Origin of the sequence: Acidovorax sp. 100, assembly GCF_003688355.1 — a bacterium.
Classification (GTDB): Bacteria; Pseudomonadota; Gammaproteobacteria; order Burkholderiales; family Burkholderiaceae_C; genus Acidovorax; species Acidovorax delafieldii.
The window spans coordinates 4,252,844-4,475,893 of the sequence record NZ_REFD01000001.1 but is presented as its reverse complement, the minus strand read 5'-3'; the positions used below and the strand labels follow the sequence as shown (position 1 = coordinate 4,475,893).

Sequence of the window (223,050 nt, the reverse complement as noted above, 5' to 3'; positions counted from 1 at the left end):
CCCCGCACAGGTGCAGGGCTGGCTCACGCTGGCCACGCTGGAGCGTGTGGCCGCGCGCTATGAGGCCGCCGAGGCCGCCTGCCGCAACGTAGCCCGCTATGGTGCTGCGCTGTATGCCACCGCCTGCCTGCTTGAAACCCGTTCACTGCAAGGCCAGCACGATGCCGCGCGCAATGGCTTCACCGCACTGCGGCAGCAGGTGGCGGGGGATGCTGCCCAGCGGGCCTGGATCGGGTCGCTGCTGGCCGAGAGCGAAGAGCGCGCAGGGCGCGATGACGCTGCCGACGCGGCCTACCGCCGCAGCCTGGCCGATGCCCCCGACGGCTACACCGCGCTGGCCTATGCCGACCAGCTGTTGCGCCGCAATCGTGCGAGCGCCGCACTGGAGGTGCTCAGGCACCAGCCCGACAGCGACTCCGTGCTGCTGCGGCGCGCGCAGGCCCTGCGGCTGATGGGGGACGCCGCGTGGCAGCCCCTGGTGCGCGACCTGGAAGCGCGTTTTGCCGCTATCGCGGCGCGCGGTGAGGGGCTGGACGCCCACGCCCGGGAGCGTGCCTTGCTGGCGCTGTGGTTGCAGGGGCAACCCGCCGCCGCATGGAAGGCGGCCCGCACCAACCTTGCCCTGCAAAAAGAGCCACTCGACTGGTGGCTTGCACTGCAGACCTCTGAGCAGTCGGGCGACGCTGCTGCCCACCAGGCCGTGCGGCAGGCCCTGCAGCAAGCAGGACTGCAAGACCTGCGCCTGGCGCGCTGGCAGACCCGGGGAGCCCAATGATGCGCTGCATGCACTGGTTAACGGGCCTCCTGCGCCCACACGGGCGTTCCCTGCGGGCCAGGGTGGCTGTCGCGTTGACTGCCGCAGCACTGGCGCCCAGCGCCTGGGCCCACAAGGCCAGCGACGCCTATCTGCGGGTGGCGGATGCGCCTGCATCCCTGGGCACTGCAGGGGCGGGCGCATCGATAGGCCTTGTGCTGTCGGTGGCCTTGAAGGATGTGGATGCCGCACTGGAGCAGCTCGATGCCGATGGCGACCGCCAGCTCACATGGGGCGAGGTGCGGCAGTCCATGCCCGCCATCGTCCAGTGGGTGGGCCAGGGCATGTTGTGGCAGTGCGACGGCACGTCGACGGCCCCTGCCTGGCGCTTTGAAGCGTTGGAGCAGCGCACCGATGGGCGTTACGCGCGACTGGCTGCCACGCTGCCCTGTGCGCCAGCCCAGGCGGTCACCCTGCGCTACGGCCTGATGCAGGGCATCGACCCCACACACCGCCTGCTGGTGGGCGGCGCGTTGAGCGGCCAGACGCTGGCAGCCGTGCTGGCCCCTGACGGGCGCTCCGGCACCGACCTGCGCTCTGCGGGCAGCCGCGCCGGACAAGCGGGGCCAGACGGTGCGGAAGGGGCTCAAGGCACGGACGCAACAGAGCCCGGCGCCCCACGCGGCGGGTTGGCCACGCTGCTGCACTTTGTGACCGAGGGGGTGCACCACATCCTGTCTGGCTACGACCACTTGGCCTTTTTGCTGGCGCTGTTGCTGCCCATCTCCCTGGCGCGGCCGCAGTCCCGCCACCGCGATCTGCCATTGCATACGGAGTCCGGCACAACACCGATCGCTGAAACTCTGGCCTCCAGCGCCAGGGACCGCTTCACCGGGATCAAGGCGCTCCTGCTCACGGTGACCTGTTTCACCGTGGGCCATTCCATCACGCTGGCACTGGCAGGCCTGGGCTGGGTCACCGTGTCGGGCAACTGGGTGGAGCCCGCCATTGCCATCAGCATCGGCATCTCGGCGTTGCTGAACCTGTTTCCCGTCCAAGGCCTGCGCGGTAGCTGGCTTGCTCTGGGCTTTGGGCTGGTGCACGGGCTGGGTTTTTCCGGGGTGCTGGTTGAAGCTGGCGTGGCGGGTGCTTCGCTGTTGTGGGCCCTGGCGGGGTTCAACCTGGGGGTCGAAGTGGGCCAACTGATGGTGGTCGCCCTGTGGTGCGCCGTCTCGGTGGCATTGGCGCGCAGGGCGTGGTACCGCTCGGTGGTGGTGCGTGGGGGCTCCGTCGCGTTGCTGGTGCTGTCGCTGTACTGGACCGTGCAGCGCCTTGCCTTCTCTGGCTGACGAGAACGGTGGCCAGTCCGTCGTGGGGGCCAGACCCTGATCAGGCGCTAAAGACCCTTTGCGGTACTCTGGATTCACATCTGGACGCCACCCGTGTGCGTAATGACGCTGTCGTAGCAATTATTTACAAACACGAGGAGCGCCCCATGAAGAGTCCCCTTTCCATCGCCGTGCTGGCTGGCGTTGCACTGGCCAGCAGTGCGGTCCAGGCCGATACCGGCAAGCTGCTGCTCACCGGTGGTGTCAGCACCATCGCCGGATCGGCGGGCGGCGGGCTGACCCCCTGGGCAGTGATTGGCAGCAACGCCACCGAGGGCGAGGTGGGTGTCAGCGCCTATGCCACCCGCGCGGCCACCCAGGACTACAGCCTGAACGGCTATGGCGCGGCCCTGGGGCTGCACGACCGCCTGGAGCTGTCGCTGGCGCGCCAGGACTTTGATGCCTCGCCCGCGATCGCGCTCAACGGCATTGCGCCGTTTGGCGTGACACCCGGCCAGCACATCAAGATGGACGTGCTCGGCATCAAGCTCAAGGTGGCGGGCGACGCGGTGCTCAACAGCGACAGCTGGATGCCCCAGATTGCGGTGGGGCTGGAGCACAAGCAGGTGCACCCGGGCTCCATCAGGTCGGTGCTGGACTTTCTGGGCACCAAAACCAGTGGCACCGACGTGTATGTGAGCGCCACCAAGCTGCTGCTGGCGCAAAGCGTGCTGGTCAACGGCACGCTGCGCTACACCAATGCCAACCAGAACGGCCTGCTGGGCTTTGGCTCGGCTGCGCCCGGCAAGAACAGCCGCAGCCTGCAGCCCGAGTTCTCGGTGGCGTATCTGATCAACAAGAACCTGGCGGTGGGGGCCGAATACCGCTTCAAGCCCAACAATCTGCAGTCCCTGGGCGCGGCGGCCGGCCTGGGCGCCGCCTTGCGCGAGGACGACTGGAAGGACATCTTTGTGGCCTGGGCGCCCAGCAAGAACGTGTCGCTCACGCTCGCCTATGTGGATCTGGGCCGCATCGTCCCCGGCATCACCAACAACCGCCGCCAGACCGGCTACTACCTGTCGGCCCAAGTCGCCTTCTGAGGACATTGTCATGACGCTCTCCAAAACCCTCATCGCCCTGGCCATCTCCCTCGGCGGCTTGCTTGCTGCCCCGGCCTTTGCGCAGACCGCTGCGGCTCCGGCAGCCAAGACTGCTGTACCAGCCGCCCCTGCAGGCCTTTACCAGGCTCTGGGCGAAAAGCCTGGCATCACCCGCCTGGTGGACGATTTTGTGAACCGCGTGGTCAAGGACCCGCGCATTGGCGGCCACTTCAAGGACACCAAACCGGCCGCGCTCAAGGAGAGCCTGACCGACCAGTTCTGCCAGTTGAGCGGTGGCCCTTGCAAATATGAGGGCGCTGACATGAAATCGGCCCATGCCGACATGGACATCAACAAGGGCCACTTCAACGCCCTGGTGGAGGTGCTGCAAAGCGCCATGGACGCCCAGGGCATACCGTTCGCTCAACAAAACCGCCTGCTGGCCTTGTTGGCGCCCATGCACCGCGATGTGATCACCAAACACTAAGACGATGAAAAATGCTATTTTTTTCATAGCTGCCAGCGCAATATTCACTAGCGCTTGGGCCGGAAATGTCCAAATCCAGGTGCTGGACCGCGACGGCAAGCCTGTGCCCGACGCCGTGGTGGTGGTGTACCCCAGCGCCACCACCGCTGCGGCCCCCAGCCTGCTGCAGCTCAGTCCCACCATCGAGCAGGAGCGCATGCGGTTTGTGCCTGCCGTCACGGTGGTCATGCCCGGCTCCACCGTGCGGTTCACTAACCAGGACCGCTGGGATCACCATGTACGCGGCAACCCCACGGGGGCGTCCGCCGCGGCAGCACCGGCTGCGGCCAGTTCCAACTTCGAGCTGCGCCTGGCGGGCAAGGCCGATGGCAAGCCTGCCAACTTTGCCGATGTGAAGCTGGATACGCCCGGCGTGGTGCTGCTGGGCTGCCATCTGCATGGCTCCATGCGCGGCCATGTGTTTGTGACCGATTCGGCCTGGACGCTCAAGACCGACAGCGACGGCATCGCCCGTTTTGCCAGCGTGCCCGATGGTGCCGCGCAAGTGCGCGTGTGGCATGCCGAACAACTGGTGGACCTGCCGCGCAAGGCGCTGAATGTGGTGCCCGGCCCGGTGCTGGATACCGTGCAGCTCAGCGTGGTGCCCCGCGTGCGGCGTGCGCCCCCGGCTGCGCCCGCAGGCCCCGGCAACACCCCGGGCGGGCCCATGGGGTCGTACAGCCTGGCCCCTGTTTCTGCTCACCCAGCCCATCAGCACCCCGGCAGCTGACCCGCCACACCAGCCGTTGGTCCACCGGGGGCGGGCCAGCAGGGCAGTCATTTTTGAACGGGCGGAGTGCTTCGCCCTTTCTTTGCCTGTGTCTCAGGGGTCTCCCTACTGCAGGGCACCCTGAGGTTCCAAGATCAGCCAGGCAGCTTGAGTCCGCCAGGTCCGGAGGGGACGGTGTTGGCACTGCTCTTCTGGCCGCCGGCCGTGGTGCTGCCCACCTCTTGCTTCACGCTGCCAGGGGGCGCGTTCAGGTACAGGTAAAGCGCTTGCGCATCCACGTCGCTGAGTTGCCCGAGCGACTCGAAGGGCATCACCTGGATCGGTGTGCCGTCAGGCCGCTTGCCCGTGCGCAGCATGGCCACAAAGCTTGCGGCGTTGGGGTAGCGTGTCAGGGCGCTGTCGGCACTGTGTGTGCCAGGGCGGATGTCTGCCGCCGCAGGCCAGTCAGGCGGGCCGCCGGGGATTTTTCCGCCCGACAGGTCGGCACCATGGCAGCCGATGCACATGTTGGCCACATACTGTCCATTGGCCAGCGTCACTCCGGCAGCCGTCGGCCGCGAGGGGGCCAGCTGGTGGTCGATGCGCGAGGCCGCGTCGGGAATCGCACCCAGCCCATACAGCACCCAGGCAGGGTGCGGCAGATCGATCACGGCCTGCGTGCCCTCCTTGGGGGGGAACTGGCGCACATACGACACCAGGGCGTTCAGGTCTTCGTTGGTGAAGCGGTTGTAGTCCTCGCTGGGCATGACCAGTACCGGGCGGCCATTGGGCTTGACGCCGTGGCGGATCACGCTGTTCCAGTCCTCGGGCTGGTAGCGCGCCACCACGCCAGCCGGTGTGATGTTGGGCCCCACGATGCGCGTGCCCTTGCCATCGTTGACGAACTCGCGGCCCGTGCCTTGCGCGCCATGGCAGTCGGTGCAGCCACGCGATGCATACAGATAGCGCCCGCGTTCGATGGTCTGCGCATCGGTGGTGTAGGCCACGGGGCGGGGTTTGATGTCGATGTAGCGGTTGCGTTTTTGCTCGGCCAGGTACAGGCCGCTGGCGGCGGTGGCGACAACGATCACGCCCAGCAGCAGCGCGCTGCCTGCGGTCCATTTGATCCAGCGTTTCATGGTGGTATCCCTCTTCTTCGAATGGTGGCGGACGGGCTGAACGAATCAGCATGCCCAGGCGCCGGATTCTGAAGTCGAAGAAGCGGTTTGTGGCACCCCACCACCGCAGGGTATGGCAGGGCCGGTGACATTTGTCACAAACGGCCCGCCAGTGTGAGCAGGTGTAGCCTGTTCACACGCGCTCCATATCCTTTCAGCGCTCGATGGTCTTGTTCCAGCGCGCGTTCCACGCAGGGCGATTGGCGTTCACGCTGTCCCAGTCCAGCGTCACGGCGTTTTTCATCCACTGGCTGATCTGCGCGACCTGGGCGGCACCTTCACCCACGGCAGGCGCCTTGGGGTTGGTGGGGATCTGCGCGCCAAACTGCAGCACGTTGGCCTGTGCCAGCGGGCTCAGCAGAAACTCGGCCAGCTTTTGCGCCAGTTCGGGTTCGCTGTTCTTGGCGATCACGCATTGGCCGGTCATCAGCACCACCGAGCCCTCCTTGGGCTGTGCGTATTCCACCGGAATGCCCTTGGCCTTCAAGGCCGCCACACTGGTCGGCGTGAGCGGGAAGATCGCCGCTTCACCCGTCTGCACCATCTCTGAAATCTTGGCCGAGCTGGGGATGTACTCCAACACGTTGGGGCCGATGGTCTTGGCCCAGTTGTTAAAGCCAGGCTCCACGTTCTTGTCGTTGCCGCCCTGGATGCGGTTGAACATCAAAAAGCCGTGCAGCCCGAACGACGACGACGGCATGGATTGGAACACCACCTTGCCCTTGTACTTGGGGTCGGCAAAGTCCATCCACGACGTAGGCGCGGCCCAGCCCTTTTCGGCAAACATCTTGGTGTTGTAGGCGATGCCGGTCATGCCCAGGCTCACGCCGCTGGCCAGGTCGTCCTTGAAGCGGGCGGCGGGGTAGATCTCGTTCAGGTGCGGGTTGGGCTTTTGCTTCTCGCACAGGCCCATGCCCATGGCGCGCACCATGATGCCGTCGTCCAGAAACATCACATGCATCTGCGGCTTGTCCTTGTTGGCCTGGGCCTTGGCCAGGATGTCGGACGAAGTGCCCGGCACCACCACCACCTTCGCGCCATGCAGCTTTTCAAACGCCGGGAACACGTACTGCGTATACGCCTTCTCCATCGTGCCGCCGTTCATGCCGATGTACAGCGTTTTGGTCTGCGCGGTGGCGGTGCCTGCGGCGGCCACGGCGGTCAGTGCAGCGGCCGTCACAAGGGCGCGGCGGGTGCGGCTGGCAAAGCGGGGGGAGAAGGTCATGGTGGTTTCCTTTCTGGTGGGGAGGGGAGTTTTGTCGGTGGCAAACGGGGTCAGTGGGCAGCGGCAGTGCTGGCCACGTCAGCCACCGTCGTTGGGAGAAATCGCTCAATCGCAAAGGCATCAATCGGCGTGGTGCTGCGGCCATCGCGGGCCAGCTCGGCCAGCACCTCGCCCACGCCGGGGCCAATCTGAAAGCCCGCACCGGCAAAGCCAAAGCCATGGATCAGGCCGGGCGTGGTGTGGCTCTTGCCCAGCACCGGCTGGCGGTCAGGCAGATAGCCTTCGGTGCCGCTCCAGGTGCGAATGAAGTGCGCATTGTTGAGGGCGGGCAGCAGCTCCACCGCCTGCACTGCCAGGGTAGCGATGGCGCTGCGCTCGGAGCGGGCGCGGTCGGCATCCAGCGCCACACCTGCGCCGCCGCCCAGCACCAGATTGCCACGCGCAACCTGGCGGCAATAGATGCCGCCGCCCTCCACACCCAGGCTCCAGTGCATGAAAAAGGGCAGGGGCTCGGTAACCGCCATGGCCGGATGGCCGGAGTGAATGGGCACGGCCTCGCCAAACTGCGCGGCCAGCGCACCGGCCCAGGCACCAGCGCAGTTGATGAGCACGGGCGCGCGCACCGCCACGGTGGTGCCCGAGCGCACGGTGAACAGCTGCCCGTCGTGCTCCACCGAGGTCATCGGTGTGCGCTCCAGAATCTGCGCGCCCGCGCGCTTGGCCGCCAGCGCAAACGCGGGCGACACCAGGCGTGGGTTGGCCTGGCCGTCGTCGGGGCACAGCGACCCGCCCACGGCGCGCCCGCCCAGCCAAGGGCAGCGCTCGCGCAGCGTGGAGCCGGAGATCAGTTGAATGCCCAGGTCGAAGTCGCTGCTCAGGTTGGCATAAGCCTCCAGCGCGGCCATGTCCGCCTCGCTGCGCCCGATCTTGAAGTGCCCGCTGCGTTGGTACTCGCCATCGGTGCCAATCAGCGCGGGCAGGTCGGCCCACACCTGGTGGGCGCGCTGCGCCAGGGGCAGTTGGCTCACAGGCCGGCCCTGGCGGCGCACGCCGCCGTAGTTCACGCCGCTGGAGCGCGAGCCGCACAGGTCACGCTCCAGCAGCACCACGGCCACGCCTTTGCGTCGCAGTGCCAGCGCGGCCGATGCGCCCATGATGCCGCCGCCCACAATGGCGACGTCGGTGTCAATGGTTCGGGTTATGGTCATTCGGCAGCCTCCGCCTGGGCTTGCAGGTGGATGGGAATGGGCTTGATCGGTGCCTGCCCACGCAGCCGCCCCACCTGATCGATAGGCTTGCCTGTGGCTTGGGCCAGGATTTCTGCAGCGGCCACACCGCACATACGGCCCTGGCAGCGGCCCATGCCCACGCGGGTCAGGGCCTTGAGTCGGTTCAGTTCGTCGGCCCCAGCATCGTGGGCACAGGCGCGCAGCTCACCGGCTGTGATGTTCTCGCAGCGGCACACCAGCAGCGCGTCGGGCGCGTGGGCCGCCCAGTTGGTGGGGAAGGGGAAGGCGCGCTCCAGCCCTTGGCGGAATGGCATCAGCTTGGTCAGCTTGCGTTCCAGCTCCGCCGCGCGTGCAGTGTCCACCTTCACGCCGTGGTCAGCCAGCAGCGCCAGCGCAGCGCGCTCGCCCGCCCATTCGGCCGCATCGGCGCCCATGATGCCCGCGCCATCCCCCGCCAGGTACACACCGGCCACGCTGGTGCGGCCTGCCCCGTCGCGCTCGGGCAGGTGGGCTCGGTGCATGGGTGCCCAGGCAAAGCGGCAGCCCAGCAGGTCGGCCAGTTGGGTTTCGGACCGCAGGGCATAGCCAAAGCCCACGGCATCGCACTGCACGGTGTGCTCGGCCTGGCCGTCGCTCCACACCACGGCGTTGACCCGTGTGTCGCCCTCCACGCGAACAGGCCGCACGCCGGTGTGCACCGCCACGCCGTGCGCGCGCAGCCAGCCCACGTAGTACACCCCTTTAGCCAGCACGGCGGGCTGCGTCAGCATGCCGGGCAGGGCGGCCAGCTGGTCGGCAAATCGGGCGGTGTCTAGCACTGCAGCCACCTTCACGCCCGCCTTGGCGCCTGCCTTGGCATATTGGTACGCCACCAGGTACAGCAGCGGCCCGGTGCCCATCAGCACCACGTTGCGGCCGATGGTGCAGCCCTGGAACTTGAGCGCCACCTGCGCGCCCCCCAGCGTGTACACGCCAGGCAGCGTCCAGCCCGGCACGGGCAGCACGCGGTCGGTGGCGCCGCTGGCCACGATGAGCTGGCCGTAGGACACCGTGCGCGTGGTCTGTGCGGGGCCATGCAGCACATCGAGCTGGCCACCCTGGGCGTTCCACACCAGGCTGTTGGGTTGGTAGTCGATGTGGGCGGCCAGGCCATCCAGCGTGCTGTGCAATGCCGTGGCGCGTGATGCTTCGGTGCCGTACAGCGTTTGCGGGCTGCGGGCAAAGTGGGCAGGCGGGCGGCGGTAGATCTGCCCGCCACCGCGTGCGGCCTCGTCGATCACCATGGGCCGCACGCCATGCGCCACCAGGGTTTGTGCCGCGCGAATGCCCGCAGGGCCTGCGCCCACGATCACGGGTTGCAAGGTGGGGGCGGTCATGCGGCCCCTCCGGTAGTCAGCTGCATGCCCGCCTGGATGAAGGTGGCGCAAGACCGTAGGCGTTCGCCGGTAGCCGTCATCACCCAGCAGTCCTGGCACGCGCCCATCAGGCAAAAGCCTGCGCGCGGCTCGTGGCTGAACTCGTTGCGGCGCAATTGGGCGCGGTGGGTGAGGATGGCCGTGAGCACCGTGTCGCCTTCGAGCGCCGTGGCGGTCTCCCCATCGAGCACGAAGGGCACGGGGGCGCGGTCTTTTTCGGCCACGCGGTGGAGCAGGGCTTTGTTCACAGTCATGGAAGTCGTGCCCATTTATTTGCGCCCTACGAGCACGCGGTCCAGGCCGTACACCCGGTCGAGAATCACCATCGCGCAGGCCGTCAGGGCCACCATCAGTGCCGACACTGCCGCCATCAGCGGGTCAATCGACTCGGTGGCATACATATACATGCGCACCGGCAGCGTCACCGTGCTGGGCGAGGTGACAAAGATCGACATGGTCACTTCGTCAAAGCTGTTGATGAAGGCCAGCATCCACCCGCCCGTCACGCCGGGCAAAATCATCGGCAGCGTGATGCGCGTGAACACCGTGGCCTGGCTGGCGCCCAGCGATAGGGCCGCGTGCTCGGCACTGCGGTCAAAGCCCACCAGCGCCGCCACCACCAGCCGCAGCGTGTAGGGCGTGACGATGAGCGCATGCGCAAACACCAGCCAGCCAAAGCTGCCCGTGCCGCCCAGCAGCGCAAACAGGCGCAGCAGGGCCACGCCCAGCACCAGATGCGGAATGATCAGTGGCGACAGAAACAGCCCGTTCAAAAAGCCGCGCCCCGCAAATTCGTAGCGCGTGATGGCAATGCCCGCAGGCACGGCCAGCACTGTGGCCAGCGTGGCCGATGCCAGCGCCAGCCACAGACTGTTCCAGAACGACTGCACAAAGTCGGAGTGCTCGAACACCGCCTTGAACCAGCGCAGCGAGAACTCGGTGGTGGGCAGCGTCAGCGTGTTGTGCGGCGTGAACGCCACGATGCACACCACCAGCAAGGGGGCGAGCATGAAGGTGATGACCAGCGCGTTGAATGCGAGGGCGAGAGGGCCGTTCTTTTGCATCGTGCTCACCCGAGAGATTTTTTGTAGCGGCCTTCAACCAAGCGGTTGTAGCTCAGCATGACCACCAGGTTGGCCACCAGCAGCGTCAGCGCAATCGCGGCGCCCAGGGGCCAGTTCAGCTCGTGCAGGTATTCGTCGTACACCACCGTGGCCACCATCTTCAGGCGCCGCCCGCCCAGCAGGCCGGGGATGGCGAACGAACTGGCCGCCAGGCCGAACACGATGAGGCTGCCGGACAGGATGCCAGGCAGAACCTGCGGCAACACAATGCGCCGCAGCGTGGTGAAGGGCGAGGCCTGCAGCGACAGCGCCGCGTTTTCCACACCGGGGTCCAGCTTCTGCAGCGAGGTCCACACGGGGATGACCATGAAGGGCAGCATCACATGCACCAGAGCGATGACCACCGCGATCTCGGTGTAGAGCATCTTCACCGAGCCGATGCCAACGAGTTGCAGCGCGCCATTCACCAGCCCCTCGGGGCCCAGCAGCATGCTCCAGCCAAAGGCGCGCACCACCACCGACACCAGCAGCGGCGCGAGCACCACCAGCAGCAGGATGGAGCGCCACGGGTTGCCCATGCGGCTCAGGATGTAGGCCTCGGGTGCGCCGATGGCTACACAGATCAGCGTGACCAGCCCCGCGATCCAGAACGTGCGCCAGAAGATGGTGTGGTAATACGAATCGGTGAACACATGGGCGTAATGCTCCAGCGTGAACTCGCCTGCCTTCACCCCTGTGGCCGGGTCGAACGCGTTGAACGACAGCACGGCCGTGAGTGCCAGCGGCACCAGCAGCAGTACCGTGAACAGCAGCAGCGCCGGGCCGGACAACCACCAGGGCACGGCCTTTTTGTGCAGCAAGGTGGTGGCCAGGCTCATGGCGCCACCTCGGCGGCGGCGTCTTCGGCCTCCAGCTCGGCCATGGCGGTTTCATCGGCGGGCAGCAGGCGCATGCAGTGGTCGGGCCAGTCCACGCCCGTGCGCTCGCCCTCGGCCAGCGCAGCGCGGCCGTCATTGGGCACCAGCACCATCAGGTCGCCCACGGGGGTGCCCACACGGTACAGCCACTGGCTGCCCAGGAAGAACCGCTCGCACACCTGGCCATCCATCCGGCCCTGCACGGCGGGCACCAGTTGCACTTTTTCAGGCCGCACGCTCAGCAGCACGGCGGCGCCTGGGCGGTAGCGGGCACCGTCCACCTCCATCGTGAGGGCGCCCACCTTCACCTGTGTGTGCGTGCCATTGGCATGCGTTACCTGGCCGGGCAGCAGGTTGGCCTTGCCCACAAAGGTGGAGATGAAGCGCGTGCGCGGGTGCTCGTACACGCGGTGCGGGTGGTCGATCTGCGTGGCGCGGCCGGCCTCCATCACCACCACGCGGTCGCTGATGGACATGGCCTCGCTCTGGTCGTGCGTGACCATGATGGTGGTCGTGCCCACCTTGCGCTGGATCTGCCGGAGCTCAAACTGCATTTCTTCGCGCAGCTTGGCGTCGAGGTTGGACAGGGGCTCGTCCAGCAGCAGCACGGGCGGTTCGATCACCAGCGCACGTGCCAGTGCCACCCGCTGGCGCTGGCCGCCGGACAGCTCGCGCGGGTAGCGCGTGGCATGCTTTTCCAGGTGCACCAGGGCCAGCGCCTGGGCCACGCGCTCGGCGCGCTCTGCCTTGGGCACCTTGCGCATCTCCAGCCCAAAGCTCACGTTGGCCGCCACCGTCATGTGCGGGAAGAGCGCATAGCTCTGGAACACGATGCCCAGCCCGCGCGTGTTGGCTTTGGCGTGGGTGATGTCCTTGCCATCGAGCTCGATGCGCCCGCTGGTCACCGCTTCAAACCCCGCCACCATCTGCAGCGTGGTCGTCTTGCCGCAGCCCGACGGGCCCAGCAACGACACAAATTCACCCTTTTGCACCGTGAGGTTCATGGACTGCACCGCGCAGGTGCTGCCATAGAACTTGGTCACATCCGTGAGCTTGAGAAACGACATGGCGAAAGCCTTTCCGGTGGTGGCATCGCACGGTTTGCCTGGGGGCCGTGCGTGCCACCTGCTGTGGAGTTGCATGGATGGGCTGCGGGCCTTCGGTGTGCTTGCACCGGGGTGGTGCAAGTGCCGCACAAAGGATGGAACAGCCGCTCGATTCAATTGAATCTATTGCAATAAACAAACCAGAATGCTTCGGGTATTCCATTAAACAGAATTTTTATTGAATTTATTCCGTTTAATGAAATATGATGCCTTCAGTTTGATCAACGAATTCCACAGGAGCGAGGTATGGAAGCCGCATCCACCGCCACCGGCGGCGTACCCCGGGTGTTTGCCGTCATCCGGGCCCTGTCGGCCGTGCAGGCCGAGGGCGGGCGAGTCACCCAATTGGCGCGTGCCGTGGGCCTCACGCAAGGCACCACGCACCGTTTACTGCAATCGCTGGTGGCAGAGGGCATGGTCGAGCAGGACGAGCGCAGCAAGCTCTACCGACTGAGCATGGACTTCTTCGCCCTGGCCGCCAAAGCGGGCAACCCCGGCGACCTGCGCAGCCTGTGCCGCCCCGCGCTGCTGCGCCTGTGCGCCAGCCTGGGTGACAGCATATTTCTCTTGGTGCGCAGCGGGTTCGATGCCGTGTGTCTGGACCGCAGCGAGGGGCCGTTCCCCATCCGCTCCTTCACCGGCGACATCGGCGGCCGCGTGGCCTTGGGCGTGGGGCAGGGCGCCCTGGCCATCCTGGCCTTCTTGCCTGAGGCCGAGCGCGAAGAGGTCATCCGCTTCAACCTCTCCCGCGTGCGCGAGTACGGCGTGTTTGACGAGGTCTATCTGCGCACCGAAATCGAGCGTGTGCGCCAGCTGGGTTATGCGGGGCGCAATACCGGGTTGTTGGAAGGCATGGCCGGTGTGGCCGTACCCATACTGGACCGCGAAGGTCGCGCCGTCGCTGCATTGAGCGTGGGCACTATCTCCGCGCGCTTGAACGATGACCGTCTGCCGACCGTCGTGGAGTTGCTCAAACGCGAGGCGGCCGCGATCGGGCCGAAGATCAATCCGTTTGATGCAACGCTGAGAAGGCCGGCACAGAGTTTGTCATCCGTGCGAGCCGAGGCGCAGGCCATTGCACCTGCGGAACCTGGGGCGTGATCTGTTGAGCGAGGTTCCGAGTTCCCGAAAGCAACGGCTTGCGGGTCAACTTGCGCTCAGAAACACCGACAGCGCTTGCGCCGCCTGTGCGTGTGCATCGCTGTCAATCACTTGGTTGTGGGCCGTCACCACCCGTGTGAACGGCCAGCGCAACACATGCGCGGCACTGCGGGCCGCCGCAGTGCGGTCGCGCACCAATGCACGCACTGTAAGCGGCACAGCCATTTGGCGCCGTACCCCTGTCAACGTGGCATAGGCCTGTGTGAGCCAGGGCAGATCGCCCGCCATCCTCTGCAGGAGGTCCGTCACGATGAGCGTGGCAGACGGCCGGTGAAACCACACCGACTCATTGCCCGCCGGGATGCCCTCAAACGCAAAGTGCTCCAGCTCAGGCAGCCACTCGGGGAGGTCGCCTGCAGGCAGCGCATGCAGCGTAGCGGCCAAATCTGGCCGTTTTTGCGCAAGCCCTTGAGGGCCGTAGACCACCGCGCCCGGGAAGGCTGCGGCACAGGGCGCCAGAAAAAGGTGGTGCATCTTGTTCGGCGCCACGACAAAGGCCACGCTGCCGAGGCTTTGCAACTGGCGCAACAACGCGCTGCCGGGCGGCATTGGGATGGGAGAGTGGATGAAAAGCTTGCGCCCTGGCAGGCGCACTACCGTCATGCGCGTGGTGATGGGAAGGCCGTTGGCCTTGAACGCGTGGGTGGCGTGCCAGAGATCGGTATCGAGGGGTTGAAGTTGCATGGCGCAGGATGGTGCCCTGTCCCTAGAGGCGGCGTCTTGAACGAATTCGACATGGTGCAGAGTTTTGCCGTGTGGTTGGACGCTTTGGAGAAAATCAATTTCTAAAGCAGATAGGGTCCACGCCCCTGTTTGTTCGAACGCTATAGTTCGCTGGGTTGAAATTCCCGGGTGCTATGGGATCTTTGCCCTCGCCATTCGCGCAACGCCCCACACCGGCAAACCCAGGTCGTCTGCCATCTCCAGGAGGTATCAATGTCCAGCGTTTTCAGAACGGCCCCTTCCGCCTCGGATGGTTCTGCGATGCAAGTGACGGAGAGGCAATGATTCGCAAAGGTCCGACGAAGAACGAACGCTCTGGTGTGGATCGCATGGGGCGCACGGAACTTCACTATGCGGCTCTGGAGGCCGACTTATTGAAGGTCAAGCAACTTCTGTTGGCCGATGCGGACCCCAATGCGTCCGATGACAATGGTTTGACTCCACTGCATTTCGCTGCACAGTCCAACAGCTACGCCGTCAGTGAGGCCCTGATATTGGCGGGAGCGAGCGTGGACTCTTTTGATGCCAATGGAAACACACCGCTTTCAGATGCTGTTTTCCATTCAGACGGCAGCGGCGATTTGATCAAGTTGTTGCTTCGCTCCGGCGCTGACAGAAACAAAGAGAACAACTACGGTATCTCGCCTCTGGAGCTTGCTCAGTCCATTGGCAATTTTGACCTAGCGCAGTTTTTTCAGTAGCTTTCAGGCATCGTCAGGCACTTGGGTCAACCGAGGGAGCCTCTGCACGAATCAAGCGGCAAGTGAGTGCAGCGGATCGGGAGGGGCTGCAAGGCGCAAAGCGCAGCAATAGCCGTAGCTATTGCGAGTATTTGCGACGCGGCAGGCCGCCCGAGGCCGCTGATGCACACGGCGCGCTGATTCGTGCAGAGGCTCCCTAGGGCCACGCATGTTGTCTGACCACTTCCTCAAGCGCTTGAGCACGGGTGCCCTTCTGCTTCAGCGGTGAGCGTTTCACCCCTGCCGCTGCCCCGCGCATTCCCCCACCACCCAATCCCTGAACGCCGTCACCAGCGGCGTCTGCGCCCGCGCCTCTGGGTACACGAGGTAATACGCATCGGTGCTGGTCAGCACCTGGTCTGACAGCTCCACCAGGCTCCCTGCCGCCAGCTCCTGCTCGATCAAGAAGCGCGGCAGCAGCGCCGCCCCCAGGTGCGACACGGCAGCCTGCGCAATCATGGCGAAGTGTTCGGACTGGGGGCCGCGCAGGGCCAGGGCTGTGGGGGCGCCCACCAGCTCGAACCATTCGGCCCATTGGGTGGGGCGGGTGCTTTGCTGCAGCAGCACCACGCGCGTGAGGTCTTGCGGTGTGTGAATGTTGTGGCGGTCGCGGTAAGCGGGGCTGCACACGGGCACGGTTTCTTCGTGCATCAGGTATTCGCACACGGCGCCTGCCCAGTGCGGGGTGCCGAAGTGGATGGCAGCGTCGAAAGGTGTGCCCGCAAAGTCAAACGGCTCGGTGCGGGCCGAGAAGTTGACCAGCGCCTCAGGGTGCAGCGCCATGAAGCCGCCCAGTCGCGGGATGAGCCAGCGCGTGCCCAGGGTGGGCAACACGGCCAGGTTGAGCAGGCCGTCGGTGCTGGAGAACGCCATGGCCTTTTGTGTGCTGGCCGACAGCTGTTGCAGCACGTTTTGCACGTCGGCCGCGTAGACGCGGCCCGCGTCGGTCAGCACCACACGCTGGCGCACACGGTGAAAGAGTGCGGTGCCGATCTGCTCCTCCAACTGGCGGATCTGGCGCGACACGGCACTTTGGGTGAGGTGCAGCTCTTCGGCCGCGCGCGACACGCTCTGGTGGCGCGCCGCCGCCTCAAAGGCCAGCAGGTCGGCGGTGGAGGGCAGGAAGGCGCGGCGCAGCAGGGTCATGGTGGCAAATGGGGTCAATCATGCGCAGAGGGAATGAGCGGATCTGTCAGGTTGTGCATGGTTTTGGGCTGTGGCGTTAGTACATCAAGCTCTGGTAGCTCTGCAATTTTCAGGCACTTCATGCTGATTTGTGATCAAGTAGTTCCATTTTTTTGCTATCCAGCACGGCGCGATTGGCGGATATTGGCGCATTGATCGCGCGGTTTTCTCCCACGCTGCTTCCTTCTATTCGCTTCCATTCAACTTTGCGAGCCGCCATGTCTGCCACCCCTGCCGCCACCCCCCTTGTGCCCGAAGTCGAGCAACTGCTGCAACGCCTGGGCGTGCCCCGCGCCGCCTACACCGGCGGCACGCTGGCTGCGCGTTCGCCCATCACGGGCGAGGTGCTGGCCCACGTGCCACAGCAAAGCCCGGCCGATGCCACCGCTGCCATCGGCCGCGCGCATGCGGCCTTTTTGGCATGGCGCAATGTGCCTGCACCGCGCCGGGGCGAGCTGGTGCGCCTGCTGGGCGAAGAGCTGCGCGCCGCCAAGGCGGACCTCGGCCTGCTAGTGACCATCGAGGCGGGCAAGATCCCGTCCGAAGGCCTGGGCGAGGTGCAGGAGATGATCGACATCTGCGACTTTGCCGTGGGCCTGTCGCGCCAGCTGTACGGCCTGACGATTGCCACCGAGCGCCCCGGCCACCGCATGACGGAAACCTGGCACCCGCTGGGCGTGTGCGGTGTCATTTCTGCCTTCAACTTCCCGGTGGCCGTGTGGTCGTGGAACGCCGCGCTGGCACTGGTGTGCGGTGATTCGGTGGTGTGGAAGCCGTCCGAGAAAACCCCGCTCACCGCCCTGGCCACGCAGGCGATTGCCCAGCGTGCCATTGCACGTTTTGGCGCCGATGCACCCGAAGGGCTGCTGGAGCTGATCGTGGGCCAGCGCGACATTGGCGAGGTGCTGGTGGACGACGCCCGCGTGCCCGTGCTGTCGGCCACGGGGTCCACCGCCATGGGCCGCGCCGTGGGCCCGCGCCTTGCAGCGCGGTTTGCGCGCGGCATTCTGGAACTGGGCGGCAACAACGCGGCCATCGTTGCGCCCACGGCCGACCTGGATTTGGCGCTGCGCGGCATTGCGTTTGCCGCCATGGGAACGGCCGGCCAGCGCTGCACTACGCTGCGCCGCCTGTTTGTGCACGAAAGCATTTACGACCAGCTGGTGCCCCAGCTGGCCAAGGTGTACGCCAACGTGCAGGTGGGCAACCCGCGCACCGCTGGCACGCTGGTGGGCCCGTTGATAGACCGCATGGCTTTTGACGGCATGCAAAAGGCGCTGGAGCAAAGCCGTGCGCTGGGCGCCACGGTGCACGGTGGTGGCCGTGTGGAAGGCGTGGGCGGTGACCATGCTTACTACGTGCGCCCCGCGCTGGTGGAGCTGCAAAAGCACGAAGGCCCCGCGCTGCACGAAACCTTTGCGCCCATCCTGTACGTGGTGCGCTACAGCACCATTGACGAAGCCATTGCCATGAACAACGCCGTGGGCGCGGGCCTGTCGTCGTCCATCTTCACGCTCAATGTGCGCGAGGCCGAGTTGTTCATGTCTGCCGCAGGCTCGGACTGCGGCATTGCCAACGTGAACATTGGCCCCAGCGGTGCCGAAATTGGCGGCGCATTTGGCGGCGAGAAGGAAACGGGCGGTGGCCGCGAAGCGGGCTCGGACAGCTGGAAGGCCTACATGCGCCGGGCGACGAACACCATCAACTACTCCACCGCGCTGCCTCTGGCACAGGGCGTGACGTTTGACGTGTAACCCACGCGCTGATGGCCCCGTTCATGTTGATCGCTAAGGAATCACACCCCATCGTCATCATCGGCGGTGGTGTCATTGGCAGTGCCATTGCGTACTTCCTCACGCTGCAGCAACCGGGCTGCGAGGTGGTGGTGGTTGAGCGCGACCCGACCTATGCGCGCGCTTCGTCGGCGCTGTCGGCCAGCTCCATCCGCCAGCAGTTTTCGACCGACATCAACATCCAGATATCGGCCTACGGCATTGGCTTTCTGCGCAACGTGGGCACGCTCCTGGCCTGCAACGGCGATGTGCCGGACATCGGTCTGCACGAAGGCGGCTACCTGTACCTGGCCACCCAGGCAGGCGAGGCCACGCTGCGCGAGAACCATGCGTTGCAAAAGCAGTACGGTGCCGACGTGGCGCTGCTCAGCCCGCGTGAATTGGCCGAGCGCTTTCCGTGGCTGGCACTGCAGGATGTGGCGCTGGGCTCGCTGGGCCTGTCGGGCGAGGGCTGGTTTGATGGCTACCTGCTGCTGACGGCGCTGCGCAAAAAGGCGCAGAGCCAGGGCGTTCGCTATGTGGCCGACGAGGCGGTGGGCCTCGACACGGCGGCCAGCGACGGCGTGCTGCATGTGAACGCAGTACGCCTGCAAAGCGGCGCCGTGCTGCCTTGCCGCTACGCCGTGAACGCCGGTGGCCCCTGGGCGGCAGCCATCGCGGGCTGGGCGGGAATTGATTTGCCCGTGGTGGGCAAGCGCCGCACAGTCTTCAACCTGGCCAGCCCAGCAGCGCTGCCGGGCTGCCCACTGCTCATCGACACCAGTGGCATCTGGCTGCGGCCCGAGGGCAAAGGCTTCATCTGCGGCTTTGCGCCCAACGCGGACAACGACGCCGACTTTGCCCCGCTGGAGCCCGAGTACGACGCGTTTGACAACCACATCTGGCCCGCGCTGGCCGAGCGCATCCCCGGCTTTGAGGCACTGCGCATGCAGGGTGCCTGGGCGGGCTACTACGAGATGAACACCTTTGACCACAACGCTATCGTGGGCCTGCACTCGGCGTGCGACAACCTGGTGTTTGCCAACGGATTTTCGGGCCACGGCCTGCAGCAGTGCCCTGCGGTGGGGCGTGGCCTGGCGGAGTGGATGTTGACGGGCGGCTACCAGAGCCTGGACCTGTCGCCGCTGTCCATCGAGCGCATTGCGCGCAACGCACCGTTGCTCGAAAAGAATGTGATCTGAGCACCATCGTTACTGCCAGTTTTTTCTCACCCCTTTCTCAACCTGCCAACCAGAAAACATACGGAGACAACGACATGGCAATTTCCCGCAAGACCTTCACAGCGCTCGCTGCAGGCCTGACCATGGCCTGCATGGCCACGGCCCCCGCGCTGGCGCAGACGGTCACCCAGCCCACGCTGGAGAAGATCAAGGCATCGGGCAAGGCCGTGCTGGGCGTGCGCGAGACTTCGCCACCCATGGCCTACGCGCTGGGCGCCAACGAAAAATACGTGGGCTACCACGTGGAGCTGTGCGAGCGCGTGCTGAAAGAAATCGCGCCCGACGCCAAGCTTGAATACATGGCCGTGACGGCGCAAAACACCCTGCCGCTGGTGCAAAACGGCACCCTGGACATCGGCTGCGGCCCCACCACCAACAACACCGCGCGCCAGCAGCAGGTGGCGTTTGCGGTGACCACCTATGTGAGCGAAGTACGCATGGCGGTGCGCAAGGATTCGGACCTGAAGTCCATCAGCCAGCTCGCAGGCCGCACCATTGCGGCATCCACTGGCACCACCGCCGTGCAATTGCTGCGCAAGCAAGAGCGCGCGCTGGGTGGCGCGCCCATCAAGACGGTGCTGGGCAAGGACCACCATGAGAGCTTCTTGCTGCTCGAAACAGGCCGCGCCGACGCTTTTGTGCTCGATGACAACCTGCTGGCCGGGATGATTGCCAACTCCAAAGACCCCTCGGCCTACCGCATCGTGGGCGAGCCCTTGGGCGCCGAGCCCATTGCACTGCTGTTCCGCAAGGACGACCCCACCTTCAAGGCTGCGGTGGATGGTGTGTTGACCAAACTCATGCAAAGCGGCGAGATGGAAAAGATCTACACCAAGTGGTTTGTAAACCCCATCCCGCCCAAGAACATGAGCCTGAACCTGCCGCTGGGTACCACGCTGCGCCAGCTGTTCGCCACCCCCAACGACAAGCCCCTGGAGACTTACCAGCAATGAACGCTGCCATCCCCGCCACGGCCTTCCGCGCGGCCGACCGCCTCGGCGCCATCGGCGTCTCGGAAATCGTGCGCCTGACGCAAGAGGCCAACCAGCTCAAGCGCCAGGGCCAGCCCGTGATCGTGCTGGGCCTGGGCGAGCCCGACTTCGACACGCCCGCGCACATCCTGGAGGCCGCGCAGCAGGCCATGGCGCGGGGGGAGACGCACTACACGGTGCTGGACGGCACGGCCGAACTCAAGGCGGCCATCCAGCACAAGTTCAAGCACGACAACGGGCTGGACTTTCAGCTCAACGAGATCACCGCAGGCGCGGGTGCCAAGCAGATCCTCTACAACGCGCTGATGGCCTCGGTGAACCCTGGCGACGAGGTGATCCTGCCCGCGCCGTACTGGACCTCGTATGCCGACATGGTGCTGATTGCAGGCGGTGTACCCGTGGTGGTGCCCTGCACCGAAGCCAACGGCTTTCGCATCACGCCCGAGCAGCTGGAGGCGGCCATCACGCCGCGCACGCGCTGGGTGTTCATCAATTCGCCCTCCAACCCCAGCGGGGCCGCCTACAGTGCCGAGCAGCTGCTGCCCGTGCTGGACGTGGTGGAGCGCCACCCGCAGGTGTGGCTGCTGGCGGACGACATCTACGAACACATCCTGTACGACGGCCGCGCGTTTGCCACGCCCGCCGCCGTATTGCCCTCGCTGCGCGAGCGCACGCTGACGGTGAACGGTGTCTCCAAGGCCTATGCCATGACGGGCTGGCGCCTGGGCTACGGCGCAGGCCCGAAGGCGCTGATTGCGGCCATGGCCGTGGTGCAGAGCCAGGCCACGTCCTGCCCTTCGTCCATCAGCCAGGCGGCGGCCGTGGCGGCGCTGACGGGGCCGCAAGACGTGGTGCGCGAGCGCTGCCAAGCTTTCCAAGACCGGCGTGACCTGGTGGTGGCGTCGCTCAATGCATCGCCGGGCCTGCGGTGCCGTGTGCCGGAGGGCGCGTTCTACACCTTTGCCAGCTGCGAAGGTGTGCTGGGCCGCACCACGCCGGGCGGCATGCTGCTGCGCACCGATGCCGACTTCTGCGCCTACCTGCTGCGCGAGCACCATGTGGCCGTGGTGCCCGGCGGGGTGCTGGGGCTGGCGCCATACTTCCGCATCTCGTACGCAGCGTCCACGGCTGACTTGCAAGAGGCCTGCGCACGCATCCAGCGCGCCTGCCAGGCCCTGTTCTGAATTTCTGACCCGATACCGTTGATATGAACACGACCTCCCTCACCCCCCGCACTGGCGGCCAGATCCTGGTGCAGCAGCTCATCACCCATGGTGTGAAGCAGCTCTTTTGTGTGCCCGGCGAAAGCTACCTGGCCGTGCTCGATGCCCTGCACGATGCCGACATCGGCGTGACGGTATGCCGCCAGGAGGGCGGGGCGGCCATGATGGCCGAGGCGCAGGGCAAGCTCACCGGCCAGCCCGGCATCTGCTTTGTGACGCGTGGGCCCGGCGCCACCAACGCGTCGGCCGGTGTGCACATTGCCCACCAGGATTCGACCCCCATGATCCTGTTCGTGGGCCAGGTGGCACGCGGTGCCATGGGGCGCGAGGCATTTCAGGAGTTGGACTACAGCGCGGTGTTCGGCACCATGGCCAAGTGGGTGGTGCAGATTGACGACCCAGCCCGTGTGCCCGAGCTGATCTCGCGCGCTTTCCATGTCGCCACCTCGGGCCGCCCTGGCCCCGTGGTGGTGGCGCTGCCCGAAGACATGCTGACCGAGGCCGCCACCGTGGCCGATGCGTTGCCCTACCAGGTGGCGGAGACCCACCCTGGCACTGCGCAGATGGCCGAGCTGGCGCAGCGCCTGCAAGCCGCCAAAAATCCCGTGGCCATCCTGGGCGGCAGCCGCTGGTCTGAGCAGGCGGTGCGCGATTTCACTGCGTTTGCCGAAGCGTGGTCCATTCCCGTGTACTGCTCGTTCCGCCGCCAGATGCTGTTCCCGGCCACGCACGCCTGCTACGGCGGCGACCTGGGCCTGGGCGTCAACCCCAAGCTGCTGGCGCGCATCAAGGCGTCGGACCTGGTGCTGGTGGTGGGCGGTCGCTTGTCGGAGGTGCCATCGCAGGGCTACGAGTTGTTCAACATCCCAACGCCCGCGCAGCCCCTGGTGCATGTGCATGCCGATGCGGACGAACTGGGCAAGCTGTATCGCCCCACCCAGGCCATCCACGCCACGCCACAGGCTTTCACTGCTGCGTTGAATTCTGTGCGGCCCACGGCGGCAGTGCCCTGGAAGGCGCACGCTGAAGCGGCCCATGCCGAATACCTCGCCTGGAGTGACCCGGCCCCCATCCGCATCCCTGGCAACCTGCAAATGGGCCAGGTGATGCAGCACCTCAAGGAAGTGCTTCCCGCCGACACCATCTTCTGCAACGGCGCAGGCAACTTCGCCACGTGGATCCACCGCTTCTGGCCCTTCACCACCTACGCGAGCCAGCTGGCGCCCACCAGCGGGTCGATGGGCTACGGCCTGCCCGCGGGCGTGGGTGGCAAGCGCCTGTGGCCGCAGCGCGAGGTCGTGATCTTTGCGGGTGACGGAGACTTCCTGATGCACGGCCAGGAGTTTGCGACCGCCGTGCAGTACGGCCTGCCCATCATCGTGGTGCTGCTGGACAACGCCATGTACGGCACCATCCGCATGCACCAGGAGCGCGAATACCCCGGGCGCATCAGCGCCACGCAGCTCAAGAATCCTGACTTCAAGGCCTACGCCCAGGCCTTTGGCGGCCATGGCGAGCGGGTGGAGCGTACCGAAGACTTTGCTCCGGCTCTTGCCCGCGCCCGCGCCAGCGGTCTGCCCAGCGTGCTGCACTGCCTGATCGATCCCGAGGCGATCACGCCCACCGGCACGCTGCAGGGCATTCGCAGCGCAGCACTCTCCAGAAAATAGGCCCCATCTCGTACTTAGGCTCTTAGGCGCTCTGTCGCTCAGCCGGTCACGCGGGCGCCGCCCGACTGCCGCAGGGTCTGCACCAGCAGGTTCTGCAGGCTGTCCACCGCCTTGGAGCCGCGTGACGCGCGGCTGCGGTACACGGCCACCTCCATAGGGGCCAGCGGCCCCAGGCCTTGCTCGGTGCCGAGCACCTGCAGCTGCGGTGGCACGCTGCAGTGGGTGAGGGCGGCCACGGCCAGGCCGCTTTCCACCGCTGCAATTTGCCCGGCCAGGCTGGAGCTGTGATAGACCACCTTGTAGCGGCGCCCCTGCTGCGCCAGCGCGTGGATGGCGCCGCGCCGCGCCAGGCTGGCCGATTCGTACACCGCAATCGGCAGCGGGTCACGCCTCCACAACTCGAACTGCGCCGACCCCACCCACACCATGGGCTCATGGAACAGCAGCGTGCCCCGGCGTGCGTGGTCGCGCGAGATCAGGGCCAGGTCCAGGTCGCCATTGGCCACACGCGGGATGAGTGCTGTGGACTGCTCGCAGTCCAGCTCAATCTCCACCGCACTGTGCCGAGGCGCAAAGCGCTTGAGCACAGGCGTGAGGTAGCGCGCTGCGTAGTCATCCGGCACCCCCAGCCGTACCCGGCCTGTGAGGGCGTCGCCGTTCAGTGCGTCGTGCGCTTCTGCGTGCAGTTCCAGAATGCGGCGCGCATAGCCCAGCAGGGTTTCACCCTCGGGCGTGAGGTGCTGCTTGCGGGCATCGCGCTCCAGCAGTCGGTGGCCTACAGCGTCTTCGAGCTTCTTGAGCTGCATGCTGACCGCCGACTGGGACCGGTGCACCTCGGCCGCCGCGCCGGAGAGCGAGCCTGCATCCACCACAGCCACCAGGCACTGAAGCCAATCGAATTGCAAATCGCGGTAGCTCATGGATTGCCCCAGTGATGATGTATTCGATGATCGAATGGTTGGTTCGTAAATTATGCGCTTTGGATTGCAAAGGCTGGCAGCCACACTGCGGGCATGCAGCAGTCTTCCTCTACCGTTTCAGGTACATCCGCACCCGTGGTTCCAGCGTCCGCTTCACCTGTGGCCGTTGCCCACGTGCAGCCGGATGCCCGTCGGCTGGATGGCTGGGTCGCCTTCGTGCTGGGCAACGCGCTGCTGGGCACCATCGGCGTGTTTGTGCACGAGGCGCAGGCGGCGCCGTTGACAGTGACGTGGTTCCGGTGCGCGTTTGGCCTCATTGGGCTCACGTTGTGGATGGCCTGGCGCAACCAGTCTTGGTCGGGACTTCGGCGGGGGCTCTGGGTGGGCTGGGCTGCTTTGCCGTGGGTGTTGCTGCTCAGTGGGCTCATGTTGGCGAGCTGGTGGCTGTTTTTCACCGCGATCCAGCAGGTGCCCACCGGGGTGGCGGTGGTGCTGTTCCATGTGCAACCGCTGTGGGTGTTGCTGCTGGGGGCTTGGTGGTTGAAAGAGTCCGTGCCCCGGCAGCGCGTGGTGTCGGTGCTGGTCGCCATGGTGGGGTTGGTCCTGGCCACGGGGGTTGCGGAGGGGGTGGCTCCATCGCGCGGTAGCCACGCGCCAGGCTACTGGGTGGGCGTGGGCCTGTGCCTGATCGGTGCGCTGTGCACAGCCACCGTCACCGTGGTCGCCAAACGCTTGGGGGTGCTGCCGCTGGGGACCCTCGCGTGGTGGCAATGTGCGCTGGGTGCGGCCGTGCTGTGGGTGGCCCCCGTGGGACACGGTTGGCCTGCCTGGGGAGTCTCCTGGGCATGGCTGGGTGGGTTGGGGCTGATCCACACCGGCTTGGCGTATACCTTGATGTACGCAGGCATGGCCCGCCTGGCGACGGCCCGGGTGGCGGTATTGCAATTTGCTTACCCCACGGTCGCCATCGTGGTGGACTGGTTGTACTTTCAGCACACCTTGGGCGGTTGGCAGCTGGGGGGGATGGTGCTGATGCTGATTTCTATGGGTTTTGGTCAGAAGCTTGGGCGAGGTCCATAGCCCACATCTGCTACCCATAGAGTGGATTAGGAGCTAGCAGTTATTGTTGGCGAACTGGTGGCGCTAGTCTCGGCCAAAGAGGTCTCGGGTGTAGACCTTGTGCGTTACGTCGTTGAGGACATCTGTAATTCGATTGGCGAGGATGACATCGCAGCAGCGCTTGAAGGTGTCGAGATCATGCTCCACGCGGAAATGAAGGAAGTCTGCTGCATTCAAGTTCGGTTCGTAGACAAGTACTTCAACTCCTCGATCCTGTAAATGCATCATTACCCCTTGGATGCTGGATGTGCGGAAGTTTCCCGATCCTTGCTTGTGGATCAGCCGAAATATTCCCACCCTCTGCGGGTCGCGTTGCATGATGCGCTCAGCAATGAAATGTTGCCTTGCAACATTGGAGCGTACGATGGCACTGATCAGGTGTTGAGGGATACCGTCGAATTGGGCCTGCAGCTGTTGGGTGTCTTTAGGCAGGCAGTACCCGCCGTAGCCAAACGATGGGTTGTTGTAGTGCCCGCCAATGCGAGGGTCGGCGCACACGCCTTCAACGATCTGCCGCGTGTTGAGCTCGTGGGTTTCGGCAAAACTGTCAAGTTCATTGAAGTACGCCACACGCATCGCCAAATAGGCATTGGCAAAAAGCTTGATCGACTCTGCTTCTCTGGCGTTGGTGAACAACACGGGGACTTCTTTGGAGCGCGCGCCTTCCAATAGAAGACCTGCAAGAGTCTGTGCTCGTTCCGAGTGCTCACCCACAACGATACGTGAGGGGTTGAGCGTGTCATGCAGAGCTTGGCCCTCCCGCAGAAACTCTGGACAGAAAACTAGCTGATTGGTACCCCAACGGGTCTTTGCGTTTTCAGTAAATCCTACTGGCACGGTCGAGCGAATCACGATCACCGCATTGGGTTGGATCGCCAATACGCTCTGTATGACAGCATCCACAGAGGCAGTGTCGAAAGTGCCGGTCTTCTGATCAAAGTCTGTGGGCGTTGCCACGATCACATAGTCTGCTCGCTCATAGGCTGCTTGCTGGCTTAGTGTGGCCTCTAGGCGCAACGACGTGTCGCTCAAAGACTGTTGGATATCGGGGTCGCAGAAGGGCGATATCCGGTCAGAAACTTGCTGTACTTTGTCTGGTGCGATATCGATCAATACAACATCGTGGTGTTGCGCAAGCAAAACGGCCACGGAAAGACCAACATACCCGATTCCTGCGACAGCTATTTTCATGGGACCTTGAGAGGCGGAGGATGTACCCGGGTGGGTAGTACCTGCGGAGTGCGCTGCAGGTGTCCTTACCTCAACGCAGCGAAGATGTTGTTGTCCGTTGCCTGCGCGTCGGTATCCATCATCATGGAGATCCAGCAACGGTAGGCACTGATAATTATGCAGTTCACTTGCTCATTGCATTCCGCCTTCGTTCCTGCAAGGTTTCCATGGTCTCCAAACGCATTCTTGTTACTGGTGGTGCTGGCTTTTTGGGTTCCCACTTGTGTGAGCGATTGCTGCGTTCTGGGTGTCACGTCCTCTGCATGGATTCGTTCCTGACGGGATCGCATGCGAATGTCGCCCCATTTTTGGCGCACCGGAACTTTGCACTGATAACGCACGACATCGCACAACCGTTGCCAGCCGGGATGGAGGTTGATGAAATTTACAACCTTGCTTGTCCGGCATCGCCTCCGCATTACCAGGCCGATCCGTTGCATACCGTCAAAACCTCCGTGTACGGGGCTATCCATCTTCTCGAACTCGCCCAGCGGTGTGGCGCGCGCATTTTGCAAGCGTCTACCAGCGAGGTCTATGGTGATCCTGAGGTCAGTCCACAGACCGAGGCGTACTGGGGCCATGTCAATCCCTTGGGGCCAAGGGCTTGTTACGACGAGGGAAAGCGCTGCGCTGAAACCCTGTTTTTCGATTTCCATCGCCGTCACGGAGTGGCCATCAAGGTAGCGAGAATCTTCAACACGTATGGACCTCGCATGCAGCCAGATGACGGGAGAGTGGTGAGCAACTTCATCGTGCAAGCGTTGCGTGGCGATTCGCTAACGGTGTACGGTGATGGCTCGCAGACGCGATCATTTTGCTACGTTGATGACCTGATCGAAGGGCTGCTCGCTTTGATGGCAAGCCCGCTGGAGGTAACCGGACCTATCAATCTGGGCAATCCTACCGAGCTTTCCATGTGTGAGCTTGCGGATCGTGTACTGACCTTGACGGGGGCGCGCACCGCGGTGGACTTTCGTCCTTTGCCCCAAGATGATCCTCGCCAGAGGCGTCCGGACATTACGCGCGCCAAGCACGTACTGGGTTGGGAGCCCACAGTGCCTTTGTCCGTTGGGTTGGAAAAGACGGTGGACTATTTTCGGCAACTTTTGTCAGCCACCTCAACCACTTCTGTGGATGGCGTTGTTCAAGAAATGCGTGAGGAAGGTGCGTCATGAAAGTTGCTGTCATCACGCCTTATTTCAAAGAGTCTGAGGCGGTATTGCGTCGCGGAATGGACAGCGTGCAGAGGCAGACCTATCGAAATTTTGTGCACTACATGGTGGCCGATGGTCATCCCAGGCCTGAGGTGATGGAGGGGTATGAGCGCGTAGTGGCAGTTAATTTGCCAAGTGCGCATGCAGACTATGGGTGCACTCCGCGAAGCGTAGGCGCCTTGCTGGCACTGAACGAAGGGGCCGACGTGGCTTGCTTTCTCGACGCAGACAACTTGTTCGAGCCCGAGCACCTGGAAAGCCTGGTGTCTGCCTATCAGCGTGCGATAGATGATGGCGCTCCACTCGATGCCGTTTTTGGGTCCCGGCACATTTTTTTGCCGGGGCATGAACACTTGCGCTTGGTGTCGCAAGAGGATGTTTCGCGGCAGCATGTCGATACCAGCTGCATGTCCTTTCATCGTTCAGCCGCATTCGTGTGGACCCTTTGGGGGATGATTCCACGCGCTGCAACGCCCAAGTGCGACCGGCTCATGTTCGACCTTGTTCGTGCGCATCGTTTGCGAATGGAATGGACTGACCGCTGGACGGTGCTTTACGAATCCAACTGGAGCTACGATTATCAGCAGGCTGGTTTACCGATTCCCGATCATGGATTGCATGACGCGACTCTGACCGACGTTCAACTGCCGTCAGACGAGATGTTGGCGCGGCTTCGGATTCGGCTCCAGGTTGCAGGCGCTGCCTGATTTATTGGCAGGTGTGCAAGTGATGATCACCGTTGTGCAGCCATGGCCGTCCTTCTCTGTGCTGTCGACGATCAAGCACTGAGATGGATCGCATGATGCCGTTGCGCCGCATCGCGCACCTGGACATGGACGCGTTCTTTGCGTCCGTCGAGTTGCTGCGCTACCCGCAACTCAAAGGCTTGCCTGTGGTGATCGGTGGCGGGCGGCGCAAGGTGGACGAGCTGCTGCTGCGCGGGCCAGACGGCACCGAGGAGCGCGAGCGGCGCTTCATACCGGTGGAAGACTTTCCGCTGCTCAAGGACTACGTGGGCCGGGGTGTGATCACCACGGCCACCTACCCGGCGCGGCAGTTCGGCGTGGGCTCGGCCATGGGCATGATGAAGGCCGCCAAGCTGTGCCCGCAGGCCATCGTGCTGCCGGTGGATTTTGACGAGGTGCGACGCTTTTCGCGCCTGTTCAAGAGCACTATCACCGAGATCGCACCGGTGATGCAGGACCGGGGGGTGGACGAGGTGTACATCGACTTCACCGACGTGCCCGGCGGCCAGCGCGAAGGCGGGCGGGTGCTGGCGAGGCTCATCCAGAAAAGCATCTTTGATAGGACCGGGCTGACCTGCTCGATCGGCGTGGCGCCCAACCGGCTGCTGGCCAAGATGGCCAGCGAGTTCAACAAGCCCAACGGTATCTCCATCGTTTACGAGGAAGACCTGCAGAGCAAGATCTGGCCCTTGAACGTGCGCAAGATCAACGGCATCGGTCCCAAGGCGGGCGAGAAGCTGGCGCGGCTGGGCATTGAAACCATCGGGCAGCTTGCCGCGCAGGATGAGCAATGGCTGATGGGCTACTTTGGCAAGTCCACCGGCGCATGGATGCACCGCGTGGCCTGGGGCCGCGACGACAGCCCGGTGGTGACCGAGAGCGAGCCGGTGAGCATGAGCCGCGAGACCACCTTCGACCGCGACCTGCATGCGGTGCGTGACCGGGCCGAGCTGGGCTCCATTTTTACCGACCTGTGCATGCGGCTGGCCGAAGATCTGCAGCGCAAGGGCTATGTGGCGCGCACCATCGGTATCAAGCTGCGCTATGACGACTTCAAGATCGCGACGCGTGACCACACCGCCAACAGCTACACCGCCGACGGAGCCACCATCCGGCAGCTGGCCGGGCAATGCCTCAAGCGCGTGCCGCTGGACAAGCGCCTGCGGCTGCTCGGCGTGCGGGCCAGCACACTGGCGCGGCGGGGGGAAGAGCCTGCGCTGGAGCTGCGTGCCACTGCGGCCGCAGAGGGGCGTCGGCGCGGGCCTCAGACAGAGGCGACCATGGAAACCGGGCAGCTTTTTTGATTGAGGCGGCGGATTTCCAAAAGGCGGTGAGCAGGCTCTCAGTGTTTGCGCTTTGAGGGGTGCGAGGAGGCACCTTTTTGGGGCAAAGCAGGGGAGGGAGCAGTTAGACTTGATTCGTATCAAGCAGTTACATACAACACGCCACAAAAAGCCGCGCCGCCTGCCCCTGCCGCAGGCCCTTCAGGAGCCTCGAATGCGCATCAATCTGCCAGTGACCCAGCAGAATTTTGACTACCCCGGTGAAGAGCTGCTGGTGTCCAGCACCAACACCAAGGGTGAGATCACGCACTGCAACCCGGCGTTCGTGCGCGTCAGCGGTTACAGCTACGACGAACTCATTGGTCAGCCCCACAACATCATTCGCCACCCCGACATGCCGGCCGAGGCCTACAAGGACATGTGGCGCACCATTGGCCGGGGCGAGCCCTGGACGGGCTTGGTCAAGAACCGCCGCAAGAACGGCGACCACTACTGGGTGCGAGCCAACGTCACCCCCATCATGGAGGGCGGCAAGCCACACGCCTATATGTCGGTGCGCACCAAGCCCAGTGCGGCCGAGATGGTGGCCGCCGAGGCCCTGTATGCGCAGATGCGCAGCGAGGCGGCTTCGGGTACAAGCAGCTTCTACCTGGACTCGGGCAACGTGCGCTACCGGGGAGTGCGTGGCTGGCAGCAGCGCCTGGCGCAGATGGCGCTGCTGCCCCGCATGGCGATCCTGCTGCTGATGACGGTGCTGCTGGCCTTGTTGCCCGACGTGATGGGGCTGCAAGGCACCACCGCCTGGGTGGCCCGCCTGGTGCTGCTGTTGGTGGGGGCGGGGTGGACGCTGTGGCGCTTTCAGGCCACCGTGCTGCAGGGCGTGCACGATGCCACCCGCTTCGCGTCCGACATCTCGGCCTGCAACCTTGCCACGTCGGTGGGCACCGACTACCCCCAGCCCCTGGGCGCGCTGATGCAGCGCCTGCAGCAGACCCAGGTCAACCTGCGCGCCGTGGTGGGCGACGTGCGCACCGAGGTGCGCAACTTCATCGAATCGGCCGACGAAATCGCGCGCGGCGGCATGGACCTGTCGGCCCGCACCGAGTCGCAGGCAAGCAGCCTGGAGGAGACCGCCGCTGCGATGGAGCAACTGGCCAGCACGGTGCTGCAGACGTCGGAGACAGCGGCCAAGGTGTCGCACGAGAGCGCACAGAGCAGCGACATCGCCACGCGCGGCGGCCAGGCGGTGCAGGAGGTGGGCGCGGCCATGCAGCAGATGAAGCTGTCGTCCACCAAGATCAGCGAGATCGTGGGCGTGATCGAGGGCATTGCCTTCCAGACCAACCTGCTGGCGCTCAATGCCGCCGTGGAGGCGGCCCGTGCAGGCGAGCAGGGCCGGGGCTTTGCGGTGGTGGCGGGCGAGGTGCGGGCCCTGGCGCAACGCAGCGCCAGCTCGGCCAAGGAGATCAGCGGCCTGATCGGCGTCACGGTGAACCAGATCGCCAGCGGCGCGCAGCAGATGGACCATGCGGGCACCACCATCGAGGGCGTCGTGCACGCCGTGGAGCGCGTGAGCACGCTGGTCCAGCAGATCAGCAGCGCCACCAAGGAGCAGTCGCAGGGCATTGCCCAGGTCAACGAGGCGGTGACGCAGCTCGACACCGTGACGCAGCAGAACGCCGCGCTGGTGGAGGAGTCGGCCGCCGCCGCCCAGGGCCTCAAGGAAAGCGCGGTGTCGCTGGGCCGCTCGGTGGATGTGTTCCGGCTGGGTTGAACGGCGCTGCAACGAGCCGCCAAGGGACACTCGCACCTTGACGAATTCTTACTCGTAACTTACAGTGATTTTCCCGTTTTCCGGGAGATCACCATGACCCTCGACGAGCTGCAGCGCATCAAGCAGTGGCATGTGGCGCACAAGGCCGACCACCCGCTCGAATACCACCTGTGGGACCTGGTGCTGACGGTCTGGATGCTGGGCTGGGTGGGCTGGTTTCCCATCTGCGCTTTTGGCGAGCCCTGCGCCGCGCCGGTCTGCCTGATCGGCATTTTTGTCCCCAGCCTGTACGTTGCCTGGCGCACCCGCGCGCACCTGCGCCACACCCTGCGGTGCGACTGGATCGATGCGCGTAACTGACGGATGCGTTCGGTTGATGGGGGGCGGGGGCAGGCCTACTGCCGGGCAGTGCGCACGTTGCGCGGTAGGGCCTGCGGGTGGCTGGTGCGCAGGGGGTTGATGTCCAGCCCGCCCCGGCGCGTGTAGCGCGCGTACACCGTGAGTTTGATGGGTTTGCAGCGTGTCCACACGTCCATGAAGATGCGCTCCACACACTGCTCATGGAACTCGTTGTGGTTGCGAAAGCTCACCAGGTACTGCAGCAGCCCTTCCTGATTGATCTGCGGGCCGCTGTAGCTGATCTGCACGCTGCCCCAGTCGGGCTGGCCGGTCACCAGGCAGTTGCTCTTGAGCAGGTTGCTGGTCAGGGTTTCGGTCACCGGCGCTTCATTGAATGTGGCCGTCAGCAGGTCGGGCGCGGGCTGGTAGCGCGTGCATTCCACGTCCAGCCGGTCCAGGCTCAGGCCGTCCAGCTCATGCACGGGCTCCTGGTCGAACAGCTCGGGCGCGATGAGCTTCACGCCCACGGTGGCAGGGTGGTCGGCGCCACGCCATACGGCTTCGCTGATGTCGGCGCGGATGCGGGCCTGCACCTCGGCCGCATCGGCAAAACGGGTGTTGTTGAAGCTGTTGAGATACAGCTTGAACGACTTGCTCTCGACGATGTTGGGCGTCTCGCACGGCACAGTGATGTGCGCCAGCGCCACCTGCGGCTTGCCACGCGCATTCAGCCAGGACAGCTCGAACGCCGTCCACAGGTCGGCCCCGAAGAAGGGGGCTGCGCCGGTGATGCCGATCTCGGCCCGCTTACCCGCGCGGGGGATGGGGAACAGCAGCGAGGCGTCGTACTGGTCCACGTAGGCCGATGCCTTGCCGAGTTGGGATTGTTCTGGCGTGTTCATGGCCTGGTCTTTCGGGTGTGTGGGTTCCAAGGGGGTCTGTGCTATTGCTACTATTTTTATAGCTGCTGGCGCATGTTCGACTAGCGCATGCCGGGGTTTTTACCGAAATTCCCGCTCACGCAGCCATTTGGTGGCAATCCATTTGTCCCCGGCGATCACGGGGGCGCCGCCATGCAGGGTGCGGGTGGACGGGTGCGGGCGCTCGTAGCTGAAGAACACCGCGTTGCCACGCTGCGGCGCCACCTCCAGGTGCACGTCGGGGAAGGTGGTGCCGCCGCCTTTGTCAGGTGTGTTCAGGTACATCACCAGCGTGCCCACACGCTGGCCGCCGCGCTGGATGATGCTGGGCGTGCCGGGCTCGGCGGGGTCGAAGTAGTCGTAGTGTGGCTTGTATTCGGCGCCGGGGCGGTAGTGCAGCACCTGCAGGCCTTCGCCGTTTTCGATGGGCCAGTGGAGCAGGCGCGCAATGCGCTCCTCGATGCGCTGGATCAGGGGACTTTGCCCGCGCTGGAAGAACATGCCGTCGCTGGTGCGGTCGGCATTGATCTCTTCGCCTCCGGTCTTGGTGGCCACGGTGAGCGAGCGTGCCATGCGGGGCTCTGCAGCGGCTATCAGTGCATCGCACTCCTCGGGCGACAGCAGGTTGCCAAACACCACGATGCGCGGCTGTGCCATGGCCAGCAGCACATTCACGGCGCGGTCTCCGCAGTCCACCTGGGCGGGGGATTCATCCAGCCGGGGCTCGGGCACCCGCACGGCCGAGGGCAGGCCCTGCTGCACAGCCAGGTCGTTCAGGTGCTCCTGCAGCGTGATCTCCAGCGCATCCGCCGCCACGTCTTCGTCCCAGCCTGCGTCACGCATGGACTGCAGCACCACGGGCGCAGCGTAGCCCGCCTGGGCCTGCTCGATGATCCAGCGGCGCAACTCGGGGGTGATGGCCTGCCGCGCTGCGCTGGCGTGCTGGGTGGTGGTGCTGTCCGGGTGCTGGTCAGAACGCGATGCCATGGCGGTCCTTCAACAAGAGCAGGGTGGTGGGCGGATTTATGCGGAGGCCGGGGTCTTGCGCCGGAAGACCAGGCGCTCGGGCTCGGATGATGCCGGGGCAAAGGCATAGCCGTCCAGGTCAAACCCTTCGAGCTGGTGGGGTGTGGCAAGGCGGTGGGTGATGGCGTAGCGCGCCATCAGGCCGCGTGCGCGCTTGGCAAAGAAGCTGATGATCTTGTAGTTGCCGCCCTTCCAGTCCTCGAACACGCATTCGATCACGCGGGCCTTGAGTGCCTTGCGGTCCACGGCCTTGAAGTATTCCTGCGAGGCGAGGTTGATCACCACTGGCGTGGTGTCGGCGCGCAGCCGGGTGTTCAGGTGCTCGGCAATCTGGCGGCCCCAGAACTGGTACAGGTTGCTGCCTGCCTCGGTGGCCAGGCGCGTGCCCATCTCCAGGCGATAGGGCTGCATGCGGTCCAGCGGCCGCAGCACGCCATACAGGCCGCTGAGGATGGCGACATGGCTCTGGGCCCAGTGCAGGTCGTCAGTGCTCAGGCTGCGGGCTTGCAGCCCCTCGTACACGTCGCCATTGAAAGCCAGCACCGCCTGGCGCGAGTTGTGGGCCGTGAAGCGGGGGCGCCAGGCCTGGTAACGCGCCACGTTCAGCGCCGCGAGCGTGTCGCTCAGTTCCATCAGCGACGCGATCTGCTGCGGCGACTGCTCCCGCAGGACTTCGATCAGGGCCGTGGACTGCGGCACAAACTGGGGTGTGGTGTGCGGCAGGCCTTCGGGAACGGGCGTGTCGTAGTCGAGCGATTTGGCGGGAGACAGCAGGAACAGCATGGGGGCAAAGGGTCCGTGGATCTCGGGGGTGAAGTGTGGCCTGGAAAGCGCGGGTTGCTGGCTGCACCAGCGGCCTGAAATGGTACCTGCTGGACGACCGTCTTCTGCGGCTTGCGGGTATTGGCGCCCAGCACGGTGCTTGCTCGGTTGCCCAAAAAAAGAAGGCGGCCTGAGCCGCCTTCTTGGTGCAGGCTGCAGCCCTGGGGCAGCAGCCATTGCAGCGCATCAGGCTGCGGGGGGCTGCTCAAACGGCAGCGCCATGGCCGACAGGTCGCGGCGGGTTTCCACCAGCACCAGCGGACCTTCGTCCAGCACCACCGCAGGGGGGCGCTCGCGGGGCACGCGGATGGGCTTGGGCTCGGCAGCGATGGCGGCCTGCACGGCAGCGATCTTGTCCGCGTCAGAGTTCACCCACTGCAGGCCCGATGCGGCAGCCACTTGCTGCAGTTCATCGATGGGCAGCGTGAACGCCTGAACGCGGGGCAGTCCCTTGGCTTGCGCAGCTGTTGCCACGGGGGCCTGGGCGGCTACCGCCGCCGGTGAGGGTGCTGCGACAGGCGCCGGTGCGGCCACCGGGGCGGCTGCAGGGTTTGCAACGGGCGCTGCAACAGCTGCCGCGGTAACAGGCGCTGCGGCTGGCTCAGTGGCTGAAGCGGCTGGGGATGCCACAGGAGCTGCGACAGGGGTTGCCGCCGGTGCCACAGGCTCGGCGGCGGGCGCGTTGCTGAAGTAGCTGCGGCGCGGCGCCTCGTCCTGTGCCGGTGCGGGCTCTGCCTGGGTGGGGTCAAAGTCCAGCATCGCTGGCGCAGCTGCTTCGGCGTTGCCGTTGTTGTCGCGCGGGCCACGCTCGCCGCGTTCGCGGCGGTCACGGCCATAGCGGTCGCGGGAGCGGCGCTCGCGGCGCTGCTCTTCGGTGGCGCCATTGCCGTTGGCGGGTGCGTCATTGCCGCTCAGGTCCAGGTCCGGCAGCGATGCCAGTGGAGCGGTGTCCGCAAAGTCACCAGCGGCGGCCGTGGCGCTTGCCTCCTGGGCCTCGACCGCGCGGGGAGCGCGTTCACCGCGTTCACCACGGTTGCCACCGCGATCACCACGTTCGCGGCGCTGACCGCGCTCGCCACGGGGTTGCTGCGCCGGCTGGCCTTCTACGCCACCGGTGTTGCCTGCGTTGGGGCCTTCCACCGGAGTGGTAGCTGCGTTGTTGTCACTATTCACGCCAGCGTTCAGGTTGCGCGGCTCGCTGTCGCGGCGGCCACGGCCCCCTTCACGGCCTTCGCCACGTCCGTTGCGGCCCCCTTCACGGCCTTCGCCTTCGGGACGGCGCTCTGCGTCGCGGGGTGGACGGCTGTCTGCATCGCGGGGAGCGCGGCCTTCGGCCGAGCGTTCGCCACGGCGGCCACGGCCTTCGCCAGAGCTGCCTTCGCGGTTGCCATCACGTGGTGCGCCTTCGCGCTGACCATCCCGGTTGCCATCGCGGCCGCCACGGCGGCCACGGCTTTCACCGTTGCGGCCTTCGCGGCGCGGTTCGCCACGGCTGGTGGTTTCGGCAGCGGCAGGTGCGGCTGCGGGCGATGCCGTTGTGACCGGGGTGGGGGCTGCCGGCGCGCTGCCAAAGCCAAACAGGCTCTTGAGCCAGGCGAAGAAGCCTTGCTCTTGCGGCGCGGCAGGGGCGGGCGCTGGAGCGGTTACTGGTGCAGGTGCAGGGGTGGCAGCGGCTGCAGGGCGTTGGCCACCACGGGGTGGGCGTGCGGCGCCTTCGGGGCGGGGCTCAGCCACGGGGGCGGGTGCGTCAGGCAGCACGCCCTTGATCACCGGGGTCTGCTTGTTGGTGGGCTCTTGCGAGCGGCGCGTCACGGCGGTGGGGTCTTCCACTTCTTCGGCGAGCTTGTAGCTGGCTTCGATGTGGTCCAGGCGCGGGTCGTCGTGCTTGAGGCGTTCCAGGCGGTAGTTGGGGGTTTCCAGCGTCTTGTTGGGCACCATCAGCACGGCCACGCGCTGCTTGAGTTCGATCTTGGCGATCTCGGTGCGCTTTTCGTTCAGCAGGAAAGAGGCCACTTCCACCGGCACCTGGCAGTGCACAGCGGCCGTGTTGTCCTTCATCGACTCTTCCTGAATGATCCGCAGGATCTGCAGGGCCGACGATTCGGTGTCGCGGATGTGGCCCGAGCCGCCGCAGCGTGGGCAGGGGATGGACGAGCCCTCGCTCAAGGCGGGCTTGAGGCGCTGGCGGCTCATTTCCATGAGGCCGAACTTGCTGATGGTGCCGAACTGCACGCGGGCGCGGTCCTGGCGCAAGGCGTCGCGCAGGCGGTTTTCCACTTCGCGGCGGTTCTTCGACTCTTCCATGTCGATGAAGTCGATCACGATCAGGCCGCCCAGGTCGCGCAGGCGCATCTGGCGGGCCACTTCGTCGGCAGCTTCCAGGTTGGTGCGGGTGGCGGTTTCCTCGATGTCGCCGCCCTTGATGGCGCGGGCCGAGTTCACGTCCACGGACACCAGCGCTTCGGTGTGGTCGATCACGATGGCGCCACCCGAGGGCAGCTGCACGGTGCGGGCGTAGGCCGATTCGATCTGATGCTCGATCTGGAAGCGGCTGAACAGGGCGGCGTCGTCGCGGTAGCGCTTCACGCGGGCGGCATGCTCGGGCATGACGTGCGCCATGAACTGCTGTGCCTGTTCGTAGATGTCGTCGGTATCGATGAGGATGTCACCGATGTCGTTGTTGAAGTAGTCGCGGATCGCGCGAATCACCAGGCTCGATTCCTGGTAGATCAGGAAGGCGCCCTTGCCACCCTTGGCGGCGCCGTCGATGGCATTCCACAGCTTGAGGAGGTAGTTCAGATCCCACTGCAGCTCGGGCGCGGTGCGGCCAATGCCAGCGGTGCGCGCGATGATGGACATGCCGTTCGGGTATTCCAGCTGGTCCATCGCCTCCTTGAGCTCGGCGCGGTCCTCGCCCTCGATGCGGCGTGAAACGCCGCCGCCACGGGGGTTGTTGGGCATCAGCACCACATAGCGGCCGGCCAGCGAGACGAAGGTGGTCAGGGCCGCGCCCTTGTTGCCGCGTTCTTCTTTTTCGACCTGGACCAGCAGTTCCTGGCCTTCCTTGATCACTTCATTGATGCGCGCCTGGCTGGGCGAGACACCGGGGGTGAAGTAGCTGCGCGAGATTTCCTTGAACGGCAGGAAACCGTGGCGGTCTTCGCCGTAGTCCACAAAACAGGCTTCCAGCGAAGGCTCGACGCGAGTGACGACGGCCTTATAGATGTTGCCCTTGCGCTGTTCGCGCCCTTCGATTTCGATTTCGTAGTCGAGGAGCTTTTGTCCGTCGACGATGGCCAGGCGCCGTTCTTCGGGCTGCGTGGCGTTGATGAGCATCCGCTTCATGATGCGATTCCTTCAGTGTTTCGCGGACAGCAGCGGTGCAGCCCACCTGACCCACAGGAAGGGCTGCGCGGGCTGCCGCCCACAGTTTCCAAACCAATACAACAAGCTCTACAGGAGCTGTGAATGCCTGGACTGACGCATCGAAACGAAGGGAATTGCCGGGAATGCCAATGATCTGCCGCGCTCTAGCGCAGCATCGTGAGGCAGGGGCGCGTGGATGGGGGCGAGTGGTAGGAGCGCAGTTTTGCTAGCAAAAGAGTAGCTGGTTGCGCTTGCTGGCTGGGCGTTGGGGCTGAATTGGAGCGTGCAGCCGGGGGCATCAGCCACCGCCACAAGGTCACCATCCAGCTCATCAACAACCACATGCTCGCTTTGATCCGCTGACAGGCTGCGCCCGGGTAGGGAACATCTGCCAGCTTGGGGGATTCCGTATCAGTGTTTCAATCTGTCAGCCCGCCGCACGGCGTGCTGGCCACCACAGGCATCTGGCCTGCAATCTGCGCGCACGACGCCCGGTGGCATCGACCTGCCTGCGTGAGGGGCAAGGGCTGTGTGGACTAAACTCCAGACAAATCAACCACTTACATAACAACGCGCAGGTGAAACACATTATAGGGGCCAAACCGCCCACAGCCCCTGCGGGGCTTCCCGCAGCCCGCCTGGTGGAAGTGGATGCTGACTCCGCTGGCCAGCGGCTCGATAACTTTTTGATACGCCACTTGAAAGGCGTGCCAAAAACGCATGTCTACCGCATCATCCGCAGCGGTGAGGTCCGCATCAACAAAGGCCGCGTGAGCGCCGACACCCGCGTGCAAGCAGGGGACGTGGTGCGCCTGCCGCCCGTGCGCATCTCCGACAAGGTGGCCGAGAAGGCCGAGCGTCCGGCGCCTGCGCGCGAATTTCCCATCCTGCTCGAAGACGAGCACCTGATTGCCCTGGACAAGCCCGCGGGCGTGGCGGTGCACGGCGGCAGCGGCGTGAGTTTTGGCGTGATCGAGCAATTGCGCCAGGCGCGGCCGGCGTCCAAGTTCTTGGAACTGGTGCACCGTCTGGACCGCGAGACCTCGGGCATCCTGCTGGTGGCCAAGAAGCGGTCAGCGCTCACTCACCTGCAAGACCAGTTCCGTGAGCGCGAGACAGGCAAGACCTATCTGGCACTCGTCACGGGCATCTGGCCTGCCAACAAAAAGGTCATCGACCTGCCACTGCACAAGTACCTGCAGGCCGACGGCGAGCGCCGCGTGCGTGTGACCACGGCCGATGACCCGGATGGCATGCGCTCCATCACGCTGGTCAAGGTGCGCAGCACCGTGCCCGCGCGCCCCGCTCAAGGCCTGCCGGCGATGTCCCTGCTGGAGGTGACCATCAAGACCGGCCGCACCCATCAGATCCGTGTGCACCTGGCTAGCCAGGGCCACGCCATCGTGGGTGACGATAAATACGGTGACTTTGACCTCAACAAGCGCCTGCAGAAGCTCTCGATGAAGCGCATGTTCCTGCACGCATGGCGGTTACAGTTCAACCACCCCGCCTCGGGCGAGCGTGTGCAACTGATTGCCGAGCTACCCCCTGAGCTGGCCGATTTTGTGTCCCCTGCCTGACGATCCTGCGCGAAGAACCCCCTCCATGTCTGCCAAAAACTTCCGTCCGCGCCGCTTCGACCTCATCGCCTTTGACTGGGATGGAACCCTGTTCGACTCCACCGCCATCATCGTGCGCTGCATCCAGGCAGCGGTGCGCGACGTGGGCGGCACGGTACCCACAGACAAGGAGGCCGCCTATGTGATTGGCATGGGCCTGATGCAGGCGCTGGCCCATGCCGCCCCCGATGTGCCGCCCGAAAAGTACACCGAGCTGGGCAACCGCTACCGCTTCCACTACATCCAGCACCAGGACGACCTGAGCCTGTTCGATGGCGTGTTGCCGCTGCTGAGCGATCTGCGTGAACGTGGGCACCTGCTGGCCGTGGCCACGGGCAAAAGCCGGCGCGGGCTGGACGAGGCGCTGCATTCGGTGGATTTGCGCGGCGTGTTCGACGGCTCCCGCACCGCCGACCAGACCGCTGGCAAGCCGCACCCCCTGATGCTGCAGGAGCTGATGGCCGAATTTGACGTGGCGCCTGAGCGCCTGCTGATGATTGGCGACACCACCCATGATCTGCAGATGGCGGTCAACGCGGGCTGTGCGAGCGTAGGGGTGAGCTATGGCGCACACGAGCCCGACGCCTTTCATGCCCTCCAGCCGCTGGCGGTTGTGCATTCGGTGCGCGAGCTGCACGACTGGCTGCTGCACAACGCTTGACGCGGGTATCGGAGCGGGACGAGCCCATGACCATACCCTCCACTGATCAGCCTATCGCGCTGTGCAACAGTGCCGACCTTATCGATGGAGGCTTGGCCGTGCCGTTTGATGTGCAGTACGCAGGCCAGACGTGCAGGGCCTTTGCGATTCGCTACCGAGGCCTGCCGCACGCTTACCTCAACCGCTGCACCCATGTGGCGATGGAGATGGACTACCAGCCCAACCGCTTTTTTGATGACACAGGCAACTGGCTGTTGTGTGCCACCCACGGTGCGGCCTACTTGCCTCATACCGGCCAGTGCGCGGGAGGTCCCTGCCGCGGTGGGCTGGTCAAAATTGCCCTGTCGGAGAGCGATGGTGTGGTGCGCTGGCATACTGCCTACAACCTGCAGCCTGTAGAGTTCTAGAAAATCCAGATGAATTACCCTGATGTGCTGCCGCCCGACGCGGGCCACCGCAACGCGCGGGCCGCAGCGGTGCAGTGCCCAGGACGCATGACATGACAGACCCCCAGCAGCCCGCCTCGTCGGGCTTTGACCCCAAAAGCAATTCCGCCCCCGATCTGTGGGCGCAAGCAGCTACTAATTCAGGAGCCCCTGTGAGCGATTCATCGCGTGAACCCGGGTGGGAACGCGCCACGCTGGAAAAGCTGGCCTTTGCCGCCCTCAACGAACAACGCAGCACCCGCCGCTGGAAGATTTTTTTCCGCCTGGCATGGCTGGTGTTGTTTGCTGCTGTTGCGTTCGTGGCCCTGCGTCAGGCGTCGCCCAGCACCAGCAAAAGCACGCCGCACACCGCCGTGGTGGATATCAAGGGCGAGATCGCCAGTGGCGCCGAGGCCAGTGCCGAGTTTGTGGTGGCCGCCATGCGCAGCGCGCTGGAGGATGAGGGCTCGCAAGCGCTGGTGCTGCTCATCAACTCGCCCGGTGGCAGTCCTGTGCAGGCCGGCATCATCAACGATGAGATCGTGCGCCTGAAAGCCAAGCACAACAAGCCGATCTACGCCGTGGTCGAAGAAACCTGCGCCTCGGCTGCCTACTACATTGCAGCTGCCGCCGACGATATCTACGTGGACAAGGCCAGCATCGTGGGCAGCATTGGTGTGCTGATGGACGGCTTTGGGTTCACCGGCGTGATGGAGAAGGTGGGCGTGGAGCGCCGCTTGCTCACCGCAGGCGAGAACAAGGGTTTTCTGGACCCCTTCAGCCCGCAGACCGAGAAGCAGCGCGCCTACGCGCAGACCATGCTCGACCAGATCCACCAACAGTTCATTGCCGTGGTGAAAGCAGGGCGCGGTGACCGTCTCAAGACCACGCCCGATACCTTCAGCGGCTTGTTCTGGACGGGCCAGCAGGCCGTGGAAATGGGCCTGGCGGACAAGCTGGGCAACCTGGACTATGTCGCGCGCGAAGTGGTCAAGGCCGAAGACATCATCGACTACACCCGCCGCGACAACGTGGCCGAGCGCCTGGCCAAGCGGTTTGGCGCGGCGGTGGGCATGGGCGCCGTCAAGTCGCTGGCCATATCGGGGCCACAGTTGCGCTGATATTCGCCTCGGAGTCGGCAGGGGGCGTGATCATCCGCGCAAGCCCTTGCATCGACGGCAGATGTCTATTCGAAGCCCCTGCAGAGGTATCTGCCGGGGCTTTTTTGTGGGGCCTGGTTGCGCTGTGCTGCGGTGCCGGTGTGGGGCCGTTGTGCAGCGGTCTGAGGGTTTTTGGGGGTGTTTTGGGGCGGTTGCGCTAGTGGAATATGCCTGGAATGCTCTTGAATATGTAGCATTCCAGGCGCCTCGCCCGTAGCGTGTTACTCCGTCGCTGCCTCAACGCCCCAGCGCAAACACCACGGGGGTGCGGTTGTCCGGCGGTGCGGGCTGCTGCTTCCACTGGCGTACCAGCTGACTTTGCACCCGCGCGTCGGGCAGGGTCAGGCCGCTGGCCAGCGCCAGCCGGGTGTGCGGCTGCAGGGTCTGAACCAGTGCCTGCCACAGGGCCGGGTTGCGGTACGGGGTCTCGATGAACAGCTGGGTCTGGCCCGTGCGCAGCGCGATGCCTTCCAGCTCCTTGATGCGCTGTGTGCGCTCTTGTCCGTCTTGTGGCAGGTAGCCGACGAAGGCGAAGTTTTGTCCATTGAGGCCACTGGCAGCCAGGGCCAGCAGCAGCGACACCGGCCCTACCAACGGCACCACGCGCAGGCCCAGGTCGTGCGCAGCCCGCACCACCGACGAGCCAGGGTCAGCCACTGCGGGCATGCCCGCTTCGCTGACCAAGCCGATGTCGTGCCCGTTCAAGGCCGCAGCCAGCAGCGGGCGGGCGTCGAACGGCGCCGAGCCTTTGTCGCCGTGGTCGCCTTTTTTGTGCACTTCACGCGGCAACTCAGTGATCTGCTGTTGCTGCAAAGAGAGGGCCAGGGGGTGCAGCGCGTCAATGCGCTTGAGGTAGGCGCGCGTGCTCTTGGCGTTTTCGCACACCCAGTGGGTCAGTCGGGCGGCTGTCTGCAGGGTGGCTGAGGGCAGGGCATCCTGCAGTGGGGCCTGGGTGTCGCAGCCAAAGTCGAGGGGGGCGGGCACCAGAAACAGCGTGCCGGTTTTTACGTTCATGGCAGCACCAGCCCTGCTGCGCGCAGCATGCGGCATGTGCGGATCAGTGGCAGCCCGATGAGTGCCGTGGGGTCGTCGCTGTGGATGGCGTCCAGCAGGGCAATACCAAGGCCTTCGCTCTTGGCGCTGCCTGCGCAGTCGTAGGGCTGCTCGGCGCGCAGGTAGCGCTCGATTTCTTCATCCGACAAGTCTCGGAACTTCACCTCCACGGGGGCGAGGTCCACCTGTTCAAAGCCGGTGGCCGCGCACACCACCGCCAGGGCGGTTTGGAACACCACCGTCTGGCCGCGCATCTGGCGCAACTGCTGCACCGCGCGATCGTGTTGGCCCGGTTTGCCCAGCGGCTCCCCGGCCAGGTCGGCCACCTGGTCGGATCCGATCACCACGGCTTCGGGGTGCTGCCGCGCCACAGCTTGCGCTTTGGCCAGAGCCAGGCGCAAGGCCAGGGCGCGGGGCGCCTCGCCGGGCAGGGGGGTCTCATCGACGTGGGGGGCGGTCACTTCGAAAGGCAGGTTCAGCCGTTCCAGCAATTCGCGCCGGTAGCGCGAGGTCGAGCCCAATACCAGAGGGCGTTGCGGGGAGGGGGATTGATGCATGCGCCGATTCTCTTACACTGCCGCCATGACCAAGGAATTCTCCGCACAGCGCCTCGACGTGAAAGCCTTTGCACAGGCGGGCGGTCGGCTGGCGGGCCACGACTCGCTGCTGAAATACGAACGCCTGGCGCAGGAGGCCAAGGGCCTGCACCCCGATCTGCTGGTGGACTGGGAGGCGACGGGCGAGGTGCGCACTGCCCTGGGAGGCATGGGGCAGGTCTGGCTGCATATCAAAGTGCGCGCCAGCTTCCCCATGGAGTGCCAGCGCTGCCTGACGCCGGTCGATGTGCCCCTGGAGGTGGATCGTGAGTTCCGCTTTGTGGCGGACGAAGCCACGGCCGAGGCCCTGGACGATGAGAGCGAAGAAGACCTGCTGGCCCTGAGCCGCGAGTTTGATCTGCACGAACTCATCGAAGACGAACTGTTGATGGCGTTGCCCGTGGTGCCCAAACACGACGAGTGCCCGACCTCGGTGCCGCTGGCGTCTTCGGACGACGATTTTGAAGAAGCCAACGCCGAAAAACCCAACCCGTTTGCCGCGCTGGCAGCCTTGCGCAAAGACGCCAAGGACTGATTCATCGACCCAAAAATCATTTGGGTTATAATCGTGGGCTTCACGCGAACCCCATCGTGTCTTTTTGGGCTGATCGCGTTTTTACCAACCTATTCCAGATCAGGAGCCATCATGGCCGTTCAGCAAAACAAAAAGTCCCCTTCCAAGCGCGGCATGCACCGCTCGCACAATGCCCTGAACGTGCCAGGCATTGCTGTGGAACCCACCACCGGTGAAACGCACCTGCGTCACCACATCAGCCCCAACGGTTTCTACCGTGGCCGTCAGGTGCTGAAGAACAAGTCTGAAGCCTGACCTTCACCCCATCCAAAGGCCCGTTGCTACAAACCCTGTAGCGCGGGCCTTTGTTTTGACCGTCGTATTCATCTCTCGGCCCTTTGGGCCGGCCGGACAAGTCGCCCATGATCACACTGGCTGTTGACTGCATGGGGGGCGACCATGGCCCCCGCGTCACGCTCGCGGCGTGCCGCCAGTTTCTCGACCACCACCCGGATGCCCGTCTGCTGCTCGTTGGCTTGGCGGACAGCCTGCAATCGTTCTCCCACGACCGAGCCACCATCGTTCCCGCTACCGAAGTGGTCGCTATGGATGACCCGGTGGAAGTGGCCTTGCGCAAGAAGAAAGATTCTTCGATGCGCGTGGCCATCCAGCAAGTCAAGGATGGCACGGCTTCGGCGGCTGTGTCTGCGGGCAATACCGGTGCCTTGATGGCCATTGCCCGCTATCTGCTCAAGACGTTGGACGGGATCGACCGTCCTGCCATCGCTACCCAGTTGCCCAACGCCACCGGTGGTGCCACCACGGTGCTGGACCTGGGGGCCAACGTCGATTGCTCGGCCGAGCACCTGCTGCAGTTCGCCGTGATGGGCTCTGCCCTGGTATCCGTCCTTCAGGAGGGTGGCGAGCCCACGGTGGGATTGCTGAACATTGGAGAAGAGGTCATCAAAGGCAGTGAGGTGATCAAAAAGGCGGGTGAATTGCTGCGATCTGCAGCTAATTCCGGTGATTTGAACTTCTATGGCAATGTCGAGGGCAACGATATCTTCAAGGGGACGGTGGATATCGTGGTCTGTGATGGTTTTGTGGGCAATGTGGCGCTCAAGGCCAGCGAAGGTGTGGCCTCGATGATCATCGGAGCACTTAAAACCGAATTTTCGCGCCACATTTTTACCAAAATGGCCGCTATCGTCGCCTATCCGATCTTAAAAGCGTTAATGAAGCGCATGGATTACCGCCGTTACAACGGCGCTGCGCTGCTCGGCCTGCGCGGGCTGGTGTTCAAGAGTCACGGATCGGCAGACGCCATGGCTTTCGAGCAGGCGTTGAACCGGGCGTATGATGCAGCCCGCAACAACCTGCTCGACCGTGTCCGGACCCGGATTGCGCACGCGGCGCCCCTGCTGGCGCCTGCAGATGCCCAGCCCCAGCCTGGCGTTGCGGCGACCGCAAAATAATGAGACGTTATTCCCGCATTACCGGCACCGGCAGCTACCTGCCTCCCCGCCGGTTGACCAACGCTGATCTGGTTGCTGAACTGGGCCAGCGCGGTATCGAAACCTCCAATGAATGGATCGTGGAGCGCACCGGCATCCGGGCGCGCCACTTTGCGGCGCCGGATGTGACCGCCAGCGACTTGGGGTTGGAGGCTGCGCGCAATGCCCTGCAGGCCGCCGGCCTGCAGCCCACCGATATCGATCTGATCATCGTGGCCACGTCCACGCCGGACATGGTGTTCCCGTCCGTTGCTTGTATCTTGCAGAACAAGCTGGGTGCCAATGGATGCCCTGCGTTTGATGTGCAAGCTGTGTGCAGCGGTTTTGTCTATGCCCTGTCCGTGGCGGACGCCATGATCCAGACAGGTGCTGCCAATCGCGCGCTGGTGATTGGTGCAGAGGTTTTCAGCCGCATCCTGGACTTCAACGACCGCACCACGTGTGTGTTGTTCGGTGATGGTGCGGGCGCTGTGGTACTGGAGGCCTCTGACACGCCTGGCATTCTGTCGAGCGACCTGCACGCCGACGGCAAGCATGTCGATATTTTGTGTGTGCCCGGCAATGTGTCCGGCGGCAAGGTGCTTGGGGACCCGGTCCTCAAAATGGACGGACAGGCGGTCTTCAAGCTGGCAGTGGGTGTGCTGGAAAAGGCGGCCCACGCGGCCCTGGCCAAGGCCGGGCTGACCGAGGCCGATATCGACTGGCTGATCCCGCACCAGGCCAACATCCGCATCATGCAGAGCACCGCCCGCAAACTGAAGATGTCCATGGACAAGGTGGTGGTCACGGTGGACCAACACGGCAACACCTCGGCAGCTTCCATTCCGCTGGCTCTGGACCATGGGGTGCGCACCGGTCAGGTCAAGAAAGGCGAAACCCTGCTGCTCGAAGGCGTGGGTGGTGGTTTTACCTGGGGTGCTGTGCTCCTGAAGTTGTAGCTGCTGGCGCAATAAGTACCTGCGCTACCGGCCGGTTTCATCATATTTCTGGATTTTTCATGAAGTCTTTTGCATTTGTCTTTCCGGGGCAAGGCTCGCAATCGGTTGGCATGCTCGATGGTTGGGGTGACCACCCGGTGGTGGCGCAGACCCTGCAGGAAGCCTCGGATGCTTTGGGTGAGGATGTCGGCCTGCTGATCAAGGAAGGCCCCAAGGAGGCTTTGGCCCTGACCACCAACACTCAGCCGGTGATGCTGGTCGCTGGCGTGGCGGCATGGCGGGTGTGGCGCGCAGAAGGCGGCGCAGCCCCGGTGGCCGTTGCCGGGCATTCGCTGGGCGAATACTCCGCTCTGGTGGCGGCTGGTGTGTTGACGCTCGCGCAGGCGGCCCCTCTGGTGCGGCTGCGTGCGGCGGCCATGCAAGAGGCGGTGCCTGTCGGCACAGGCGCCATGGCGGCCATTCTGGGCATGGAGGCTTCCAAGGTCATCGCTGGTTGTGCTGAGGCTTTGGCATCGTTCGGGCCAGGTACGGCTGAGGTGGTGGAGGCTGTCAATTTCAACGATCCGATCCAGACCGTGATCGCCGGTACCAAGGCGGGTGTGGACAAGGCCTGTGAGGTGCTCAAGGCGGCGGGCGCCAAGCGCGCATTGCCCCTGCCAGTGTCGGCGCCTTTCCATTCCAGCCTGATGAAGCCTGCGGCTGAAAAGCTGCGTATGGCGCTGGCGGAGGTTGCGCTTGCTACCCCTCAGATTCCGGTGGTCAACAACGTGGACGTGGTGGTGCAGCAAGACGTTGATGCCATTCGCGAAGCGCTCTACCGCCAGGCCTTTGGCCCCGTGCGCTGGGTGGAATGCGTGCACGCGCTGAAAGGCCGTGGTGTGACGCACATCATTGAATGTGGCCCTGGCAAGGTGCTGGCAGGCCTCACCAAACGCATCGACCCTGAACTGGTCGGCGCAGCATTGTTTGACTCGGCCACACTGGCTGAAACCCGGGAGTTGTTGGCATGACGGAATCGACCCAGACAGCAGTGCAGGCAGCGCAAGTGGCGCTGGTGACGGGTGCATCGCGCGGCATCGGTGCTGCCATTGCCCTGGAGTTGGCGGTGCGCGGCTACCAGGTGGTGGGTACAGCCACCACGGATGAAGGCGCTGCGCGCATCAGCCAGGCGCTGTCGGCTTACCCTGGTTGCCGCGGTGCCAATCTGAACGTGAACGATGTGGCTGCGGTCGAGGCCCTGATGGACGCCATCGTCAAGCAGCAAGGCGGCCTGCATGTGCTGGTGAACAACGCGGGCATTACGCGCGACACTCTGGCCATGCGCATGAAAGACGACGACTGGGATGCCGTGCTGGACACCAATCTCAAGGCGGTATTCCGCACGAGCCGCGCAGCGATCCGGCCGATGATGAAGCAGCGCTTTGGGCGCATCATCAGCATCACCAGCGTAGTGGGTGCGTCGGGCAATCCAGGTCAGGCCAACTACGCTGCGGCCAAGGCGGGTGTGGCGGGCATGACGCGCGCACTGGCCCGTGAGCTGGGCAGTCGCAGCATCACCGTGAACTGCGTGGCACCCGGTTTCATCGAGACCGACATGACCTCCGTGTTACCCGAAGACCAGCAAAAAGCGCTCAATGCGCAGATCCCGCTGGGTCACATGGGCAAGCCGGCCGACATCGCGCACGCAGTGGCGTACCTTGCCTCGCGCGAGGCTGGCTATGTGACGGGGCAGGAGTTGCATGTCAATGGCGGCATGTACATGTAGTTATTGAAAGTTAACGCCGGTTCATCCGGACGGCGGGTCGTTTAGGGGCTTCTCCTTAAGCGGCTAGAATCGCGGATTCATTCACAACCCCCAGAGGGAAACCATGAGCGATATCGAAGCACGCGTCAAAAAAATCATTGCCGAACAACTCGGTGTGGAAGAGTCCCAAGTCACCAATGAAAAGGCCTTCGTGGCAGACCTCGGTGCCGACTCGCTCGACACGGTGGAACTGGTGATGGCTCTGGAAGACGAATTCGGCATCGAGATCCCGGACGAAGACGCCGAGAAGATCACCACGGTGCAAAACGCCATCGACTACGCCAACACCCACCAGAAGGCCTGAGCGGCGCCCTGCGCCTGACTCAAGCGATCAGCAGAAGGTTTTATACGCATGAGCCGTCGTCGCGTTGTCGTGACCGGCCTGGGTTGCGTCAGCCCCGTGGGTAACACGGTGGCCGAGTCCTGGGCCAATCTCCTTGCCGGCCAGTCCGGCATTGACCTCATCACCAAGTTCGATGCATCGAACTTCGCCTGCAAGATTGCGGGAGAGGTCAAAGGTCTTGACCTGGAGTCGTACATCAGCGCCAAGGATGCGCGCGCGATGGATGCCTTTATCCACTACGGCATCGCTGCTGCAGCGCAGGCCGTCCAGGACGCAGGGCTTCCCACGGGTGAAGCGCTCAGTGAGGAGTTCGCCACACGCATTGCCTGCGTGATCGGCTCCGGCATTGGCGGCCTCCCGCTGATCGAAAACACCCACGCCGAGCTGGTCAGCCGCGGGCCACGGCGTATCACCCCATTTTTTGTACCTGCGTCCATCATCAACATGGTGGCAGGGCATGTGTCGATGCGCTTTGGCTTCAAGGGTCCCAACCTTGCCGTGGTGACTGCCTGCACGACAGGCTTGCACTGTATCGGCGAGGCCGGTCGCATGATCGAATACGGCGATGCGGACGTGGTCGTGGCTGGCGGTACCGAATCCACGGTATCTCCGCTGGGCATCGGCGGTTTTGCTGCCATGCGGGCCCTGTCCACCCGCAACGACGACCCCAAGACGGCATCCCGCCCCTGGGACAAGGATCGCGACGGTTTTGTGCTGGGCGAAGGCGCCGGTGTGATGGTGCTCGAAGAGTATGAACACGCCAAAGCGCGAGGCGCCAAGATTTATGCCGAACTCAGCGGTTTCGGCATGAGTGCAGATGCAGGTCACATGACGGCTCCCAACATGGATGGGCCCCGGCGCGCCATGCTCAGCGCGTTGCGCAACGCCGGGATCAATGCCGATCAGGTGGATTACCTTAACGCCCACGGCACGTCCACTCCTCTGGGTGACATCAACGAAACCAATGCAATCAAAGCGGCCTTGGGCGACCACGCCTACAAGACCGTTGTGAGCTCCACCAAATCCATGACGGGCCACTTGCTCGGTGGTGCGGGGGGGATTGAGAGTGTGTTTACTGTGCTGGCACTGCATGAACAAAAAGTGCCGCCTACCATCAACCTGTTCAACCAGGATCCGGAGTGCGATCTCGACTACTGCGCCAATACGGCGCGGGACATGAAGATTGATGTGGCCGTCAAGAACAACTTTGGCTTTGGCGGCACCAACGGAACGCTGGTATTCAAACGCGTCTGATTGCGCGCATATACCCATCTCGGATTCGGTGGCAATACGTATCGCTCGTGGGTCTGCGGGCGATGTGTCATTGACTGTGGTGTCCGTCCGTCATCGAGTTGGCGCTTGATTCGTCCGTCGAAGGGAGCTGTCTTGTGACGCGGCTTTCGAGACGGCCTCCCTCTGTCCAATATTCGCTGCGTCGCAGTCGGGCTCTGGGCGTACTGTTGGCTGCCTGGGTGCTTGCTGGTGGTGCCGTTTTGGTTGCCTGGATCGCTTTTGGTAGCCGTGCTGCGCATCTGTCCATCGCAGTGGCCCTGTGCTTCTGGCTGCCAGCGATGGCGGCTGTCATGCATTTTTGGTGGAGCCAAACCCGTGGAGTTCTGCAGTTCGACGGCCAAGCCTGGACGCTGAACCGAGTGGTGCCGCCCACTAGTGTGCCGCTGACGCTTTCGGCGCCCCCTGAGGTGCTTCTGGATCTGCAGGCGCATCTGTGGGTGCGCATCTTGCTCGTCGGACATCCGCCGCTGTGGTTGTGGCTGGAGCGCTCCAGTCAGCCAGAGCGCTGGATGGACTTGCGCCGTGCGGTATATTCGCGCGCCAGATCGGGCGCTGACAACGCTGACGAAACCGCCCGGCAAGCTGCCCCAGGGCGTGAATACTGAGTATCCATGACTGTAATTCCGCCTTCCCCCTCCGAAGACAGCGACCTCCAACTGGTGGAGCGCACGGTAGCGGGCGACCAGCGCGCCTATGAATTGCTGGTCATCAAGTACCAACGCCGCATCGAACGACTGATCGGGCGCATGGTGCGCGACACGGACCTGGTGCAGGACATTGCCCAGGAAACCTTCATTCGAGCCTATCGGGCGCTGCATCAGTTTCGCGGCGACGCCCAGTTTTACACCTGGCTGTACCGGATTGCTGTCAATACAGCCAAGAAGGCGCTCATGGACATGAAGCGCAACCCGGTCATTTCCGAAAATGCATTCAGGGGTTCGGAGGACGAGGATGAAACTTCCCGCCTTGGACACGAACTAACCAGCGACGAAACCCCCGAAACTGTCCTTGCGGCACAGGAAATCGCCCAGGTCGTGAATGCAGCCATGGAGGCCTTGCCCGATGATCTGCGCCAAGCTGTCACGCTGCGAGAGATCGAAGGGCTCAGTTATGAAGAAATTGCTACCGCGATGGGGTGCCCCATTGGTACGGTGCGATCTCGAATTTTTCGGGCGCGAGAAGCCATTTCGGCCAAAGTGCGCCCCTTGCTCGAAAACCAGTCGGGCAAACGGTGGTGAGGTGATTGAATGAACAAGGCACAAACAGGTATCACCGCCTCGGCGGACGTCAGCTTGACCGGCGGACGGAGCGAACAGCTATCTGCTCTGGCGGATGGTCAGCTGTACGGCGATGAGTTTGCCGATGCGCTGGCCTGGGCGGCGGAAGACGAAGGACGCGACACATGGGCGGTTTACCACCTTGTGGGCGATGCGTTGCGTTCTTCTGATTTGGCGCGGCCAGCAAATCCAGCGTTTCTGTCCCGCTTGCGCGAAGAGCTGGCCAAGGAGGCTCCGCCACAGCGTCCCCATGTTCCAGCACAGCTGGGCATCGTAGCGGCCCCTCTGCCTGTGGCTGCCAATGCTTCGGTGTTCCGTTGGAAGATGGTTGCGGGCTTTGCGTCGCTGGCCGCCGTGGCCGCCATTGGCTGGACCTCGTTTTCCCAGCTGCAGGGGGCGGGCGGAGCGGGGGCTCAACTGGCCGCGTCTTCCCCCGAGCGTGCGACGGCGCAAGGCGCGCCTGTCGTGGCTGTTGCTGATGCAGACGGCCAGCAAGTGATGATCCGGGATCCTCGATTGGATGAGTTGCTGGCGGCCCATAAGCAGTTTGGCAGTACGTCGGCCCTGCAGATGCCTGCTGGCTTTTTGCGCAACGCTACTTTTGAGACTCCTGGCCGCTGAATCGTGAACGGTATGTCTGGCGCTGAGATCGTGTGATGAACCCCTCTGGAGTTGCGAAGGTCTTTGTAAATACCCGGGTTCGATGGCTTGGCTCGCTGATAGCCGCAGCGATGTGTGGCTTGTTCATGGGGCCTGTGGCGGGGGCTCCTGCTACATCCTCTGAGTCAACTACCACTGCAGTGGCCGAGCGCGACATGGCGCAGTGGATCGAGCGTATGCACAGCGCACCGTGCAGCCGAGCCTATGCCGGAACCTTTGTGGTGTTGTCGGCCAACGGCGCCATGTCCAGCTCACGCATCTGGCACGCATGCGATGGCCAGCAACAATTGGAGCGGGTCGAATCGCTCAGTGGCACTCCACGCACGGTCTATCGCCGTAACGACGAAGTTCGTACCTTCCTGCCCCAGGCGCGCGTTGTGCGGTCAGATCGCCGCGATGCATCTGGGCTCTTTCCGCGCGTACCTGTGGTCAGCGGTACATCGATCGCCCAGTTTTACACGCCCCGCCTGCTGGGGCAGGAGCGGGTGGCTGGCTTCGTGTCGGACGTGGTCTGGTTTCAGCCTACGGATACCCTGCGTTTCGGTTATCGGCTCTGGAGCGAGCGCGAAACCGGGCTGGTGGTGAAGCTGCAGACGCTGGCGGCTGATGGTCGGGTCTTGGAGCAAGCGGCTTTTTCAGAGCTGGATCTCAATGCTCCGGTGAAGGTTGATCAGCTGACGCGTCTGATGGACTCGACGTCGGGTTACAAGGTAGTAGCACCCTCAGTGGTCAAAACTACGGCAAAGGCCGAAGGCTGGGCCTTGCGCCAGCCCGTGGCCGGGTTTGTGCCTGTCAGCTGTCACCGACGGGCGGTGTCTGACGCTCCGGATGCCTCCAGTGTCTTGCAGTGCCTGTACTCCGATGGACTGGCCTCGGTGTCGTTGTTTCTGGAGCCCTTCGACCCGCAGCGCCATCCCGCGCAGCCCCAAGTGTCCAGTATGGGGGCTACACAGCTGGTAGCCCAGCGTGGGCCGTCAGACACGTGGTTGACCGCAGTGGGAGAGGTACCTCTGCAGACACTGCGTCTTTTTGTAGGTCAGCTGGAGCGCCTGCGCTGACAGCCGCGCTGCCGATGACTGCGGGCCGCCATACCCGGTCATTTGGCGGTTTGTGTGGGCATGGAGGGCGTGACGAATGCGGGGAACCATTTGGCGTCACACTCTTCACAGTCACACACAATTCGTGAACAGCATTCGCCAAGAATCAAGAAAGGTCGAAGATGCCGAAGTTTGATGGAAGTATGTTGCGTTCGGTGGCAGTGGCATGCCTGATGGGTGGTCTGGCCACGGTCTCGGTAGCGCCCCATGCGGCGTTGGCACAACCTGCACCGCTGGTTCGGGGCTTGCCTGATTTCACCGATCTGGTGGATCAGGTGGGGCCGTCGGTGGTCAACATCCGCACCGTCGAGAAAGCGTCCAGTCGAGCCAACGCCAATGGCATGGACGAAGAGATGCTGGAATTCTTTCGCCGGTTTGGGGTACCTATCCCCAATGCTCCGCGTCAACAGCGGCCTCAACGGCCTCAACAGGAAGAAGAGGCGCAGCCACGTGGAGTGGGATCGGGTTTCATTCTGACCTCTGACGGGTTTGTGATGACCAACGCGCATGTGGTTGAAGGCGCTGACGAGGTCATTGTGACCTTGACGGACAAGCGTGAGTTCAAGGCGCGCATCGTGGGGGCTGACAAGCGCACTGACGTGGCCGTTGTGAAGATCGAGGTGTCAGGATTGCCTGCTGTGAAAGTGGGGGATGTGAGTCGCCTCCGAGTGGGCGAGTGGGTGATGGCGATCGGTTCACCCTTTGGGCTGGAAAACACGGTCACTGCGGGCATCGTCAGCGCCAAGCAGCGCGATACGGGTGACTACCTGCCCTTCATCCAGACGGATGTGGCCATCAACCCCGGAAACTCTGGCGGGCCGCTCATCAACATGCGTGGTGAGGTGGTGGGTATCAACAGCCAGATCTATTCCCGCTCTGGCGGATTCATGGGTATCTCGTTCGCCATCCCCATGGATGAAGCCATCCGTGTGAGTGAGCAGCTGCGCGCTTCGGGCCGTGTGACGCGTGGCCGTATCGGTGTCCAGATCGGGCAAGTCACCAAGGATGTTGCTGAGTCGATTGGCCTGGGCAAGGCGCAGGGCGCTCTGGTGACGGGCGTGGAGGCAGGATCGCCTGCCGACAAAGCGGGTGTGGAGGCGGGCGACATCATCACGCGCTTTGATGGCAAACCCATCGAGAAGGTGGCAGACCTGCCGCGCCTTGTGGGCAACACCAAACCAGGCAATCGCAGTTCGGTGACGGTGTTCCGTCGCGGTGCATCCCGCGATCTGGCCATCACCATCGCGGAGATCGAACCTGACAAGCCCGCCACCAAAGTAGCCGAGCGCGAGGAGAAACCCAAGGCCTCTGCCGCTGCGCAGCAGATCGGTTTGTCAGTGACGGAACTGACGGATGCCCAGAAGAAGGAACTCAAGCTCAAGGGCGGGGTGGTCGTGGCGACCGCCACGGACGCGGCAGCACGCGCTGGCCTTCGGGAAGGGGACATCATCCTGTCGGTTGCCAACACCGAAGTGGCGGGCGTGAAAGAGTTTGAATCCGTGCTGTCCAAGGCTGATAAGAGCAAGTCCATCAACGTGCTGTATCGCCGCGGCGAGTGGGCTCAGTACGCGCTGATTCGGCCCGGCAGATAAGCGCCACAAGCGAGAACGAGGATGGCCCGGAGTCGGGCCATTCCCTACTTTTCAAGGGGGCCATTGTCGGTGCCTGGTTTTTTTTGAGGGGTTGGTAGGAGACGTCCACACCAGTCTAGATGTTAGCTTTTGCTAACTTTTCAGAGGTCCATCAACCAGTTTCGATAGAATAGAGACTTGCGTTCAACGCTTATCTGCATATCGACGGACGCTCTGTTCACGATGTGGGATGTTTTTGAGCAATGCACAGTTGATCCACAGCTCACCCACAAGTTGTCCAGCGTTGTTCTTGTGCGGACTGTGTATAAACTGTGTATAAAATTCCTGTTGCACCCTGGCAACTTCCCTTGGATGCCGAGGGGCGGGCTTTTTCAGGCGGCCTTTTTGCCTACAATGAAGCTCCAACTATCGCAGTTGCCAATGATTGTTGGTTCAGGGCGCGTCGCCATTCGACGCGCCCTTTTTTCTTGTGCGCACTGTTTTAATTCAATCACTTGACGCTTTCCGTTGATGAATCACATCAGAAATTTTTCCATCATTGCGCACATCGACCATGGCAAGTCGACGCTTGCCGACCGCTTGATTCAGCGGTGCGGAGGTCTTGCAGACCGTGAGATGGAGGCCCAGGTTCTGGACTCGATGGATATCGAAAAAGAGCGTGGGATAACCATCAAGGCGCAGACCGCTGCGCTGCAGTACAAGGCTCAGGATGGGCAGGTCTACAACCTCAATCTAATCGACACGCCAGGGCATGTGGACTTCTCGTATGAGGTGAGTCGTTCGCTGTCTGCATGCGAGGGTGCGCTGTTGGTTGTGGATGCATCGCAGGGGGTCGAAGCGCAGACTGTGGCCAACTGCTACACCGCTCTGGATCTGGGTGTGGAAGTGGTGCCGGTGCTCAACAAGATGGATCTGCCCAACGCTGATCCAGACAATGCCAAGGCCGAGATCGAAGATGTGATCGGCATTGATGCCACCGACGCGATTCCTTGCTCTGCCAAAACCGGTATGGGAATCGATGAGATTCTGGAGGCGATTGTTGCCAAGGTGCCCGCACCACGTGGCAATGCCGATGGCCCGCTGCGCGCGATGATCATCGACAGCTGGTTCGACAGCTACGTGGGGGTGGTCATGCTGGTGCGTGTGGTCGATGGCCGCTTGCTCAAGGGCGAGCGCATCAAGATGATGGCCACGGGCGCGGTGTACAACGCCGACAACCTGGGGGTGTTCACGCCCGCCAACGAGCCGCGCAATTCCCTCGATGCGGGGCAGGTGGGCTACATCATTGCCGGCATCAAGGAGCTGCAGGCCGCCAAGGTGGGTGACACCATCACGCTCGAGAAGAAGCTCCCCAACAATGCAGGGCCTGCTACGGAAGCGCTGCCTGGTTTCAAGGAGATCCAGCCCCAGGTGTTCGCAGGTCTTTACCCCACCGAAGCCAGTGAGTACGACTCGCTGCGTGACGCCCTGGAAAAGCTCAAGCTCAACGATGCTTCGCTCCACTATGAGCCCGAGGTGAGTCAGGCGCTGGGCTTTGGCTTCCGCTGCGGCTTTCTCGGACTGTTGCACATGGAGATCGTGCAAGAGCGGCTGGAGCGCGAATTCGACCAGGACCTCATCACGACGGCCCCCAGTGTGGTCTATGAGGTGGTCAAGGCCGACGGCGAAGTGATCATGGTCGAGAACCCTTCCAAGATGCCTGACCAGGGTCGTCTGGAGGAAATCCGCGAGCCTATCGTGACGGTCCATCTGTACATGCCGCAGGACTATGTGGGCCCGGTGATGACGCTGGCCAATCAGAAGCGTGGCGTGCAGATGAACATGGCGTACCACGGTCGCCAGGTAATGCTCACTTACGAAATGCCGCTCGGTGAAATCGTGCTCGACTTCTTTGACAAGCTCAAATCGGTCTCGCGCGGCTACGCCTCCATGGACTACGAGTTCAAGGAGTACCGTGCCTCCGATGTGGTGAAGGTTGATATCCTGCTGAACGGAGAAAAGGTGGATGCCTTGTCCATCATCGTGCACCGTTCGCAGTCGCAGTACCGCGGCCGGGCAGTGGTTGCCAAGATGCGCGAGATCATCAGCCGCCAGATGTATGACGTGGCCATCCAGGCGGCCATTGGCGCCAACATCATTGCGCGCGAAACCATCAAGGCACTGCGCAAAAATGTGTTGGCCAAGTGTTATGGCGGCGATATCACCCGCAAACGCAAGCTTCTTGAGAAGCAGAAAGCAGGCAAAAAGCGCATGAAACAGATCGGATCGGTCGAGGTGCCTCAAGAGGCATTCCTGGCCATTTTGCAGGTGGAAGATTGATGCAATTCATGCAAATTTTGACGTCACTGGTGCTGGCTGCCTTCGTGGGCTATATTGGTGCCTGGTATACCGGAGCTATCGAGGGCAACTTTGCACTGCTTTTGTTTCTGGCGACGGTCGTCACCGGCATCTACTGGCTGGCAGAGCGCATTTATTTTCTGCCCCGGCGGCGCCGCGCGGCGCAGGCCATCGAGGACGCAGCAACTGAGCGGCGTGCAGAGCTGGATCGCATGGGCATCCAGAAGGTGGATGTGGATGTGCAGGAAGCCAAGGGCCGCATCCTCATGCAACCCTGGTGGCTGGACTGGACTGCGGGGTTGTTCCCAGTCATCGCTGCGGTGTTTTTCTTGCGCTCGTTCCTTTTCGAGCCTTTCAAGATTCCATCGGGCTCCATGATCCCAACGCTGCTTGTTGGCGACCTGATTTTGGTGAATAAATTCACCTATGGCATTCGACTGCCTGTCATCAACACACGGTTGACCGAGGGATCCAGGCCCGTTCGCGGCGATGTTCTGGTGTTCCGCTATCCACCACAGCCCAGCATGGACTACATCAAGCGTGTGGTAGGGGTGCCGGGCGATGAGGTGGCCTACATCAACAAGCGCCTCACCATCAACGGTAAAGCTGTTGACACGAAGGCGTTGCCCGACTTCTTTGAAGAAGACTCCATGCGTTACTTCAAGCAGTTTGAAGAGCAACTGGGTGATCAGCCGCACCGGTTGCTGAACAATCCCGATGTGCCTGCTTTTGTACAAGGCGCCAGCAATTTTGCTTATCGCGAAAACTGCCGCTACAGTGTAGAAGGTGTCACTTGCAAGGTGCCGGCGGGGCACTATTTCATGATGGGCGACAACCGCGACAACTCGCTTGATTCCCGTTACTGGGGGTTTGTGCCCGAGGGCAACATCGTGGGCAAGGCCTTTTTTGTCTGGATGAATTTCGGTAATCTCAAGCGCATTGGCTCGTTCCATTGAGTGCGGGTGATTGCAAATAACATTGAGGGGGTCATTGATGAAGATATATCGCACTGCAAGCCGCTCAAGCCAACGCGGGCTGTCGTTTTTTGGACTGATTTTTGTGGGACTGATTGCCGTGGCTGTATTTGCCATTGGGGGACAGTCGGTGCCGATTTTTCTGGAGTACAGCGCTGCGAAGAAGGCCATCGAGAAAGCCAAGGTGGAGAGCACGGTGCCGGGTGTGCGCGCTGCTTTCGACCGAGCTGCAGCGATTGACGACATCAGATCGATCAAAGGCTCTGACCTAGAAGTGACGAAGCGTGGCGATAAGGTGATCGTGTCGTTCAAATACTCGCGCGAAATTCCCCTGGCAGGGCCAACCTATCTGGTCTACCGCCTCGAAGCGCAGACGAATTAGGTGCAGCCCGGTCTTTTAGCGCTGCAGGATCGCCTGCAGCATGTGTTTGCCGATCCTTCACTGCTCCAGCGTGCCACCACACACCGCAGTTTCTCTGCGGACCATAACGAGCGGCTTGAATTTCTCGGCGACTCGGTTTTGAACCTGGCGGTGGCCAGCCTGCTGTACCAGCGTTTGTCTGAGTTGCCCGAGGGGGATTTGTCGCGGGTGCGGGCCAATCTGGTCAAGCAGGACACGTTGCACCAGTTGGCGGTGCGACTCAAAGTCTCAGAGGTACTGCGCCTCGGAGAGGGTGAGGCGAAATCAGGGGGGCAGCAGCGCCCCTCCATTCTGGCGGACGCGTTGGAGGCCCTGATTGGGGCGGTGTATCTGGATGCCGGCTACACCAGCGCAGAAGCGCTGGTGCACCGTCTTTTCCAGGGCGTGGAGATCAACCCGCAGATGCAGGCAGCATCCAAGGACGCCAAAACCGCGTTGCAGGAGTGGCTCCAGGGCCGCAAAATGAGGCTGCCGCAGTACAAGGTGGTCGCGACGGTGGGTGCGGCCCACCGCCAGACCTTTGACGTCGAGTGCGATATTCCCGAACTGGGCCTGACCGAGCGTGGCATCGGCGGTTCCCGCAGGGCAGGCGAGCAAGCCGCCGCCGCGGCCATGCTGGCCACATTGAAAGCAAAGAATTTATGAATGACGCTACCAAAGATGTAGCTCCTGACCAGGGTGCTGAAAGCGCCCCGGTGCAAAACGATCTGGAAGCCATGCTGGCTGCTGCGGGGGCTCCGGCGGCTGTGCCCGGCCAACGCTGTGGTGTGATCGCCATTGTTGGCAAGCCCAACGTGGGCAAGTCCACCCTGCTCAATGCCCTGGTGGGGCAAAAGATCAGCATCACCTCGCGCAAGGCGCAGACCACGCGCCACCGCATCACGGGCATTCGCACCCTGGACCAGACGCAGTTCATTTTTGTGGACACCCCTGGCTTCCAGACCCGGCACGCCACCGCACTCAACAAGTCGCTGAACAAGACGGTGATGGGCGCGATTGGCGACGTGGATCTGATCCTTTTTGTGGTGGAAGCCGGCAACTTCACGCTGGCGGATGCGAAGGTGCTTTCGCTGTTCAAGCCGGGCATTCCCACGCTGCTGGTGGCCAACAAGCTGGACATGGTGCACCGCCGTGCCGAGCTGGCCCCCTGGCTCAAGAGCATGCAGGAGCGCCATTCGTTTGCCGAGTTCGTGCCCATGTCGGCCAAGAACAAGGGCGACATCGAGCGTTTGTTTGGCATCTGCACCAAATACCTGCCCGAGCAGGCCTGGTGGTATGGCGAGGATGAACTGACCGACCGCAGCGAGAAGTTCCTGGCCTCTGAAACCGTGCGCGAGAAGCTGTTTCGCTTCACGGGCGACGAACTGCCCTACACCTCGACCGTGGTCATCGACAAGTTCGATGAGGAAAAGAGCAAGCAGCACAAACGCCTGGTCAAGATTGCCGCCACCATCGTGGTGGAGCGTGACAACCACAAGATGATGGTCATTGGCGACAAGGGCGAGCGCCTGAAGCGCATTGGCACCGAGGCCCGCCAGGAGCTGGAAAAGCTCATGGACGCCAAGGTGTTCCTGGAGCTGTGGGTCAAGGTCCGCTCCGGCTGGGCCGATGACGAAGCCCGGGTCCGCTCCTTCGGCTACGAGTAAGCCCCGAAAGCTGACTTCCCCGTCTTCCTGCGCACACACCCCGCAGCAGGCGTCACGGGCGATCCCTCCGTACCATTCATCCCCGCAGCACCGTGGCCGTAGCCAAGCGCATTTCTGATGAACCTGCGTTCGTGCTGCACAGCTACAACTGGAGCGAATCCAGCCTGATCCTGGAGGTCTTCTGCCGCCAGCAAGGGCGGACCGCACTGGTGGCCAAAGGGGCCAAGAAGCCCAGCTCCAACTTCCGCCCGGTGCTGCTGCCGCTGCAGCCCTTGCTGGTGACCTACACGCTCACGGGCGATGGCCATGCGGACATCCACACGCTCAAGGGCGCCGAATGGGTGGGGGGGCATGTGATGCCCACGGGCGATGCGCTGCTGTCGGGCATGTACCTCAATGAACTGCTGCTGCGCCTGCTGGCGAGGGCAGACCCGCACCCGGCATTGTTTGATGCCTATGCAGGGGTGGTGCGCGTGCTGGCCAGTGAGCATGGCGATGCGCTCGAGGCGGTGCTGCGCAGTTTTGAGCTGCTGCTCCTGCGCGAGATCGGCCTCTTGCCGGGACTGGACGTGCAGACCATGACCTTCGCCCCCCTGGAGCCGGGCACCCGCTACACCCTGGTGCCCGAAGGCGGCTTGCGTGCCGCGTCGGCAGCGGACCGCGCAGGCCTGCTGGGCAGCCAGTGGCGGGCCCTGCAGCATGGGCTGGATGATGTGGCCAGCTACACCGCCACCTTGCGCGCATGTGCCCCCGTGGCGACCGAACTCAAGCCGCAGCTGCGTGCCCTGCTGCAATACCATTGCGGCAGCTCGACGCTGCGCACCCGCCAGCTCATGATTGATTTGCAGGCCCTATGAATCCATCCTCTCACTCTCCCCAGCGCACCGCCTTGTCCGTCAACGTCAACAAGGTGGCCTTGGTGCGCAACACGCGACACCTGGGCATTCCCAGCGTCACCCGCGCGGCCGAGTTGTGCCTGCAAGCGGGTGCGCAGGGCATCACGGTGCACCCCCGGCCCGACGAACGGCACATCCGCGGCCAGGACGTGCATGAGCTGGCAACACTGATAAAGGCCTGGCCCGACCGCGAATACAACATCGAGGGCAACCCGTCGCAGAACCTGATGGATTTCATTCGCCAGGTGCGCCCCCAGCAGGCGACTTTTGTGCCCGACAGCGAGGACCAGTTCACCAGCGACCACGGCTGGAGCTTTCCGCAAGATGCCGAGCGCCTGGCGCCCCTGGTGGCCGAATGCAAGGCACTGGGTGTGCGCGTGAGCCTCTTCATGGACCCGGTCCCCGAGCAAATGGCAGCGGCCAAGGCCGTGGGAGCCGACCGGGTGGAGCTGTACACCGAGCCCTATGCCGCCGCCTGGGGCTCGGCACAGCAGGCGGCCGAGCTCAAACGCTATGCCGCAGCCGCCCAGGCCGCGCTGGACGTCGGATTGGGCGTCAACGCTGGCCATGACCTCAACCGGGACAACCTTGCGGCTTTTGTGCGCGAAGTGCCGGGCGTTCTGGAGGTCTCGATTGGCCATGCGCTGATTGCCGATGCACTGGAGCTGGGCTACGCCGCAACCGTGCAAGCGTACCTGGACTGCATTGCCCAGGGCTTTGTGGGTGCTGGGAACTCCTGATTTGATAGCTGCAGAGGCATGTTTCACTAGCGCTTCTAGCCATTTTGATTGAAATTTCATGATCTACGGCATCGGCACCGACATCTGCGACGTGCGCCGCATCGCGGCCAGTCTGGCGCGCCACGGCGATCGCTTTGCTGAAAAGGTGCTGGCCGAGGGCGAACTGGCCACCTGGCGTGAACGCAGCGCGCGCTGGCCCGACCGGGGTTTGCGCTACCTGGCTACCCGGTTCTCGGCCAAGGAGGCTTTCAGCAAGGCGATCGGTCTGGGCATGCGCATGCCGATGACCTGGCGCCATTGCGAGGTCGCCAAGCAACGCAGCGGTCAGCCTGTCATCGTGCTGCACGGCGCGCTCAAGGAATGGTTTGAGGCCCAAGGCTTGCAGGCGCACCTGAGCGTGACCGACGAAACCGACTACGCCGCCAGCTTCTGTGTGGTAGAAAAAATCCAAACCAAATTACCTTGAAGCGCATGATTCATATGTGCTGATAGCTATCAATTGAGTAGCAATTGACCCTTGAAACGTCCCATGACTGAACACGCACCCCTGATCCTCGACGTCGCTGGCACCACCCTCAATGCCGATGACCGCCGCCGCCTGGCGCACCCACTCACGGGTGGTGTCATCCTGTTTGCCCGCAACTGGGAAAACCGCGCACAGCTGCTGCAGCTCACCAGCAGCATCAAGGCCGTGCGCGACGACCTGTTGATCTGTGTGGACCACGAAGGCGGCCGTGTGCAGCGCTTTCGCACCGATGGTTTCACCCACCTGCCGCCCATGCGTGCGCTGGGAGAGATGTGGATGGATGACGGCAAGGGCGCCAAGGCTGTGCCCGGCAGCGGCGCCCTGCGCGCCACCAATGCGGCCACGGCGGCGGGTTATGTGCTGGGTACCGAATTGCGCGCCTGCGGTGTGGACTTCAGCTTCACGCCCGTGCTCGACCTGGATTGGGGCGAAAGCGGAGTGATCGGAGACCGGTCCTTCCACCGCGACCCCCGTGTGGTGGCGCTGCTGGCCAAGAGCCTCATGCACGGCCTGCTGCAGGCGGGCATGGCCAACTGCGGCAAACACTTCCCTGGCCACGGCTTTGTCAAGGCGGACTCGCACACCGAGGTACCCGTGGACAAGCGCAGCCTCAAGGCCATCCTGGCCGACGATGCGGCGCCTTACCCCTGGCTCAGCAGCACGCTCACCAGCGTGATGCCGGCCCATGTGATCTACCCCAAGGTGGACAGCCGCCCCGCCGGTTTCTCGCAGCGCTGGCTGCAAGACATCCTGCGCCGCGAGATGCGTTTTGACGGCGCGATCTTCAGCGACGACCTTAGCATGGAAGGTGCCCGCCGCCTGGACGGCCAGGTGGTCAGCTACACCGATGCCGCCGTGGCGGCGTTGGAAGCGGGTTGCGACCTGGTGCTGCTGTGCAACCAGAGCGTGGGCGATGGCAAGGCGGTGGACGAACTCATCACGGGCCTCGACAACGCCCGCAACCAGGGGCGCTGGCAACCCAGTGTGGACAGCGAGTCCCGCCGCCTGGCGCTGCTGCCCGAAACCCTGCCGCAAGCCTGGGATGAACTGATGTACCAGCCTGCCTACCTGCAGGCGCTGGACCTGTTGCCCTGACCTGCGTGTGGTGGTGTGTCGGTACGGCGCCACACCCCTTGCGGTGCCGCGTGGTTACCCGCTAGGGCGTGTTGAAGGGCCCTGGCGTCACAGGCGTCGGTGCGGCTGGTGAGGCATTGGCTACCGCATCCGCAGTGGCCGCAGGCGGGGCAGGGGGCGGCGGTACCCCCTGAAACCTGCGCACCACGCGCTGGAACACCAGCGCATTCGGAATCTGCAGCCAGGCCGTGTGACCGGTGGCTGCGCCGTGGTCTTCCAGCGTGGTGTAAAGCAGGTTAATGTCCACCACGCGCCCCTTGGCGCCAGGCTTCTCTGCGGTGTCCAGCACCTCGATGTAGTCGCCGATCTTGAAGGGCCGCACGGTGAAGATCAGCAGCGCACAAAACAGGTTGGACAGCACGCTCCAGGCCGCGAAGAACGCGACGGCACCCACAGTGGCAAAACCAGTGAAGGCGGTCCAGAGCACCGTGGCGGACACCCCCATGCGCTCCAGCACCAGCAGCACGGCGCTGGCAATGATGAGCCAGCGGATCAGGCCGTTGATGGGCACCAGCAGTTCATTGGGCAACTGGTAGTGGGCGCTGGCACGGCGCACCAGGCGCCTCAGTGTGCGCTGCAACAGCCAAGCGACAAACAGAATCAGCAGGATCTGCGAGCCAGGGATGATGACCTCAAGCCAGTCCTGCATCCACTCGGGCAGTCGGGTTTTCAGAACTTGCATGCGGGAGACGGCGGTACGGGCGTTGCGTTCGGTCGCGTCGAACGAGAAGAAGTGGAAGAAACTCAATTGCGCAATTGCTCCACGGTGTCCATTTGCATTTCAAAACTGAAGAAGCGGTTGCGGCCCTGGGCCTTGGCGGCATAGAGAGCCTGGTCGGCCCGCATGATCATGCTCTCGGCGTTGGTGCTGTCGTCGGGCACGCAGGTGGTGATGCCACCCGACAGGGTCAGCGTGTCGCCCAGTGGGGAGTCTGCGTGTGCAATGGCGCGCACCTTGAGCAGCTGCCCCAGGGCGCGTGCAAAGGTCATAGCGCCAGAGCGGGGCGTGTTGGGCAGGATGAGTGCGAACTCTTCCCCCCCGTAGCGCGAGGCCACGTCCCGGGGGCGCACACAGACCTCGCGCAACAGTCGGCCCACCTCTTTCAAGCAGGCGTCTCCTTGCACATGGCCGCTGGCGTCGTTGAAAAGCTTGAAGTGGTCCAGATCGCACAGCATCAGCGTGAGCGGCGTGCCGTCGCGTCGCGCAGCCATGATCTCGTTGTGCAGGATGCGGTCAAACCCGCGGCGGTTGACGAGGCCCGTGAGCGCATCGATTTCCACCATCTCGTTGAGCCGCTGGTTGGCGACATGCAACTCGGCCGACATCGACACCAGCCGTCGGCGCATGTCCAGCAACCGCCGCATGGCGCGCAGCTTGGCCATCAGCACGATGGGCTTGACGGGTTTGACCAGGTAGTCGTCGCCCCCCACCTCAATGCCGCGCCACACATCCAGTTCGTTGTCCAGGCCCGACAGGAAGATGATGGGCGTCCAGTCCCCCGCCTCGCTCTCACGCATCTGCTGCGCCACCCAGTAGCCATCCTGGCCCGGCAGCTTGATGTCCAGCAGCACCAAATCGGGCCGGTGGGTCTTGAACAGATGCAGCGCAGCCGGGCCCTCGGGTGCCTCGAAGATGTCTGACACCCCCGCCCGCCGCAGTTCGGCCACTAGCGCCGCGCGCACGGACCCCTGGTCTTCGACCACCAGTACCGAAAAAGCATTGCCCGAAGGCAGGGGCTCGTTGGCAGGGTAGGGCGCGTTGCTGGAGCTGAAGGGCACGGTATGTCTCCTTGGTGCCTGGTGACCGGTAGAGGGGGCGGTCGCAGACCGCCCTCCGACGCAAATCAGGCCTCAGGACTCGCGGCGCAGCGCAGGGAACAGAATCACGTCGCGAATGCTGGGGCTGTCCGTCAGCAGCATCATGAGGCGGTCAATACCAATACCGCAACCCCCCGTGGGTGGCATGCCGTACTCCAGTGCGCGCACGAAGTCGTGGTCGTAGAACATGGCTTCGTCGTCGCCACTGTCTTTGGCGGCCACCTGGGCATGGAAGCGTGCGGCCTGGTCTTCGGCGTCGTTCAGCTCGCTGAAGCCGTTGCCGAACTCGCGGCCGGTGATGTACAGCTCAAAGCGCTCGGTCACCTCGGGGCGGGTGTCGTTGGCACGTGCCAGGGGCGAAATTTCGGTGGGGTGTTCCATGATGAAGGTGGGCTGCCACAGCTTGTCTTCCACCGTTTCTTCAAAGTACAACACCTGCAGACTGGCCAGCGTGCGGGTCGAGAGCTTGTCCTTCTCTTCGGTCATGCCCAGCTTCTTCAATGCGCTGATGAGCCAGGCGGCATCGTCCACATGGGCACCGGCCTCGGTGTACTGGAAGATGGCTTCGCGGATGGTCAGGCGCGCAAACGGCTGGCTCAGGTCCACGGCGCGCCCACCGTAGCTCAGCTGCAGCGAGCCCGTGGCCTTCAGGGCCACTTCACGGATCAGCGTCTCGGTGAAGTCCATCAGGTCCAGGTAGTTCCAGTACGCCGCGTAGAACTCCATCATGGTGAACTCGGGGTTGTGGCGCACCGAGATACCTTCGTTGCGGTAGCTGCGGTTGATTTCGAACACGCGCTCGAAGCCGCCCACGATCAGGCGCTTCAGGTACAGCTCGGGCGCGATGCGCAGGTACATCTCCTGCTCCAAAGCATTGTGGTGCGTCACGAACGGCTTGGCATTGGCACCGCCCGGGATGGGGTGCAGCATGGGCGTTTCGACTTCGAGGAAGCCGTGGCTCACCATGAACTCGCGCAGGCCGCTCACGGCCTTGCTGCGGGCCACGAAGCGCTTGCGGGCCTGCTCATCGGTGATCAGGTCCACATAGCGCTGGCGGTACTTCTGCTCCTGGTCGGCCATGCCGTGAAACTTGTCGGGCAACGGGCGCAGGCTCTTGGTGAGCAGGCGCAGGCTGGTCACCTTGACCGACAGCTCGCCGGTCTTGGTCTTCATCAGCAAGCCTTCGGCACCCACGATGTCGCCCAGATCCCAGTGCTTGAAGGCCGCATACAGCTCTTCGCCCACAGCGTCACGGGTCACATAGAGCTGTATACGCCCACCCACTTCGCCCAGCGAGCCATCCTGGATCGTGGCGAAGCTGGCCTTGCCCATCACCCGCTTGAGCATCATGCGGCCGGCCACAGACACATTCACCGGCGTGGCTTCCAGGGACTCGTTCGTGGCAGCGCTGTGTTCCAGGTGCAACTGGGCAGCCTTATGGCCGGGCTTGAAGTTGTTGGGAAAAGCAACGCTACCGCCGTTGGCCTGGGCTTCGCGCAGAGCGCGGAGCTTTTCGCGGCGCTCGGCGATGAGCTGGTTGTCGTCCTGAGGTGTGGGGGCGTGGATTTGGTCTGACATAGGTGCCGTCGGTGCGGAGCGTGGAGTGGAGGGCTGCGTTCAGCCGAACCATTGATTTTATCGGCTACGCACTGCCTGAAGGTCCTCGGCCCCTGGACGAGTGGTAGCCCCAAAGCGCGGATATGGTTCTGACGATGATTTTCAGATCCGCCCACAGCGTGTGCGAGCGGGCGTACTGCGCCGCGTAGCGCAACTTGATGGGGAGAATCTCCTCTACGTATGTGCGCTCAGGGTCGCTGCTTTGGCCCAGCAAAGTGCTTTCGTCGCGGAATTCGATGGATGCGTGGTCTGTGATGCCCGGCCGCACGCTGAGTATCAGCTCCCGCAGGTCACCGGGGTATAGCGCGACATAGTGAGGCACCTCAGGCCGCGGGCCAACGAGGCTCATCTGGCCCAGCAGCACATTTACCAGCTGCGGCAGTTCATCTGCTTTGGTACGCCGCAGCCAGTAACCAGCGCGCGTAATGCGGGCGTCGGCACCGATCGTAATGGCGAGGCCATCTGCTTCTGCACGCTGGCGCATGGTGCGAAACTTGTAAATGTGGAACAGCTTGCCTGCGCGTCCTACGCGCTGCTGGCGGAACACCACGGGACCAGGTGAGTCGCACACCACCCACAGCGCCACCGCCAGCAGCAAGGGCGTGAGCACCAACAGCCCAAACGCAGCACATACCAGGTCGAACAGCCGCTTGGGCATGGTCAGCCCAGCACCTCGTGCAACGCTGCAATCACACGCTCCTGGTCGCTGTCGCTCATCGCGGTGAACAGGGGGATGCTGATCATCGCCTGGTAGGCCGCATCGGCCACAGGAAACATCGTGGGGGTCAGTTGATACCGGTCCCGCCAGTATGGGTGTCGGTGCAGTGGTACGTAGTGCACGCTGGTACCGATACCTCGATTCGACAGTGCCTGGATGACCTCGTCGCGCCCCAGCGGCGCATCTGCCTTTAGCCGGATGACATACAGGTGCCAGGCATGGGTGTCGCCGTGCTGCGCATGTGCGGGCAAGGTGAGCGGCAGGTGCGCCAGCTGCTCGTCATACCGGTTGGCAAGGGTTTGACGCCGTTGCACGAATTGCGGCAACCTTTTCAGTTGTTTTACGCCCATGGCGGCTGCCACATCCGTCATGTTGTATTTGAACCCCGGCGCTACGACCTCGTAATACCACGCCGGGGTTTTGGAAGTGAAGCGGTCAAACGCATCGCGGTTCATACCATGCAGACGCATCACGCGCATGCGCTCGGCCAGGGCGGCATCGCGCGTCACGGCCATGCCGCCTTCGCCAGTGGTAATGGTCTTATTAGCATAGAAGCTAAACACAGTCACATCGGACCGTAGTTGCCCCACCAGCGTGCCGCGCCAGGTGGTGGGTAGCGCATGGGCAGCGTCTTCCACCACCTTCAGGCCATGCTCTCTGGCAATAGCCAGGACCGCATCCATGTCGCACGCCAGACCGCCGTAGTGCACTGGAATGATGGCTTTGGTGCGGGGCGTGATGGCGGCACGGATTTTGGCGGGGTCGATGTTTAGCGTTACCGGGTCCACGTCCACTAGCACTGCGTCGGCCCCCAAGTAGCGCACCACCTCCGCCGTTGCAGTGAAGGTGAGCGTGGGCGCAATCACCTCGTCCCCCCGGCCAATGCCCAGCGCTTCTAGCGCTAGGTGTAGCCCGGCCGTGGCCGAATTGACGGCCACGCCCCGTAGTTCGCCACCCAGGTAGTCCACAAAGCTCTGCTCAAACTGGCGCGTAACGGGGCCGGTGGAGACCCAACCGGAGCGCATGACCTCGGTCACGGCGGCGATTTCGGCGTCGCCGATGTCGGGGCGAGCGAAGGGGATGAAAGGAGCTGAAGGTGCTGTAGACATGGCAATTAAGAGAGTTGGGCCGTGCGGCCAATGGGGTAGTATTCGAGTCCGGCGGCGCGCATCGTGTCGGGCTCAAACAGGTTGCGCCCGTCAAACACCACCGGGTACTTGAGCGTGGCGACGATGTGGGCAAAGTCGGGGCTGCGGAATTCCTTCCACTCGGTGACGATGACCAGCGCATCCGCGCCTGCCAAGGCCGCATCGGCCTGAGGGGCATAGTACAGGCTTGGCCGTGGGCCCAGAGCTGCCTGCGCTTGCAGCATGGCCTGTGGGTCATAGGCCACCACGTCTGCGCCGCGCGCCAGCAGTTTCTCAATCACCGTCAGGCTGGGGGCTTCACGCATGTCGTCGGTGCCGGGCTTGAAGGCCAGGCCCCACAGCGCAAAGCGGCGGCCCTGCAAGTCGGCGCCGAAGCGGGCCACGATCTTGTCGATGAGCACCTGCTTTTGCCGCTGGTTCACCGCCTGCACGGCCTGCAGAATCTGCAAAGGCTGGCCTGCGCCTTCGGCGGTCTGGATGAGCGCGCGCACATCTTTGGGAAAGCACGAGCCGCCGTAGCCTGTGCCTGCGTACAGAAAGTGCGTGCCAATGCGCGGGTCGGTGCCGATGCCGGTGCGCACCTGCTCAATGTCCGCCCCCAGCTTTTCGGCCAGCAGAGCCAGCTCGTTCATGAAGCTGATGCGCGTGGCCAGCATGGCGTTGGCGGCGTACTTGGTGAACTCGGCGCTTCGCACATCCATCTCAATCAGCCGCTCGCGGTTGCGCATGAAGGGGGCGTACAGGGTGCGCATCAGGGCGGTGGCGTGCTCGTTGTCGCTGCCCACGATCACCCGGTCGGGCCGCATGAAGTCCTGCACTGCAGAGCCTTCCTTGAGGAACTCGGGGTTGGACACTACCGCAAAGTCGGGCGGCAGCTCGCGTGCGGCCAGCACCTGCGCTACCTCCTTCGCCACGGCATCGGCCGTGCCCACGGGCACCGTGCTCTTGTTGATGATGAGCTTGTAGCCTTGCATGCGCTCGGCCACGGCCCGCGCGGCGGCCAGCACATGCTGCAGGTCTGCCGAGCCGTCCTCGCTGGGCGGTGTGCCCACGGCAATGAACTGCAGCAGGCCGTGCGCCACGGCGGTGTCGATGTCGGTGGTAAAGCGCAGGCGCCCGGCTTGGGCATTGCGCGCCACCACATCGCCCAGGCCGGGCTCGTGGATGGGCATCTCGCCCCGGTTCAGCGCGGCGATGCGCTGGGCGTCCAGATCGAGGCAGATCACCCGATTGCCCATTTCTGCCAGGCAAGCGCCAGTGACCAGGCCCACGTAGCCGGTGCCGATAACGGTGATTTTCATGACGGTAAAGCGGTAGGCCCTGTACTGGGGGCTGGTTTCGCCGCCCAGGTCAGGCGGTGGGTGCGCAAAAAGGGCAGCAGCGCGGCGCACGGCGCAATCATGCCGCCGGGCAGGCGGCGCGCCACGGGCGGCGCCAATGTGATGCGGCGCGAATGCAGCCAGGCCTGCGGGAACAACCGCCGCACTTCGGCCAGCGGCACGCCCTGCACATCGGGGTTGCGCGGGTTGTTGACGACAAAGTCATACACCAGCACGCCGCCACCCGGGGCCACCCAGTGCCACATTTGCTGCGCAAGCGCGGTGCGGAAGGGGGCATCGAGCAGCGAGCTGAACAGGGTGAAGGCGAGCACAGCATGCTGGCTGCCGGGGGCGATGGTGGCGCTGGCCGCATCGCCCGCGTGGATGGCCAGTGTGGCTGGCAAGGTGGCACGGGCCCGGGCTGCGCGTTCGGGCAGCAATTCCAGCCCTTGCAGGAGCTGGGGCTCTGCGCCCAGGCGCACCAGGTCGTGCAGGTTGCCGCCGCTGCCGCAGCCCACTTCGGTGATGTGCAGGCCCGCCAAGCTGTGCCAGCCGTGTGCACGCCACAGCTGCACCAGGGCGCGCAGCCGCTCTTGCTGGGCCTGCAGGGCCGATGCGCTGGCGTACAGGCTGTAGTGCTGTGCATCGGCCACCGCATTGCGCCGGGCGTAGCGGGCCTGCACGGCTGCGGGTTCGTCGGATGGGTTGGAGCTCATGGTGAAGCGCGATGCTGTTGGGTGCAGGCTCAGCGCGTGATGCGCGCAAACTGGGCCGAGGGTTGGCGGCCACGCAGCACATCCCACAGCCCCCGCCAGGTGCCCAGGCCATAGGCGACGTGGTAGGCCGCAATCACCACTGGCAGGCGCGGCAAGGTGCGCCACTGGCCCGCAGCGTGGGCGGCCAGCACCGAGGCCGCGCCCACATAGCCGCCGTACGCTGCCAGCAGGGCCACCAGCGGCCAGGCACTCCAGGGGCTGATGGCGAGCAGGCCCACCAAAGCCGCCACAAAGGCCGCAGGCACCAGTTGCCGCACAGAGCCCGGCTGACCATGCTTGCGCATGACAAAGGGGCGCCAGTAGCCGTACTGCCGCTGCTGCGCAAACAGGTGGCGCAGTGAATCGCGGGGGCGGTAGCTCGACTGGATGTGCCCGCTTTGCCAGATGCGCGCGCCGCCCAGGCGCAGCCGCAGGTTGTGCTCGTCGTCCTGATTGCGCACCAGGGCTTCGTCAAAGCCGCCAAAGCGCTCCAGCGTGGCGCGGGGCCAGCAGCCCAGGTACACCGTATCGACCGGGCCTTCGTAGGCTGTGTCGCGCGACAGCGCCCCGCCCACCACCCAGCGGCTCTGGAAGGCTGCGGCAATGGCGCTGCCCATGGCACCGCGCCCTTCGGCCACCCAGGGGCCGCCCACGTTGTCGGCCCCGGTGCGTTCCAGCGCCGCCAGGCACTGGACCAGATAGTCGGGCGCAAACCGGGTGTGCACATCCAGCCGTGCCACCACGCTGCCGCGCGCCAGGCGCAGGCAGGCATTGAGCCCGGTGGAGACAATGCGGCCCGGGTTGACCACCCAGCGAAGGCGCGGGTCGGCCGCGCATCGCTGTTGCAGCCGCTCGCGCGTGCCGTCGTCGCTGCAACCGTCGGCCACCAGCACCTCCATTTGCCAGCCGGCGGGCAACTGCTGCTGCAGGGCGCTGTCGCAAAAGGCGTCGATGTGCGCTGCCTCGTTGCGGCAGGGCACGATGACGCTGAGCAGCTGGGGCTGGACGGGTTGGGTGAACATGGTTGCTATATTTTATGTAGCTGCCAGCGCTTGATGGGATTGCGCTAGACGCCTATTTTCTTGTTAACTGGTGCCCGTGTGTGTCGCGGGCCGCTTCAGCAGTCCTCGGTACAGCGCGTCCATGCGGTCCATTTGCAAGGCGCGGTCGCCCTCTTGCTGAATGCGCTGGGCATTGCGCTGGCCTGCTGCGTGGGCTGCGGTGTCGTCTTGGGCCAGTGTGGCCAGCTTTTGTGCCAAGGCCTGGCTGTTCTGCGCGGGCACCAGCAAGTCAGCGGGCAGCCACTGGGCGTTGGCCTGCAGTTGCGTGGCGATGACGGGCAGGCCGCAGGCCATGCTTTCGAGCACCGAGACGGAGGTGGCATCTTGCGTGGGCACGGAGACCGAAACCTTGCAGCGCGCGAGCACCCGGGCCATGCCTGCGTCGTCCATTCGACCGTGGAAAGTCACTGCTTCACCCAGGCCCCGGAGGGCGACCTGCTCGTGCAGGGCGGTCTCGAGACTGCCGCCGCCCAACAGGTGCAGGTGCACGGGCAAAGTGGGCTGCTGCGCCCGCAGGTGCGCCACGGCGTCGACGATGGTGGCGATGTTGTAGTTGGGCTCCCACGAGCGCAGGCTCACGATCTCGAAGCCGGGTTTGTCTGGCCACGGCGCAGGCGCAAAGCGCGCCAGGTCCACGCCCCAGTGGACGCAGTGCACTGGGGCGCGGGGGCTGTAGCTGTGCGCGGCATCGACCAGGCTTTGCGAATCGCCTGTGATGAGGTCAGCGCGGCGCAGCGTCCAGCCGGTGAGCCAGCGCATCCAGGGACTGGTGTGGGGCGTCACCAGCAAGTCGCTGCCCCAGGCGGTCATCACCAGCGGGTGGCGGCCGCAGTGTGCGCCCAGGTAGCCGTACGACGTGGTGTAGTGCGCGTGCACGATGTCGGGGGCCAGGGCCTGCACAGCGCGGCGTGCCTCGCCCGCGCGCAGCAGCCACTGGGCCGAGCGGTGCACCGGGCGCAGCACATGCTGCTCCACGCCCTCGATGGGCGCTGGCCGCGCGGTGACCAGCGACACACGGTAGCCGCGCCCCTGCATCTCGCGCACCCAGCGCTGGATGTGGGGGCTGGTGGCATCGCCCAGCAGACACAGGTGGATGGGGGGCATGTCAGGCGGGATCGGAAGGTGGCGTGGGTGTGGATGCAGGGACGGGCGAGGTGGGCAGCATGCCAGCCCAGGCAGCGTAGTGCGCCTGCATCTCGGGGTATTGCGCCAGCAAGGCGGCATCGCGTGTGCGCACGTCGCCCACCACGCGGGCGGGTTGCCCGGCCACGATGGCAAAGTCTGGTATCTCGCCGCGCACCTGCGCGTAGGCGCACACCACGGCCCCCTTGCCGATGCGGCTGCCCGCTTCGATCAGGCTGTGCGGGCCGACAAAGGCATAGGCGCCAATGTGCACTGGTGCCTGCAGGTAGCCGGGGCGTGCGGCCGCCGGGCCTGCATGCGCCGCATAGCTGCGCCCCATGAGGCGCACGGCCCGGTGCGAGCTGTGGGTGACGATGCTCACAAAGTTGGTGATCTGCACGCCCTCATCGATGCGCAGGCCGCCTGCGGCGTCCAGAAAGTTGAAGTGGCCGATGAACACATGGTCTGCGAGCTGCAGGCCCTCTTCGCCCTCAATGCAGGTGCTGGGCGCGATGCGGGTGTGGGGCAGGGGCGTGCCTTGCGCGGTGCGCTCGCCAAACACCATGCGGTAGAACAGCGCCTGCAACAGGCGGCGGCGCCAGCGGTTAAGCAAGGCTTTCATCGCGTCCTTCATGGGGGATGCCCTTCCAGGTGGCCAGGGCCCAAAAATAGTAGCCAAAGTACAGCAGCATGGAGGCCGAAATGCCCCAGGCCGCGCCAGTGAGCCCATCCAGCGCCAGGCCTGCCAGCAGCCCTGCAAAAAACGCCACCTGGCCCACCAGCGCCAGGCGCAGTGCCCAGGCCTGGGCCTTCCATGCCAGTGTGGTGACGGCCAGGGGCGATGCAATGAAGTGCAGCGCAATATACGGCGCCAGGGCCCGGGCCAGCTCGCCCGCCCCCGCCCAGCGGCTGCCAAAAAAGGCGGTGAACAAGGCCGGCCCCCACAGCAGCAGCACGGCGGCCATGGGCAGTGCGATGGCGGCCAACAGCCGCATGCTGTGGTGCACGGCCTGGCGCGCCGCCTGGGCGTTGGGGGCCTGCACCAGCCGGGGGTACAGCGCTTGCGACAAAGCCCCGCCCAGCAGGCTGGCGGGGGCCTTCAGGTAGCGCAGCGACATGGCCCACAGGCCTGCGGCCGCGTCGCCCGACCAGGCGGTGACGGCCAGCAGGGTGAGCGTGTCTTGCAGTGCGCCGACAAACGCATGGGGCGTGTTGAGCAGGGGGAAGTCGCGGTGGCGCAGCGCCATGGCGCGCAACGCGGGCCATGGGGCGCGCAGGCAGGCCGCCCAGCCGCCCTGCGGGGCCGGTCGCGCCAGCAGCCAGGCGGCCAGCAGTGCTGTGGCGATGGCGCCTGCACACAGCCCCCATAGCCCCCACCGCCCCGCCAGCGCGTTGGATTCGGTGTGCCCTGTGGGCCCCATAAGCCACCAGCCCAGCCCCAGTTGCAGCACAGCGCCCCCACCGTACTGCACCAGCCGGGCGCTGGACAGCAGGCCAAAGCGCGCTGAGCGCGTGGCCCACATCGTGAGCCACTGGGTGGCCCCCAAGGCCAGCACCGCCAGCGGCAGCAGCCAGTAGGTGGCCATGCCGCTGTGCCAGGCCAGCACGCCAGCAGCGCACAGCGTGGCCAGGCCCACGGCGGCCAGCACATGGCCGCACAGCGCCATCAGTTGCGCGGCCTCGGGCTCGGCGCGCTCAAGAGGCAGGGCGTATTCATAGCGTGCACAGGCCACCACGGCCACGTTGGTGGCAAGGGCCCACAGCAGGGCAAATTGGCCGAAGGCCTCGGGCGAATAGGTGCGGGTGAGCGCGGGCCCCAGCAGCAGGGGCAGGGCGTGGGCGGCCACGCTGCCGGTGAGCAGCGTGGCGGTGGCTTTGAATAGCCCTTGGGTCATGCCACCTGTTCAGTCATGCCGCCTGCGCAGCCACTTCGGGTGGGTCGGGCTGATCGGGCTGGTAGCCCGGCACCAGGGTGTGCAGCAGCGCCCGCATGCCGTCAGGGTCGTTGGCCAGCGCAGCCGCCTGCAGGCGGGTCAGCAGGGCGCTCAGCGTGGCCCAGTCAAAGCGCTCCTCTTGCGCCCGCAAGATGCGCGGGTGCGCTGTGGGCAGGGGGTTGTCGCCAATCAGCAGCTCTTCGTAGAGCTTTTCGCCCGGGCGCAGACCGGTGAAGGTGATGGCGATGTCGCCGCTGGGGTGCTGCGCGTCACGCACCGTCAGGCCCGCTAGGGTCACCATGCGCTCGGCCAGTTCGCGGATGCGGATGGGCTCGCCCATGTCGAGCACAAACACATCGCCCCCTTCGGCCATGGCGCCTGCCTGCAGCACCAGCTGGGCGGCTTCGGGGATGGTCATGAAATAGCGGGTGACCTCGGGGTGCGTCACGGTGATGGGGCCGCCGTGCGCGATTTGCTGGCGAAACAGCGGGATCACGCTGCCGCTGGAGCCCAGCACGTTGCCAAAGCGCACCATGGAAAAACGGGTGGGGCTGCGCCAGGGGGCGTGCTCGGTGTTTTCTTGCGGGATTGCAAAGGGGGGCTGCGTAGCGTGGGCCATGGCTTGCAGCACCAGCTCGGCCACGCGCTTGCTGGCGCCCATCACGTTGGTGGGGCGCACGGCCTTGTCGGTGGAAACGAGCACAAAGTGCCCCACGCCTTGCTCCAGCGCCACGCGCACCATGTTCAGGGTGCCAAACACGTTGTTCTGGATGCCTTCGGCCGCGTTGGCCTCGACCATGGGCACATGCTTGTAGGCGGCTGCGTGGTAGATGCAGACGGGGCGGTGCAGGCTGCACAACTCGGCCATGCGCTGCGGGTTGTTTACGCTGGCCAGCAGGGGCGTGAGCTGGGTCTGGACCAAGCCTTGGTGTGCGAGGGCCTGCAGCTCCTGGTGGATGCTGTAGAGCGCAAATTCACTGTGATCGACCAGCAGCAACTGCGCAGCACCCAACTGCGCCAGTTGGCGGCACAGCTCGCTGCCAATGCTGCCGCCAGCGCCGGTGACCAACACCACCTGGCCCGCGATGTGTTGCTGCATCAGGGGCAGGTGGGGGGCCACGGGCGGGCGCCCCAGCAGGTCTTCAATGTCCAGGTCCTGGAAGTCGGTCACCGTCACCTTGCCGCTGGCCAGGTCGGTCAGGCCAGGCAGGGTGCGGATGCGCACCGGCAGCGGGCGCAGGCTTTCGATGATCTGCTGGCGCCGCTGGCGGGGCACGCTGGGCAGCGCCAGCAGCACGTCGGTAATGCCCAGGCGCTGCACCGTGGCGGGCAGGGCCTCGGGCGCGTACACGCGCACACCGTTGATGCTGCGGCCCGCTTTGCTGGTGTCGTCGTCGGCAAAGGCCAACAGGTGGTAGCTGCGCGCGCTGACCAGCCCCGCTGCGGTTTGCGCCCCGGCTGTGCCCGCGCCGTAAATCAGCAGCCGGTGGGGGGCTGCCGCGGTGCGCCCCGCCAGCCACAGCCAGCCCAGCGAGCGGCTGGCGCCCACCAGCAGCAGAAAAATCACCGGCTGCAAAATGCCCACGCTGCGCGGAATCCCCTCCCACTTGCCAATGAGCAGCGTGAGCAGCAGCACTGCGCCGTAGATGGCCACGGCCTTGCCGGTGGTGAGCAAGGCCTGGATGCCGGTGTAGCGGAAGATGGCGCGGTACAAACCAGCGTGGATGAATATGGGTAGCGCCAAGGCGGGACCTAAGCCATAAACCAACCATTGCAGGCCGTCGGGCCAATGCAGCGTATCCAGTCGCAAACTAAAAGCCAGCCACATAGCCACAAGGCTCATGCACAGGTCCAAGCTCAGCACAAGAATACGCTTAGCGGAACGTGGCCATGAGAGGATGGTGCTCGGCATGGAGGTGCTCGATGCAATGAGCGATGACGCGGCGCAAGCCTTGGCAATTGGGGGTATGCGCATCAGGACGGCGCTATCCCCGTCCGCTCCAGTACATCCCCCACCAACTCCAGACGCACCAGCGGATTGTCCAGCTCCATCAACCGCTGTTTCAGCTCTAGGGGAACGGGCAGCAACTCGCACCACCTGTTGGCTACCCAGCCGCAATCATCCAGTTGCGCTGCGGTAGGCTTGACTAAGTGAGGCAGGTCCGGGTCGCGTACCTGGAGAGTGTTTAAGACCTGCGCCAATGCCGTTGACGCCTTTTTGAGGTCCTCTGGGACCGGTACGGTCAGATCCCGTTCGATATGGCCTACGTCTGCCGTCCACAGGCCGTGTGGCAGGTGGCTGCGCCGGGTGATCCGAAAACGCTGGCTACCACGGCATAGCACAGTGATCAGTCCAGGCTGTGGCGTTTCCAGCTGCTCGATGACGGCGAGGGTGCCGATGTCGTTGAAGCGTTCCTCCGGTGCGCCAGCTTGGCGTACTTCCTGTCCCTGGGTGAGAGAGACGACGCCAAATGGTGCGCCTGCCTGGTGACACTTGCGCACCATGTCCAGGTAGCGCACCTCAAACACCCTCAGAGCTAGCACTCCGTCCGGGAACAAGACAGAGCCCAGGGGGAAAAGCGGCAGGGACGACAAGGTGAGAGGTGGTGTCATGGGCGCGTGGATGCCTTCGCCCGCTATCATCCCATGACACCGTCGGCTTTTGCTGCACACCACTGTTTTTGTCTCATCCATGCTCTATCAGATCGCCTCTTTCCTGCTCGATGTTGTTGGCGGCTTGCTGACCGGAGCCTGCCTTTTGCGGCTGTACATGCAGTGGCAGCGGGTGCCGTTCTCCAACCCGGTCGGTGGGTTGGTGTTTGCGTTGACCGACTGGCTGATCATGCCGCTGCGACGGGTGATCCCCCCTGCGGGCCGTTGGGATGTGTCCAGTCTGGTGGCTGCGATGCTGGTGCAGCTGGTGCAGTACGCGTTGTTGACCTTGCTGCTCAGTGCGGGATCGGCATGGGCGTGGTTGCCCTGGTTGGCATTGTTCGGGCTGCTGCGCGTGGCGGTTTCGGGGCTGATCGGCCTGCTGATTGTCTATGCCGTCCTGTCCTGGGTACAGGGTGGCCGTTCACCGCTGGCGGATGTGATCGCGCGCCTGTGTGAACCTGTGTTGCGTCCTTTTCGGCGCGTCATTCCGCTGATGGGCGGCTTCGACCTGTCGCCATTGGTGGCGCTGGTGGTGCTGCAGGTTGTGATGATTGTTCTGGGCCATTTGCAGGCCAGTGTGATGCGTTAAGCATCCCAAAGGCCCGATGCGCTAGCCAAATATGCTCTGTTTGCTATTTAAAATATAGCAATGGCGTGGTGACGCCTCACTCAGTCCCCTTTTCGGGGACCGGGTATTTACATCACCGCGTCAGCAGGCAGTCGTTGCAGCATAGCCAAACTGCTGGCCACGGTGTTGCGCAGTTCGCGGCGGTCGCAGATGAAGTCCACCGCGCCCTTGGTTTGCAGGAACTCTGCACGCTGGAAGCCCTCTGGCAGGGTCACACGCACGGTGGATTCGATCACGCGCGGGCCAGCAAAGCCGATCAGCGCCTTGGGCTCGGCAATCACGATGTCGCCCACAAAGGCAAAACCTGCGCTCACGCCACCCATGGTGGGGTCGGTCAGCACACTGATGTAGGGCAGGCCCTTCTTGGCCAGGCGGGTCAGCGCTGCGTTGGTCTTGGCCATCTGCATGAGCGACAGCAGACCTTCCTGCATGCGGGCGCCGCCGGTGGCGGTAAAGCAGATGAAGGGCACCTTTTGCTCGATGGCGGTTTCCACGCCACGCACAAATCGCTCGCCCACCACGGAGCCCATGGAGCCGCCCATGAAGTCGAACTCGAAGCAGGCGGCGACGACGTTGATGCTCTTGACCGCGCCGCCCATCACGATGAGGGCGTCGGTCTCGCCGGTGTTCTCCAGGGCTTCCTTCAGGCGCTCGGGGTACTTGCGGCTGTCCTTGAACTTGAGCGCGTCTACGGGCAGCACTTCCTGGCCGATTTCGTAGCGGCCTTCAGCATCCAGAAATGCGTCCAGTCGGGCGCGCGCGCCGATGCGGTGGTGGTGGCTGCAGTGGGGGCACACATTCTGGTTGTGCTCCAGGTCGGCCTTGTAGAGCACCGTTTCGCAGCTCGGGCACTTGATCCACAGGCCTTCGGGCACCTGACGGCGCTCGGTGGGGTCGGTTTGCTGGATTTTGGCGGGCAGAAGTTTTTCGAGCCAGGACATGGTGTTCTCCTCTTCAGTGGCGCGACTTGCTGCAAAGCCCGTAGGCGTTTGCGGGGCAGGCCGGGTGTGAATCTGTCGGCGCACCCCGCAGGATGCGCCGGGCTGCATTATGCGACTAGGCGTCCAGGGCCTTGCGGATGCCGCGCAGGAAGTCGATGGTCAGGGGCACCACCTTGGCGTGCTCCTGGTCTTCAATCAACTGGATGATGCGGCTGCCGATGACCACGGCATCGGCCACCTTACTGATGGCCTGGGCGGTGGCGGCGTCGCGGATGCCGAAGCCCACACCCACCGGGATGGTCACGTGCTGGCGAATACGGGGCAGCATCTGCTCCACGGCCGCCGTGTCCAGCGCGCCTGAGCCGGTCACGCCCTTGAGCGATACGTAGTACACATAGCCGCTGGCCACACGCGCCACCTGGGCCATGCGTTCATCCGTGCTGGTGGGGGCCAGCAGGAAGATCAGGTCCATGCCGTGCGCGCGCAGGCTGGCGGCAAAGGCTTCGCATTCTTCGGGCGGGTAGTCCACGATGAGCACGCCGTCCACGCCCGCAGCGGCAGAGTCGCGCACAAACGCACCTTCGCCGTGCTTCTGGTCGTAGCGTTCCACAGGGTTGGCATAGCCCATCAACACCACTGGCGTGGTGCTGTTGCGCTTGCGGAACTCACGCACATGGTCGAGCACCTGCACCATGCCAATGCCCAGGCTGAGGGCTTTTTCACCCGCCTTCTGGATCACCGGGCCATCGGCCATGGGGTCGGAAAAGGGCACGCCCAGCTCGATCACGTCGGCACCGGCCTCGACCATGCCGTGCATCAGCGCGGGGGTGATGTCGGCGAACGGGAAACCGGCGGTCACATAAGGAATCAGCGCCTTGCGGCCCTGTGCTTGCAGGGCAGAAAAGGTGGATGCGATACGGCTCATTTATTTCACCAACTTGATGGGTTGCTCGCCGCCCTTGACGGACTGCCCCTGGCAGCTGGGTCGGCAGTAAAAGTCGGCGCCACTGAGATCGGCCACAGTACCAATGTCCTTGTCGCCCCTGCCCGAGAGGTTGACCAGGATCGACTGGTCTGGGCGCATGGTTTTGGCCAGCTTCATGGCGTAGGCCACGGCGTGACTGGATTCGAGTGCGGGGATGATGCCCTCGGTACGGCACAGGTAGTGGAAGGCGTCCAGCGCTTCCTGGTCGGTGATGCCGACGTATTCGGCGCGGCCGATTTCCTGCAACCAAGCGTGCTCCGGGCCCACGCCGGGGTAGTCCAGGCCAGCGCTGATGCTATGGGTTTCGGTGATCTGGCCGTTGTCATCCTGCAGGATGAAGGTGCGGTTGCCGTGCAGTACACCCGCGCTGCCCTTTTGCAACGATGCCGAGTGTTTGCCCGACTCCAGGCCTTCGCCCGCTGCCTCCACGCCGATGAGGCGCGTTTTCTCGAAAGGGATGTAAGGGTGAAAGATACCCATGGCATTGCTGCCACCACCCACGCAGGCGATAACCGCATCGGGCTGGTCGCCCAGCACCTTTTGCTCGGCCAGCATGCTGGGCATTTGCTCAATGCATTCCTTGCCGATCACGCTCTGGAAGTCGCGCACCATCATGGGGTAAGGGTGCGGGCCCGCCACCGTGCCGATGATGTAGAAGGTGTTGTCCACATTCGCCACCCAGTCGCGCATGGCGTCGTTCAGGGCGTCCTTCAAGGTCTTGCTGCCAGACTCCACGGGCACCACCGTAGCGCCCAGCAGTTTCATGCGGTACACGTTGGGGCTTTGGCGCTTCACGTCTTCGGCACCCATGTAAACAACGCATTCGAGCCCGTAGCGCGCGCAGATGGTGGCAGTGGCCACGCCGTGCTGGCCCGCACCCGTCTCGGCAATCACGCGGGGCTTGCCCATGCGCTTGGCCAGCATGGCTTGGCCGATCACGTTGTTGATCTTGTGCGCGCCTGTGTGGTTCAGGTCTTCGCGCTTGAGATAGATCTGTGCGCCACCCATCTCGCGGCTGGTGCGCGCTGCATGGTAGATGGGGGAGGGGCGACCGACGAAGTGCTTGAGTTCGTAATGGAATTCAGCCAGAAATTCAGGGTCGTTCTGGTAGCGCGCGTAGGCCTCGCGCAGTTCCTGGATGGCGTGGGTCAGCGTTTCGCTGACGAAGCTGCCGCCATACGGGCCGAAATGGCCGGAAGCATCAGGTTGTTGATAGGAATTCATGGGGGTTCTTTGCAAGTTGTGCATCGGCCGCACGCACGGCGGCAACGAAGCGTTGGATCTTCACGGCGTCCTTGATGCCCTTGACGGGTTTGCCATCAGGACCATCGGCTTCGACGCCGGAACTGACATCAACCGCCAGCGAGAGACCCCGCGGGCGGACTTGCAAAATGCCATCGGTCACGTTTGCAGGCGTGAGTCCACCAGACAAAACGAGGTGAGAGCTGACGCTTGGTGGAAGGAGTGACCAATTGAATGCCTTGCCGCTGCCGCCAAACCCTTCGACATGGGCGTCGAGCAGGATGGCTTGGGCGTGAGAGTAATCGTGGGCGTATTTTACGAGGTCAAACTGCGCCGCCCCATCACCGAGGGGAATTCGGGCTGCCCGCAGGTAGGGGCGTGCCCCCTGGTGGGTGGCAGCCATGCAGTCCTGTGGCGTCTCATCACCATGGAATTGCACCGTGGCGCCAGCAATCATTGCACTGGCTGCTATCACATTAGGAGTGGATTCGTTCACGAACAGCAGCACGGGCGTGACAAACGGCGGCAGGCGCCGTGCCAACTGCGCGGCCCGCTGGGGGGTGACCGACCGTGGGCTGGGGGCGTAGAGCACAAAACCCACCGCATCGGCGCCCGCAGCCACAGCTGCATCCACGTCTTCCTCGCGGGTCAGCCCGCAGATCTTGATGCGGGTGCGTACGTTGGCAGACGCCTGGAAAGGGGCGTGGAGGCGTTGACTGACGGCGGGAGCCGTTGTGGTCGGTGTAGTGGCCTGGTTCATGGAAGCCAATCATACGCAGCCGTGCGCTGGGGTAGCCCCCAGGCGGCGTCGTAGACGGGCCCTTGAAAGTACAACCCGTCTGGCGAGAATGTCGGCGCAGCCACCTTGCGGGACTGGGCTGCCAGCACTTCGGCCATCCATTCGGGAGGCTGCGTGCCCTGGCCGATGGTGATCAGGCAGCCCATGATGTTGCGGATCATGTGGTGCAAGAAGGCGTTGGCTTCGAATTCAAAACGCCAGTAACAGGGGCTCCAGCCCAGTTCGGGGTGCGGTGTGTCCGCCCCCCGTCGCACGATGTCGATGCGTTGCAAGGTCTTGACCGGGGTCTTGGCCTGGCAGGCGGATGCGCGAAACGAGGTGAAATCATGCTCGCCGATCAGGTAGTCGGCCGCCTGCCGCATGGCGTCATGGTCTAACGGGTGAAACACCCAGCCCACCCGCCCGGCATCCACGCTGGGCCGCACTGGCGACTGCAGAAGCACGTAGGCATAGCGCCGGGCCACGGCGCTGGCACGCGCATGAAAGTGGTCTGGGACGGCCTGAGCCCATTGCACCGCAATGTCGGAGGGCAGGAAGGTGTTGGTACCCCGGACCCAGGACGCTGCGGGCCGGTCCAGCGGGGTGTCAAAGTGCACCACCTGCATCAGGCCGTGCACACCCGCATCGGTACGGCCTGCGCAAAGGGTGCTGACCGGATGCGTAGCAAAGCGGCCCAGGGCCGCTTCGAGTTTGTCCTGCACGGTGTTGCCGGAAAGCTGGCTCTGCCAGCCACTGTAGGCTTGGCCGTTGTAGCTGACACCCAGCGCCACCCGGGTCACGGGGCGGCCTGGGGACGTGCTGGGGGTTAAATCAGCGGAGGGGCCGAGCGGCATCAGCCCAGTTCGGCCAGCATGCGCTGGGCGCGGGTCTTGAGGGCGCCGCTGGACTCTGCCACCACCTCTTCAATCAGCGTACGAGCGCCGTCGGTGTCCCCGATGGCGTTGAACTCTTCGGCCAGCGCAAGCTTGGTGGCCAGCGGGTCGTCCTGCGCTGCGGCCGATCCATCGTCGGTGAATTCCGGTGCGGGAGCCGCCGGGGCCTTGGCGGCGGGAGCTGCCATGGGCTTGGAGGGGGCGTTCAGGTCCAGCGACAGGTCGCCCAGATCAAACTCCATAGGGCCGGAGTCTTGGGGCTCGCCATGGAGTGGCATGGGGCCGGACGGCGCCATGGTCAGGTCATCGCTGCTGGGGAAGTCCAGATTGGCCACTGGAGGCGGCGCCATCATGGGACTCGGAGCGGTTTCCTGACTGCTCCACGCGGCGGTGGGCTCGTCGGGGATGCTGGGCAGATCCAACTCGGGGCGCAGCGTCTGTGGTTCGCTGGCTTCACTGCGGTTGTTGGCCGCAGCAGCCGCAGCGGCCGCAGCAAAACCACCGGCTGCAGCGGGGGGGGCGTCCGTCAGCGCGTCATCGGGCAGGTCCAGATCCAGGTCGAGGTCCAAGTCTGGGGGCAGGGCTGCGGCAGGGCTGCCTGCACCAGTGAAGGTGCTGGGGAACCCGCCCGGTGGCACCGAAGGCGATTCATCCTCGGCCATTCCGGGGCGGCCGCCAGGTTGGTACAGGCGGTTTTCGGGCTCCAGGTCACGCCCGAGTTCGGCAATGCGGTTCCAGTCAGGCCCTTCGCCTTGGGTCAGCTTGAACACTTCGCCTGCGACGGCCTCAAGGGCTTTGCGGTCCTGGCGCTTGGCGTAGATTTCACCCAGCTTGACGTGCACTGAGACGCGGCCCGGGTTGTGGCGCACGGCTTCTTTCAGGATTTCTTCGGCCTGGAGATCGCGGCCGTAGGCCAGATAAACGTCGGCTTCGGCCACGGGGTCCACGTCACCGCCGGCGTCCAGTTGGCTGGGTGAATAGGCCATGGACGAGCCGGTGGTCATGTCGCTGTTGGCCGTGTCTACACGCTGGCCGCCGCTGGCACCAAAAAACGAGTCGGGTTGAATGCGACTTTCCAGGAAGGAGCTGTCCACCCCACCGTTCTGTCGACGGCGCTGGACCAGGCGGTAAGCGCCAAATCCGAGCAGGCCCGCTACCAGGATGCCGCCGCCAATAGGCAACAGTGGGTCGTCCATCAGAGTGGACAGGAAACTGGGCTCCTCGACGGGGGCGGGAGCAGGTTTGGGTGTGGGCGCTGGTTTGGGGGCCGGTGCGGGTGCAGACGCCTCCGTGGCGGGTGCCGAGGCGGCCGCTTCTGCTGCCACTGCGGTGTCTGGCGGGGTGCTCGCGGCCGCTGCGGGGGCGGATGCCGGGGCTTCGGGCGCCAGCGGCGCGGTCGGTGTTGCCGGGACGGCTGGGGCCTGCACAGCCACCCCCGCAGGTGCGCTGGCTGCACCCGCTGCGGCGGGCGCAGGGCTGCCTCCGGCGGCTGCAGAGGCTGCGCTCAGCTTGTTGAGGTCGGTGATGTTCTTGGACAACTCTGCCATCCGCGTGGCGGCTTCGCTGGCCTGTTTGTCCTTGGCGACTTGCTCTTCGGCTGCCTTCTGGCCTTTGACGGCCCCCTTGGACAGGGTGAGCTTGTCGGGCGCTGCAGTCGCGGGTTTTTTGTCTTCTACGCGCGTCTGTACGGTGCCAGAGGCGGAGCGCTGGGCAGCAGCCACTTCGGTCGAAGGGGCCGCACCTGCGAGTTTGCGGCGGAAGTCGTTGAAGTCACGGGCCTGTGCGGCCAGAATCTGACGTGCTTCGGGGGCTGTGGTGGATTGCGCTGCGGCCTGGTCGGGCATTTGCAGCACCGCACCTGCCCTCAGGCGGTTGACGTTGCCTTGGATGAACGCGTCCGGGTTGGTGCGCATCATGGCGACCAGCATCTGGTCGAGCGAAATGCCGGCAGGCTTGTACGCGTTCGCGATGCGGCCGGCGGTATCGCCTGCCTGTACCGTCACGCCATCTGCGGGGGCAGGGCGTGGGGCTGCCGCACGGGGTGCGGGTGCAGCGACGGTTGCCTCGCTGGCACGGGCTGTGGCTGCGGGGCGCGTTGCAGGGACCTGGGGCGCCACTGGTGCAGAAATTTGGGGCGCTGCTGTGACGGCAGGCGCTGCGCGGCGCATGCTTGGCGGGTCAAACAGCATGGTGTAGCTGCGAACGATGCGGCCTGAGCCCCAGTTGGCATCCAGCACCAAGTCCAGGAACGGTTCGTTCACAGGCCGGTCGCTTGACAGGCGCAACACGGCGGTGCCGTCGGCGCGGCGCTGCAGTTGAATCTGCAGGTTGTTCATGGTCTGCGTGTATTCCATGCCCTGGGCACGGAAGACCTCAGGCGTGGCCGTCGTGGCACGCAGCGAGTCCGCTTCGGCAGGAGTGATCTGTGGCAGGTCGATTTCAGCGCGCAGCGGCTCGCCCAGGGCAGACTGCACGGTGATGCGGCCCAGTGCCAGCGCAGACGCGTCGCTGGTGTAGAAACCAGCGCAAGCCACGGCCGCGGCCGCCAGGACAGAAAATTTCCAACGATGCATGTTTGCCAACAACTGATTAGGATTTTTTGCGGCTCGGACGAGCGGTGCTTTTGTTCTCATGGTCTGATCCCCGCCCCGGCGCGTGAAAATATGTAAAAAGCACCATAGCATCAATGTTTTGCACTGACAAGCTGAGGTGGCTCCGAAGCTTTGAGTGGGGTCCCGGTGCCCCAAATTGGGGTGTGCAGATGTTGCCAATTGCCAACGCCGCGTAACCGAGTGTGTCGATGTCTCGGGCGCAAAAAAGCGCGCGCAAGGGGGCTTGCGCGCGCTTTATGAGGTGAGACGATCAGGCGTTGAGCAAGATGCGTAGCATGCGACGCAGTGGCTCGGCGGCGCCCCAGAGGAGCTGGTCGCCGATGGTGAAGGCGCCGACATACTCAGGGCCCATGGCCAGCTTGCGGATGCGGCCCACGGGGATGGTCATGGTGCCCGTCACGGCGACGGGTGTCAGGTCCTTGATGGTGGCTTCGCGGGTGTTGGGTACCACCTTCACCCACTCGTTGTCGGCGGCGATCATGGCTTCGAGGTCGGCCACGGGCACGTCCTTCTTGAGCTTGAAGGTCAGCGCTTGGCTGTGGCAGCGCATGGCGCCCACGCGCACGCAGAATCCGTCGACTGGAATGGCTGCGGAGTCAAAGCCTTCGCCCAGGCCCAGGATCTTGTTGGTTTCGGCCATGCCCTTCCACTCTTCCTTGGACTGGCCGTTGCCCAGGTCCTTGTCGATCCAGGGGATCAGCGAGCCACCCAGCGGCACGCCAAAGTTGGCGGTTTCTGCACCGGTCAGTGCGCGCTGCTTGGCGATGACCTTGCGGTCGATTTCCAGGATGGCGCTCTTGGGGTCGTCGAGCAGGGCCTTCACTTCGGCGTTGAGCGTGCCGTATTGCGTGAGCAGTTCGCGCATGTGCTGCGCGCCGCCGCCCGATGCCGCCTGGTAGGTCTGGGTGCTCATCCACTCGACCAGCCCGGCCTTGTACAGTGCGCCCACGCCCATCAGCATGCAGCTCACGGTGCAGTTGCCGCCCACCCAGTTCTTGCCGCCGTTGGCCAGCGCGTCCTTGATGACGGGCATGTTGACGGGGTCCAGGATGATGACCGCGTCTTTTTCCATGCGCAGGGTCGAAGCAGCATCGATCCAATGGCCGTTCCAGCCTGCGGCGCGCAGCTTGGGGAAGACTTCGGTGGTGTAGTCACCGCCTTGGGCTGTGATGATGATGTCGCAGCGCTTCAAGGCGTCGATGTTGAAGGCGTCTTGCAGTGTGGTTTCGTTCTTGGCCTGCGCAGGCGCCTTGCCGCCGGCATTGGATGTGGAGAAGAACAATGGCTCAATCAGGTCAAAGTCTTTTTCCTCGACCATGCGGTCCATCAACACCGAGCCGACCATGCCGCGCCAGCCGACCAAACCTACCAACTTGCTCATTTCAACGCCCCTTTCAGATTAAGAAACAGTGCCAGACCAGACTGTTTGCCCCGGCTCGTCTGGCCGGGAGAGGGCGCACGACGGTACCGGAGCTGGATCAGCCCTTAATAATGGTCGTGGTTTTGGTGGTGATTGCGCGCACAGCCACGCCTGCCAGGGCGGCAGTTGCGGTGTTCAGGTCGAACGGGCGGGCGGCAAACATGGGCATGATTGTAATGGATCGCGGCTTGCACGGGGCTTGCAGCGTTGCGGGAACGCCATGGTCCGCTCGGCAACGGCGCCCCTGGCGGGCGGGATGGGCGTGCGAGTCGGTCCACGCCCATAAAAAAGGCGATCACAGAGGATCGCCTTTTGTGGATGCCACGCGCCGCCGCTGTGGGCAGCTCGGACGGCTGGGGTGATTTACGCCTGCAGCGCCTTCACCACCGCGTCGCCCATCTGCGCCGTGCCGACCTTGGTGGTGCCTTCGCTGTAGATATCGGGCGTGCGCAGGCCCTGTGCCAGCACCTTCTGCACGGCGGCTTCGATGCGCTGGGCTGCGGCTTCCTGGTTCAGGCTGAAGCGCAGCATCATCGCTGCCGAGAGGATGGTGGCCAGCGGGTTGGCCACGCCCTTGCCGGCGATGTCGGGGGCGCTGCCGTGGCTGGGCTCGTACAGACCCTGGTTGCTGCTGTTCAGGCTGGCCGAGGGCAGCATGCCGATGGAGCCAGTCAGCATGGAGGCTTCGTCCGACAGGATGTCGCCAAACATGTTGCCGGTCACCACCACGTCAAACGCCTTGGGGGCCTTGACCAGTTGCATGGCCGCGTTGTCCACGTACATGTGCTGGAGTTCCACGTCGGGGTACTGCTGGCCCACCTCGGTCATGACGTCCTTCCAGAACTGGAAGGTTTCCAGCACGTTGGCTTTGTCCACGCTGGTGACCTTCTTGTTGCGCTTGCGGGCGGCCTGGAAGGCGACGTGGGCGATGCGCTCGATCTCGGGGCGGCTGTAGCGCATGGTGTCAAACGCTTCTTCGGCACCGGGGAAGTGGCCGTCGGTGGCCACGCGGCGGCCGCGCGGCTGGCCAAAGTAGATGTCGCCGGTCAGCTCGCGGATGATGAGGATATCCAGGCCTGCGATCAGTTCGGGCTTGAGGCTCGATGCGCCCACCAGTTGCTCGTAGCAGATGGCAGGGCGGAAGTTGGCGAACAGGCCCAGGTTCTTGCGCAGGCCCAGGATGGCCTGTTCGGGGCGCAGGGGCCTGTCGAGCTTGTCGTATTTCCAGTCGCCCACGGCGCCGAACAGAATGGCGTCGGCTTCCTTGGCGAGCTTGAGGGTGGACTCGGGCAGCGGGTGGCCGTGGGCCTCGTAGGCGGCGCCGCCGACCAGGGCCGATTCCATCTCGAACTTCAGGTCGAGTGCGTTGAGGACCTTGACGGCCTCGGCGACGATTTCGGTACCGATGCCGTCACCCGGCAGAACTGCGATTTTCATTGATTTTGCTTTGTTTTTGATAGCTGCTAGCGCATATGGATGTATCGCTTGCGGCCGATTGGGCTGAATTTCTGAGTTACGACACCATGGTGTGTGCCAGCCAGGGCTTGGTGGCAAGACGTTGGGCTTCAAAGGCCTTGATCTTGTCCGACTGGCGCAGGGTCAGGCCGATGTCGTCAAAACCGTTGAGCAGGCAGTACTTGCGGAAGGCCTGCACGTCGAACGGGATCTCTTCGCCCTGGGGGCGCACGATGACCTGGCGCTCCAGGTCGATGGTGAGCTGGTAGCCGGGGAAGGCCAGCACTTCATCGAACAGCTGGGCCACCGTGGCCTCGGGCAGCACGATGGGCAGCAGGCCGTTCTTGAAGCAGTTGTTGAAGAAGATGTCGGCAAAGCTGGGCGCGATGATGGCGCGGAAGCCGAACTGATCCAAGGCCCACGGCGCGTGCTCGCGGCTGGAACCACACCCGAAATTCTTGCGTGCGATCAGGATGCTGGCGCCTTGGTAACGCGGCTGGTTCAGCACGAAGTCGGGATTGGGCTTGCGACTGGCGGGGTCCTGGCCGGGCTCGCCGTGGTCCAGGTAACGCCATTCGTCAAACAGGTTCACGCCAAAGCCGGTCTTCTTGATCGACTTGAGGAACTGCTTGGGGATGATGGCGTCGGTATCTACGTTCTCGCGATCCATGGGGGCCACAAGGCCCTTGAGCAAGGTGAATTTTTGCATGGCGGTATCAGTTACTTGGCGGCCCGCTCGATGGCGCTGCCGGCTTTGCCAATGTCCTGGCCCACACCCTTGACGGTGTTGCAGCCAGCCAGCACAAAGGCCAGGGACAGGGCGATGAGGGTGGCGGTCTTTTTCATGACAAGGCTCCTTCAGGCGGTTGGGGCAGTAGAGGGGACAACGGGCGGTTGATGGGATGAATGATCAGCTCAGGTGAACTGGCGGATGTCCACAAAGTGGCCGTGCACGGCAGCGGCTGCGGCCATGGCCGGGCTCACCAGGTGCGTGCGGCCGCCAGCACCCTGGCGGCCTTCAAAGTTGCGGTTGCTGGTGGAGGCGCAGCGCTCGCCAGGCTCCAGCCGGTCGGCGTTCATGGCCAGGCACATGCTGCAACCGGGCTCGCGCCACTCAAAGCCTGCGGCCACAAAAATCTTGTCCAGGCCCTCACGCTCGGCCTGCTCCTTGACCAGACCCGAGCCGGGCACCACCATGGCCAGCTTCACATTGCTGGCCACCTTGCGACCCAGGTTCTTCACCACAGCGGCGGCTTCGCGCATGTCTTCGATGCGGCTGTTGGTGCAGCTGCCGATGAACACCTTGTCGATCGTGATGTCATTGATCGGCTTGCCGGGCTGCAGGCCCATGTACGTCAGCGCGCGCTCGATGGCGCCACGCTTGTTGACGTCCTTTTCTTTGTCCGGGTCGGGCACGCGGGCGTCCACGCCCAGCACCATCTCGGGGCTGGTGCCCCAGGTGACCTGTGGCACGATGTCGGCCGCGTCAAGCTTGACCACGGTGTCGAACTTTGCGTCGGCGTCGGAGTGCAGCGTCCTCCAGTACGCAACGGCCTGGTCCCATTCCACGCCCGTGGGCGACAGGGGGCGGCCCTTGACGTATTCAATGGTTTTGTCGTCCACCGCCACTAGACCTGCGCGCGCGCCGCCTTCGATGGCCATGTTGCACACGGTCATGCGGCCTTCCATGCTCATCGCGCGGAAGACAGAACCTGCAAATTCAATGGTGTAGCCCGTGCCGCCAGCCGTGCCGATCTTGCCGATGATGGCCAGCACCACGTCTTTGGGGGTCACGCCTTTGGCCAGCGTGCCGTCCACCTGCACCAGCATGTTCTTGGCTTTTTTGGCCAGCAGGGTCTGCGTGGCCATCACGTGCTCGACCTCGGAGGTGCCGATGCCGTGGGCCAGGGCGCCAAACGCGCCGTGCGTGCTGGTGTGGCTGTCGCCGCAGACCACGGTCATGCCGGGCAGGGTGGCACCGTTTTCAGGGCCGATCACGTGCACGATGCCCTGGCGCTTGTGCATGAACGGGAAGAACGCGGCGGGTGTGATCTGCGCGATGTTGTCGTTCAGCGTGGTGATCTGTTCTTTGCTGATCGGATCGGTGATGCCGTCGTAGCCGTTTTCCCAGCCCGTGGTGGGCGTGTTGTGGTCGGCCGTGGCCACGATGGAACTCATGCGCCAGACCTTGCGGCCCGCCTCGCGCAGACCTTCGAATGCCTGAGGGCTGGTGACTTCATGCACCAGATGGCGGTCGATGTAGAGGATGGAGGTGCCGTCCTCTTCGGTGTGGACGACATGCTCGTCCCAGATCTTGTCGTACAGGGTGCGTCCCATGGCGTGGCTTTCTTTCTGCTTTCAGGTGGGTGATTGGATTTTAGTGTCGGGGGCCGGGTGCGCCGGGGCGGGTTCTGCCCGGGGTGAGAGGTGTTCCACCAGCAAACGCGCCGTGACGGGCAGGGCGTCAAAGTCGCGGGCTACCACCCGCAGTTCGCGGTGGGCCCAGGCATCGGTCAGCGGGATGGCTTGCAGGTTGCCCACGCCGCGCATCAGCGCAAATGCCCGGTCGGGCAGCAGGCCCACGCCCAGGCCGTTGTCGATCATGCGGCACATGGCGTCCAGCCCCGTTACCTGGATGCGCTGGCGCAGGGGGCGCCCGGCGGCGGCAGCGGCTGCGCGCATGGCCAGGCTGATGCTGCTGTTGGCGTGCAGGCCCACAATGTCCCAGTCCAGGACTTCTTCAAAATTGATAGCATCCAGCGCAGATAAATCATGCGCTCGGGGCACAACCAGCACCAAATTGTCGGCGCGGTAGGGGCGGCTCTGCAGCTCCAGGACGCCGCCGCCGTTCGCCATGCCGATGTTGCAGATGCCCAGGTCGGCGGCTCCTTCTTGCACCGCGTGCAGCACATCGCTGGAGAGGTGCTCCTGCAGGTCGATCTTGATCTGGCTGTGCTCGCGCGCAAAGGCGCCCAGGTCTTCGGGCAGAAACTGGAAGATGGCCGAGATGTTGGCGTGCATGCGGACATGGCCGCGAACGCCGTCGGCATATTCACTCAGTTCGCCCTGCATGCGCTCCAGGCCAAACAGCACGGTGCGCGCATGGTGCAGCAGGCTCTCGCCAGCGGGCGTGAGCGTCACACCCCGGCTGTGGCGGTAGAGCAGTGCGGTGTCTACCGCCGTTTCTAGGTCCGACAGGCGCTTGCTGACCGCCGATGCTGCAATGAATTCGCGCTCGGCGGCGCGGCCGATGCTGCCCAGCTCGCACACCGCCACAAACAATTGCAGCGAGGTGAGGTCAATACGGCGCGCAAAACTGCGCTCGGAGCTTTTCATGGGGTTTTGACTTCTCAAAAAGAGAAGGTTTCATATTTTCTCCCCATTGTTGATAGTTTGTCATCGCGATACGCGATGGCTGCGATGCCCTTCTGCGCGAGAGCGGCTCTCCTGGAGTGCAGAAAGAGACCGAGGCTCAGGCCGCGCAGGTGCTGCCGTGCTCTGGCACAGAGGCCCGCCAGCGCAGTTCGTGTTCAATGCGCTGGCGCAGCAGGTCGGCGGCGCCCATTTCGCCATGCACCACATACACCTGGTCGGGCGCGTGGCCCATGCTGCGCAGCCAGGCGATGAGCTGGTTGCCGTCGGCGTGGGCCGATGCGGAAGACAGCTTGACCACTTCGGCGCGCACGGCCACGTCCTGGCCGTGAATGCGGATGGTCTTTTCGCCCTCAGCCAGCCGCGCGCCGCGTGTGCCCGGCGCCTGGTGCCCGGTCAGAATGATCATGTTGCGGTGATCGCCAGCGTGCAGTGCCAGGTGGTGCAGCACGCGGCCCCCGGTAGCCATGCCACTGGCCGACAGGATGACCATGGGACCATGCAGTTTGGCCAGTCCTTTGGATTGCTCGGGTGTCTGGACCATGGTGGCGCCATGCTCTAGCGCCTGCACCTCGCGGCCGCTCAGGCGGTGTTCCTGCATGTGGTGCTGGAACAGTCCGGTGGTGCTCACGGCCATGGGGCTGTCGAGGAATACCTTGAGCGATGCTGGCACCACACCCTGCGCCTTCAACAACCCGATGGCGTGCAGCACGACCTGTGCACGGCCCACGGCGAAGACGGGCACCACGGCGATGCCCCCGCGTGCGGCCAGGCGCTGTAGGGCGGGGCCCAGTTCGTCGAGCAGACCTTCGGGCGGGTGCTCGCGGTCGCCATAGGTGGATTCGATGAGCACGGTGTCCGCCTGGGGCGGGGCGTCCGGTGGATTCATCAGCAAGTCGTCCGGCCGGCCCAGGTCGCCAGAGAACAGGATGCGCCTGCCGCCCACCTCCAGCAGCACGCTGGCCGCACCCAGGATGTGGCCTGCGGGCGAAAGGGTCACGCGCCAGCCGGGCAGGGGCTCGAACGCCTTGTGGAAGGCATGGATCTGGAATTGTTTGAGGCAGTGCAGCGCGTCGAGCCGGGTATACAGGGGCAGGGCGGGGCTGTGGCTGCTGAGCTGGTGGCGGTTGAGGAAGGCCGCGTCCTCCTCCTGCAGGTGCCCGCTGTCGGGCAGCAGGATGGTGCACAGGTCACGTGTGCCCGGGGTGCAGTGGATGGCGTGGGTGTAGCCGTCGCGCGCCAGCAGCGGCAGATAACCGCTGTGGTCCAGGTGGGCATGGGTCAGCACCACGGCGTCGATCTGGTGCGGCGTGACGGGCAGGGGCTGCCAATTGCGCAGGCGCAACTGCTTGTAGCCCTGGAACAGGCCGCAATCGACCAGCAGGCTCTTGCCGTTGTAACGCACCAGGTACTTGGAGCCGGTGACGGTGCCGGAGCCCCCCAGGAAGGTGATGTTGACGTTCATGTGTCCAGACTCCCGGGTGATCATCGATGATGACCATCCTACTGGTCGGATTGCGCCTGCGGACGTTGCCAGGGGGTTTCTTGCCTTGCATCAAGAAAAAACCGCCTGCGGCCTTGGGGCTGCAGGCGGTTTTTGGCGGGAAACCCGCGCGTGATCAGCTGAAGAAGTTCTTCAGCCGGTCCGTCCAGCTCTCGCCGCTGGGCGAATGGCGTGCGCCGCCCTTCTTGAGGGAGTCTTCCAGCTCGCGCAGCAGCTTGCGCTGGTGTTCGGTGAGCTTGACGGGTGTCTCGACAGCAATGTGGCAGTACAGGTCACCCGGGTAGCTGGCGCGCACACCCTTGATGCCCTTGCCGCGCAGGCGGAACTGCTTGCCGGCCTGGGTGCCTTCGGGGATGTCGATGGCCGCCTTGCCCTGCAGGGTGGGCACCTCGATCTCGCCACCCAGCGCCGCTGTGATGAAGCTCACCGGGACCTGGCAGTGCAGGTCGTCGCCGTCGCGCTCGAAGATGTCGTGTTTCTTCAGGCGGATCTCGATATACAGGTCGCCCGGCGGGCCGCCGTTGGTGCCCGGCTCGCCGTTGCCGGTGGAACGGATGCGCATGCCATCGTCGATGCCGGCAGGAATCTTCACTTCCAGCGTCTTCTGCTTCTTGAGCTTGCCCTGGCCATGGCAGGTGGTGCAAGGCTCAGGAATGATCTTGCCCGTGCCACGGCAGTGGGGGCAGGTCTGTTGCACGCTGAAGAAGCCCTGACGCATTTGCACGGTGCCCGCGCCTTGGCAGGTGCCGCAGGTCTTGGCGCTGGTGCCGGGTTTGGCGCCGCTGCCATGGCAGGTGTCGCAGGTGTCCCAGGATGGGATACGAATCTGCGCGTCTTTGCCGCGAGCTGCTTCTTCGAGCGTGATCTCCATGGCATAGCTGAGGTCACTGCCACGGTAGACCTGGCGTCCACCGGCGCCACGCCCGCGCCCGCCTTGTTGGCCGAACATGTCGCCAAAGATGTCGCCGAAGGCTTCCGCAAAACCGCCAAATCCTTCTGCTCCCGCGCCACCAGGGCCGCGCATGTTGGGGTCTACCCCCGCATGGCCATACTGGTCATAGGCCGCACGCTTTTGGGGGTCCGAGAGCATCTCGTAGGCCTCTTTGGCCTCCTTGAATTTTTCCTCGGCAGGCTTGGCTGCGTCCCCCTGATTGCGGTCAGGATGGTGCTTCATCGCCAGCTTGCGATAGGCCTTTTTGATTTCTTCGTCCGAGGCGTTCTTCGGAACACCCAGGATTTCGTAAAAGTCTCGTTTGGACATAGTGATTCAGAACCCGGTTGGAACAGGAACGCCGCGCAGCCCCTGACGAGCATTGCGCGGCGGCTCGGGTCAACGGGGGCTCGTTCAGCCCTTCTTGACTTCCTTCACCTCGGCATCAACGACGTTGTCGTCGTCTGCGGGCTTGTTGGCTGCACCGGCCGATGCGCCTGCGGCGTCTGCACCACCGGCCGCCTGGGCGGCTTGCGCTGCCTGCGATTCGGCGTACATCTTCTCGCCCAGCTTCTGGCTGGCGGCCATCAGCGCGGTCGTCTTTTCGTCAATCGCGGCCTTGTCTTCACCCTTGAGGGCTTCTTCGAGGGCCTTCACGGCTGCAGCGATCGCGTCCTTTTCACCTGCGTCGAGCTTGTCGCCGTGTTCGGCCAGGCTCTTATTGACGCTGTGCACAGCGGCTTCACCCTGGTTGCGGGCCTGCACCAGTTCCAGCTTCTTCTTGTCGTCCGCAGCGTTCAGCTCGGCGTCCTTCACCATCTTCTGGATTTCTTCTTCCGACAGGCCCGAGTTGGCCTTGATGGTGATCTTGTTTTCCTTGCCGGTGCCCTTGTCCTTGGCGCCCACGTGCAAAATGCCGTTGGCGTCGATGTCGAACGACACTTCGATCTGCGGAACACCACGGGCTGCGGGTGGAATGCCTTCGAGGTTGAACTCGCCCAGCAGCTTGTTGCCGGTGGCCATTTCGCGCTCGCCCTGATAGACCTTGATGGTCACGGCAGGCTGGTTGTCATCGGCCGTCGAGAAGGTCTGAGCGAATTTCGTCGGGATGGTCGTGTTCTTGGTGATCATCTTGGTCATCACACCGCCCAGGGTTTCGATACCCAGCGACAGGGGGGTCACGTCCAGCAGCAGCACGTCCTTGCGGTCGCCCGACAGCACTTGGCCCTGGATGGCGGCGCCCACGGCCACGGCTTCGTCAGGGTTCACATCCTTGCGGGGGTCCTTGCCGAAGAATTCCTTGACCTTCTCCTGCACCTTGGGCATGCGGGTCATGCCGCCGACCAGAATCACGTCATGGATGTCGGACACCGACACGCCAGCGTCCTTGATCGCCATGCGGCAAGGAGCGATGGTGCGCTCGATCAGCTCTTCCACCAGTTGTTCCAGCTTGGAGCGGGTCAGCTTGATGTTCAGGTGCTTGGGACCCGAGGCGTCGGCCGTGATGTAGGGCAGGTTGATGTCGGTTGCTGCCGAATTCGACAACTCGATCTTGGCCTTTTCGGCGGCTTCCTTCAGGCGTTGCAGGGCCAGGACGTCCTTGGACAGGTCCACGCCTTGTTCCTTCTTGAACTCGCCGATGATGAAGTCGATGATGCGTTGGTCGAAGTCCTCGCCGCCCAGGAAGGTGTCACCATTGGTCGACAGCACTTCGAACTGCTTTTCGCCATCCACGTCGGCGATTTCGATGATGGACACGTCGAACGTGCCGCCACCCAGGTCATACACGGCAATCTTACGGTCGCCCTTTTCCTGCTTGTCGAGGCCAAAGGCCAAGGCTGCAGCGGTGGGCTCGTTGATGATGCGCTTGACATCAAGGCCAGCGATGCGGCCAGCGTCCTTGGTGGCCTGGCGCTGGGCGTCGTTGAAGTACGCGGGCACGGTGATGACGGCTTCCGTCACGGGCTCGCCCAGGTAGTCTTCAGCCGTTTTCTTCATCTTGCGCAGGATGTCAGCAGACACCTGCTGGGCCGACAGCTTGTTGCCGCGCACTTCGATCCAGGCGTCGCCGTTGTCGGCAGCCACAATCTTGTAGGGCATCAGGTCGATGTCCTTTTGCACTTCCTTTTCGGTGAACTTGCGGCCGATCAGGCGTTTGACGGCATACAGGGTGTTCTTGGGGTTGGTCACGGCCTGGCGCTTGGCCGAGGCGCCGACGAGGATCTCGCCGTCTTCCTGGTAGGCCACGATGGAGGGCGTGGTGCGTGCACCTTCGCTGTTTTCAATCACGCGGGTCGTGTTGCCCTCCATGATGGAAACGCAGCTGTTGGTGGTGCCCAGGTCAATGCCGATGATTCTTCCCATGATTTTTCTCCGAATGCTTGAATGGTTTGGATGGCTAGTAACTTGTGGATAACTTGGTTTGCTTCAAGTCTTCCAGGTCGATTTTTTTGAGGCTTACTTGGGCGCAGTCACGGTGACCAAGGCCGGGCGCAACACGCGCTCCGCGATCACGTAGCCCTTTTGCAGCACAGCCACCACCGTATTGGCTTCTTGCTCCGCGGGCACCACGCTGATGGCCTGGTGCTGGTGGGGGTCGAACTTGGCGCCTGCGGCGGGGTTGATGGCCACCACCTTGTTGCGCTCCAGCGCAGACGTCAACTGGCGCAAGGTGGCGTCGGCGCCTTCGCGCAGCTGCTGGGGCGTGGCCTCCTTGATGGCCAGGGCCGCGTCCAGGCTGTCAGCCACGGGCAGCAGGCTCTCGGCAAAACTCTCGATGCCGAACTTGCGGGCCTTGGACACTTCCTCTTCAGCGCGGCGGCGGGCGTTCTCCGCCTCGGCCTTGGCGCGCAGGAACTGGTCCGCCAGATCGGCACTTTTGGCCTTCAGCTCGGCCAGCTCGCCCTGCAGGCGTGCCAGCTCATCGGAGGCGTGGGCGGCCATGGCGGCTTCGACTTCTTCGGGGGCGGGGGCGCTTGGGGAGGGGTTGGTTTGGCTGTGGTCTGACATGTCAGGATTTGAAGAGGTAAAAAAGCAGTACGCGCGGCATCTGGGGGCTTGCCGGGAAATATCAAGGTCTGCGCCAGGGATTTGTCGTTATGACGGCCCTGGGTTGGCGCAAGTGGTTGTAAGGCATGTCGGCCCAACCGCCGTTTTTGCAAGGGCCGCACCTTCCATGGCTGGACAAATGGGGTGTGGACGATGCTGTAGCGGGTGTGCTGAGTGTACAAGCGCAAGCGGTCGGGTTATAATCGCAGGCTTTCCCTTGCCACACCACTTCTAGACGCGGTGGGTGGTCTCACCCAAAAGGAGTCTGCATGCGTCATTACGAAATCATTTTGTTGATCCATCCGGATCAAAGCGAACAAGTTCCAGCCATGCTGGAGCGCTACAAGGGCATGATCACCGCTGGCGGTGGCAAGGTGCACCGCGTGGAAGACTGGGGCCGTCGTCAACTGGCGTACCTGATCAACAAGCTGGCCAAGGCCCACTACCTGTGCGTGAACATCGAAGCCGACCAGGCTGTGATGGCTGAACTGGAGCACGCCTTCAAGTTCAACGACGCCGTGCTGCGCCACCTGACCGTGCAAAAGAAGAAGGCTGAAACCGGTCCTTCCTCCATGATGAAGACCGTCGAGCGCGAAGAAGCCCGCAAGGCCAGCCAAGCTGAATATGCAGCGGCCGGCGAGCGCTGATCCTCTTCTCTCTTTGGAGTGGAGAACCGCGTCGTCTTGACCGCCTGTATCGCAGAGGCTGAGCCCCTGCGATACACGCCCGCCGGACTGCCTGCCCTCACGCTGCGCCTCGAACACGAGTCCCAGCAAACCGAAGCAGGCCATCCCCGCGAAGTCAAGGCCGCCATGAAAGCCACCGCCTTTGGAGCGATGGCTGAGCGACTGGCAAGGCAGAACATCGGAAGTCTCTGGACTTTTCATGGATTTCTGGCCACACCGCGCAATGGCAAGACTGCAGTGCTGCACATCCAGGATATTCAACAAAATTAATTTTCAAGGGGTCCGCAATGGCCACGTTCAAGAAGTTCAACAAAGACAAGCGCCCAAAGCGCAACACCCAGTCCCTGCTGTTCAAGCGCAAGCGCTTTTGCCGCTTCACGGTGACCGGTGTTGAAGAAATCGACTACAAGGATGTCGATACGCTGCGCGATTTCATCGCCGAAAACGGCAAGATCATCCCCGCACGTCTGACCGGCACGCGCGCCATCTTCCAGCGTCAGCTGAACACTGCCATCAAGCGCGCACGCTTCCTGGCCCTGGTGCCTTACAGCGACCAGCACAAGATCTAAGGAGCACAACCCATGCAAATCATCCTGCTCGACAAGGTTGTGAACCTCGGCAACCTCGGTGAAATCGTCAAGGTCAAAGACGGCTACGCCCGTAACTTTCTGATTCCCGCTGGCCGCGCTCGCCGCGCCACGGAAGCCGCCAAGGCAGAGTTCGAAGCCAAGCGCGCTGAACTCGAAAAGGCCGCTGCTGCCAAGCTGGCAGAAGCCCAAGCCCAAGGCGAAAAGCTGGCTGGCACCACCGTCAAGCTGACGCAAAAGGCTGGCGTGGACGGTCGTCTGTTTGGTTCCGTGACCAACCATGACATCGCCGAAGAGCTGAACAAGCAAGGCTACAAGGTTGCCAAGTCGCAAATCCGCCTGCCCAACGGCCCGATCAAGGTCGTGAGCGACAGCGCTGTGAGCGTGGCTCTGCACACCGACGTGGTCGTGGAAGTCAACGTGTCGGTCTACGGCGAAACCGCCTGATCGTCCGTCAGGACCTCTCAAAAAAGCCGCCCTTGGGCGGCTTTTGTCTTTGTGTGACCGTAGTTTGTACACGGTTGCCCACGGGTTACCCCCGCCTTATCCACAGACTTGTGCCATGACGACACGCCGCGTGGGCGATAGCATGCCGGGTTAGCTCCAAGGATTCCATGTCTGCCGTTTTCCCACCCCTTGATGATGGATTCACGCCCGTGCCGGACCGTGAAATTGCCCAGTTGCGTGTGCCACCGCACTCCATCGAGGCGGAGTCCAGTGTGCTGGGTGGTCTGCTGCTGGACAACAACGCCTGGGACCGAGTGGGCGACCTGCTGGTAGAAAGCCATTTCTATCGCCACGAGCACCAGATGATCTACGCGGCCATTGGCGCGCTGATCAATGCCAGCAAGCCAGCCGACGTGATCACGGTGTTCGAGCACCTCCAGAACCAGGGCAAGGCGCAGGAGATGGGCGGGCTGGCCTATCTGAACAATCTGGCGCAATACGTACCCAGTGCCAGCAATATTCGGCGCTATGCCGAAATCGTTCGCGAACGTGCCATCCTGCGCAAGCTGGTCACGGCCAGCGACGAAATTTCGACCAACGCGTTCAACCCCCAGGGCAAAACGGTGGAACGCATCCTGGACGAGGCCGAGGCCAAGATCTTTGCCATTGGCGAAGAGGGTTCGCGCACCAAGCAGGGCTTCCAGTCGCTCGACACGCTGGTGATTGACCTGCTCGACCGCGTGCAGGAGATGGCGGACAACCCTGTGGACGTCACGGGCGTCCCCACCGGCTTTGCCGACCTGGACCGCATGACCAGTGGCTTGCAGGCGGGCGACATGGTGGTGCTGGCAGCCCGCCCGTCCATGGGCAAAACCTCGTTCGCGGTGAACATTGCTGAGCACGTGGCGCTCAACGAGGGCTTGCCGGTCGCCATCTTCTCGATGGAAATGGGCGCCGCTCAATTGGCGGTGCGTATCGTGGGCTCGATCGGCCGGGTGAACCAGGGCAACCTGCGCACCGGCAAGCTCACCGACGATGAATGGCCACGCCTGACCGAAGCCATCGAAAAGCTGCGCACGGTGTCGCTGCACATCGACGAAACCCCGGGCCTCACGCCCAGCGAGCTGCGTGCCAACGCGCGCCGTCTGGCGCGCCAGTGCGGCAAGCTGGGTCTGATCGTGGTGGACTACTTGCAGCTTATGAGCGGCTCGGGTTCGTCGGGATCGGACAACCGGGCGACGGAGCTGGGCGAAATTTCCCGGGGCCTCAAAATGCTGGCCAAGGAGCTGCAGTGCCCGGTGATCGCTCTGTCTCAGCTCAACCGCTCGGTGGAGCAGCGTACCGACAAGCGCCCCATGATGTCCGACCTGCGCGAATCGGGCGCCATCGAGCAGGACGCGGACATCATCATGTTCATCTACCGCGACGACTACTACAACAAGGACTCCAAGGAGCCCAACGTGGCCGAGGTCATCATCGGCAAACAGCGGAACGGCCCCACCGGAACGGTGAAGCTGTTCTTCCAGAAGAACCAGACGCGCTTTGAGAACCTGGCGATGGGTTCCGGCGACGATTTCTAATAAAAATAGCTGCTGGCGCCTGTTTTATATGCGCTGGCAGCTATTGAATTTATAGCGAACAAGTTCTGGCGCCATGCCGTACAGTGCCCGTGGTTCCAGGCTCCCAGCGTCTGCGTTATCGCTATTGCTCTATTGAGTTAGTACCCACACCAGCAAACCTGTGCATGCCACTGCCAGCATGCTCACCGCCACGGTGAGCCATTGCTGGCGTCGGCGCAGCACTTCCACTGCCTGCACCACCTGGGCATGCTGTTCGGCCAGGGACTGGATCAGCATGGCAGACTCTTGCTGCTCCCGCTCCAATTGCGCCACGCGGTCACGCAGATGCTGAAGCTGCAAGGCCACCGGAATGGCGGGCTCGCCAACGGCGCCATCGAGTGCAGCCGTCGCCGCTTCGGCCTTCCCTTTTTGGGTGGTGCCCAGCAGCTTCTTGGCCGCCTGCAGGATCTGGGGCGTCGCCTCGATGACGTCGCCCCAGGGCACCAGCTTCAGTGCTGCAACCCAGCCTGCCGCCAACTCAGAGCACCTCGCTGGCGAAGTCCGCCAGGCGTGAGCGTTCGCCCCGCGCCAGGGTGATGTGCCCGCTGTGTGGCCAGCCCTTGAAGCGGTCCACCGCATACGTCAGGCCGGAGGAGCCTTCGGTCAGGTACGGTGTATCGATCTGCGCCAGGTTGCCCATGCAGATGATCTTGGTGCCGGGGCCTGCGCGGGTGATCAGCGTCTTCATCTGCTTGGGCGTCAGGTTCTGCGCTTCGTCGATGATCACGTACTTGTTCAGGAAGGTGCGCCCGCGCATGAAGTTCATGCTCTTGATCTTGATGCGGCTGCGGATCAGCTCATTGGTGGCCGCGCGGCCCCACTCGCCTGCGTTGCCGCCATCGCCCTTGGCCAAAAACTCCAGGTTGTCATCCAGTGCGCCCATCCAGGGGCCCATCTTCTCTTCTTCCGTGCCGGGCAGGAAGCCGATGTCCTCGCCCACGCTCACGGTGGCGCGGGTCATGATGATCTCGGTGTAGCGGCGGTCGTCCAACACCTGAGTGAGGCCCGCAGCCAGGGCCAGCAGGGTCTTGCCGGTGCCGGCCGTGCCGGTCAGTGTCACGAAGTCGATCTCGGGGTCCATGAGCAGATTCATGGCGTAGTTCTGCTCGCGGTTGCGCGTGGTCACGCCCCACACAGCATTCTTGGTGGAGCCATAGTCCTTGAGCGTCTGCAGCACCGCAGTCTTTTCACGGATCTCGCTCACGCGCGCAAACAGGCTGGGCTCGCCGGGGGCCTCGAAGTACACAAACTGGTTGATCATCAGCTGCGGCACGATGGGCCCGCCGATGCGGTAGTAGGTGTGGGCGCCGCTCTGCCAGCTTTCTACGTTCTTGCCGCTCTTGGCCCAGAAGTCGGGGGGCAGGGCCAGCACACCGGCGTACAGCAGGTCGCCGTCTTCCAGCGTCTTGTCGTTCTGGTAGTCCTCGGCGTTCAGGCCCAGGGCGCGCGCCTTGACGCGCATGTTGATGTCCTTGGATACCAGCACCACCTCGCGCGGGGAGTGCAGCTTGCGCAGGGCTTCGACCACGCCCAGGATCTGGTTGTCGGCCTTGCCCGGTGGCAAGCTGGTGGGCAGGCTGTAATCCAGCGGTACGGTCTGGAAGAACAGGTGGCCGCCTGCGGCGCGCTGGCCGGTGGAGTCGAGCTTGAGGCCCTTGGCCATGTCGGCGCCCTGGGCGGCCGCCAGCGCGTCCAGGGTGCGGCTGGCTTGGCGGCCGTTGCGCGCGACTTCGGTCATGCCCTTCTTGTGGCCGTCCAATTCTTCCAGCACGATCATCGGCAGGAAGATGTCGTGCTCTTCAAAGCGGAACAGGCTGGTCGGGTCATGCAGGAGCACATTGGTGTCCAGCACGAAGAGCTTGGTCGGGCCGTGCGATGCGGACTTGCGGCTGCGTGTGGTAGTTGCGGGGGCAGGCGCGGGGCCGGCGGTGACGGCAGCAGGAGTGGCGGTGCCGCGCGCCTTGCGCGTGCCAGTGCTGCGAGCCACGGGAGCGGCAGAGGGGGCGGCTGTCCGGGTTCGTGTCTCGATCTGTAGCAGTGGAGCGGTGTCAGGCGCTGCCAGCGACGAGGCCACACTGTCGTCTGCCTTGCGTCCCGCGCGGGCTGGGGCTGCGGCGGCGCGCTGAGGCATGGCAACGGCTTCGTTGGCCGAGGTGGTGGCTACGCGGGGGCGGGCCGTGACTTCAAAGGCTTCTGGCGCGAGGAGTGCAGCGCGCCGGCTGGGGGCGGGGGGCAGGGGCATGGTGGCAGGGCCTCGGTCGGTAAGGGGATAACGGATGGGGTCAGAAAGCAAAAAGCCGCCTGGAGGCCAAGGCGGCTTTTTGGATGGGTGCTAACGGTGCAAGAACCAGGGGCATTGATCCATTATGCCCACTCCATGTGTCTTGCCAGGGCAAAACGGGCGGTGTGTCGCGTGGATGCTCCAGTGCCCTTTGGTGGATTGCAACGGTCGCCGCAGCGCTGATGCGATCAGGTGGTCCGCTCAGGCGGCCTTTTTCAGGGCTTTGAGGGATTTGACGGTCTTGAGGACTTCGTCCACGTGGCCTGGTACCTTGAGGCCACGCCACTCTTGCACCAGCAGGCCATCGGGGCCGATCAGGAAGGTGCTGCGCTCGATGCCCTTGACCTTCTTGCCGTACATGATCTTGTTCTTGACCACGCCGAACATGTGGCACATCTTTTCTTCGGTGTCGGCAATCAGCTCGAACGGCAGTTCCAGCTTTTCCTTGAAGTCGTCGTGCGACTTCATGTTGTCGCGGGAGACACCGAACACGGCTGCGCCAGCTTTCACGAAATCCTTGTACTTGTCGCGAAACTGCATGGCCTCCGTGGTGCAGCCCGGCGTGTTGTCCTTGGGATAGAAGTAGAGAACCAGAATTTGGCCAAGGTGGGAGGTGTTGGAGACCTTGATACCACCGGTTGCGTTGGCTTCAAATTCAGGGAGGGGTTTGTTGACAACGATCGCCATATCACTTCAATCTCTCAGGATGTAGTCGTTGGTAAGCCGGGGGAGTGGGTGTGTTATTGCTCTTGGTGGTGCCCCCGACCGCAACCGGTGATTTTACCCTGAAATCGGTTCCCGGCCAAATGTAAGACAGTGTGTCCTGGGTGGGGTGGTGGGCACTTTGGCACGGCCGTGCCAAAGTGGCATTCCCGGTGCGCCCGACTTTGAGGCAGGCCGTGAGCGCGCGTTCAGACTTCCAGAATCAGGGCTGCGACCACGTTGCGTCCTTCGCTCGCCAGGATGTTGTAGGTGCGGCATGCTGCCTGGGTGTCCATGGTCTCCAGCCCGAGTCGCCGCGCTATCAGGGGAGCCAGCCATGCGGGCGGGGGAAAACGATTGCGCAGCCCGCTGCCAAAAATGACAAGTTCGGTTTCCAGCCCGGCCAACTGGGCGAAATGCTCCGGGGTCAGATCCTCAAAGCGGGAGCAGGGCCAGGGCTGGCGCAGGCCTGCCGACCCGATGATGACGCTGTGGGTGATCTTGTCGGCGTCGATGCCGATCCAGCCGGGGCCGTAGCCGCTGATGGTCTGAGCGTTGGAGCGGTCGGGCTGGAATTTCATGGCAGGAAGTGGTGGGCCTCAGGTGCTGCGGGGTGTGGCAGCGGCGCCCGGCGCCAGGGGATGGCAACGGTTCTGTGGTCAAATTATAGGTTTCGCCTGAGGGCGCCGGCTCCGGCGGCCTCCTGACCCCACCGCACTACTGTCAGCGCATGAAAACCGTCCAAAAATCCGCCAAGCTCGCCAATGTTTGCTACGACATCCGGGGCCCGATCATGGACGCGGCCAAGCAGATGGAGGAGGATGGGCACAAGATCATCAAGCTCAACATCGGCAATCTGGCGGTGTTTGGCTTTGATGCCCCCGAAGAAATCCAGCAGGACATGATCCGCAACCTGCCCAACTCGGCGGGCTATTCGGACAGCAAAGGCATCTTCGCCGCCCGCAAGGCCGTGATGCATGAGACCCAGAAGCAGGGCATCAAGGGCGTGGCGCTGGACGACATCTACCTGGGCAACGGCGCCAGCGAACTGATCGTGATGGCAACGAACGCGTTGCTGGACACGGGCGATGAGTTGCTGCTGCCATCGCCGGATTACCCCCTGTGGACCGCTGCGGCCAGCCTGTCGGGCGGCACGCCGGTGCACTACCTGTGCGATGAGGCCAATGGCTGGATGCCCGACCTGGAGGACATCCGCGCCAAGATCACGCCGCGTACCAAAGGCATCGTGGTCATCAATCCCAACAACCCCACGGGTGCGCTGTACTCAGTCGAGTTGCTCAAGGGCATCGTGGCCATCGCCCGCGAACACGGCCTGGTGATCTTTGCGGACGAGGTGTACGACAAGGTGTTGTACGACGGCGCCAAGCACACGGCCATCGGCTCGCTGAGCGAGGATGTGCTTACGCTCACCTTCAACTCGCTGTCCAAAAGCTACCGGTCTTGCGGTTACCGTGCTGGCTGGCTGGTGGTCTCGGGCGACAAGAAGCCCGCCAAGGACTACATCGAGGGCCTGAACATGCTCTCGAACATGCGACTTTGTGCCAACGTTCCTGGCCAGTGGGCCGTGCAGACGGCGCTGGGTGGTTACCAGAGCATCAACGAACTGGTCTGTGAGGGCGGCCGCCTGCGCAAGCAGCGTGATCTGGCCTATGAACTGATCACGGCCATCCCGGGCGTGACCTGTGTGAAACCTCAGGCCGCGCTGTACATGTTCCCGCGCCTCGACCCGGCGGTGTATCCCATCGAGGACGACCAGCAGTTCTTCCTGGAGTTGCTGCAGGAGACGAAGGTCATGCTGGTGCAGGGCACGGGTTTCAACTGGCCTGCTCCGGACCATTTCCGCATCGTGTTCCTGCCCCATGAAGACGACCTGCGCGATGCCATTGGCCGCGTGGCGCGTTTCCTGGAGCAATACCGAAAGCGCAAGCAGACCGCTGCGGCAGCCGTCGCGGCCTGATCCGTCGCGTTGCCCAGAAGACAAGGCGATACGCTCCATGCAAAGACCCTCCGTTCTTGACCTGGCCCGGCATGTCGCCGCCTGTGGGCTGGTGGCGGCGGGCTTGCACGGCGCTGCTGTGCAGGCTGCCGACAAGGGCAAAGAGCCCGTGAGCTTCCAGCACAAGGACTGGGCCTTGCAATGCGACAACACCCGCACTTGCAGGGCCGTGGGCTACCAGTCGGAGAGTGGCGAGTCGGAGCCGGTCTCCATGCGCCTGACCCGCGAGGCGGGACCTGACACGCCGGTGCTGGTGGACCTGCAGGTGTCCACCGAGAAGGCCTCTCCAGCGTCGCTGCACCTCAAGGTGGGCGCACTGTCGTTGCCGGGGCTCAAGGGCGACACACCCAGCGTGCCCGCAGCGCAGGTGCCCCGCCTGCTGCAGGAGCTGCTCAAGAACGAAGAGGCCACGGTGGCCGCTGGCAAGGATCGTTGGGTGCTGTCACTGGCGGGTGTCACCGCGGTTCTGCTCAAGATGGACGAGGCCCAGGGCCGGGTGGGCACACCGGGCGCCTTGGTGCGCAAGGGCACGAAGCCAGAGGCTTCCGTGCTGCCGTCTTTGCCTGCTCCGGTCATCAAGGCTGTGACCCCGATGCCTGCGCGCAAGGGGGATGCGGCCCTGGCCAAGCCGCTGGTGGCTGCGCTGGACCGCGCCAGTACCGAAGGGCAGTGCAATGGCGACGATGTGTTCAACCCCGCCAATGTGCAGGTCTACCGGCTCACGGAGCGCAAGGTGCTGCTGTCCGTGCCCTGTGGCATGGGCGCTTACAACTTCAGCAGCTTGCTGTGGGTGGCGAGTGACCGCCCGCCCTACAAGCCAGAGCCCTTGCAAGACGTGGACGGCGATTTCGATCCGGCCTCGGGCATGGTGCATTCGGCGATGAAGGGCCGCGGCATTGGCGACTGCTGGTGGGTGCGCGAGTGGCAGTTCGACGGCCAGGGTTTTGTGCTGCGCGGCGAGTCTGGCGACGGCATGTGTCGTGGCTTTGCGGGCGGCGCCTGGCAGTTGCCCGCCTATGTCACGCGTTGACGGATCTGCTGCTCGACACCGCGCCCTCTACATCCCTCCCGAATCATTGTTTTTCTTTCCCTTCCCATTGCTATGAAACCCATCCAAGTAGGCCTTCTGGGCATCGGCACCGTCGGCAGCGGCGTGTTCAACGTGTTGCAGCGCAACCAGGACGAGATCAGCCGCCGTGCTGGCCGTGGCATCGAGATCACCATGGTGGCGGACCTGGATGTAGCGCGCGCCAAGGCTGTGGTGGGTGACGGCATCCAGGTCGTCAACGACGCCCGCGCCATCATCGCCAACCCCGACATCGACATCGTCATCGAGTTGATCGGCGGCTATGGCATTGCACGCGCACTGGTGCTCGAAGCCATCGCGGCGGGCAAGCATGTGGTCACCGCCAACAAGGCGTTGCTGGCCGTGCATGGCACCGAGATTTTTGCGGCCGCATCGGCCAAGGGTGTAATGGTGGCCTTCGAGGCCGCCGTGGCCGGCGGCATCCCCATCATCAAGGCGCTGCGGGAAGGTCTCACGGCCAACCGCATCCAGTGGCTTGCCGGCATCATCAACGGCACCACCAACTTCATCCTGAGCGAGATGCGTAGCAAGGGCCTCGATTTCGACGTGGTGCTGAAAGAAGCGCAACGCCTGGGCTACGCCGAGGCCGACCCTACCTTCGACATCGAAGGCGTGGACGCCGCCCACAAAGTCACGCTGATGAGCGCCATTGCCTTCGGCATTCCGGTGCAGTTCGACAAGGCCTATGTGGAAGGCATTACCAAGCTGGGCGCGGCTGACATCAAGTACGCGGAGCAACTGGGCTACCGCATCAAGCTGCTGGGCATCACCAAGCGCGCCGAAAAGGGCATTGAGCTGCGCGTGCACCCGAGCCTCGTGCCGTCCAAACGCCTGATCGCCAATGTCGAAGGCGCAATGAACGCCGTGGTGGTTCAGGGCGATGCCGTGGGCACAACGCTGTACTACGGCAAGGGCGCGGGCAGCGAGCCCACCGCCAGCGCCGTGATCGCCGACCTGGTGGACATTGCCCGCCTGCACACGGCCGACCCTGAACACCGCGTGCCGCACCTGGCCTTCCAGGCCAACACGCTGCAGGGCGCCATGGACCAACTGCCCGTGCTGCCGATGAGCGAAGTGGTCACCAGCTACTACCTGCGCTTGCGCGTCGCCGACCAGGCTGGCGTGCTGGCCAAGGTCACCGGCCTGCTGGCCGAGGCAGGCGTGAGTATCGACGCCGTGCTGCAGCGCGAGGCTGACGAAGTGGGCGGCGAGGGATCGACGCAGACCGACCTGATCATCCTGACCCACGACACCCGCGAAGGCACGATGGATGCCGTCATTGCACAAATGCAGGCGCTGCCGACCGTGCTGGCACCCATCACGCGTATTCGCAAGGAAGAACTCAACTGATGATGGGCCACGCCACACCATGATGCTGCCTCGCCATGCCCACTCTGGTTGCCGCCCTCACGCTGTCGGCGCTGCTCAAGATGGCGCATGTCGATCTGCCGCGCTGGCATCTGGCGTTCTGGTTCGGCCTGCTGGTCGCATTGGCCCTGTTCGGGGCCATGTCGCGCACGCAGGCCCTGCTCAACGGGGTGGGCAGCTTTCTGGCCGCGTGGCTGTACTTTGTTCTGCTGGAGCGCACCGACAACCGCCAGGACCGGGCACTGCACTGGCTCATCCTGATCGGCGGGTTCTTCCTGCTGATCGCCTCGCGTCTCTACATTGACATCCGTGTGTACGGCATCAGCTTTTAGCCAGTTCACCACCTTCACCGATACCGACGGGAATCCTTCATGAAGTACCTCAGCACCCGCGGCCATGCAGACCGCAAACAGTTCTGCGACATCCTGCTCGAAGGCCTGGCGCCCGATGGTGGCCTGTACCTGCCCGAGCATTACCCGCAGGTGGATGACGCCATGCTCACGGGCTTGCGCAAGGCCTACCACGAGCAAGGCTACGCCGAGCTGGCGTTTCAGATCCTGTCGCTCTACATCGACGACATTCCTGCCGCCGATTTGAAGGCCATCTGTGCCAAGACGTACACCGCCGAAGTGTTTGGCACGGGCGAGATCGTGCCCCTGCGCCACCTCGAAAACAGTCTGTGGCTCGAAGCCCTGTCCAACGGTCCTACGCTGGCCTTCAAGGACATGGCCATGCAGCTGCTGGGCAACCTGTTCGAGTACGAGCTCAAGCGCCGTGGCGAGCAGCTCAACATCCTGGGCGCGACCAGTGGCGACACCGGCAGCGCCGCCGAATACGCGATGCGCGGCAAAGAGGGCGTGCGTGTCTTCATGACCAGCCCGCACGGCCGCATGAGCGCCTTCCAGCAGGCGCAGATGTTCAGCCTGCAGGACGAGAACATCCACAACATCGCCATCGAAGGTGTGTTCGACGACTGCCAGGACATCGTCAAGGCCGTCTCCAATGACCACGCCTTCAAGCACAAGTACAAGATCGGCACCGTCAACTCCATCAACTGGGCGCGCCTGCTGGCACAGGTGGTGTACTACTTTGCGGGCTACATCCAGGCCACCGAGACCAACAACCAGAAGGTGAGTTTCACGGTGCCATCGGGCAACTTTGGCAACGTGTGTGCGGGCCATGTGGCGCGCATGATGGGCCTGCCCATTGCCAAGCTGGTGGTGGCCACCAATGAAAACGACGTGCTCGACGAGTTTTTCCGCACCGGCGTGTACCGTGTGCGCAGCAGTGCCGACACGCACGAGACGTCCAGCCCTTCGATGGATATCAGCAAGGCCAGCAACTTCGAGCGTTTCATTTTCGACCTGCTGGGCCGCAACGGCCAACGTACCAAGGCCTTGTTCGGCGCTGCATTGCAAACCTACGGCCGCTTTGACTTGAGCGCAGAGCCGCTGTTTGCCGATGCCGCCACCAAATACGGTTTTGAAAGTGGCAAGAGCACCCATGCCGACCGCCTGGCCACCATCCGCGACAACTATCAGCGCCATGGCGTGACCATTGACACCCACACCGCCGACGGGGTGAAGGTGGCCCTGGAGCATCACCAAGACCCCAACGTACCGATGATCGTGCTGGAAACGGCGCTGCCCATCAAGTTTGCCGAAACCATTGTCGAAGCGCTGGGCCATGCGCCCGAGCGGCCTGCCAAGTTTGCAGGCATCGAAGACCTGCCCAAGCGTGTACAGGTGATGCCCGCCGACGTGGACTTGGTCAAGGCCTACATCGAACGCCATTGCTCCCCTGCAGCGTTGGGGTGAACGGTCGGTACCTGCCTGTCCGCGTGAGCGGCCGGCAGATGCCGGGCGGGCCAGGACAGGCTCTTTTGTGGTCAATATTGCCCCGGGCGCTAGTCTGGTATGCACTTAAAGCTATAAATAACATAGCTAATCAAGGAGCAGTGGATGAAGGTTGTCGGTTTTGCCGGGTTTTCCGGCAGTGGCAAGACCACGCTGGTCGAGCAGTTGATCCCCGCGCTGCGGCTGCGGGGCCTGCGAGTGTCGGTGGTCAAGCATGCCCATCACAGTTTTGATGTGGACCACCCGGGCAAGGACACCTACCGCCACCGCGAGGCGGGGGCTTTCGAGGTGGTCGCGGCATCGGACAAGCGCCTGATGCTGGTGCGCGAGTTCGAGCAGCCCGCCACCCTCAGCGTGCACCACCTGTTGGCGGAGCTGTACCAGGGCGTGGACTGGGTGCTGGTGGAGGGTTTCAAGGACAGCGACCTGCTCAAGATCGAAGTCTGGCGAGCCCCCGAGCCAGGGCAAGTGGCCAAGCCCGTGCGTTACCCCGAAGACGACTTTGTGGTGGCTGTGGCCACTGATGCCCCCGAGAGCCTGCCGGTCTCCACGCAATTGCCCTTGCTGGACCTGAACGCGCCCGATCAGGTGGTGGACTGGCTCATCCAGTACGAACACCGCTTTGAGTACAACTGGGAACTGTATGGAGGGCCGCTGCCATGCGCCCCGCAATGAAGCCCCTCAAGCCGCTGGACGAAGCGCTGTCGGACCTGCTGGCGCACGCCCGGCCGCTGCCAGGCACCGACACTGTCACCACCTTTGACGCCGACGGCCGCGTGCTGGCGCAAAGCTGTGTGTCGGCTTTGCAAGTGCCTCCCCAGGACAACAGTTCGATGGATGGTTACGCCGTGCGCTGCTCTGATGTGGCGGCGGCAGGGGTGGTGTTGCCGGTGTCCCAGCGCATTCCTGCGGGCAGCGCGGGCGACCCACTGCAGCCCGGCACGGCAGCGCGCATCTTCACCGGTGCGCCAGTGCCTGCAGGTGCCGATGCCATCCTGATGCAGGAAGACTGTGAAGCCCTTGCGGCGGCCGATGGCCTGGGCTCGGTGCGTATCAACGCCGTTCCCCACGCCGGGCAGTGGATCCGCAGCGCGGGCGAAGACATCACCCGGGGTGCGGTGGTGCTGTCGGCTGGCACGCGTCTCACTCCGGCCGAACTGGGCCTGGCCGCCAGCATCGGTCAGCACCAGCTGCAGGTCGCGCGCCGCCCGCGCGTGGCGCTGTTTTCCACGGGCGATGAACTGGTCATGCCCGGCGAAGTCCCGCCCGAGCAGATGCGCCCCGGTGCCATCTACAACAGCAACCGCTTTTTCCTGCGTGCGATGCTGCTACGCCTGGGCTGCGAGGTGACCGATTTGGGCATCGTGCCCGACCGGCGCGAGGCCACCATCGACGCCCTGCGCCAGGCCAGCAGCGCGCACGACCTGATCCTGACCAGCGGGGGCGTGAGTGTGGGTGAGGAAGACCACATCAAGCCTGCTGTGGAGACTCTGGGCACGCTGGACCTGTGGCAGATCGCGATGAAGCCCGGCAAGCCGTTTGCCTATGGCCAGATCCCGCGTGAAGGCGGTGCTGCCCACTTCATGGGCCTGCCCGGCAACCCGGTGTCTAGCTTTCTGACCTTTGCATTGCTGGTGCGGCCCTTTGTACTGCGGCTGCAGGGCGTGCAGGACGTGACTCCGCAGGCCGTGGCGGTGCGTGCCGATTTCACCTGGCCCAAAGCCGATAAACGCCGCGAATTTCTGCGCGTGCGGCACAACGCGGCGGGCGGACTGGACCTGTTCAACAACCAGAGTTCGGGCGTGCTCACTTCGGCCGCCTGGGGTGATGGCGTGGTGGACAACCCGGCGGGCCAGACGATTGCGCCAGGCGATATGGTGCGGTTTATCGCGTTTTCGGAGTTGCTGGGATGAAGGTCTCTGTGCGTTACTTCGCCTCGATCCGTGAGGCCATTGGGCACGGCAGCGAGGCGGTCGAAACCGCTGCCACCACGCTGGGTGCCTTGCGCGACGAGCTCATCGCACGCGGTGGTGCCCACGCCAGCAGCCTGGCGCGGGGCCGGGCCGTGCGCATGGCACTCAACCAGACCTTGAGCGACGAGTCCGCCACCCTGGCCGATGGGGCTGAGGTAGCTTTCTTCCCCCCGGTGACGGGCGGCTAGCCAGGGCGCTCCCGCGCGCGCCAGCACGTCACCTCAAAGCGCCTTCAAACGATCTTGCAGCGCCTTTGAGGCTGGCATCATCGGCGCGCGCAGTTCACTGTGCATCCACCCTGCATGCGCCAGCATGGCCTTGAGCGGGGCAGGGTTGGGCTCTGCAAAACACGCTTCCACCCAGGGTTGCAAAGCCTGCCACAAATGGCGGGCTGCGGGCAGGTCACCCTGACGCAGCAATGCCATCAACTCCACAAAAAGCGGCGTCTGCCAGTGTGCACAGGCAGAGATGGCGCCTGCGCCGCCGAGGGCCAGCGTATGGAAGATCTGCGCGTCTTCGCCCGTCAGCACCTGCAGCCGGCCATCGGCGATCAGGGCCTGCGTCTTGGCCGTGTTGCCGCCACAGTCCTTGATGGCCTCTATGCGCGGATGCGCCGCCAGCGCCAGCAGCGTTTCGGTGGTGAGCGTGGCGCCTGTGCGGTATGGGATGTCGTAGATCAGCAGGGGCACCTCGCTGGCGTCGGCCAGAGTGCGGAACCAGTGCAGCAGGCCCTCCTGCGAGGGGCGGATGTAGTGCGGGGCGGACACCAGCAGACCTGCAACCGGGTAGTGTGCAAGGGTCCGCACCTGTTCCAGCACCTGGCCCTGGTGGTAGCCCGATACGCCCATCGCCACGGGCAAACCCTGGGCGGCGCTGAGCACGGTCTCCAGTACCTGCAGTTGCTCGGCCTTGTCGAGGGCTGCGGCCTCACCGGTCGAGCCGCAGGCAACGAAGCCCGCAACGCCGTCGGCACGCAGCCGGGTGGTGAGGGCGGCAAGGGCCGGGTGGTCCACGGCGCCGTCCTTGAACGGTGTGACCAAGGCGATCCAGAGCCCGCTGAACAGCGGCTGGTGGGAGGTAGCGGTATCGGTGGCAGACATGCGAAGCATCCTTTCAGGGTTCGACCAGGGGAAGAACCGTCCGGAGGGGGCGCGCGCGGAATGCCGGAGAGTGAAAAAAGAAAAGGAAATTTCTCTACCAGGTGGTTCCGTCGCTCATCCGGACGGAACCACAGCTCCGGTCAGATGAGCTCTGGTTTTTTGGTTTTGCCCACGCACTGCAACGCCACCGCAGGTGCGGCGGTCGTGGCAAAGGTGGTGCGCGTGGACATGGGCCGCAGTATAGCCAAGTGCCCACCGTGTTCCAAGGTTGGTCAGCCTGCCTGCGGTGGCTGGGCAGCGTTGGCTGCAGATTCGGGCTGCGGCGGCACCAGCACGGGGCATTGCCACACCAGCAGCTCGGCCAGCCGGGTGACGATCCATGTCGCTTCTGCCACCGCCACGCCAGATTCGGCCGTGCACAGCCCCGCGTGGATGCGCTGCAGGATCTCGGTCTCGGAAGGCGCCTGCACGTGGTACAGCGTCTGCGCGTGCTCCACCAGATGGCCTGCCAGGTCTTCGCACAGTTCGTAGCGGGCGCGCACGCCGTTCGCCTTTTCCGTCAGGCGCCCTCGGGTGTCGGTGTAAACCGCCATGAAGGAGGGCGGCACGTGGATCTGGTTGTCGTCATCCATGGGGTGGTTTAGTCGGGGGTGAACAGCCGTTCGAACTTGGCCTGATCGGAGGCCAGCTCGAAAGTCACCACCTGGCCCATTTTCATGTCCGACAGGCGGCAGGCACCAAACAGCGTCGTTTTGCCCGCCAGCTCCATCACATCCAAGTCAATGATGGCGTAGGGGTGGGGCACGAAGACCTGGTGCTCGAACACATCGCGGACCGTATTGCGCGGGGATGGGTAGAGCTTGTAGAGATCGGTCTGAATCGTTTGTGTGGCCATGGGTGGAAAGGGCTTGGAAGATCACGTACCGGATCGCATGCGGGTACAGTGCGGGCGAATCGTACAGACAAACGTTATTACCAATCTATGGCACGCAATAAAAGTGAATGGCCCGCCAAGGTGCTGGCGTTGGTTCGGGGCGGCAACCTGCCCGCTGCCATTGCTCAGATCAAGGTGGCACCGACCGTGGGCGACGTCACGCGGCTGCAGGCATTGCTGGCGCAGTTGCCCCCATCGCCCGCACTGGCGCAGTTGAACAAGGTGGTGGAGGAAGAACGTGCCCTGCTGGCTGCACCACGGCTGCATCGTTCGCCCTGACGCGACTTCCTGTCTGAACTCCACACTCCCTGCTGAGAGCCTTTTGTCATGACCTTGCCCCGCGTTTCTATTCAGACCGAGGACTTTGACCTGTCCACCGAAATCGCTACCTTGCGTCGTGAGAACAAGGGTGTGGGCGCTGTCTGCAGCTTCGTGGGCACTGTCCGTGATCGCAACGAGGGGGATCAGGTGTCCTCCATGGAGTTGGAGCACTACCCTGGCATGACCGAAAAATCCATCGAAGCCATGGTGGACGAGGCCTTTCGGCGCTTCGATATTTTTGGCGCCCGCGTGATTCACCGGGTGGGTCTTCTGCAGCCCCTGGACCAGATCGTGCTGGTGGCGGTGACCAGTGCCCACCGGGGTCAGAGTTTTCAGGCCTGCGAGTTTTTGATGGACTACCTCAAGACCCAGGCGCCGTTCTGGAAAAAGGAGCAAACCTCACATGGCGCTCGCTGGGTGGATGCACGGGTGAGTGACGATGCAGCGCTCGCGCGCTGGGGGATCACAGCGGCCAACGCCTGAACAAGCCACGGCCTTTTCGCACCGCCGGCGCCACGCCCCGGGGTGTCTCTGAGGGATGCGGATGACTTCAGGCTTGGCAGCGTGGTGTGTGGGGTCACGGTTTGTGGGTGTATCCGAGGCAGGCGCCCGCATTGGCGCGCCCCTTGCACTCCCGATACAGCCGGCGGTCGCGTTCCGAGCGGCTTTCCTCGGATGAGCTTCGCTCCTGTTTCACCTTGGTGGATTTCTTTTTCTTGCTCACTTCGCTATGGCCGCTTTGGGTCGCATTTGGGGTGGTGGCGTGGCTTGCCCCGGTATGCAGCCCGAGGCCAAGGGCCAGCATCCACAAAAGCAGGGGAGCGATAACCTTGCGCAGTGCCACGTTGGTCGAGGGGTGGAGGGCCGGGGGGAATGGCATGTTGAGTGGTCCGGGGGAGTGAATGTTGGGATGCCGGGGCGCCGGGTGATCTTAAAGTGGGCTTGGGCTGCAATGCGTCGAGGCGGGCTCACGCCGATGAGGCCTGTGCTGCGGCGTATCCTCTACGCTACACCGGCGGCGAAGGGCGGCAGCAAGCCCCCGTGTTCTGGTCCGGCGAGATCGGGCTGGCAAGGTGCCTGTGGGCTGGTCAGAGGCGAATTGAGGGCCTCGGGTTATAATCCACGGGTTTTGCATGGTGCAAGACGCACGCCTGCGGCCGTTCCAGCTGCTGGCGCAAGTAAAAACCATGGTCTTCCGCCTGCGGCAGGCCACATTCAAGGAAAAACATGATCGCATCCTCCATCAAGGCCGAAGTCGTCAAGGCGAACGCCCGTGCTGCCAATGACACTGGTAGCCCAGAAGTGCAAGTGGCCCTGCTGACCGCTCGCATCAACGAACTGACTCCCCACTTCAAGACGCACGCCAAGGACCACCATGGTCGCCGTGGCCTGCTGCGCATGGTGAGCCGCCGTCGTAAGCTGCTGGACTACCTGAAGGCCAAGGACGCTGACCGTTACACCGCGCTGATCGCCAAGTTGGGTCTGCGCAAGTAATCTTCATTGCATGCCAAAACGCCTGGGTTAGTCCGCTAGCTCAGGCGTTTTTTACTTCGGAGCCGCAAAACAGAGCGAAGCTGTGTCATTCCAATGAAGTTGTTGTTACTGCCTGGCGCAGAACTTCTCTGGAATGGCATCGTGTTCTGAATTGCTCTCCAAGACAATCTGGTAGGGCACTACCAGCTATTAAAACAGGAGCTGAACATGAGCATTTTTAATAAAGTCACCAAGACCTTCCAATGGGGTGATAAGACCGTCATCATGGAAACCGGCGAAATCGCCCGCCAGGCCTCTGGCGCCGTGCTGGTGAATATTGACGACACCGTGGTGCTGGCCACTGTGGTCGCCTCCAAGTCCGCCAAGCCCGGTCAGGACTTCTTTCCCCTGACGGTGGACTACATCGAGAAGACGTATGCTGCCGGCAAGATCCCTGGCAGCTTCTTCAAGCGCGAAGCCAAGCCCAGCGAGCACGAAACCCTGACCAGCCGCCTGATCGACCGCCCGATCCGTCCGCTGTTCCCCGAAGGTTTCTTCAACGAAGTGCACGTGGTGATCCACACGGTGTCGCTGAATCCTGAAGTGGATGCCGACATCGCTGCGTTGATCGCTACCAGTGCTGCCCTGGCCATCTCTGGCATTCCGTTCAACGGCCCCATTGGTGCCGCACGCGTGGGTTATATCAACGGCGAGTACGTGCTCAACCCTGGCCAGACTGCGCGCAAGAACTCGCAGATGGATCTGGTGGTGGCGGGTACCGAAGCCGCAGTGCTGATGGTCGAATCTGAAGCCCAGCAGCTGTCTGAAGAAATCATGCTGGGTGCCGTGGTGTTCGGTCACGAGCAAGGCAATGTGGCCATCAACGCCATTCACGAACTGGTGCGCGACGCGGGCAAGCCCGTGTGGCAATGGGAAGCGCCTGCCAAGGACGAAGCACTGATCGCCAAGGTGGTGGCGCTGGCCGACGACAAGCTGCGCGCTGCCTACCAGATCCGCAACAAGCAAGCCCGCACCCAGGCCTGCCGCGAAGCCTATGCAGCCGTGATGGCAGCGTTGAAGGCCGATGGTGTTGAGTTCGACGCCGTCAAGGTTGAAGGCATGCTGTTCGACATCGAAGCGGGCATCGTGCGCAGCCAGATCCTGGCTGGCGAGCCCCGCATCGACGGCCGCGACACGCGCACCGTGCGCCCCATCGAGATCCGCAACAGCGTGCTGCCCCGTGCCCACGGCTCGGCCCTGTTCACGCGTGGCGAAACCCAGGCGCTGGTCGTTACCACGCTGGGCACCGAGCGTGATGCACAGCGCATCGATGCGCTGGCTGGCGAGTACGAAGACCGCTTCATGATGCACTACAACATGCCTCCCTTCGCCACCGGCGAAGTGGGCCGCATGGGCTCGACCAAGCGCCGCGAAATCGGCCACGGCCGTCTGGCCAAGCGTGCGCTGGTCGCTGTGCTGCCGACCAAGGAAGAATTCCCCTACACCATGCGTGTCGTGTCGGAAATCACTGAGTCCAATGGTTCCTCGTCCATGGCTTCGGTTTGCGGCGGCTGCCTGTCGCTGATGGATGCCGGCGTGCCCATGAAGGCCCACGTGGCCGGTATTGCGATGGGGCTGATCAAGGACGCCAACCGTTTCGCCGTGCTGACCGACATCCTGGGCGATGAAGATCACCTGGGTGACATGGACTTTAAGGTGGCGGGTACCACGGGCGGTATCACGGCCCTGCAGATGGACATCAAGATCCAGGGCATCACCAAGGAAATCATGCAAGTGGCACTGGCCCAGGCCAAGGAAGCGCGCATGCACATCCTGGGCAAGATGCAGGAGGCCATGGGTGAAGCCAAGACCGAAGTGTCGAACTTCGCGCCCAAGCTGTACACCATGAAGATCAACCCCGAGAAGATCCGTGACGTGATCGGCAAGGGCGGCGCTGTGATCCGTGCGCTGACCGAAGAAACTGGCTGCCAGATCAACATCGAGGAAGACGGCACCATCACCATTGCCGCCACCGACGCTGCGAAGGCAGATGAAGCCAAGAAGCGCATCGAGCAGATCACGGCAGAAGTCGAGATCGGCAAGATCTACGAAGGCCCTGTGACCAAGATCCTCGACTTTGGCGCGCTGATCAATCTGCTGCCTGGCAAGGATGGTCTGCTGCACATCAGCCAGATCGCTCACGAGCGCGTCGAAAAGGTGTCTGACTACCTGACCGAAGGCCAGATCGTGAAGGTCAAGGTCATGGAAACCGACGAAAAGGGCCGTATCAAGCTGTCCATGAAGGTGTTGGCAGATCGTCCCGCCGGTGGCAGCGACCGTCCAGCGCCTGCAGAACGTGGCGATCGCGAACCCCGCCGCGATCACGGTCGTGATGGCGGCCGTCATCCCGCAGAGCAGCAACAGCAGCAGGCCCTGCCTGCAGATGGCGCGTCCGTCCAGGTGAATGGCTAAATTGTTGATCTGCTATTGATTTGGTAGCTGCTGGTGCATATAAATCATGCGCTAGCGGCCTAAATCATCTGAATCCATCTTCGGTAAACCCCGTTATGCATGCTGTTGAGATCACATCGTTTGGTGGGCCTGAGGTGCTGCGTCTGGGTGAGCGCCCCGCTCCTGTAGCGGGTGCGGGTGAGCTGCTGATCCGCGTGGCGGCCAGTGGCATCAACCGCCCAGATGTATTGCAGCGAATGGGCCACTATGCGCCGCCCCCTGGCACCTCGGATCTTCCGGGGCTGGAGGTCGCGGGGGTGGTTGAGTCGGGCGATGCTTTGGCGATGGCAGAGGCGGGCATTCGTGTGGGTGACCGTGTTTGCGCCTTGGTGGCGGGTGGTGGTTATGCCCAGTGGTGTGTGGCGCCGGTGGTGCAATGCCTGCCGGTGCCTGATGGCTTCAGTGACGTAGAGGCTGCATCACTTCCGGAGACGTTCTTCACGGTGTGGAGCAATGTCTTTGACCGTGCGCGTTTGCAAGCCGGTGAAACCTTCCTGGTGCAAGGCGGTACGAGTGGCATTGGCGTGACGGCTATTCAGCTGGCACGTGCCTTCGGTGCTACCGTGATTGCCACCGCTGGGAGCGATGACAAGTGTGCAGCTTGCCTGGCGCTGGGCGCGCACCACGCCGTCAACTACAAGTCTCAGGACTTTGTGGCCGAGGTGAAGCAAATCACCGAGGCGCGTGGTGTTGATGTGGTGCTCGATATGGTGGCAGGTGACTATGTCGCCCGCGAGGTCGAATGCCTGGCCGAGGACGGCCGGATCGTCATCATCGCCGTGCAAGGGGGTGTGCAGAGCGGTTTCAATGCCGGGTTGGTGCTGCGCAAGCGGCTCACCATCACAGGGTCCACGTTGCGTCCGCGTCCCGTGGCTTTCAAGGGTGCGATTGCACGGGCGCTGCGTGAGCATGTCTGGCCCTTGCTGGCAGCGGGCAAGGTGCGTCCGGTCATCCACAGCACGTTTGCTGCTGCGGATGCGGCACAAGCCCATGCGCTGATGGAGTCCAACCAGCACGTTGGCAAGATTGTTTTGACGTGGTAATCATGAACAACAAGAAAAAACTCATCGCTGGCAACTGGAAGATGAATGGCAGCCTCGCTGCCAACGAAGCTTTGTTGAAGGCCTTGATTGCGGGTGCTGCAGATGTGGCTTGTGATGTGGCCGTCGCAGTGCCAGCGCCTTATCTGGCGCAGGTGCAGGCGTTGACGGCTGGCACTGCCATTGCGGTGGCAGCGCAGGATGTGTCTTCGCACGAGGCGGGTGCCTACACTGGTGAGGTATCGGTGGCCATGCTGAAGGATTTTGGTGTGCGCTATGCGCTGGTGGGGCACTCTGAGCGCCGCCAGTACCATGGTGAAACGGACGCGATTGTGGCGGAGAAGGCCCAGCGCGCGCTGGCGGCCGGTGTGACGCCGGTGGTCTGTGTGGGGGAAACACTGCAGGAGCGTGAAGCGGGACTGACCGAGGCGGTGGTCAAGCGGCAACTCGCAGCGGTAATTCATCTCAACGGTCATTGCATCAGCGAGATCGTGGTGGCTTACGAGCCAGTGTGGGCCATTGGCACGGGTCGCACTGCGTCGCCGGAGCAGGCGCAAGCTGTGCATGCCGTGCTGCGCACCCAGTTGGCAGCAGCGAGCGAGCATGCGGACCGCATCCGGTTGCTGTACGGCGGCAGCATGAATGCGGCCAATGCAGCCCAATTGCTGGCGCAGCCCGATATCGACGGTGGCCTGGTCGGTGGGGCTTCGCTGAAGGCGCCCGACTTTCTACAAATCATTGCGGCCGCCCGTTGAGGCGGTTGCGAGTCAAACAATTCAATCAGGAGTGAACAGAGAATGAACGTGATCGTGAATGTGATTTTGGCGGTGCAGATGTTGGCGGCCCTGGCCATGATCGGCCTGATCTTGATTCAGCATGGCAAGGGAGCCGACATGGGGGCGGCTTTCGGCAGCGGCAGTTCGGGCAGCCTCTTTGGCGCCAGCGGCAGCGCCAACTTCCTGTCCCGTACCACGGCCGTGCTGGCTGCAGTGTTCTTTGTTTCTACGCTCGCGTTGGCCTACTTTGGCAACGCTCGTCCCGCCAGTTCGGGCAGCGTTCTGGAAACGCCCGCCGCTGCCGTGCCTGCCGGCGCACCTGCTTCTGAGGTGCCTGCAGCGCCTGCCGCTCCCGCTTCGGGCGCCGCGCAGATCCCGACCAAATAATTGAACTGAATTTCGGTCCGCAGGGCCGAAGCAGGGTTTTTCCGGAGTAGAATTCTGGATTGTCTGGAAAGCCAAAGCCGCAAGGTTCCTCATGCCATCCAGATGCAAAAATCAGCCGTCGTGGTGAAATTGGTAGACACGCTATCTTGAGGGGGTAGTGGCGAAAGCTGTGCGAGTTCGAGTCTCGCCGACGGCACCAAAACAAAGGCCTGCCTGCATGACCCGGCTCGGGTCCTGACGGGCAAGGCCACAGCGGTGAGCACATCCTCAAGATGAACCTCGATCAGTACCTCCCCGTCCTTTTGTTCATCTTGGTCGGCATCGCCGTAGGCGTTGTCCCCCTTGTACTCGGCTACATACTGGGCCCCAACCGCCCGGATGCCGCAAAGAACTCTCCCTACGAATGTGGCTTTGAAGCCTTCGAGGATGCGCGCATGAAATTCGATGTGCGCTACTACCTCGTGGCCATTCTCTTCATTCTGTTCGACCTGGAAATCGCATTCCTTTTCCCGTGGGCGGTCACGCTGCACGAGGTGGGCGTGGCCGGTTTTGTGGCGGTCGTGATTTTCCTGGCCATTCTGGTCGTGGGTTTTGCCTACGAATGGAAAAAGGGTGCCCTGGATTGGGAATGAGCGGACTTCAACAAGGACAATGCAATGATTGAAGGCGTGATGAAGGAAGGCTTCATCACCACGAGTTACGACTCCGTGGTGAACTGGGCCAAGACCGGTTCTCTGTGGCCGATGACGTTTGGTCTGGCTTGCTGTGCTGTGGAGATGATGCACGCTGCGGCGGCCCGGTATGACATCGGTCGTTTTGGTGCGGAAGTGTTCCGTGCCAGCCCTCGTCAGTCCGACCTGATGATCGTGGCGGGCACGCTGTGCAACAAGATGGCCCCCGCACTGCGCAAGGTGTACGACCAGATGTCCGAGCCGCGCTGGGTCTTGTCGATGGGTTCGTGTGCCAATGGTGGTGGTTATTACCACTACAGCTATTCGGTGGTGCGCGGTTGTGACCGCATCGTGCCGGTGGATGTTTATGTGCCAGGTTGCCCTCCGACGGCAGAAGCTCTGATCTACGGGATCATCCAGCTGCAGCAGAAGATCCGCCGCACCAACACCATTGCTCGTGTCTGAAGGGTTGATGATGTCAGCTGTTGCCATTCGGCCTGAGAAGCTTAAAGAGAATATCTCTGCGGCGCTGGGTGCCAAAGTGCGCCAGATTTCGGTCGCTCTCGATGAGGTCACCCTGGTGGTCGCTGCTGCGGACTATCTGGATGCGATGCGCTTGCTGCGCGACTCGGAAGGTTGCCGTTTTGAGCAGCTGATCGATTTGTGCGGTGTGGACTATTCTGCATATGGCGATGCAGCCCACGAGGGTGCCCGCTACTGTGTGGTGTCGCACCTGTTGTCGGTCAGCCTCAATCAGCGAGTGCGCGTGAAGGTGTTCTGCCAAGACGATGATTTCCCGGTTGTTGCTTCGGTAGCCGAGTTGTGGAATGCAGCCAACTGGTACGAACGCGAAGCCTTCGATCTGTTTGGCATCGTGTTTGATGGTCATAACGACCTGCGCCGCATTCTCACGGACTACGGATTTATCGGGCACCCTTTCCGCAAGGATTTCCCCTTGTCTGGACATGTCGAAATGCGTTACGACGCCGAGCAGCGCCGTGTCGTGTATGAACCCGTGTCCATCGAGCCGCGGGAAATCACGCCCCGCATCATCCGCGAAGACAAGTACGGAGGCCTGCACTGAGCCGCCTCGCGCCTCATGTGATCCATCATGGCTGAAATCAAGAACTACTCCCTGAACTTTGGTCCGCAGCACCCTGCGGCGCACGGTGTGTTGCGCCTGGTGCTGGAGCTGGACGGCGAGGTTGTGCAACGCGCTGACCCGCATATCGGTCTGCTCCATCGCGCCACCGAGAAGCTGGCCGAGCACAAGACATACATCCAGTCACTGCCCTACATGGACCGGCTGGACTACGTATCGATGATGTGCAACGAGCACGCCTACTGCCTAGCCATCGAGAAGCTGCTCGGACTGGAAGTGCCGGTGCGCGCGCAGTACATCCGCGTGATGTTCTCCGAGATCACGCGCTTGCTGAACCACCTCATGTGGTTGGGCTCGCACGGTAACGACTGCGGCAGCTCCACTATCCTGATCTACACCTTCCGCGAGCGGGAAGACCTGTTTGACATGTACGAGGCGGTTTCTGGCGCCCGCATGCATGCGGCCTATTTCCGCCCGGGCGGCGTCTATCGCGATCTGCCCGACAGCATGCCGCAGTACAAGGTCAGCAAGATCAAGAATGCCAAGGCGCTGGAGGCGTTGAACCAGAATCGTCAAGGGTCTCTGCTGGACTTCATCGACGATTTCACCCAGCGTTTCCCAGGCTGTGTGGACGAATACGAAACACTGCTCACAGACAACCGCATCTGGAAGCAGCGTACGGTAGGCATCGGCGTGGTGCCCCCCGAGCGAGCCCTGAATCTGGGTATGACCGGCCCCATGCTCCGTGGCTCCGGTATCGCCTGGGACCTGCGCAAGACCCAGCCATACGACGTATACGGCCGCGTGGATTTCGATGTGCCAGTGGGCAAGACCGGTGACTGCTACGACCGCTACCTGGTGCGTGTGCAGGAAATGCGCGAGTCCAATCGCATCATTAAGCAATGCGTGGACTGGCTCAAGGCCAACCCCGGTCCTGTGATCACGGACAACCACAAGGTGGCTGCGCCCGCGCGTGAATCCATGAAGTCGAACATGGAAGAGCTGATCCACCATTTCAAGCTCTTCACGGAAGGTTTCCACGTGCCGGAAGGCGAGGCCTATGCGGCGGTGGAACATCCCAAGGGCGAATTCGGTATTTATCTGGTGAGTGATGGTGCTAACAAGCCTTACCGACTCAAGATCCGGGCGCCGGGTTTTGCGCATCTGGCGACGCTCGACGAAATGGCGCGTGGCCACATGATCGCGGACGCTGTCGCCATCATTGGCACCATGGATATCGTGTTCGGAGAGATTGACCGATGATTACCGAAGCGACCAAGGCGCGGTTTGCGCGCGAAGTGGCCAAGTACCCTGCGGACCAGAAGCAGTCTGCGGTGATGGCTTGCTTGTCCATCGTTCAGCAAGAGCAGGGCTATGTCAGCGCCGAGAGCGAGGCAGTGATCGCCGACTATCTGGGCATGGCGCAGATCGCCGTGCACGAAGTCACGACCTTCTACAACATGTACAACCAGCAACCGGTGGGCAAGTACAAGCTCAACGTGTGCACCAATCTGCCCTGCCAGTTGCGCGACGGGCAAAAGGCGCTGCATCACCTGGAAAAGAAGCTGGGTGTTTCGATGGGTGAGACCACACCTGACGGCCTGTTCACTCTGCAGCAATGCGAATGCCTGGGTGCTTGCGCTGATGCGCCTGTGATGCTGGTGAACGATCGCACGATGTGCAGCTTCATGGACAACGACAAGCTCGACCAGCTCGTTGACGGCCTGCGGGCCGCGGAGGGCCAGTGATGACCACGGCAGCACAAATACTCTCCCAGTTCCAGGCTACGGGCGTTCAGACCTGCTTCCATGACCGCCATATCAACCCCCAAATCTATGTGGGCCTGAATGGCAGCAACTGGAGCATCAAGGACTACGAAGCGCGTGGTGGCTATCAGGCGCTGCGTCGTATCCTGGGCAAGGATGGTGAAGAGGGCCTGACGCAGGATCAGGTCATTGCCACTGTCAAGGAGTCTGGCTTGCGTGGCCGGGGTGGTGCAGGCTTTCCTACGGGTCTCAAGTGGAGCTTCATGCCCCGCTCGTTCCCAGGCCAAAAATATCTGGTCTGCAATTCCGATGAGGGTGAGCCTGGTACTTGCAAGGATCGTGACATCCTGCAGTTCAACCCGCACATCGTCATCGAAGGCATGATCATTGCAGCCTATGCGATGGGCATCTCGGTGGGCTACAACTACATCCATGGCGAGATCTTCCAGACCTACGAACGGTTTGAAGCCGCTCTGGAAGAAGCGCGGGCAGCAGGTTATCTGGGCGACAACATCCTGGGCAGCAGTTTCAGCTTTCAGCTGCACGCAGCCCACGGTTTTGGTGCCTACATTTGCGGTGAAGAAACTGCATTGCTCGAATCGCTGGAAGGCAAAAAGGGGCAACCCCGTTTCAAGCCACCGTTTCCGGCCAGCTTTGGCCTGTATGGCAAGCCCACCACCATCAACAACACGGAAACCTTTGCGGCTGTGCCTTGGATCATCCGCAATGGCGGTGCGGCTTATCTGGAGTGCGGCAAGCCCAACAACGGCGGCACCAAGATTTTCTCGGTGTCTGGTGACGTCGAAAAGCCAGGCAACTATGAGGTGCCGTTGGGTACCCCATTTGCCAAGCTGCTGGAACTGGCCGGTGGCGTGCGCAAAGGCCGTCAACTCAAGGCGGTGATTCCTGGTGGTTCATCGGCCCCTGTCTTGCCTGCATCCGTCATCATGGAATGCACGATGGACTACGACTCCATCGCCAAGGCTGGCTCCATGCTGGGCTCTGGTGCCGTGATCGTCATGGACGATTCCCGGAGCATGGTCGAAAGTCTGCTGCGCCTGTCGTATTTCTATTCGCATGAATCCTGCGGCCAGTGCACGCCCTGCCGTGAAGGCACGGGATGGATGTGGCGCGTGATCGATCGCATCCAGCATGGCCAGGGTCGTGAGGGTGACCTGGATCTGCTCAATTCGGTGGCGGACAACATCCAGGGCCGCACCATCTGTGCGCTGGGTGATGCTGCCGCCATGCCTGTGCGCGCCATGATCAAACACTTCCGTCCCGAGTTTGAGGCACTGATCCGGAACAAGGCTCCACAAGCCGCGACTTCCGTCTGATCGCGAGAAAACATATGGTTGAAATTGAACTGGACGGTCAGAAAGTGGAAGTCGCCGAGGGCTGCATGGTGATGCATGCGGCTGAAAAGGCTGGCACTTACATTCCGCATTTCTGCTACCACAAGAAGCTTTCGATCGCCGCCAACTGCCGCATGTGCCTGGTGGACGTGGAGAAGGCTCCCAAGCCCATGCCAGCCTGCGCCACGCCGGTCACGCAGGGCATGATCGTGCGTACCAAGAGCGACAAAGCCATCAAGGCGCAGCAGTCGGTCATGGAGTTTCTGCTCATCAACCACCCTCTGGACTGCCCCATCTGCGACCAGGGGGGCGAGTGCCAGTTGCAGGATCTGGCCGTGGGCTACGGTGGCTCCTCCTCGCGGTACGAGGAAGAAAAGCGCGTGGTGTTCCACAAGGACGTGGGCCCGCTGATCTCCATGGAGGAGATGAGCCGCTGCATCCACTGCACCCGTTGCGTGCGCTTCGGCCAGGAAGTGGCGGGCGTGATGGAACTCGGCATGATCCATCGTGGCGAGCATTCGGAAATCACCACGGTCACCGGCGACACGGTGGACTCCGAACTGTCGGGCAACATGATCGACATCTGCCCCGTGGGTGCATTGACCAGCAAGCCTTTCCGTTACAGCGCCCGTACCTGGGAACTGTCGCGCCGCCGCTCGGTGAGTCCACATGACTCCACCGGCGCTAACCTGATTGTTCAGGTCAAGAACCACAAGGTCATGCGCGTTGTCCCCTTTGAAAACGAGGCTGTCAACGAATGCTGGATTGCCGACCGCGACCGTTTCTCCTATGAATCGCTCAACGGTGACGACCGCCTGACCCAGCCCATGCTCAAGCAGGGCGGGGTGTGGAGGGAAGTCGACTGGCAGACTGCGTTGGAATACGTGGCCAATGGCCTCAAGAACATCAAGAACGACCACGGCGCTGCCAGCATTGGTGCGCTGGTGAGTCCTCACAGTACGTTGGAAGAGTTGTATCTGGCCAGCGCCCTGGTGCGCGGTCTTGGTAGCGACAACATCGACTATCGTCTGCGCAACGCCGAGTTCGCTGCTCCCGAAGGTATTCGCTGGCTCGGTACGTCCATCGCTTCGTTGTCCACGCTCCAGCGTGTGCTGGTCGTGGGTTCCAACCTGCGCAAGGACCATCCGTTGTTTGCGCAGCGCATCCGTCAGGCGGCCCGCCATGGCTGCCAGGTCAGTGCCATCGCTTCGGTATCCCATGACTGGGCCATGCCGGTGCAGACATTTGTGGCACAAGGTGCCGGCCAGTGGGTCGAGATGCTCGGAGGCATTGCTTCCGCCATCGCCCATGAAAAGGGCATTCCCGCTCCGCAAGGTGCCAGCGCGGCCAACGAGGCTGCCCAGGCCATCGCCCGCTCGCTGCTGGGCGGGGAGCGCAAGGCGGTGTTGCTGGGCAATGCGGCGGCGCACCACGCGCAAGCTACTCAGCTGCTGGCATGGGCCAACTGGATTGCAGAGAACACCGGTGCAACGGTGGGCTACCTGACAGAGGCCGCCAATACGGTGGGCGCGCAGTTTGCGGGCGCTCACCCTGTCAACGGTGGACTGAATGCGGCTCAAATGCTCTCCGGTGGTTTGAAGGCGGCGGTGCTGCTGAACACCGAGCCCGTCCATGATTCTGCGACGGGTGCTCAAGCTGCAACTGCTCTTGCTGGTGCAGAAATGGTGGTCACGTTGAGCCCCTTCAAGGCCAACATGGAGTTCAGTGACGTTTTGTTGCCAATTGCTCCGTTCACGGAAACTTCGGGCAGCTTTGTCAACGCCGAGGGACGCATACAGGGTTTCCACGCCGTGGTGCGCCCTCTGGGCGATACCCGTCCCGCTTGGAAGGTTCTGCGCGTGCTGGCCAACCTGCTGGGTGTGCCAGGCTTCGACTTTGAGACCTCCCAGGATGTTCTGGCTCGTGCGACGAACGCCGCTGCCGGTGCCGTTACGCAGGTGCCCGCCGCACAGTTGTCGAATGCAGTGAAGGCGTCGCCAGCCGCAACGGCTGCAGCTGGTGATCCGGTCGTGGCATCCATCTATCAACTGGACGGCTTGGTGCGCCGTTCTACGTCGCTGCAGCTCACTGCCGACGCACGCATGGCACGCGAAGGAGTGGCCGCATGATCGACGCGATCTACAACGCGGGCCTGAACCTGCTCTCCTTTGGGTGGTGGACCGGCATCGTCTGGCCAGTGCTCTGGATCCTGATCAAGATCGTCTGCATCCTGGCGCCGCTCATGGGTGCCGTGGCTTATCTCACTTTGTGGGAGCGCAAGCTGCTGGGCTTCATGCAAGTGCGCCACGGTCCCAACCGCGTGGGACCGATGGGTCTGCTGCAGCCCATTGCTGACGCACTGAAGCTGCTGACCAAGGAAATCATCCAGCCTACGGCGGCCAGCAAGGGCCTGTTTGTTCTCGGGCCAGTCATGGCCATCATGCCGGCCCTGGCTGCCTGGGTGGCCATTCCTTTCGGCCCCGATGTGGCCTTGGCGAATGTGAATGCTGGTCTGTTGTTGGTGATGGCCATCACTTCCATCGAAGTCTATGGCGTGATCATTGCGGGCTGGGCTTCCAACTCCAAGTACGCATTCTTGGGCGCACTGCGGGCCTCGGCACAGATGGTGAGCTACGAAATCGCGATGGGCTTTTGTTTCCTCGTCGTGATCATGGTGTCGGGCAGTATGAACCTGACGGAAATCGTGCTGGGTCAGGGGCGGGGCATGGCCGCAGACAAGGGCCTGACGTTCCTGTCCTGGAATTGGCTGCCCCTGCTGCCGATCTTCCTTGTGTACCTGATCTCCGGCGTGGCAGAAACCAACCGCCATCCCTTCGACGTGGTGGAAGGCGAGGCAGAAATCGTGGCCGGCCACATGGTCGAGTACTCCGGTATGGGCTTCGCGATCTTCTTCCTGGCCGAGTACGCCAGCATGTGGCTCGTGTCCATCCTGGCGGCTCTCATGTTCCTGGGCGGCTGGCTGTCTCCCATTGATAGCGCGGTGTTCAACTGGATTCCAGGCTGGATTTGGCTGGGTCTCAAGACCTTCCTTGTGGTATCCATGTTCATCTGGATCCGGGCTACCTTCCCGCGGTTCCGGTACGACCAGATCATGCGTCTGGGCTGGAAAATCTTCATTCCGGTCACGCTGGTGTACTTGTTGTTTGTTGGCGGGTGGTTGCTCTCGCCTTGGAATATCTGGAAATAAGCGGGGACACAAATGACTGCTGTTGCTGCTGCTGCACCTTTTTCGTTCAAGGATTTCTTCAAGAGCTTCATGCTCGTGGAGTTGCTCAAGGGGATGGCCCTGACTGGCCGCTACGCGTTTCGCCGCAAGGTGACCGTGCAGTTTCCCGAAGAGAAGACGCCTTTGTCGCCACGCTTTCGTGGCCTGCATGCACTGCGCCGTTATGACAACGGCGAGGAGCGTTGCATCGCTTGCAAGCTGTGCGAAGCCGTATGCCCTGCGATGGCCATCACCATCGAATCGGATGTGCGTGCAGATGGTTCGCGTCGCACTACGCGCTATGACATCGACCTGACCAAGTGCATCTTCTGCGGGTTCTGCGAAGAGAGCTGCCCGGTCGATTCGATTGTCGAGACACACATCTTTGAATACCACGGCGAAAAGCGTGGTGACCTGTATTTCACGAAGGACATGCTCTTGGCTGTGGGCGACCGGTACGAAGGTGAAATTGCGGCAGCCAAGGCTGCAGACGCCAAGTACCGCTGAGCGGTACGGGGTTCAGCCTCTTTGCCAGACTTTCTATAAAGACCCGATTCATGGACGCCAAGACTGGTTTCTTCTATCTCTTCTCGGTGGTGCTGCTGTTTGCAGCCTTCCGGGTGATCACTGCACGCAACCCTGTGCATGCAGTGCTGTATCTCATCCTTGCGTTCTCGCAGGCGGCGGCTGTTTGGCTGTTGCTCAAGGCAGAGTTCCTGGCAATTGCGCTGGTGCTGGTGTACCTGGGCGCAGTCATGGTGCTCTTCCTGTTCGTGGTGATGATGCTGGACATCCATATCGATACCGTACGCAAGGGGTTCTGGAAGCATTTCCCTTTGGCGGCCCTCATTGGGGCGGTCATCGCCCTGGAAATGGCGGCCGTGTTGATGGGGGGATTCCGCGGCATGGAAGAGCCCAAGGCCGTCGCTGTCATGGTCGATGCCGCTGGTCATGTGGTCCCGTACTCCAACACCAAGGCCTTGGGCAAGCTGCTGTACACCCAGTATCTGTATCCCGTTGAGATCGCAGCAGTCATTTTGCTGGTGGCCATGGTGGCCGCCATCGCACTGACCCTGCGTCAGCGCAAGGACAGCAAGGCCATCAATCCTTCAATGCAGATCCGAGTGCGTGCGGCCGATCGTCTGGCGGTGGTCAAGGTGACCGCCACCCAAAAGCCTGCTGAAGAGGCTGCGCAAGCTGCTGCCGAGGAGAAAAAAGCATGACGTTGACACTGGGCCACTTTTTGTCGCTGGGCGCCATGCTGTTTGCGCTCGCTGTGATCGGCATCTTCCTGAACCGCAAGAACCTGATCGTGCTGCTGATGGCGATCGAGCTCATGCTGCTGGCCGTGAACATGAACTTCGTGGCGTTCTCCCACTACCTGGGAGACATGCACGGCCAGGTGTTCGTGTTCTTTATCCTGACCGTGGCAGCCGCTGAATCGGCGATTGGCCTGGCCATCCTGGTGCTGCTGTTCCGCAACAAATCCAGTATCAACGCGGAAGACCTCAACACCCTCAAGGGTTGATGGGTCGCGAGTATTCCCAAGGTTCTCAAGAATGAGTCAAACCCTCTCTGCTTCAACCCTCCTGGCAGTGCCGTTGGCGCCGCTGGCAGGCGCCTTACTGGCTGGCGTCTTCGGTACGACCTTCGGTGGTAACTGGATCGGTCGTCGCCTGAGCCATACCCTGACCATCCTCGGGGTGCTGGTTGCTTTCATCCTCTCGGCGATGACGCTCAAGAGCGTGGCGCTCGATGGTGCCCGGTTCAATGAAACCCTGTACACCTGGATGGTGGTGGGTGGCTTGAAGATGGAAGTGGGCTTCCTGATCGACAGCCTCACGGCGATGATGATGGTGGTGGTGACCTTTGTGTCGCTGATGGTTCACATCTACACCATTGGCTACATGGAAGAAGACGAGGGCTACAACCGCTTCTTTGCCTACATTTCGCTGTTCACGTTCTCCATGCTCATGCTCGTCATGAGCAACAACCTGCTACAGCTATTCTTTGGCTGGGAGGCTGTGGGTCTGGTGTCCTACCTGCTCATCGGGTTCTGGTTCAACAAGCCTTCTGCCATCTTCGCCAACATGAAGGCGTTTCTGGTCAACCGTGTCGGCGACTTCGGCTTCATTCTGGGCATTGGTCTGATCGCAGCGTATACCGGCACCTTGAACTACGGCGAGATCTTCGCCAAGGCGGGTGAACTGGGCTCTCTGTCGTTCCCTGGCACCAGCTGGATGCTCGTCACGGTGATCTGCATCTGCCTGTTCATCGGCGCTATGGGCAAGTCAGCGCAGTTTCCCCTGCACGTCTGGCTGCCTGATTCGATGGAGGGTCCGACGCCCATCTCCGCGCTGATCCACGCTGCCACCATGGTGACCGCCGGTATTTTCATGGTGTCGCGCATGTCGCCTCTGTTCGAGCTGTCGGACACTGCGCTCAACTTCATCCTGGTGATCGGTGCCATCACAGCATTGTTCATGGGTTTCCTTGGCATCATCCAGAACGACATCAAGCGTGTGGTGGCGTACTCGACGCTCTCGCAGCTCGGCTACATGACAGTAGCGCTTGGCGCCTCGGCGTACTCGGTGGCTGTGTTCCACCTGATGACCCATGCGTTCTTCAAAGCCTTGTTGTTCCTGGGCGCAGGCTCGGTCATCATGGGCATGCACCACAACCAGGACATCCGCTGGATGGGCGGTGTGCGCAAGTACATGCCCATCACCTGGATCACCTCGCTGCTGGGTTCTATGGCCCTGATCGGCACGCCGCTGTTCTCGGGTTTCTATTCCAAGGACAGCATCATTGAGGCGGTGCACTTCAGCCATCTGCCAGCAGCCGGTTTTGCACATTTCGCAGTGCTCGCGGGTGTGTTCATCACGGCGTTCTATTCCTTTCGCATGTACTTCCTGGTCTTCCATGGCAAGGAGCGTTACGACCAGAATCCGGATGCCCACCACGACGATCACCATGGCCACGGCCACGATGATCACCACGAACCGCACGAATCTCCCTGGGTGGTGACGGTGCCTCTGGTGCTGTTGGCCATTCCTTCAGTGGTGGTGGGTTTCCTGTTCATCCAGCCCATGCTGTTTGGGGACTTCTTCAAGGATGTCATTTTTGTGGATGCGGCCAAGCATCCTTCCATGGCACACATGGCGGAGCATTTCCACAGTGCCTGGGCCATGGCATTGCATGGTCTGCAGACGGCACCGTTCTGGCTCGCATTGGCAGGTGTGGCGCTGTCGTACTACATGTACATGGTCAATCCTGCGTTGCCCACGGCGATCAAGGCGCGCGTACAGCCCATCTACACATTGCTTGAAAACAAGTACTACCTCGACTGGATCAACGAGAACATTCTGGCCCGTGGTGCACGTGCGCTGGGCGTGGGTCTCTGGAAGGGCGGGGATCAGGCTGTGATCGATGGTGCCCTGGTCAACGGGTCCTGGAAGCTGGTGCGGTGGGTGGCAGGTGCTGTGCGTTGGGTGCAGTCGGGCTTCATCTACCACTATGCGCTGGTCATGATCCTGGGTGTTTTCGTGCTCATGACGTATTTCGTCTGGCTCAACAAGTAGGAGAAGAATAAAAATGGGTCTGTTGAGTCTTGCAATCTGGACACCGATTGCGTTTGGCGTGCTGTTGCTCGCCATCGGGCGCGATGAGCACGCGCGTGCCGTGCGCTGGCTGGCGCTCGTCGGCGCGCTGATCGGCTTCCTGGTCACGCTGCCTTTGTACGATGGCTTCAAGCTGGGTACAGCAGCCATGCAGTTTGTGGAGAAGGCTGACTGGATCGAGCGCTTCAACGTCCACTACCACCTTGGGGTGGACGGCATTTCCTTCTGGTTCGTGCCGCTGACAGCATTCATCACCGTCATTGTGGTGATTGCTTCCTGGGAGTCGATCACGGAGCGCGTGAACCAGTACATGGGCGCTTTCCTGATCCTTTCGGGGCTCATGATCGGTGTGTTCAGCGCACTCGACGGCATTCTGTTCTATGTGTTCTTCGAGGCAACGCTGATCCCGATGTATCTGATCATCGGCATCTGGGGCGGCCCCAATAAGATCTACGCAGCGTTCAAGTTCTTCCTGTATACGCTGCTCGGGTCGCTGTTGATGCTCATCGCGCTGATCTACCTGTACAACCAGTCGGGTGGCAGCTTTGACATTGCGACCTGGCATCAGCTGCCGTTGAGCGGACGTGCACAGACCCTGCTGTTCTTCGCATTCTTTGCCGCCTTTGCTGTGAAGGTTCCCATGTGGCCCGTCCACACCTGGCTGCCCGATGTGCACGTGGAGGCGCCTACGGGCGGTTCAGCAGTGCTGGCCGCCATCATGCTGAAACTGGGTGCCTACGGTTTTCTGCGGTTTTCGCTGCCAATCGCTCCTGACGCTGCACGCCAGTGGGCTTGGCTGATGATTGCCTTGTCGCTGATCGCCGTGATCTATGTGGGCCTGGTGGCCATGGTCCAGAAGGACATGAAGAAGCTGGTGGCTTACTCGTCGGTGGCGCACATGGGTTTTGTGACCTTGGGCTTTTTCATCTTCAACGACCTGGGCGTGTCCGGCGGTATTGTCCAGATGATTGCGCACGGTTTTGTGTCCGGTGCGATGTTCTTGTCCATCGGTGTCTTGTACGACCGCGTGCACTCCCGTGAAATCGCCGCCTATGGTGGCGTGGTCAACACCATGCCGAACTTCACGGCGTTTGCCCTGCTGTTTGCCATGGCCAACTGCGGTCTGCCGGGTACGGCCGGTTTTGTGGGTGAGTGGATGGTGATCCTGGGTGCCGTCAAGGCCAATTTCTGGATCGGTCTGGCTGCCGCCACTGCGCTGATTTTTGGTGCTGCTTACACCCTGTGGATGTTCAAGCGTGTGTACTTGGGCCCCGTTGGCAATGACAACGTCAAGGGCTTGACGGACATCGACAGCCGCGAGTTCCTGGTGCTTGCTGTGCTGGGCATCGCGGTGCTGGCCATGGGCCTCTACCCCCGTCCGTTCACCGACGTGATGGACACCTCGGTGGCAGAACTGCTCAAGCATGTCGCGCAGACCAAGCTGAACTGAACAGACCAGACTGAACTGAGAGATTCGAGATGATTGACAACATCAGCTGGCTAGCGATTTACCCCGAAATTGTGCTGTTGACGATGGCCTGCGTGATTGCGCTGGTTGATCTGGGCGTACACAGCCCTCGTCGCACCAGCACCTACGTGCTGACCATGCTCACGCTGGCCGTGGTGGCTGCCCTGCAGGCCATGTATGCCAGCAGCGGCAATACCTTCTACGGTTTTGGAAACATGGTGGTGAGTGACGCCATGGGCAATTGGCTCAAGTGTTTTGCCACCGTGGCCATGATGGTCACCCTGGTGTATGGCCGCCCCTATGCTGCCGACCGCGACATGTTGCGGGGGGGCGAGCTCTTCACGCTGTCCATGTTCGCTTTGCTCGGCATGTTCATCATGATCTCGGGCAACAACTTCCTGGTGATCTACCTGGGGCTTGAATTGCTCACGCTGTCGAGCTATGCCCTGGTGGCATTGCGTCGCGACAACGCTACTGCTACAGAAGCGGCCATGAAGTATTTTGTGCTGGGCGCCATGGCCAGTGGCTTCCTGCTGTATGGGTTGTCCATGGTGTACGGTGCCACGGGCTCGCTGGATATTGGCCAAGTGTTCAAGGCAGTCAATTCCGGTCAGATCAAGCATCAGGTGCTGGTGTTCGGCTTGGTGTTTGTGGTAGCCGGTCTGGCCTTCAAGCTGGGGGTGGTGCCATTCCACATGTGGATTCCCGATGTCTACCAGGGCGCACCCACTGCAGTGACGCTGATGATTGGTGGTGCGCCCAAGCTGGCTGCATTTGCCATCACCATCCGTTTGCTGGTGGATGGTCTGCTGCCGCTGGCTATCGACTGGCAACAGATGCTGGCCGTGTTGGCGATTGGTTCTTTGCTCGTGGGTAACCTGGCAGCCATTGCGCAGACCAACCTCAAGCGCATGCTGGCCTACTCCACCATCTCCCAGATGGGCTTTGTGCTGCTGGGCCTGATGTCCGGGGTCATCAATGGCAACGTGGACGCCACTGCGGTGGAGAACGCCTACAGCGCCTCGATGTTCTACGTCATTACCTATGTGTTGACCACGCTGGCGGCCTTTGGTGTGATCCTGCTGCTGGCCCGGGAAGGTTTTGAGAGCGAAGAGATTTCCGATTTCGCAGGCCTCAATCAGCGGAGCCCCCTGTACGCTGGCGTGATGGCTGTCTGCCTGTTCTCCATGGCAGGTATTCCTCCTCTGGTGGGCTTCTATGCCAAGCTGGCGGTTCTTCAAGCCCTGATCGCTTCGGGGCAGACCATCTACATGGCGATGGCTGTGTTTGCCGTGATCATGTCGCTGATCGGTGCGTTCTACTACCTGCGGGTGGTGAAGGTCATGTATTTCGACGCACCCTTGACCGCTACCAATGTATCGGCGCCCGCCGATGTGCGCGTGGTGCTGACCATCAACGGCGCGTTGGTGCTGGTGTTGGGCTTGCTGCCAGGCGGTTTGATGGCCCTGTGTGCCGACGCCGTGGTCCGCGCACTGGCGACCTGATCGGTAGCCTGCGCGCACACGCCGCGCGGGTTACTGCTCCCATTCCCAATTTGCTGCCTCGATCAGTTCCTCTGTGTCACTTACCGGTTCGGTTTGGCTTGTGATTGTGGCGGCTTTGATTGCCGCCAATCTGCCCTTCGTCAATCAGCGCTGGCTGGTGGTGGGCCCCTCCGTCGCCAACGGCAAGCCTCTGGTCGGGCGCATGGCCGAACTGATCGTTTTGTACTTCTTGGTGGGCGGGATGGCTCTGTTGTTGGAGCGTCGTGCAGGCCAAATTGCACCTCAGGGCTGGGAGTTTTACGCCATCACCGGCACCATGTTTCTCACGCTGGCCTTCCCCGGGTTTGTCTATCGGTATCTGCTGCGGCGCCACGGCTGAAGCGGCGGTCGGTTCCGGGCAGAGCCATTCGACAAAGCTTTGAGGGCACTTCCCCGTTGCCAGCTGTAGGCCTGCAAATGGGGTGGAGTACTTCTGAACACAACTCTGCACCTGGACGTTGATGTGCCTGGTGGCGCCAATCATGGGATTGCGCTCACCAGCGTACGATGCATCTTATGAAGGTACTGGATCTCCAATGTCAGCACGGCCATGTGTTCGAAGGCTGGTTTGGTTCTGAAGATGACTTTCAGAGCCAGAAGCAGCGCGGGTTGGTGCAGTGCCCTTTGTGCGCAGACGTCCATATCGACAAGCGGCTGAGCGCGCCGCGCCTGAATCTGGGCGCCCGCGAGCCCGCCGCAGCTGCGGCGGCACCGTCCGGCACAACTTCTGTTTCGCGTGCTGTTTCCAGCGCGCAGGTCGAGGCATCGACGCTTCCCCCGGCGCTACAGGCAGCGTGGCTGGAGCTGGCCCGCAAGGTCGTCGCGAATACCGAAGATGTCGGCTCCCGGTTTGCCGACGAAGCCAGGCGCATGCACCACGGCGAGGTTCAGGATCGGGCCATTCGTGGCCAGGCCACCGCGCAGGAGGCGTTGCAGCTGCTGGATGAGGGGATTGCCGTCACGCCGTTGCCAGCGGCAGTCAAGGAAACCCTGCAGTAGCCACTGCACCCGGTCCTGGGGGTAGACCTTGCGGAATGGTGCCAGGATCAACTGGTGAACTGCAGTGCAGCCAGGCGCGCATACACCCCACCGTGTGCCATCAATGCGCTGTGGGTGCCTTGCTCCACGATCTGACCGTGGTCCAGCACCACGATGCGGTCGGCATTTTGTACCGTGGCCAGGCGGTGGGCGATCACCAGCGTGGTCCTTCTGCCCGTGTGGCGCTGCATGGCGGTGTCCAGCGCGGCCTGCACCATGCGCTCACTTTCTGCATCCAGTGCGCTGGTGGCCTCGTCCAGCAGCAACAGGGGCGGATTTTTGAGCATGGCTCGGGCAATGGCGATGCGCTGGCGCTGGCCGCCCGACAGGCGTACACCCCGCTCGCCCAGAAACGTGTGATAGCCCTCGGGCAGCGCTGCGATGAAGTCATGCGCAAAGGCAGCCTGGGTGGCCGCCATGACCTCTTCGTCGGAGGCGTCCGGACGGCCATAGCGGACGTTGTCCATGGCCGAGGCGGAGAAAATCACGGCATCCTGAGGCACGGTGCCCGTATGGGCGCGCAGTGTGTCCAAGCTCAGATCGCGGATGTCCACACCGTTCAATAGGATGCGTCCCTCTGGTGAACCCTGAGCGCCCGCCTCCCTGCCCCTATCCACGTCATAAAAGCGCTGTAGCAACTGAAACACCGTGGTCTTGCCCGCCCCGCTGGCGCCCACCAGTGCCACCGTCTCTCCGGGTGACAGGTGCAGCGAGAAGTTCTGCAGTGCGGGCTGATCCGGGCGCGACGGGTAGTGAAACTGCACGTTGTCAAACTGCACCTCCAGCCCTTGATCCGAAGTGGGCAGCCGCTTGGGTGTCGCAGGGTTTGCCACGGGGGACCGGCTCGACAGCAATTCCATCAAGCGCTCGGTGGCACCGGCAGCACGCAGCAGGTCTCCGTACACTTCGCCCAATACTGCCACCGCGCTCGCCAGCAGAATCACGTACACCACGGTCTGGCCCAGGTGGCCCGCACTCATCTGCCCGGCCAACACGGCTTCTGTGCCCCGGTACAGCCCCCACAGCAGCAGGGCCGCGTTGGCGATGATGATGAAGGCCACGAGCAAGGCGCGCGCCTTGGTGCGCTTGACTGCCGCGCGAAAGGCGTCTTCCGTGGCCCGCGCAAACCTTGAGGCCTCGCGTGGCTCTGCGGTATAGCTTTGCACCACGGGGATGGCGTTGAGCACTTCGGCCGCGATGGCGCTGGAGTCGGCCACGCGGTCCTGGCTGTCGCGTGACAATCGGCGCACCCTGCGACCGATCCACATCGTGGGCAGCACCACCAGCACGACGGCCAGCAGTACCACCGACATCACATAGGGATTCGTCCACACCAGCATGACCAGGGCACCCAGACCCAGAACCGCATTGCGCAGCCCCATGGACAGCGATGAGCCGACCACGGTCTGCACCAGTGTCGTGTCCGACGTCAGCCGCGACAGCACCTCGCCGGTTTGGGTGGTCTCGAAGAACTGGGGGCTTTGCTGCAGCACATGGCTGTAGACGGCGTTGCGCAGGTCAGCGGTGACGCGCTCGCCCAGCCAGCTCACCATATAGAAGCGCGCGGCCGAAAACCCGCCCAGTGCCATGGCCACCGCAAACAGCTCTTCAAAATGCCCGCGAAGGGCCATGGCCTGCGCTCCCCGCTCACCCGTTGCAGAGACCAGGCCTCCATCGATGAGATGGCGCAGTGCCATGGGAAACGCCAGTGTGGCCAATGCCGCCAGCACCAGGAACACCAGCGACAGTGCAATGCGCGCCCGATAAGGGCGCAAAAAGGGCAGCAGTCCCGTGAGCGAACGGGGCGCACCGCGGGTGGGCGTGGAGGAGGGGTGGGAGGGCATCGTGGCAGTGTAGGCGGCGCAGCCGGCGCTGCAGAAGGAGGAGGCACAGCCTCTCTCTCGATGTAGGTGGTGCCCACGGCGGTGAATACCAATGCTTGTCAGTAAAAAGTCAGTGATGGGCGCGGCGCTGCACCAGCACCGCGTGTGGTCTTCTGTGCCTGCCACGGCGCCAGATTGAGCATTGGCGCGCTGCCCGCGCCCGTACATCCCCAGCGCCATGCGCCCTCAGGGCGGGTACGTAGGCATTTATACATAGGCATTAGTCCCAGTATCTACCGCGGGGTAGGGAGACATACGATGCGTTGCGATCCAACCTCCCCGGAGACCTTGTTGCAAGGCTCCTCATTTCAGCACCTTACGGAGCGGCCAAGGCGCAATGAGCGACGTCATTCTTGAAACCAACAGCCTGACCAAAGAGTTCAAGGGCTTCACCGCCGTCAGCGATGTGAACCTGGCCGTTCGGCGCGGCTCCATCCATGCGCTGATCGGTCCCAATGGTGCGGGCAAGACCACGTGCTTCAACCTGCTCACCAAGTTCCTGGAGCCGACCTCGGGTGTCATCCGCTTCAACGGGCACGACATCACGCGAGAGCAGCCCGCACAGATTGCGCGCCGTGGAGTGATCCGGTCGTTCCAGATATCGGCCGTGTTTCCGCACCTGACACTCATCGAGAACGTGCGCCTGGGCCTGCAGCGCAAGCTGGGCACTTCGTTCCACTTTTGGCGCAGCGAGCGCACCCTGCGGCAGCTTGACGACCGTGCCATGCAACTGCTGACCGAGGTGGGGCTGGAAGACCTGGCCGATGAAGTGACCGTGAACCTGCCCTACGGCCGCAAGCGCGCACTGGAGATCGCGACCACGCTGTCCATGGAGCCCGAGTTGATGCTGCTGGACGAGCCCACGCAGGGCATGGGCCACGAAGACGTGGACCGCGTTACCCAGCTCATCAAGAAGGTCTCGGCAGGCCGCACCATCCTGATGGTGGAACACAACATGAAGGTGGTCTCCACCATCGCTGACCGCATCACGGTGCTGCAGCGCGGCGCCGTGCTGGCCGAAGGCCCCTACGCAGAAGTATCCAACAACCCCCAAGTCATGGAAGCCTACATGGGCACGACCGACGGCCAACTGCAGGGAGCGCACTGATGGCTGGCGCTCCCGCACTCGAAATCAAGAACCTCGAAGCCTGGTACGGCGAGTCGCATGTGCTGCACGGCGTGGACATCGTCGTCCAGCCGGGCGAGGTGGTCACGCTGCTGGGCCGCAACGGCGCAGGCCGCACCACCACCATGCGCGCCATCATGGGGCTGACCGGTGCGCGCAAGGGTTCGGTCAAGATCAACGGCGTGGAAACCGTGAACATGCCCACGCACCGTATTGCGCACCTGGGCGTGGGCTACTGCCCCGAAGAGCGTGGCATTTTCTCCAGCCTGTCGTGCGAAGAAAACCTGCTGCTGCCACCCGCCCTCAAGACGGGCACGCCGGGCATGTCGGTGCAGGAGATCTACGCCATGTTCCCCAACCTGGCCGAGCGCAAGAACAGCCAGGGCACGCGCCTGTCGGGCGGTGAACAGCAGATGCTGGCTGTGGCCCGCATCCTGCGCACTGGCGCCAATCTGCTGCTGCTCGATGAAATCTCCGAAGGCCTGGCGCCCGTCATCGTGCAGGCCCTGGCCCGCATGATCACCATGCTGCGCCAGAAGGGCTACACCGTGGTCATGGTTGAGCAGAACTTCCGTTTTGCCGCACCGCTGGCCGACCGGTTCTACGTGATGGAGCACGGCCGCATCGTGGAGAAGTTTGGCGCCGCCGAGCTGGAGGCCAAGATGCCCGTGCTCAACGAACTGCTGGGCGTCTGAGCCACGCCCACACCCTTTCCCCACCGTTTTCTTCCACCACACCCACAGGAGACAAATCCATGAAGAAACAACTCAAAGTGCTGGCACTGATGCTGGGCGTTGCAGGTCTGGCCACCTCGGCCGCGCACGCGCAGGACAAGGTCAAGATCGGTTTCATCACCGACATGTCCAGCCTGTATGCGGACGTGGAAGGCAAGAACGGCGCAGTGGCCATTCAGATGGCGATTGACGACTTCGGAGGCAAGGTGCTGGGCATGCCCATCGAGCTGCTGACAGCAGACCACCAGAACAAGGCCGACATCGCAGCCTCCAAGGCCCGGGAGTGGATCGATACCCAAGGCCTGACCATGCTGTTTGGGGGAACCAACTCGGGTACCGCACTTGCTTCGGCCAAGGTCGCTGCCGAGAAAAAGCGTGTCTATATCAACAACGGTGCTGCCAGCTCTGCGCTGACCAACGACCAGTGCACACCGTACACTGTGCACTACGCGTATGACACTGTGGCACTGGCCAAGGGCACAGGCTCGGCCATTGTGGATGGCGGCGGCAAGAGCTGGTACTTCCTGACGGCAGACTATGCCTTCGGCCATGCGCTCGAAGCCGACACCACCGCCGTGGTCAAGGCCAAGGGCGGCAACGTGGTGGGCGCTGTGCGCCACCCGCTGAACGCGTCCGACTTCTCGTCCTTCCTGCTGCAGGCGCAGAACTCCAAGGCACAGATCCTGGGCCTGGCCAATGCAGGTGGTGACACCATCAACTCCATCAAGGCTGCCAAGGAGTTCGGCATCGGCAAGAGCATGAAGCTCGCCGGCCTGCTGATCTTCATCTCCGATGTGCACAGCCTGGGCCTGCGCAACACCGAAGGCTTGCAGTTCACCACCAGCTGGTACTGGGATCTGAACGACGAAACCCGCAAGTTCTCGGCGCGTTTCTTCGAGAAGACCAAGCGCATGCCGACCGAAATCCAGGCGGCTGACTACTCGGCCACCATGAACTACCTCAAGGCCGTGGAAGCCGCCAAGTCGGTGGACGCTGACAAGGTCATGACCACATGGCGCGGCATGAAGATGAACGACTTCTTCGGCTCGGGCCAGCTGCGCGCCGACGGCCGTTACGTACACGACATGTACCTGATGGAAGTGAAGAAGCCTGCAGAGTCCACCAAGCCCTGGGACTACTACAAGCTGATCAAGAAGCTGCCTGGTGACTCCGTGTTCACCACCAAGGCCGAGAGCAAGTGCCCGCTCTGGAAGTAAACCCCTGAGAGGGCCCACGCCGGCCTGGCTGTCCCAGCGGGACGCCGGTCCCGGTGTGGCCCTCTGACCTGAACTCTCTCCACCTGCTGCTGCCTCCCATGGAAATCTTTGGTGTCTCATTGCCCGGCCTGTTGAGCCAGCTCCTTCTGGGGCTGGTCAACGGATCGTTCTACGCAATCCTCAGCCTGGGGCTGGCTGTGATCTTTGGCCTGCTCAACGTCATCAACTTTGCGCACGGTGCACTGTTCATGACCGGGGCATTGCTGACATGGATGGCCATGAACTATTTCGGCATCAACTACTGGTTGATGCTGGTGCTGGCGCCGCTCTTGGTGGGGCTGTTTGGGGTGCTGATCGAGCGCTTGCTGCTGCGCTGGATCTACAAGCTTGATCACCTGTACGGGCTGCTGCTCACGCTGGGCCTGACCCTGCTGATCGAAGGCGTGTTCCGCTCCATCTATGGCGTGTCGGGCCTGGGCTACGACACTCCCGAGCTGCTGGAAGGCGCGACCAACCTCGGCTTCATGATCATGCCCAATTACCGTGCGTGGGTGGTGGTGGCCTCGGTGGTGGTGTGCATCGGCACCTGGTACGTGATCGAAAAAACCAAGCTGGGCGCCTATCTGCGCGCCGGTACCGAAAACCCGCGCCTGGTGGAAGCCTTCGGCATCAACGTGCCGGTGATGGTGACCCTGACCTACGCCTTTGGTGCCGCACTGGCTGCTTTTGCCGGTGTGCTGGCCGCCCCCGTGTACCAGGTCACCCCACTCATGGGCCAGAACCTGATCATCGTGGTGTTTGCCGTGGTCGTGATTGGCGGCATGGGCTCCATCATGGGCTCCATCTTGACCGGGCTGGGCCTGGGAGTGATCGAAGGTTTCACCAAGGTGTTCTACCCCGAAGCGTCTTCCACCGTGGTGTTCGTCATCATGGTCATCGTTCTTCTCATTCGCCCCGCCGGCCTGTTCGGCAAAGAAAAATAAGGGGCCGCCAGCATGAATTCCAAGAACACTGCCACCATTGGTTACGGCCTGCTGTTGCTGGCCCTCATTGCCGCGCCTTTTCTCGGCGCCTATCCCGTCTTCGTGATGAAGCTCATGTGCTTTGCACTGTTTGCTTCCGCGTTCAACCTGCTGCTCGGTTATACCGGCCTGTTGTCTTTTGGCCATGCGGCCTTCCTTGGTGGCGCCGCCTATGTGGCTGGCCACGCCATCAAGGTGTGGGGCCTGACGCCTGAAGTAGGCCTGCTGCTCGGCACCGCCGGTGGCGCGCTGCTGGGCCTGCTGTTTGGCTGGCTGGCCATTCGCCGCCAGGGCATCTACTTCTCCATGATCACATTGGCGTTGGCGCAGATGCTGTTCTTTGCCTGTCTCCAAGCCCCCTTCACGGGTGGTGAGGACGGCTTGCAGGGTGTGCCGCGCGGCAAGCTGTTTGGCTTGATCGATCTGCAAAGCGACCTCGTCATGTACTACGTCGCGCTGGTCATCGTGGTCGCAGCGTTCTTGCTGATCGTGCGCACCATCCACTCGCCGTTTGGCCAGGTGCTCAAGGGCATCAAGGAGAACGAGCCCCGCGCCATCTCGCTGGGCTATGACACGCACCGCTTCAAGCTGCTGGCCTTTGTGTTGTCGGCGGCTCTGGCGGGCCTGGCAGGCTCTCTCAAGACCCTGGTGCTCGGCTTTGCCACGCTGTCCGATGTGCACTGGACCGCGTCGGGCCAGGTCATCCTGATGACGCTGGTAGGCGGCCTGGGCACGCTGTCGGGCCCGCTCATCGGCTCGGCTGTGGTGGTGCTGCTGGAGAACAAGATCGGCGAATTCGGCAACCTGTTGGCCGCCTTGACCAGTGTGGAATGGTTCAAGACCCTGGGCGAATCCGTCACCATGGTCACGGGCCTGATCTTCGTGATCTGCGTGCTGGCCTTCCGCCGCGGCATCATGGGCGAGATCATTGCCTGGCTGGCGCAGCGCCGCGCAGGCAGCTCCGCCAAGCATTGAGGGTGTGACGCCGCACGTTCTGGCGGCATTCATCAGGCATCAAGCCGCTGCTGTTTTTACAGGCGCAGCGGCTTTGCGTATCCGGTCATTTCCAGGTAGCCTCTACCCATGGGTTGGCCTCTGTCGCTCATCAGGTCAGACAGCCCTTCCCAATAGATCGCCCCCGTTGATCCGCTGCTGTCCAGCTCCTGGCTTTCCAGCAGCGCGTTCACTTCAAAGCTGCCTGCGGGCGTTTCCACCTGCCACTGCACCGGGTAGCGCGCGCCACTGCGCGGGCTGGTCCACCACCGCAAGGGGGTGAACGCCACAGACTGTGCGCCAAACACCTGCACCGGCTGCCCGGGCGCCCGCCACGATCCACCCGCCCACAACGCGGTGCCATCAGCCCGCCGCAGTCGGAAGGCTGTGAGTGCGCTGCCGTCGTGCAGGTTCATGCCGATCCAGTCCCACCCCTGGGCGTCAGGGGGCAGCAGGGCCTCGCTCCACTCGTGGTCCATCCAGGCGCGGCCGGTGTCGGGCGTCACTGCCATGCGTTTGTTGCCCACCTGCAAGGTGCCGCTGACGGCCAACTGTGGCTGGCTGTAGTAGTAACTGGCCTGCTCGGCGTCCGGCCCCTTGCGGGACAGCCCTTGCTGCCCCTGGAGCAGCAAGGGCTGGGTGCTGTCAAACACCAGGTCCAGCCCGAACTCGCTGCCCACGACGTGTGTGGTGTAGCGGCTGGCTGCAAAGTCTGGCTTTCCGCGTGCGGTGTCGCTGCGCTCCAGCGTCCAGTCCTGCAGGCGGATTCGGGTGTCGGCCTCACTCGCCTGCGCCACCCCAAAACCAGCACGCGCAATGCGCTGGTCATGCACCAGCCGCTGCCCGCGCACATCGGTGATGGCGGCGTGCGCGAACAGCAGGTGTTTGGCAGCAAAGGCCGACTGCAGCTGTTGCGTCGCATCGACCCGCGAGCGAAAGAATGTGATCTGAAAGCCCCACGGTTGCCCCTGCGCTTGCACATGGCCGGTGATGTACCACCACTCGGTACGAAGCTCCGGGTGGCTGCCGTGGTCACGGGGAAAGGTCAACGCCCGTGCAGGCAATGCATGCGCTGTCTCGGGCAGCCACCCTGCAGCACCTACGGCTGCCAGGCCCACGGGCATCTGCGTTACCAGCCACTGGCGTCGGGTGGCCAGAGGGCCGCTTGATTGCGCCAACGGGCCTGGAGGCAAAGCAGAAAAGGGCATGGTGCGGAGGGTAGCGGGCGTCAGCCGATCAGTGCGTCTATCTTCTGCTGCGCGGCTGAGCAGTCGCCAAACGTGCGGTCCACCCATTCAGTGTCGAAATACGTGGGCAAGTACCGTTCGCCCGCATCACACAGCAGCGACAGGATGGAGCCGCGCTCGCCCCGCTCGCGCATCTCGCTGGCCAGCGTGAGCATGGCCACAAAGTTGGTGCCGGTGGACGGGCCCACGCGCCGCCCCAGCAACTGCGACAGCGCACGCATGGCGGCGATGGACTCGCAGTCCGCCACATCCACCATGTGGTCCACCAGCGTGCGGATAAAGCTTGGCTCCACCCGTGGGCGACCAATGCCTTCAATGCGGGATCCTGGCGCCGTCAGCTGCGCATCGCCCGTGCGGTGGTAGGCACTGAACACCGACCCCGCCGGGTCGGCCACACACACCTGCGTGGCATGGCGCTGGTAGCGCACATAGCGGCCAATAGTGGCGCTAGTGCCGCCCGTGCCCGCGCCCACCACGATCCAGCGCGGCACAGGGTGCGGCTCGCGCGCCATCTGCGTGAACATGCTCTCGGCAATGTTGTTGTTGCCGCGCCAGTCGGTCGCGCGCTCGGCATACGTGAACTGGTCCATATAGTGGCCGCCCGTCTCCTCGGCAATCGCACGGGCCGCGTCATACACCGCGCCCGCGCTGTCCACAAAGTGGCAACGCCCGCCATGGAACTCGATCTGCGCCACTTTCTCGGGTGACGTGCTGCGCGGCATCACCGCCACAAACGGCAGGCCGAGCAGCCGGGCAAAGTAAGCCTCACTCACCGCTGTGGAGCCGCTGGACGACTCGACGATGGTCGAGCCCTCATGCACCCAGCCATTGCACAGCGCATACAGAAACAGCGACCGCGCCAGCCGGTGCTTCAGGCTGCCCGTGGGGTGGGTGGATTCGTCCTTGAGGTACAGGTCAATGCCATGCGCAGCAAACGCGGGCAGGCGCAGCGGGATCAGGTGGGTGTCGGCGCTGCGCTGGTAGTCTGCTTCGATGCGGGCGATGGCTTCGTGGAGCCATCGAGTAGGGGAGGGCGGGATCTGCATGTGCGCATTGTCGCAGCGCCTTCAGCCTGTACCGTGCTGGAGGTCACAGTCCGTAGAACGCCTGATTTGCTTCAATGCGTTGGGCTTGGTCCGTCGGGTATCGGCGCTCGGCCAGCAGCCGCTGCAGCGCACCACGGCCCAGGTCTCGGTGGGGGGTGTAGAAGGCACTGACGGCCAGTTCATCCAGTGCACGCCATGCGTACACCTGTGTATCCACAAAAAGAATGTCCGCAGGTTGCGGAATCTGTGACGCCTGCAAGGCAAACACGGTGGCAAGTGCATGTTCGGCCCGTTCGCGGTGATAGCGAGCCAGTTCGCACAGGGGCTCAGCTCTCTGCGGGCGGGCCGCGTAGGCAGCCAGATAAGCATTGCGCACGGTGGCGGGTGGGGCCTGGTTGCGCTCATGCAGCACGGCGATCTGGAACAGGGCATACCAGCGTTCTTCGTCCCACCCCCCCATGTCAACCCGTCGCTGGTACCACTGCAAGCTGGGCTCGATCTGCCCCGCATCGCGGCAGCTCTGGGCCAGGTAGAACACGTTGCGCGTGTTGGTGGGGTCGTCCCGCACGGCCTGCTCCAGCAAGGCCATGTCGCGCAGGTAGGTTTCCGGATCGCGCGCGCGGGCGCCATCGTGGGATACGTGGATGACGGGCCCCTGCAGCGTTTGCCAGGGGCCATGCTGCTTGGCCGTAAGGTACTCGTGCAGCACACCCTCCCAGCGCCAGCCGATGCGTGTGGCCACAAGGCTGTTGCGCTGGTACTCCCAGCCGTCCATGTGGCAGGTCAGGGTGTACCCGTCTGCCGAGAGCGCGGGCCAGGTAAAACCTGACGGCACACGAAGTTGCTCATCGGCGTCAATGAAGAGCAGATAGCCGCCATAGGGGCGCGCTAGTTCCAGTGCCTCGTTGCGGTTGTGCGCAAAGTTCTTCCAGGGTCGCTCGAACAGCGTGCCGGGAACGCCTTGCATGAAATCGCGGACGATGTCCTGCGTGCCATCGGTGGAACCCGTGTCCACGATGACCCAGTGGTCTATCAAGGGTTTGACCGAAGCGAGGCACCGGGTGATCACCGGTGCCTCGTTCTTGATGATCATGTTGAGCGTAATGTTGCGCATGGAGGTACCGCCGCAATGTACGGCAGGGAGGTCAGTCGAGCGCGGTAGAAAAGCCTTTGGAGAGACGCTTACACAGTACAACAACGAAGCCGTTCATTGAACGCCAGTCTGGTTCATGCGCACCGATGAAAGAGCGAGTTGTTCGAGACGTGGGTTGTGAGTGCACCAACGCTACTGGCACGAAAATTCAACGGAAAGCCCACCGCTGGTGGTTCCGAGTTGAGCACCGCCACCATCCACCGTGACCGCGAAAGAATCGCCTGCATTGAACGCTTGGTTGGCTGCGATGGTGCACGGTGTACCTGTGCAGGAACTGACAGGGCTGGGTGCCACGAAACCGTTGCCCCTGAGCAAGGTTGTCGTCAGCGCGGGAAAGGAGTTTACGGAGCGAACATTGACGTTAGCGACGGTGCAGTTCGAGGGCATTGCATAGATGGCAATGCCTGATGGGGCCACCGCTGAACCGTTCATATAACCCGACGTGGTGGTTACAGTGGACGCGAGGATGCCCTGCCAGCGGTAACCTCCACTTCCTGCAGGCCCGGTGGCCCCAGTAGCCCCCGCAGCGCCGGTAACCCCTGTTGGCCCCATGGCGCCAGTTGCACCGATGTTCCCCTGTGGTCCGGGCACGGTACTGTCTGCCCCGGTAGGGCCGGCAGGCCCTTGAATGCCCTGGATACCTTGAGCCCCCGTAGGTCCCGTAGGCCCTTGGACGGTGCTGCCAGCACCGGTGGCGCCCGTTGCTCCTGTGACCCCCGTGGCGCCCGTCGCACCGGTAGCACCCGTGGCTCCGGTTGCCCCAGTGGCACCCGTTCCAGAGGCGCCAGTGGCCCCGGTTGGCCCTGTTGCACCGGTGGCGCCAGTGCCTATACCGCTGGCGCAAGGGCCCAGGCGACCTGTGGGAGCATCAAAGCAGGTGAGACTGGTGTTGGGCGTTGCGCCGCTCAGGCCCGGGGCCCGCACTTCACCACTGTCCTGTACCCGAAAGCGTTCCTGGGTGCCGGCGGAGTTCTTGATCACAAAGCCACCACCACTGGGGACAGTGGCGGAGATGTCGGCGGCCAGGGCCAGCGGCGTGTGCAAGGCATAGGCTGCGCTCAGTGCAACCATCAGGCGAAGGGGATGGAAGGGGAATGTCATGGCAAATCGCTCCTGGTTGCAGATATCAAGCGTGCGGTGTTGTGGCACCACGGCGATAGCGCCAGAAGGCAGCCATGCCCATCAGGAGTGCCAGAAGCATCAAGCCGTACTCGCTGAGTGTCGGGATGCTGCTGGCCGCAACGGCCGCGCCGATTTGAACGTTACCCGCCACAGTGGCGAAGGTGCGGTTGACTGTTGCGCCGGGCCCGAGGTTGATGACGGCAGTGCCGCCACCCGAAGAGATCAGCTGGATGTTTTGTCCCGGTGCTCCTTGAAGCGTCAGGGTCCCCAACACGGTGATGTTGGTACCTGCCGGAATGACAAAGGTACGTCCCGTGGAGCTGGACAAAGTCAGATTGCGAAACACCAAGGTGCCTGAAAGCTGGCTGGTATTGCCTATGCATCCGTCTGTGAGCACCACAGAGCCGGTCTCGGGGTTGAACGTGCCGGAGCTGCTCAGGTTGCCGCCCACTTGAAGCAGGCCGGTGCCGCCGTTGAAAACCCCCGAGCCAGCGATGTCGAGGTTGCTGCCTGTCGAGAACTGGCCGGCACCGATGATCAGGGAGCCTTCCACCTGCACGGGGAGGCAGCCGAGATCCCAAGAGCCTCCTCCGGACATGTCAATCGAAGCGCCAGCGCCCACGACATATTGCGACCACGCGGGGGCGATGAGGCCGCAACAGAGCACGGCTGCGGCGGCCATATGCCGGAATACTGATTTCATGGATTTCCCTCTTACTCTTATGTACGTTATGTACGCGGCGGCTCAGTCTTGCATTGCCAAGTGACTGTGCGCAAGGTGAATGTTGTGAAATTACCGGTACCTGAAGTTCCGGTAGGAGATCGCACTGCGTGCCAGGAATGCCTTGCATGAACTCGCGGACGATGCCCTGCGTGCAGCCGTATCAACGATGACCCAATGGTCTATCCAGTGCTTCACCGAAGCGAGGCACCGGGTGATCACCGGTGCCTCGTCCTTCACGATCATGTTCAGGCAAATGCGGAGCGGAGCCAATGATTGCAGCGCGTGGTTGAAGATCGATTTCGTCCGTGTGCGAATGGCGGCGGTGGCGCCCCTTATTGGCAGTAGGCGTAGGCTGTGATGGCGCTCGCACTTCCACAAGAGAAGGTACAGCTCCACTTGTCTGTGCCCACGCGTTTGCTGATCGAAAACACGTCGTCGCGCGGGGAGGCCGTCTCACATCCGCCACTGACCACAGCTTTTCCTGCGCCACAGGTGGCTTCTACCTGGACCGTGTACGGTGGTGTGACGTTGTCGCAATTGGATCCGTTGGAATACTCTGTCAACGATACGGTAGCGCTGCCTGTGGGGCCGGTCGGCCCCGTAGGGCCTTGAATCCCCTGAATCCCCTGGGTGCCCTGTGGCCCGGGCACAGTGCTGTCGGCCCCAGTGGCGCCTGTGGGGCCCACCGCTCCAGCGGCTCCCACAGGGCCTGTTGCACCGGTTGGGCCGGTTGCACCGGTAGCGCCTGCTCCCGTGGCACCGGTGGCGCCCGTGGCGCCAGTTGCCCCGGTGGGCCCCGTTGCGCCAGTTGCCCCAGTGGCACCTGCTGCTCCCGCGCTGCCTGTGGGGCCGGTCGTTCCAATGGCTCCAGTAGCGCCTGTCGGGCCTGTTGCACCGGTGGCGCCAGTGCCTATACCGCTGGCGCAAGGGCCCAGGCGACCTGTGGGAGCATCAAAGCAGGTGAGACTGGTGTTGGGCGTTGCGCCGCTCAGGCCCGGGGCCCGCACTTCACCACTGTCCTGTACCCGAAAGCGTTCCTGGGTGCCGGCGGAGTTCTTGATCACAAAGCCACCACCACTGGGGACAGTGGCGGAGATGTCGGCGGCCAGGGCCAGCGGCGTGTGCAAGGCATAGGCTGCGCTCAGTGCAACCATCAGGCGAAGGGGATGGAAGGGGAATGTCATGGCAAATCGCTCCTGGTTGCAGATATCAAGCGTGCGGTGTTGTGGCACCACGGCGATAGCGCCAGAAGGCAGCCATGCCCATCAGGAGTGCCAGAAGCATCAAGCCGTACTCGCTGAGTGTCGGGATGCTGCTGGCCGCAACGGCCGCGCCGATTTGAACGTTACCCGCCACAGTGGCGAAGGTGCGGTTGACTGTTGCGCCGGGCCCGAGGTTGATGACGGCAGTGCCGCCACCCGAAGAGATCAGCTGGATGTTTTGTCCCGGTGCTCCTTGAAGCGTCAGGGTCCCCAACACGGTGATGTTGGTACCTGCCGGAATGACAAAGGTACGTCCCGTGGAGCTGGACAAAGTCAGATTGCGAAACACCAAGGTGCCTGAAAGCTGGCTGGTATTGCCTATGCATCCGTCTGTGAGCACCACAGAGCCGGTCTCGGGGTTGAACGTGCCGGAGCTGCTCAGGTTGCCGCCCACTTGAAGCAGGCCGGTGCCGCCGTTGAAAACCCCCGAGCCAGCGATGTCGAGGTTGCTGCCTGTCGAGAACTGGCCGGCACCGATGATCAGGGAGCCTTCCACCTGCACGGGGAGGCAGCCGAGATCCCAAGAGCCTCCTCCGGACATGTCAATCGAAGCGCCAGCGCCCACGACATATTGCGACCACGCGGGGGCGATGAGGCCGCAACAGAGCACGGCTGCGGCGGCCATATGCCGGAATACTGATTTCATGGATTTCCCTCTTACTCTTATGTACGTTATGTACGCGGCGGCTCAGTCTTGCATTGCCAAGTGACTGTGCCCGGGGCGTGGCGGACAACGCTGGTCACGCCTTGCCGCCACCTGCGCTTCTATGTCGCTTGCGCTGGTATTTCAAAGGATGATTATCAAAATCTTCCGAGATTGCAAACAATTTTTAACGGCGCTATTGAATGATCACAAGTGGTGTGTCACCAGTCCTCTTTCACCGCCATCACCGCATCCCTTCCCGCCGCCGCCCGGCCTGCCAGCCATGCGGTGACCGTGCCCGACACAACAACGGCAGCACACAGCGCCAGCAACCTCCAACCCGGCACTGCCAAATCCATCGTCCAGTGAAAACTCTGCGGGTTCACCACGTGCACCAGCACCACGGACACGGCCAGCCCCAGCAGCACCCCCGCCGCTGCACCCACCGCCGTCCACGCGGCCCCTTCGCCCGCCACCACGGTCAGGATCTGGCGCCGCGTGAGGCCCAGGTGGGCGAGCAGGCCAAACTCCTTGCGCCGTGCCAGCACCTGGGCGCTGAAGCTGGCGGCCACGCCGAACAGGCCGATGCCGATGGCGACGGCCTGCAGCCAGTAGGTGACAGCAAAGCTGCGGTCGAAGATGCGCAGCGAGCGTTCGCGGATGGTGGCGGCGGAGCTGAATTCCACCAGGGCTTCGCTGTCGCCCGTGGTGGCGCCGGCCACAGTGGAGGGCTGGCGACCGGCTTGCGTCGCAGCGAGCGCGCGGATGGACTGCTGCAAGGCCGACAGGTCGGCGCCCTCGCTGGGCCACAGGGCCAGGTCGCTGGTGCGGGCGTCGCCGGTCAGGCGCAGCCACACCGCGCGGTCCATCACCACGGCGCCGGTTTGCCGGGCGTAGTCCCGCCAGATGCCTGCTATGTAAAAGATAGCTGTTGACGCATGATTCTCTAGCGCTTGGGGGCTAAAAGCCTTGGAAAGTGCAGGCCACTCCATGCCGGGGCGCAGGCCGTACAGGTCCACCACGGCCTCGCTGATGTACACGCCGGTGCGGCCGGGGGGCACGGGCAGGGCCTCGCCCACCAGCGGCAGGGTCTGCGCCGGCTCATCGCCCAGGGGGCGGCTCAGCACCGTGAGGGCGGGCAGCGTGGGGGACAGCTGCAGTGGGCTGGCGCGCAGGGGCTGCACGCGGTCCAACCCTGGCAACTGGCCCACTGCTTCGGCAAATCCTGCGGGCAGCAACGCGGCCTCACCGCCGCCCGTGCCGCCCGCACTGAGGGCCGAGCGCACGTACAGCGGCGACGGCAGCACCGCGTCCAGCCACTGTGTGACCGAGCCGCGAAAGCTGGACACCATCACCGTCAGCGCCACGGCCAGGCTGAGGGATGCGACCACGCCGCCCACCGCGATGGCAGCGCTGCCCCGCATGCGCCGCGCGCGCTCCAGCGCCAGCCGTGGCAGCGCGTGGCGCGCGGCCAGGGGCTGCAGCCACGCCAGCAACCGCGCCATGCCCCAGGGCAGTAGGGCGATGCCGCCCACCAGCAGCAGCGCAATGGCCACGTAGGCAGCCAGTGGAATGCCAAATACGGGTGGGGCGCTAGTCAACAGTGCCCCGGTAGCTATCAAAACGATACCAACAGTGCCCTTGTCCGCCTGGCTGGCTGCGGCGCCGAGGCCCTTCAGGGTCTGGGCCGGGGGCAGGGTCTGCGCGGCGCGTGCGGGCCACCAGCCACCCGCCAAGGCGGCCGCCACGCCCAGTGCGCCGTACACCAGGGCGGCGGGGGCGCTCCATTGCAGCGCGGGCCGCACGCCCGCAAAGTAGCCACCGCCCAGGTCGCCGCCCAGCAGTTGCAGTGCCGTGGCCGCCAGCGCGGTGCCCAGCGCTATGCCCAGCACGCTGCCCAGCAGGCCCAGCGCTGCCGACTCTGCCAGCACCAGTGCCAGCCGCTGGCGCGGCGTGGCGCCCAGCACGGCCAGCAGCGCAAACTGCGGCCCGCGCTGCGCCACGCTGAGGGCCAGTACCGAAAACACCAGAAACGCGCCGGTGAACAGTGCCACCAGCGCCAGCACCGTCAGGTTGACCCGGTAGGCGCGCGACAGGTTGCTGATGCGCTGGGTGGCATCGCCGGGCTGCGCCAGCACCAGGTTGGCAGGCCAGCCAGGCTGCGCGCGCAGTGTGGTCTCCCACGCAGTGCGGTCGGTGCCGGGCTGCAGTTGCAGGTCGATGCGGGTGAGTGCGCCTGCACGGCCAAACAGATCTTGCGCAGCGCCAATGTCCATCACGGCCAGCGGCGCGCCGCCGGCGGTCACGGTGCCCGCCACCTGCACCGTGAGCGCCTGTTGCAAACCCACCTGCAGCGTGAGGCGGGGCAGGGGCGAGGATGGTGCTGGAGCGGCGGCAGAAAGCCCCAGCACCTGCAGCGCGGCCGTGTTCAGGAACACCGTGGCGGGTGCGAAGAGGGCGAACCGGTCGGCGCTGTCCCAGGGGCGCGGCACCAGCGCCGGGGCCATGGTGGGCAGCAGCAGTGCATCGGCGCCCAGCACGCGGATGGGGGTGCGAAGGGACTGGTCTTTGGCGCCCGCTGTTGTAGCCGCCTGCGCTACGGCCGACAGCTCCAGCAGCGGGCTGGCGCGGGCCACTTGCGGGTCGGTGGCGAGGCGTTCGTACAGCGCCTCGGGCAGGCTGCCTTGCATGGCGCGCAGCTCCAGGTCGGGCTGACCGTTGACAGCGCGCACGGCCTGCGAGAACTCGTCCAGCGCCGACGCATTGATCACATGCACCGCAAACGCCAGCGCCACACCCAGCATCACGGCCGCCACCGCTGCGGCGCTGCGCCAGGGGTGGTGGCGCAGGTCTTGCCAGGAGAAGGTGCGGAGCAGGGCGAGCATGGCCTGCATTGTGGCCGCAGGCGTTGGGAGCCTGGGTTTTTGACGCACATCAACCTTGCATTTCAACCCCCTTGAAGCCGCGATACCGCAGGCCTATCTTGGAGTCAGGGCCCGCCCTCCTGCGCTGGCTCAGTTGTCTGTTTCAACCCCTTTTCTGGAGCCAAAACCATGAACTCTCTTGTGACCCGTGGCAGTCTGTTTGACGACTTTTTCAAGGACATTGCCCCCGGCTTTTACGTGCGCCCGCTGCATGGCGACAACCTGCCTTCACCCAGCCAGATCAAGGTGGATGTGAAGGAAACCGAAGGTGGCTACACGGTGCAGGCCGAAGTGCCCGGCGTGGCCAAGGAGGACATCCATGTCTCGCTCGAAGGCAATGTGGTGAGCCTGCGCGCCGAGGTGCGCCAGCACGATGAAAAGCGTGAGGGCGAAAAGGTGCTGCGCAGCGAGCGCTACTTTGGCGCTGTGGCCCGCAGCTTCCAGTTGCCCGCCGATGTGGACGCCGCGCAGGCCAAGGCCAAGTACGACAACGGCGTGCTGACGCTGAACCTGCCCAAGAAGGTGAACAAGGCGGCGCAGCGGCTGAACATCGAGTGAGCGTGGCTCACACAACCCTTCTGGCGTCGTTGCTGCGCTTGGCCAGAACCGCTGCGCTGGGCAGTGTGATCCGCTCTACGCCTTCGCTGAAGTTCGGGTTTGCCTAGGCGGCGATGCCGCTGGCAGTGAGGCGCAGCACCCGGTCGGCCCGCGCCGCAGCAGCGTCGGAATGGGTGACCAGTACCAGCGATGCGCCGTGCTCGCGTGTCTGCGCCAGCAGCAGGTCCATCACGCGCGTGGCGGTGGTGGGATCGAGGTTGCCGGTGGGCTCGTCGGCCAGCAGCAGGGCGGGGCGGTGCACCAGCGCGCGGGCGATGGCCACACGCTGCAGCTGCCCGCCGCTGAGCTGCTGAGGCAGCCGTGCGCCCAGACCTTCCAGGCCCACGGCGGCCAGCATGTGCTGCACCCGGGCCGCGTCGGTTTGGCCCAGCAGCATCAGCGGCAGTGCCACATTCTGTGCCACGTCCAGGTGCGGCAGCACGTGGAAGGCCTGGAACACAAAGCCCACATGCGCACGGCGCCACAGCGCACGGGCGGTGTCGTCGAGCTGGCCCAGGTCGGTGGTGCCGTGGGTGATGCTGCCGGTGTCCCAGGTATCCAGCCCCGCCAGGCAGTTGAGCAGGGTGGACTTGCCCACGCCCGAATCGCCCACGATGGCCACAAACTCGCCGGGTGCCACGGCGAACTGCACGTTGGCGAACACCGGCGTGCTGCCGTAGTGCTTGCCCAGGTTCTCCACATGCAGCAGCGTCATGGCGTGGGCTGCTCCAGGCGTTGCAGCACGGCCTGCACCAGCGTGGCCACGGCATGGGGCTGGTCGCAGGCGATGGCGTGGCGCTGCGGCATGCTGCGCAGCCAGGTGATCTGGCGCTTGGCCAGTTGCCGTGTGGCGGCAATGCCGCGTTCGCGCAGGAAGGCCGTGTTCAACGGCGTGCCAGCGGGGCGGCTGGCCTGGAAGTCGAGTTCTTCCCACACCTGCCGGTAGCCCACGCAGCGCATGGAGGGCAGGTCGGGGTGCAGGTCGCCGCGCGCGCGCAGGGCCGCCACCTCGTCGATGAAGCCACCAGCCAGCATGGCGTCAAAACGCTGGGCGATGCGCTCATGCAGCCAGGCTCGGTTCTCGGGTTCCAAGGAAAAAAGCGCGCTAGCGCCGGTGTTATTTGTGTTGCCTGCTACCTTTTTGATAGTGTGAAAGCTCGACAACGGCTGGCCCGAGAGATGCCACACCTCCAGTGCACGTTGAATGCGCTGGCTGTCGCCGGGGGCCAGGCGCGCGGCCGTCACTGGGTCCACACGCGCCAGCTCGGCATGCAGGGCAGGCCAGCCCTGCTCGGCCGCCTGGGCTTCGATCTTGGCGCGCACCTCGGGGTCGGCGGCGGGCATGTCGTCAATGCCATCAAACAGGGCCTTGAAGTACAGCATGGTGCCGCCCACCAGCAGGGGCAGTGCGCCGCGCGCGCGGATCTCGGCGATGAGCCGGGTGGCGTCCTGCACAAACTCGGCGGCACTGTAGGCCTGCAGCGGATCGCGGATGTCGATGAGGTGGTGCGGCACGGCGGCGCGCTCGTCGGGCGTGGGCTTGGCGGTGCCAATGTCCATGCCCCGGTACACCAGGGCCGAGTCCACGCTGATGATCTCGACCGGCCGGCCCTGTTTGCCCAGCACGGCGGCCAGCGCCAGCGCGCCGGCGGTCTTGCCCGACGCCGTGGGGCCCGCCAGGGCGATGGTAGGTAGAGTGTCAGGCGTGCTCACGGGGCGCTCCAAACTTCTGCACCAGCGTCCACGAGATCACGGCCAGCACCACCGACCAGAACCAGATCCCGTTGACCAGCGGCCACACCGTGCCATCGAGCCGCAGCCCCAGCCAGCCGCCAATGGCAAAGGCCGCCAGCATCATCATGAAACCGTTCAGGGCCGATGCGACGCCTGCCGCCTTGGGGAAAGGCCCTACGGCGCCACTTTGCCCGCAGGGCTGGTGGATGCCGTGCGCCACCATGAACAGGTAGAACGGCAGCGTCAGTGCCCAGGGGTGGTGCCAGCCCATCCAGGCCACCAGCGCCATCAGCGTGCCGCCGCTGGCGCTCAAGGCCCCGGCAATGGCCACCGTGCGCTGCAGGCCAAACCGTGCCAGCAGAGCGCGGCACACGAAGGTGCCTGCGAAGTAGGCCACGCAGGCAGACGCCATGACCCAGCCATACATGGTGCGCGTGAGGCCCAGCACGTCGATGTAGACGAACGAGGACGACGCCAGAAAGGTGAACAGCCCGCCATAGGTGGCCGTGGTCTGCAGCGAAAACGCCCAGAAGGTGGGGCTGCGCAACACCTGTTGCCAGGTGCCCACCAGCGCACGGGGCTGCAGCGCTTGGGGGTTGCGGTGGGCCAGGGTCTCGGGCAAGCGCAAGGCCACCAGCGCCAGCGTGACCACGGCGTACACCGTGAGTGCCAGCAGTGCAGCACGCCAGCCCAGCCATTCGCTCAGCAGGCCACCCATGGGCGCGCAGATGCAGGCCACGATACCCAGCCCAGTAAGCGCCTTGGACATGGCGCGGGCGCCCTCCAGCGGGGTGTACAGGTCGCGCACGATGGCGCGCGCGCACATCACCACGGCCCCCATGGCAGCACCCTGGGCGATGCGCCACAGAATGAGCAGGCCCATGGTCGGTGCAAAGGCACTGCCCAGCGAGGCCACGGTGTAGATGGTCAGGCCCGCCAGCAGGATGGGGCGGCGGCCAAAGCGGTCAGACAGAGGGCCCCACACCATCTGCGAACAACCAAACGCCAGCAGCAGCCCGCTGAGCGTGAGCTGCGCCGCCGCCATGGGCGCACCCAGGCTGCGGGTGAGAGCGGGCAGCGCGGGCAGGTACAGGTCGGTGGTGACGGGCTGGATGGACAGCAACAGGGCCAGTACCAGAATGGCCAGGCCGGGTTGGACAGAGGCAGGGGCGGCCGCAGACGCTGCGGTGGCGGAGGGGGCAGACATATCTGTCTGAGCGTACCAGAAGGGGTGGGCGCGCTGCAGGCAGGGCGGTGGACCCACGCGGTGAGAACTTGCGCAAATTTATGTATGACAAAGGTCGCGCGGGTGACATCCTGCCTTGCGCGGGGCGCAGCACCATGGTGGGGCGGTGGCTGGCAGCCCGTCATGCCTTGGACGCTGTTCTGAGGGACGCTTCGCCCGGATGCTGCACCAAGCAACACAACACAACATAACACCACAAGGAGACAAGCCATGCACAAGACTCACAGCGCCTCTGCGGCGCAAACCGCTCACCCTGCGCATCCTGCGCAGCCCCGGCGTTCTGGCGAATTCCCCGCCGCGCTGTGGCGGGCAGCCTGCGCTGCGGCGGCATTGGGTGTGGCCTTTGCGGCCCCAGCCCAGGCGCAGGCCCCGGCGCTACCGGCGCCCGAGACCGTGACGCTGGACACGCTGGGCTACATGAGCACCTTCCCACCCGAAGGGGCGCAGCGTGTGGACCTGAGCAACTCGTACAAATACCCGCAGCTGCGCTGGGCCGTGCAGCACCTGCGCGAGCTGCAGCCCACGCGCAATATCCGCCGGGGCGCGGCGGCACCATCTGCGTTGCCGGCCGACCCGCGACCATTGGGCGCAGTGGCATTCGATGACGACAAGGGCCAGCCCATCACGGTGGACCAATGGTTCACCCGCACCTACACCGATGCGCTGGTGGTGATGCACAAGGGCCGCGTGGTGTACGAGCGCTACGACAACCAGATGAAGCCCTACTCGCCGCATCTGCTGTTCTCGGTCACCAAGTCGTTCACCGGGCTCATGGCGGCGCAGCTGGCGCACGACGGCAAGATCGACCCCGAGGCACTGGTGACCAAATACGTACCCGAGCTGGCGGAGTCTGCATGGGGCGACATGAAGGTGCGCGATGTGATGGACATGACGGGCGCCGTGCGTTTCCGCGAGGTCTACACCGACCCCACCACCGAGATATTTGGCTACAGCTGGTCCAGCGGTCTGCTGCCCCGTCCGCCGGGCTACCAGGGGCCGACCAATGTGTACGACTTCCTCAAGACGCTCAAGAAGGAAGGCGAACATGGCGCCGGTTTTGTGTACCGCACCGTGCATTCGGAGGTGCTGGGCTGGATCGTGTCGCGCGCTACCGGCAAACACTGGGCCGAGCTCATGAGCGACAACATCTGGCAAAAGCTGGGCACCGAGGAAGACGCCCATGTGATGGTGGACAGCGTGGGCACGCCGCTGCAGGGCGCAGGCCTCAACGCCACGGCACGCGACCTGGCGCGGTTTGGCGAGATGCTGCGCCTGGGCGGCAGCTTCAACGGCCAGAAGATTTTTGACAAGGCCGTGATCGACGACACCGCCAAGGGCGGCGACCGAGAGAAGTTCAAGGTGGGTGGCATGGCCTTTCGGCCGGGCTACAGCTACCGCAACCAGTGGTGGGTGCTGCACAACTCTGATGGGGCTTATGAGGCCGCCGGCATCCACGGCCAGTTCATCCATGTGAACCCGGCTGCCGAGATGGTGGTGATCAAACTGTCGTCGCACCCCGTGGCGGGGGCAGGCTTTACCCACCCGCTCACCCTCAAGGCCTGGGCGGCACTGGCGCAGGCGGTGCGCCGCTGAGACAGCGCGGCAGAGACGTCGCGGCGAGCCGCTGCGCTTACTTCAGGTGAAACAACGAGGCCACGGCCTCGCGGTATTGTCGTTGGCCCACAGAGTTGGTGTTGTGGTGCGAGCCACCCTCTACCAGCACAAACTGCTTGGGCTCCCGCGCTGCCTCATACAACTGGCGGCCCAGCGCGGGGCGGATCAGGCTGTCGTCGCTGCCATGCACCACCAGCAGCGGCGAGCCGATCTCGGCCACCTTGCGGATGGATTCGAACCGCTGCGTGATAAGGGGCGACACCGGCAGCCAGCCCCACTTGAAGGTGCTGACCACGTCGGGGATGCTGGTGAAGGTGCCTTCGACGATGGTGCCCTTTTCATCCGGTACCTGGCGCGCCAGGTCGATCGCGATGGCGCCGCCCAGCGAGTGGCCGAAGATGTAGCGCGGCTTGTCCGGGTGCTGCTCGGCCAGCCAGTTCCAGGCAGCGCGGGCGTCCTCGGCGGCGGTGGCCTCGGACGGCAGGCCTGCGCTGCTGCGCCCAAAGCCTCGGTAGTCGATGGCAAGCACCGAAAAGCCCAGCTCCTGCATGCGCCGGATGCGGCCTGACGAGCCCGCCACGTTCCAGCGCGCGCCGTGCAGGTACAGCAGCACCGGCGCGCTGGCCTGGGTGTGGGGCAGCCACAGCCCGTGCAGGCGCTCAGCCTTGCCGCTGGCGTCGGAGGCGAACTCGATCCACACATCCTGCATGCCTTCGGTGGACGGCGCGCCGCCCCAGCTGCGGTCGCTGGGCTGGAAGATCCATTCGCGCTGCTTGGCGTCAAGGGTGGCGCAACCCACGCTCACGGCCACCACCAGCCCCAGGGATGCAAGAAGAGGAATTCGTTTCATCGTCCGACTGATTCTGGCGCAGGTACAAAAGTTCGGTGAGGATCAAGCACGGGAGCCGGTGGCTTGCAGTGGTAGAGCAGACGATACCCCTGGCGCCGTCCCGGCGCCGGCGCCAGCACGCCGTTCACGACAGCCGCGAGGCCGACTGCATGGGCGAGGAGGTATCGATGGAAAGCTCTCCTGCATCCTGCGTGGTCACGCCGGCCGCCAGGCGCACACGCAGCGCCAGGTCGGTGCGCGAGTCCGCGTTGTGCAGGGCCTCGTCCAGCGAGATGCGGCCGTCGGTGTAGAGCTGGTACAGCGCCTGGTCAAAGGTGCACATGCCGATCTCGGTGCTGTGGCCCATGGCCTCCTTGATGCCCGAAAACTCGCCCTTGGCGATCAGGTCGGCGATGTAGGGCGAGTTGAGCATCACCTCCACCGCAGGCACCAGCTTTTCGTGCAGGCCGGGGATCAGGCGCTGAGAGATCACGCCGGCCAGGTTCAGGCTCAGGTCCATCAGCAGCTGGTGGTGGGCGTCTTCGGGGAAGAAATTGATGACCCGCTCCATGGCCTGGTTGGCGTTGTTGGCGTGCAGGGTGGACAGGCACAGGTGGCCGGTCTCGGCATAGGCAATGGCCTGCTTCATGGTGTTGCGGTCGCGGATCTCGCCGATCATGATCACGTCCGGCGCCTCGCGCAGCGCATTCTTCAGGGCCTCTTCGTACGACTGCGTGTCGATGCCCACCTCGCGCTGGTCCACCACCGAGCGCTTGTGCGCGTGCAAAAACTCCAGCGGGTCTTCGATGGTGAGGATGTGGCCCGTCACGCTCTCGTTACGGTAGTTGATCATCGACGCCAGCGTGGTCGATTTGCCCGAGCCGGTGGCGCCGGTCACCAGCACCAGGCCGCGCTTGCGCAGCACCAGCTTTTCCAGCACCGGGGGCAGGCCCAGCGCGGCCAACGGCGGGATCTTGTTCTTGATGTAGCGCACCACCATGCCGGTTTCGCCGCGCTGCACGAACACGTTGACCCGAAAGCGCCCCAGGTTCTCGGCCGAGATCGACAGGTTCATCTCCTGCTTGGCCTCGAACTCGCCGATCTGCTTTTCGTTCATCACCGCGTAGGCCAGCTGCTTGACCTGACCGGGCAACAAGGCGGGCATCTTCAACGGGTGCGTGACCCCTTCGATCTTGAGATTGACCGGCGCACCGACACTGAAAAAGAGGTCCGAGCCTCCCTTTTCGACCATGACGTTCAAGAAGCTGAAGATTTCCACGGCGGACTCCCGAAAGTGTGCGTATTGGTTTTCAAGTGCAGCATAGCCTGCACTGCGCTGCGCGCCAAAAACAAAGGGGCCGAAGCCCCAGTGATTTGCTGTGTGAACAGGCTGTTGGAACGCAAACACGTTCCAAGGCCTGGCCCTTCCCCTTACACCACGCCCTGCGCCAGCATGGCGTCGGCCACCTTCACAAAGCCGGCGATGTTGGCGCCGTCGATGTAGCTCACGCTGCCATCGGCGCGCTTGCCGTAGTGCAGGCAGGCTGCGTGGATGCCCTGCATGATCTGCAGCAGTCGGGTGTCCACCTCCTCGCGGGGCCAGGACAGGCGGGCGGCGTTCTGGCTCATCTCCAGGCCGGATGTGGCCACGCCGCCTGCGTTGCTGGCCTTGCCGGGGGCGTACAGCACGCCTGCGGCCTCAAAGGCCTTGGCGGCCTCGATGGTCGAGGGCATGTTGGCGCCCTCGGCCACGCAGAGCACGCCGTTCTGGATCAACGTTTTCGCGTCGTTCTCGTCCAGCTCGTTTTGCGTGGCGCAGGGCAGGGCCACGTCCACCTTCACATGCCAGGGGCGGACACCGGCTTCAAACTTCACACCCGTGCGGGCGGCGTAGTCGCTCACGCGGCCGTAGAGGTGGTTCTTCACATCCATCAGGATGGCGAGCTTTTCGGGGGTGAAGCCATCCTCGTCCACCACGGTGCCGCTGGAGTCCGACACCGTCACCACCTTGGCGCTCAGCTCCATCGCCTTTTGCACGGCGTATTGCGCCACGTTGCCCGAGCCGGACACCGACACGCGCAGGCCGTCGAACGAACGGCCTCGGGTTTTGAGCATTTCCTGCGCAAAGTACACCGTGCCGTAGCCTGTGGCTTCAGGGCGGATCAGCGAGCCGCCGAACGACAGGCCCTTGCCGGTGAACACGCTGGCCGCGTTGTTGGCCAGCTTTTTGTACATGCCCGCCATGAAACCCACCTCGCGTCCGCCCACGCCGATGTCGCCGGCGGGCACATCGGTGTCGGGGCCCACATGGCGGTACAGCTCGGTCACGAACGCCTGGCAAAAGCGCATGACTTCGCCAGGGCTCTTGCCCTTGGGGTCGAAGTCGGAACCGCCCTTGCCACCACCCATGGGCAGCGTGGTCAGTGCGTTCTTGAAGGTCTGCTCAAACGCCAGGAACTTGAGCACCGACAGGTTGACCGACGGATGAAAACGCAGGCCGCCTTTGTACGGGCCGATCGCCATGCTGTGCTGGATGCGGTAGCCCCGGTTGACCTGCACGCCGCCATGGTCGTCCACCCAGGACACGCGGAACATCACGATGCGCTCGGGCTCCACCAGCCGCTCCAGCAGGCCGTGCTCGGCATAGCGCGGGTGCTGCGCAATGAACGGCCAGAGGCTTTCCATCACTTCGGTGACGGCTTGCAGGAATTCCGGCTGGCCGGGGTTGCGGAGCGCCACGTGGGAAAGGAAGCTCTCGGCGGTCGCGTGTTTCATGGTTCAAAAGGCTTTCAGCATCAAAAGGTCAACAACGTCAAAGATCGCTAACGCACCGGTTTGGCGCACTGCAACATCGAATTATGTTCAAAAGTTATACGTTCATGCCGATGCCTATGCACAATGGTGGGGAATGTGGCCGAGATATTCGCCACATATTGGTGCGGTTGGTGTGTGGTGCGGCCGTCATGCGTTTGCAAAACGGACGTCATGGTCTTGTCACATGCCGACCCCACAGTTCGGCGGTTCTACCAACAACATAGCGAGGAGAAGAGCATGCACATCACTGGTGTGAAATGGGGAGCGCTGGCCATGGTGGCCACGCTGGCAGCCTGCGGCGGCAGCGACAACTATCCGTACCCCACCCTGAACGGCGACAAGCCCCTGGTGATCGGCCACCGGGGCACGGCGGGCTACCGGCCCGACCACACGCTGGAGGGCTACAAGCTGGCCATCGACATGGGCGCCGACTTCATCGAGCCCGACCTGGTCGCCACCAAGGACGGTGTGCTGGTTGCCCGCCATGAGCCCAACATCACGGGCACCACGGATGTCTCCACCCGCGCCGAGTTTGCGGGCCGCAAGACCAAGAAGGTTGTCGATGGCGTAGAGGAGGAAGGCTGGTTTGTCACCGACTTCACCCTGGCCGAACTCAAGACCCTGCGCGCCATCCAGCCTCTGTCGGACCGCGACCAGTCGTACAACGGCAAGTTCCAGATCCCCACCTTTGAAGAAGTGCTGGACCTGGCCAAGACCGAAGGCGCCAAGGCCGGCCGCACCGTGGGCGTATACCCCGAGACCAAGCACCCCACCTACCACGTCAAGCAAGGCCTGCCGCTGGAAGACCGTCTGCTGGCCATCCTGGCCAAGTACGGCTACACCTCCAAGAGCTCGCCCGTCATCATCCAGTCGTTCGAGGTTTCCAACCTCAAGTACCTGCGCACCAAGACCCAGGTGCGCCTGGTGCAGCTGGTGGACGCAGACGATGTGAACCCCGATGGCACCATGTCGCTGGTGGCACCGTACGACAAGCCCTATGACTTTGCCGTGGCCGGTGACTCGCGCACCTTCGCCAGCCTGCTGACTCCCGCAGGCCTCAAGGAAGTCAAGACCTATGCCGACGGCATTGGCCCCTGGAAGCCGTACCTGATCCCCTCCAAACAAGTGGATGCGAACAAGGACGGCAAGGCCGACGACCTGAATGGCGACGGCAAGATCGACGAGCGTGACCGCGTGATGATGGCGCCCACCGACGTGGTGAAGAACGCCCACGCCGAAGGCCTGTTCGTGCACGCCTACACCTTCCGCAACGAAGCCAAGCGCCTGGCATCGGACTTCAAGGGTGATCCCAAGGCCGAGTACAAGCTGTTCTTCAACCTGGGTGTGGACGGCGTGTTCAGCGACTTTGCCGACACCGCCAAGGCTGCGCGGGATCAGTGACACCCTCGCCCGGGGGGGCGCACCGTCCGGCTGCAATCCCCAAGAGCTACCCGCAGGAAAGCGCCGAGAGGCGCTTTCTTTTATGGACGGCGAAAGAATGAAAAAGCCGGTACCTGAAATCTACGCAATATGAGGCACCGCTTTTTCAAAGATGAAGATCACTTTTTCCTTGTTTTTCAGAATCGGCCGCGTCTCGTAAGCGAGGCGGTACAGGGGCTTGCTCCTGGAGAACATGTCCACCATGCCCTCCATGGTCGTGCATAAGACCGATGCTGCGGCAGGGGGCTGGCGCTCTCGCCGAGTTTTGCGTTGTATTCTTCCCGATTTGGCGCGCCTTATGCGGAACTTCGCATTTTCAGGTTGTTCGCCCATATTTCCGCCAGCGCGTTCCCGGCACGTCAGCTGCGGTGCCAGCCTACCAAGTCGATTTTCTCTTCCATGACCGCACCCTCTGCCTCCTCCCCGGTGCAGCGCGCACAGCCCTGCGACTGGTTGGCCGTGCTGCTGTTGCTGGGATTTGGTTTCCTGCAGCTGTACTACTGCGACCTCACTTTCCATGGCCCCGACCAGATTCGCGACGTGGACACAGTGCGCCAGTGGTTGCACCGCGGCCAGTGGCCCCAGAGCAGCACCCCGTTCAACGGTCGGTTTTTTCTTCCCCCGGGGTTTTATTACCTGCTGGGCCTGCCCATGCTGGTGGTGGACAGCGAGGTCAGCATCTTTGCCGCCTTCGGGGTCTTCAACGTGGCCTGCATCGGCTGGGCATGGACCATGCTCCGCACGCACCTGGGAAGCCGCGTTGCGCTGGCCTATGTAGCGCTGTGCATGCCCATCTTTGGCAGCGTATACACCCACAGTGCCTGGAATCCGGCGCTGGTGATGGGGCTGTCCAGCCTGGTACTGGCGCTGTGGGTACGTGCCTTGCACCGGCCGGACACAGGTTGGTTTGCGCTGGTGCTGGCGATGTTCGTACTGCTGCAGGTTCACCCCTCGGCGGCTTTGCTGGCGGTGGTCATGGGACTGTTTGCCGTGATTCATCCAGCCGTGCTGCGCCAGCGAGGCACTTGGGCTGGCATTGGCGTGGTGCTGGTCCTGACGGCCTGGTGGGCGTTGTGGGCCAAGCCGTGGAAGATCGAGCGTGTGGTAGTGGCACCGCCGCCACCGTCCGAGGCGGGCTGGACGGCGCTCGCTGGCCGGCTGCTGAGTCCGGGCAAATGGTGGGATGCACTGGCCATGCCCTACCACATGGTCGCGGGCATTGAGCCTGCCTTGCCCATGGTGGCCGCCGCCGCCGCTGTGCTGCTGGGAGTGTTGCTGGTGGGAGTGTTGCTGGGGCTGGTTCGGGCCGCCCGGTCTTCCTCCATACGCTGGGTGGCTGCGGCGGTACTGGTGTGGTGGGGTATGGCCATGCTGCTGCTGCCCTTTGGCGCGTTCTGGTACCTGGACGTGATCCAGCCCTGGATGGCTTTGTTGGCGGCCTACGGCTGGGCTGGCGCCAGTGCGCGCTGGGCTCGCAGCGCGGCGGCCTGGCTTGCGGTGATGGCCGCCGTTGGCGCTATGGCGTTGGGCGGGCAATGGGCGCTGTACCGGCAGTTTGAGGCGCTGGGCAAGCTGGACCTCGGGGCCAACGTGTCGTTCTTTCCGCGCATCGGGGGGCCACAACGCTGGGCGCCATCCTTCAGCTTCAGGTACCTGCGCGCCATGCAGGACTATGTGGAATCCGAAGCCCTTTGTCAGAGCCAGCTTCGGGGCCTGTACTGGATGCTGGTGCGCGATATGACGAACCGCCAGTTCGACGCCAGGTGCCAGGTCGCTGCGGGGGGCGCCTTGGCCACGCAATATCTGATCGAACCCAAGGCTCAGGCGGTGCCGACCGCATTCACCCAGGGGCTTGTGCCCGTGGCTGCGCTGCCCGGTGCGGCGGTGTATGCCTTTGCGCCGCTGTCCGTGCGCGTCAACGGCCGCGAAGGTGGCAATGTCTTTACCGACGAACGGTTGGACTACATGACGTTTTTGCCAGCCACGCACCGAGAGGGTATTGCGCTGCAGATCAGCGCGCCGGGGCCTTCCGTGCTCCGCGTGGCCCTGCGATGCACCGACGAGACGGTGCTACCCCCGCCGGAGGGCTGGTCCTTGTTGCAGGCCAGCTCCAGTGTGCCGCCGCGCGCCGAGCACTTCAGGTACATGGGCAGCAACTACTACACGCTGGAGTGGTCCTTGCTGCCGGCGCGGCCAGGTGCTTCCATTACCGTGGCGACGCCTCCGGTAGCGCTGCAATGCGACGTGTCCGCAGCGGCGCGCGCCTTGCCCTGAGCGGCTTGTCCCCCTGCTCTTTGCCGGTGGGGGCAAGAGGATGCTGGGCGGGGCGGCAGTAGCTGCGGTTTTATGCGGCGCTGCGTCGGGTCAGAATCCCAGCGCAAACCCCAGGCTCAACAAGGTGCGCCCTTGCTGGCGGCCCACGGTAGCGTCGAGCTGCTTGCCAGGCGTCCACTCCCACCGTGCACCCGTTTGAAAGGTAGGGGCGCTGCCCCGGGTGCCAAAGGCCTCCAGGTGCGGCGTGATGGCACCCCAGCTGCGTTCCACCGATGCGCCCCAGGTGCCGCGCCACGACTGGCCGCGCTCGCGCTGGCTGCCCAGGTTGGCGTTGACCACGCCCCAGGTCGCGGCGCATGTGCCGATGAGGTTGAGCGCCACCACGCTGCCCGCGCTTTGCCCGGTACTCTGGCGCCGGTGCTCGACACCGGCACTGCTGCCTGCGTTGCAGCCCTGCTCTTGCGCGGGGCTCCACAGCCATTTGGCCTGCACGCCTTGCAAGGTGTGGCGTTCGTTGCGGTCACGCGCCAGCACGGCGCCCAGCTCCAGTCCTGCCATGGGGGTGAAGGCAGGGGCCACGTACACCGTGCCGGGCTGGCCGCGCTGGCCCTCCCACCACACTTCGACGTGACCATGGCCCACCTCGTCAACGCCTGCATCGTCCACGGAAAGAGGGCGCCCGGCGTGGGCGGACCAGGCCACGCACAGGGTGGTGGTGGCTGCCAGCATGCGCGATGCGGTGGCGTGGGTGGTACGGTGGTAGCGGTGCCGGGTCATGGAGGGCGGTGGGCAATGGCTGGAGAAAAAGGCTCTGGCTATGTCGCGGGCGGGGAGGTGCCCGCCGCTACCGTCCGCGCAGGAACAGCGCATCCAGCTCCTTCATGCTCAGCTGCCGCCAGGTGGGGCGGCCGTGGTTGCACTGGTCGGAGCGGTCGGTGGTTTCCATCTGGCGCAGCAGGGCGTTCATCTCGTCGATGGTGAGCTTGCGGTTGGCCCGCACGGCACCGTGGCAGGCCATGGTGCCCAGGATTTCATTGCGGGCGCGTTGCACCACAGTGGTGGCGTCGTGGGCGGCCAGCTCGGCCAGCACGCTGCGGGCCAGCTCCACCGGGTCGCCCTGCGCCAACGTGGTGGGTACGGCGCGCACGGCCAGCGTCTTGGGCGAGAAGGGCACCACCTCCAGGCCCAGCGTGGCCAGCACGTCGGCAGACTCTTCGGCCGTGGCGACTTCCTGCGGCGTGGCGGCGAAGGTGGCGGGGATCAGCAAGGGTTGGCTGGCAATGCGCGCGCCGCTGTCCACCTGGGCCTTCAGGCGTTCGTAGACGATGCGCTCGTGGGCGGCATGCATGTCCACCACCACCATGCCCTGGGAGTTTTCGGCCAGGATGTACACGCCGTGCAACTGGGCCACGGCCTTGCCCAGGGGCCAGGCGGTTTGGTTGCCATCGCGGCCCACAGGCCAGGCCGTGGGTGGGTTGCTGGCCGAGGGCTCGGTGGGGGAGCCTGCAACCGGAGCGGCCGTCTGTGCGGACGGCGCACCGTCCCAGGGCGTGGCAGATGCATGGGATGCGGCAGGCGTTGCCAGTGCTGCGGGCGCATCTGACTGGGCCGAGGGCGCCCACAAACCGCCCACGGCCGCGCCTGATGCGGGGTCTGCCACGGGGCTGGTAGACCCCGCACTGCGCGGCCCCCACAGGGCCTGCAGGTCTTCCACACGGTGACCACGCTCTTCAAATTTGATAGCGGCTTGGGCATTCCACACCGGCGCTTGGGGCGTCTGGGGCTTGAAATGCTCCCCATCACCGGCTGCGGACGGTGTGGGTGCCGCCGCAGCCGCTACCAATGCGGCAGCCCGTGGCGCAGCCAGCGCGTTTTCCACCGCATGGCGCACGGCCTGGTGCACCTCGCGGCTGTCGCGAAAGCGCACCTCGATCTTGGTGGGGTGCACGTTCACGTCCACACGCGCCGGGTCGATCTCGACATACAGCGCATAAATGGGCTGCTTGTGCCCGTGCAGCACGTCCTCGTAGGCGCTGCGGGCGGCGTGCGTGAGGACCTTGTCACGCACGAAGCGGCCGTTGACGTAGCAATACTGGTGGTCGGGCCGCGAGCGCGCCGCGTCGGGCAGGCCTGCGCGGCCGGTGACGGTGACCGGGCCCACGCGGTGCTGCACGGCGACCGACTGGGTGACGAAGTCTTCGCCCAGCACGTCCGACAGGCGGCGGGCCAGCGCGTCATGGGCGTCCTGCGGATCACCCTGGCCCGGCACAAAGGTGGCGCGCCACTGCTCCACCAGCTTGCCTTCGTGCCAGATGGCAAAGCCCACGTCGGGCCGTGCCAGTGCGTGGCGGCGCACCGATTCAATGCAGTGCGCCAGCTCGGTGGCGTCGGTCTTCAAGAACTTGCGGCGCGCGGGGGTGGAGAAGAACAGTTCCTTCACCTCCACCGTGGTGCCGGTGCTGCGCGCGGCGGGGCGCAGCTCGCCACTGCGGGCGTCCAGCAAGAAGGCGCTGGCTTGCGCGGCCGGGCGGGAGAGCAGGGCCATCTCCGACACCGACGCAATCGCTGCCAGTGCCTCGCCCCGAAAGCCCATGGTGGCGACGGTCTCCAGGTCGTTCAGATTGGTGATCTTGCTGGTGGCGTGGCGGCGCAGGGCCACGGGCAGCTCTTCTTGAGGGATGCCGCCGCCATCGTCCTCCACGGTGATCAGCCGCACGCCACCGGCCGACAGGCGCACGGTGATCTGCGTGGCACCCGCATCGAGCGCGTTGTCCACCAGCTCGCGCACCACCGAAGCGGGGCGCTCCACCACTTCACCCGCAGCAATCTGGCTGATGAGTTCATCGGGCAGATCGCGGATGGGGCGGCGCGTGGCGGTGGGGGGGCTGGAGGCGGGCTGCGCCGCTGCGAGGAAGGGGGTGGTGTCGTTCACCCACCGGATTTTAGGGCGGGGGCTGCGCAGGGGTATCGGGCTGGGGTGGGGCGTGATGGGGATAATGCGCCCACCTTTTTTCCGCGCCGCGCCCGGGCCCGCCTTTTCATGGAACTTGTCACTTTTCTCATCGACTTCATCCTGCATGTGGACAAGTATCTGGAGGCGTTTGTGCAGGCCTATGGCATGTGGGTGTACGCCCTGCTGTTTGCCATTGTGTTTGTCGAGACAGGCCTGGTGGTGATGCCTTTTTTGCCGGGCGACTCGCTGCTGTTCATTGTGGGCGCGCTGTGTGGTGCCGGCATGATGAGCTTTCCGCTGGCGTGCGCGGTGCTGCTGGCGGCGGCCATCTTGGGCGACCAGTGCAACTACTCCATCGGCCGCTACTTTGGCCCCAAGGTGTTCCAGTGGGAGGATTCGCGCTGGTTCAACCGCCGGGCGTTCAACCAGGCGCATGAGTTTTACGAGCGCTACGGCGGCATCACCATCGTGATTGCGCGTTTCATGCCCTTCATCCGCACGTTTGCGCCCTTCGTGGCGGGCGTGGCGGAAATGAATCGCGCCAAGTTCACCGCCTACAACGTGGGCGGGGCGCTGCTGTGGGTGCTGGGCATTGCCACGGCCGGGTACTTCTTCGGCAACTTTGCGTGGGTCAAGGAGAACCTGGACAAGATCATCTGGGCGATGATTTTTGTGCCGGGCCTGATCGCCATCTTTGGCGCCTGGCGCGCCGGGCGCCAGGCCCGCACAGCCTGACAGGCAGCGAATTTGCTACAAATAAAAGAGCGGCAGGCGCATGATTTACATGCGCCTGCCGCTCTTTTTATGCCCAGATCATCTCTCTGGGCGGGGAGGGAAGTCCCAGAGGCTTAACGGCGGTAAGGGCGGCGTTGGTCGCGGTCTTCGCCCACTTCATGGCCGATGAGGGCGCCGGCAGCGGCACCGCCTATGGTGCCCACAGGGCCGCCGAAGATGGCGTTACCGGCAACGCCGCCGACCACGGCGCCGACGCCAGTGCCGACCTGGGCGTTGGTGGGGTTGGATGCACAACCACCCAGTGCCAGGGCCGCAGTGCAGGTAATCGCAAGAAGAATGTGACGGATGTTCATGGCGAGATTCCTTGATGGTTGTGGAGTCAGGCCGTTGACCCCAAAACCGCGGTAGCGGCTGAAGCTCGACCTGTGCTTCTACTGTGGCTGCCCGGCCGCGCGGTGGCTGTAGGCAGGCAAGGGTGCTGGGTGTAGGACAGGCGGCACAGGAGGAACTAAGGGTTTCCCTGCGCCTGTCGCTGTTGCCAACCGGGTTGCGCAGGCAGATCATTTCCTTGTCATACAAAACTTACACAAGGACACGCGATGACCCAGCACATCCAGCAAGTCGGCCGGGGCGGCGTGGGCACCCAGCTGACGGTGGCGCAGCAGATCGGGTTGATTGTGGGCGTGGCGGTGCTGGCGCTGGTGGTCGTCCTGGCGCTGAGCCTGGTGCGTGTGCAGCGCCTGGGGGCCACGGTGGATCAGCTGGCCACCGAGCAGGTAGAGCGGCTGCAACTGGCGCTGCGCTGGCGCAGCAACATCGCCGTCAATTCCACGCGTGTGTTCTCCATCGCTCAGACCGAGGGCGATGACCTCCAGAACTATTTCAAGGAGGCAGTGGCCGCCACCACCGCCGACACCAGCAAGGTGCAAAAGCGCTATACCGAGCTGGAAAACAGCCCGGAGGGCCTGCGCATCCAGGAAGAGCTGGCCACCATCCGCAAGTCGTACCTGGAGTCGCGCGACAAGTCGCTGGAGCTGAAAAAGGCGGGTGACATGGCCCAGGCGCGCGCCTATGCGCTGGGCACGTTTGCGCCAGTGCTGGACAAGTACAACGCCGTGGCCGACAAGATGGTGGATTACCAGGTGCGCCGCTCGGCCGAGCAGGCGGCCGAGGCGGCAGAGCTCATCCAGTCCTACCGCATGACCGTGCTGGTGGCGGGTGTGGCAGGGCTGGCGCTGCTGGTGGTGCTGTCGTGGGTGGTGGTGCAGCGCATCCGCCGCTCCCTGGGGGCGGTGAGCGCGGTGGCGCAGCGCATTGGCGAGGGTGACCTGTCCCAACCCATCGAGGTGCAAGGGCGTGGCGAGGTGGCCGAGATGATGCGTGCCATGCAGGGCATGCAGAGCTCGCTGGTGCGCATCGTGGGCGACGTGCGGCACAGCAGCGACAGCATTGCCACGGGCTCCAGCGAGATCGCGATGGGCAATGCCGACCTGAGCCAGCGCACCGAGGAACAGGCCAGCAACCTGGAGGAAACGGCTGCCTCCATGGAAGAGATCACCAGCACCGTGAAGAACAACGCCGACACCGCGCGCAAGGCGGCCACGCTGGCCGGCTCGGCATCGCAGGCTGCGGTCAAGGGCGGCGAGGTGGTGGGACAGGTGGTGACCACCATGCAGGACATCTCTGCCGCGTCCCGAAAAATCACCGACATCATCAGCGTGATTGATGGCATCGCGTTCCAGACCAACATCCTGGCGCTGAACGCGGCGGTGGAGGCCGCACGCGCCGGTGAACAGGGCCGTGGGTTTGCAGTGGTGGCCAGCGAGGTGCGCAGCCTGGCCCAGCGCAGCGCCGAGGCGGCCAAGGAGATCAAGGCCCTGATCAGTGCCAGTGTGGAGAAGGTGGAGAACGGCACCCAGCTGGTGAGCAACGCCGGGCAGAGCATGGAAGACATCGTCGCCCAGGTGCAGCGGGTGAGCGACCTGATTGGCGAAATCTCCAGCGCCACGGGCGAGCAGACCATCGGCATCAGCCAGGTGGGCGAGGCGGTGATGCAGCTGGACCAGGTCACCCAGCAGAATGCGGCCCTGGTGGAGCAGAGCGCTGCGGCGGCCGACAGCCTCAAGCACCAGGCGGCGCGGTTGTCAGAGATCGTGAGCGTGTTCCGGCTGGGGCGCTGACCGCGTTCAGTGCCGCACGGTCTTCACCCCCTCAGGCCTTCGGGGCCCGGAGTGCAAAGAAGCCAATAAGCCAAGAGGCCTCAGGTTTTCTCCGCAGGCTTGAGGCACATCGTCACCAGCAATGAGGCATGTTCTACCGCCTTGAGCGAATGCAGCGCGCGCGGTGCCAGGTGCACAAAGTCGCCGGGATGCAATTGCTGCACGCCCAGCTCGCTCGCAAACTCCACCACGCCCTCGATGCACTGCACGGTGGCCTCTCCGGGCGTCTGGTGTTCTTTCATGGATTTGCCCACGGGCAGGACCACCCGCATGACTTCGAGCTGGCCGGCTTTGAGGACGGCGGTGGTAACGGTGTCGGCCAGTCGTGCTCCCAGGGGACGCACGCTGACGATCTGACCAGATTGGGCGTGGGGCAGGGCCATGGCAGTTCTCCTTGCTGGCCAAGGCGCGGTGCGCGCCCGGCCGATGCAGGCTACTGTGCCTGCAGTTGGCAGTGCGCGCAAGGTGGGCTGGCCGTCCCGCGCGCGATGTCCCTGCCTGCCTACACCGACCGGCTGCGCGCCAGTGGCGGGTTCTTGGCAAAGTAGCGCGTGATGCCGCGCATCAGCGCGTCGGCCAGCTGCTCCTGGTAGGCGCTGCTGCGCAGGCGCTTTTCTTCTTCGGGGTTGCTGATGAAGGCGGTTTCGACCAGCACGCTCGGGATGTCGGGCGCCTTGAGCACGGCAAAGCCCGCCTGCTCCACGCGCGGCTTGTGCAGCTTGCCCACGTTGCCGATCTCCCCCAGCAGCACGGTGCCGAGCTTGAGGCTGTCGTTGATCTGCGCGGTGGTGCTCATGTCCAGCAGCGCGCGCTGCACATGCTGGTCCTTGGACTGCACGTTGATGCCGCCCACCAGGTCGGCTTGGTTCTCCTTGTTGGCCAGCCAGCGGGCGGCCGTGCTGGAGGCCCCGCCCTGGCTCAGCGCAAACACGCTGGCGCCACGGGCCTCGGGCGTGGTGAAGGCGTCGGCATGGATGGAGACGAACAGGTCGGCCTGCACGCGCCGGGCTTTTTGCACGCGGGTGCCCAGGGGCACAAAGTAGTCGCCGTCGCGCGTGAGGTAGGCGCGCATGGGGTTGCCACCCACGGTGGTGGCGTTGATGCGGTCGCGCAGCAGGTGGGCCACGCGCAGCACCACGTCTTTTTCGCGGGTGCCGGAGGGGCCGATGGCGCCGGGGTCTTCGCCCCCGTGGCCTGGGTCGAGTGCCACGATGATGATGCGGTCGGTCTCGGTGGCTGTGGGGCGGTTGCCAGGTCGTGAGGGCGCGGCAGGGGCGGCGCTGGGCGCGGGTGCTGCGGCCACCACGGGCGGTTGGGCTGTGGTGCCGGACTGCGCGGGGCCATTGGCGCGTTGCGCGATCAGGTCGCCCAGCGGGTCGTGCTCTGCGGCGCGGGCTGTGGCCGGTGCGGGCGATGGCGCAGGCGTGGCGGCCGGGCCGCTGGCATCGCGCAGGCGCTCGGCAATCAGTGCCTCCAGCGGGTCCACGGGCGCTGCGGGGTACAGGTCAAACACCAGCCGGTGGCGGTAGGCGGCGACGGGTGGCAGGGTGAACACCTGCGGCATGGCGGGCTGCTTGAGGTCCACCACCAGGCGCACTACACCCGGAGCGTTCTGGCCCACGCGGATGCCCGCGATGTTGGGGTCGTCAGGTTTGACCTTGGCCACCAGTTCGCGCAGCTCGGGGCTCAGGTCGATGCCCTCGATGTCCACCGCCAGGCGCGGCGGTGAGGTCACGAAGAACTGCTTGGCCACCAGCGCGCCATCGGACTCGATGGTCACCCGCGAGTATTCGGGTGCGGGCCAGACGCGCACGGCCACGATGGTGGCGCCGCGTGCAATCTGCTGTGCGCCCAGCAGCAGCACCAGACTGCTGGCGCGCAGCACGGCACGGCGCGATGGCTGGGAGGCGGCGTGGCGGTCGGGCAGGGTGGGTTCGTTCACGGTGTCTCAGAGAGCTTGCAGCAGGCTGCGCCCCGTGGCGGTGGGGGCATGCAGCGTGACCTTCCTTTCGGTGTCATCCATTGCTTCAATGTGGATAGCAAGGTCTGCAAGCGGGGTAAGCGCTGCGGCCTTTTCCGGCCATTCTGCCACCTTGAGACCGGGGTTGGCAAAAATGTCCCTGAAACCGGCGTCTTCCCACTCGCGCGGATCGTCAAAACGGTAGAAGTCGAAGTGCCAGATCGAGAGACCCGGCGCCTCGTGGGGCTCCACCACCGCGTAGGTGGGGCTCTTGATGCGGCCCTGCACGCCCAGCGCGCGCAGCAGGTGGCGCACCAGGGTGGTCTTGCCCGCGCCCAGGTCGCCGTGCAGGGTCACGAAGGCGTTGGCCAGCAGAGGCTGGGCGGCCAGGCGCTGGGCAAAGGCGGCGGTGTCTTCCTCGCTGTGCCAGGTGAAATGGCGCGTGGTTTCTGCAGGGGGGGTGGCCGCAGCATCGGTGCCGCTTTCTACAATCTGGCCGGTATGTGGTGCAACAGTCAACTCGTTCCTCAAATGCAGGAGTGGGCCCGCGAGCTGGGATTTTCCCAAATCGGCGTGGCGGGGGTGGACTTGTCTGCGGCCGAGCCGGGTCTTGCGGCCTGGCTGGCGCAGGGCTTCCATGGTGACATGCATTACATGGCATCCCACGGCATGAAGCGCGCGCGCCCGGCCGAACTGGTGCCCGGCACCGTGAGTGTGATCACGGCGCGCATGGATTATTTGCCGCGCGATACGGCCAGGGATGCGCCCGGGGGCTGGCAGGCGGCCGAACTCTCACGCCTGCAGCGCCCGCACGAGGGCATCGTCTCCGTCTACGCCCGGGGCCGGGACTACCACAAGGTGCTGCGCGCCCGGCTGCAAAAGCTCAGCGACCGCATCGCCGAGGCCATCGGCCCGTTTGGCCACCGCGTGTTCACCGACTCCGCGCCGGTGCTGGAGGCCGAGCTGGCCGCGCGCAGCGGCCAGGGCTGGCGCGGCAAGCACACGCTGGTGCTCAACCGCGAGGCGGGGTCCATGTTCTTTCTGGGCGAGATTTATGTGGACATGGCGCTGCCACCGAGCGAGCCCGTCACCCCGCACTGCGGCAGCTGCAGCGCGTGCATCGACATCTGCCCCACACAGGCCATCGTCGCGCCGCACCGCGTTGACGCGCGGCGCTGCATCTCGTACCTCACCATCGAACACGCCGGGCCCATCCCCGTGGAGCTGCGCCCGCTGATGGGCAACCGCATCTATGGCTGCGACGACTGCCAGCTGATTTGCCCCTGGAACAAGTTTGCGCAGGTCAGCCGCCTGCCCGACTTTGATGAGCGCAAGGGCCTGTTGGGCCAGCAGCTGGTGCACCTGTTTGCGTGGGACGAAGCCACCTTTTTGCGCATGACCGAGGGCGGCCCCATCCGCCGCATCGGCCATGAGCGCTGGCTGCGCAATGTGGCCGTGGCGCTGGGCAATGCGCTGCGTGCCACGGGCGATGGGGCCTTGCGCGCTGCGCTGCAGTCGCGGGCCGAGGATGCCAGCGCGCTGGTGCGGGAGCATGTGGCCTGGGCTCTGGACGCTGCTTGAGGGTGTTTTTGGAAGAAATAGCCTGGTAGCGCTAGTGCAATATGCCTTGGCAGCTATCAAAATAGGAGTGGTCGCCGTTGCTCCGGGTCCTCACTGCACCAGCAGCCCCGTCTGCCGCAAGGTGCCCACCAGCCCCTGGGCGAACTCCGCATATCCGGCAGCGTTGGCGTGGATCTGGTCCGACCGCAACCGCTCTTGCGCCAGCACGCTCGACCAGCCTTTGGCATGCAGCGGGATCTTCAGCTCTTCGGCAATCTCCTCGTACAGCGGGTGGTCGCTCAGGCGGCCGGCGGCGGCCATGAGCGACAGCTCCGGCACAGCCACCAGCAGCACCTGGGCGCCGCTGGCCCGTGCCTCGGTGCAGATGCGCAAGATGTTGGTGCGCGCGGTGGCAGCACTCTGGCGCCGCAAAAAGTCATTGCCGCCAATGCCCACGATGACCAGCGCGGGCTGGTGCTGTTGCAACAGGCCCGGCAGGCGCGCAAGCGCCTGGGCCGAGGTGTCGCCCGACACACCGCCGTTGACCACCTTCCAGCCCGTCAGGCGCGCCAGTTCGGCGGGGTAGGCGGTGTCGGCGGAGGCTCCCACGCCCGATGTGAGCGAGTCGCCCAGCGCCAGGACCGTGGCGCCTGCCGGGACGGCCTGGGCACGCGCAGGTTTGCGGCCGCAGGCGACCAGGCCAAAGACGGTGGCCAGGCTGGCGCCGAGCAGCCGCCTGCGGTTCAGACCCCGGCTCATCGCAGCACCCCCAGTGCAAACGGCAGGCTCACGATGCCCAGCAAGGTGGACAGCGTGACCAGCCCCGCCACATACGGCCCGTTGTAGCCCATGCGCGCCGCCAGCACATAGCAGGTCGATGCCGTGGGCAAGGCGGCAAACGCCAGCAGCACGGTGGTCTGCACGGCATCGAGCCCGAACATGCGGGCCATGCCAAACGCCACGAGCGGCTGCACCAGGTGGCGGATGGCCAGCACCGACACGCTCAGCGTCTTGCCTCGCGTGAGCAGACCAAACTGCAGCCCCGCGCCGGCCGCCATCAGGCCCAGCGCGAGCGACGCAGCGCTGATGCGGCTGACCGTGGGCACTGCCCATTCGGGGATCTGAAAGCCCAGCAGATTGGCCACCAGCCCCGAGGCGGTGGCGACGATCAGCGGGTTGCGCAACAGCTCGCGCGCAAAGCTGTGCTGCCCGTGCCGGGCCATGGGCCACACCGCAGCCACATTGAACAGCGGCACACACACGCCAATCAGCACCGCGATCATCAACAGGCCCTGGGTGCCTGCCAGCCGCTCGGCAATCGCCAGGCCAATGAAGGAGTTGAAGCGGAACGCCACCTGCGCGCTGGCCGCATGGTCGCGCACATCAATGTGCTTGCCCACCCAGGGCCAGTGCGGCAGGCTGTAGGCCAGAGCGATGCCGATCACGCCCGACAGCATGCCCGCCCCGATCAGCCCCGACGCGGCGCCAATATCCATTGGGCTTTTGACGATGGACTGGAACAGCAGCACCGGGAACAGCAGGTAGTACACCAGGCTCTCCACCGGCTGCCAGACCGAGCGGTTCAGGGCGGTGTACCGGCAGATCAGGTAGCCCAGGAAGATGAGTGAAAAGTCGGGGAGCAGGAGTTGGGCGTAGTTCACACACCGAGAATACTTGATGCATGGCAAGCCGCACGGGGGCTCCCGGCAGGCTGAATGGGGCAGGGGGACTACCCACCCCCACTTTGTTTCTAGGGTTAGCCCTTATGTGGAATCCGCAGGGCGGTTTGGCGTGCGTTGGGCATACCATCTGCGCTGTTTGTTGTTACCCCGCACGAAGGAGATTTCCATGCATCGTCGTCAATGGCTTGCGCTGACCGTACTGGCTGCCGCAGCTGGATCGGCTGCCGCACAAGGCTACCCCAACAAGGTGATCCGGCTGGTTGTGCCCTTTGCACCCGGTGGCACCACCGACATCATTGCGCGCGTGATCGCCGAGCCCCTGGGCCGCGTGCTTGGCCAAAGCGTGATCGTGGACAACAAGGCCGGTGGCGGCGGCATTGTGGGTGCGGCCGAACTCGCCCGCGCCACGGCCGACGGCTACACGCTGGGCGTGGCCACCGTGTCCACCACCGCAGCCAACCCCGCCATCAACCCCAAGACGCCGTACAACCCGCTGACGGACTTCTCGCCCATCATCAACATTGCGGCCACCCCCAACATCATTGCGGTGAACCCCAGCTTCCCGGCCAAGGACTACAAGGCGTTTGTGGCGGAACTCAAGAAGTCGCCTGGCAAGTATTCGTACTCGTCGTCTGGCACGGGCGGCATCGGCCACCTGCAGATGGAGCTGTACAAGAACCTCTCGGGCACCTTTGTGACCCACATCCCCTACCGCGGCGCGGGCCCGGCCCTGAACGACACCGTGGCCGGCCAGGTGCCCATGATTTTTGACAACCTGCCCTCGGCGCTGCCCTTCATCAAGGAAAACCGCCTGGTGCCCATCGTCGTCGCCGCGCCCCAGCGCGTAGCGGCCCTGCCCAACACGCCCACCTTCAAGGAACTGGGCCTGGAGCCGGTGAACCGCATGGCCTACTACGGCATCGTGGGCCCCAAGGGCCTGCCCAAGGATGTGGTGGACAAGATCAACGCCGGTGTGCGCAAGGCCCTGGAAGACCCGGCCGTGAAGAAGCGCATCGAAGACACGGGCTCGCTCGTGATCGGCAACACGCCCGAGCAGTTTGCCGAGCAGATCAAGGCCGAGTTCGCGGTCTACAAGGATGTGGTCGTCAAGCAGAAGCTGACGCTGGAATAAAAGCCACCGCCTCCGTCCCCAGCCGCCTTTGGGCGGCTTTTTTGTGCCTGTGGAGTCGAATGCCCGCGATGCATGCTATGGTTTTTGGATGCTTGCTCCCAGTCTGAACGCCATCGACACCTTTGTGGACGCCCTGTGGCTGGAAGACGGCCTGTCGCGCAACACGCTGGCCGCCTACCGGCGCGACCTGACGCTGTATGCGCAGTGGCTGGCCGACCAGCAGCCCGCCCTGGCGCTGGACGACACGGCCGAACACCACCTGCAGGCCTACTTTGCCGCCCGCCATGCGCAGACCCGCGCCACTTCGGCCAACCGGCGCCTCACGGTGTTGCGCCGCTACTTTCACTGGGCGCTGCGCGAGCGGCGCATCACCGCCGACCCCACGGTGCGGCTGCAGGCGGCGCGCCAGCCGCTGCGTGTGCCCAAGACCCTGTCGCAGGCGCAGGTGGAGACGCTGCTGAACGCGCCCGACCTGGGCAACCCCCTGGGCCTGCGCGACCGCACCATGCTGGAGCTGATGTACGCCAGCGGCCTGCGCGTGACCGAGCTGGTCACGCTCAAGACCTTCCAGGTCGGCCTGAACGAGGGCGTGCTGCGCGTGATGGGCAAGGGCAGCAAGGAGCGCCTGGTGCCGTTCGGCGAAGAGGCCCGTGCCTGGCTGGAGCGCTATCTGAACGAGGCCCGCAGCGCCATCCTGGGCGGGCAGCAGACGGACGACCTGTTCGTCACCCAGCGTGGCAGCGGCATGACGCGCGTGATGTTCTGGGTCATTGTGAAGAAGTGGGCGCAGGTGGCGGGCATCACGGTGCCGCTGTCGCCCCACACGCTGCGCCACGCGTTTGCCACGCACCTGCTCAACCACGGCGCCGACCTGCGCGTGGTGCAGCTGTTGCTGGGCCATGCGGATATCTCCACCACCACCATCTACACCCACGTGGCGCGCGAGCGGCTCAAGTCCCTGCACGCGCAGCATCACCCCCGTGGATAGCGTGCAACACCACACTGGCGCGGGCTGACCGGCGCGCCAGACCGGTTTTCCCACACCACAACAAGGAGACATTGCATGAAAAAACTCATCACCAGCGCACTGCTGCTGGGGGCTGCCACCCTGGCCATGGCGCAGGCCTGGCCCACAGCCAAGCCCATCCGCCTCATCGTGGGATACCCGCCGGGCGGCGGCATCGACTTTGCCGCGCGCACCGTGCAGGTGCCGCTGCAGGAGCTTCTCAAACAGCAGATCGTGGTGGACTACAAGCCCGGTGCTGGCGGCATGCTGGCGGCCACAGAGCTGACCCGGGCTGCGCCCGATGGCTATACGCTGCTCTTGGCCAATACCGGTCCATTCGCCATCGCACCCTACTTGCAGCGCAAGATGCCGTACGACCCGCTCAAGCAGTTCAGCTACATCGGCCAGATCAGTCAGGGCAGCTATATCGCGGTCACCCGTCCGGACCACCCGGCCAAGGACTTCAAGGAATGGGTGGTGTGGGCCAAGGCCAATGCAGGCAAGGTGAACTTTGCATCGGGCGGCGCGGGCACGTCCACCCACCTGAATGGCGAGCTGATGAACCAGGCGACGGGGCTGGATGTGACGCATGTACCCTACAAAGGCAGCGCCCCGGCTGTGCAGGACTTGATCGGTGGACAGACGCAGTTATTGATCGATGCGGGACCGGTGCTGCTGCCGCAGGTCAAGGGCGGCAAGCTCAAGGCGCTGGCAGTGACGGGCCCGCGCCGTGACCCGCAGTTGCCTGACGTGCCCACAGTGAGCGAACTGGGCCTTGGTGGCATGGAGTCTGTCGGCTTCCAGGGACTGGTGGGCCCCGCAGGGCTGCCCAAAGAGGTGGTGGACAAGCTGGCCGCCGAACTGGCCAAGGTGCTGGCGCAAGCGGAGGTAAAGGCCAAGTTTGCGTCCACAGGTTCGGAGGTACATTCTCTCGGGCCCACGGAATTCTTCAGTTTTCTGAAGGGCGAGAACGACAAGTGGGCCAAGCTGATCCGCGAGCGCAAGCTCGAACTGGATTGACGGGTGGACCGGACGGCCGCCCATCGAACTCTTCTCCATTGGCTCTCACCATGAATCTGTTTTTTTCTCGCCGCCAGTGGGTGGCCGCTGCTGCTGTCGCCCTCGTGGTCTCTCCCGTCGTGGCTTCGGCCCAGGCGTGGCCTGCCAAACCCATCCGCATCATCGTGGCCTACCCGGCGGGGGGCGTGAGCGACAACATCGCCCGCGCGCTGGCCGACAAGCTGGCCATGCAACTGGGCACCCCCGTGGTCATTGAAAACAAGGCAGGCGCCAGCGGCAGCCTGGGCGTGGACGCGGTGGCCAAGGCGGCGCCCGACGGCTACACGCTGGGTTTTGCGGCGGTCAGCCCCCTGGCGCTCAACCCGCACCTGGGCAAGTCCCCCTTCGATCCGCAAAAGGACATCGCGCCCGTGGTCAGCGTGATGTATTCGCCGGTGCTGCTGCTGGGTACGCCCGCGAGCCGGGCGACCGACTTCAAGGACCTGATCGCGCGTGCGCGCGCCCAGCCCGGCACGGTGCGCTGGGCCACGTCGGGGCAGGCGTCGCTGGGGCACATCATGCTGGAGCAGATCCAGTCGGTGGCGCAGGTGCAAATCACGCACATCCCCTACAAGGGCGGCGGGCAGCAGATGAACGACGCGCTGGGCGGGCAGTTTGAGGTGCTATCGACCAACGCCGGCCCAGCGGTGCTGCAGCACATCCAGGCGGGCAAGCTCAAACCGCTGGCGGTGGGGGCTCCGGCGCGGCTGGATTCGCTGCCCCAGGTGCCCACGCTCGCCGAGCTGGGTCAGCCAGCGGCCAATCTCTCGTCCCTGTTTGGCCTCTATGCCCCGGCCCAGACGCCCAAGACGGTCATCACACGCATCAATACCGAGGTGAACAAGGCGTTGGCCCTGCCAGACATTCGCGCCAAGCTCGATGCCACCGACAACGTGCCCACAGGTGGCACCACGGTCGAGTTCGCGCGCCAGATTGCGCTGGAGTCCGAGAACAACGCGCGCATCATCCGCGCGGCAGGAATTCAGGGCAACTGACCGTGTGCAGGGGTGTTGAGCCTCAGAAACGCCACAGGCCCTGTCAAAGCAGGGCCTGTGGGCTTTTAAGGGGAAGAACGGGACTATTCTTCGTTCAGGCTCTCGGCCCAGGTCAGCGCCTGCAGGTGGGCCCAGTTCACCTGGCGGTTGGACAGGTGCAGCGCATCGGCGTTCTTGGCAAAGGCCACTTCATCGCCGCTTTCGCAGGCCTTGGTCAGCTCCAGGAACGGGGCAAACACACCGGTGCCACGCAGCAGGGCGTCCATCACGGGTTCGGGCAGGGCCACGGACTCCAGCGCCTTTTCGAGCGGCACGCCCAGCATGGTGTCCAGCAGCGAGAACACGCCCACGACGAAGGCGTTGTCGCACTCTTCGGGCGGCAGCAGCTCGGCGGCCAGCAGCTCCATCAGGCGGCCGCGCACCACGGCAGTCTGGCCCACGGCCGGTGGTGCACCACCCGCACGCGAGGTGGTCATCAAGAGGGCCGCCCAGCGGAACAGCTTTTTCAGCCCCAGGATCATCACCGCATGGCGGAACGAGGTGATCTCGCACGACAGGCCAAAACCCGACGAGTTGATGAAACGCAGCAGGTTGAAAGACAGGGTGGGGTCTTTCTTGAGCAGGTCTTCGATCTCCGCCGTGCTGGCCTGTTTGCGCACGAGGTTGATGAGCTGGATGATGGTGGCCTGCGAGGGGCGGATGGTGGTGGCCTTGACCAGCGAGGGATGCGCAAACCAGTAGCCCTGGAACAGCTTGACGCCCAGATCGCGCATCAGCTCGTATTGCGCAGCCGTTTCGACCTTTTCGGCCACCAGCGTGGCCTTGCTGTGGGTGGTGGCAAATTTGACCAGGGGGGCCGCCAGCTCGGGCTTGAAGGCCTGTATGTCCAGCTTGATGAACGCCGCCATCGGCAGCCAGCTGGTGTAGGCGCGCTTGAGGGCCTGCTGGTCAAACGCGAGGCGAAAGCCGCGTGTGCGCAACGCCTCCAGCGTGGGCACGCGGCCTTCGATTTCTTCGGGGGTGGCGCTGTCGGGCAGCGGTGGCACCTCCAGCACCACCTTTTCGGGGTGGATCAGCTCCAGGTGGCCGCCCGAGAGGCTGTCATGCGTGCAGTTGATGAACACCGTCTTCTTGCCGACCAGGGCCTCGGTGCCCGCGTAGGACAGTGCATTGAACAGCAGGGCTGCATCGCTGGCGGCGGTGTGTGAGTCGGACGCGGTGGAGCGGTCGAACAGCTCGTAGCCATAGACCGCGCGGCTTTCGTCCACGATGGCCTGGCGCGCAATGATGGCAAGGTTCTCGTCCACGGGATCGACCACAGGCGCTGCGGCGTCCGGGGTGTCTTGTTCGGGTGTGCTCGACATGGGGTCCACTGAAATGAAGGGCTGGCGATCATTCTAGACCGCCGGGCGTTGGCAGAGAACCAAAGTCTGACCGGGGGCCGCCAGTGTGGCGGCGGTAGCTGTCAGTCGCTGATGTGGTCGGCCCAGGCCAGCGCCTGCAGGTGGGCGAAGTTGATCTGCTGGCTGGTCAGGTGCAGCAGGCCGGCAGCGCGGTCAAACACAGCGTCGTCGCTGGACTCGCAGGCCTCGGCCAGGGTCAGCAGGTCACCCAAGAAACCTTCGCGCCGCAGCAGCGCGGCCGCCACGGGTTCGGGCACGTTGAGCAGGCCAATGGCCGACTCCATGGGCATGGAGAGCATCACATCCAGCAACGAGAAGATGCCCACCACAAAGGCCTGGTCGGCTTCCTCGGGGGGCAGTGTCTCCAGTGCCAGCAGCTCCATCAGGCGCCCGCGCACCACGGCGGTGTGGCCCACCGACGACGGCGTGCCGTTGTTGCGCGACGCGGTCAGCAGCAGCGCCGCCCAGCGGAACAGCTTTTTCAGGCCCATGAGCATCACGGCCTGGCGAAAGGAGGTGATCTCGCGCGACAGGCCAAAGCCGGCGGAGTTGATGAGGCGCATCAGGTTGAAGGCCAGGCCCGCATCCTTCTTGAGCACTTCTTCGATCTCGTCGGTGCTGGCCTGTTTGCGCACCTGGTTGATCAGCTCGATGATGCTGGCCTGCGACGGCGTGAGCAGCTTGGTCTCGACCAGGGCAGGGCGGGCAAACCAGTAGCCCTGGAACAGCTGCACTCCCTGGCTGGACACCATGTCGTACTGCTGGGCAGTCTCCACCTTCTCGGCGATCAGTTCGGCCTTGCAGTGGCGGCCCGCGTAGCTGATCAGCACTGCGAGCTGGTCGGGCGCCAGCACCGACAGGTCCAGCTTGATGTAGTCCGCCAGCGGCAGCCACGGCGCATACGCCGACTGCAGCACCGTGTGGTTGAAGGCCAGGTGAAAGCCCCGGTCGCGCAGCTCGGTCAGGATGGGCAGGCGCGTGGCGACCTCTTCGGCGGCCGCATGGCCCAGGGGCGGAATCTCCAGCACCACCTTATCGGGGTCTACTAGCTCCAGGTGGCCGCCCGACAGGCTTTCATGGGTGCAGTTGACGAAGATCAGCTTCTTGCCCACCAGCTCCTCAGTGCCGGCGTGCGACAGGGCGGTGAACACCAGGATCACGTCGGTGGCGGCCGTGTGGGCGGCGCCGCTGCGCGAGCGGTTGAACAGCTCGTAGCCAACCACCACCTGTTGTGCGTTCACGATGGCTTGGCGCGCAATCATGGCGACCGACGATTGGTTGCCCGGTGATGGCGCGGGCGGTGTGCCAGGGGTGAAGGCTTGGGTCATGGGCGTGGGCTTGGTGTTCTTGAAAGAGGGTGCGCTGGCCCGCTGGGGGCATCGCCAAGAATTGTAGGAGCCATCGTATTCCCCTCAGATCGTCAACATATGGCTTGGTGATTAGGCCTGCTGCAGCCAGCGCAGCTCGGCGTCGCTGAAACCGGCGCTGCGTCGCGCCGACTCATTGAACGGTGGCTTCAGTCGGGGGGCTTCGTACCGCTGCACCAGCGTGCCGTAGAGGGATTCCGAGTCCTGGCCCGCGCGCTCGCACAGCCAGCGGTACCAGTGGTTGCCGATGGCGACATGCCCCACCTCGTCATGCAGGATCACGTCCAGGATGGCAACGGCGGCCAGGGCGTCGGGCGTGCCCACCTGGCGCAGCTTGGCCTGGATCTGCGGCGTGGCGTCGAGCCCCCGGGCTTCCAGCGTGCGAGGCACCAGGGCCATGCGGGCCAGCACGTCGTGCCGGGTTTTCTCGCACATGGTCCACAGCCCCTGGTGGGCCGGGAAGTCCCCATAGTCGTGGCCCTGGCTGCGCAGGTGGTCGCGCAGCAGCCTGAAGTGCTTGGCCTCTTCGGCCGCCACGCGCATCCAGTCCTGGTAGTAGGTGCGGGGCATACCGTCAAAGCGCCACACGGCGTCCAGCGCCAGGTTGATGGCGTTGAACTCGATGTGGGCGATGGCGTGGATGAGGATGGCCCGGCCCTCGGGGGTGGCGGGCGAGCGGCGGGCCACCTGGGTGTGGCGCAGCAGTTCGGGGCGCTCGGGACGGCCGGGCAGGGCGTCGGGGTCGGTGGGGGCCGCAGGGGTAGTATCTGCTATCGAAAGCGTAGCTGCCTGGGCATGCAGGTCTAGCGCTGCAGCCGCTTTTTGTTCGGGGTCTGCCAGGCACAAGACCTGCAGTGCACGGTGGCGAAGCTCCATCCTTACAATTCTAGGCCTTGCCATCGGCACCAAGGCTTGCGCTTTGTAACGATTGGCGACCTCTCGGGGCGCGCCATGGCGTGCCGCTTCTTTTGTTTCAGCGGAGTGGGTGCATGGCAATTTACGAACTCGACGGTGTGGCTCCCCAAGTGGCGGCGTCGGCCTGGGTGGCCGACAGCGCGCAGGTGATGGGCAATGTGGTGCTGGGTGAAGACGCCAGCGTGTGGTTTGGCACCGTGGTGCGCGGCGACACCGAGAGCATCACCATCGGCGCTGGCTCCAACATCCAGGACGCGAGCGTGCTGCACGCCGACATCGGCAAGCCCCTGGTGGTGGGCGAGCGGGTGACGGTGGGTCACCAGGTCATGCTGCACGGCTGCACCATCGGCGACGAATCGCTGATCGGCATTGGCGCTGTGGTGCTCAACGGCGCCAAGATCGGCAAGAACTGCCTGGTGGGTGCGGGTGCGCTGGTCACCGAGGGCAAGGAGTTTCCTGATGGCTCCATGATCATCGGCAGCCCGGCCAAGGCCGTGCGTGAACTCACCCCTGAGCAGATCGAAGGCCTGCGCCAGAGCGCCCAGCACTACATCGACAATGCGCGCCGCTTCCAACACGGCCTGCACAAGATCGGCTGAACGCCGCCCACTGGCGCTCTCTGCTGCTTTTTTTCTCCTGGAATCCCTGCGTGTCTGAACTCCACAAGTTTCTTTTCGATGGTCTGCCCGTGCGCGGCATGATCGTGCGCCTCACCGATGCCTGGACCGAGATCCTGAAGCGCCGGGCGGGCAACACCGCCACCGGCGCCTATCCCGCCCCCGTGAGCGAGCTGCTGGGCGAGATGGCGGCCGCCGGCGTGCTGATGCAGTCCAACATCAAGTTCAACGGCGCGCTGGTGCTGCAGGTGTTTGGTGATGGACCCGTCAAATTGGCCGTGGCCGAGGTGCAGTCGGACCTGAGCCTGCGCGCTACAGCCACCGTGAATGGCGAGGTGCTGCCCGACGCGAAGCTGAGCCAGATGGTCAATGTGGGCGGCGGTGGCCGCTGCGCCATCACCCTGGACCCCAAGGACCGCCACCCCGGTCAGCAGCCCTACCAGGGCGTGGTGCCTCTGCACGGCGACCACCACGAAAAGCTGGAGCGTCTGTCGGACGTGCTGCAGCATTACATGCTGCAGTCCGAGCAGCTCGACACCATTCTGGTGCTCGGCGCCAACGACCAGGTGGCGGCAGGCCTCTTGATCCAGCGCATGCCCATCAAGGGCGAGGGCAACCTGGCCGCGGGCCTCTCGCACCGCGAGAACGAAGACCAGATCGGCCACAACGAGGACTACAACCGCATTGCGCACCTGGCTGCCAGCCTGACCCGCGAAGAACTGCTGACGCTGGATGTGGACACCATCCTGCGCCGCCTGTTCTGGGAAGAAAAGTTGCTGCGCTTTGAACCCCAGCAGGGCGCCAGCGGCCCGCGTTTTGCCTGCACCTGCAGCCGCGAGCGCGTGAGCAACATGCTGCGCAACCTGGGCGCTGAAGAGGCCGAGAGCATCCTCGCCGAGCGCGACGACATCGAAGTGGGTTGTGAGTTCTGCGGCCAGCAGTACCGGTTTGATGCCGTGGATGCTGCGCAGATTTTTGTCTCGCCCGCCGCTGCTCAGCCCCCGGGGCCCACAGGCATCCAGTAGCCGTCTGCAGCCTCCATCGGGCGCGGTGGTCGGCTGACCATCGTTGACAATCGCCCCCGCCATCCCCGCCTAAGATTCCTGGGTCACCCTGCAGCAGCGCCTGCCGCTGCGAGGGGCCGGCGCACAAGGTCCGATCGCAAGGCCTGTGCGCGTTCAAGCGATCACATCCGGTCGCGCAGGAAATGAACGAGGGGTGTCATGCAGTTTCTTCGCCGTGTTCTGGGGGGCCACCGGGCCAGCCCGGCTACGCCTCCGCTGGCGCTGTACGACAGCGCGGCGGCACCCGACTCGCGGCGTGCCGATACCCTGCTCGCCGCGCTGGACATCGACGCCGCCATCAATGCCCACGAGCGCTGGAAAGACCGCCTGATGGACTACCTGGAGGGCCGCACCTCCGCCGGGCTGGACCCGGCGCTGGTGCGCCGCGCTGACCACAGTGCGCTGGGCCGCTGGTTGCACGGCGTAGGCGGCGAGCTGCTGGGCGACCAGCCGGCCTATCCGCTGCTGGTGGCGCGCTACCAATACTTTCATGAGCAGGCGGCCACCCTGGTGGAACTGGCCCAGCAGGGCGAATGGGACCGGGCTGTGCAGGTGCTCAACGGTGGTTACCGCTATGGCTCCAGCCAGGTGGTGTTGCTTCTCAAGGAACTCAAGCGCGGTCTGGCGTGATGGCTTGCGGCGGTGTCGTATCCCGTTGCTCAACGAGCGCTGTGAACAGTCGATGCTCACAAGCCGGGTCGCTGCACTTTTCGCAGTTCCAGGCGCGCAGCCGGGCCGCCCTGGGCGTATTTTCAGTGTCCCATGCGGCCCTTGCGCTAGTGGAATATGCCTGTGGTGCTATATTTTGTATAGCAATGAGCGCGTTGCGAGTGCGCTGCTCGCCCGTTCCGTACACCACGCGGTAGGGTATCGCCGCAGCCGCCAGGGCCGCACGCAGCCGGGTATCGCAGGCCTCCTGCGCAGTCCGTTCCTCGGCAGGGCAGGGCTGGTCGAGACCCATGAGCAGAGTCAATGCCACCGCGTCGGACTCTGCCTGCGGTGTGGGCGGGGTGTGGGCCAGGTGCGGGTGGTGCAGGGCGATACGCACCGTGCTGGGAGTGATCTGCTGCTGCAGCGCCTGTGCCAACGCCTCCACGCCCGTGTAGGGCGCGCCCAGCAGGGCAATCAAGGGAGTGGGGGGAGAGGACTGCCGCACGGGGTTGAATGAAGCGCAGGCCTTGGTCCAGGGCTGCGTTGCGGGTGTGGACGGTGCGGGGTGGTCCAAGGCGGCTGAGTGACCCCGCACGACAGATCAGCGGGGTGTGAACTGCACGTACACCTCGTTGGGCTTGACCATGCCCAGCTCGCTGCGCGCCTTTTCTTCCACCATATCAAGGCCTTCCTTGAGGTCGTGCACCTCCGAGGTCAGCCGCGCATTTGCCTGGCGGGCCTGTTCGTTGGCCGCCTTCTGCACATCAATCTGCCGCTGCATCGCATTGACGCGCGGCACGCTGCCCCGCCCCAGCCAGAGCTGGGCGTGCAGCGCTGCCAGCAAGGCCAGCAGGATGACGGGGACGATGCGGGAGACCAATGGAGGGCTCGCTCAGGCGAGGGCTGCCAGGGGCTCAGCGCAGGTTGTAGAACGCAGCGCGGCCAGGGTACTGTGCGATTTCGCCCAGGTCTTCCTCAATGCGCAGCAGCTGGTTGTACTTGGCGATGCGGTCCGAGCGCGACAGCGAGCCGGTCTTGATCTGGCCCGCATTGGTGCCCACGGCGATGTCGGCAATGGTGCTGTCCTCGGTCTCGCCCGAGCGGTGCGAGATCACGGCGGTGTAGCCCGCGCGCTTGGCCATCTCGATCGCGGCAAACGTTTCGGTCAGCGTGCCGATCTGGTTGATCTTGATCAGGATCGAGTTGGCAATGCGCTTGTCAATGCCTTCCTTCAGGATCTTGGTGTTGGTCACGAACAGGTCGTCACCCACCAGCTGCACCTTGTCGCCCAGGCGTTCGGTCAGATGCTTCCAGCCGTCCCAGTCGCCTTCGTGCATGCCGTCTTCGATGCTGATGATCGGGTACTTGTCCACCCAGGCCGCCAGCATGTCCGTCCACTGCTGGGCGGTGAGCTTGAGGCCGCCTTCGCCTTCCAGCACATAGTGGCCGTCCTTGTAGAACTCGCTCGCAGCGCAGTCCAGGCCCAGGGCGATCTGATCGCCCGCCGTGTAGCCCGCAGCTTCAATGGCTTGCAGGATCAGGCGGATGGCTGCTTCGTGGTTTTCAACGCTGGGGGCAAAGCCGCCTTCGTCGCCCACGGCGGTGCTGATGCCCTTGTCGTGCAGGATCTTCTTGAGCGCGTGGAACACTTCGGCGCCCCAGCGCACGGCTTCGCGGAACGTGGGCGCGCCCACCGGGATGATCATGAACTCCTGCAGGTCCAGGCTGTTGTTGGCGTGTGCGCCGCCGTTGATCACGTTCATCATGGGCACGGGCAGTTGCACGCTGCCCATGCCGCCCAGGTAGCGGTACAGGGGCAGGCCAGACTCTTCGGCGGCGGCGCGGGCCACGGCCATGGACACGGCCAGCATGGCGTTGGCGCCCAGGCGGCTCTTGTTCTCGGTGCCATCGAGGTCGATCAGGGTCTTGTCCAGGAAGGCCTGCTCGGAGGCATCCAGGCCCAGCACGGCTTCGCTGATCTCGGTGTTGATGTATTCCACGGCCTTGAGCACGCCCTTGCCCAGGTAGCGGCCTTTGTCGCCGTCGCGCATTTCAATGGCTTCACGGCTGCCGGTGGAGGCGCCCGACGGCACGGCGGCCCGGCCCATCACGCCCGATTCGAGCAACACGTCGCATTCGACGGTGGGGTTGCCGCGGCTGTCCAGAATCTCGCGACCGACGATGTCAACGATGGCACTCATGGTTTTCCTTTTGCAGAAGTTTTAAATCAAATCAGTCTCTAGCGCCTTCTGTATAAGCGCTAGCAGCTATTAATTGGTGAGCGATTTGGGTGTGTGCGCTCAGACGCCTTCGACACACACCATGCGCATGACGGCGGCGCCTTCGCGGGCGGCCTTGGCTTTCTGGTACTCGGGCGTGTCGTAGAAGGCGCGAGCGGCTTCAAAGCTCGGGAACTTGAGGATCACGGTACGACCGGGGTTCCAGTCGCCCTCCAGCACTTCGACCTTGCCGCCACGCACGCAGACTTCAGCGCCGTGGGCTTGCATGGCCAGGGTGCTCCACTTGCGGTACTCGTCGTACTGCGTGGGGTTGGTGACGGTGACGGATGCGATGACGTAACCACTGCTCATGTCTCAAGCTCCAAAGTTGTTTTCGAGGAATCCATTTTTCTTGGTGACATCGTCCAGGGCCACCAAGGTCTCCAGCAGCGCCTTCATGTGCTTGAGCGGTACGGCGTTGGGGCCGTCCGACCAGGCCTCGGCGGGGCGGGGGTGGGTTTCCATGAACAGGCCCGCCACGCCCACAGCCACGCCGGCACGCGCCAGCACGGGCACCATGTCGCGCGCACCACCGCTCACGGCGCCCAGGCCGCCGGGCTTTTGCACCGAGTGGGTCACGTCAAACACCACGGGTGCGCCGGAGTTGCGCATCTCGGCCAGGCTGGTCATGTCAGCCACGAGGTTGTTGTAGCCAAAGCTCACGCCGCGCTCGCAGGCCAGAAACCGGTCTTCCGACAGGCCGACTTCGGCCGCTGCAGACCGGGCCTTGTCGATGACGTTCTTCATGTCCCAGGGCGCCAGGAACTGGCCCTTCTTGATGTTCACCGGCTTGCCGCTTTGCGCCACGGCGCGGATGAAGTCCGTCTGGCGGCACAGGAAGGCGGGCGTCTGCAGCACATCGACCACGCTGGCCACCTCGGCCACGTGCGAGGTGTCGTGCACGTCGGTCAGGATGGGCAGCTGCAGCTGGCGGCGCACTTCGTCGAGGATCTTCAGCCCGGCGTCGATGCCCACGCCACGCTTGCTGGTGCCGGAGGAGCGGTTGGCCTTGTCGAACGAGCCTTTGTAGATCAGCGGAATGCCCAGCGGCGCGCAGGCTTCCTTGAGCTGGCCTGCGACATCGAGAGACATCTCCAGGCCTTCAATGGAACAGGTGCCTGCGATCAGGAAAAAGCGATGTTGAAGGCCGACGTTGAATCCGCACAGCTGCATGGTGAGGTCCCCTTAGGCTTTTTTCGCGGCTTGCTGGTGCTCCACGGCCGCCTTGATGAAGGCATTGAACAGCGGGTGGCCGTTCCAGGGCGTGGACTTGAACTCGGGGTGGAACTGCACGCCGATGAACCAGGGGTGCACGGTTTGCGGCAGCTCCACGATTTCGGTGAGTTCTTCACGCTGGGTCAGCGCCGAGATCACCAGGCCCGCCTTGCGCAACTGGTCCAGGTAGTTCACGTTGGCTTCGTAGCGGTGGCGGTGGCGCTCGGTCACCACATCGCCGTAAATGCTGTGGGCCAGCGTGTCCTTGGCCACGTCCGAGCTTTGCGCACCCAGGCGCATGGTGCCGCCCAGATCGGAGTTTTCGTCGCGTTTCTTGATGGTGCCGTCCGCGTCCTTCCACTCGGTGATCAGGGCGATCACGGGGTGGGGCGTGGTGGGGTCGAACTCGGTGCTGTTGGCGTTGGCGAGGCCTGCCACGTGGCGCGCGTATTCGATGGTGGCCACCTGCATCCCCAGGCAGATGCCCAGGTAGGGCACCTTGCGCTCGCGGGCAAACTGGGCCGTGGCGATCTTGCCTTCCACACCACGCTGGCCGAAGCCGCCGGGCACCAGAATGGCGTCGTATTTTGCGAGCTTGGCGGCTGCATCGGCGCTGTCGATGGTCTCGGAATCGACATGGTCGATCTTCACGCGCACATGGTTGCGCATGCCGGCGTGGCGCAGGGCCTCGTTGACCGACTTGTAGCTGTCCGACAGGTCCACATACTTGCCCACCATGGCGATGGTGACTTCGCCCTGGGGGTGTTCGGTCTCATGCACCAGATCGTCCCAGCGCTTGAGGCTGGTGGGCGGGGTGTTCAGGCGCAGCTTGTCGCAGATCAGGCCATCGAGGCCCTGCTCGTGCAGCATGCGCGGCACCTTGTAGATGGTGTCCACGTCCCACATGCTGATCACGCCCCATTCGGGCACGTTGGTGAACAGCGAGATCTTGGCGCGCTCTTCCTCAGGAATGCGGCGGTCGGCGCGGCACAGCAGGGCGTCGGCCTGGATGCCGATCTCGCGCAGCTTCTGCACCGTGTGCTGGGTGGGCTTGGTCTTGAGCTCGCCCGCTGCCGCGATCCAGGGCAGGTAGGTCAGGTGCACGAAGGCCGCGTTGTTGGGCCCCATGCGCAGGCTCATCTGGCGCACGGCTTCGAGGAACGGCAGCGATTCGATGTCGCCCACGGTGCCGCCGATTTCGACGATGGCCACATCCACGGCATCGGGCGTGCCAATGCCGGCGCCGCGCTTGATGAATTCCTGGATTTCGTTGGTGACATGGGGAATGACCTGCACGGTCTTGCCCAGGTAGTCGCCACGGCGTTCCTTCTCCAGTACGGACTGATAAATCTTGCCCGTGGTGAAGTTATTGGTTTTCTTCATGCGCGTTTCGATGAAACGCTCATAGTGGCCCAGATCCAGGTCGGTTTCTGCGCCGTCATCGGTCACGAACACCTCGCCGTGCTGGAACGGCGACATGGTGCCCGGGTCTACGTTGATGTAGGGGTCAAGCTTGATGAGGGTGACTTTGAGTCCCCGCGATTCGAGGATCGCGGCAAGGGAGGCTGAGGCGATTCCCTTACCGAGGGAAGACACCACACCGCCGGTGACGAAGACAAATTTGGTCATGTCTTTTTTGGTGGTGGGAAATTGGGATTATAGATGGCACCCCGGCGACACCCCCAGGGGCAGGGTCACCCCCGTCTGCTAAATTCGCGCCATGAATGAGCTTGCTGGCAAACACATTGTTCTGGGTCTGAGTGGGGGCGTGGCTTGCTACAAGGCAGCCGATCTGTGCCGCCAGCTCATCAAGGAGGGCGCCACCGTGCAGGTGGTGATGACCGAGGCGGCAGAGCAGTTCATCACCCCGGTCACCATGCAGGCGCTGTCTGGCCGCACGGTGTACGGCTCGCAGTGGGATGCGCGCGAGCCCAACAACATGCCCCACATCAACCTGAGCCGCGAGGCGGATGCGATCCTGATCGCGCCTTGCAGTGCGGACTTCATTGCGCGCCTGGTGCAGGGCAGGGCGGACGAGTTGCTCAGCCTGCTGTGCCTGGCGCGTCCCGCCCAGCGCGTGCCCCTGTTGCTGGCCCCTGCGATGAACCGCGAAATGTGGGCGCACCCGGCCACGCAGCGCAATCTGGCCCAGGTGGCGCAGGACGGTGCAGTGGTGCTGGGTGTGGGTAATGGTGACCAGGCCTGTGGCGAGACGGGTGACGGCCGCATGCTGGAGCCGCTGGAGCTGCTGGACGAGCTGATCGCTTTTTTTACGCCCAAGACCCTTGTGGGCCGGTCGGTACTCGTCACGGCGGGGCCCACTTTTGAAGCCATTGACCCGGTGCGTGGCATCACCAACCTGTCGAGCGGAAAGATGGGCTTTGCTGTGGCCCGGGCGGCGCGCGAGGCGGGTGCCGATGTCACCCTGGTCGCAGGGCCGGTGCATGTGCCCACGCCACGCGGCGTGCGGCGCGTCAATGTGCAGTCCGCCCAGGAGATGCTGGCGGCCGTGGAGCGGCATGTCCAGGCCGCCTCGGTGTTTGTTGCCACAGCCGCAGTGGCCGACTGGCGCCCTGCCCACCAGTCCGACCAAAAGATCAAGAAAGACGGCTCGGGCCAGTCCCCGTCGCTGGAGTTCGTCGAGAACCCTGACATTCTGGCCACCGTAGCCCGGTCGCCGCATGCGCTGGAAGGGGATCTTTTCTGCGTGGGTTTTGCCGCCGAAAGCCATGACCTGCTGGCCCATGCCACCGCCAAAAGGACGCGCAAGGGCGTCCCCTTGCTGGTGGGCAATATTGGCCCCGCTACCTTTGGGCAGGACGACAACGCCCTGCTGCTGGTGGACGCGCAGGGCCACCGCGAGTTACCCCGCGCGTCCAAGCGTGTGCTGGCGCAGCAGCTTATCGCTGAGATCGCCGCGCGTTTGCCACCTTTGCGTTCTTGACGGCCACCACCGTGGAGAGGTGTGATGACAACTGGTGCCACGAAGCCTGATTGGGACGCGCCACCCGATGGCGACTTTGCGGCTTATGTGGAACGGCTGACAGCCCAGGCGCCTTTGCAAAAGGCCCGAGCGGCACAGGCAAGTGCTGCCGCTACCAACGGTGCCGTTCAGTCATCCAAGGACCGTGCGCCAGCGACTTCCCTGCCTCAGGTCCTGCCGCCCGATGTGCTGCAGCTGATGCAGCCGCTGGCGGGCGTACTGCGCACGGTGCGATCGGTGTTGCTGGTAATGATGGTGTTGCATGGCATTGCGCTGTTCCTGCTTGGTCGGGGCTCGCTGCCAGGCCTGGTGGTCATGGGGGCGGTGTGGTGGGGACTGGGTTGGCTGATGCAATCGGCCGCGCAGGCTGGGGGCGCGCAGGCCCCGGGCGGGCGTGCAGGGATGGAATCGTTGCAGGATCGCCTGCGACAAATGGCGCAGCAGCGCCGTGGCACAGAAATAGGAACAGGAAAGAAAAAACCGTGAAGATAGATGTGAAGATTCTCGATCCGCGCATGGCGGACCAATTGCCCACCTACGCCACACCCGGTAGTGCTGGGCTGGACCTGCGTGCCTGCCTGGATGCGCCGCTGACCCTGCAGCCCAACGCCTGGCAACTGGTGCCTACGGGCATTGCGATCTACCTGCAAGACCCGGGCTATGCCGCATTGATCTTGCCGCGCTCGGGCCTGGGGCACAAACATGGCATCGTGCTTGGCAATCTGGTGGGGTTGATCGACAGTGACTACCAAGGGCAGCTCATGGTGAGCGCCTGGAACCGCAGCAATGTGGCGTTTACGCTGGAGCCCATGGAGCGGCTGGCCCAATTGGTGATTGTTCCGGTGGTGCAGGCCCAGTTCAACGTCGTCACCGAGTTTGCGGCCACGCAGCGGGGTGAGGGGGGCTACGGATCCACAGGCAAGTCCTGAGGTGGACCGCGCGGGGCTCCAAGCGCGTGATGGGTGAGTGGCCGGGTTGTAAGACCCCGCTTACGTTTCGATGGGTCTGTTACCGACATGGCGATGGCCCCTTGTCTACGCCGCGGCATCCTCAGGCGTTGTTCCAATCTGTACGTGGGCATTGAGCTCTGGGTCGTCGGAGATTTTTCAGTGCCTGCCCCAACAACTTCTGGAGATTGAACATGCAATTCACCCGTCCCCTCGCCCTCGTGGGCACCGTGGTTCTGGCTGCTTCGCTGGCTGCTTGCGGCCACAGCCGCCCGGCACCTGCTCCGCAATACTCCGGCGGTTATTCGAGTGGCTACCAGACGGCTCCTGCCTATCCGCAGAATCAGGCAGGCACCGAATATGGTCGCGTGTCCAACATCGAGGTCCTGCAGGGCCGCAGCCAAGGCCAGACCACCGGCACTGGTGCCGTTCTGGGCGCGGTGGTGGGCGGCGTTCTGGGCAACCAGGTGGGCAAGGGCACGGGCCGTGCTGCAGCCACCGCTGTAGGCGTGTTGGGTGGCGCGGTGGCGGGCAACGCCATCGAGGGGCGCAACAACCAGGAATATGTGCAGGGATACCGGTTGTCCGTGCAGCTGGACCAGGGGGGGTATCGCGTGTATGACGTGAGCAGCCCGGGTGACCTGCGCATCGGCGATCGCGTGCGTTTGTACAACGGTCAGATTTCGCGCATGTGACCTGACACACTGCCCTCACAAACGGGCGCTCCGAGTTTCCTCGGGGCGCCCGTTGTGCTTTTGGTAGGACTTAGTGCAGCAACGAGCTGCCTGGCGCCTGGGGCTGGACGCGGAAGAAGCCGGTTCCAGCCGTGCCACGTCCGATTTCTTCTTTGGTGGCTTCGCGCACGGTCTGCACCGTCAGTTGCAGGCGCAGCGCAATGCCCGCCAGCGGGTGGTTACCGTCGAGCACGATATGTTCGGGATAGATCTCGGCCACGGTGTAGAGGGCCGTGCGGGGGGCGTCGGGGTTGCAGCCCTCGGGCAGGGCCATGCCGTCAAACGTCATGCCTTCTTCGATCTCGGCGGGGAAGAGGGCGCGGGGTTCCAGAAACAGCAATTGGTCATTGAAGTCACCGAAAGCGTCCTCGGGTTCGAGGTGCAGTGCCAGCGTGGCACCAGGGCCGTGGCCTTGCAGGGCCTCTTCGATACGGGGCAGGAGATCATCACCGCCCACCAGAAACTCCACGGGTTCGTCGAGTACGTCGAGTTCTTCGCCCAGGGTGTCTTTCAGGGTCCAGGTCAGTGCGACCACACATTGTTGGGTAATTTCCATAGGAGAATTGTCGCAGTTTGACCAACGGCCCCGCAAAAGGGCAACACTTTCCCCATGGACATTCAGCAACCCTTGGCCCTGCTCGGTGGCCTCACTCCCGCGCAATTCATGCGCCGCCACTGGCAGAAGAAGCCCTTGCTGGTGCGCCAAGCCATCCCGCAGTTTGCGCCACCGGTGCTGCGGGCCGAGTTGTTTGCGCTGGCCGGGCAGGAGGGTGTGGAGTCCCGCCTGGTGCAACAGATCAAAGGCGCCTGGAAGCTGCGCCACGGGCCCTTCAACCGCCGTGCGCTGCCTGCGTTGCAGCAGCCTGACTGGACGCTGCTCGTACAGGGCGTCGATCTGCACAACGACGCGGTGCACGCGTTGATGCAGCAGTTCCGTTTTGTGCCCGAGGCGCGGCTGGACGACCTCATGATCAGCTACGCCAGCAACGGCGGTGGCGTAGGGCCCCATTTCGACAGTTATGACGTCTTTTTGCTGCAGGCGCACGGCAAGCGGCGCTGGCGCATCGGGCGCCAAAAGGATCTGTCGCTGCGCGACGGCATTCCCTTGAGGGTGCTGGCCCAGTTCGAGCCTGAGGAGGAGTTTGTGCTGGAGCCGGGTGACATGCTGTACCTGCCCCCGCGTTATGCCCACGACGGGATTGCCGAAGGCGAGTGCATGACCTACTCCATCGGTTTTCGCGCACCGGCCCGCGCCGAGCTGGCGCAAGAGCTGCTGGTGCGTCTGGCGGAAGATGCCGGGGAGGACGACCATCCGTTGCTGTACCGCGATGCCGGACAAGACGCTGTGGCGCAGCCGGCGCACATTCCTGCCGGGCTGCAGGACTTTGCGCGTGAGGCGCTGTCGCGCGCGCTGGCCCAGCCGCTGGTGCTGGAACGCGCGCTGGGCGAGTACCTGACCGAGCCCAAGCCCAGCGTGTGGTTTGAGCCTGGTGACCCCAAGGTGATGCTGGAAGGGGTGCGGCTGGACCGCAAGAGCCGCATGATGTACGACACACAGCACATCTTCATCAACGGCGAAAGCTACCGCGCAGCGGGGCGCGACGCCACGCTGATGCGGCGCCTGGCCGATGAGCGCCAACTGTCGGCACGCGATCTGGCACGGGCCAGCGACGACGCGCTGGAGCTGCTTTCGTCGTGGTGCGATGCGGGCTGGGCCCATGCCTGGGCCGGCTGAGACTGACCAGGAGCCAGTGATGACCGATACAGCAACCCCCTCCGCCGAGCCTCTGCGTGACTTGCCCAGTGGGCGATTCAGCGGGCGTGAGGCGTTTCAGCAACTGGTGCGCGACGCCATTGCAACGGCGGCGCGGGACGGCTGGCAAGAGATTTTTATCAGCGATGCCCACTTTCATGACTGGCCCTTGGGCGAGCGTGCGGTGGTCGAGTGCTTGCAGGACTGGGCCCGCAGCGGCAGGCGCTTCACCATGCTGGCCTGCAGCTACGACGACGTGATCCGCCGCCATGCCCGCTTTGTGCGCTGGCGCGGTACCTGGGACCACATCATCACCTGCCGTCGCAGCCCGGCCGCCGACCCGCTGGACCTGCCCAGCGCGCTCTGGTCGCCGCAATGGGTGCTGCACCGGCTCGATCCCGAGCGCTGCGTGGGGGTGACCGGCAGCGAGGCCGACCGCCGGGTGCTGCTGCACGAGACACTCAACGAATGGGTGCGCAGCAAGAGCGCACCCGGCTTTCCCTCCACCACACTGGGTCTGTAGCCTGTGCCCCACTTTGGGGAGCGCCCGTTGGCATGGCGCCACGCGGCAGTCGCGCCCGGGGGGATACTGCGCAAAGTCAAGCTGGCGTAAAGCTTTCGTCAGTGTTAGTCAGTATTGACTAAATACCAATATAATCTGCGGCTGTGCCCAAAAAGGTGCAACCAAGTGCATTGTGCCAATGCGTGCATGGGCTCAGGAAGCCTGACGCCGTGGCTTTTCAAGATTCTGTCTGTCCAAATAGGAAAATCGAAATGAAGAACTCTCTCGTTCTGGCCGCCCTGATCGCTGCTGCTGCACTCGCCGCTTGTGGCAAGAAGGAAGAACCCGCTCCAGCACCCGCTCCTGTGGAAGCTCCTGCCGCAGCACCTGCTCCCGCCGCCGAGCCAGCAGCACCTGCCGCTTCCGACGCTGCTGCTCCTGCCGCCGCTGCACCTGCTGCTGACGCTTCTGCTCCTGCCGCTGACGCTGCCAAGGCTGCTGCTGACGCTGCTGCCACCGCCGCTACCGGCGCTTCCGCAGCCAAGTAAATTGCTGCAGGCTCTGGGCTGACCCCAAGGTCGGCCTGTGCCACGGCCCCGCACCGCAAGGTCCGGGGCTTTTTTTATGCCCTTCGCCAGGGTGAGACATTTATGGACGCCCGGTCCGGGCCATCAAGGGTTGACGTCGAGCCAATCAGTGCCTTCGGTGGGGCTGGCGACCTGGATCTCCTCGTCCGCCCAACCCAGCGCGGCGGCGAGCGATTGGCGGGCGAGTGCGGGGAGGTTGTTTTGCGCACTCAGGTGCGCTGCCACTACGCATCGCAGGCTGTCGTGCTGCACCGCACGCAGGATCTCCGCCGTCGCCGGGTTGGCCAGGTGGCCGTACAGCCCGCCTACGCGGCGTTTCAGGAAGGGCGGGTAGCGGGACGCGGCCAGCATGTCGGGGTCGTGATTGGCCTCGATCAACAGGGCGTGGCATCCCTGCAGCTGCTGCAGCACATGGGGGCTGGCGTGGCCCAGGTCGGTCAGCACGCCCAGGTGTGCGGCGCCGTCGGAGCACCGCAGCTGCAGCGGCTCCCGGGCATCGTGGGGCACGGTGAAGGGGCGGGCTTCGAACGCGCCCATGTCAATCGCTTCCATGTCGTGCGCCACCCGCAGCAAGCCGTCCAAGTCTGGCGCACCGAGGGCCGCGTACGTGCCCTCGCTCATCCACACGGGAATGCGAAAACGCAGCGCCACGGTCTGGGCACAGCCGATGTGGTCCGAGTGTTCGTGGGTGATGAAGAGGGCGTCCAGGTCTTCCACCTGCAACTGCGCTTGCGCCAGACGGGCTTGCAGCTGCCGGATGCCGAGCCCGCAGTCGATCAGGAGGCGGCGAACCTGGCTGCCACTGCGGCCTTCGACGACCGTGGCATTGCCGGTGCTGCCGCTGCCCAGGTTCTTGAATCGAAGCATGGCGGAGCGAAAGGGTGGGTTTGTGGCGGCCCAAAAAACCAGAGCCACCGTCCACCAGAAGGCGGAGGGGGCTCCAGAGGTGTGGGTGGCGGCCTGCGGCCGGCTTTTATTTCAGATCGTCAGCAATCACGCGCACGATGCGCTCGGCATTGGCCGAGGACTCGGGGGCGCCAGCCTCATTGAGCACCGACACGGTGGTCGACTCACCCTGGCTGCGCACCACGATGCGGTACTTGAGCGGAGGCGTTGCGGAGGTGGAGCTGAACAGCTTGCTGAAGAAGCCAGGCTCTTTCTTCACGGTGTCCGGAGCCACGTAGCGCACGAAGTACGTACCCTCATTGCGGTTGCGGTCTTCCACGGTGAAACCGGTGCGGTCCAGGGCCAGGCCCACCCGGCGCCAGGACCGGTCAAAGCCCTCGTCCAGCTGGACCACCGGCACATTGTTGACCGTGGCCATGCGGGCGGCCTGGGCACGCGCCGCGGGTGCTGCGGCCACTGCCTTGGATTGCTCCTGGCTGACGCCCAGCTTGACCATCAGGCGGCGCAGGAATTCGGTTTCGAGTTCCGGGTCGGATGGGCGGGGCTGCCAGACGGTGCTGTCCTTGGTGACGTTGCCATAGACCTCGACCATCCCGCGGTGGGTGATGTAGATCTCGGTACTGCCATTGGCATTGCGTTCCAGCCGGGTGCGGAACTTGTCCCGTTCGCCGGTCGAGTACAGGGACTCCATCAGCTTGCCGATGGTGGATCGGATGAAATCCTGGGGCAGTTTGGCGCGGTTCTCTGCCCAGTCGGTTTCCATGATGCCGACGTTGGCCTCGGACTGGGCCAGCGTGAAGCCGCTTTCCAGCCAGAAGTCGCGTACAGGCTCCCACAGCTTGTCGGCGGGGCGGTTGACCACCAGCCAGCGCTGGCTGCCGTCTCGTTCGATCCGCACGTCGCCGAGCGACAGGGCCGCCGCGTTGGCGTTGCCCGACGGCTGTGCGGCCTGGCCTGCCTGCATGGCAGCGGCAGACACCGAGCCACCTGGCATGGCGTAGCGCGAGTCGCGTGACAGCTGGGTGAGGTCCGGGGGGACTTCCAGTGACGAGCCCTTGGCGGCGCTCTTGTAGTCGATCTTGTCGCCCTCCAGAATGCTGGTGGAGCAGGCGGACAGGGCCATGACAAGAGCCAGCAGGCTCAGGCGGGTGGTAGCAGCTTTCACGCGGAAATCCTTGGGAAGTGTCTCTGAGAGCGGGCGCAAAGCCCGGATTAGATCAGGCCGCTGGTGCGCAGTGCCGACTCGACCACAGCCTCGTTGCTGCGGGCCAGGGGCGTCATGGGCAGGCGCATGGTGCCACCACACAGGCCCATGCGGGACATGGCCCACTTGACCGGGATGGGGTTGGCTTCGACAAACAGGTGCTTGTGCACCGGCATCAGCTGAAACTGGATCTGCATGGCGCGTTGCACGTTGCCGGCCAGTGCCGCCACGCACAGCTCGTGCATCAGGCGCGGGGCCACGTTGGCCGTCACGCTGATGTTGCCGTGGCCGCCGCACAGCATCAGGGCGACGGCTGTCGGGTCGTCGCCCGAGTACACGCCAAAGCCCTTGGGCACGTCACGGATGAGCCACTGGGCACGCTCGATGTTGCCGGTGGCTTCCTTGATGCCGATCACGCCGGGCACCTGGGCCAGGCGCAGCACGGTGTCGTGCTGCATATCGGCCACCGAGCGGCCAGGCACGTTGTACAGCACGATGGGCAGGTCGCCCGTGGCTTCTGCAATCGCCTTGAAGTGCTGGTACTGGCCCTCTTGGGTGGGCTTGTTGTAGTAGGGCACGACCTGCAGCTGGCTGTCGGCACCCACGCCGCGCGCGAACTTGGCCAGCTCAATGGCTTCGGCGGTGGAGTTGGCGCCGCAGCCGGCCATGATGGGCACGCGCTTGGCAGACTGTTCCACGGCCACGCGGATGATTTCGCAGTGTTCTTCCACGTTCACCGTGGGGGACTCGCCCGTGGTGCCCACCACGCCGATGCAATCGGTGCCTTCGGCGATGTGCCAGTCGATCAGTTTGCGCAAGGTGGGGTAGTCCACGCTACCGTCCTCGTGCATGGGAGTGACGAGGGCGACGATGCTGCCGGTGAGTGGCACGGAAGAAGAAGTCATGTCCGCAGTGGTAAACGGTAAAAGGGCATTCTAACTAGCCCCGGTAGACAAAAGATGTCGTGAGGGTCCACCCGCCTGCGGGAGTTCCCGTACGGCCGTGATGCGTTGCACGAAACGCGCGGGTTCGTCGATGAAGCCGTCCTCATAAGCCACCACGCGCAGGTCCTGGCATGCCTGCAGCAGTTCGCCGTGCGCGAGCAGGAACTCCGCCCGTGACGGGCGCCCCACGGTTTCGTTGCCCTGGGCAAAGGTTTCGTAGACCAGCACCCCGCCCGGCGCCACGCTGGCCACGATGGTGGGCAGCAAGGGGCGCCACAGGTAGTTGGTGACAACCACGCCGCCAAACTGGCGGCCTGCAAAAGGCCAGGGGCCGTTTTCGATGTCAGCCTGCACCAGCTCGCCCAGCCCTTCGCAGGCGGCCAGCGCCTCGGCCGACCGGTCCACGCCGACCACGGTGTGCCCCAGTTCCCGCAGATGGCGCAGGTGGCGCCCTGCGCCGCAGGCGACGTCCAGCACGGTGCTGTGGGGGGCGATCAGGTGGCTCCAGCGCCGCACCCATTCCGAAGGGACTTCTGTACCGTGCATACCGTGCATGAACTATAAAAATGATAGCTGCCTGCGCATGATCCACTAGCGCTTGCGGCCAAAAACGCTTGAAAATCCCGCCAAGGGTGTCAAAAACACGCCCACATCTGGTCGGCCAGCAGCACCATGAATTCGGGCACGGTGTACAAGCCAAACACCACCAAGCACAGCAGCACGGCCACGGCACCGCCCAGCCAGCGCACGGCACGCGGCGCGGGTTTGCGGGGCGGGGTGGTGTCGCTCATGCGGGGGCAAACGGGTCAGGCGGGTTGGGGGCTGTTGCGCGCGATCGGGCTTTCCTTGACTGGCAGGTTCACCAGCCCGGCAAAAATGCCCAGGCCGATCGCGATGTACCAGACGATATCGTAGCTGCCGGTGGCGTCATACAGATAGCCGCCCAGCCAGACGCCCAGGAAGCTGCCGATCTGGTGGCTGAAGAACACAAAGCCGCCCAGCATGGACAGGTGCTGCACCCCGAAGATTTGTGCAATGGTGGCGTTGGTGGGCGGCACGGTGGACAGCCACAGCGCGCCCATCACCGCCGAGAACACGTACACCGACAGCGGCGACAGCGGTACCAGCAAAAAGATGCTGATCGCCACCGCGCGGGCAAAGTAGATGAAAGCGAGGATGTGGCGCTTGGGCATGCGCTGGCCCAGCGTGCCCGCGATGTAGGTGCCAAACACATTGAACAGTCCGATCAGCGCCAGCGCATAGCTGGCCACCTGGGGCGACAGGCCATGGTCCTTGAGGTAGCTGGGCATGTGCACGCCAATGAACACCACCTGAAAGCCGCACACAAAATAACCCGCCATCAGCAGGTTGAAGCTGGGGTAGCGGAAGGCCTCGCCCAGCGCCTGCGCAATGGTCTGCTCGCGCTTGACCGGGGCCGCGCCCTTGAAGCCCGGCTCCCGCAGGCCAAAGGCCAGCGGCACGATCAGCAGCACCGCCATCGACAGCACCAGCAAGGCCTGCTGCCAGCCCAGGCCTGCAATCAGCCAGCCTTCGACCGGCACCATCAGGAACTGCCCGAACGAACCCGCCGCCGCTGCCACGCCCATGGCCCAGGAGCGTTTTTCGGGCGCAATCTGCCGCCCCAGCACACCATAGATCACCGCATAGGTAGTGCCCGCCTGCGCCGCGCCAATCAGCACACCGGCCGTCAGCGCAAACAGCATGGGCGTGGGCGACAGCGCCATGCCCGCCAGGCCCAGGGCATACAGGGCTGCACCGCCGAGCAGCACGCGGAAAGCCCCAAACCGGTCGGCCGCCATGCCCGCAAAAATCCCGATCACGCCCCAGGACAGGTTCTGGATGGCGATGGCCAGGGCGAACGACTGGCGCGTCCAGCCCATTTCCTGGGTGATGGGCAGAAGCCACAGCCCGAACCCGTGGCGGGTGCCCATGGACAGGGTCACGATGGCCGCGCCGCACGCCAGCACCTGGAACATGGATAGTTTGGGAGGATTCATATGCATGCGCAGGAATGTAGCCAGATTGGGCGAAACGCGCTGATACACCCGCGACCAATACAGTTGGCGGTGGGGGCGGCAGAAAATGCAGCGCTTGGCGCAGCGGTTTGAAGGGCTGGTTATTTATCCAGCTATTGCTGCGGTGCCGCACTACAATCCGCCCCATGGCAGCCAAACCCTCTTCTGTTTCCGCGAGCGAATACTCCGAAGGCTCAATCCGCGTGCTCAAGGGCCTGGAGCCCGTCAAGCAGCGCCCGGGCATGTACACCCGCACCGACAACCCCCTGCACATCATCCAGGAGGTGCTGGACAACGCCGCCGATGAGGCCCTCGCCGGCCACGGCAAGAAGATCCGCGTCACCCTGCACGCCGATGGCTCGGTCAGTGTGGAGGACGACGGCCGGGGCATCCCGTTTGGCCTGCACCCGGAAGAAAACGCGCCGGTGATCGAGCTGGTCTTCACCCGCCTGCATGCGGGTGGCAAGTTCGACAAGGGCAAGGGCGGTGCCTACAGCTTCTCTGGCGGTCTGCACGGCGTGGGCGTGTCGGTCACCAACGCCCTGGCCACCCGGCTGGAGGCCACCAGCTACCGCGAAGGCAAGGCGGCGCGCCTGGTGTTCTCCGCCGGTGACGTGATCGAGCCTTTGATCGCCCGCCCGCTGGAGGCGGGCGAGCGCAAGCAGGGCACCTCGGTGCGCGTGTGGCCCGACGCCAAGTATTTCGAATCCAGTGCCCTGCCCATGGGCGAGCTGACCCATCTGCTGCGCAGCAAGGCCGTGCTCATGCCCGGCGTGACGGTGCAGCTGGTCAACGAAAAAACCCGCGATACGCAGACCTGGCAGTACAAGGGCGGCCTGCGGGACTACCTGATGCAGACGCTCACCGGCGACCCGGTCATCCCGCTGTTTGAAGGCGAGGGTTTTGCCGACAGCGGCAACGAGAGCTTTGCCGAGGGCGAAGGGGCGGCCTGGGCGGTGGCCTTTACCGAAGACGGCCAGCCCATGCGCGAGAGCTACGTCAACCTGATCCCCACCAGCGCGGGTGGCACCCACGAAAGTGGCCTGCGCGATGGTCTGTTCAACGCGGTCAAGAGCTTCATCGAGCTGCACAGCCTGTTGCCCAAGGGCGTGAAGCTGCTGCCCGAGGACGTGTTTGCGCGCGCCAGCTATGTGCTCTCGGCCAAGGTGCTGGACCCGCAGTTCCAGGGCCAGATCAAGGAGCGCCTGAACTCGCGCGACGCGGTGCGCCTGGTCAGCGGCTTCGTACGCCCGGCGCTGGAGCTGTGGCTGAACCAGCACGTTGATTACGGCAAGAAGCTGGCCGAGCTGGCCATCAAGGCCGCGCAGACGCGCCAGAAGGCCGGGCAGAAGGTTGAAAAACGCAAGGGCTCGGGCGTGGCTGTGCTGCCGGGCAAGCTCACCGACTGCGAAAGCAGGGACATCGCCCACAACGAGGTCTTCCTGGTGGAGGGCGATTCGGCCGGTGGCAGCGCCAAGATGGGCCGCGACAAGGAAAGCCAGGCCATCCTGCCGCTGCGCGGCAAGGTGCTCAACACCTGGGAGGTGGAGCGCGACCGCCTGTTTGCCAACAACGAAATCCACGACATCTCGGTAGCGATTGGCGTGGACCCGCATGGCCCCAACGACACGCCGGACCTGAGCGGTCTGCGCTACGGCAAGATCTGCATCCTGTCTGATGCCGACGTGGACGGATCGCACATCCAGGTGCTGCTGCTCACGCTGTTCTTCCGCCACTTCCCCAAGCTCATCGAGACCGGCCACATCTATGTGGCGCGCCCACCGCTGTTTCGCGTGGATGTGCCTGCGCGCGGCAAGAAGCCTGCGGCCAAGATGTATGCGCTGGACGATGGAGAGCTGACGGCCATCCTCGACAAATGCGCCAAGGATGGCGTGGCACGCGAGAAGTGCCAGATCAGCCGCTTCAAGGGCCTGGGCGAAATGAACGCCGAGCAGCTGTGGGAAACCACCCTCAATCCCGACACCCGCCGCCTGCTGCCCGTGCAGCTGGGGGATGTGGACTTTGCCGCCACCGAAGGCCTCATCACCAAGCTCATGGGCAAGGGCGAGGCCGCCGCGCGCCGCGAGCTCATGGAGCTGCATGGCGACGCGGTGGAGATCGATATCTGACCGAGGGCTGTCCGACAGGTCTGCCATGAGGAATCCAAACAAGAATGGCGTCATGCGCTGGTGCTTATTGGGTTGTTTGCTCTGTTTTTTGCAGCAAACGGCCCATGCAGACCTGTGGGCGCATGTGGATGAGCGCGGCGTGACGCACTTTGCGTCCGAGCAGGTCGATGCGCGCTACCAGCTGTTTTTTCGGGGCAACGACTTCGACTCAACGCGGGATGCACCGGCCAATGCATCGCCCATGCCCTATGCGCTACCCGCAGCGGGTGCGCGCCTGCTGGCGTTTTTTGACATTGCGCCCGACTACAAGCGCGTCAAGCACCACCTGCGCGCTGCGTCCAGCCAACATGGTGTGGACTACGAGCTGCTGCAGGCCGTGATCGCCACCGAATCCGGCTTTGACGCCGCCGCCGTGTCGCCCAAAGGCGCCGTGGGCCTGATGCAGGTCATGCCCGCCACGGCCAGCCGTTTTGGTGTGAATGCGGACAAGAAGCGCTCGGTCGAGCAAAAGCTTGCCGACCCCGCCGTGAACGTGCCCACCGGCACCCGTTACCTGCGCTACCTGCTGGACCTGTTCCCTGGCCGCATGGACCTGGCCGTGGCCGCCTATAACGCCGGCGAAGGCGCGGTGCAAAAGGCGGGCAACCAGATACCGGCCTTCAGGGAAACCCAGAACTATGTGCGCACCGTGCTGGGCCTGTATGCCCAGCTCAAGCCCCCGGCGCCGGTGCTGGCCCAGCGTGCGCTGCCCGGTCGCGTGCGCATGGAGCTGTCGGGCGGCGCGCAGAACCGGGGCAACCTGCCGCCCACCCGCGTGGCGCAGACACCCACCGCTCCCCAGAACGTGAATCCAGAAACTGTACCCAACGAATGAGCGACCAACCCACTCTCGATTTCACCACCGCAGGCGATGACGGGGGCGACTCCCTGGGCCTGGCGGGCTATGCCCAGCGTGCCTACCTGGAGTACGCACTGTCGGTCGTCAAGGGCCGCGCGCTGCCCGACGTGTGCGACGGCCTCAAGCCCGTGCAGCGGCGCATTCTGTATTCGATGGACCGCATGGGCCTGGGCTACAGCGGCCCCACGCGCAACACGGCCGCCAAACCGGTCAAGAGCGCCCGCGTGGTGGGCGATGTGCTGGGCCGCTTCCACCCGCATGGCGATCAGTCGGCCTATGACGCGCTCGTGCGCATGGCGCAGGACTTTGCCCAGCGCTACCCGCTGATCGACGGCCAGGGCAACTTCGGCAGCCGCGACGGCGACGGCGCTGCGGCCATGCGCTACACCGAGGCCCGCCTGTCGCGCATCACCAGCCTGCTGCTGGATGAGATCGACGAAGGCACGGTCGATTTCATGCCCAACTACGACGGCAGCACGGAGGAGCCGCGCCAGTTGCCCGCGCGCTTGCCGTTCGCGTTGCTCAACGGCGCCAGCGGCATTGCCGTAGGCCTAGCCACCGAAATTCCCAGCCACAACCTGCGCGAGATTGCAGATGCCTGCATTGCGCTCATCAAGACGCCCTCGCTGAGCCAGGAAGACCTGCTCGCGCTGGTGCCCGGCCCGGACTACCCCGGCGGCGGCCAGATCATCAGCAGCGCGGGCGACATTGCCGATGCCTACCGCACCGGCCGTGGCAGCCTCAAGGTGCGCGCGCGCTGGAAGATCGAAGACATGGCGCGTGGCCAGTGGCAGCTGGTGGTGAACGAGTTGCCGCCCGGCGTGAGCACGCAAAAGGTGCTCGAAGAGATCGAGGAAATCACCAACCCCAAGGTCAAGGCCGGCAAAAAGGCGCTCTCGCAAGACCAGACCCAGCTCAAGGCCAGCATGCTGGCTGTGCTGGATGTGGTGCGCGACGAATCGAGCAAAGACGCGCCCGTGCGCCTGGTGTTCGAGCCCAAGACGGGCAAGACCCCGCAGCAGGAGCTGATCACCGCATTGCTTGCCCACACCAGCCTGGAAACCTCGGCCCCCATCAACCTCACGATGGTGGGGCTCGATGGCAAGCCCGTGCAGAAGTCGCTGCGTGTGATGCTGGAAGAGTGGATTGCCTTCCGCCAGACCACCATCACCCGCCGCAGCCAGCACCGGCTGGACAAGGTGCTGGACCGCATCCACATCCTCGAAGGGCGGCAGACCGTGCTGCTCAACATCGACGAGGTGATCGCGATCATCCGTGCGGCCGAGGAGCCCAAGGCCGCGCTCATCGCGCGTTTCAACCTCAGCGACCGGCAGGCCGAGGACATCCTCGAAATCCGCCTGCGCCAGTTGGCGCGCCTAGAAGCCATCAAGATCGAACAAGAGCTGAAAGAACTGCGCGAAAGCCAGGGCAAGCTCGAAGACATCCTGAACAACCCCGGCTCGCTGCGCCGCACCATGGTCAAGGAGATTGAGGCGGACGCGAAGACCTTTGCCGACGCACGCCGCACCCTCATCCAGGCCGAGAAAAAGGCCGTGGCCGAGGTGAAGGTAGTGGACGAGCCTGTGACCGTGGTCGTCTCGCAAAAAGGCTGGGTGCGCGCCCGCACCGGCCATGGCCATGAGGCCGCCAGCTTTGCCTTCAAGGCAGGTGATGGGCTGTACGGCACGTTCGAGTGCCGCACGGTGGATACCCTGCTGGCCTTTGGCAGCAATGGCCGCGTTTACTCGGTGGCCGTGTCGCTGCTGCCCGGTGCGCGTGGCGACGGCCAGCCGGTGACCACGCTCATCGAGCTGGAATCGGGCACGCAACTGCTGCACTACTTTGCGGGGCCAGCCAACGCCACGCTGCTGTTGTCCAACTCGGGCGGCTACGGCTTTCTGGCGGCGGTGGAAAACATGGTCTCGCGCCAAAAGGGCGGCAAGGCCTTCCTCACCCTGGGCGAGGGCGAAACCGTGTGTGTGCCATCACACGCTGCGGGCACCACGGGCAGCAAACCGGTGCTGCCGGCCACGCACGTGGCCTGCGCGTCCACGGGCGGGCGCATCCTGACCTTCGAGATCACCGAGCTGAAAACCATGGCCAATGGCGGCCGGGGGCTGATGCTGATCGACCTGGAAGACAAGGACCAGCTCGCAGGCGCGGCGGCCTACACGCGCAGCATTCGCCTCGATGGCGTGGGCCGGGGCGGCAAGCAGCGTGATGAGACGCTGGAGATCCGCAGCCTGAACAACGCCCGTGCCGCGCGCGGCCGCAAGGGCAAGGCAGCAGACCTGGGCTTCAAGCCCACGACAGTGACGCGCGTCGAGTAAGGACAGCTCACACGACGCCTCCGGCGCTGTTGCCGCGTCCTGCAGCCACACCCGAACTGCAGCATTGCCTGCGGCGCAGCGCTCGGCCGGGGCCGTATCGCTGCGTTTTTTTGCCGCTTCAATCGTCGCCGCTGCCAGTGGAGCGGGGTGCGCGAAACGGGTTTGCCGCACCCGGTGCGTTTGGCGGCGCCTCCGATCGTGCTTGGGGATGACCCTCATGCGGCCGCTCCTGGTTTGTGCAATTGTCGGAAAGCGAGCAACATCTCGTGACAAACACACTCCAGGAGACCTCCATGCCTAAACAATTGAGGATGGCCCACAAGCTGTGGCTGGCTGTGATTCTGATCGTGGTCATGCTGGTCGCCGTGGTGGGGTTTGCGGCCTACCGCTCTGCAAAAGTGCAAGCCCAGGCCGATGCCGTGAGCAAGGACATGGAGGCGCGGGTTCAGGCCGCCCTGCGCTGGTCGGGGTTGACCGAAACCAATGCAGCGCGCACCCAGGCGCTGATCGTGAGCAACGACCCAGCGGTGGAAGCCGAGTTCAAGGACGTCATTGCGGCCACGTCGGCGCAGATCAGCGAGGTGCAGAAGTCGCTCGAATCCATGGCCTTGTCCGACGCCGACAAGGCCCAGATGAACAAGATTGCGGCCGCCCGCAAGACCATGATCGATCTGCGTGGCGAGGCCCGCAAGCTCAAGAGTGACGGTCAGCAAGATCAGGCCGTGACGCTGATCAACCAGAAGTACAACCCCTCCGTGGCGGCCTACCTCGCTGCTCTGCGCGAGTTTGTGGCCCAACTGCAGAAGAACGCCGCAGAGACGCAGGTGGCGATGGCGGCCGAACGCATGCTCACCGTCAAGATCGCCGCGGTGGCCGTGGGCTTGCTGCTGCTGGCCATCATCGTGGGGGCGTATTACCTGATTGGCAGCATCCAGCGGCCCTTGGCCCAGGCCAATGGACTGGCCGAACGCATTGCAGGTGGCGACCTGAGCCTGCAGGAGTCTGTCACGCGCAGCGACGAGTTTGGCGATCTGTTGCGCTCGCTCTATGCCATGAGCAATGCGCTGGGGCGCATGGTGCACCAGGTGCGCCAAAGCACGGACAGCATTGCCATCGCCAGCGCAGAGATCGCGACCGGCAACCAGGACCTGTCGGCCCGCACCGAGCAGACCTCCAGCAACCTGCAGGAGACGGCCGCCGCGATGGAAGAGTTCACCAGCACCATCCAGCAAAGCGCGGGCAGCGCCCAGCAGGCCAGCAGCCTGGCAGCGGGTGCCACCGGCGTGGCGCGCCGGGGCGGCGAGGTGGTGACCCAGGTGGTGGCCACCATGGAGGACATCAACCACAGCAGCAAGAAGATCGCAGACATCATTGGCGTGATCGACGGCATTGCGTTCCAGACCAACATCCTGGCGCTCAATGCGGCGGTGGAGGCCGCGCGTGCCGGCGAGCAAGGCCGGGGCTTTGCAGTGGTGGCCAGCGAGGTGCGCAGCCTGGCCCAGCGCAGTGCCGAGGCAGCCAAGGAGATCAAGCAGCTCATCAGCGCGTCGGTCGAGAAGGTGGAGACCGGCTCGCGCCTTGTGTCCGATGCGGGCAGCACCATGACCGACATCGTGCAGTCGGTGCAGCGCGTGACCGACATGATCGGCGAGATCACCGCCGCATCGTCCGAGCAGAGCGCGGGGGTGTCGCAGGTCAACAAGGCGATCAGCAACCTGGACCAGATGACCCAGCAGAACGCAGCCCTAGTGGAAGAAAGCGCTGCCGCAGCACAAAGCCTGCGCGAGCAGGCCGATCACCTGGCGCGCGAGGTATCCATGTTCAAGGTCAACGCTGCCAGCTACGGGCCTGCGCAGGCCGCCATTGGGGTCGCGCGCGGCGCGGCCAAGGCGACAACCACCATGCCAGCCACCTGCAACAAGCCCGCAGCGTCCGCCACTGCGGGCGGTGCCCCTGCAGCCCGCATCAGCACTGCGAGTGCCCCGGCGGCACCGGCGAAATCGCCTTCATCATCGGCAGGCGTGAAGCAAGGCGCCAAGCACGGTGCCACGGCCGGGGCGGAAGAGGACTGGGAATCTTTCTGACACGCTGAGGTGGGTGCCCCCGGCTGCCGCAGGCCTAGGCGGCGGGACCCTGCGCTGCACAGGCAACAAAAAACCCATGGCAGTGATGCCATGGGTTTTTTGCTGGGGCGCGCGGTCTGTCAGGCCAGTTCGGCGATCAGTTCGATCTCCACGCACGCGCCCATGGGGATCTGGGCCACGCCGAAGGCGCTGCGGGCGTGCACGCCCTTCTCGCCAAACACTTGGCCCAGCAGTTCGCTGGCGCCATTAGTCACCAGGTGCTGCTCGGTGAAGTCGCCCGTGGAGTTCACCAGGCTCATGACCTTGACGATGCGTTTGACACGGTTCAGGTCGCCGCCGCAGGCGGCTTGCAGCGTGCCCATCAGGTCGATGGCCACAGCACGCGCAGCCTGCTTGCCTTCTTCGGTGCCGATGTCGCGGCCGAACTGCGCAGCCCAGGGCTTGCCGTCCTTGCGAGCGATGTGGCCGCTCAGGAACACCAGGTTGCCCGTCTGCACATAGGGCACGTAGGCGGCGGCGGGCACCGACACGGGGGGCAGGGTGATGTTGAGTTCTTTCAGCTTGTCGTAAACGCTCATGGTGGTCCTCGTTAGGAAGTGTGGGTGGATAGACGAGAGCGGTCTGGTGCGCAGGCCGCCGAGCGCAGTAAGTGTTACACAGCACCCCACCCTCGCGCCGACGTGGCAGGCCCTGGCGGCGCATTAGCATCAGCGCATGTCCGCTATAAGCGCCTCTAATGCCACGCCGCTGTCCGCCACAGGCCGGGGCGTGGAGGGGTCATTGCCCCCGCGTCCGTGGCTGCTGCCCGCTGTGTTGCTGGGCGTGGTGGCCGGGGCTGCGCTGCAGCTGCAGCAGCCCACGCTGTGGTCCGCTGCGGCCTATGGGTGGCTGTTGGGGGCTGGTCTGCTGCTGGGCGGTGGCGCGGTGGCCGCCGCGCGGCGGCGCCCAGGGCTTCGCTGGGCTCGCAGTGCCATCGCCATGGCGCCCTGGCTGATGTTGCTGGCGGGGGCGCTGGCCATGGCGGGAGGCACCGGCCTGCGGGCCGTGGCCTACCAGGCGCAGGCATTGCCGGCAGCGTTGGAGGGCAAGGACCTGCGCATCACCGGCGTGGTGGCCGCCATGCCGCAGATCAACGAGGCGGGCACCCGCTGGCGCATGGTGGTGGAGGGGGCGACGCTGCAGGGCGCGCCGGTGTCCTTGCCGCCCCTGGTGGATGTGGCCTGGTATGGCAGCGCTTTCGGCGGTGCGGGCGAGGTGCTGGACCTGCAGCGCCAGCCCGCCCCGGTGCGTGCGGGCGAGCGGTGGCAGCTTACCGTGCGCCTGAAGGCGCCCCATGGCCTGCGCAACCCGCATGGTTTTGACTACGAACTGTGGATGTGGGAGCAGGGCCTGCAGGCCACGGGTTACGTGCGCGCGGGCCCCAAGGACGAGCCGCCGGTGCGTGTGGCCGCCACCTGGCAGTACCCGGTGGAGCAGTTGCGCCAGCGTGTGCGGGACGCCATCCTGGAGCGCCTGGTATTCGGGCAGGATGGCTCGGGCAATGACATCGCCGACCCCACCCGCACGCGCACGGCGGGCGTGGTGGCGGCGCTGGTCACCGGCGACCAGCGTGCCATTGACCGTGCAGACTGGGATGTGTTCCGTGCCACCGGGGTGGCCCACCTCATGAGCATTTCGGGTCTCCACATCACGCTGTTCGCCTGGCTGGCGGCGCTGGTGGTGCGGGCGTTGTGGCGGCGCTCGCCCCGGTTGAGCCTGGCGGTGCCTGCGCAATCCGCCGCACTGGTGTCGGGTGTGCTGCTGGCCACGGCCTACGCCCTGTTCAGCGGCTGGGGCGTGCCCGCGCAGCGCACGGTGACCATGCTGGCCATCGTGGGGCTGCTGCAGCTGAGCGGGCGCCGCTGGCCCTGGCCCCAGGTGTGGCTGCTGGCCTGTGGGGCCGTGGTGGTGCTGGACCCCTGGGCGCTGGCACAGGCAGGTTTCTGGCTGAGCTTTGTGGCAGTGGGCGTTCTGTTTGCTACTAATCCAATAGCTACAGGGGCAAGTAGCACTGGCGCTACAGGCCATTTTTATGCATTGGTGCGCGAGCAGTGGGTGGTCACGCTGGCGCTCACGCCCCTGGGCTTGCTGCTGTTTGGCCAGGTGTCGCTGGTGGGTTTCGTCGCCAACCTGGTGGCCATCCCCTGGGTGACGCTGGTGGTCACGCCGCTGGCGCTGGGGGGCGTGTTGTGGGCGCCGCTGTGGAGTGCGGCGGCCCTCAGCCTGCAGCCGTTCACCGCGTTGCTGCAGTGGCTGGCTCAGTGGCCCTGGGCCGCTGTGTTTTTGCCTGCCGCGCCGCTGTGGGCGGGTGTGGCGGCGGTGGCAGGGGGCGCGCTCTTGGCCATGCGCCTGCCCTGGCGCCTGCGTTTGCTGGCGTTGCCCCTGCTGCTGCCGGTGTTGTGGTGGCAGCCGGAGCGGCCGGCTGCGGGGCAGTTGGAGCTGCTGGCCGCCGACATCGGCCAGGGGAATGCCGTGCTGGTGCGCACGGCCACGCACACCCTGCTGTATGACGCAGGGCCGCGCTTCAGCCGCGAGAGCGATGCGGGCCACCGCGTGCTGGTGCCGCTGCTGCGGGCGCTGGGGGAGCAGGTGGATGTGCTCATGCTCAGCCACCGCGATGCCGACCACACGGGCGGTGCAGCGGCCGTGCTGGCCCAGCAGCCGGGCGCTGAACTGACCGGCTCCATCGAAGCCGAGCATGCCCTGCAGCGCTTGCGCCCCAGCAGGCCCTGCCTGGCAGGCCAGCGCTGGGAGTGGGATGGCGTGGCTTTCGAGGTGCTGCATCCGCTGCCCGGTGACGACGCCCCTGTGGCGGCCAAGGCCCCGCGTCCCAATGCACTCAGCTGCGTGCTGCGTATCACGGCCGCCGGGCCCGAGGGCGGGACGGCCCTGCTGGTGGGCGACATCGAGGCACCGCAGGAGCAAGCCTTGCTGGCGCGCAGCGCGCCCTTGCGGGCCGACCTGTTGCTGGTGCCGCACCACGGCAGCAAGACCTCGTCGTCGGCGGCTTTTCTGGAAGCTGTCCAGCCGCGCACCGCTTTGGTGCAGGCTGGTTATCGCAACCGCTTCGGTCATCCGGCGCCGGATGTGCTGCAGCGCTACCGTGCGCGCCAGATTGCGGTGGTGGAATCGTCGCGCTGCGGGGCCGCCCGCTGGTCCTCGTCGCAGCCTGGGCAGGTGGCCTGCGAACGCGACACCGGCGAGCGCTACTGGCAGCACCGCATGGTGCCACGGGACGACTGATTCGGGGCCGATGGCGCAGCGCCGCCAGGGGTGTTGGGCGGGGGTGGGCTCACAACTTGCTATCCTGATCGCAGGAGGCCCGTTCATGCAGAAATTTGACGAGATGTACGCCATGCTGCCGTTTGATGGCAGCGACGTGCGGGAACACTACAAGCGCTATGCGCAGTGGTTGAGCAAACAGCCCCCTGACGTGATGCAGGCCCGCAGGGCCGAAGCCGAGATGATCTTCCGGCGCGTGGGCATTACCTTCGCCGTCTACGGCGCCAAGGACGAAGGCGGCGCAGGCAACGAGCGGTTGATCCCGTTCGACCTGATCCCTCGCATCATCCCTGCCCACGAGTGGGCCAGCATGCAGCAGGGGCTGGTGCAGCGTGTCACGGCGCTCAACCGTTTCATCCACGACGTGTACCACGGCCAGGACATCATCCGCGCCGGCATCGTGCCCGCCGACCTCATCCTGAACAATGCGCAATACCGCCCCGAGATGGCCGGCGTGCATGTGCCGCAGGACATCTACGCGCACATCGCAGGCATCGACATCGTGCGCGCCCCTGATGCCCAGGGCAATGGTGAGTACTACGTGCTCGAAGACAACCTGCGCGTGCCCAGCGGTGTGAGCTACATGCTCGAAAACCGCAAGATGATGATGCGGTTGTTCCCCGAGCTGTTCAGCCTGCACAAGGTGGCGCCGGTGGCCCACTACCCCGACATGCTGCTCGAAACCCTGCGCGCCAGCGCCCCCGCCACGGCGGATGAGCCCACGGTGGTGGTACTCACGCCCGGCATGCACAACAGTGCGTACTTCGAGCACGCCTTCCTGGCCCAGCAGATGGGGGTGGAGCTGGTGGAGGGCCAGGACCTGGTGGTCAAGGACAAGTTCGTGTACATGCGCACCACACGCGGCCTGCAGCGGGTGGACGTGATCTATCGCCGCGTGGACGATGACTTCCTCGACCCCCAAGTCTTCCGCCGCAATTCCACCCTGGGCTGCTACGGCCTCATGGAGGCTTACCGCGCGGGCAACGTGGGCATCTGCAACGCTGTGGGCACGGGCGTGGCGGACGACAAGTCCGTCTACCCCTATGTGCCGGAGATGATCCGCTTCTACCTGGGCGAGGAGCCCATCCTGAAGAACGTGCCCACCTGGATGTGCCGCAAGCAGGACGACCTGCAGCACGTGCTGGTCAACCTCAAGGACCTGGTGGTGAAGGAGGTGCACGGCGCGGGCGGCTACGGCATGCTCATCGGCCCTGCCGCTACGCAGGCCGAGATCGAGGATTTTCGCCGCGCGCTGCTGGCCAACCCGGCGGGCTACATCGCGCAGCCCACGCTCAGCCTGTCGAGCTGCCCCACGTATGTGGAAAGCGGCATTGCCCCGCGCCACATCGACCTGCGCCCCTTTGTGCTCAGCGGTCGCGAGGTGCAGATGGCCGCCGGCGGCCTCACGCGCGTGGCGCTGCAGGAGGGCTCGCTGGTGGTGAATTCGTCGCAGGGCGGCGGCACCAAGGACACCTGGGTGCTGGGCGAGGGTACGCCTGCAGCGCAACCCAAGGCCGTGCAATCCCAGTCGCAATCGCAGGGACAAGGTCAGTCGCAAAGTCAATCGCAAGGGAGCCTCTGAACATGCTGAGCCGCACCGCCGACCATCTGTTCTGGATGTCCCGCCACACCGAGCGGGCTGAAAACGCCGCCGAAAGCGGGGTTTCACCACAACACAGCCAGCGTGCGCAGCACGCGCGGGGTTCTCTGCCCGGGGAGGAAAAATGCTAAGTCGCACTGCCGATCATCTGTTCTGGATGTCCCGATATACAGAGCGGGCAGAGAACACAGCAAGAATGCTCAATGTGAGCTACGAGACCTCCCTGTTGCCCCAGGCTGCCGATGTGGCGCAAAAAGGCTGGGAGGGCCTGCTGTCCATCAGCGAGCTGATCCCTGCGTACACCGCCAAGCATGGTGAAGTGACGCCCGCCAACGTGCTGGAGTTCATGGTGCACGACGGCAACAACCCGTCGTCCATCCTGTCGTGCCTGCGTGCCGCACGCGAGAACGCGCGGGCCGTGCGCGGTGCGCTCACCACCGAGGTGTGGGAGACGCAGAACCAGACCTGGCTGGAACTGCACCGGCAACTGGAAGGCGGCGCGTTCGAGCGCGACCCAGGCCAGTTCTTTGAATGGGTGAAGTACCGCTCGCACCTCTCTCGCGGCGTGGTGCTGGGCACCATGCTGCAGGACGAGGCGTTTCACTTCTTGCGCATGGGCACCTTCCTGGAGCGCGCGGACAACACCGCGCGCCTGCTGGATGTGAAGTTCCACGCGGTAAAGAACGACTTCTTTGGCCGCCCCAGCGACCGCAACCAGGAAAGCGACTTCTACCACTGGAGCGCCATCTTGCGCAGCGTGTCGGCGTTCGAGGTGTACCGCAAGGTCTACCGCGACGTGATCACGCCGGGCCGCGTGGCCGACCTGCTGATCCTGAGCCGCGACATGCCGCGCTCGCTGCACGCGTGCCTGCGCGAGGTGGTGGACAACCTGGCCGTGCTGGCCAACGGGCAGTCTGCCGAGACCAGCCGCAGGGCAGGGCGCCTGCTGGCCGATCTGCAGTACGGCCGCATCGACGAGATCCTGGCGACCGGGCTGCACGCGTTCCTCACGCAGTTCCTGGACCGGGTGAACGACCTGGGTGGCGGCATCAGCCGCGATTTTCTGGTGACGTCCGGCGATTGAAAACCAGCAGGGCGGCGCCATGCCAGGCCAGCCCTGCTGCGTAGGGAAGCAGCGGGGCCCAGGGAGAGCCCAGCCAGGCCCTCGCCTGGGGGCTGCTGAACCACGCTAACCAGGCGGGCAGGGTTGCACCCCACGGCGTGTGCAGGTGGGCCTGCAGTACGCCACAGGCGGTAAGCCCCAGGCCCACCAGCGTGGCCACCGCGATGCCGTAGGCGACCGGCAGCTTGCGGCGGCCCGCCATCGCCATGAAGGCTGCACTGAAGAACACCCCCAGAAACACGGTGGCCAGCCAGGCCACCGGCCACCAGCCTGCATCACCAGCTCCAGACCGGGCCACCAGCAGCGCGTTGAAACCACCCGTGGCGCCCAGCGCCAGCAGCGGTACCAGAAAGTTGCGATACCGCGCGCTCAGCTGTGCCGAATGCGCCGCCTGATTGGGCGTTGTTGCGGTATGGCTGCGCGCATCGCTGGTCATTCTTGCGCGTTGCGCCGCTGGTCCCGCAACATGAAGAGGTAGAGGCTTTCGACCTTCTCGCGCGCCCAGGGGGTCTTGCGCAGGAACTTGAGGCTGGAGCCCACGCTGGGGTCGATCTGGAAGCAGCGGATGGGAATCTGCCGCCCCAGCTCATCCCAGCCAAAGTAGTCGGCCAGGCCCACCACCATGGCTTCGAGTGTCACGCCGTGCAGGGGGTTGCGCGGCTGGGTGGGCTTGTTGGCCGGTGGGGCGGGTGGCGGGGTCTCTGGAGTGCTCATGGCTCCAAGCATACAGACTGGGAGCGTGAACACGCCCTGAGGGCAATCCTGTCGTTTGCATCGGGCGTTCACCCCACCACCGCCACCATAGAACCGGCTCAGGGGGCGTCAGGCTTTGCGCTGCAGATGGGCCTCGCGCTGGAACAGCTCGGCCGCCCAGTCCACAAACGCGCGCACCTTGGCGCTCAGGTGGCGGTTGGGCGGGTACACCACATACACAGGCAGCAGGGGTTGGGTCCAGTCGGGCAGCAGCTGCACCAGGGCTCCGCTGGCGAGGTAGCGCTGGGCTTGCCAGCTGGTGATCTGGCCAATGCCCAGACCCGCCACGATGGAGGTCACGTAGGCGTTGGCCTCGTTCACGCTCAGCTGGTAGGGGCCGGTGATGTCGATGGACTCATCACCCCGGCGAAACTCCAGCGGGTAGTGCCGCCCACTTTGGGGCGAGAAATAGATCACGCTGGCATGTTTCTCCTCGATCTCCAGCGGGTGCGTGGGTGTGCCCTTGCGCTCCAGGTAGGCGGGTGCGGCGACGGTGATGAACTCCAGGTTGCCAATGCGACGCGCCACCAGTGACTGGTCGCTCAGCTCGCCCCCCCGGATCACGCAGTCCACGTTGTCCCCGATCAGATCCACCGTGCGGTCGCTCACACCCAGGTCCACCTGGATATCCGGGTAGCGGGCATGAAACTCCGCCAGTTGCGGAATGATGAGCAACTGGGCCACCGATGTGCCCACGTCGATGCGCAGCCGCCCGCGCGGGTTGGCGCGCGCGTTGGTCATGCTGGCCTCGATGTCGTCCAGGTCGGTCAGCAGCCGCACCGTGCGGTCGTAATAGGCCGCGCCATCGGGTGTCACGGTCACGCGGCGGGTGGTGCGGTTGAGCAGCTTCACGCGCAGCCGCTCCTCCAGCGCCTGCACATGCTTGGTCACCGTGGCTTTGGGCAGGCTCAGCGAGTCCGCTGCCCGGGTAAACGTGCCGGCCTCCACCACCCGCACGAATATGCGCATGGCCTGTATCTGGTCCATGGCTTCTCCTTGAGTCATCAGCACCCAAATTGGGTGCTGAGGAATTCTCACACGGGCGCCCCGGTTTGATTGTTGAGCTTTTGGAAACAGTGCGGTGGTGTTTGACCTGTTTATCAGAAAGGCCCAACCCACTACATTTCATCCATCGTCAACCGACCTTCCACCTATCCACCTACCTACTGGGTACCTGCCATGCAGCCCGACCGCCCGTCTTCATCCTCTTTGCCCACGCAGCCCGCTGCGGCGCCCGCCAAGGCGTCCGGGGTGGCTGCGTCCGTCTGCACCGATTCCACCATTGAGGTGGCCCAGGGGCAGGACGTGGAAGTGCGCATGTACGGCCGCAAGAAGACCGGCCAGGCGTCACCGGTGGTCGTGCACTTCCACGGCGGGGCCTTCATGTCGGGCGATCTGGACAACGGCTGCACGGTGGCTTCTCTGCTGGAGAGTGCCGGGGCCGTGGTGGTGTCGGTCGCGTATCCACTCACGCCCTTTCCGCAGCCGGTGGACACAGGTTACGGTGTGCTCAAGTGGGTGCACAAGCACCGCACCAAGCTCGGCGGGCAGGGCGCCGCCGTGTACCTGGCGGGCGAAGAGGCCGGTGGCAACCTGGCGGCGGCCGTGGCACTGATGGCGCGTGACCAGTCTCACCCCCCGCTGGCCGGGCAGATCCTGCTGTCGCCCATGCTGGACCCCTGTGTGGGCACCGCGTCGCTGCGCGAGGCCACGGGGGACTCCACGGGCTGCAAGTGGACCGAGGGCTGGCGCAACTTTCTGCGCTGCCCGCGCGATGCCGAGCACCCCTATGCGGTGCCTGCCGGTGCGCAGCGCCTGGCGGGGCTGCCCCCCACGCTGATCCTGGTGGGCGACACCGACCCCATGCACGACGAGGCGCTGGCCTACGCGGCCCGGCTGGAGGCTGCCGGCCTGCCGGTCACGCGCCACGTGTTCTCCAAGAACCCGCAGTGGCCCGATGCCCTGCTGCAGACCGGCCCGCATGAATGTCCGTGTGCGGCGGGTGCGCAGGAGCAGTTCCGGCAGTTCTTTGCCTCCACGCGAAGTCCGGTGCCGTCCTGACGACGGCCCCTGACACCTTCTCACATCCCTGACAGCCGCTGACCTCCACCCGGGTGGAGGCAGAGAAACGCGGGCTCGGCGCGAGCCCCATTCCCTTTTTACATCTTGATTTCCGGCCTGGCGTGCCGGAGGGGAAACGCTCGCCCGGCGTTGACCGCTCCGCATGTCCTAGAGCCCACGTTACCCATTCAAACGACACGGAGGAAAGAACACACCATGCATGCACCCCTGATCCCGTTGGCCTGCGGCCGCTGTCACAGCGCACCTGGCCGCACCGTCTTTTGACGGTGGCACGCAGGCCGCCCCGGTGTTTGTCGCCGGGGTATTGACCTTTCCACCGTGTCATTGCCGAGACTGCATTCCGCCCCCTTTGCATTGACCCCTGCCGAGCGCAGCCCACAGGCGCCAGCGCACGGCAGACAAGTTTCACAGCGTGCTCCACAAGGGCACACCTACTGATCGAAAGTGACCATGAACTTCCCATCCTTCTCCAAGTTCTCCCAGCGCCGCCCCCTGGGTCTGGCCACCCTTGCCACGGCCGTGACGGCCACCGTGGCGGCTGCTGTTCTGGTGTTTCAGGCACCCGTGGCGCAGGCGGATAGCGCCCCCGCAGCACCGCCCGCCATGCCGGTGTCGGTGGCTGCCGTGCTGCAAAAAGACATCGCCCTGTGGGACGAGTTCTCTGGCCGGCTCGAAGCCGTGCAGCGCGTGGATGTGCGCCCCCGCGTCTCGGGCGCCGTGCAGGCCGTGCACTTCCGCGAAGGCTCACTGGTCAAGCAGGGCGACCTGCTGGTCACGGTGGACCCAGCCCCCTACGCCGCGGAGGTGGACCGCGCCGAAGCCCAGGTGGTCGCTGCGCAGGCCCGCCTGTCGTACACCCGCAGCGAACTGGAGCGCGCCACGCGCCTGCTCGAAGAAAAAGCCATCGCCCAGCGCGAACATGACGAGCGCCTGAACGCCCAGCGCGAGGCCGATGCCAACCTGCGCGCCGCCCAGGCCGCGCTGCAGACCGCGAAGCTGAACCTGGGCTACACCCAGGTGCGCGCACCGGTGGCGGGCCGTGTGGGCCGCATCGAAGTCACCGTGGGCAACTTGGTGGCGGCCGGCGCGGGCGCCCCGGTGCTGACCACGCTGGTGTCCGTGAGCCCCATCTACGCGAGCTTCGACACCGATGAGCAGATCGTGGTGAAGGCCCTGGCCGACCTGCAAAGCGGCCAGCGCGGCAATAGCGCCCGCCAGCTCATCGAGCGCATTCCTGTCCAGATGGGCACGGGCACCACGGGCGGCACGCCGCACGCCGGTCGTTTGCAGCTCATCGACAACCAGGTCGATGCCAAGAGCGGCACCGTGCGCGTGCGCGCTGTGTTCGACAACGAAGACGGCTCGCTCATCCCCGGCCAGTTCGCCCGCATCCGCATGGGCCAGGCCCGCAACACCCAGGCGCTGCTCATCAACGAGCGTGCCGTGGGCACCGACCAGAACAAGAAGTTCGTGATGGTGGTGGGCGAGGGGAACAAGGCCGAGTACCGCGAGGTCACCCTGGGCGCGCCGATTGACGGCCTGCGCGTGGTCACCTCGGGCCTCAAGGCGGGCGAGAACATCGTCGTCAACGGCCTGCAGCGCGTGCGCCCCGGCGCCGTGGTGGCGCCACAGCCTGTGCCCATGACCGCCAAGGCCGAGATTGCGGGTGATCGCAAGGAAGCCAAGAACGCCGCCAAGTCGCCAGCCGCCTGAGCGCGCTGGACACCAGGAATTTGCATCCATGAACCTGTCCCGCTTTTTCATCGACCGCCCCATCTTTGCCGGGGTGCTGTCGGTGCTCATCTTCCTCGGGGGGCTCATCGCATTGCGCGGTCTGCCCATCTCTGAATACCCTGAAGTCGCGCCGCCCTCCGTGGTGGTGCGCGCACAGTACCCGGGCGCGAACCCCAAAGTGATCGCCGAGACCGTGGCTACGCCGCTGGAGGAGTCCATCAACGGCGTGGAAGGCATGCTCTACATGGGCAGCCAGGCCACCACCGACGGCGTGATGACGCTGACCGTGACCTTTGCCCTCGGCACCGACCCCGACAAGGCCCAGCAGCTGGTGCAAAACCGCGTCTCGCAGGCCGAGCCGCGCCTGCCCGAGGAAGTGCGCCGCCTGGGCGTCACTACCGTCAAGAGCGCGCCGGACCTGACCATGGTGGTCCACCTGGTCTCGCCCAACAACCGCTACGACATCGACTACCTGCGCAACTACGCTGTGCTCAACGTGAAGGACCGCCTTGCGCGCATCCAGGGCGTGGGCCAGGTGCAGATCTTCGGCGGTGGCGACTACTCCATGCGTGTGTGGCTCGACCCGCAAAAGGTCGCGCAGCGCGGCCTTTCGGCCAGCGACGTGGTGGCCGCCATCCGCGGCCAGAACGTGCAAGCCGCTGCAGGTGTGGTGGGCGCATCGCCCGGCCTGCCCGGCGTGGACCTGCAACTGTCCATCAACGCGCAGGGTCGCCTGCAGACCGAGGAAGAGTTCGGCGACATCATCGTCAAGACCGGTGCGGATGGTGCGGTGACACGCCTGCGCGACATCGCCCGCCTGGAGCTGGGCGCGGCCGACTATTCGCTGCGCTCGCTGCTCAACAACGATCCGGCCGTGGGCATGGGCGTGTTCCAGGCGCCGGGCTCCAACGCGCTGGACATCTCGGCCAACGTGCGCAAGACCATGGACGAGATCCAGAAGAACATGCCCGAAGGCGTGGAGTACCGCATTGCGTACGACCCCACGCAGTTTGTGCGTGCGTCGATCAAGTCGGTCATTCACACGCTGCTCGAGGCCATCGCCCTCGTGGTGCTGGTGGTGATCCTGTTCCTGCAGACCTGGCGCGCGTCCATCATCCCGCTGCTGGCTGTGCCGGTGTCGGTGGTGGGTACGTTTGCCGTGCTGCACCTGCTGGGCTTCTCGATCAATGCGCTCTCCCTGTTCGGGCTGGTGCTGGCCATCGGCATCGTGGTGGACGATGCCATCGTGGTGGTGGAGAACGTCGAGCGCAACATCGAGGCGGGCCTGACCCCGCGCGAGGCCACCTACCGCGCCATGCGCGAAGTCTCCGGCCCCATCATTGCCATCGCGCTGGTACTCGTGGCCGTGTTCGTGCCGCTGGCCTTCATCAGCGGGCTCACGGGCCAGTTCTATCGCCAGTTCGCGGTGACCATCGCGATCTCCACGGTGATCTCGGCGATCAACTCGCTGACCCTGTCGCCCGCGCTGTCAGCGCTGCTGCTCAAGGGCCACGACGAGCCCAAGGACGCGCTTACGCGCGGTATGGACAAGGTGTTCGGCGGCCTGTTCCGCGGCTTCAATCGCTTGTTCCATCGCGGCTCAGAGGCCTACAGCGGCGGCGTCAAGCGCGTCATCGGCCGCAAGGCGCTGATGTTTGTGATCTACCTCGCGCTGGTGGGCGCCACAGTTGGCCTGTTCAAGATCGTGCCTGGCGGCTTCGTGCCCGCGCAGGACAAGCAGTATCTGATCGGCTTTGCGCAGCTGCCCGACGGCGCCACGCTGGACCGCACCGAGA

216 protein-coding genes and 1 tRNA gene (2 of these 217 only partly in view) are annotated in these 223,050 nt (G+C 64.2%); 119 read left to right on the top strand and 98 right to left on the bottom strand.

From position 1 onward, the window contains the following. From C8C96_RS20550 to C8C96_RS20530, 5 genes are all read left to right on the top strand, one after another. Window positions 1-775 carry the 3' portion of a hypothetical protein gene (locus C8C96_RS20550; RefSeq protein WP_133246244.1) on the top strand. Its footprint begins 368 nt before the window's first position, so 775 of the gene's 1,143 nt are visible here — the last part of the coding sequence; its start codon lies off the left edge, out of view; it ends in the stop codon at window positions 773-775. A 74-nt stretch (window positions 776-849) separates the two neighbouring features. After that, entirely contained in the window at window positions 850-2,103 is a 1,254-nt protein-coding gene (locus tag C8C96_RS20545; RefSeq protein WP_158605777.1) for a HupE/UreJ family protein, read from the top strand. Window positions 2,104-2,249: 146 nt separating this feature from the next. Then, window positions 2,250-3,182: a DUF3034 family protein gene (locus C8C96_RS20540; protein ID WP_121943465.1), complete on the top strand. Its 933-nt coding sequence runs from the start codon at window positions 2,250-2,252 to the stop codon at window positions 3,180-3,182. A 10-nt stretch (window positions 3,183-3,192) separates the two neighbouring features. Further along, on the top strand, window positions 3,193-3,669 hold the full coding sequence (locus C8C96_RS20535; protein WP_121943464.1) for a group 1 truncated hemoglobin: 477 nt from the start codon (window positions 3,193-3,195) through the stop codon (window positions 3,667-3,669). Between the two features lie 4 nt (window positions 3,670-3,673). Next, a complete protein-coding gene (locus C8C96_RS20530; RefSeq protein WP_233584281.1) occupies window positions 3,674-4,438 on the top strand; it encodes a plastocyanin in 765 nt (254 codons plus the stop codon). A 134-nt stretch (window positions 4,439-4,572) separates the two neighbouring features. On the opposite strand, the gene C8C96_RS20525 is transcribed toward C8C96_RS20530, so the two are convergent. From C8C96_RS20525 to C8C96_RS20490, 8 genes are all read right to left on the bottom strand, one after another. Next, on the bottom strand, window positions 4,573-5,556 hold the full coding sequence (locus tag C8C96_RS20525; RefSeq protein WP_121943462.1) for a c-type cytochrome: 984 nt from the start codon (window positions 5,554-5,556) through the stop codon (window positions 4,573-4,575). Window positions 5,557-5,749: 193 nt separating this feature from the next. Beyond that, window positions 5,750-6,820 (bottom strand): ABC transporter substrate-binding protein, encoded by a 1,071-nt coding sequence (locus C8C96_RS20520; protein ID WP_121943461.1) that lies wholly within the window; start codon window positions 6,818-6,820, stop codon window positions 5,750-5,752. A gap of 50 nt (window positions 6,821-6,870) precedes the next feature. Further along, window positions 6,871-8,028: an FAD-binding oxidoreductase gene (locus C8C96_RS20515; protein WP_121943460.1), complete on the bottom strand. Its 1,158-nt coding sequence runs from the start codon at window positions 8,026-8,028 to the stop codon at window positions 6,871-6,873. Continuing rightward, window positions 8,025-9,425, bottom strand: coding sequence for an NAD(P)/FAD-dependent oxidoreductase (locus C8C96_RS20510; protein WP_121943459.1), 1,401 nt, complete (start codon window positions 9,423-9,425; stop codon window positions 8,025-8,027). Before C8C96_RS20510 ends, C8C96_RS20515 begins: the two co-directional genes overlap by 4 nt. After that, complete coding sequence (locus tag C8C96_RS20505; protein ID WP_233584280.1) at window positions 9,422-9,718, bottom strand: (2Fe-2S)-binding protein; 297 nt, start codon at window positions 9,716-9,718, stop codon at window positions 9,422-9,424. Before C8C96_RS20505 ends, C8C96_RS20510 begins: the two co-directional genes overlap by 4 nt. A gap of 15 nt (window positions 9,719-9,733) precedes the next feature. Beyond that, window positions 9,734-10,528, bottom strand: a complete 795-nt coding sequence (locus C8C96_RS20500) for an ABC transporter permease (RefSeq protein WP_056061258.1) — start codon at window positions 10,526-10,528, stop codon at window positions 9,734-9,736. 5 nt (window positions 10,529-10,533) lie between these two features. Next, window positions 10,534-11,406 (bottom strand): ABC transporter permease, encoded by an 873-nt coding sequence (locus C8C96_RS20495; protein ID WP_121943457.1) that lies wholly within the window; start codon window positions 11,404-11,406, stop codon window positions 10,534-10,536. Next, window positions 11,403-12,512, bottom strand: coding sequence for an ABC transporter ATP-binding protein (locus tag C8C96_RS20490; protein ID WP_121943456.1), 1,110 nt, complete (start codon window positions 12,510-12,512; stop codon window positions 11,403-11,405). The genes C8C96_RS20495 and C8C96_RS20490 overlap by 4 nt, the downstream gene beginning before the upstream one ends. A gap of 285 nt (window positions 12,513-12,797) precedes the next feature. On the opposite strand from C8C96_RS20490, the gene C8C96_RS20485 reads away from it, so the two are divergent. Further along, window positions 12,798-13,652, top strand: coding sequence for an IclR family transcriptional regulator (locus C8C96_RS20485; protein WP_121943455.1), 855 nt, complete (start codon window positions 12,798-12,800; stop codon window positions 13,650-13,652). A 45-nt stretch (window positions 13,653-13,697) separates the two neighbouring features. Here C8C96_RS20485 and C8C96_RS20480 read toward each other — a convergent pair whose 3' ends face one another. Continuing rightward, window positions 13,698-14,396: a DUF4336 domain-containing protein gene (locus tag C8C96_RS20480; protein WP_121943454.1), complete on the bottom strand. Its 699-nt coding sequence runs from the start codon at window positions 14,394-14,396 to the stop codon at window positions 13,698-13,700. Window positions 14,397-14,716: 320 nt separating this feature from the next. Between C8C96_RS20480 and C8C96_RS20475 the strand changes: the two genes are divergently transcribed. Continuing rightward, window positions 14,717-15,136, top strand: a complete 420-nt coding sequence (locus C8C96_RS20475; RefSeq protein ID WP_121943453.1) for an ankyrin repeat domain-containing protein — start codon at window positions 14,717-14,719, stop codon at window positions 15,134-15,136. A 273-nt stretch (window positions 15,137-15,409) separates the two neighbouring features. Here the strand turns inward: C8C96_RS20475 and C8C96_RS20470 are convergent, their stop codons facing one another. Both C8C96_RS20470 and C8C96_RS24895 read right to left on the bottom strand, forming a co-directional pair. Next, window positions 15,410-16,321 (bottom strand): LysR family transcriptional regulator, encoded by a 912-nt coding sequence (locus tag C8C96_RS20470; RefSeq protein ID WP_192418618.1) that lies wholly within the window; start codon window positions 16,319-16,321, stop codon window positions 15,410-15,412. 118 nt (window positions 16,322-16,439) lie between these two features. After that, entirely contained in the window at window positions 16,440-16,580 is a 141-nt protein-coding gene (locus C8C96_RS24895) for a hypothetical protein (protein ID WP_158605776.1), read from the bottom strand. On the opposite strand from C8C96_RS24895, the gene C8C96_RS20465 reads away from it, so the two are divergent. The 5 genes from C8C96_RS20465 (at window position 16,579) to C8C96_RS20445 (ending at window position 23,258) form a co-directional block, all read left to right on the top strand. After that, window positions 16,579-18,114 (top strand): aldehyde dehydrogenase family protein, encoded by a 1,536-nt coding sequence (locus tag C8C96_RS20465; protein ID WP_121943452.1) that lies wholly within the window; start codon window positions 16,579-16,581, stop codon window positions 18,112-18,114. The genes C8C96_RS24895 and C8C96_RS20465 overlap by 2 nt on opposite strands. A gap of 23 nt (window positions 18,115-18,137) precedes the next feature. Beyond that, window positions 18,138-19,334 carry an FAD-binding oxidoreductase gene (locus C8C96_RS20460; RefSeq protein ID WP_121944112.1) on the top strand — a complete coding sequence of 399 codons (1,197 nt, stop codon included), beginning with the start codon at window positions 18,138-18,140 and terminating at the stop codon, window positions 19,332-19,334. Window positions 19,335-19,408: 74 nt separating this feature from the next. Further along, window positions 19,409-20,326 (top strand): amino acid ABC transporter substrate-binding protein, encoded by a 918-nt coding sequence (locus tag C8C96_RS20455; RefSeq protein ID WP_121943451.1) that lies wholly within the window; start codon window positions 19,409-19,411, stop codon window positions 20,324-20,326. After that, complete coding sequence (locus C8C96_RS20450) at window positions 20,323-21,549, top strand: pyridoxal phosphate-dependent aminotransferase (RefSeq protein WP_121943450.1); 1,227 nt, start codon at window positions 20,323-20,325, stop codon at window positions 21,547-21,549. Before C8C96_RS20455 ends, C8C96_RS20450 begins: the two co-directional genes overlap by 4 nt. Before the next feature lie 23 nt (window positions 21,550-21,572). Further along, complete coding sequence (locus C8C96_RS20445; RefSeq protein WP_121943449.1) at window positions 21,573-23,258, top strand: thiamine pyrophosphate-binding protein; 1,686 nt, start codon at window positions 21,573-21,575, stop codon at window positions 23,256-23,258. A 38-nt stretch (window positions 23,259-23,296) separates the two neighbouring features. Here the strand turns inward: C8C96_RS20445 and C8C96_RS20440 are convergent, their stop codons facing one another. Then, a complete protein-coding gene (locus tag C8C96_RS20440; protein ID WP_121943448.1) occupies window positions 23,297-24,178 on the bottom strand; it encodes a LysR family transcriptional regulator in 882 nt (293 codons plus the stop codon). A 135-nt stretch (window positions 24,179-24,313) separates the two neighbouring features. On the opposite strand from C8C96_RS20440, the gene C8C96_RS20435 reads away from it, so the two are divergent. Next, window positions 24,314-25,258, top strand: coding sequence for a DMT family transporter (locus C8C96_RS20435; RefSeq protein ID WP_233584279.1), 945 nt, complete (start codon window positions 24,314-24,316; stop codon window positions 25,256-25,258). 63 nt (window positions 25,259-25,321) lie between these two features. Here C8C96_RS20435 and C8C96_RS20430 read toward each other — a convergent pair whose 3' ends face one another. After that, window positions 25,322-26,488, bottom strand: coding sequence for a nucleotide sugar dehydrogenase (locus tag C8C96_RS20430; protein ID WP_121943446.1), 1,167 nt, complete (start codon window positions 26,486-26,488; stop codon window positions 25,322-25,324). Window positions 26,489-26,694: 206 nt separating this feature from the next. Here C8C96_RS20430 and C8C96_RS20425 point away from each other — a divergent pair, with 206 nt between their 5' ends. The 5 genes from C8C96_RS20425 to C8C96_RS20405 all read left to right on the top strand — a co-directional run bounded on the left by C8C96_RS20425 (window position 26,695) and on the right by C8C96_RS20405 (window position 31,904). After that, window positions 26,695-27,702: a UDP-glucuronic acid decarboxylase family protein gene (locus C8C96_RS20425; RefSeq protein WP_121943445.1), complete on the top strand. Its 1,008-nt coding sequence runs from the start codon at window positions 26,695-26,697 to the stop codon at window positions 27,700-27,702. Further along, the gene (locus C8C96_RS20420) at window positions 27,699-28,448 is read left to right on the top strand and encodes a glycosyltransferase (protein WP_121943444.1); all 750 of its coding nucleotides are present in this window, start codon (window positions 27,699-27,701) and stop codon (window positions 28,446-28,448) included. The genes C8C96_RS20425 and C8C96_RS20420 overlap by 4 nt, the downstream gene beginning before the upstream one ends. Window positions 28,449-28,531: 83 nt before the next feature. Then, window positions 28,532-29,791, top strand: a complete 1,260-nt coding sequence (locus C8C96_RS20415; protein WP_121943443.1) for a DNA polymerase IV — start codon at window positions 28,532-28,534, stop codon at window positions 29,789-29,791. A gap of 193 nt (window positions 29,792-29,984) precedes the next feature. Next, window positions 29,985-31,544, top strand: a complete 1,560-nt coding sequence (locus C8C96_RS20410) for a PAS domain-containing methyl-accepting chemotaxis protein (protein ID WP_121943442.1) — start codon at window positions 29,985-29,987, stop codon at window positions 31,542-31,544. 93 nt (window positions 31,545-31,637) lie between these two features. Next, window positions 31,638-31,904, top strand: coding sequence for a hypothetical protein (locus C8C96_RS20405; RefSeq protein ID WP_056061307.1), 267 nt, complete (start codon window positions 31,638-31,640; stop codon window positions 31,902-31,904). 35 nt (window positions 31,905-31,939) lie between these two features. Here C8C96_RS20405 and queF read toward each other — a convergent pair whose 3' ends face one another. The 4 genes from queF to C8C96_RS20385 form a co-directional block, all read right to left on the bottom strand. Then, window positions 31,940-32,785, bottom strand: coding sequence for an NADPH-dependent 7-cyano-7-deazaguanine reductase QueF (gene queF, locus C8C96_RS20400; protein WP_121943441.1), 846 nt, complete (start codon window positions 32,783-32,785; stop codon window positions 31,940-31,942). A gap of 99 nt (window positions 32,786-32,884) precedes the next feature. Then, window positions 32,885-33,790, bottom strand: coding sequence for a 2OG-Fe(II) oxygenase (locus tag C8C96_RS20395; RefSeq protein ID WP_121943440.1), 906 nt, complete (start codon window positions 33,788-33,790; stop codon window positions 32,885-32,887). 36 nt (window positions 33,791-33,826) lie between these two features. Next, window positions 33,827-34,612, bottom strand: a complete 786-nt coding sequence (gene yaaA, locus C8C96_RS20390) for a peroxide stress protein YaaA (protein ID WP_121943439.1) — start codon at window positions 34,610-34,612, stop codon at window positions 33,827-33,829. Window positions 34,613-34,837: 225 nt separating this feature from the next. Continuing rightward, complete coding sequence (locus tag C8C96_RS20385; RefSeq protein ID WP_121943438.1) at window positions 34,838-37,996, bottom strand: Rne/Rng family ribonuclease; 3,159 nt, start codon at window positions 37,994-37,996, stop codon at window positions 34,838-34,840. A gap of 599 nt (window positions 37,997-38,595) precedes the next feature. Between C8C96_RS20385 and C8C96_RS20380 the strand changes: the two genes are divergently transcribed. From C8C96_RS20380 to C8C96_RS20365, 4 genes are all read left to right on the top strand, one after another. Further along, a complete protein-coding gene (locus C8C96_RS20380) occupies window positions 38,596-39,597 on the top strand; it encodes an RluA family pseudouridine synthase (protein WP_121943437.1) in 1,002 nt (333 codons plus the stop codon). Window positions 39,598-39,622: 25 nt separating this feature from the next. Beyond that, a complete protein-coding gene (locus tag C8C96_RS20375; RefSeq protein WP_108497127.1) occupies window positions 39,623-40,297 on the top strand; it encodes an HAD family hydrolase in 675 nt (224 codons plus the stop codon). Window positions 40,298-40,323: 26 nt separating this feature from the next. Then, the gene (locus C8C96_RS20370; RefSeq protein ID WP_121943436.1) at window positions 40,324-40,704 is read left to right on the top strand and encodes a Rieske 2Fe-2S domain-containing protein; all 381 of its coding nucleotides are present in this window, start codon (window positions 40,324-40,326) and stop codon (window positions 40,702-40,704) included. A 92-nt stretch (window positions 40,705-40,796) separates the two neighbouring features. Then, a complete protein-coding gene (locus C8C96_RS20365) occupies window positions 40,797-41,843 on the top strand; it encodes a S49 family peptidase (RefSeq protein ID WP_099729682.1) in 1,047 nt (348 codons plus the stop codon). Window positions 41,844-42,119: 276 nt separating this feature from the next. Here the strand turns inward: C8C96_RS20365 and C8C96_RS20360 are convergent, their stop codons facing one another. Beyond that, entirely contained in the window at window positions 42,120-42,896 is a 777-nt protein-coding gene (locus C8C96_RS20360; protein WP_121943435.1) for an SAM-dependent methyltransferase, read from the bottom strand. Further along, complete coding sequence (locus tag C8C96_RS20355) at window positions 42,893-43,492, bottom strand: Maf family nucleotide pyrophosphatase (protein WP_056747581.1); 600 nt, start codon at window positions 43,490-43,492, stop codon at window positions 42,893-42,895. The genes C8C96_RS20360 and C8C96_RS20355 overlap by 4 nt, the downstream gene beginning before the upstream one ends. A 25-nt stretch (window positions 43,493-43,517) precedes the next feature. Here C8C96_RS20355 and C8C96_RS20350 point away from each other — a divergent pair, with 25 nt between their 5' ends. The 22 genes from C8C96_RS20350 to nagZ all read left to right on the top strand — a co-directional run bounded on the left by C8C96_RS20350 (window position 43,518) and on the right by nagZ (window position 63,198). Continuing rightward, the gene (locus C8C96_RS20350; RefSeq protein ID WP_056061340.1) at window positions 43,518-44,066 is read left to right on the top strand and encodes a DUF177 domain-containing protein; all 549 of its coding nucleotides are present in this window, start codon (window positions 43,518-43,520) and stop codon (window positions 44,064-44,066) included. 111 nt (window positions 44,067-44,177) lie between these two features. After that, window positions 44,178-44,360: a 50S ribosomal protein L32 gene (rpmF, locus tag C8C96_RS20345; RefSeq protein ID WP_005794249.1), complete on the top strand. Its 183-nt coding sequence runs from the start codon at window positions 44,178-44,180 to the stop codon at window positions 44,358-44,360. Between the two features lie 107 nt (window positions 44,361-44,467). After that, complete coding sequence (gene plsX, locus C8C96_RS20340) at window positions 44,468-45,520, top strand: phosphate acyltransferase PlsX (protein ID WP_121943434.1); 1,053 nt, start codon at window positions 44,468-44,470, stop codon at window positions 45,518-45,520. Further along, on the top strand, window positions 45,520-46,497 hold the full coding sequence (locus C8C96_RS20335) for a beta-ketoacyl-ACP synthase III (RefSeq protein WP_121943433.1): 978 nt from the start codon (window positions 45,520-45,522) through the stop codon (window positions 46,495-46,497). Before plsX ends, C8C96_RS20335 begins: the two co-directional genes overlap by 1 nt. 59 nt (window positions 46,498-46,556) lie before the next feature. Continuing rightward, window positions 46,557-47,507: an ACP S-malonyltransferase gene (gene fabD / locus C8C96_RS20330; RefSeq protein WP_121943432.1), complete on the top strand. Its 951-nt coding sequence runs from the start codon at window positions 46,557-46,559 to the stop codon at window positions 47,505-47,507. After that, window positions 47,504-48,262, top strand: a complete 759-nt coding sequence (fabG, locus tag C8C96_RS20325; protein ID WP_056061353.1) for a 3-oxoacyl-ACP reductase FabG — start codon at window positions 47,504-47,506, stop codon at window positions 48,260-48,262. The genes fabD and fabG overlap by 4 nt, the downstream gene beginning before the upstream one ends. 103 nt (window positions 48,263-48,365) lie before the next feature. Then, window positions 48,366-48,605 (top strand): acyl carrier protein, encoded by a 240-nt coding sequence (gene acpP / locus C8C96_RS20320; RefSeq protein ID WP_003058049.1) that lies wholly within the window; start codon window positions 48,366-48,368, stop codon window positions 48,603-48,605. 48 nt (window positions 48,606-48,653) lie between these two features. Next, the gene (fabF, locus tag C8C96_RS20315; RefSeq protein WP_121943431.1) at window positions 48,654-49,898 is read left to right on the top strand and encodes a beta-ketoacyl-ACP synthase II; all 1,245 of its coding nucleotides are present in this window, start codon (window positions 48,654-48,656) and stop codon (window positions 49,896-49,898) included. 206 nt (window positions 49,899-50,104) lie between these two features. Further along, entirely contained in the window at window positions 50,105-50,542 is a 438-nt protein-coding gene (locus tag C8C96_RS20310; protein ID WP_233584278.1) for a hypothetical protein, read from the top strand. A gap of 6 nt (window positions 50,543-50,548) precedes the next feature. Then, window positions 50,549-51,175: an RNA polymerase sigma factor RpoE gene (gene rpoE / locus C8C96_RS20305; RefSeq protein ID WP_015013192.1), complete on the top strand. Its 627-nt coding sequence runs from the start codon at window positions 50,549-50,551 to the stop codon at window positions 51,173-51,175. Between the two features lie 9 nt (window positions 51,176-51,184). Next, on the top strand, window positions 51,185-51,835 hold the full coding sequence (locus tag C8C96_RS20300; RefSeq protein ID WP_121943430.1) for a sigma-E factor negative regulatory protein: 651 nt from the start codon (window positions 51,185-51,187) through the stop codon (window positions 51,833-51,835). Between the two features lie 194 nt (window positions 51,836-52,029). After that, complete coding sequence (locus C8C96_RS20295; protein ID WP_370107366.1) at window positions 52,030-52,932, top strand: MucB/RseB C-terminal domain-containing protein; 903 nt, start codon at window positions 52,030-52,032, stop codon at window positions 52,930-52,932. Window positions 52,933-53,093: 161 nt separating this feature from the next. Continuing rightward, window positions 53,094-54,563, top strand: a complete 1,470-nt coding sequence (locus C8C96_RS20290) for a Do family serine endopeptidase (RefSeq protein ID WP_121943429.1) — start codon at window positions 53,094-53,096, stop codon at window positions 54,561-54,563. A 510-nt stretch (window positions 54,564-55,073) separates the two neighbouring features. Then, a complete protein-coding gene (gene lepA / locus C8C96_RS20285; RefSeq protein ID WP_121943428.1) occupies window positions 55,074-56,882 on the top strand; it encodes a translation elongation factor 4 in 1,809 nt (602 codons plus the stop codon). Continuing rightward, window positions 56,882-57,856 (top strand): signal peptidase I, encoded by a 975-nt coding sequence (gene lepB, locus C8C96_RS20280; RefSeq protein ID WP_121943427.1) that lies wholly within the window; start codon window positions 56,882-56,884, stop codon window positions 57,854-57,856. Before lepA ends, lepB begins: the two co-directional genes overlap by 1 nt. Before the next feature lie 37 nt (window positions 57,857-57,893). Beyond that, the gene (locus C8C96_RS20275) at window positions 57,894-58,256 is read left to right on the top strand and encodes a DUF4845 domain-containing protein (protein WP_121943426.1); all 363 of its coding nucleotides are present in this window, start codon (window positions 57,894-57,896) and stop codon (window positions 58,254-58,256) included. Then, window positions 58,257-58,940, top strand: coding sequence for a ribonuclease III (gene rnc / locus C8C96_RS20270; protein ID WP_056061378.1), 684 nt, complete (start codon window positions 58,257-58,259; stop codon window positions 58,938-58,940). Then, window positions 58,937-59,941, top strand: a complete 1,005-nt coding sequence (gene era / locus C8C96_RS20265) for a GTPase Era (protein ID WP_121943425.1) — start codon at window positions 58,937-58,939, stop codon at window positions 59,939-59,941. The genes rnc and era overlap by 4 nt, the downstream gene beginning before the upstream one ends. 92 nt (window positions 59,942-60,033) lie before the next feature. After that, window positions 60,034-60,798 carry a DNA repair protein RecO gene (gene recO / locus C8C96_RS20260; RefSeq protein ID WP_121943424.1) on the top strand — a complete coding sequence of 255 codons (765 nt, stop codon included), beginning with the start codon at window positions 60,034-60,036 and terminating at the stop codon, window positions 60,796-60,798. Then, complete coding sequence (locus C8C96_RS20255) at window positions 60,795-61,577, top strand: pyridoxine 5'-phosphate synthase (protein ID WP_121943423.1); 783 nt, start codon at window positions 60,795-60,797, stop codon at window positions 61,575-61,577. Before recO ends, C8C96_RS20255 begins: the two co-directional genes overlap by 4 nt. 58 nt (window positions 61,578-61,635) lie before the next feature. Then, window positions 61,636-62,043: a holo-ACP synthase gene (gene acpS / locus C8C96_RS20250; RefSeq protein ID WP_121943422.1), complete on the top strand. Its 408-nt coding sequence runs from the start codon at window positions 61,636-61,638 to the stop codon at window positions 62,041-62,043. Between the two features lie 63 nt (window positions 62,044-62,106). Then, a complete protein-coding gene (gene nagZ / locus C8C96_RS20245; protein WP_121943421.1) occupies window positions 62,107-63,198 on the top strand; it encodes a beta-N-acetylhexosaminidase in 1,092 nt (363 codons plus the stop codon). Between the two features lie 61 nt (window positions 63,199-63,259). On the opposite strand, the gene C8C96_RS20240 is transcribed toward nagZ, so the two are convergent. The 13 genes from C8C96_RS20240 to C8C96_RS20180 form a co-directional block, all read right to left on the bottom strand. Beyond that, window positions 63,260-63,919, bottom strand: coding sequence for a mechanosensitive ion channel family protein (locus C8C96_RS20240; RefSeq protein ID WP_121944109.1), 660 nt, complete (start codon window positions 63,917-63,919; stop codon window positions 63,260-63,262). Window positions 63,920-63,981: 62 nt separating this feature from the next. Continuing rightward, window positions 63,982-65,016 (bottom strand): diguanylate cyclase domain-containing protein, encoded by a 1,035-nt coding sequence (locus C8C96_RS20235; protein WP_121943420.1) that lies wholly within the window; start codon window positions 65,014-65,016, stop codon window positions 63,982-63,984. A 72-nt stretch (window positions 65,017-65,088) separates the two neighbouring features. Continuing rightward, window positions 65,089-66,633, bottom strand: coding sequence for a lysine--tRNA ligase (gene lysS, locus C8C96_RS20230; protein ID WP_121943419.1), 1,545 nt, complete (start codon window positions 66,631-66,633; stop codon window positions 65,089-65,091). A 64-nt stretch (window positions 66,634-66,697) separates the two neighbouring features. Further along, entirely contained in the window at window positions 66,698-67,330 is a 633-nt protein-coding gene (locus C8C96_RS20225; RefSeq protein WP_121943418.1) for a sugar transferase, read from the bottom strand. 2 nt (window positions 67,331-67,332) lie between these two features. Further along, window positions 67,333-68,499: a DegT/DnrJ/EryC1/StrS aminotransferase family protein gene (locus tag C8C96_RS20220; RefSeq protein ID WP_121943417.1), complete on the bottom strand. Its 1,167-nt coding sequence runs from the start codon at window positions 68,497-68,499 to the stop codon at window positions 67,333-67,335. A 5-nt stretch (window positions 68,500-68,504) separates the two neighbouring features. Further along, window positions 68,505-69,839 carry a UDP-glucose/GDP-mannose dehydrogenase family protein gene (locus tag C8C96_RS20215; RefSeq protein WP_121943416.1) on the bottom strand — a complete coding sequence of 445 codons (1,335 nt, stop codon included), beginning with the start codon at window positions 69,837-69,839 and terminating at the stop codon, window positions 68,505-68,507. Next, window positions 69,836-70,573, bottom strand: coding sequence for a methyltransferase domain-containing protein (locus tag C8C96_RS20210; protein WP_121943415.1), 738 nt, complete (start codon window positions 70,571-70,573; stop codon window positions 69,836-69,838). Before C8C96_RS20210 ends, C8C96_RS20215 begins: the two co-directional genes overlap by 4 nt. A gap of 29 nt (window positions 70,574-70,602) precedes the next feature. After that, window positions 70,603-71,634, bottom strand: a complete 1,032-nt coding sequence (locus C8C96_RS20205) for a glycosyltransferase family 2 protein (protein ID WP_121943414.1) — start codon at window positions 71,632-71,634, stop codon at window positions 70,603-70,605. Window positions 71,635-71,697: 63 nt separating this feature from the next. After that, the gene (locus C8C96_RS20200) at window positions 71,698-72,777 is read right to left on the bottom strand and encodes a glycosyltransferase (protein WP_121943413.1); all 1,080 of its coding nucleotides are present in this window, start codon (window positions 72,775-72,777) and stop codon (window positions 71,698-71,700) included. 1 nt (window position 72,778) lies between these two features. Then, window positions 72,779-73,417, bottom strand: a complete 639-nt coding sequence (locus C8C96_RS20195; protein ID WP_121943412.1) for an acyltransferase — start codon at window positions 73,415-73,417, stop codon at window positions 72,779-72,781. After that, complete coding sequence (locus C8C96_RS20190) at window positions 73,401-74,690, bottom strand: lipopolysaccharide biosynthesis protein (protein ID WP_121943411.1); 1,290 nt, start codon at window positions 74,688-74,690, stop codon at window positions 73,401-73,403. The genes C8C96_RS20195 and C8C96_RS20190 overlap by 17 nt, the downstream gene beginning before the upstream one ends. 13 nt (window positions 74,691-74,703) lie before the next feature. Beyond that, window positions 74,704-76,641 (bottom strand): nucleoside-diphosphate sugar epimerase/dehydratase, encoded by a 1,938-nt coding sequence (locus C8C96_RS20185; protein ID WP_121943410.1) that lies wholly within the window; start codon window positions 76,639-76,641, stop codon window positions 74,704-74,706. A 62-nt stretch (window positions 76,642-76,703) separates the two neighbouring features. Continuing rightward, window positions 76,704-77,342, bottom strand: coding sequence for an LON peptidase substrate-binding domain-containing protein (locus C8C96_RS20180; protein WP_121944108.1), 639 nt, complete (start codon window positions 77,340-77,342; stop codon window positions 76,704-76,706). Between the two features lie 79 nt (window positions 77,343-77,421). Between C8C96_RS20180 and C8C96_RS20175 the strand changes: the two genes are divergently transcribed. Next, window positions 77,422-77,973: a YggT family protein gene (locus C8C96_RS20175; protein WP_121944107.1), complete on the top strand. Its 552-nt coding sequence runs from the start codon at window positions 77,422-77,424 to the stop codon at window positions 77,971-77,973. A gap of 107 nt (window positions 77,974-78,080) precedes the next feature. Here the strand turns inward: C8C96_RS20175 and accD are convergent, their stop codons facing one another. The 16 genes from accD to grpE all read right to left on the bottom strand — a co-directional run bounded on the left by accD (window position 78,081) and on the right by grpE (window position 97,154). Next, window positions 78,081-78,953: an acetyl-CoA carboxylase, carboxyltransferase subunit beta gene (gene accD / locus C8C96_RS20170; RefSeq protein ID WP_015013229.1), complete on the bottom strand. Its 873-nt coding sequence runs from the start codon at window positions 78,951-78,953 to the stop codon at window positions 78,081-78,083. 115 nt (window positions 78,954-79,068) lie between these two features. Then, window positions 79,069-79,878, bottom strand: a complete 810-nt coding sequence (gene trpA / locus C8C96_RS20165; protein ID WP_121943409.1) for a tryptophan synthase subunit alpha — start codon at window positions 79,876-79,878, stop codon at window positions 79,069-79,071. After that, on the bottom strand, window positions 79,879-81,162 hold the full coding sequence (gene trpB, locus C8C96_RS20160; protein WP_056061441.1) for a tryptophan synthase subunit beta: 1,284 nt from the start codon (window positions 81,160-81,162) through the stop codon (window positions 79,879-79,881). Beyond that, window positions 81,140-81,940, bottom strand: a complete 801-nt coding sequence (locus C8C96_RS20155) for a phosphoribosylanthranilate isomerase (RefSeq protein WP_121943408.1) — start codon at window positions 81,938-81,940, stop codon at window positions 81,140-81,142. The genes trpB and C8C96_RS20155 overlap by 23 nt, the downstream gene beginning before the upstream one ends. Further along, entirely contained in the window at window positions 81,937-82,812 is an 876-nt protein-coding gene (gene truA / locus C8C96_RS20150) for a tRNA pseudouridine(38-40) synthase TruA (protein WP_199170794.1), read from the bottom strand. Before truA ends, C8C96_RS20155 begins: the two co-directional genes overlap by 4 nt. Further along, entirely contained in the window at window positions 82,812-85,424 is a 2,613-nt protein-coding gene (locus C8C96_RS20145; protein ID WP_121943407.1) for a FimV/HubP family polar landmark protein, read from the bottom strand. Before C8C96_RS20145 ends, truA begins: the two co-directional genes overlap by 1 nt. A 289-nt stretch (window positions 85,425-85,713) precedes the next feature. Further along, complete coding sequence (gene asd / locus C8C96_RS20140) at window positions 85,714-86,844, bottom strand: aspartate-semialdehyde dehydrogenase (RefSeq protein WP_056061454.1); 1,131 nt, start codon at window positions 86,842-86,844, stop codon at window positions 85,714-85,716. A gap of 402 nt (window positions 86,845-87,246) precedes the next feature. After that, window positions 87,247-88,320, bottom strand: a complete 1,074-nt coding sequence (gene leuB, locus C8C96_RS20135; protein ID WP_099729718.1) for a 3-isopropylmalate dehydrogenase — start codon at window positions 88,318-88,320, stop codon at window positions 87,247-87,249. Window positions 88,321-88,396: 76 nt separating this feature from the next. Then, complete coding sequence (gene leuD / locus C8C96_RS20130) at window positions 88,397-89,047, bottom strand: 3-isopropylmalate dehydratase small subunit (protein ID WP_056061459.1); 651 nt, start codon at window positions 89,045-89,047, stop codon at window positions 88,397-88,399. Window positions 89,048-89,058: 11 nt separating this feature from the next. Beyond that, a complete protein-coding gene (locus tag C8C96_RS20125; protein WP_005795904.1) occupies window positions 89,059-89,184 on the bottom strand; it encodes an entericidin A/B family lipoprotein in 126 nt (41 codons plus the stop codon). A 69-nt stretch (window positions 89,185-89,253) separates the two neighbouring features. Continuing rightward, the gene (gene leuC / locus C8C96_RS20120) at window positions 89,254-90,675 is read right to left on the bottom strand and encodes a 3-isopropylmalate dehydratase large subunit (RefSeq protein ID WP_108499829.1); all 1,422 of its coding nucleotides are present in this window, start codon (window positions 90,673-90,675) and stop codon (window positions 89,254-89,256) included. Between the two features lie 21 nt (window positions 90,676-90,696). Beyond that, complete coding sequence (locus C8C96_RS20115) at window positions 90,697-91,674, bottom strand: LysR family transcriptional regulator (RefSeq protein WP_121943406.1); 978 nt, start codon at window positions 91,672-91,674, stop codon at window positions 90,697-90,699. Window positions 91,675-91,810: 136 nt separating this feature from the next. After that, the gene (locus C8C96_RS20110) at window positions 91,811-93,175 is read right to left on the bottom strand and encodes an MBL fold metallo-hydrolase (RefSeq protein ID WP_121943405.1); all 1,365 of its coding nucleotides are present in this window, start codon (window positions 93,173-93,175) and stop codon (window positions 91,811-91,813) included. Between the two features lie 154 nt (window positions 93,176-93,329). Then, the gene (gene dnaJ, locus C8C96_RS20105; protein ID WP_056061470.1) at window positions 93,330-94,475 is read right to left on the bottom strand and encodes a molecular chaperone DnaJ; all 1,146 of its coding nucleotides are present in this window, start codon (window positions 94,473-94,475) and stop codon (window positions 93,330-93,332) included. Between the two features lie 84 nt (window positions 94,476-94,559). Then, the gene (dnaK, locus tag C8C96_RS20100; protein ID WP_056061472.1) at window positions 94,560-96,509 is read right to left on the bottom strand and encodes a molecular chaperone DnaK; all 1,950 of its coding nucleotides are present in this window, start codon (window positions 96,507-96,509) and stop codon (window positions 94,560-94,562) included. A 93-nt stretch (window positions 96,510-96,602) separates the two neighbouring features. Then, entirely contained in the window at window positions 96,603-97,154 is a 552-nt protein-coding gene (grpE, locus tag C8C96_RS20095) for a nucleotide exchange factor GrpE (protein WP_056747651.1), read from the bottom strand. A gap of 308 nt (window positions 97,155-97,462) precedes the next feature. On the opposite strand from grpE, the gene rpsF reads away from it, so the two are divergent. From rpsF to dnaB, 5 genes are all read left to right on the top strand, one after another. After that, the gene (gene rpsF, locus C8C96_RS20090; RefSeq protein WP_015013245.1) at window positions 97,463-97,840 is read left to right on the top strand and encodes a 30S ribosomal protein S6; all 378 of its coding nucleotides are present in this window, start codon (window positions 97,463-97,465) and stop codon (window positions 97,838-97,840) included. Window positions 97,841-97,858: 18 nt separating this feature from the next. Next, complete coding sequence (gene priB, locus C8C96_RS20085; RefSeq protein ID WP_056061479.1) at window positions 97,859-98,149, top strand: primosomal replication protein N; 291 nt, start codon at window positions 97,859-97,861, stop codon at window positions 98,147-98,149. A gap of 17 nt (window positions 98,150-98,166) precedes the next feature. Further along, on the top strand, window positions 98,167-98,448 hold the full coding sequence (gene rpsR / locus C8C96_RS20080; protein ID WP_005795932.1) for a 30S ribosomal protein S18: 282 nt from the start codon (window positions 98,167-98,169) through the stop codon (window positions 98,446-98,448). 12 nt (window positions 98,449-98,460) lie between these two features. Beyond that, window positions 98,461-98,913: a 50S ribosomal protein L9 gene (gene rplI / locus C8C96_RS20075; RefSeq protein ID WP_015013247.1), complete on the top strand. Its 453-nt coding sequence runs from the start codon at window positions 98,461-98,463 to the stop codon at window positions 98,911-98,913. A gap of 167 nt (window positions 98,914-99,080) precedes the next feature. After that, window positions 99,081-100,493, top strand: coding sequence for a replicative DNA helicase (dnaB, locus tag C8C96_RS20070; RefSeq protein ID WP_121943404.1), 1,413 nt, complete (start codon window positions 99,081-99,083; stop codon window positions 100,491-100,493). Between the two features lie 129 nt (window positions 100,494-100,622). Here dnaB and C8C96_RS20065 read toward each other — a convergent pair whose 3' ends face one another. From C8C96_RS20065 to C8C96_RS20050, 4 genes are all read right to left on the bottom strand, one after another. Beyond that, window positions 100,623-101,009: a hypothetical protein gene (locus tag C8C96_RS20065; RefSeq protein WP_121943403.1), complete on the bottom strand. Its 387-nt coding sequence runs from the start codon at window positions 101,007-101,009 to the stop codon at window positions 100,623-100,625. A gap of 1 nt (window position 101,010) precedes the next feature. Beyond that, window positions 101,011-102,774 (bottom strand): PhoH family protein, encoded by a 1,764-nt coding sequence (locus C8C96_RS20060; RefSeq protein ID WP_121943402.1) that lies wholly within the window; start codon window positions 102,772-102,774, stop codon window positions 101,011-101,013. Between the two features lie 240 nt (window positions 102,775-103,014). After that, a complete protein-coding gene (locus C8C96_RS20055) occupies window positions 103,015-103,500 on the bottom strand; it encodes a peroxiredoxin (RefSeq protein ID WP_015013251.1) in 486 nt (161 codons plus the stop codon). A 224-nt stretch (window positions 103,501-103,724) separates the two neighbouring features. After that, entirely contained in the window at window positions 103,725-104,096 is a 372-nt protein-coding gene (locus C8C96_RS20050; protein ID WP_056061493.1) for an Mth938-like domain-containing protein, read from the bottom strand. Window positions 104,097-104,245: 149 nt separating this feature from the next. Between C8C96_RS20050 and C8C96_RS20045 the strand changes: the two genes are divergently transcribed. The 8 genes from C8C96_RS20045 to moaD all read left to right on the top strand — a co-directional run bounded on the left by C8C96_RS20045 (window position 104,246) and on the right by moaD (window position 112,004). Beyond that, window positions 104,246-105,493 (top strand): pyridoxal phosphate-dependent aminotransferase, encoded by a 1,248-nt coding sequence (locus C8C96_RS20045; RefSeq protein WP_056061495.1) that lies wholly within the window; start codon window positions 104,246-104,248, stop codon window positions 105,491-105,493. Between the two features lie 37 nt (window positions 105,494-105,530). Next, on the top strand, window positions 105,531-106,562 hold the full coding sequence (locus tag C8C96_RS20040) for a DUF1176 domain-containing protein (RefSeq protein WP_121943401.1): 1,032 nt from the start codon (window positions 105,531-105,533) through the stop codon (window positions 106,560-106,562). 72 nt (window positions 106,563-106,634) lie between these two features. Beyond that, window positions 106,635-107,969, top strand: a complete 1,335-nt coding sequence (locus C8C96_RS20035) for a homoserine dehydrogenase (RefSeq protein WP_121943400.1) — start codon at window positions 106,635-106,637, stop codon at window positions 107,967-107,969. A gap of 35 nt (window positions 107,970-108,004) precedes the next feature. Next, a complete protein-coding gene (locus tag C8C96_RS20030; RefSeq protein ID WP_056061506.1) occupies window positions 108,005-108,319 on the top strand; it encodes a hypothetical protein in 315 nt (104 codons plus the stop codon). A 39-nt stretch (window positions 108,320-108,358) separates the two neighbouring features. Next, complete coding sequence (thrC, locus tag C8C96_RS20025; RefSeq protein ID WP_121943399.1) at window positions 108,359-109,804, top strand: threonine synthase; 1,446 nt, start codon at window positions 108,359-108,361, stop codon at window positions 109,802-109,804. A gap of 144 nt (window positions 109,805-109,948) precedes the next feature. Next, window positions 109,949-110,518 carry a molybdopterin-guanine dinucleotide biosynthesis protein B gene (gene mobB / locus C8C96_RS20020; protein ID WP_116749341.1) on the top strand — a complete coding sequence of 190 codons (570 nt, stop codon included), beginning with the start codon at window positions 109,949-109,951 and terminating at the stop codon, window positions 110,516-110,518. Then, window positions 110,503-111,756: a gephyrin-like molybdotransferase Glp gene (gene glp, locus C8C96_RS20015; RefSeq protein WP_121943398.1), complete on the top strand. Its 1,254-nt coding sequence runs from the start codon at window positions 110,503-110,505 to the stop codon at window positions 111,754-111,756. The genes mobB and glp overlap by 16 nt, the downstream gene beginning before the upstream one ends. Beyond that, window positions 111,753-112,004, top strand: coding sequence for a molybdopterin converting factor subunit 1 (gene moaD / locus C8C96_RS20010; protein ID WP_056061518.1), 252 nt, complete (start codon window positions 111,753-111,755; stop codon window positions 112,002-112,004). The genes glp and moaD overlap by 4 nt, the downstream gene beginning before the upstream one ends. Before the next feature lie 33 nt (window positions 112,005-112,037). On the opposite strand, the gene dapA (C8C96_RS20005) is transcribed toward moaD, so the two are convergent. From dapA (C8C96_RS20005) to C8C96_RS19995, 3 genes are all read right to left on the bottom strand, one after another. Further along, window positions 112,038-112,916: a 4-hydroxy-tetrahydrodipicolinate synthase gene (dapA, locus tag C8C96_RS20005; protein ID WP_121943397.1), complete on the bottom strand. Its 879-nt coding sequence runs from the start codon at window positions 112,914-112,916 to the stop codon at window positions 112,038-112,040. Between the two features lie 272 nt (window positions 112,917-113,188). After that, the gene (locus C8C96_RS20000) at window positions 113,189-113,548 is read right to left on the bottom strand and encodes a hypothetical protein (protein WP_108497203.1); all 360 of its coding nucleotides are present in this window, start codon (window positions 113,546-113,548) and stop codon (window positions 113,189-113,191) included. 8 nt (window positions 113,549-113,556) lie between these two features. Next, complete coding sequence (locus tag C8C96_RS19995) at window positions 113,557-113,811, bottom strand: hypothetical protein (RefSeq protein WP_056061527.1); 255 nt, start codon at window positions 113,809-113,811, stop codon at window positions 113,557-113,559. 87 nt (window positions 113,812-113,898) lie between these two features. On the opposite strand from C8C96_RS19995, the gene C8C96_RS19990 reads away from it, so the two are divergent. Continuing rightward, a complete protein-coding gene (locus tag C8C96_RS19990) occupies window positions 113,899-114,129 on the top strand; it encodes a hypothetical protein (protein ID WP_056061531.1) in 231 nt (76 codons plus the stop codon). A gap of 48 nt (window positions 114,130-114,177) precedes the next feature. Then, entirely contained in the window at window positions 114,178-114,654 is a 477-nt protein-coding gene (locus C8C96_RS19985) for a molybdenum cofactor biosynthesis protein MoaE (RefSeq protein ID WP_056061533.1), read from the top strand. A 94-nt stretch (window positions 114,655-114,748) separates the two neighbouring features. Here C8C96_RS19985 and C8C96_RS19980 read toward each other — a convergent pair whose 3' ends face one another. Then, window positions 114,749-115,051: a hypothetical protein gene (locus C8C96_RS19980; RefSeq protein WP_121943396.1), complete on the bottom strand. Its 303-nt coding sequence runs from the start codon at window positions 115,049-115,051 to the stop codon at window positions 114,749-114,751. A 347-nt stretch (window positions 115,052-115,398) separates the two neighbouring features. Between C8C96_RS19980 and rpsO the strand changes: the two genes are divergently transcribed. From rpsO to C8C96_RS19870, 22 genes are all read left to right on the top strand, one after another. After that, the gene (gene rpsO / locus C8C96_RS19975; protein WP_005793232.1) at window positions 115,399-115,665 is read left to right on the top strand and encodes a 30S ribosomal protein S15; all 267 of its coding nucleotides are present in this window, start codon (window positions 115,399-115,401) and stop codon (window positions 115,663-115,665) included. Between the two features lie 207 nt (window positions 115,666-115,872). After that, window positions 115,873-118,116 (top strand): polyribonucleotide nucleotidyltransferase, encoded by a 2,244-nt coding sequence (gene pnp, locus C8C96_RS19970; protein WP_056061536.1) that lies wholly within the window; start codon window positions 115,873-115,875, stop codon window positions 118,114-118,116. A 95-nt stretch (window positions 118,117-118,211) separates the two neighbouring features. Beyond that, a complete protein-coding gene (locus tag C8C96_RS19965; protein ID WP_108497206.1) occupies window positions 118,212-119,198 on the top strand; it encodes an NAD(P)H-quinone oxidoreductase in 987 nt (328 codons plus the stop codon). Between the two features lie 2 nt (window positions 119,199-119,200). Beyond that, window positions 119,201-119,950, top strand: a complete 750-nt coding sequence (tpiA, locus tag C8C96_RS19960; protein ID WP_056747675.1) for a triose-phosphate isomerase — start codon at window positions 119,201-119,203, stop codon at window positions 119,948-119,950. 42 nt (window positions 119,951-119,992) lie between these two features. After that, entirely contained in the window at window positions 119,993-120,358 is a 366-nt protein-coding gene (secG, locus tag C8C96_RS19955) for a preprotein translocase subunit SecG (RefSeq protein WP_056061544.1), read from the top strand. A gap of 114 nt (window positions 120,359-120,472) precedes the next feature. Beyond that, a tRNA-Leu gene (locus C8C96_RS19950) sits at window positions 120,473-120,557 on the top strand. Between the two features lie 73 nt (window positions 120,558-120,630). Next, a complete protein-coding gene (locus C8C96_RS19945; RefSeq protein WP_056061547.1) occupies window positions 120,631-120,990 on the top strand; it encodes an NADH-quinone oxidoreductase subunit A in 360 nt (119 codons plus the stop codon). A gap of 24 nt (window positions 120,991-121,014) precedes the next feature. Continuing rightward, window positions 121,015-121,494, top strand: coding sequence for an NADH-quinone oxidoreductase subunit B family protein (locus C8C96_RS19940; protein ID WP_007849129.1), 480 nt, complete (start codon window positions 121,015-121,017; stop codon window positions 121,492-121,494). Between the two features lie 10 nt (window positions 121,495-121,504). Beyond that, window positions 121,505-122,113, top strand: a complete 609-nt coding sequence (locus tag C8C96_RS19935) for an NADH-quinone oxidoreductase subunit C (protein ID WP_121944106.1) — start codon at window positions 121,505-121,507, stop codon at window positions 122,111-122,113. Window positions 122,114-122,140: 27 nt separating this feature from the next. Continuing rightward, window positions 122,141-123,394: an NADH-quinone oxidoreductase subunit D gene (locus C8C96_RS19930; protein ID WP_121943395.1), complete on the top strand. Its 1,254-nt coding sequence runs from the start codon at window positions 122,141-122,143 to the stop codon at window positions 123,392-123,394. Beyond that, complete coding sequence (gene nuoE / locus C8C96_RS19925) at window positions 123,391-123,879, top strand: NADH-quinone oxidoreductase subunit NuoE (RefSeq protein ID WP_056061558.1); 489 nt, start codon at window positions 123,391-123,393, stop codon at window positions 123,877-123,879. Before C8C96_RS19930 ends, nuoE begins: the two co-directional genes overlap by 4 nt. Continuing rightward, window positions 123,879-125,234 carry an NADH-quinone oxidoreductase subunit NuoF gene (gene nuoF / locus C8C96_RS19920; RefSeq protein WP_056061561.1) on the top strand — a complete coding sequence of 452 codons (1,356 nt, stop codon included), beginning with the start codon at window positions 123,879-123,881 and terminating at the stop codon, window positions 125,232-125,234. The genes nuoE and nuoF overlap by 1 nt, the downstream gene beginning before the upstream one ends. 14 nt (window positions 125,235-125,248) lie before the next feature. Then, window positions 125,249-127,381 carry an NADH-quinone oxidoreductase subunit NuoG gene (nuoG, locus tag C8C96_RS19915; RefSeq protein WP_121943394.1) on the top strand — a complete coding sequence of 711 codons (2,133 nt, stop codon included), beginning with the start codon at window positions 125,249-125,251 and terminating at the stop codon, window positions 127,379-127,381. After that, window positions 127,378-128,460, top strand: a complete 1,083-nt coding sequence (gene nuoH, locus C8C96_RS19910; RefSeq protein ID WP_056061569.1) for an NADH-quinone oxidoreductase subunit NuoH — start codon at window positions 127,378-127,380, stop codon at window positions 128,458-128,460. Before nuoG ends, nuoH begins: the two co-directional genes overlap by 4 nt. Window positions 128,461-128,472: 12 nt before the next feature. Beyond that, window positions 128,473-128,985 (top strand): NADH-quinone oxidoreductase subunit NuoI, encoded by a 513-nt coding sequence (nuoI, locus tag C8C96_RS19905; protein ID WP_010463942.1) that lies wholly within the window; start codon window positions 128,473-128,475, stop codon window positions 128,983-128,985. Window positions 128,986-129,035: 50 nt separating this feature from the next. Then, window positions 129,036-129,701, top strand: coding sequence for an NADH-quinone oxidoreductase subunit J (locus C8C96_RS19900; RefSeq protein WP_121943393.1), 666 nt, complete (start codon window positions 129,036-129,038; stop codon window positions 129,699-129,701). Further along, entirely contained in the window at window positions 129,698-130,006 is a 309-nt protein-coding gene (gene nuoK / locus C8C96_RS19895) for an NADH-quinone oxidoreductase subunit NuoK (protein WP_005793248.1), read from the top strand. The genes C8C96_RS19900 and nuoK overlap by 4 nt, the downstream gene beginning before the upstream one ends. A 31-nt stretch (window positions 130,007-130,037) precedes the next feature. Next, window positions 130,038-132,059 carry an NADH-quinone oxidoreductase subunit L gene (gene nuoL / locus C8C96_RS19890; RefSeq protein ID WP_056747685.1) on the top strand — a complete coding sequence of 674 codons (2,022 nt, stop codon included), beginning with the start codon at window positions 130,038-130,040 and terminating at the stop codon, window positions 132,057-132,059. A 13-nt stretch (window positions 132,060-132,072) separates the two neighbouring features. Then, window positions 132,073-133,548, top strand: a complete 1,476-nt coding sequence (locus tag C8C96_RS19885) for an NADH-quinone oxidoreductase subunit M (protein WP_056061577.1) — start codon at window positions 132,073-132,075, stop codon at window positions 133,546-133,548. Window positions 133,549-133,577: 29 nt separating this feature from the next. After that, window positions 133,578-135,071 (top strand): NADH-quinone oxidoreductase subunit NuoN, encoded by a 1,494-nt coding sequence (nuoN, locus tag C8C96_RS19880; protein ID WP_056061579.1) that lies wholly within the window; start codon window positions 133,578-133,580, stop codon window positions 135,069-135,071. A gap of 73 nt (window positions 135,072-135,144) precedes the next feature. Next, window positions 135,145-135,450 carry a DUF2818 family protein gene (locus tag C8C96_RS19875; protein ID WP_056061582.1) on the top strand — a complete coding sequence of 102 codons (306 nt, stop codon included), beginning with the start codon at window positions 135,145-135,147 and terminating at the stop codon, window positions 135,448-135,450. 176 nt (window positions 135,451-135,626) lie between these two features. Further along, a complete protein-coding gene (locus tag C8C96_RS19870; protein ID WP_121944105.1) occupies window positions 135,627-136,109 on the top strand; it encodes a DUF1178 family protein in 483 nt (160 codons plus the stop codon). 47 nt (window positions 136,110-136,156) lie between these two features. Here the strand turns inward: C8C96_RS19870 and C8C96_RS19865 are convergent, their stop codons facing one another. Next, the gene (locus C8C96_RS19865; RefSeq protein ID WP_121943392.1) at window positions 136,157-137,992 is read right to left on the bottom strand and encodes an ABC transporter transmembrane domain-containing protein; all 1,836 of its coding nucleotides are present in this window, start codon (window positions 137,990-137,992) and stop codon (window positions 136,157-136,159) included. Between the two features lie 376 nt (window positions 137,993-138,368). Here C8C96_RS19865 and C8C96_RS19860 point away from each other — a divergent pair, with 376 nt between their 5' ends. The 5 genes from C8C96_RS19860 (at window position 138,369) to C8C96_RS19840 (ending at window position 143,105) form a co-directional block, all read left to right on the top strand. Further along, window positions 138,369-139,139 (top strand): ABC transporter ATP-binding protein, encoded by a 771-nt coding sequence (locus tag C8C96_RS19860; protein ID WP_015013285.1) that lies wholly within the window; start codon window positions 138,369-138,371, stop codon window positions 139,137-139,139. Continuing rightward, window positions 139,139-139,852, top strand: coding sequence for an ABC transporter ATP-binding protein (locus C8C96_RS19855; protein WP_056747689.1), 714 nt, complete (start codon window positions 139,139-139,141; stop codon window positions 139,850-139,852). Before C8C96_RS19860 ends, C8C96_RS19855 begins: the two co-directional genes overlap by 1 nt. A 59-nt stretch (window positions 139,853-139,911) precedes the next feature. Beyond that, window positions 139,912-141,108, top strand: a complete 1,197-nt coding sequence (locus C8C96_RS19850) for an ABC transporter substrate-binding protein (protein WP_056061590.1) — start codon at window positions 139,912-139,914, stop codon at window positions 141,106-141,108. Between the two features lie 98 nt (window positions 141,109-141,206). Beyond that, the gene (locus C8C96_RS19845) at window positions 141,207-142,091 is read left to right on the top strand and encodes a branched-chain amino acid ABC transporter permease (protein ID WP_056061592.1); all 885 of its coding nucleotides are present in this window, start codon (window positions 141,207-141,209) and stop codon (window positions 142,089-142,091) included. 12 nt (window positions 142,092-142,103) lie between these two features. Then, window positions 142,104-143,105, top strand: coding sequence for a branched-chain amino acid ABC transporter permease (locus tag C8C96_RS19840; protein WP_056061594.1), 1,002 nt, complete (start codon window positions 142,104-142,106; stop codon window positions 143,103-143,105). Window positions 143,106-143,161: 56 nt separating this feature from the next. Here C8C96_RS19840 and C8C96_RS19835 read toward each other — a convergent pair whose 3' ends face one another. The 6 genes from C8C96_RS19835 to C8C96_RS19795 form a co-directional block, all read right to left on the bottom strand. Next, window positions 143,162-144,331, bottom strand: a complete 1,170-nt coding sequence (locus C8C96_RS19835; protein WP_370107363.1) for a lipocalin-like domain-containing protein — start codon at window positions 144,329-144,331, stop codon at window positions 143,162-143,164. A 20-nt stretch (window positions 144,332-144,351) separates the two neighbouring features. Next, a complete protein-coding gene (locus C8C96_RS19830; RefSeq protein ID WP_121943390.1) occupies window positions 144,352-145,416 on the bottom strand; it encodes a PLP-dependent cysteine synthase family protein in 1,065 nt (354 codons plus the stop codon). Window positions 145,417-145,459: 43 nt separating this feature from the next. Beyond that, window positions 145,460-146,530, bottom strand: a complete 1,071-nt coding sequence (locus tag C8C96_RS19825; protein ID WP_121943389.1) for a glycosyltransferase — start codon at window positions 146,528-146,530, stop codon at window positions 145,460-145,462. A 1,165-nt stretch (window positions 146,531-147,695) separates the two neighbouring features. Then, window positions 147,696-148,394, bottom strand: coding sequence for an IPTL-CTERM sorting domain-containing protein (locus tag C8C96_RS19815; protein ID WP_233584277.1), 699 nt, complete (start codon window positions 148,392-148,394; stop codon window positions 147,696-147,698). A gap of 1,230 nt (window positions 148,395-149,624) precedes the next feature. Further along, window positions 149,625-150,323: an IPTL-CTERM sorting domain-containing protein gene (locus tag C8C96_RS19800; RefSeq protein WP_233584277.1), complete on the bottom strand. Its 699-nt coding sequence runs from the start codon at window positions 150,321-150,323 to the stop codon at window positions 149,625-149,627. A gap of 218 nt (window positions 150,324-150,541) precedes the next feature. After that, window positions 150,542-153,214 (bottom strand): FtsX-like permease family protein, encoded by a 2,673-nt coding sequence (locus tag C8C96_RS19795; protein ID WP_121943386.1) that lies wholly within the window; start codon window positions 153,212-153,214, stop codon window positions 150,542-150,544. Window positions 153,215-153,373: 159 nt separating this feature from the next. Between C8C96_RS19795 and C8C96_RS19790 the strand changes: the two genes are divergently transcribed. Beyond that, on the top strand, window positions 153,374-153,802 hold the full coding sequence (locus C8C96_RS19790) for an Hsp20/alpha crystallin family protein (RefSeq protein ID WP_056743473.1): 429 nt from the start codon (window positions 153,374-153,376) through the stop codon (window positions 153,800-153,802). Between the two features lie 103 nt (window positions 153,803-153,905). Here the strand turns inward: C8C96_RS19790 and C8C96_RS19785 are convergent, their stop codons facing one another. From C8C96_RS19785 to C8C96_RS19775, 3 genes are read right to left on the bottom strand one after another with little or no spacing between them, the layout of a single operon-like run. Continuing rightward, a complete protein-coding gene (locus C8C96_RS19785) occupies window positions 153,906-154,556 on the bottom strand; it encodes an ABC transporter ATP-binding protein (RefSeq protein WP_121943385.1) in 651 nt (216 codons plus the stop codon). Beyond that, window positions 154,553-155,554 (bottom strand): tRNA (adenosine(37)-N6)-dimethylallyltransferase MiaA, encoded by a 1,002-nt coding sequence (gene miaA / locus C8C96_RS19780; RefSeq protein ID WP_121943384.1) that lies wholly within the window; start codon window positions 155,552-155,554, stop codon window positions 154,553-154,555. Before miaA ends, C8C96_RS19785 begins: the two co-directional genes overlap by 4 nt. Next, the gene (locus C8C96_RS19775) at window positions 155,541-156,782 is read right to left on the bottom strand and encodes a multidrug effflux MFS transporter (protein ID WP_121943383.1); all 1,242 of its coding nucleotides are present in this window, start codon (window positions 156,780-156,782) and stop codon (window positions 155,541-155,543) included. The genes miaA and C8C96_RS19775 overlap by 14 nt, the downstream gene beginning before the upstream one ends. A gap of 249 nt (window positions 156,783-157,031) precedes the next feature. Here C8C96_RS19775 and C8C96_RS19770 point away from each other — a divergent pair, with 249 nt between their 5' ends. Then, the gene (locus C8C96_RS19770; protein ID WP_199737502.1) at window positions 157,032-158,414 is read left to right on the top strand and encodes a serine hydrolase; all 1,383 of its coding nucleotides are present in this window, start codon (window positions 157,032-157,034) and stop codon (window positions 158,412-158,414) included. A 37-nt stretch (window positions 158,415-158,451) separates the two neighbouring features. Here C8C96_RS19770 and C8C96_RS19765 read toward each other — a convergent pair whose 3' ends face one another. From C8C96_RS19765 to gdhA, 3 genes are all read right to left on the bottom strand, one after another. Then, window positions 158,452-159,285, bottom strand: coding sequence for an alpha/beta hydrolase (locus C8C96_RS19765; RefSeq protein ID WP_121943382.1), 834 nt, complete (start codon window positions 159,283-159,285; stop codon window positions 158,452-158,454). Between the two features lie 124 nt (window positions 159,286-159,409). After that, window positions 159,410-160,543 (bottom strand): PilT/PilU family type 4a pilus ATPase, encoded by a 1,134-nt coding sequence (locus C8C96_RS19760; protein WP_121944103.1) that lies wholly within the window; start codon window positions 160,541-160,543, stop codon window positions 159,410-159,412. A 152-nt stretch (window positions 160,544-160,695) separates the two neighbouring features. Beyond that, window positions 160,696-162,039: an NADP-specific glutamate dehydrogenase gene (gene gdhA / locus C8C96_RS19755; RefSeq protein WP_121943381.1), complete on the bottom strand. Its 1,344-nt coding sequence runs from the start codon at window positions 162,037-162,039 to the stop codon at window positions 160,696-160,698. 276 nt (window positions 162,040-162,315) lie between these two features. On the opposite strand from gdhA, the gene C8C96_RS19750 reads away from it, so the two are divergent. Then, window positions 162,316-163,479: a glycerophosphodiester phosphodiesterase gene (locus tag C8C96_RS19750; RefSeq protein ID WP_121943380.1), complete on the top strand. Its 1,164-nt coding sequence runs from the start codon at window positions 162,316-162,318 to the stop codon at window positions 163,477-163,479. Window positions 163,480-163,599: 120 nt separating this feature from the next. On the opposite strand, the gene C8C96_RS24685 is transcribed toward C8C96_RS19750, so the two are convergent. Next, window positions 163,600-163,851 (bottom strand): hypothetical protein, encoded by a 252-nt coding sequence (locus C8C96_RS24685; RefSeq protein WP_147455696.1) that lies wholly within the window; start codon window positions 163,849-163,851, stop codon window positions 163,600-163,602. 66 nt (window positions 163,852-163,917) lie between these two features. Here C8C96_RS24685 and C8C96_RS19745 point away from each other — a divergent pair, with 66 nt between their 5' ends. Then, entirely contained in the window at window positions 163,918-165,792 is a 1,875-nt protein-coding gene (locus tag C8C96_RS19745) for a glycosyltransferase family 39 protein (protein ID WP_121943379.1), read from the top strand. A 90-nt stretch (window positions 165,793-165,882) separates the two neighbouring features. On the opposite strand, the gene C8C96_RS19740 is transcribed toward C8C96_RS19745, so the two are convergent. Continuing rightward, window positions 165,883-166,569, bottom strand: coding sequence for a hypothetical protein (locus tag C8C96_RS19740; RefSeq protein ID WP_121943378.1), 687 nt, complete (start codon window positions 166,567-166,569; stop codon window positions 165,883-165,885). A 67-nt stretch (window positions 166,570-166,636) separates the two neighbouring features. Next, entirely contained in the window at window positions 166,637-168,724 is a 2,088-nt protein-coding gene (gene mutL / locus C8C96_RS19735) for a DNA mismatch repair endonuclease MutL (protein WP_199737501.1), read from the bottom strand. A gap of 108 nt (window positions 168,725-168,832) precedes the next feature. On the opposite strand from mutL, the gene C8C96_RS19730 reads away from it, so the two are divergent. Continuing rightward, the gene (locus C8C96_RS19730; RefSeq protein WP_056061629.1) at window positions 168,833-169,480 is read left to right on the top strand and encodes a DedA family protein; all 648 of its coding nucleotides are present in this window, start codon (window positions 168,833-168,835) and stop codon (window positions 169,478-169,480) included. A gap of 113 nt (window positions 169,481-169,593) precedes the next feature. Here C8C96_RS19730 and C8C96_RS19725 read toward each other — a convergent pair whose 3' ends face one another. Beyond that, window positions 169,594-169,833: a glycine zipper 2TM domain-containing protein gene (locus C8C96_RS19725; protein ID WP_121943377.1), complete on the bottom strand. Its 240-nt coding sequence runs from the start codon at window positions 169,831-169,833 to the stop codon at window positions 169,594-169,596. 246 nt (window positions 169,834-170,079) lie between these two features. Between C8C96_RS19725 and C8C96_RS19720 the strand changes: the two genes are divergently transcribed. Beyond that, complete coding sequence (locus C8C96_RS19720) at window positions 170,080-171,660, top strand: methyl-accepting chemotaxis protein (RefSeq protein ID WP_121943376.1); 1,581 nt, start codon at window positions 170,080-170,082, stop codon at window positions 171,658-171,660. A gap of 80 nt (window positions 171,661-171,740) precedes the next feature. Here the strand turns inward: C8C96_RS19720 and C8C96_RS19715 are convergent, their stop codons facing one another. The 3 genes from C8C96_RS19715 to tsaE all read right to left on the bottom strand — a co-directional run bounded on the left by C8C96_RS19715 (window position 171,741) and on the right by tsaE (window position 174,178). Beyond that, the gene (locus C8C96_RS19715; protein ID WP_121943375.1) at window positions 171,741-172,082 is read right to left on the bottom strand and encodes a cupin domain-containing protein; all 342 of its coding nucleotides are present in this window, start codon (window positions 172,080-172,082) and stop codon (window positions 171,741-171,743) included. Between the two features lie 119 nt (window positions 172,083-172,201). After that, window positions 172,202-173,641 carry an N-acetylmuramoyl-L-alanine amidase gene (locus tag C8C96_RS19710; protein WP_056743447.1) on the bottom strand — a complete coding sequence of 480 codons (1,440 nt, stop codon included), beginning with the start codon at window positions 173,639-173,641 and terminating at the stop codon, window positions 172,202-172,204. A gap of 6 nt (window positions 173,642-173,647) precedes the next feature. Then, a complete protein-coding gene (gene tsaE, locus C8C96_RS19705; RefSeq protein WP_099729757.1) occupies window positions 173,648-174,178 on the bottom strand; it encodes a tRNA (adenosine(37)-N6)-threonylcarbamoyltransferase complex ATPase subunit type 1 TsaE in 531 nt (176 codons plus the stop codon). A 12-nt stretch (window positions 174,179-174,190) separates the two neighbouring features. On the opposite strand from tsaE, the gene queG reads away from it, so the two are divergent. After that, the gene (queG, locus tag C8C96_RS19700) at window positions 174,191-175,240 is read left to right on the top strand and encodes a tRNA epoxyqueuosine(34) reductase QueG (protein ID WP_121943374.1); all 1,050 of its coding nucleotides are present in this window, start codon (window positions 174,191-174,193) and stop codon (window positions 175,238-175,240) included. A 90-nt stretch (window positions 175,241-175,330) separates the two neighbouring features. Here queG and C8C96_RS19695 read toward each other — a convergent pair whose 3' ends face one another. Both C8C96_RS19695 and C8C96_RS19690 read right to left on the bottom strand, forming a co-directional pair. Continuing rightward, window positions 175,331-175,978, bottom strand: coding sequence for a GDSL-type esterase/lipase family protein (locus C8C96_RS19695; protein WP_121943373.1), 648 nt, complete (start codon window positions 175,976-175,978; stop codon window positions 175,331-175,333). Next, complete coding sequence (locus C8C96_RS19690; protein WP_121943372.1) at window positions 175,975-176,880, bottom strand: AEC family transporter; 906 nt, start codon at window positions 176,878-176,880, stop codon at window positions 175,975-175,977. The genes C8C96_RS19695 and C8C96_RS19690 overlap by 4 nt, the downstream gene beginning before the upstream one ends. A 187-nt stretch (window positions 176,881-177,067) precedes the next feature. On the opposite strand from C8C96_RS19690, the gene C8C96_RS19685 reads away from it, so the two are divergent. The 4 genes from C8C96_RS19685 (at window position 177,068) to C8C96_RS19670 (ending at window position 181,093) form a co-directional block, all read left to right on the top strand. Further along, window positions 177,068-178,033 (top strand): tripartite tricarboxylate transporter substrate binding protein BugE, encoded by a 966-nt coding sequence (locus tag C8C96_RS19685; RefSeq protein WP_056743439.1) that lies wholly within the window; start codon window positions 177,068-177,070, stop codon window positions 178,031-178,033. A gap of 88 nt (window positions 178,034-178,121) precedes the next feature. Next, window positions 178,122-179,021, top strand: coding sequence for a site-specific tyrosine recombinase XerD (gene xerD, locus C8C96_RS19680; RefSeq protein WP_121944101.1), 900 nt, complete (start codon window positions 178,122-178,124; stop codon window positions 179,019-179,021). 75 nt (window positions 179,022-179,096) lie between these two features. Beyond that, window positions 179,097-180,059, top strand: a complete 963-nt coding sequence (locus tag C8C96_RS19675) for a tripartite tricarboxylate transporter substrate binding protein (protein ID WP_121943371.1) — start codon at window positions 179,097-179,099, stop codon at window positions 180,057-180,059. A 50-nt stretch (window positions 180,060-180,109) separates the two neighbouring features. Next, window positions 180,110-181,093, top strand: coding sequence for a tripartite tricarboxylate transporter substrate binding protein (locus C8C96_RS19670; protein WP_121943370.1), 984 nt, complete (start codon window positions 180,110-180,112; stop codon window positions 181,091-181,093). A gap of 83 nt (window positions 181,094-181,176) precedes the next feature. On the opposite strand, the gene C8C96_RS19665 is transcribed toward C8C96_RS19670, so the two are convergent. The 3 genes from C8C96_RS19665 to C8C96_RS19655 all read right to left on the bottom strand — a co-directional run bounded on the left by C8C96_RS19665 (window position 181,177) and on the right by C8C96_RS19655 (window position 184,739). Then, window positions 181,177-182,457 carry an EAL and HDOD domain-containing protein gene (locus tag C8C96_RS19665; protein ID WP_121943369.1) on the bottom strand — a complete coding sequence of 427 codons (1,281 nt, stop codon included), beginning with the start codon at window positions 182,455-182,457 and terminating at the stop codon, window positions 181,177-181,179. Between the two features lie 101 nt (window positions 182,458-182,558). Continuing rightward, window positions 182,559-183,824 carry an EAL and HDOD domain-containing protein gene (locus C8C96_RS19660; protein ID WP_121943368.1) on the bottom strand — a complete coding sequence of 422 codons (1,266 nt, stop codon included), beginning with the start codon at window positions 183,822-183,824 and terminating at the stop codon, window positions 182,559-182,561. Window positions 183,825-183,935: 111 nt separating this feature from the next. After that, on the bottom strand, window positions 183,936-184,739 hold the full coding sequence (locus C8C96_RS19655) for a ferritin-like domain-containing protein (RefSeq protein ID WP_121943367.1): 804 nt from the start codon (window positions 184,737-184,739) through the stop codon (window positions 183,936-183,938). A 113-nt stretch (window positions 184,740-184,852) separates the two neighbouring features. Between C8C96_RS19655 and C8C96_RS19650 the strand changes: the two genes are divergently transcribed. The 3 genes from C8C96_RS19650 (at window position 184,853) to C8C96_RS19640 (ending at window position 187,089) form a co-directional block, all read left to right on the top strand. Further along, window positions 184,853-185,377: a gamma carbonic anhydrase family protein gene (locus tag C8C96_RS19650; protein WP_056061680.1), complete on the top strand. Its 525-nt coding sequence runs from the start codon at window positions 184,853-184,855 to the stop codon at window positions 185,375-185,377. Window positions 185,378-185,427: 50 nt separating this feature from the next. Beyond that, a complete protein-coding gene (locus tag C8C96_RS19645; protein ID WP_056743430.1) occupies window positions 185,428-186,420 on the top strand; it encodes an Hsp33 family molecular chaperone HslO in 993 nt (330 codons plus the stop codon). Between the two features lie 198 nt (window positions 186,421-186,618). Further along, window positions 186,619-187,089, top strand: coding sequence for a CZB domain-containing protein (locus C8C96_RS19640; protein ID WP_121943366.1), 471 nt, complete (start codon window positions 186,619-186,621; stop codon window positions 187,087-187,089). Here C8C96_RS19640 and C8C96_RS19635 read toward each other — a convergent pair. The 6 genes from C8C96_RS19635 to C8C96_RS19610 all read right to left on the bottom strand — a co-directional run bounded on the left by C8C96_RS19635 (window position 187,070) and on the right by C8C96_RS19610 (window position 192,233). Continuing rightward, the gene (locus tag C8C96_RS19635; protein WP_147455695.1) at window positions 187,070-187,684 is read right to left on the bottom strand and encodes a hypothetical protein; all 615 of its coding nucleotides are present in this window, start codon (window positions 187,682-187,684) and stop codon (window positions 187,070-187,072) included. The genes C8C96_RS19640 and C8C96_RS19635 overlap by 20 nt on opposite strands. A gap of 27 nt (window positions 187,685-187,711) precedes the next feature. Further along, window positions 187,712-187,990 carry a septum formation initiator family protein gene (locus tag C8C96_RS19630; protein WP_056061693.1) on the bottom strand — a complete coding sequence of 93 codons (279 nt, stop codon included), beginning with the start codon at window positions 187,988-187,990 and terminating at the stop codon, window positions 187,712-187,714. A gap of 34 nt (window positions 187,991-188,024) precedes the next feature. Continuing rightward, a complete protein-coding gene (gene eno, locus C8C96_RS19625) occupies window positions 188,025-189,311 on the bottom strand; it encodes a phosphopyruvate hydratase (RefSeq protein WP_056061696.1) in 1,287 nt (428 codons plus the stop codon). A 99-nt stretch (window positions 189,312-189,410) separates the two neighbouring features. Continuing rightward, a complete protein-coding gene (locus tag C8C96_RS19620) occupies window positions 189,411-189,701 on the bottom strand; it encodes a DUF1330 domain-containing protein (RefSeq protein WP_056061699.1) in 291 nt (96 codons plus the stop codon). 3 nt (window positions 189,702-189,704) lie between these two features. Continuing rightward, complete coding sequence (gene kdsA / locus C8C96_RS19615) at window positions 189,705-190,562, bottom strand: 3-deoxy-8-phosphooctulonate synthase (protein WP_121943364.1); 858 nt, start codon at window positions 190,560-190,562, stop codon at window positions 189,705-189,707. Between the two features lie 12 nt (window positions 190,563-190,574). Continuing rightward, window positions 190,575-192,233: a CTP synthase gene (locus tag C8C96_RS19610; RefSeq protein ID WP_056061705.1), complete on the bottom strand. Its 1,659-nt coding sequence runs from the start codon at window positions 192,231-192,233 to the stop codon at window positions 190,575-190,577. Window positions 192,234-192,324: 91 nt separating this feature from the next. Between C8C96_RS19610 and coaBC the strand changes: the two genes are divergently transcribed. The 4 genes from coaBC to C8C96_RS19590 all read left to right on the top strand — a co-directional run bounded on the left by coaBC (window position 192,325) and on the right by C8C96_RS19590 (window position 195,229). Continuing rightward, on the top strand, window positions 192,325-193,548 hold the full coding sequence (coaBC, locus tag C8C96_RS19605) for a bifunctional phosphopantothenoylcysteine decarboxylase/phosphopantothenate--cysteine ligase CoaBC (RefSeq protein ID WP_121943363.1): 1,224 nt from the start codon (window positions 192,325-192,327) through the stop codon (window positions 193,546-193,548). Window positions 193,549-193,572: 24 nt separating this feature from the next. After that, entirely contained in the window at window positions 193,573-194,073 is a 501-nt protein-coding gene (locus C8C96_RS25225) for a hypothetical protein (protein ID WP_233584276.1), read from the top strand. Next, window positions 194,070-194,516, top strand: a complete 447-nt coding sequence (gene dut / locus C8C96_RS19595; RefSeq protein WP_015013334.1) for a dUTP diphosphatase — start codon at window positions 194,070-194,072, stop codon at window positions 194,514-194,516. Before C8C96_RS25225 ends, dut begins: the two co-directional genes overlap by 4 nt. A 212-nt stretch (window positions 194,517-194,728) precedes the next feature. Further along, window positions 194,729-195,229: a glycine zipper 2TM domain-containing protein gene (locus tag C8C96_RS19590; protein ID WP_056061711.1), complete on the top strand. Its 501-nt coding sequence runs from the start codon at window positions 194,729-194,731 to the stop codon at window positions 195,227-195,229. A 70-nt stretch (window positions 195,230-195,299) separates the two neighbouring features. On the opposite strand, the gene C8C96_RS19585 is transcribed toward C8C96_RS19590, so the two are convergent. Beyond that, window positions 195,300-195,824 carry a peptidylprolyl isomerase gene (locus C8C96_RS19585; RefSeq protein ID WP_121943362.1) on the bottom strand — a complete coding sequence of 175 codons (525 nt, stop codon included), beginning with the start codon at window positions 195,822-195,824 and terminating at the stop codon, window positions 195,300-195,302. 54 nt (window positions 195,825-195,878) lie between these two features. Here C8C96_RS19585 and C8C96_RS19580 point away from each other — a divergent pair, with 54 nt between their 5' ends. The 3 genes from C8C96_RS19580 to C8C96_RS19570 all read left to right on the top strand — a co-directional run bounded on the left by C8C96_RS19580 (window position 195,879) and on the right by C8C96_RS19570 (window position 198,071). Then, entirely contained in the window at window positions 195,879-197,003 is a 1,125-nt protein-coding gene (locus C8C96_RS19580) for a cupin domain-containing protein (protein WP_121943361.1), read from the top strand. A gap of 19 nt (window positions 197,004-197,022) precedes the next feature. Then, on the top strand, window positions 197,023-197,544 hold the full coding sequence (locus C8C96_RS19575; RefSeq protein WP_056061720.1) for a hypothetical protein: 522 nt from the start codon (window positions 197,023-197,025) through the stop codon (window positions 197,542-197,544). Window positions 197,545-197,795: 251 nt separating this feature from the next. Then, a complete protein-coding gene (locus tag C8C96_RS19570; RefSeq protein WP_082522412.1) occupies window positions 197,796-198,071 on the top strand; it encodes a hypothetical protein in 276 nt (91 codons plus the stop codon). Window positions 198,072-198,194: 123 nt separating this feature from the next. On the opposite strand, the gene C8C96_RS19565 is transcribed toward C8C96_RS19570, so the two are convergent. The 6 genes from C8C96_RS19565 to C8C96_RS19545 all read right to left on the bottom strand — a co-directional run bounded on the left by C8C96_RS19565 (window position 198,195) and on the right by C8C96_RS19545 (window position 203,188). Beyond that, entirely contained in the window at window positions 198,195-198,977 is a 783-nt protein-coding gene (locus C8C96_RS19565) for an MBL fold metallo-hydrolase (protein ID WP_099732049.1), read from the bottom strand. Between the two features lie 106 nt (window positions 198,978-199,083). Further along, window positions 199,084-200,181 (bottom strand): outer membrane protein assembly factor BamC, encoded by a 1,098-nt coding sequence (bamC, locus tag C8C96_RS19560; protein WP_099729773.1) that lies wholly within the window; start codon window positions 200,179-200,181, stop codon window positions 199,084-199,086. A 47-nt stretch (window positions 200,182-200,228) separates the two neighbouring features. After that, window positions 200,229-201,125, bottom strand: coding sequence for a 4-hydroxy-tetrahydrodipicolinate synthase (gene dapA / locus C8C96_RS19555; RefSeq protein ID WP_121943360.1), 897 nt, complete (start codon window positions 201,123-201,125; stop codon window positions 200,229-200,231). A gap of 30 nt (window positions 201,126-201,155) precedes the next feature. Continuing rightward, window positions 201,156-201,710, bottom strand: coding sequence for a bifunctional 2-polyprenyl-6-hydroxyphenol methylase/3-demethylubiquinol 3-O-methyltransferase UbiG (locus tag C8C96_RS19550; RefSeq protein WP_121943359.1), 555 nt, complete (start codon window positions 201,708-201,710; stop codon window positions 201,156-201,158). Window positions 201,711-201,799: 89 nt separating this feature from the next. Beyond that, complete coding sequence (locus C8C96_RS25055; RefSeq protein WP_199737500.1) at window positions 201,800-201,955, bottom strand: hypothetical protein; 156 nt, start codon at window positions 201,953-201,955, stop codon at window positions 201,800-201,802. 15 nt (window positions 201,956-201,970) lie between these two features. Then, window positions 201,971-203,188: an MFS transporter gene (locus C8C96_RS19545; RefSeq protein ID WP_121943358.1), complete on the bottom strand. Its 1,218-nt coding sequence runs from the start codon at window positions 203,186-203,188 to the stop codon at window positions 201,971-201,973. Window positions 203,189-203,346: 158 nt separating this feature from the next. Between C8C96_RS19545 and C8C96_RS19540 the strand changes: the two genes are divergently transcribed. The 4 genes from C8C96_RS19540 to C8C96_RS19525 all read left to right on the top strand — a co-directional run bounded on the left by C8C96_RS19540 (window position 203,347) and on the right by C8C96_RS19525 (window position 210,641). After that, window positions 203,347-205,329, top strand: coding sequence for a DNA topoisomerase IV subunit B (locus C8C96_RS19540; RefSeq protein ID WP_121943357.1), 1,983 nt, complete (start codon window positions 203,347-203,349; stop codon window positions 205,327-205,329). 52 nt (window positions 205,330-205,381) lie between these two features. Beyond that, a complete protein-coding gene (locus C8C96_RS19535) occupies window positions 205,382-206,203 on the top strand; it encodes a lytic transglycosylase domain-containing protein (protein ID WP_121943356.1) in 822 nt (273 codons plus the stop codon). After that, window positions 206,200-208,557 carry a DNA topoisomerase IV subunit A gene (gene parC, locus C8C96_RS19530; RefSeq protein ID WP_116749389.1) on the top strand — a complete coding sequence of 786 codons (2,358 nt, stop codon included), beginning with the start codon at window positions 206,200-206,202 and terminating at the stop codon, window positions 208,555-208,557. Before C8C96_RS19535 ends, parC begins: the two co-directional genes overlap by 4 nt. A gap of 293 nt (window positions 208,558-208,850) precedes the next feature. Then, window positions 208,851-210,641, top strand: coding sequence for a methyl-accepting chemotaxis protein (locus C8C96_RS19525; protein WP_121943355.1), 1,791 nt, complete (start codon window positions 208,851-208,853; stop codon window positions 210,639-210,641). A 119-nt stretch (window positions 210,642-210,760) separates the two neighbouring features. Here the strand turns inward: C8C96_RS19525 and C8C96_RS19520 are convergent, their stop codons facing one another. Continuing rightward, entirely contained in the window at window positions 210,761-211,219 is a 459-nt protein-coding gene (locus C8C96_RS19520) for a RidA family protein (protein ID WP_008906002.1), read from the bottom strand. 136 nt (window positions 211,220-211,355) lie between these two features. Here C8C96_RS19520 and C8C96_RS19515 point away from each other — a divergent pair, with 136 nt between their 5' ends. The 4 genes from C8C96_RS19515 to C8C96_RS19500 all read left to right on the top strand — a co-directional run bounded on the left by C8C96_RS19515 (window position 211,356) and on the right by C8C96_RS19500 (window position 216,646). After that, window positions 211,356-213,923, top strand: coding sequence for a DNA internalization-related competence protein ComEC/Rec2 (locus C8C96_RS19515; RefSeq protein WP_121943354.1), 2,568 nt, complete (start codon window positions 211,356-211,358; stop codon window positions 213,921-213,923). 85 nt (window positions 213,924-214,008) lie between these two features. Beyond that, a complete protein-coding gene (locus C8C96_RS19510) occupies window positions 214,009-215,544 on the top strand; it encodes a circularly permuted type 2 ATP-grasp protein (RefSeq protein WP_121943353.1) in 1,536 nt (511 codons plus the stop codon). A 2-nt stretch (window positions 215,545-215,546) separates the two neighbouring features. Further along, window positions 215,547-215,693, top strand: a complete 147-nt coding sequence (locus tag C8C96_RS19505) for an alpha-E domain-containing protein (protein WP_121943352.1) — start codon at window positions 215,547-215,549, stop codon at window positions 215,691-215,693. Beyond that, the gene (locus C8C96_RS19500) at window positions 215,687-216,646 is read left to right on the top strand and encodes an alpha-E domain-containing protein (RefSeq protein WP_055400923.1); all 960 of its coding nucleotides are present in this window, start codon (window positions 215,687-215,689) and stop codon (window positions 216,644-216,646) included. The genes C8C96_RS19505 and C8C96_RS19500 overlap by 7 nt, the downstream gene beginning before the upstream one ends. Here C8C96_RS19500 and C8C96_RS19495 read toward each other — a convergent pair. The 3 genes from C8C96_RS19495 to C8C96_RS19485 all read right to left on the bottom strand — a co-directional run bounded on the left by C8C96_RS19495 (window position 216,612) and on the right by C8C96_RS19485 (window position 218,425). Further along, window positions 216,612-217,121 (bottom strand): hypothetical protein, encoded by a 510-nt coding sequence (locus C8C96_RS19495; RefSeq protein WP_121943351.1) that lies wholly within the window; start codon window positions 217,119-217,121, stop codon window positions 216,612-216,614. The genes C8C96_RS19500 and C8C96_RS19495 overlap by 35 nt on opposite strands. Beyond that, window positions 217,118-217,399, bottom strand: a complete 282-nt coding sequence (locus C8C96_RS19490) for a VF530 family DNA-binding protein (protein ID WP_056061753.1) — start codon at window positions 217,397-217,399, stop codon at window positions 217,118-217,120. The genes C8C96_RS19495 and C8C96_RS19490 overlap by 4 nt, the downstream gene beginning before the upstream one ends. A 108-nt stretch (window positions 217,400-217,507) precedes the next feature. Continuing rightward, window positions 217,508-218,425: a LysR family transcriptional regulator gene (locus C8C96_RS19485; RefSeq protein ID WP_056061756.1), complete on the bottom strand. Its 918-nt coding sequence runs from the start codon at window positions 218,423-218,425 to the stop codon at window positions 217,508-217,510. A 192-nt stretch (window positions 218,426-218,617) separates the two neighbouring features. On the opposite strand from C8C96_RS19485, the gene C8C96_RS19480 reads away from it, so the two are divergent. The 3 genes from C8C96_RS19480 to C8C96_RS19470 all read left to right on the top strand — a co-directional run. Further along, window positions 218,618-219,499, top strand: coding sequence for an alpha/beta hydrolase (locus C8C96_RS19480; protein ID WP_192418796.1), 882 nt, complete (start codon window positions 218,618-218,620; stop codon window positions 219,497-219,499). 471 nt (window positions 219,500-219,970) lie between these two features. Then, complete coding sequence (locus tag C8C96_RS19475) at window positions 219,971-221,233, top strand: efflux RND transporter periplasmic adaptor subunit (RefSeq protein WP_056061759.1); 1,263 nt, start codon at window positions 219,971-219,973, stop codon at window positions 221,231-221,233. Window positions 221,234-221,261: 28 nt separating this feature from the next. Continuing rightward, a protein-coding gene (locus tag C8C96_RS19470; protein WP_121943350.1) for an efflux RND transporter permease subunit crosses the window boundary here: on the top strand, window positions 221,262-223,050 show its 5' portion. The gene runs 1,445 nt beyond the window's last position; only the first 1,789 of its 3,234 coding nucleotides appear in the window; it begins with the start codon at window positions 221,262-221,264; its stop codon lies off the right edge, out of view.

What these genes read in the sequence shown, in the direction of transcription:
- C8C96_RS20540 (WP_121943465.1), top strand. Translation starts at nt 2,250, where the DNA reads ATGAAGAGTCCCCTTTCCATCGCCGTGCTGGCTGGCGTTGCACTGGCC.
- C8C96_RS20535 (WP_121943464.1), top strand. Translation starts at nt 3,193, where the DNA reads ATGACGCTCTCCAAAACCCTCATCGCCCTGGCCATCTCCCTCGGCGGC.
- C8C96_RS20530 (WP_233584281.1), top strand. Translation starts at nt 3,674, where the DNA reads ATGAAAAATGCTATTTTTTTCATAGCTGCCAGCGCAATATTCACTAGC.
- C8C96_RS20525 (WP_121943462.1), bottom strand. Translation starts at nt 5,556, where the DNA reads ATGAAACGCTGGATCAAATGGACCGCAGGCAGCGCGCTGCTGCTGGGC.
- C8C96_RS20520 (WP_121943461.1), bottom strand. Translation starts at nt 6,820, where the DNA reads ATGACCTTCTCCCCCCGCTTTGCCAGCCGCACCCGCCGCGCCCTTGTG.
- C8C96_RS20515 (WP_121943460.1), bottom strand. Translation starts at nt 8,028, where the DNA reads ATGACCATAACCCGAACCATTGACACCGACGTCGCCATTGTGGGCGGC.
- C8C96_RS20510 (WP_121943459.1), bottom strand. Translation starts at nt 9,425, where the DNA reads ATGACCGCCCCCACCTTGCAACCCGTGATCGTGGGCGCAGGCCCTGCG.
- C8C96_RS20505 (WP_233584280.1), bottom strand. Translation starts at nt 9,718, where the DNA reads ATGACTGTGAACAAAGCCCTGCTCCACCGCGTGGCCGAAAAAGACCGC.
- C8C96_RS20500 (WP_056061258.1), bottom strand. Translation starts at nt 10,528, where the DNA reads ATGCAAAAGAACGGCCCTCTCGCCCTCGCATTCAACGCGCTGGTCATC.
- C8C96_RS20495 (WP_121943457.1), bottom strand. Translation starts at nt 11,406, where the DNA reads ATGAGCCTGGCCACCACCTTGCTGCACAAAAAGGCCGTGCCCTGGTGG.
- C8C96_RS20490 (WP_121943456.1), bottom strand. Translation starts at nt 12,512, where the DNA reads ATGTCGTTTCTCAAGCTCACGGATGTGACCAAGTTCTATGGCAGCACC.
- C8C96_RS20485 (WP_121943455.1), top strand. Translation starts at nt 12,798, where the DNA reads ATGGAAGCCGCATCCACCGCCACCGGCGGCGTACCCCGGGTGTTTGCC.
- C8C96_RS20480 (WP_121943454.1), bottom strand. Translation starts at nt 14,396, where the DNA reads ATGCAACTTCAACCCCTCGATACCGATCTCTGGCACGCCACCCACGCG.
- C8C96_RS20475 (WP_121943453.1), top strand. Translation starts at nt 14,717, where the DNA reads ATGATTCGCAAAGGTCCGACGAAGAACGAACGCTCTGGTGTGGATCGC.
- C8C96_RS20470 (WP_192418618.1), bottom strand. Translation starts at nt 16,321, where the DNA reads ATGACCCTGCTGCGCCGCGCCTTCCTGCCCTCCACCGCCGACCTGCTG.
- C8C96_RS20465 (WP_121943452.1), top strand. Translation starts at nt 16,579, where the DNA reads ATGTCTGCCACCCCTGCCGCCACCCCCCTTGTGCCCGAAGTCGAGCAA.
- C8C96_RS24895 (WP_158605776.1), bottom strand. Translation starts at nt 16,580, where the DNA reads ATGGCGGCTCGCAAAGTTGAATGGAAGCGAATAGAAGGAAGCAGCGTG.
- C8C96_RS20460 (WP_121944112.1), top strand. Translation starts at nt 18,138, where the DNA reads ATGTTGATCGCTAAGGAATCACACCCCATCGTCATCATCGGCGGTGGT.
- C8C96_RS20455 (WP_121943451.1), top strand. Translation starts at nt 19,409, where the DNA reads ATGGCAATTTCCCGCAAGACCTTCACAGCGCTCGCTGCAGGCCTGACC.
- C8C96_RS20450 (WP_121943450.1), top strand. Translation starts at nt 20,323, where the DNA reads ATGAACGCTGCCATCCCCGCCACGGCCTTCCGCGCGGCCGACCGCCTC.
- C8C96_RS20445 (WP_121943449.1), top strand. Translation starts at nt 21,573, where the DNA reads ATGAACACGACCTCCCTCACCCCCCGCACTGGCGGCCAGATCCTGGTG.
- C8C96_RS20440 (WP_121943448.1), bottom strand. Translation starts at nt 24,178, where the DNA reads ATGAGCTACCGCGATTTGCAATTCGATTGGCTTCAGTGCCTGGTGGCT.
- C8C96_RS20430 (WP_121943446.1), bottom strand. Translation starts at nt 26,488, where the DNA reads ATGAAAATAGCTGTCGCAGGAATCGGGTATGTTGGTCTTTCCGTGGCC.
- C8C96_RS20425 (WP_121943445.1), top strand. Translation starts at nt 26,695, where the DNA reads ATGGTCTCCAAACGCATTCTTGTTACTGGTGGTGCTGGCTTTTTGGGT.
- C8C96_RS20420 (WP_121943444.1), top strand. Translation starts at nt 27,699, where the DNA reads ATGAAAGTTGCTGTCATCACGCCTTATTTCAAAGAGTCTGAGGCGGTA.
- C8C96_RS20415 (WP_121943443.1), top strand. Translation starts at nt 28,532, where the DNA reads ATGGATCGCATGATGCCGTTGCGCCGCATCGCGCACCTGGACATGGAC.
- C8C96_RS20410 (WP_121943442.1), top strand. Translation starts at nt 29,985, where the DNA reads ATGCGCATCAATCTGCCAGTGACCCAGCAGAATTTTGACTACCCCGGT.
- C8C96_RS20405 (WP_056061307.1), top strand. Translation starts at nt 31,638, where the DNA reads ATGACCCTCGACGAGCTGCAGCGCATCAAGCAGTGGCATGTGGCGCAC.
- queF (WP_121943441.1), bottom strand. Translation starts at nt 32,785, where the DNA reads ATGAACACGCCAGAACAATCCCAACTCGGCAAGGCATCGGCCTACGTG.
- C8C96_RS20395 (WP_121943440.1), bottom strand. Translation starts at nt 33,790, where the DNA reads ATGGCATCGCGTTCTGACCAGCACCCGGACAGCACCACCACCCAGCAC.
- yaaA (WP_121943439.1), bottom strand. Translation starts at nt 34,612, where the DNA reads ATGCTGTTCCTGCTGTCTCCCGCCAAATCGCTCGACTACGACACGCCC.
- C8C96_RS20385 (WP_121943438.1), bottom strand. Translation starts at nt 37,996, where the DNA reads ATGAAGCGGATGCTCATCAACGCCACGCAGCCCGAAGAACGGCGCCTG.
- C8C96_RS20375 (WP_108497127.1), top strand. Translation starts at nt 39,623, where the DNA reads ATGTCTGCCAAAAACTTCCGTCCGCGCCGCTTCGACCTCATCGCCTTT.
- C8C96_RS20370 (WP_121943436.1), top strand. Translation starts at nt 40,324, where the DNA reads ATGACCATACCCTCCACTGATCAGCCTATCGCGCTGTGCAACAGTGCC.
- C8C96_RS20365 (WP_099729682.1), top strand. Translation starts at nt 40,797, where the DNA reads ATGACAGACCCCCAGCAGCCCGCCTCGTCGGGCTTTGACCCCAAAAGC.
- C8C96_RS20360 (WP_121943435.1), bottom strand. Translation starts at nt 42,896, where the DNA reads ATGAACGTAAAAACCGGCACGCTGTTTCTGGTGCCCGCCCCCCTCGAC.
- C8C96_RS20355 (WP_056747581.1), bottom strand. Translation starts at nt 43,492, where the DNA reads ATGCATCAATCCCCCTCCCCGCAACGCCCTCTGGTATTGGGCTCGACC.
- C8C96_RS20350 (WP_056061340.1), top strand. Translation starts at nt 43,518, where the DNA reads ATGACCAAGGAATTCTCCGCACAGCGCCTCGACGTGAAAGCCTTTGCA.
- rpmF (WP_005794249.1), top strand. Translation starts at nt 44,178, where the DNA reads ATGGCCGTTCAGCAAAACAAAAAGTCCCCTTCCAAGCGCGGCATGCAC.
- plsX (WP_121943434.1), top strand. Translation starts at nt 44,468, where the DNA reads ATGATCACACTGGCTGTTGACTGCATGGGGGGCGACCATGGCCCCCGC.
- C8C96_RS20335 (WP_121943433.1), top strand. Translation starts at nt 45,520, where the DNA reads ATGAGACGTTATTCCCGCATTACCGGCACCGGCAGCTACCTGCCTCCC.
- fabD (WP_121943432.1), top strand. Translation starts at nt 46,557, where the DNA reads ATGAAGTCTTTTGCATTTGTCTTTCCGGGGCAAGGCTCGCAATCGGTT.
- fabG (WP_056061353.1), top strand. Translation starts at nt 47,504, where the DNA reads ATGACGGAATCGACCCAGACAGCAGTGCAGGCAGCGCAAGTGGCGCTG.
- acpP (WP_003058049.1), top strand. Translation starts at nt 48,366, where the DNA reads ATGAGCGATATCGAAGCACGCGTCAAAAAAATCATTGCCGAACAACTC.
- fabF (WP_121943431.1), top strand. Translation starts at nt 48,654, where the DNA reads ATGAGCCGTCGTCGCGTTGTCGTGACCGGCCTGGGTTGCGTCAGCCCC.
- rpoE (WP_015013192.1), top strand. Translation starts at nt 50,549, where the DNA reads ATGACTGTAATTCCGCCTTCCCCCTCCGAAGACAGCGACCTCCAACTG.
- C8C96_RS20300 (WP_121943430.1), top strand. Translation starts at nt 51,185, where the DNA reads ATGAACAAGGCACAAACAGGTATCACCGCCTCGGCGGACGTCAGCTTG.
- C8C96_RS20295 (WP_370107366.1), top strand. Translation starts at nt 52,030, where the DNA reads ATGGCGCAGTGGATCGAGCGTATGCACAGCGCACCGTGCAGCCGAGCC.
- C8C96_RS20290 (WP_121943429.1), top strand. Translation starts at nt 53,094, where the DNA reads ATGCCGAAGTTTGATGGAAGTATGTTGCGTTCGGTGGCAGTGGCATGC.
- lepA (WP_121943428.1), top strand. Translation starts at nt 55,074, where the DNA reads ATGAATCACATCAGAAATTTTTCCATCATTGCGCACATCGACCATGGC.
- lepB (WP_121943427.1), top strand. Translation starts at nt 56,882, where the DNA reads ATGCAATTCATGCAAATTTTGACGTCACTGGTGCTGGCTGCCTTCGTG.
- C8C96_RS20275 (WP_121943426.1), top strand. Translation starts at nt 57,894, where the DNA reads ATGAAGATATATCGCACTGCAAGCCGCTCAAGCCAACGCGGGCTGTCG.
- era (WP_121943425.1), top strand. Translation starts at nt 58,937, where the DNA reads ATGAATGACGCTACCAAAGATGTAGCTCCTGACCAGGGTGCTGAAAGC.
- C8C96_RS20255 (WP_121943423.1), top strand. Translation starts at nt 60,795, where the DNA reads ATGAATCCATCCTCTCACTCTCCCCAGCGCACCGCCTTGTCCGTCAAC.
- acpS (WP_121943422.1), top strand. Translation starts at nt 61,636, where the DNA reads ATGATCTACGGCATCGGCACCGACATCTGCGACGTGCGCCGCATCGCG.
- nagZ (WP_121943421.1), top strand. Translation starts at nt 62,107, where the DNA reads ATGACTGAACACGCACCCCTGATCCTCGACGTCGCTGGCACCACCCTC.
- C8C96_RS20240 (WP_121944109.1), bottom strand. Translation starts at nt 63,919, where the DNA reads ATGCAAGTTCTGAAAACCCGACTGCCCGAGTGGATGCAGGACTGGCTT.
- lysS (WP_121943419.1), bottom strand. Translation starts at nt 66,633, where the DNA reads ATGTCAGACCAAATCCACGCCCCCACACCTCAGGACGACAACCAGCTC.
- C8C96_RS20225 (WP_121943418.1), bottom strand. Translation starts at nt 67,330, where the DNA reads ATGCCCAAGCGGCTGTTCGACCTGGTATGTGCTGCGTTTGGGCTGTTG.
- C8C96_RS20220 (WP_121943417.1), bottom strand. Translation starts at nt 68,499, where the DNA reads ATGTCTACAGCACCTTCAGCTCCTTTCATCCCCTTCGCTCGCCCCGAC.
- C8C96_RS20215 (WP_121943416.1), bottom strand. Translation starts at nt 69,839, where the DNA reads ATGAAAATCACCGTTATCGGCACCGGCTACGTGGGCCTGGTCACTGGC.
- C8C96_RS20210 (WP_121943415.1), bottom strand. Translation starts at nt 70,573, where the DNA reads ATGAGCTCCAACCCATCCGACGAACCCGCAGCCGTGCAGGCCCGCTAC.
- C8C96_RS20205 (WP_121943414.1), bottom strand. Translation starts at nt 71,634, where the DNA reads ATGTTCACCCAACCCGTCCAGCCCCAGCTGCTCAGCGTCATCGTGCCC.
- C8C96_RS20200 (WP_121943413.1), bottom strand. Translation starts at nt 72,777, where the DNA reads ATGCCCCCCATCCACCTGTGTCTGCTGGGCGATGCCACCAGCCCCCAC.
- C8C96_RS20195 (WP_121943412.1), bottom strand. Translation starts at nt 73,417, where the DNA reads ATGAAAGCCTTGCTTAACCGCTGGCGCCGCCGCCTGTTGCAGGCGCTG.
- C8C96_RS20190 (WP_121943411.1), bottom strand. Translation starts at nt 74,690, where the DNA reads ATGACCCAAGGGCTATTCAAAGCCACCGCCACGCTGCTCACCGGCAGC.
- C8C96_RS20185 (WP_121943410.1), bottom strand. Translation starts at nt 76,641, where the DNA reads ATGCCGAGCACCATCCTCTCATGGCCACGTTCCGCTAAGCGTATTCTT.
- C8C96_RS20180 (WP_121944108.1), bottom strand. Translation starts at nt 77,342, where the DNA reads ATGACACCACCTCTCACCTTGTCGTCCCTGCCGCTTTTCCCCCTGGGC.
- C8C96_RS20175 (WP_121944107.1), top strand. Translation starts at nt 77,422, where the DNA reads ATGCTCTATCAGATCGCCTCTTTCCTGCTCGATGTTGTTGGCGGCTTG.
- accD (WP_015013229.1), bottom strand. Translation starts at nt 78,953, where the DNA reads ATGTCCTGGCTCGAAAAACTTCTGCCCGCCAAAATCCAGCAAACCGAC.
- trpA (WP_121943409.1), bottom strand. Translation starts at nt 79,878, where the DNA reads ATGAGCCGTATCGCATCCACCTTTTCTGCCCTGCAAGCACAGGGCCGC.
- trpB (WP_056061441.1), bottom strand. Translation starts at nt 81,162, where the DNA reads ATGAATTCCTATCAACAACCTGATGCTTCCGGCCATTTCGGCCCGTAT.
- C8C96_RS20155 (WP_121943408.1), bottom strand. Translation starts at nt 81,940, where the DNA reads ATGAACCAGGCCACTACACCGACCACAACGGCTCCCGCCGTCAGTCAA.
- truA (WP_199170794.1), bottom strand. Translation starts at nt 82,812, where the DNA reads ATGCCGCTCGGCCCCTCCGCTGATTTAACCCCCAGCACGTCCCCAGGC.
- C8C96_RS20145 (WP_121943407.1), bottom strand. Translation starts at nt 85,424, where the DNA reads ATGCATCGTTGGAAATTTTCTGTCCTGGCGGCCGCGGCCGTGGCTTGC.
- asd (WP_056061454.1), bottom strand. Translation starts at nt 86,844, where the DNA reads ATGAGCAAGTTGGTAGGTTTGGTCGGCTGGCGCGGCATGGTCGGCTCG.
- leuB (WP_099729718.1), bottom strand. Translation starts at nt 88,320, where the DNA reads ATGAAAATCGCAGTTCTGCCGGGTGACGGCATCGGTACCGAAATCGTC.
- leuD (WP_056061459.1), bottom strand. Translation starts at nt 89,047, where the DNA reads ATGCAAAAATTCACCTTGCTCAAGGGCCTTGTGGCCCCCATGGATCGC.
- C8C96_RS20125 (WP_005795904.1), bottom strand. Translation starts at nt 89,184, where the DNA reads ATGAAAAAGACCGCCACCCTCATCGCCCTGTCCCTGGCCTTTGTGCTG.
- leuC (WP_108499829.1), bottom strand. Translation starts at nt 90,675, where the DNA reads ATGGGACGCACCCTGTACGACAAGATCTGGGACGAGCATGTCGTCCAC.
- C8C96_RS20115 (WP_121943406.1), bottom strand. Translation starts at nt 91,674, where the DNA reads ATGAAAAGCTCCGAGCGCAGTTTTGCGCGCCGTATTGACCTCACCTCG.
- C8C96_RS20110 (WP_121943405.1), bottom strand. Translation starts at nt 93,175, where the DNA reads ATGAACGTCAACATCACCTTCCTGGGGGGCTCCGGCACCGTCACCGGC.
- dnaJ (WP_056061470.1), bottom strand. Translation starts at nt 94,475, where the DNA reads ATGTCCAAACGAGACTTTTACGAAATCCTGGGTGTTCCGAAGAACGCC.
- dnaK (WP_056061472.1), bottom strand. Translation starts at nt 96,509, where the DNA reads ATGGGAAGAATCATCGGCATTGACCTGGGCACCACCAACAGCTGCGTT.
- grpE (WP_056747651.1), bottom strand. Translation starts at nt 97,154, where the DNA reads ATGTCAGACCACAGCCAAACCAACCCCTCCCCAAGCGCCCCCGCCCCC.
- rpsF (WP_015013245.1), top strand. Translation starts at nt 97,463, where the DNA reads ATGCGTCATTACGAAATCATTTTGTTGATCCATCCGGATCAAAGCGAA.
- rpsR (WP_005795932.1), top strand. Translation starts at nt 98,167, where the DNA reads ATGGCCACGTTCAAGAAGTTCAACAAAGACAAGCGCCCAAAGCGCAAC.
- rplI (WP_015013247.1), top strand. Translation starts at nt 98,461, where the DNA reads ATGCAAATCATCCTGCTCGACAAGGTTGTGAACCTCGGCAACCTCGGT.
- dnaB (WP_121943404.1), top strand. Translation starts at nt 99,081, where the DNA reads ATGTCTGCCGTTTTCCCACCCCTTGATGATGGATTCACGCCCGTGCCG.
- C8C96_RS20060 (WP_121943402.1), bottom strand. Translation starts at nt 102,774, where the DNA reads ATGCCCCTGCCCCCCGCCCCCAGCCGGCGCGCTGCACTCCTCGCGCCA.
- C8C96_RS20055 (WP_015013251.1), bottom strand. Translation starts at nt 103,500, where the DNA reads ATGGCGATCGTTGTCAACAAACCCCTCCCTGAATTTGAAGCCAACGCA.
- C8C96_RS20050 (WP_056061493.1), bottom strand. Translation starts at nt 104,096, where the DNA reads ATGAAATTCCAGCCCGACCGCTCCAACGCTCAGACCATCAGCGGCTAC.
- C8C96_RS20045 (WP_056061495.1), top strand. Translation starts at nt 104,246, where the DNA reads ATGAAAACCGTCCAAAAATCCGCCAAGCTCGCCAATGTTTGCTACGAC.
- C8C96_RS20040 (WP_121943401.1), top strand. Translation starts at nt 105,531, where the DNA reads ATGCAAAGACCCTCCGTTCTTGACCTGGCCCGGCATGTCGCCGCCTGT.
- C8C96_RS20035 (WP_121943400.1), top strand. Translation starts at nt 106,635, where the DNA reads ATGAAACCCATCCAAGTAGGCCTTCTGGGCATCGGCACCGTCGGCAGC.
- C8C96_RS20030 (WP_056061506.1), top strand. Translation starts at nt 108,005, where the DNA reads ATGCCCACTCTGGTTGCCGCCCTCACGCTGTCGGCGCTGCTCAAGATG.
- thrC (WP_121943399.1), top strand. Translation starts at nt 108,359, where the DNA reads ATGAAGTACCTCAGCACCCGCGGCCATGCAGACCGCAAACAGTTCTGC.
- mobB (WP_116749341.1), top strand. Translation starts at nt 109,949, where the DNA reads ATGAAGGTTGTCGGTTTTGCCGGGTTTTCCGGCAGTGGCAAGACCACG.
- glp (WP_121943398.1), top strand. Translation starts at nt 110,503, where the DNA reads ATGCGCCCCGCAATGAAGCCCCTCAAGCCGCTGGACGAAGCGCTGTCG.
- moaD (WP_056061518.1), top strand. Translation starts at nt 111,753, where the DNA reads ATGAAGGTCTCTGTGCGTTACTTCGCCTCGATCCGTGAGGCCATTGGG.
- dapA (WP_121943397.1), bottom strand. Translation starts at nt 112,916, where the DNA reads ATGTCTGCCACCGATACCGCTACCTCCCACCAGCCGCTGTTCAGCGGG.
- C8C96_RS20000 (WP_108497203.1), bottom strand. Translation starts at nt 113,548, where the DNA reads ATGGATGACGACAACCAGATCCACGTGCCGCCCTCCTTCATGGCGGTT.
- C8C96_RS19995 (WP_056061527.1), bottom strand. Translation starts at nt 113,811, where the DNA reads ATGGCCACACAAACGATTCAGACCGATCTCTACAAGCTCTACCCATCC.
- C8C96_RS19990 (WP_056061531.1), top strand. Translation starts at nt 113,899, where the DNA reads ATGGCACGCAATAAAAGTGAATGGCCCGCCAAGGTGCTGGCGTTGGTT.
- C8C96_RS19985 (WP_056061533.1), top strand. Translation starts at nt 114,178, where the DNA reads ATGACCTTGCCCCGCGTTTCTATTCAGACCGAGGACTTTGACCTGTCC.
- C8C96_RS19980 (WP_121943396.1), bottom strand. Translation starts at nt 115,051, where the DNA reads ATGCCATTCCCCCCGGCCCTCCACCCCTCGACCAACGTGGCACTGCGC.
- rpsO (WP_005793232.1), top strand. Translation starts at nt 115,399, where the DNA reads ATGATCGCATCCTCCATCAAGGCCGAAGTCGTCAAGGCGAACGCCCGT.
- pnp (WP_056061536.1), top strand. Translation starts at nt 115,873, where the DNA reads ATGAGCATTTTTAATAAAGTCACCAAGACCTTCCAATGGGGTGATAAG.
- C8C96_RS19965 (WP_108497206.1), top strand. Translation starts at nt 118,212, where the DNA reads ATGCATGCTGTTGAGATCACATCGTTTGGTGGGCCTGAGGTGCTGCGT.
- tpiA (WP_056747675.1), top strand. Translation starts at nt 119,201, where the DNA reads ATGAACAACAAGAAAAAACTCATCGCTGGCAACTGGAAGATGAATGGC.
- secG (WP_056061544.1), top strand. Translation starts at nt 119,993, where the DNA reads ATGAACGTGATCGTGAATGTGATTTTGGCGGTGCAGATGTTGGCGGCC.
- C8C96_RS19945 (WP_056061547.1), top strand. Translation starts at nt 120,631, where the DNA reads ATGAACCTCGATCAGTACCTCCCCGTCCTTTTGTTCATCTTGGTCGGC.
- C8C96_RS19940 (WP_007849129.1), top strand. Translation starts at nt 121,015, where the DNA reads ATGATTGAAGGCGTGATGAAGGAAGGCTTCATCACCACGAGTTACGAC.
- C8C96_RS19935 (WP_121944106.1), top strand. Translation starts at nt 121,505, where the DNA reads ATGTCAGCTGTTGCCATTCGGCCTGAGAAGCTTAAAGAGAATATCTCT.
- C8C96_RS19930 (WP_121943395.1), top strand. Translation starts at nt 122,141, where the DNA reads ATGGCTGAAATCAAGAACTACTCCCTGAACTTTGGTCCGCAGCACCCT.
- nuoE (WP_056061558.1), top strand. Translation starts at nt 123,391, where the DNA reads ATGATTACCGAAGCGACCAAGGCGCGGTTTGCGCGCGAAGTGGCCAAG.
- nuoF (WP_056061561.1), top strand. Translation starts at nt 123,879, where the DNA reads ATGACCACGGCAGCACAAATACTCTCCCAGTTCCAGGCTACGGGCGTT.
- nuoG (WP_121943394.1), top strand. Translation starts at nt 125,249, where the DNA reads ATGGTTGAAATTGAACTGGACGGTCAGAAAGTGGAAGTCGCCGAGGGC.
- nuoH (WP_056061569.1), top strand. Translation starts at nt 127,378, where the DNA reads ATGATCGACGCGATCTACAACGCGGGCCTGAACCTGCTCTCCTTTGGG.
- nuoI (WP_010463942.1), top strand. Translation starts at nt 128,473, where the DNA reads ATGACTGCTGTTGCTGCTGCTGCACCTTTTTCGTTCAAGGATTTCTTC.
- C8C96_RS19900 (WP_121943393.1), top strand. Translation starts at nt 129,036, where the DNA reads ATGGACGCCAAGACTGGTTTCTTCTATCTCTTCTCGGTGGTGCTGCTG.
- nuoK (WP_005793248.1), top strand. Translation starts at nt 129,698, where the DNA reads ATGACGTTGACACTGGGCCACTTTTTGTCGCTGGGCGCCATGCTGTTT.
- nuoL (WP_056747685.1), top strand. Translation starts at nt 130,038, where the DNA reads ATGAGTCAAACCCTCTCTGCTTCAACCCTCCTGGCAGTGCCGTTGGCG.
- C8C96_RS19885 (WP_056061577.1), top strand. Translation starts at nt 132,073, where the DNA reads ATGGGTCTGTTGAGTCTTGCAATCTGGACACCGATTGCGTTTGGCGTG.
- nuoN (WP_056061579.1), top strand. Translation starts at nt 133,578, where the DNA reads ATGATTGACAACATCAGCTGGCTAGCGATTTACCCCGAAATTGTGCTG.
- C8C96_RS19870 (WP_121944105.1), top strand. Translation starts at nt 135,627, where the DNA reads ATGAAGGTACTGGATCTCCAATGTCAGCACGGCCATGTGTTCGAAGGC.
- C8C96_RS19865 (WP_121943392.1), bottom strand. Translation starts at nt 137,992, where the DNA reads ATGCCCTCCCACCCCTCCTCCACGCCCACCCGCGGTGCGCCCCGTTCG.
- C8C96_RS19860 (WP_015013285.1), top strand. Translation starts at nt 138,369, where the DNA reads ATGAGCGACGTCATTCTTGAAACCAACAGCCTGACCAAAGAGTTCAAG.
- C8C96_RS19855 (WP_056747689.1), top strand. Translation starts at nt 139,139, where the DNA reads ATGGCTGGCGCTCCCGCACTCGAAATCAAGAACCTCGAAGCCTGGTAC.
- C8C96_RS19850 (WP_056061590.1), top strand. Translation starts at nt 139,912, where the DNA reads ATGAAGAAACAACTCAAAGTGCTGGCACTGATGCTGGGCGTTGCAGGT.
- C8C96_RS19845 (WP_056061592.1), top strand. Translation starts at nt 141,207, where the DNA reads ATGGAAATCTTTGGTGTCTCATTGCCCGGCCTGTTGAGCCAGCTCCTT.
- C8C96_RS19840 (WP_056061594.1), top strand. Translation starts at nt 142,104, where the DNA reads ATGAATTCCAAGAACACTGCCACCATTGGTTACGGCCTGCTGTTGCTG.
- C8C96_RS19835 (WP_370107363.1), bottom strand. Translation starts at nt 144,331, where the DNA reads ATGCCCTTTTCTGCTTTGCCTCCAGGCCCGTTGGCGCAATCAAGCGGC.
- C8C96_RS19830 (WP_121943390.1), bottom strand. Translation starts at nt 145,416, where the DNA reads ATGCAGATCCCGCCCTCCCCTACTCGATGGCTCCACGAAGCCATCGCC.
- C8C96_RS19825 (WP_121943389.1), bottom strand. Translation starts at nt 146,530, where the DNA reads ATGCGCAACATTACGCTCAACATGATCATCAAGAACGAGGCACCGGTG.
- C8C96_RS19815 (WP_233584277.1), bottom strand. Translation starts at nt 148,394, where the DNA reads ATGAAATCAGTATTCCGGCATATGGCCGCCGCAGCCGTGCTCTGTTGC.
- C8C96_RS19800 (WP_233584277.1), bottom strand. Translation starts at nt 150,323, where the DNA reads ATGAAATCAGTATTCCGGCATATGGCCGCCGCAGCCGTGCTCTGTTGC.
- C8C96_RS19795 (WP_121943386.1), bottom strand. Translation starts at nt 153,214, where the DNA reads ATGCAGGCCATGCTCGCCCTGCTCCGCACCTTCTCCTGGCAAGACCTG.
- C8C96_RS19790 (WP_056743473.1), top strand. Translation starts at nt 153,374, where the DNA reads ATGAACTCTCTTGTGACCCGTGGCAGTCTGTTTGACGACTTTTTCAAG.
- C8C96_RS19785 (WP_121943385.1), bottom strand. Translation starts at nt 154,556, where the DNA reads ATGACGCTGCTGCATGTGGAGAACCTGGGCAAGCACTACGGCAGCACG.
- C8C96_RS19775 (WP_121943383.1), bottom strand. Translation starts at nt 156,782, where the DNA reads ATGTCTGCCCCCTCCGCCACCGCAGCGTCTGCGGCCGCCCCTGCCTCT.
- C8C96_RS19770 (WP_199737502.1), top strand. Translation starts at nt 157,032, where the DNA reads ATGCACAAGACTCACAGCGCCTCTGCGGCGCAAACCGCTCACCCTGCG.
- C8C96_RS19765 (WP_121943382.1), bottom strand. Translation starts at nt 159,285, where the DNA reads ATGAAACGAATTCCTCTTCTTGCATCCCTGGGGCTGGTGGTGGCCGTG.
- gdhA (WP_121943381.1), bottom strand. Translation starts at nt 162,039, where the DNA reads ATGAAACACGCGACCGCCGAGAGCTTCCTTTCCCACGTGGCGCTCCGC.
- C8C96_RS19750 (WP_121943380.1), top strand. Translation starts at nt 162,316, where the DNA reads ATGCACATCACTGGTGTGAAATGGGGAGCGCTGGCCATGGTGGCCACG.
- C8C96_RS24685 (WP_147455696.1), bottom strand. Translation starts at nt 163,851, where the DNA reads ATGGGCGAACAACCTGAAAATGCGAAGTTCCGCATAAGGCGCGCCAAA.
- C8C96_RS19745 (WP_121943379.1), top strand. Translation starts at nt 163,918, where the DNA reads ATGACCGCACCCTCTGCCTCCTCCCCGGTGCAGCGCGCACAGCCCTGC.
- C8C96_RS19740 (WP_121943378.1), bottom strand. Translation starts at nt 166,569, where the DNA reads ATGACCCGGCACCGCTACCACCGTACCACCCACGCCACCGCATCGCGC.
- C8C96_RS19730 (WP_056061629.1), top strand. Translation starts at nt 168,833, where the DNA reads ATGGAACTTGTCACTTTTCTCATCGACTTCATCCTGCATGTGGACAAG.
- C8C96_RS19725 (WP_121943377.1), bottom strand. Translation starts at nt 169,833, where the DNA reads ATGAACATCCGTCACATTCTTCTTGCGATTACCTGCACTGCGGCCCTG.
- C8C96_RS19720 (WP_121943376.1), top strand. Translation starts at nt 170,080, where the DNA reads ATGACCCAGCACATCCAGCAAGTCGGCCGGGGCGGCGTGGGCACCCAG.
- C8C96_RS19715 (WP_121943375.1), bottom strand. Translation starts at nt 172,082, where the DNA reads ATGGCCCTGCCCCACGCCCAATCTGGTCAGATCGTCAGCGTGCGTCCC.
- queG (WP_121943374.1), top strand. Translation starts at nt 174,191, where the DNA reads ATGCAGGAGTGGGCCCGCGAGCTGGGATTTTCCCAAATCGGCGTGGCG.
- C8C96_RS19695 (WP_121943373.1), bottom strand. Translation starts at nt 175,978, where the DNA reads ATGAGCCGGGGTCTGAACCGCAGGCGGCTGCTCGGCGCCAGCCTGGCC.
- C8C96_RS19685 (WP_056743439.1), top strand. Translation starts at nt 177,068, where the DNA reads ATGCATCGTCGTCAATGGCTTGCGCTGACCGTACTGGCTGCCGCAGCT.
- xerD (WP_121944101.1), top strand. Translation starts at nt 178,122, where the DNA reads ATGCTTGCTCCCAGTCTGAACGCCATCGACACCTTTGTGGACGCCCTG.
- C8C96_RS19675 (WP_121943371.1), top strand. Translation starts at nt 179,097, where the DNA reads ATGAAAAAACTCATCACCAGCGCACTGCTGCTGGGGGCTGCCACCCTG.
- C8C96_RS19670 (WP_121943370.1), top strand. Translation starts at nt 180,110, where the DNA reads ATGAATCTGTTTTTTTCTCGCCGCCAGTGGGTGGCCGCTGCTGCTGTC.
- C8C96_RS19665 (WP_121943369.1), bottom strand. Translation starts at nt 182,457, where the DNA reads ATGTCGAGCACACCCGAACAAGACACCCCGGACGCCGCAGCGCCTGTG.
- C8C96_RS19660 (WP_121943368.1), bottom strand. Translation starts at nt 183,824, where the DNA reads ATGACCCAAGCCTTCACCCCTGGCACACCGCCCGCGCCATCACCGGGC.
- C8C96_RS19655 (WP_121943367.1), bottom strand. Translation starts at nt 184,739, where the DNA reads ATGGAGCTTCGCCACCGTGCACTGCAGGTCTTGTGCCTGGCAGACCCC.
- C8C96_RS19650 (WP_056061680.1), top strand. Translation starts at nt 184,853, where the DNA reads ATGGCAATTTACGAACTCGACGGTGTGGCTCCCCAAGTGGCGGCGTCG.
- C8C96_RS19640 (WP_121943366.1), top strand. Translation starts at nt 186,619, where the DNA reads ATGCAGTTTCTTCGCCGTGTTCTGGGGGGCCACCGGGCCAGCCCGGCT.
- eno (WP_056061696.1), bottom strand. Translation starts at nt 189,311, where the DNA reads ATGAGTGCCATCGTTGACATCGTCGGTCGCGAGATTCTGGACAGCCGC.
- C8C96_RS19620 (WP_056061699.1), bottom strand. Translation starts at nt 189,701, where the DNA reads ATGAGCAGTGGTTACGTCATCGCATCCGTCACCGTCACCAACCCCACG.
- kdsA (WP_121943364.1), bottom strand. Translation starts at nt 190,562, where the DNA reads ATGCAGCTGTGCGGATTCAACGTCGGCCTTCAACATCGCTTTTTCCTG.
- C8C96_RS19610 (WP_056061705.1), bottom strand. Translation starts at nt 192,233, where the DNA reads ATGACCAAATTTGTCTTCGTCACCGGCGGTGTGGTGTCTTCCCTCGGT.
- coaBC (WP_121943363.1), top strand. Translation starts at nt 192,325, where the DNA reads ATGAATGAGCTTGCTGGCAAACACATTGTTCTGGGTCTGAGTGGGGGC.
- C8C96_RS25225 (WP_233584276.1), top strand. Translation starts at nt 193,573, where the DNA reads ATGACAACTGGTGCCACGAAGCCTGATTGGGACGCGCCACCCGATGGC.
- C8C96_RS19590 (WP_056061711.1), top strand. Translation starts at nt 194,729, where the DNA reads ATGCAATTCACCCGTCCCCTCGCCCTCGTGGGCACCGTGGTTCTGGCT.
- C8C96_RS19585 (WP_121943362.1), bottom strand. Translation starts at nt 195,824, where the DNA reads ATGGAAATTACCCAACAATGTGTGGTCGCACTGACCTGGACCCTGAAA.
- C8C96_RS19580 (WP_121943361.1), top strand. Translation starts at nt 195,879, where the DNA reads ATGGACATTCAGCAACCCTTGGCCCTGCTCGGTGGCCTCACTCCCGCG.
- C8C96_RS19575 (WP_056061720.1), top strand. Translation starts at nt 197,023, where the DNA reads ATGACCGATACAGCAACCCCCTCCGCCGAGCCTCTGCGTGACTTGCCC.
- C8C96_RS19570 (WP_082522412.1), top strand. Translation starts at nt 197,796, where the DNA reads ATGAAGAACTCTCTCGTTCTGGCCGCCCTGATCGCTGCTGCTGCACTC.
- C8C96_RS19565 (WP_099732049.1), bottom strand. Translation starts at nt 198,977, where the DNA reads ATGCTTCGATTCAAGAACCTGGGCAGCGGCAGCACCGGCAATGCCACG.
- dapA (WP_121943360.1), bottom strand. Translation starts at nt 201,125, where the DNA reads ATGACTTCTTCTTCCGTGCCACTCACCGGCAGCATCGTCGCCCTCGTC.
- C8C96_RS19550 (WP_121943359.1), bottom strand. Translation starts at nt 201,710, where the DNA reads ATGCACGGTACAGAAGTCCCTTCGGAATGGGTGCGGCGCTGGAGCCAC.
- C8C96_RS25055 (WP_199737500.1), bottom strand. Translation starts at nt 201,955, where the DNA reads ATGAGCGACACCACCCCGCCCCGCAAACCCGCGCCGCGTGCCGTGCGC.
- C8C96_RS19545 (WP_121943358.1), bottom strand. Translation starts at nt 203,188, where the DNA reads ATGCATATGAATCCTCCCAAACTATCCATGTTCCAGGTGCTGGCGTGC.
- C8C96_RS19540 (WP_121943357.1), top strand. Translation starts at nt 203,347, where the DNA reads ATGGCAGCCAAACCCTCTTCTGTTTCCGCGAGCGAATACTCCGAAGGC.
- C8C96_RS19535 (WP_121943356.1), top strand. Translation starts at nt 205,382, where the DNA reads ATGCGCTGGTGCTTATTGGGTTGTTTGCTCTGTTTTTTGCAGCAAACG.
- parC (WP_116749389.1), top strand. Translation starts at nt 206,200, where the DNA reads ATGAGCGACCAACCCACTCTCGATTTCACCACCGCAGGCGATGACGGG.
- C8C96_RS19525 (WP_121943355.1), top strand. Translation starts at nt 208,851, where the DNA reads ATGCCTAAACAATTGAGGATGGCCCACAAGCTGTGGCTGGCTGTGATT.
- C8C96_RS19520 (WP_008906002.1), bottom strand. Translation starts at nt 211,219, where the DNA reads ATGAGCGTTTACGACAAGCTGAAAGAACTCAACATCACCCTGCCCCCC.
- C8C96_RS19515 (WP_121943354.1), top strand. Translation starts at nt 211,356, where the DNA reads ATGTCCGCTATAAGCGCCTCTAATGCCACGCCGCTGTCCGCCACAGGC.
- C8C96_RS19510 (WP_121943353.1), top strand. Translation starts at nt 214,009, where the DNA reads ATGCAGAAATTTGACGAGATGTACGCCATGCTGCCGTTTGATGGCAGC.
- C8C96_RS19505 (WP_121943352.1), top strand. Translation starts at nt 215,547, where the DNA reads ATGCTGAGCCGCACCGCCGACCATCTGTTCTGGATGTCCCGCCACACC.
- C8C96_RS19500 (WP_055400923.1), top strand. Translation starts at nt 215,687, where the DNA reads ATGCTAAGTCGCACTGCCGATCATCTGTTCTGGATGTCCCGATATACA.
- C8C96_RS19495 (WP_121943351.1), bottom strand. Translation starts at nt 217,121, where the DNA reads ATGACCAGCGATGCGCGCAGCCATACCGCAACAACGCCCAATCAGGCG.
- C8C96_RS19490 (WP_056061753.1), bottom strand. Translation starts at nt 217,399, where the DNA reads ATGAGCACTCCAGAGACCCCGCCACCCGCCCCACCGGCCAACAAGCCC.
- C8C96_RS19485 (WP_056061756.1), bottom strand. Translation starts at nt 218,425, where the DNA reads ATGGACCAGATACAGGCCATGCGCATATTCGTGCGGGTGGTGGAGGCC.
- C8C96_RS19480 (WP_192418796.1), top strand. Translation starts at nt 218,618, where the DNA reads ATGCAGCCCGACCGCCCGTCTTCATCCTCTTTGCCCACGCAGCCCGCT.
- C8C96_RS19475 (WP_056061759.1), top strand. Translation starts at nt 219,971, where the DNA reads ATGAACTTCCCATCCTTCTCCAAGTTCTCCCAGCGCCGCCCCCTGGGT.